207 protein-coding genes are annotated in these 230,110 nt (G+C 60.6%); 132 read left to right on the forward strand and 75 right to left on the reverse strand.

Annotated elements, in window-relative coordinates; translation table 11 throughout:
* Positions 1–158 precede the first annotated feature (158 nt).
* On the reverse strand, positions 159–2,177 hold the full coding sequence (locus QRN41_RS17875) for a TonB-dependent receptor (protein ID WP_285421931.1): 2,019 nt from the start codon (positions 2,175–2,177) through the stop codon (positions 159–161).
* A 149-nt stretch (positions 2,178–2,326) separates the two neighbouring features.
* On the opposite strand from QRN41_RS17875, the gene QRN41_RS17880 reads away from it, so the two are divergent.
* Both QRN41_RS17880 and QRN41_RS17885 read left to right on the forward strand, forming a co-directional pair.
* Positions 2,327–2,560, forward strand: a complete 234-nt coding sequence (locus QRN41_RS17880) for a VF530 family protein (RefSeq protein ID WP_285421932.1) — start codon at positions 2,327–2,329, stop codon at positions 2,558–2,560.
* 4 nt (positions 2,561–2,564) lie between these two features.
* Complete coding sequence (locus QRN41_RS17885) at positions 2,565–3,191, forward strand: Pr6Pr family membrane protein (RefSeq protein ID WP_285421933.1); 627 nt, start codon at positions 2,565–2,567, stop codon at positions 3,189–3,191.
* A 78-nt stretch (positions 3,192–3,269) separates the two neighbouring features.
* Here QRN41_RS17885 and QRN41_RS17890 read toward each other — a convergent pair whose 3' ends face one another.
* The gene (locus QRN41_RS17890) at positions 3,270–4,037 is read right to left on the reverse strand and encodes a siderophore-interacting protein (protein WP_285421934.1); all 768 of its coding nucleotides are present in this window, start codon (positions 4,035–4,037) and stop codon (positions 3,270–3,272) included.
* Entirely contained in the window at positions 4,034–4,582 is a 549-nt protein-coding gene (locus QRN41_RS17895; protein WP_034096085.1) for a PadR family transcriptional regulator, read from the reverse strand. Before QRN41_RS17895 ends, QRN41_RS17890 begins: the two co-directional genes overlap by 4 nt.
* Positions 4,583–5,104: 522 nt before the next feature.
* Here QRN41_RS17895 and QRN41_RS17900 point away from each other — a divergent pair.
* From QRN41_RS17900 to QRN41_RS17935, 8 genes are all read left to right on the forward strand, one after another.
* Positions 5,105–5,596, forward strand: coding sequence for a CS1 type fimbrial major subunit (locus tag QRN41_RS17900; RefSeq protein WP_285421935.1), 492 nt, complete (start codon positions 5,105–5,107; stop codon positions 5,594–5,596).
* Between the two features lie 115 nt (positions 5,597–5,711).
* Positions 5,712–8,237 carry a CS1-pili formation C-terminal domain-containing protein gene (locus QRN41_RS17905; protein ID WP_167416373.1) on the forward strand — a complete coding sequence of 842 codons (2,526 nt, stop codon included), beginning with the start codon at positions 5,712–5,714 and terminating at the stop codon, positions 8,235–8,237.
* Complete coding sequence (locus QRN41_RS17910) at positions 8,215–9,495, forward strand: hypothetical protein (RefSeq protein ID WP_262383461.1); 1,281 nt, start codon at positions 8,215–8,217, stop codon at positions 9,493–9,495. Before QRN41_RS17905 ends, QRN41_RS17910 begins: the two co-directional genes overlap by 23 nt.
* Entirely contained in the window at positions 9,492–10,727 is a 1,236-nt protein-coding gene (locus QRN41_RS17915) for a hypothetical protein (protein WP_184336243.1), read from the forward strand. The genes QRN41_RS17910 and QRN41_RS17915 overlap by 4 nt, the downstream gene beginning before the upstream one ends.
* Positions 10,724–11,953, forward strand: coding sequence for a hypothetical protein (locus QRN41_RS17920; RefSeq protein WP_285421936.1), 1,230 nt, complete (start codon positions 10,724–10,726; stop codon positions 11,951–11,953). Before QRN41_RS17915 ends, QRN41_RS17920 begins: the two co-directional genes overlap by 4 nt.
* Positions 11,954–11,983: 30 nt before the next feature.
* A complete protein-coding gene (locus tag QRN41_RS17925) occupies positions 11,984–12,730 on the forward strand; it encodes a pilus assembly protein (protein ID WP_052229510.1) in 747 nt (248 codons plus the stop codon).
* Positions 12,727–13,251 (forward strand): CS1 type fimbrial major subunit, encoded by a 525-nt coding sequence (locus tag QRN41_RS17930; protein WP_123480605.1) that lies wholly within the window; start codon positions 12,727–12,729, stop codon positions 13,249–13,251. The genes QRN41_RS17925 and QRN41_RS17930 overlap by 4 nt, the downstream gene beginning before the upstream one ends.
* A gap of 20 nt (positions 13,252–13,271) precedes the next feature.
* A complete protein-coding gene (locus QRN41_RS17935) occupies positions 13,272–14,009 on the forward strand; it encodes a pilus assembly protein (protein ID WP_034137143.1) in 738 nt (245 codons plus the stop codon).
* Between the two features lie 48 nt (positions 14,010–14,057).
* On the opposite strand, the gene QRN41_RS17940 is transcribed toward QRN41_RS17935, so the two are convergent.
* From QRN41_RS17940 to QRN41_RS17950, 3 genes are all read right to left on the reverse strand, one after another.
* Positions 14,058–19,133 (reverse strand): NEL-type E3 ubiquitin ligase domain-containing protein, encoded by a 5,076-nt coding sequence (locus QRN41_RS17940; RefSeq protein WP_285421937.1) that lies wholly within the window; start codon positions 19,131–19,133, stop codon positions 14,058–14,060.
* A gap of 176 nt (positions 19,134–19,309) precedes the next feature.
* Positions 19,310–24,418, reverse strand: coding sequence for an NEL-type E3 ubiquitin ligase domain-containing protein (locus QRN41_RS17945; RefSeq protein ID WP_285421938.1), 5,109 nt, complete (start codon positions 24,416–24,418; stop codon positions 19,310–19,312).
* 134 nt (positions 24,419–24,552) lie between these two features.
* Positions 24,553–27,654: a transglycosylase domain-containing protein gene (locus QRN41_RS17950; RefSeq protein WP_167416378.1), complete on the reverse strand. Its 3,102-nt coding sequence runs from the start codon at positions 27,652–27,654 to the stop codon at positions 24,553–24,555.
* Between the two features lie 174 nt (positions 27,655–27,828).
* Between QRN41_RS17950 and QRN41_RS17955 the strand changes: the two genes are divergently transcribed.
* Positions 27,829–32,466, forward strand: a complete 4,638-nt coding sequence (locus QRN41_RS17955; protein WP_285421939.1) for a hypothetical protein — start codon at positions 27,829–27,831, stop codon at positions 32,464–32,466.
* Positions 32,467–32,803: 337 nt separating this feature from the next.
* On the forward strand, positions 32,804–34,213 hold the full coding sequence (locus QRN41_RS17960) for an amino acid permease (RefSeq protein ID WP_169867396.1): 1,410 nt from the start codon (positions 32,804–32,806) through the stop codon (positions 34,211–34,213).
* 42 nt (positions 34,214–34,255) lie between these two features.
* On the opposite strand, the gene QRN41_RS17965 is transcribed toward QRN41_RS17960, so the two are convergent.
* Positions 34,256–35,389, reverse strand: coding sequence for an OpgC family protein (locus QRN41_RS17965; protein WP_285421940.1), 1,134 nt, complete (start codon positions 35,387–35,389; stop codon positions 34,256–34,258).
* Between the two features lie 225 nt (positions 35,390–35,614).
* On the opposite strand from QRN41_RS17965, the gene QRN41_RS17970 reads away from it, so the two are divergent.
* From QRN41_RS17970 to QRN41_RS17980, 3 genes are read left to right on the forward strand one after another with little or no spacing between them, the layout of a single operon-like run.
* On the forward strand, positions 35,615–35,989 hold the full coding sequence (locus QRN41_RS17970) for a GtrA family protein (RefSeq protein WP_094064839.1): 375 nt from the start codon (positions 35,615–35,617) through the stop codon (positions 35,987–35,989).
* Positions 35,986–36,951, forward strand: a complete 966-nt coding sequence (locus QRN41_RS17975) for a glycosyltransferase family 2 protein (RefSeq protein WP_123480600.1) — start codon at positions 35,986–35,988, stop codon at positions 36,949–36,951. The genes QRN41_RS17970 and QRN41_RS17975 overlap by 4 nt, the downstream gene beginning before the upstream one ends.
* A complete protein-coding gene (locus QRN41_RS17980) occupies positions 36,944–38,494 on the forward strand; it encodes a glycosyltransferase family 39 protein (RefSeq protein ID WP_285421941.1) in 1,551 nt (516 codons plus the stop codon). Before QRN41_RS17975 ends, QRN41_RS17980 begins: the two co-directional genes overlap by 8 nt.
* Before the next feature lie 18 nt (positions 38,495–38,512).
* Here the strand turns inward: QRN41_RS17980 and QRN41_RS17985 are convergent, their stop codons facing one another.
* Complete coding sequence (locus QRN41_RS17985; RefSeq protein WP_167416382.1) at positions 38,513–40,132, reverse strand: FMN-binding glutamate synthase family protein; 1,620 nt, start codon at positions 40,130–40,132, stop codon at positions 38,513–38,515.
* A gap of 83 nt (positions 40,133–40,215) precedes the next feature.
* Positions 40,216–41,637 (reverse strand): glycoside hydrolase family 3 C-terminal domain-containing protein, encoded by a 1,422-nt coding sequence (locus tag QRN41_RS17990; protein ID WP_285421942.1) that lies wholly within the window; start codon positions 41,635–41,637, stop codon positions 40,216–40,218.
* Between the two features lie 390 nt (positions 41,638–42,027).
* Between QRN41_RS17990 and QRN41_RS17995 the strand changes: the two genes are divergently transcribed.
* Positions 42,028–42,396, forward strand: coding sequence for a hypothetical protein (locus tag QRN41_RS17995; protein ID WP_143521047.1), 369 nt, complete (start codon positions 42,028–42,030; stop codon positions 42,394–42,396).
* 31 nt (positions 42,397–42,427) lie between these two features.
* Here the strand turns inward: QRN41_RS17995 and QRN41_RS18000 are convergent, their stop codons facing one another.
* Genes QRN41_RS18000 through QRN41_RS18015 form a run of 4 tightly spaced genes read right to left on the reverse strand, consistent with a single transcriptional unit; the run spans position 42,428 to position 48,531 of the window.
* Positions 42,428–43,828, reverse strand: coding sequence for an ATP-binding protein (locus QRN41_RS18000; RefSeq protein WP_285421943.1), 1,401 nt, complete (start codon positions 43,826–43,828; stop codon positions 42,428–42,430).
* Positions 43,825–45,642: a DAHL domain-containing sensor histidine kinase gene (locus QRN41_RS18005; protein WP_034137475.1), complete on the reverse strand. Its 1,818-nt coding sequence runs from the start codon at positions 45,640–45,642 to the stop codon at positions 43,825–43,827. Before QRN41_RS18005 ends, QRN41_RS18000 begins: the two co-directional genes overlap by 4 nt.
* The gene (locus QRN41_RS18010) at positions 45,639–46,607 is read right to left on the reverse strand and encodes a cytochrome-c peroxidase (protein ID WP_173603376.1); all 969 of its coding nucleotides are present in this window, start codon (positions 46,605–46,607) and stop codon (positions 45,639–45,641) included. The genes QRN41_RS18005 and QRN41_RS18010 overlap by 4 nt, the downstream gene beginning before the upstream one ends.
* A 25-nt stretch (positions 46,608–46,632) precedes the next feature.
* The gene (locus QRN41_RS18015; RefSeq protein ID WP_285421944.1) at positions 46,633–48,531 is read right to left on the reverse strand and encodes a putative bifunctional diguanylate cyclase/phosphodiesterase; all 1,899 of its coding nucleotides are present in this window, start codon (positions 48,529–48,531) and stop codon (positions 46,633–46,635) included.
* Between the two features lie 180 nt (positions 48,532–48,711).
* On the opposite strand from QRN41_RS18015, the gene nosR reads away from it, so the two are divergent.
* From nosR to QRN41_RS18030, 3 genes are read left to right on the forward strand one after another with little or no spacing between them, the layout of a single operon-like run.
* Positions 48,712–50,013: a response regulator c-di-GMP phosphodiesterase, NosR family gene (gene nosR, locus QRN41_RS18020; RefSeq protein ID WP_094064829.1), complete on the forward strand. Its 1,302-nt coding sequence runs from the start codon at positions 48,712–48,714 to the stop codon at positions 50,011–50,013.
* 47 nt (positions 50,014–50,060) lie between these two features.
* Positions 50,061–50,474 (forward strand): NUDIX hydrolase, encoded by a 414-nt coding sequence (locus QRN41_RS18025; RefSeq protein WP_034111939.1) that lies wholly within the window; start codon positions 50,061–50,063, stop codon positions 50,472–50,474.
* Positions 50,475–50,479: 5 nt separating this feature from the next.
* Positions 50,480–50,986 (forward strand): GNAT family N-acetyltransferase, encoded by a 507-nt coding sequence (locus QRN41_RS18030; RefSeq protein ID WP_285421945.1) that lies wholly within the window; start codon positions 50,480–50,482, stop codon positions 50,984–50,986.
* 229 nt (positions 50,987–51,215) lie between these two features.
* Here QRN41_RS18030 and metR read toward each other — a convergent pair whose 3' ends face one another.
* Positions 51,216–52,133 carry a transcriptional regulator MetR gene (gene metR / locus QRN41_RS18035; RefSeq protein ID WP_034096103.1) on the reverse strand — a complete coding sequence of 306 codons (918 nt, stop codon included), beginning with the start codon at positions 52,131–52,133 and terminating at the stop codon, positions 51,216–51,218.
* A 182-nt stretch (positions 52,134–52,315) separates the two neighbouring features.
* On the opposite strand from metR, the gene QRN41_RS18040 reads away from it, so the two are divergent.
* The 5 genes from QRN41_RS18040 to QRN41_RS18060 all read left to right on the forward strand — a co-directional run bounded on the left by QRN41_RS18040 (position 52,316) and on the right by QRN41_RS18060 (position 55,926).
* The gene (locus QRN41_RS18040; RefSeq protein WP_094064827.1) at positions 52,316–53,335 is read left to right on the forward strand and encodes an alpha/beta fold hydrolase; all 1,020 of its coding nucleotides are present in this window, start codon (positions 52,316–52,318) and stop codon (positions 53,333–53,335) included.
* A 54-nt stretch (positions 53,336–53,389) separates the two neighbouring features.
* Positions 53,390–54,043 carry a DsbA family oxidoreductase gene (locus tag QRN41_RS18045; protein ID WP_213548801.1) on the forward strand — a complete coding sequence of 218 codons (654 nt, stop codon included), beginning with the start codon at positions 53,390–53,392 and terminating at the stop codon, positions 54,041–54,043.
* A 184-nt stretch (positions 54,044–54,227) separates the two neighbouring features.
* Positions 54,228–55,148, forward strand: a complete 921-nt coding sequence (locus QRN41_RS18050) for an arginase family protein (protein WP_034111941.1) — start codon at positions 54,228–54,230, stop codon at positions 55,146–55,148.
* Positions 55,145–55,525: a DMT family transporter gene (locus QRN41_RS18055; RefSeq protein WP_034096107.1), complete on the forward strand. Its 381-nt coding sequence runs from the start codon at positions 55,145–55,147 to the stop codon at positions 55,523–55,525. Before QRN41_RS18050 ends, QRN41_RS18055 begins: the two co-directional genes overlap by 4 nt.
* Complete coding sequence (locus tag QRN41_RS18060) at positions 55,522–55,926, forward strand: DMT family transporter (RefSeq protein WP_034137160.1); 405 nt, start codon at positions 55,522–55,524, stop codon at positions 55,924–55,926. Before QRN41_RS18055 ends, QRN41_RS18060 begins: the two co-directional genes overlap by 4 nt.
* 63 nt (positions 55,927–55,989) lie before the next feature.
* Here QRN41_RS18060 and QRN41_RS18065 read toward each other — a convergent pair whose 3' ends face one another.
* Positions 55,990–56,760 carry a MipA/OmpV family protein gene (locus QRN41_RS18065; RefSeq protein ID WP_285421946.1) on the reverse strand — a complete coding sequence of 257 codons (771 nt, stop codon included), beginning with the start codon at positions 56,758–56,760 and terminating at the stop codon, positions 55,990–55,992.
* 229 nt (positions 56,761–56,989) lie between these two features.
* On the opposite strand from QRN41_RS18065, the gene QRN41_RS18070 reads away from it, so the two are divergent.
* The 6 genes from QRN41_RS18070 (at position 56,990) to QRN41_RS18095 (ending at position 64,323) form a co-directional block, all read left to right on the forward strand.
* The gene (locus QRN41_RS18070) at positions 56,990–57,688 is read left to right on the forward strand and encodes an HAD-IB family phosphatase (protein WP_034111949.1); all 699 of its coding nucleotides are present in this window, start codon (positions 56,990–56,992) and stop codon (positions 57,686–57,688) included.
* Positions 57,681–59,075: an aspartate aminotransferase family protein gene (locus QRN41_RS18075; protein ID WP_034096112.1), complete on the forward strand. Its 1,395-nt coding sequence runs from the start codon at positions 57,681–57,683 to the stop codon at positions 59,073–59,075. The genes QRN41_RS18070 and QRN41_RS18075 overlap by 8 nt, the downstream gene beginning before the upstream one ends.
* The gene (locus QRN41_RS18080; protein ID WP_034111951.1) at positions 59,072–59,926 is read left to right on the forward strand and encodes an alpha/beta hydrolase; all 855 of its coding nucleotides are present in this window, start codon (positions 59,072–59,074) and stop codon (positions 59,924–59,926) included. Before QRN41_RS18075 ends, QRN41_RS18080 begins: the two co-directional genes overlap by 4 nt.
* A gap of 116 nt (positions 59,927–60,042) precedes the next feature.
* A complete protein-coding gene (locus tag QRN41_RS18085) occupies positions 60,043–61,170 on the forward strand; it encodes a GNAT family N-acetyltransferase (protein WP_285421947.1) in 1,128 nt (375 codons plus the stop codon).
* Entirely contained in the window at positions 61,167–62,936 is a 1,770-nt protein-coding gene (locus QRN41_RS18090; RefSeq protein ID WP_285421948.1) for a sensor histidine kinase, read from the forward strand. Before QRN41_RS18085 ends, QRN41_RS18090 begins: the two co-directional genes overlap by 4 nt.
* The gene (locus QRN41_RS18095; RefSeq protein ID WP_034096116.1) at positions 62,926–64,323 is read left to right on the forward strand and encodes a sigma-54-dependent transcriptional regulator; all 1,398 of its coding nucleotides are present in this window, start codon (positions 62,926–62,928) and stop codon (positions 64,321–64,323) included. Before QRN41_RS18090 ends, QRN41_RS18095 begins: the two co-directional genes overlap by 11 nt.
* Before the next feature lie 197 nt (positions 64,324–64,520).
* On the opposite strand, the gene QRN41_RS18100 is transcribed toward QRN41_RS18095, so the two are convergent.
* The 11 genes from QRN41_RS18100 to QRN41_RS18150 all read right to left on the reverse strand — a co-directional run bounded on the left by QRN41_RS18100 (position 64,521) and on the right by QRN41_RS18150 (position 76,958).
* Positions 64,521–64,859, reverse strand: coding sequence for a GlpM family protein (locus QRN41_RS18100; RefSeq protein ID WP_285421949.1), 339 nt, complete (start codon positions 64,857–64,859; stop codon positions 64,521–64,523).
* On the reverse strand, positions 64,859–66,196 hold the full coding sequence (gene aauR / locus QRN41_RS18105) for a two-component response regulator AauR (protein WP_034096118.1): 1,338 nt from the start codon (positions 66,194–66,196) through the stop codon (positions 64,859–64,861). The genes QRN41_RS18100 and aauR overlap by 1 nt, the downstream gene beginning before the upstream one ends.
* Positions 66,193–68,094, reverse strand: a complete 1,902-nt coding sequence (aauS, locus tag QRN41_RS18110; protein ID WP_034137167.1) for a two-component sensor histidine kinase AauS — start codon at positions 68,092–68,094, stop codon at positions 66,193–66,195. Before aauS ends, aauR begins: the two co-directional genes overlap by 4 nt.
* 140 nt (positions 68,095–68,234) lie before the next feature.
* Positions 68,235–68,969, reverse strand: a complete 735-nt coding sequence (locus QRN41_RS18115) for an amino acid ABC transporter ATP-binding protein (RefSeq protein WP_034096120.1) — start codon at positions 68,967–68,969, stop codon at positions 68,235–68,237.
* Positions 68,966–69,637 carry an ABC transporter permease subunit gene (locus QRN41_RS18120; RefSeq protein WP_034096121.1) on the reverse strand — a complete coding sequence of 224 codons (672 nt, stop codon included), beginning with the start codon at positions 69,635–69,637 and terminating at the stop codon, positions 68,966–68,968. Before QRN41_RS18120 ends, QRN41_RS18115 begins: the two co-directional genes overlap by 4 nt.
* Entirely contained in the window at positions 69,637–70,383 is a 747-nt protein-coding gene (locus tag QRN41_RS18125) for an amino acid ABC transporter permease (RefSeq protein ID WP_034096122.1), read from the reverse strand. Before QRN41_RS18125 ends, QRN41_RS18120 begins: the two co-directional genes overlap by 1 nt.
* A gap of 193 nt (positions 70,384–70,576) precedes the next feature.
* The gene (locus QRN41_RS18130) at positions 70,577–71,503 is read right to left on the reverse strand and encodes a glutamate/aspartate ABC transporter substrate-binding protein (protein WP_169902717.1); all 927 of its coding nucleotides are present in this window, start codon (positions 71,501–71,503) and stop codon (positions 70,577–70,579) included.
* 365 nt (positions 71,504–71,868) lie between these two features.
* Positions 71,869–73,407 carry a glycerol-3-phosphate dehydrogenase gene (glpD, locus tag QRN41_RS18135; protein WP_285421950.1) on the reverse strand — a complete coding sequence of 513 codons (1,539 nt, stop codon included), beginning with the start codon at positions 73,405–73,407 and terminating at the stop codon, positions 71,869–71,871.
* Positions 73,408–73,682: 275 nt separating this feature from the next.
* The gene (locus tag QRN41_RS18140; protein WP_034096125.1) at positions 73,683–74,438 is read right to left on the reverse strand and encodes a DeoR/GlpR family transcriptional regulator; all 756 of its coding nucleotides are present in this window, start codon (positions 74,436–74,438) and stop codon (positions 73,683–73,685) included.
* Between the two features lie 83 nt (positions 74,439–74,521).
* A complete protein-coding gene (gene glpK / locus QRN41_RS18145) occupies positions 74,522–76,027 on the reverse strand; it encodes a glycerol kinase GlpK (RefSeq protein ID WP_034096126.1) in 1,506 nt (501 codons plus the stop codon).
* A 76-nt stretch (positions 76,028–76,103) separates the two neighbouring features.
* Complete coding sequence (locus tag QRN41_RS18150) at positions 76,104–76,958, reverse strand: MIP/aquaporin family protein (RefSeq protein ID WP_034096127.1); 855 nt, start codon at positions 76,956–76,958, stop codon at positions 76,104–76,106.
* A 326-nt stretch (positions 76,959–77,284) separates the two neighbouring features.
* Here QRN41_RS18150 and ybaK point away from each other — a divergent pair, with 326 nt between their 5' ends.
* Positions 77,285–77,755, forward strand: coding sequence for a Cys-tRNA(Pro) deacylase (gene ybaK / locus QRN41_RS18155; RefSeq protein WP_034096128.1), 471 nt, complete (start codon positions 77,285–77,287; stop codon positions 77,753–77,755).
* Between the two features lie 56 nt (positions 77,756–77,811).
* Here the strand turns inward: ybaK and QRN41_RS18160 are convergent, their stop codons facing one another.
* Both QRN41_RS18160 and argF read right to left on the reverse strand, forming a co-directional pair.
* Entirely contained in the window at positions 77,812–78,921 is a 1,110-nt protein-coding gene (locus tag QRN41_RS18160) for an ABC transporter ATP-binding protein (protein WP_034137171.1), read from the reverse strand.
* Positions 78,918–79,838: an ornithine carbamoyltransferase gene (gene argF / locus QRN41_RS18165; protein ID WP_034111959.1), complete on the reverse strand. Its 921-nt coding sequence runs from the start codon at positions 79,836–79,838 to the stop codon at positions 78,918–78,920. Before argF ends, QRN41_RS18160 begins: the two co-directional genes overlap by 4 nt.
* A 433-nt stretch (positions 79,839–80,271) precedes the next feature.
* Between argF and QRN41_RS18170 the strand changes: the two genes are divergently transcribed.
* The gene (locus QRN41_RS18170) at positions 80,272–82,380 is read left to right on the forward strand and encodes a molybdopterin oxidoreductase family protein (RefSeq protein ID WP_285421951.1); all 2,109 of its coding nucleotides are present in this window, start codon (positions 80,272–80,274) and stop codon (positions 82,378–82,380) included.
* Between the two features lie 86 nt (positions 82,381–82,466).
* The gene (gene grxD / locus QRN41_RS18175) at positions 82,467–82,805 is read left to right on the forward strand and encodes a Grx4 family monothiol glutaredoxin (RefSeq protein ID WP_034096132.1); all 339 of its coding nucleotides are present in this window, start codon (positions 82,467–82,469) and stop codon (positions 82,803–82,805) included.
* A 68-nt stretch (positions 82,806–82,873) separates the two neighbouring features.
* On the opposite strand, the gene bfr is transcribed toward grxD, so the two are convergent.
* Both bfr and QRN41_RS18185 read right to left on the reverse strand, forming a co-directional pair.
* Positions 82,874–83,344, reverse strand: coding sequence for a bacterioferritin (gene bfr / locus QRN41_RS18180; protein WP_034096133.1), 471 nt, complete (start codon positions 83,342–83,344; stop codon positions 82,874–82,876).
* Between the two features lie 201 nt (positions 83,345–83,545).
* Complete coding sequence (locus QRN41_RS18185) at positions 83,546–83,764, reverse strand: bacterioferritin-associated ferredoxin (RefSeq protein ID WP_034096134.1); 219 nt, start codon at positions 83,762–83,764, stop codon at positions 83,546–83,548.
* Between the two features lie 242 nt (positions 83,765–84,006).
* Here QRN41_RS18185 and QRN41_RS18190 point away from each other — a divergent pair, with 242 nt between their 5' ends.
* Positions 84,007–84,609 (forward strand): peroxiredoxin, encoded by a 603-nt coding sequence (locus tag QRN41_RS18190; protein WP_034096135.1) that lies wholly within the window; start codon positions 84,007–84,009, stop codon positions 84,607–84,609.
* A gap of 64 nt (positions 84,610–84,673) precedes the next feature.
* On the opposite strand, the gene rnt is transcribed toward QRN41_RS18190, so the two are convergent.
* Positions 84,674–85,345 carry a ribonuclease T gene (rnt, locus tag QRN41_RS18195; protein WP_010564138.1) on the reverse strand — a complete coding sequence of 224 codons (672 nt, stop codon included), beginning with the start codon at positions 85,343–85,345 and terminating at the stop codon, positions 84,674–84,676.
* Entirely contained in the window at positions 85,342–86,388 is a 1,047-nt protein-coding gene (gene pyrC, locus QRN41_RS18200; RefSeq protein WP_034137174.1) for a dihydroorotase, read from the reverse strand. Before pyrC ends, rnt begins: the two co-directional genes overlap by 4 nt.
* A 156-nt stretch (positions 86,389–86,544) precedes the next feature.
* Between pyrC and QRN41_RS18205 the strand changes: the two genes are divergently transcribed.
* From QRN41_RS18205 to QRN41_RS18215, 3 genes are all read left to right on the forward strand, one after another.
* Entirely contained in the window at positions 86,545–87,453 is a 909-nt protein-coding gene (locus tag QRN41_RS18205) for a flagellar protein MotY (protein WP_034137175.1), read from the forward strand.
* Positions 87,454–87,582: 129 nt separating this feature from the next.
* Positions 87,583–88,800 (forward strand): argininosuccinate synthase, encoded by a 1,218-nt coding sequence (locus QRN41_RS18210; RefSeq protein WP_034096138.1) that lies wholly within the window; start codon positions 87,583–87,585, stop codon positions 88,798–88,800.
* Positions 88,801–89,419: 619 nt separating this feature from the next.
* Positions 89,420–90,052 (forward strand): response regulator transcription factor, encoded by a 633-nt coding sequence (locus QRN41_RS18215; RefSeq protein ID WP_094064811.1) that lies wholly within the window; start codon positions 89,420–89,422, stop codon positions 90,050–90,052.
* An 84-nt stretch (positions 90,053–90,136) separates the two neighbouring features.
* Here QRN41_RS18215 and QRN41_RS18220 read toward each other — a convergent pair whose 3' ends face one another.
* The 4 genes from QRN41_RS18220 to metG all read right to left on the reverse strand — a co-directional run bounded on the left by QRN41_RS18220 (position 90,137) and on the right by metG (position 94,361).
* The gene (locus QRN41_RS18220; RefSeq protein WP_285421952.1) at positions 90,137–90,319 is read right to left on the reverse strand and encodes a PA3496 family putative envelope integrity protein; all 183 of its coding nucleotides are present in this window, start codon (positions 90,317–90,319) and stop codon (positions 90,137–90,139) included.
* A 107-nt stretch (positions 90,320–90,426) separates the two neighbouring features.
* Positions 90,427–91,065, reverse strand: coding sequence for an endonuclease III (nth, locus tag QRN41_RS18225; RefSeq protein ID WP_034096141.1), 639 nt, complete (start codon positions 91,063–91,065; stop codon positions 90,427–90,429).
* A 164-nt stretch (positions 91,066–91,229) separates the two neighbouring features.
* A complete protein-coding gene (rsxB, locus tag QRN41_RS18230) occupies positions 91,230–92,192 on the reverse strand; it encodes an electron transport complex subunit RsxB (RefSeq protein ID WP_285421953.1) in 963 nt (320 codons plus the stop codon).
* 117 nt (positions 92,193–92,309) lie between these two features.
* Positions 92,310–94,361: a methionine--tRNA ligase gene (metG, locus tag QRN41_RS18235; protein WP_285421954.1), complete on the reverse strand. Its 2,052-nt coding sequence runs from the start codon at positions 94,359–94,361 to the stop codon at positions 92,310–92,312.
* A 171-nt stretch (positions 94,362–94,532) separates the two neighbouring features.
* Here metG and apbC point away from each other — a divergent pair, with 171 nt between their 5' ends.
* Entirely contained in the window at positions 94,533–95,627 is a 1,095-nt protein-coding gene (apbC, locus tag QRN41_RS18240) for an iron-sulfur cluster carrier protein ApbC (RefSeq protein WP_034096144.1), read from the forward strand.
* A gap of 436 nt (positions 95,628–96,063) precedes the next feature.
* Here apbC and fdxA read toward each other — a convergent pair whose 3' ends face one another.
* Entirely contained in the window at positions 96,064–96,387 is a 324-nt protein-coding gene (gene fdxA / locus QRN41_RS18245; protein WP_034111970.1) for a ferredoxin FdxA, read from the reverse strand.
* Between the two features lie 142 nt (positions 96,388–96,529).
* Entirely contained in the window at positions 96,530–99,121 is a 2,592-nt protein-coding gene (gene mutS / locus QRN41_RS18250) for a DNA mismatch repair protein MutS (protein WP_285421955.1), read from the reverse strand.
* Positions 99,122–99,341: 220 nt separating this feature from the next.
* Between mutS and QRN41_RS18255 the strand changes: the two genes are divergently transcribed.
* The 24 genes from QRN41_RS18255 (at position 99,342) to recX (ending at position 114,556) form a co-directional block, all read left to right on the forward strand.
* On the forward strand, positions 99,342–100,076 hold the full coding sequence (locus tag QRN41_RS18255) for a LexA family transcriptional regulator (RefSeq protein WP_080761400.1): 735 nt from the start codon (positions 99,342–99,344) through the stop codon (positions 100,074–100,076).
* A 597-nt stretch (positions 100,077–100,673) separates the two neighbouring features.
* Positions 100,674–101,018: a phage holin family protein gene (locus QRN41_RS18260; protein ID WP_034096148.1), complete on the forward strand. Its 345-nt coding sequence runs from the start codon at positions 100,674–100,676 to the stop codon at positions 101,016–101,018.
* 21 nt (positions 101,019–101,039) lie between these two features.
* On the forward strand, positions 101,040–101,555 hold the full coding sequence (locus QRN41_RS18265) for a hypothetical protein (protein WP_167416397.1): 516 nt from the start codon (positions 101,040–101,042) through the stop codon (positions 101,553–101,555).
* Between the two features lie 3 nt (positions 101,556–101,558).
* On the forward strand, positions 101,559–102,170 hold the full coding sequence (locus QRN41_RS18270; protein WP_167416398.1) for a phage baseplate assembly protein V: 612 nt from the start codon (positions 101,559–101,561) through the stop codon (positions 102,168–102,170).
* A 9-nt stretch (positions 102,171–102,179) separates the two neighbouring features.
* Positions 102,180–102,512 carry a phage baseplate protein gene (locus QRN41_RS18275; protein WP_034137182.1) on the forward strand — a complete coding sequence of 111 codons (333 nt, stop codon included), beginning with the start codon at positions 102,180–102,182 and terminating at the stop codon, positions 102,510–102,512.
* A complete protein-coding gene (locus QRN41_RS18280) occupies positions 102,509–103,504 on the forward strand; it encodes a baseplate J/gp47 family protein (RefSeq protein WP_285421956.1) in 996 nt (331 codons plus the stop codon). The genes QRN41_RS18275 and QRN41_RS18280 overlap by 4 nt, the downstream gene beginning before the upstream one ends.
* Positions 103,501–104,139 (forward strand): phage tail protein I, encoded by a 639-nt coding sequence (locus QRN41_RS18285; RefSeq protein WP_285421957.1) that lies wholly within the window; start codon positions 103,501–103,503, stop codon positions 104,137–104,139. Before QRN41_RS18280 ends, QRN41_RS18285 begins: the two co-directional genes overlap by 4 nt.
* Entirely contained in the window at positions 104,136–104,678 is a 543-nt protein-coding gene (locus QRN41_RS18290; protein ID WP_123480577.1) for a hypothetical protein, read from the forward strand. Before QRN41_RS18285 ends, QRN41_RS18290 begins: the two co-directional genes overlap by 4 nt.
* A gap of 62 nt (positions 104,679–104,740) precedes the next feature.
* Positions 104,741–105,493: a hypothetical protein gene (locus QRN41_RS18295; protein WP_169867412.1), complete on the forward strand. Its 753-nt coding sequence runs from the start codon at positions 104,741–104,743 to the stop codon at positions 105,491–105,493.
* Positions 105,494–105,502: 9 nt separating this feature from the next.
* Entirely contained in the window at positions 105,503–105,739 is a 237-nt protein-coding gene (locus QRN41_RS18300; RefSeq protein ID WP_285421958.1) for a tail fiber assembly protein, read from the forward strand.
* Positions 105,740–105,823: 84 nt separating this feature from the next.
* A complete protein-coding gene (locus tag QRN41_RS18305) occupies positions 105,824–105,997 on the forward strand; it encodes a hypothetical protein (RefSeq protein ID WP_167389876.1) in 174 nt (57 codons plus the stop codon).
* 2 nt (positions 105,998–105,999) lie between these two features.
* Positions 106,000–107,166 carry a phage tail sheath protein gene (locus QRN41_RS18310; protein WP_167416403.1) on the forward strand — a complete coding sequence of 389 codons (1,167 nt, stop codon included), beginning with the start codon at positions 106,000–106,002 and terminating at the stop codon, positions 107,164–107,166.
* Positions 107,166–107,672 (forward strand): phage major tail tube protein, encoded by a 507-nt coding sequence (locus QRN41_RS18315; protein WP_034137187.1) that lies wholly within the window; start codon positions 107,166–107,168, stop codon positions 107,670–107,672. Before QRN41_RS18310 ends, QRN41_RS18315 begins: the two co-directional genes overlap by 1 nt.
* Before the next feature lie 50 nt (positions 107,673–107,722).
* Complete coding sequence (locus QRN41_RS18320; protein ID WP_285421959.1) at positions 107,723–108,295, forward strand: phage tail assembly protein; 573 nt, start codon at positions 107,723–107,725, stop codon at positions 108,293–108,295.
* Positions 108,292–108,417: a hypothetical protein gene (locus QRN41_RS18325; protein WP_010212704.1), complete on the forward strand. Its 126-nt coding sequence runs from the start codon at positions 108,292–108,294 to the stop codon at positions 108,415–108,417. Before QRN41_RS18320 ends, QRN41_RS18325 begins: the two co-directional genes overlap by 4 nt.
* Before the next feature lie 6 nt (positions 108,418–108,423).
* Positions 108,424–109,668: a glycine zipper domain-containing protein gene (locus tag QRN41_RS18330; protein WP_285421960.1), complete on the forward strand. Its 1,245-nt coding sequence runs from the start codon at positions 108,424–108,426 to the stop codon at positions 109,666–109,668.
* On the forward strand, positions 109,668–110,051 hold the full coding sequence (locus QRN41_RS18335) for a phage tail protein (RefSeq protein WP_034096160.1): 384 nt from the start codon (positions 109,668–109,670) through the stop codon (positions 110,049–110,051). The genes QRN41_RS18330 and QRN41_RS18335 overlap by 1 nt, the downstream gene beginning before the upstream one ends.
* The gene (locus tag QRN41_RS18340; protein WP_285421961.1) at positions 110,044–110,256 is read left to right on the forward strand and encodes a tail protein X; all 213 of its coding nucleotides are present in this window, start codon (positions 110,044–110,046) and stop codon (positions 110,254–110,256) included. The genes QRN41_RS18335 and QRN41_RS18340 overlap by 8 nt, the downstream gene beginning before the upstream one ends.
* Positions 110,257–110,265: 9 nt before the next feature.
* Positions 110,266–111,276 (forward strand): contractile injection system protein, VgrG/Pvc8 family, encoded by a 1,011-nt coding sequence (locus QRN41_RS18345; RefSeq protein WP_285421962.1) that lies wholly within the window; start codon positions 110,266–110,268, stop codon positions 111,274–111,276.
* A 22-nt stretch (positions 111,277–111,298) separates the two neighbouring features.
* Positions 111,299–111,856 (forward strand): glycoside hydrolase family 19 protein, encoded by a 558-nt coding sequence (locus tag QRN41_RS18350; RefSeq protein ID WP_285421963.1) that lies wholly within the window; start codon positions 111,299–111,301, stop codon positions 111,854–111,856.
* Positions 111,844–112,356: a lysis system i-spanin subunit Rz gene (locus QRN41_RS18355; RefSeq protein WP_285421964.1), complete on the forward strand. Its 513-nt coding sequence runs from the start codon at positions 111,844–111,846 to the stop codon at positions 112,354–112,356. Before QRN41_RS18350 ends, QRN41_RS18355 begins: the two co-directional genes overlap by 13 nt.
* A gap of 81 nt (positions 112,357–112,437) precedes the next feature.
* Positions 112,438–112,938: a CinA family protein gene (locus QRN41_RS18360; protein WP_034096165.1), complete on the forward strand. Its 501-nt coding sequence runs from the start codon at positions 112,438–112,440 to the stop codon at positions 112,936–112,938.
* Between the two features lie 83 nt (positions 112,939–113,021).
* Entirely contained in the window at positions 113,022–114,080 is a 1,059-nt protein-coding gene (gene recA, locus QRN41_RS18365; protein WP_034096166.1) for a recombinase RecA, read from the forward strand.
* Positions 114,081–114,088: 8 nt separating this feature from the next.
* Positions 114,089–114,556 carry a recombination regulator RecX gene (recX, locus tag QRN41_RS18370; protein ID WP_167416410.1) on the forward strand — a complete coding sequence of 156 codons (468 nt, stop codon included), beginning with the start codon at positions 114,089–114,091 and terminating at the stop codon, positions 114,554–114,556.
* Positions 114,557–114,672: 116 nt separating this feature from the next.
* Here the strand turns inward: recX and QRN41_RS18375 are convergent, their stop codons facing one another.
* Both QRN41_RS18375 and QRN41_RS18380 read right to left on the reverse strand, forming a co-directional pair.
* Entirely contained in the window at positions 114,673–115,785 is a 1,113-nt protein-coding gene (locus QRN41_RS18375) for an LOG family protein (protein WP_034137195.1), read from the reverse strand.
* A gap of 376 nt (positions 115,786–116,161) precedes the next feature.
* Complete coding sequence (locus QRN41_RS18380; RefSeq protein WP_034096169.1) at positions 116,162–116,596, reverse strand: PA3611 family quorum-sensing-regulated virulence factor; 435 nt, start codon at positions 116,594–116,596, stop codon at positions 116,162–116,164.
* Positions 116,597–116,774: 178 nt separating this feature from the next.
* Between QRN41_RS18380 and QRN41_RS18385 the strand changes: the two genes are divergently transcribed.
* From QRN41_RS18385 to QRN41_RS18395, 3 genes are all read left to right on the forward strand, one after another.
* Entirely contained in the window at positions 116,775–117,494 is a 720-nt protein-coding gene (locus tag QRN41_RS18385) for a tRNA-uridine aminocarboxypropyltransferase (protein ID WP_167416411.1), read from the forward strand.
* A 240-nt stretch (positions 117,495–117,734) separates the two neighbouring features.
* Positions 117,735–118,385, forward strand: coding sequence for a response regulator transcription factor ErdR (erdR, locus tag QRN41_RS18390; RefSeq protein ID WP_034137197.1), 651 nt, complete (start codon positions 117,735–117,737; stop codon positions 118,383–118,385).
* A 75-nt stretch (positions 118,386–118,460) separates the two neighbouring features.
* Entirely contained in the window at positions 118,461–118,823 is a 363-nt protein-coding gene (locus QRN41_RS18395; protein ID WP_034096172.1) for a diacylglycerol kinase, read from the forward strand.
* Positions 118,824–118,826: 3 nt separating this feature from the next.
* Here QRN41_RS18395 and QRN41_RS18400 read toward each other — a convergent pair whose 3' ends face one another.
* Positions 118,827–119,753, reverse strand: a complete 927-nt coding sequence (locus QRN41_RS18400) for a LysR family transcriptional regulator (protein ID WP_034137198.1) — start codon at positions 119,751–119,753, stop codon at positions 118,827–118,829.
* Positions 119,754–119,877: 124 nt separating this feature from the next.
* On the opposite strand from QRN41_RS18400, the gene fpr reads away from it, so the two are divergent.
* Positions 119,878–120,657 (forward strand): ferredoxin-NADP reductase, encoded by a 780-nt coding sequence (fpr, locus tag QRN41_RS18405; protein ID WP_034096174.1) that lies wholly within the window; start codon positions 119,878–119,880, stop codon positions 120,655–120,657.
* Positions 120,658–120,716: 59 nt separating this feature from the next.
* Here fpr and tsaA read toward each other — a convergent pair whose 3' ends face one another.
* The 5 genes from tsaA to rimO all read right to left on the reverse strand — a co-directional run bounded on the left by tsaA (position 120,717) and on the right by rimO (position 124,642).
* Positions 120,717–121,412 carry a tRNA (N6-threonylcarbamoyladenosine(37)-N6)-methyltransferase TrmO gene (gene tsaA, locus QRN41_RS18410; protein ID WP_034096175.1) on the reverse strand — a complete coding sequence of 232 codons (696 nt, stop codon included), beginning with the start codon at positions 121,410–121,412 and terminating at the stop codon, positions 120,717–120,719.
* 3 nt (positions 121,413–121,415) lie between these two features.
* The gene (locus QRN41_RS18415; protein ID WP_034096176.1) at positions 121,416–121,877 is read right to left on the reverse strand and encodes a YehS family protein; all 462 of its coding nucleotides are present in this window, start codon (positions 121,875–121,877) and stop codon (positions 121,416–121,418) included.
* 67 nt (positions 121,878–121,944) lie between these two features.
* Positions 121,945–122,655 (reverse strand): rRNA pseudouridine synthase, encoded by a 711-nt coding sequence (locus QRN41_RS18420; protein WP_034096177.1) that lies wholly within the window; start codon positions 122,653–122,655, stop codon positions 121,945–121,947.
* 71 nt (positions 122,656–122,726) lie between these two features.
* Positions 122,727–123,200 carry a GNAT family N-acetyltransferase gene (locus QRN41_RS18425; protein WP_034137202.1) on the reverse strand — a complete coding sequence of 158 codons (474 nt, stop codon included), beginning with the start codon at positions 123,198–123,200 and terminating at the stop codon, positions 122,727–122,729.
* A 101-nt stretch (positions 123,201–123,301) separates the two neighbouring features.
* The gene (rimO, locus tag QRN41_RS18430) at positions 123,302–124,642 is read right to left on the reverse strand and encodes a 30S ribosomal protein S12 methylthiotransferase RimO (protein ID WP_034096179.1); all 1,341 of its coding nucleotides are present in this window, start codon (positions 124,640–124,642) and stop codon (positions 123,302–123,304) included.
* Positions 124,643–124,930: 288 nt separating this feature from the next.
* On the opposite strand from rimO, the gene QRN41_RS18435 reads away from it, so the two are divergent.
* From QRN41_RS18435 to QRN41_RS18445, 3 genes are all read left to right on the forward strand, one after another.
* Positions 124,931–126,832 (forward strand): potassium transporter Kup, encoded by a 1,902-nt coding sequence (locus tag QRN41_RS18435; RefSeq protein ID WP_034137203.1) that lies wholly within the window; start codon positions 124,931–124,933, stop codon positions 126,830–126,832.
* 125 nt (positions 126,833–126,957) lie between these two features.
* Positions 126,958–128,064 (forward strand): NADH:flavin oxidoreductase/NADH oxidase, encoded by a 1,107-nt coding sequence (locus QRN41_RS18440; RefSeq protein WP_040267444.1) that lies wholly within the window; start codon positions 126,958–126,960, stop codon positions 128,062–128,064.
* 268 nt (positions 128,065–128,332) lie between these two features.
* On the forward strand, positions 128,333–128,518 hold the full coding sequence (locus tag QRN41_RS18445) for a hypothetical protein (RefSeq protein ID WP_034096182.1): 186 nt from the start codon (positions 128,333–128,335) through the stop codon (positions 128,516–128,518).
* Between the two features lie 44 nt (positions 128,519–128,562).
* On the opposite strand, the gene QRN41_RS18450 is transcribed toward QRN41_RS18445, so the two are convergent.
* The 9 genes from QRN41_RS18450 to QRN41_RS18490 all read right to left on the reverse strand — a co-directional run bounded on the left by QRN41_RS18450 (position 128,563) and on the right by QRN41_RS18490 (position 140,699).
* On the reverse strand, positions 128,563–130,188 hold the full coding sequence (locus QRN41_RS18450) for a glucan biosynthesis protein D (protein ID WP_040267445.1): 1,626 nt from the start codon (positions 130,186–130,188) through the stop codon (positions 128,563–128,565).
* A 356-nt stretch (positions 130,189–130,544) separates the two neighbouring features.
* Positions 130,545–132,407, reverse strand: coding sequence for an NAD(P)-binding protein (locus tag QRN41_RS18455; RefSeq protein WP_167416412.1), 1,863 nt, complete (start codon positions 132,405–132,407; stop codon positions 130,545–130,547).
* A 66-nt stretch (positions 132,408–132,473) separates the two neighbouring features.
* Complete coding sequence (locus QRN41_RS18460; protein WP_094064784.1) at positions 132,474–133,898, reverse strand: gamma-aminobutyraldehyde dehydrogenase; 1,425 nt, start codon at positions 133,896–133,898, stop codon at positions 132,474–132,476.
* A 109-nt stretch (positions 133,899–134,007) separates the two neighbouring features.
* Entirely contained in the window at positions 134,008–134,817 is an 810-nt protein-coding gene (locus QRN41_RS18465; RefSeq protein WP_034096186.1) for an ABC transporter permease, read from the reverse strand.
* Positions 134,807–135,739: an ABC transporter permease gene (locus tag QRN41_RS18470; RefSeq protein WP_034096187.1), complete on the reverse strand. Its 933-nt coding sequence runs from the start codon at positions 135,737–135,739 to the stop codon at positions 134,807–134,809. Before QRN41_RS18470 ends, QRN41_RS18465 begins: the two co-directional genes overlap by 11 nt.
* 1 nt (position 135,740) lies before the next feature.
* The gene (locus tag QRN41_RS18475; protein ID WP_285421965.1) at positions 135,741–136,775 is read right to left on the reverse strand and encodes an ABC transporter ATP-binding protein; all 1,035 of its coding nucleotides are present in this window, start codon (positions 136,773–136,775) and stop codon (positions 135,741–135,743) included.
* 199 nt (positions 136,776–136,974) lie between these two features.
* A complete protein-coding gene (ydcS, locus tag QRN41_RS18480) occupies positions 136,975–138,126 on the reverse strand; it encodes a putative ABC transporter substrate-binding protein YdcS (RefSeq protein ID WP_034112087.1) in 1,152 nt (383 codons plus the stop codon).
* Between the two features lie 71 nt (positions 138,127–138,197).
* Positions 138,198–139,655, reverse strand: a complete 1,458-nt coding sequence (locus QRN41_RS18485) for a gamma-aminobutyraldehyde dehydrogenase (protein ID WP_047881559.1) — start codon at positions 139,653–139,655, stop codon at positions 138,198–138,200.
* A 132-nt stretch (positions 139,656–139,787) separates the two neighbouring features.
* Positions 139,788–140,699 carry a LysR family transcriptional regulator gene (locus tag QRN41_RS18490; protein WP_034096190.1) on the reverse strand — a complete coding sequence of 304 codons (912 nt, stop codon included), beginning with the start codon at positions 140,697–140,699 and terminating at the stop codon, positions 139,788–139,790.
* Between the two features lie 167 nt (positions 140,700–140,866).
* On the opposite strand from QRN41_RS18490, the gene QRN41_RS18495 reads away from it, so the two are divergent.
* The 17 genes from QRN41_RS18495 to QRN41_RS18575 all read left to right on the forward strand — a co-directional run bounded on the left by QRN41_RS18495 (position 140,867) and on the right by QRN41_RS18575 (position 158,051).
* Positions 140,867–141,574 (forward strand): tellurite resistance TerB family protein, encoded by a 708-nt coding sequence (locus QRN41_RS18495; RefSeq protein ID WP_285421967.1) that lies wholly within the window; start codon positions 140,867–140,869, stop codon positions 141,572–141,574.
* A gap of 272 nt (positions 141,575–141,846) precedes the next feature.
* Positions 141,847–143,409 (forward strand): methyl-accepting chemotaxis protein, encoded by a 1,563-nt coding sequence (locus tag QRN41_RS18500; protein ID WP_414704161.1) that lies wholly within the window; start codon positions 141,847–141,849, stop codon positions 143,407–143,409.
* On the forward strand, positions 143,409–143,921 hold the full coding sequence (locus QRN41_RS18505) for a chemotaxis protein CheW (protein ID WP_285421968.1): 513 nt from the start codon (positions 143,409–143,411) through the stop codon (positions 143,919–143,921). The genes QRN41_RS18500 and QRN41_RS18505 overlap by 1 nt, the downstream gene beginning before the upstream one ends.
* Entirely contained in the window at positions 143,918–145,171 is a 1,254-nt protein-coding gene (locus QRN41_RS18510) for a CheR family methyltransferase (protein WP_034096194.1), read from the forward strand. The genes QRN41_RS18505 and QRN41_RS18510 overlap by 4 nt, the downstream gene beginning before the upstream one ends.
* Positions 145,168–145,869: a chemotaxis protein CheW gene (locus tag QRN41_RS18515; RefSeq protein ID WP_285421969.1), complete on the forward strand. Its 702-nt coding sequence runs from the start codon at positions 145,168–145,170 to the stop codon at positions 145,867–145,869. Before QRN41_RS18510 ends, QRN41_RS18515 begins: the two co-directional genes overlap by 4 nt.
* The gene (locus QRN41_RS18520; RefSeq protein ID WP_285421970.1) at positions 145,866–148,145 is read left to right on the forward strand and encodes a hybrid sensor histidine kinase/response regulator; all 2,280 of its coding nucleotides are present in this window, start codon (positions 145,866–145,868) and stop codon (positions 148,143–148,145) included. The genes QRN41_RS18515 and QRN41_RS18520 overlap by 4 nt, the downstream gene beginning before the upstream one ends.
* Positions 148,142–149,152: a chemotaxis response regulator protein-glutamate methylesterase gene (locus tag QRN41_RS18525; RefSeq protein WP_094064776.1), complete on the forward strand. Its 1,011-nt coding sequence runs from the start codon at positions 148,142–148,144 to the stop codon at positions 149,150–149,152. Before QRN41_RS18520 ends, QRN41_RS18525 begins: the two co-directional genes overlap by 4 nt.
* A 51-nt stretch (positions 149,153–149,203) precedes the next feature.
* The gene (locus QRN41_RS18530) at positions 149,204–150,205 is read left to right on the forward strand and encodes a diguanylate cyclase (protein ID WP_034096198.1); all 1,002 of its coding nucleotides are present in this window, start codon (positions 149,204–149,206) and stop codon (positions 150,203–150,205) included.
* A 326-nt stretch (positions 150,206–150,531) separates the two neighbouring features.
* Positions 150,532–151,627, forward strand: a protein-coding gene (gene prfB, locus QRN41_RS18535; RefSeq protein WP_098100956.1) for a peptide chain release factor 2 whose coding sequence is annotated in 2 segments (ribosomal slippage) — positions 150,532–150,603 and positions 150,605–151,627 — 1,095 coding nt in all. Because the reading frame shifts where the segments join, the coding sequence is not laid out codon by codon here.
* An 83-nt stretch (positions 151,628–151,710) separates the two neighbouring features.
* Positions 151,711–153,213 (forward strand): lysine--tRNA ligase, encoded by a 1,503-nt coding sequence (lysS, locus tag QRN41_RS18540; protein ID WP_285421971.1) that lies wholly within the window; start codon positions 151,711–151,713, stop codon positions 153,211–153,213.
* A 106-nt stretch (positions 153,214–153,319) separates the two neighbouring features.
* Positions 153,320–154,036 (forward strand): TetR/AcrR family transcriptional regulator, encoded by a 717-nt coding sequence (locus tag QRN41_RS18545; RefSeq protein ID WP_034096200.1) that lies wholly within the window; start codon positions 153,320–153,322, stop codon positions 154,034–154,036.
* Positions 154,037–154,051: 15 nt separating this feature from the next.
* Positions 154,052–154,600: a hypothetical protein gene (locus QRN41_RS18550; RefSeq protein ID WP_285421972.1), complete on the forward strand. Its 549-nt coding sequence runs from the start codon at positions 154,052–154,054 to the stop codon at positions 154,598–154,600.
* A 21-nt stretch (positions 154,601–154,621) separates the two neighbouring features.
* Positions 154,622–155,899: a flavohemoglobin expression-modulating QEGLA motif protein gene (locus QRN41_RS18555; protein WP_258695446.1), complete on the forward strand. Its 1,278-nt coding sequence runs from the start codon at positions 154,622–154,624 to the stop codon at positions 155,897–155,899.
* 27 nt (positions 155,900–155,926) lie between these two features.
* A complete protein-coding gene (locus QRN41_RS18560; RefSeq protein ID WP_285421973.1) occupies positions 155,927–156,832 on the forward strand; it encodes an alpha/beta hydrolase in 906 nt (301 codons plus the stop codon).
* On the forward strand, positions 156,829–157,155 hold the full coding sequence (locus QRN41_RS18565; protein WP_003172217.1) for a PA3694 family proteiin: 327 nt from the start codon (positions 156,829–156,831) through the stop codon (positions 157,153–157,155). The genes QRN41_RS18560 and QRN41_RS18565 overlap by 4 nt, the downstream gene beginning before the upstream one ends.
* A 167-nt stretch (positions 157,156–157,322) precedes the next feature.
* Entirely contained in the window at positions 157,323–157,670 is a 348-nt protein-coding gene (locus tag QRN41_RS18570; protein ID WP_258695448.1) for a hypothetical protein, read from the forward strand.
* A gap of 147 nt (positions 157,671–157,817) precedes the next feature.
* The gene (locus QRN41_RS18575) at positions 157,818–158,051 is read left to right on the forward strand and encodes a hypothetical protein (protein WP_080761403.1); all 234 of its coding nucleotides are present in this window, start codon (positions 157,818–157,820) and stop codon (positions 158,049–158,051) included.
* A gap of 29 nt (positions 158,052–158,080) precedes the next feature.
* Here QRN41_RS18575 and lptF read toward each other — a convergent pair whose 3' ends face one another.
* From lptF to QRN41_RS18590, 3 genes are all read right to left on the reverse strand, one after another.
* Positions 158,081–158,866: a lipotoxin F family OmpA-related lipoprotein LptF gene (lptF, locus tag QRN41_RS18580; protein WP_034137217.1), complete on the reverse strand. Its 786-nt coding sequence runs from the start codon at positions 158,864–158,866 to the stop codon at positions 158,081–158,083.
* A 55-nt stretch (positions 158,867–158,921) separates the two neighbouring features.
* Positions 158,922–159,347 carry a DUF4398 domain-containing protein gene (locus QRN41_RS18585; protein ID WP_034096206.1) on the reverse strand — a complete coding sequence of 142 codons (426 nt, stop codon included), beginning with the start codon at positions 159,345–159,347 and terminating at the stop codon, positions 158,922–158,924.
* A 282-nt stretch (positions 159,348–159,629) separates the two neighbouring features.
* Complete coding sequence (locus QRN41_RS18590) at positions 159,630–159,974, reverse strand: hypothetical protein (RefSeq protein WP_034096207.1); 345 nt, start codon at positions 159,972–159,974, stop codon at positions 159,630–159,632.
* 180 nt (positions 159,975–160,154) lie between these two features.
* On the opposite strand from QRN41_RS18590, the gene ppc reads away from it, so the two are divergent.
* The 7 genes from ppc (at position 160,155) to QRN41_RS18625 (ending at position 167,373) form a co-directional block, all read left to right on the forward strand.
* Positions 160,155–162,800, forward strand: a complete 2,646-nt coding sequence (ppc, locus tag QRN41_RS18595) for a phosphoenolpyruvate carboxylase (protein WP_236217847.1) — start codon at positions 160,155–160,157, stop codon at positions 162,798–162,800.
* Between the two features lie 279 nt (positions 162,801–163,079).
* Positions 163,080–163,727 carry an adenylate kinase gene (gene adk, locus QRN41_RS18600; protein WP_034096209.1) on the forward strand — a complete coding sequence of 216 codons (648 nt, stop codon included), beginning with the start codon at positions 163,080–163,082 and terminating at the stop codon, positions 163,725–163,727.
* 90 nt (positions 163,728–163,817) lie between these two features.
* A complete protein-coding gene (tsaB, locus tag QRN41_RS18605) occupies positions 163,818–164,504 on the forward strand; it encodes a tRNA (adenosine(37)-N6)-threonylcarbamoyltransferase complex dimerization subunit type 1 TsaB (protein ID WP_167416423.1) in 687 nt (228 codons plus the stop codon).
* Positions 164,505–164,653: 149 nt separating this feature from the next.
* The gene (locus QRN41_RS18610; protein ID WP_094064769.1) at positions 164,654–164,956 is read left to right on the forward strand and encodes a hypothetical protein; all 303 of its coding nucleotides are present in this window, start codon (positions 164,654–164,656) and stop codon (positions 164,954–164,956) included.
* Positions 164,956–165,816, forward strand: a complete 861-nt coding sequence (locus QRN41_RS18615) for a DUF72 domain-containing protein (RefSeq protein ID WP_167416424.1) — start codon at positions 164,956–164,958, stop codon at positions 165,814–165,816. Before QRN41_RS18610 ends, QRN41_RS18615 begins: the two co-directional genes overlap by 1 nt.
* Positions 165,817–165,843: 27 nt before the next feature.
* Entirely contained in the window at positions 165,844–166,671 is an 828-nt protein-coding gene (locus QRN41_RS18620) for an isocitrate lyase/PEP mutase family protein (RefSeq protein ID WP_034137221.1), read from the forward strand.
* A gap of 3 nt (positions 166,672–166,674) precedes the next feature.
* A complete protein-coding gene (locus tag QRN41_RS18625) occupies positions 166,675–167,373 on the forward strand; it encodes an extensin-like domain-containing protein (protein WP_285421974.1) in 699 nt (232 codons plus the stop codon).
* Between the two features lie 3 nt (positions 167,374–167,376).
* Here QRN41_RS18625 and QRN41_RS18630 read toward each other — a convergent pair whose 3' ends face one another.
* Entirely contained in the window at positions 167,377–167,997 is a 621-nt protein-coding gene (locus tag QRN41_RS18630; protein WP_034137223.1) for a hypothetical protein, read from the reverse strand.
* A 96-nt stretch (positions 167,998–168,093) separates the two neighbouring features.
* Between QRN41_RS18630 and QRN41_RS18635 the strand changes: the two genes are divergently transcribed.
* Positions 168,094–168,876 carry a class I SAM-dependent methyltransferase gene (locus QRN41_RS18635; protein ID WP_285421975.1) on the forward strand — a complete coding sequence of 261 codons (783 nt, stop codon included), beginning with the start codon at positions 168,094–168,096 and terminating at the stop codon, positions 168,874–168,876.
* A 6-nt stretch (positions 168,877–168,882) separates the two neighbouring features.
* Here QRN41_RS18635 and QRN41_RS18640 read toward each other — a convergent pair whose 3' ends face one another.
* Positions 168,883–169,518, reverse strand: a complete 636-nt coding sequence (locus QRN41_RS18640) for a TetR/AcrR family transcriptional regulator (protein WP_034137225.1) — start codon at positions 169,516–169,518, stop codon at positions 168,883–168,885.
* A gap of 93 nt (positions 169,519–169,611) precedes the next feature.
* On the opposite strand from QRN41_RS18640, the gene QRN41_RS18645 reads away from it, so the two are divergent.
* The 4 genes from QRN41_RS18645 to QRN41_RS18660 all read left to right on the forward strand — a co-directional run bounded on the left by QRN41_RS18645 (position 169,612) and on the right by QRN41_RS18660 (position 174,774).
* Positions 169,612–170,712 carry an efflux RND transporter periplasmic adaptor subunit gene (locus QRN41_RS18645; protein WP_285421976.1) on the forward strand — a complete coding sequence of 367 codons (1,101 nt, stop codon included), beginning with the start codon at positions 169,612–169,614 and terminating at the stop codon, positions 170,710–170,712.
* Positions 170,713–170,717: 5 nt separating this feature from the next.
* A complete protein-coding gene (locus tag QRN41_RS18650) occupies positions 170,718–173,783 on the forward strand; it encodes an efflux RND transporter permease subunit (protein ID WP_123480551.1) in 3,066 nt (1,021 codons plus the stop codon).
* A 2-nt stretch (positions 173,784–173,785) separates the two neighbouring features.
* Complete coding sequence (locus QRN41_RS18655) at positions 173,786–174,379, forward strand: LysE family translocator (protein WP_167416428.1); 594 nt, start codon at positions 173,786–173,788, stop codon at positions 174,377–174,379.
* Between the two features lie 176 nt (positions 174,380–174,555).
* Positions 174,556–174,774, forward strand: coding sequence for a hypothetical protein (locus QRN41_RS18660; protein ID WP_034137229.1), 219 nt, complete (start codon positions 174,556–174,558; stop codon positions 174,772–174,774).
* Between the two features lie 125 nt (positions 174,775–174,899).
* Here QRN41_RS18660 and QRN41_RS18665 read toward each other — a convergent pair whose 3' ends face one another.
* The 3 genes from QRN41_RS18665 to plsB are packed head-to-tail and all read right to left on the reverse strand — an operon-like array spanning position 174,900 to position 178,575.
* Positions 174,900–175,589, reverse strand: a complete 690-nt coding sequence (locus QRN41_RS18665) for a DUF4197 domain-containing protein (protein ID WP_285421977.1) — start codon at positions 175,587–175,589, stop codon at positions 174,900–174,902.
* A 29-nt stretch (positions 175,590–175,618) separates the two neighbouring features.
* Positions 175,619–176,020, reverse strand: a complete 402-nt coding sequence (locus QRN41_RS18670) for a YbaY family lipoprotein (protein ID WP_285421978.1) — start codon at positions 176,018–176,020, stop codon at positions 175,619–175,621.
* 50 nt (positions 176,021–176,070) lie between these two features.
* Positions 176,071–178,575, reverse strand: a complete 2,505-nt coding sequence (gene plsB / locus QRN41_RS18675; RefSeq protein WP_285421979.1) for a glycerol-3-phosphate 1-O-acyltransferase PlsB — start codon at positions 178,573–178,575, stop codon at positions 176,071–176,073.
* A gap of 183 nt (positions 178,576–178,758) precedes the next feature.
* Here plsB and QRN41_RS18680 point away from each other — a divergent pair, with 183 nt between their 5' ends.
* On the forward strand, positions 178,759–178,968 hold the full coding sequence (locus QRN41_RS18680) for a cold shock domain-containing protein (protein WP_213633301.1): 210 nt from the start codon (positions 178,759–178,761) through the stop codon (positions 178,966–178,968).
* A 193-nt stretch (positions 178,969–179,161) separates the two neighbouring features.
* Here QRN41_RS18680 and QRN41_RS18685 read toward each other — a convergent pair whose 3' ends face one another.
* The 4 genes from QRN41_RS18685 to QRN41_RS18700 form a co-directional block, all read right to left on the reverse strand.
* Positions 179,162–179,539: a hypothetical protein gene (locus tag QRN41_RS18685; RefSeq protein WP_034096226.1), complete on the reverse strand. Its 378-nt coding sequence runs from the start codon at positions 179,537–179,539 to the stop codon at positions 179,162–179,164.
* Positions 179,540–179,590: 51 nt separating this feature from the next.
* Positions 179,591–180,400 (reverse strand): putative RNA methyltransferase, encoded by an 810-nt coding sequence (locus tag QRN41_RS18690; protein WP_285421980.1) that lies wholly within the window; start codon positions 180,398–180,400, stop codon positions 179,591–179,593.
* Positions 180,400–181,551, reverse strand: coding sequence for a succinyl-diaminopimelate desuccinylase (gene dapE, locus QRN41_RS18695; RefSeq protein ID WP_034137234.1), 1,152 nt, complete (start codon positions 181,549–181,551; stop codon positions 180,400–180,402). The genes QRN41_RS18690 and dapE overlap by 1 nt, the downstream gene beginning before the upstream one ends.
* 111 nt (positions 181,552–181,662) lie before the next feature.
* Entirely contained in the window at positions 181,663–184,254 is a 2,592-nt protein-coding gene (locus QRN41_RS18700) for a glycosyltransferase (protein ID WP_034096229.1), read from the reverse strand.
* 211 nt (positions 184,255–184,465) lie between these two features.
* Between QRN41_RS18700 and tcdA the strand changes: the two genes are divergently transcribed.
* Positions 184,466–185,281 carry a tRNA cyclic N6-threonylcarbamoyladenosine(37) synthase TcdA gene (gene tcdA, locus QRN41_RS18705; protein ID WP_071487460.1) on the forward strand — a complete coding sequence of 272 codons (816 nt, stop codon included), beginning with the start codon at positions 184,466–184,468 and terminating at the stop codon, positions 185,279–185,281.
* A 69-nt stretch (positions 185,282–185,350) separates the two neighbouring features.
* On the opposite strand, the gene QRN41_RS18710 is transcribed toward tcdA, so the two are convergent.
* From QRN41_RS18710 to QRN41_RS18725, 4 genes are all read right to left on the reverse strand, one after another.
* Positions 185,351–185,764 carry a SufE family protein gene (locus tag QRN41_RS18710; protein WP_123480546.1) on the reverse strand — a complete coding sequence of 138 codons (414 nt, stop codon included), beginning with the start codon at positions 185,762–185,764 and terminating at the stop codon, positions 185,351–185,353.
* Positions 185,761–186,966: an aminotransferase class V-fold PLP-dependent enzyme gene (locus QRN41_RS18715; protein WP_034112161.1), complete on the reverse strand. Its 1,206-nt coding sequence runs from the start codon at positions 186,964–186,966 to the stop codon at positions 185,761–185,763. The genes QRN41_RS18710 and QRN41_RS18715 overlap by 4 nt, the downstream gene beginning before the upstream one ends.
* A 69-nt stretch (positions 186,967–187,035) precedes the next feature.
* Complete coding sequence (gene dapD, locus QRN41_RS18720; protein ID WP_034096233.1) at positions 187,036–188,070, reverse strand: 2,3,4,5-tetrahydropyridine-2,6-dicarboxylate N-succinyltransferase; 1,035 nt, start codon at positions 188,068–188,070, stop codon at positions 187,036–187,038.
* Positions 188,071–188,102: 32 nt separating this feature from the next.
* A complete protein-coding gene (locus QRN41_RS18725) occupies positions 188,103–188,411 on the reverse strand; it encodes an arsenate reductase (protein WP_231980866.1) in 309 nt (102 codons plus the stop codon).
* Positions 188,412–188,678: 267 nt separating this feature from the next.
* Between QRN41_RS18725 and QRN41_RS18730 the strand changes: the two genes are divergently transcribed.
* Positions 188,679–190,322, forward strand: a complete 1,644-nt coding sequence (locus tag QRN41_RS18730) for a Na+/H+ antiporter (RefSeq protein ID WP_285421981.1) — start codon at positions 188,679–188,681, stop codon at positions 190,320–190,322.
* A 67-nt stretch (positions 190,323–190,389) separates the two neighbouring features.
* Here the strand turns inward: QRN41_RS18730 and dapC are convergent, their stop codons facing one another.
* The 3 genes from dapC to map all read right to left on the reverse strand — a co-directional run bounded on the left by dapC (position 190,390) and on the right by map (position 195,202).
* Positions 190,390–191,589 carry a succinyldiaminopimelate transaminase gene (gene dapC, locus QRN41_RS18735; RefSeq protein WP_167416433.1) on the reverse strand — a complete coding sequence of 400 codons (1,200 nt, stop codon included), beginning with the start codon at positions 191,587–191,589 and terminating at the stop codon, positions 190,390–190,392.
* Positions 191,590–191,648: 59 nt separating this feature from the next.
* Positions 191,649–194,351 (reverse strand): [protein-PII] uridylyltransferase, encoded by a 2,703-nt coding sequence (locus QRN41_RS18740; RefSeq protein ID WP_034096237.1) that lies wholly within the window; start codon positions 194,349–194,351, stop codon positions 191,649–191,651.
* Positions 194,352–194,419: 68 nt separating this feature from the next.
* A complete protein-coding gene (map, locus tag QRN41_RS18745; RefSeq protein ID WP_034096238.1) occupies positions 194,420–195,202 on the reverse strand; it encodes a type I methionyl aminopeptidase in 783 nt (260 codons plus the stop codon).
* A 388-nt stretch (positions 195,203–195,590) separates the two neighbouring features.
* Here map and rpsB point away from each other — a divergent pair, with 388 nt between their 5' ends.
* The 23 genes from rpsB to ispD all read left to right on the forward strand — a co-directional run bounded on the left by rpsB (position 195,591) and on the right by ispD (position 221,748).
* A complete protein-coding gene (rpsB, locus tag QRN41_RS18750) occupies positions 195,591–196,328 on the forward strand; it encodes a 30S ribosomal protein S2 (RefSeq protein ID WP_003189158.1) in 738 nt (245 codons plus the stop codon).
* Positions 196,329–196,520: 192 nt separating this feature from the next.
* Positions 196,521–197,384, forward strand: coding sequence for a translation elongation factor Ts (gene tsf, locus QRN41_RS18755; RefSeq protein ID WP_285421982.1), 864 nt, complete (start codon positions 196,521–196,523; stop codon positions 197,382–197,384).
* A gap of 210 nt (positions 197,385–197,594) precedes the next feature.
* Positions 197,595–198,338 carry a UMP kinase gene (gene pyrH, locus QRN41_RS18760; RefSeq protein WP_003189161.1) on the forward strand — a complete coding sequence of 248 codons (744 nt, stop codon included), beginning with the start codon at positions 197,595–197,597 and terminating at the stop codon, positions 198,336–198,338.
* On the forward strand, positions 198,335–198,892 hold the full coding sequence (frr, locus tag QRN41_RS18765) for a ribosome recycling factor (RefSeq protein ID WP_034096240.1): 558 nt from the start codon (positions 198,335–198,337) through the stop codon (positions 198,890–198,892). The genes pyrH and frr overlap by 4 nt, the downstream gene beginning before the upstream one ends.
* 17 nt (positions 198,893–198,909) lie before the next feature.
* A complete protein-coding gene (gene uppS / locus QRN41_RS18770; protein WP_034096241.1) occupies positions 198,910–199,665 on the forward strand; it encodes a polyprenyl diphosphate synthase in 756 nt (251 codons plus the stop codon).
* Entirely contained in the window at positions 199,666–200,475 is an 810-nt protein-coding gene (locus tag QRN41_RS18775; protein ID WP_094064749.1) for a phosphatidate cytidylyltransferase, read from the forward strand.
* On the forward strand, positions 200,472–201,662 hold the full coding sequence (gene ispC / locus QRN41_RS18780) for a 1-deoxy-D-xylulose-5-phosphate reductoisomerase (protein ID WP_094064748.1): 1,191 nt from the start codon (positions 200,472–200,474) through the stop codon (positions 201,660–201,662). The genes QRN41_RS18775 and ispC overlap by 4 nt, the downstream gene beginning before the upstream one ends.
* Before the next feature lie 52 nt (positions 201,663–201,714).
* Positions 201,715–203,067, forward strand: a complete 1,353-nt coding sequence (gene rseP, locus QRN41_RS18785) for a sigma E protease regulator RseP (protein ID WP_034137243.1) — start codon at positions 201,715–201,717, stop codon at positions 203,065–203,067.
* Positions 203,068–203,141: 74 nt separating this feature from the next.
* The gene (gene bamA, locus QRN41_RS18790; RefSeq protein ID WP_034137244.1) at positions 203,142–205,529 is read left to right on the forward strand and encodes an outer membrane protein assembly factor BamA; all 2,388 of its coding nucleotides are present in this window, start codon (positions 203,142–203,144) and stop codon (positions 205,527–205,529) included.
* A gap of 45 nt (positions 205,530–205,574) precedes the next feature.
* Positions 205,575–206,078 carry an OmpH/Skp family outer membrane protein gene (locus tag QRN41_RS18795; protein ID WP_003219314.1) on the forward strand — a complete coding sequence of 168 codons (504 nt, stop codon included), beginning with the start codon at positions 205,575–205,577 and terminating at the stop codon, positions 206,076–206,078.
* A 3-nt stretch (positions 206,079–206,081) separates the two neighbouring features.
* On the forward strand, positions 206,082–207,137 hold the full coding sequence (gene lpxD, locus QRN41_RS18800; RefSeq protein ID WP_167416434.1) for a UDP-3-O-(3-hydroxymyristoyl)glucosamine N-acyltransferase: 1,056 nt from the start codon (positions 206,082–206,084) through the stop codon (positions 207,135–207,137).
* A gap of 111 nt (positions 207,138–207,248) precedes the next feature.
* The gene (gene fabZ / locus QRN41_RS18805) at positions 207,249–207,689 is read left to right on the forward strand and encodes a 3-hydroxyacyl-ACP dehydratase FabZ (protein ID WP_034137246.1); all 441 of its coding nucleotides are present in this window, start codon (positions 207,249–207,251) and stop codon (positions 207,687–207,689) included.
* A complete protein-coding gene (gene lpxA / locus QRN41_RS18810; protein WP_034096247.1) occupies positions 207,686–208,462 on the forward strand; it encodes an acyl-ACP--UDP-N-acetylglucosamine O-acyltransferase in 777 nt (258 codons plus the stop codon). Before fabZ ends, lpxA begins: the two co-directional genes overlap by 4 nt.
* Positions 208,463–208,464: 2 nt before the next feature.
* A complete protein-coding gene (gene lpxB, locus QRN41_RS18815) occupies positions 208,465–209,604 on the forward strand; it encodes a lipid-A-disaccharide synthase (RefSeq protein ID WP_167416435.1) in 1,140 nt (379 codons plus the stop codon).
* On the forward strand, positions 209,601–210,233 hold the full coding sequence (gene rnhB / locus QRN41_RS18820) for a ribonuclease HII (RefSeq protein WP_034096249.1): 633 nt from the start codon (positions 209,601–209,603) through the stop codon (positions 210,231–210,233). Before lpxB ends, rnhB begins: the two co-directional genes overlap by 4 nt.
* A gap of 76 nt (positions 210,234–210,309) precedes the next feature.
* Positions 210,310–213,831: a DNA polymerase III subunit alpha gene (gene dnaE, locus QRN41_RS18825; protein WP_034096250.1), complete on the forward strand. Its 3,522-nt coding sequence runs from the start codon at positions 210,310–210,312 to the stop codon at positions 213,829–213,831.
* A gap of 140 nt (positions 213,832–213,971) precedes the next feature.
* Positions 213,972–214,919: an acetyl-CoA carboxylase carboxyltransferase subunit alpha gene (locus QRN41_RS18830; protein ID WP_169867434.1), complete on the forward strand. Its 948-nt coding sequence runs from the start codon at positions 213,972–213,974 to the stop codon at positions 214,917–214,919.
* 162 nt (positions 214,920–215,081) lie between these two features.
* The gene (gene tilS, locus QRN41_RS18835; RefSeq protein WP_285421983.1) at positions 215,082–216,392 is read left to right on the forward strand and encodes a tRNA lysidine(34) synthetase TilS; all 1,311 of its coding nucleotides are present in this window, start codon (positions 215,082–215,084) and stop codon (positions 216,390–216,392) included.
* Between the two features lie 273 nt (positions 216,393–216,665).
* Positions 216,666–218,297: a CTP synthase gene (gene pyrG / locus QRN41_RS18840; RefSeq protein ID WP_034096253.1), complete on the forward strand. Its 1,632-nt coding sequence runs from the start codon at positions 216,666–216,668 to the stop codon at positions 218,295–218,297.
* Positions 218,298–218,301: 4 nt separating this feature from the next.
* Complete coding sequence (kdsA, locus tag QRN41_RS18845; protein WP_034096254.1) at positions 218,302–219,147, forward strand: 3-deoxy-8-phosphooctulonate synthase; 846 nt, start codon at positions 218,302–218,304, stop codon at positions 219,145–219,147.
* A 157-nt stretch (positions 219,148–219,304) separates the two neighbouring features.
* Positions 219,305–220,594, forward strand: coding sequence for a phosphopyruvate hydratase (gene eno / locus QRN41_RS18850; RefSeq protein WP_167416438.1), 1,290 nt, complete (start codon positions 219,305–219,307; stop codon positions 220,592–220,594).
* A 171-nt stretch (positions 220,595–220,765) separates the two neighbouring features.
* Positions 220,766–221,044, forward strand: a complete 279-nt coding sequence (gene ftsB, locus QRN41_RS18855; RefSeq protein ID WP_034096256.1) for a cell division protein FtsB — start codon at positions 220,766–220,768, stop codon at positions 221,042–221,044.
* Positions 221,041–221,748, forward strand: coding sequence for a 2-C-methyl-D-erythritol 4-phosphate cytidylyltransferase (ispD, locus tag QRN41_RS18860; protein ID WP_034137249.1), 708 nt, complete (start codon positions 221,041–221,043; stop codon positions 221,746–221,748). Before ftsB ends, ispD begins: the two co-directional genes overlap by 4 nt.
* Before the next feature lie 122 nt (positions 221,749–221,870).
* Here ispD and QRN41_RS18865 read toward each other — a convergent pair whose 3' ends face one another.
* Positions 221,871–222,767 carry a LysR substrate-binding domain-containing protein gene (locus QRN41_RS18865; protein ID WP_040267490.1) on the reverse strand — a complete coding sequence of 299 codons (897 nt, stop codon included), beginning with the start codon at positions 222,765–222,767 and terminating at the stop codon, positions 221,871–221,873.
* 109 nt (positions 222,768–222,876) lie between these two features.
* Between QRN41_RS18865 and QRN41_RS18870 the strand changes: the two genes are divergently transcribed.
* The 8 genes from QRN41_RS18870 to rpoS all read left to right on the forward strand — a co-directional run bounded on the left by QRN41_RS18870 (position 222,877) and on the right by rpoS (position 230,081).
* Positions 222,877–223,989: an S-(hydroxymethyl)glutathione dehydrogenase/class III alcohol dehydrogenase gene (locus QRN41_RS18870; RefSeq protein ID WP_034112177.1), complete on the forward strand. Its 1,113-nt coding sequence runs from the start codon at positions 222,877–222,879 to the stop codon at positions 223,987–223,989.
* A gap of 90 nt (positions 223,990–224,079) precedes the next feature.
* Positions 224,080–224,925 carry an S-formylglutathione hydrolase gene (gene fghA / locus QRN41_RS18875; protein ID WP_285421984.1) on the forward strand — a complete coding sequence of 282 codons (846 nt, stop codon included), beginning with the start codon at positions 224,080–224,082 and terminating at the stop codon, positions 224,923–224,925.
* 54 nt (positions 224,926–224,979) lie between these two features.
* Positions 224,980–225,453, forward strand: a complete 474-nt coding sequence (ispF, locus tag QRN41_RS18880; RefSeq protein ID WP_012722614.1) for a 2-C-methyl-D-erythritol 2,4-cyclodiphosphate synthase — start codon at positions 224,980–224,982, stop codon at positions 225,451–225,453.
* On the forward strand, positions 225,450–226,508 hold the full coding sequence (gene truD / locus QRN41_RS18885; protein WP_034137252.1) for a tRNA pseudouridine(13) synthase TruD: 1,059 nt from the start codon (positions 225,450–225,452) through the stop codon (positions 226,506–226,508). The genes ispF and truD overlap by 4 nt, the downstream gene beginning before the upstream one ends.
* Positions 226,496–227,245, forward strand: a complete 750-nt coding sequence (surE, locus tag QRN41_RS18890) for a 5'/3'-nucleotidase SurE (protein WP_034096262.1) — start codon at positions 226,496–226,498, stop codon at positions 227,243–227,245. The genes truD and surE overlap by 13 nt, the downstream gene beginning before the upstream one ends.
* A 41-nt stretch (positions 227,246–227,286) precedes the next feature.
* Entirely contained in the window at positions 227,287–227,922 is a 636-nt protein-coding gene (locus QRN41_RS18895; protein WP_169867554.1) for a protein-L-isoaspartate(D-aspartate) O-methyltransferase, read from the forward strand.
* 207 nt (positions 227,923–228,129) lie between these two features.
* Positions 228,130–228,972 carry a peptidoglycan DD-metalloendopeptidase family protein gene (locus QRN41_RS18900; protein ID WP_213633311.1) on the forward strand — a complete coding sequence of 281 codons (843 nt, stop codon included), beginning with the start codon at positions 228,130–228,132 and terminating at the stop codon, positions 228,970–228,972.
* A gap of 104 nt (positions 228,973–229,076) precedes the next feature.
* Positions 229,077–230,081, forward strand: coding sequence for an RNA polymerase sigma factor RpoS (gene rpoS / locus QRN41_RS18905; protein WP_034096265.1), 1,005 nt, complete (start codon positions 229,077–229,079; stop codon positions 230,079–230,081).
* Positions 230,082–230,110 lie beyond the last annotated feature (29 nt).

Consider the following 230,110-nt stretch of genomic DNA (forward strand, 5'->3'; position numbering starts at 1 on the left):
AGATCTATGTAGATGCCGATGGCCATCGGGGGCAAGCCCCCTCCCACAGCGTGCAACGCGGGTATCTATATTTCTTTGCTGAAAAGAAGCGGCTCTTTTGTGGTGAGCGGGCTTGCCCCGCGCGGGGCCGGCGCCTTCACCATAAGAACCTCGGCTTTTTAAAAGGTCGTACGAATGCCCACTTGCACGCTGCGTCCCGGTGCCGGGGCGATGTCGCGCAGGATCGAGCTGGCGTAGCGCACGGTCTGGTTGGTGAGGTTTTCACCGTTCACAAAGGCCAGCCATTGGCTACCGCCGACGTTGAAGCGGTAGCCGGCACTGGCGCCCAGGGTGGTGTAGCCATCGGTGCCGCTTTCGTTATCCGGTACGCGGCCCTGGCCGGCGGCATGCTCCACGTCGATGCGCGCCTGCCAGCGGTCCAGTTCCCACAGCAGGCCGCTGTTCAAGCGCAATGGCGCAATGCGCGGCAAGGCTTCGCCGGTATCCAGGTTGGTGGCGCGGGTGTAATCGCCTGACAGTTCCAGCGCAAATTTCCCGTAGGCACCTTCTCCAAGTTTCCAGTGGTCCTGGGCTTCGAAGCCGGCGAATCGCGCACGCACACCGGAATATTCGTACTCAGGGATGCCGGCCGGGTCTTCTTCACCTTCGTCGTTGAGCGTACGACCGGTGCCCAACAAACCGATGTAATTGGAGAAGTGGCTGTAGAACACACCGAAGCTGCCCTTGTGGGTGCCATTGTCGAAACGCAGCGCCAGGTCGCTGGATACGGCTTTTTCTTTGTTCAGATTGGCGTCGCCCAACTCGAATGTGCCGGTAGCGACGTGGGCGCCGTTGGCGTACAGCTCATAAAAGGTCGGTGCCCGCTCGGTGTAGCCCAGGGTTGCGGCCAGGGACCAGATCGGCGTCAGCGTATACACCGCACCCGACGACAGGCTGCCGGCGGTGAAGTTATTGCTTTGGTCAGCCCCGGCGAAACGCGCGTTGCCCTTGGCGTCCGGGTCGACTTGGGTGTACTCCAGGCGCCCGCCAAGGCTGAGCTTGAGGCGTTCGGTGGCTTGCAGTTCTTCGAGGATAAACAGTGCGCCGGCGGTGGTGTCGGTCTGCGGCACGAAGGCTTCTTCACCCAGGGCCGAGAACTCGTTGCGCGTCACCTGGGCACCGACCACGCCATCCAGGGGGCCGATCGGCTGATGCCGCGCCTCCACCCGTGCTTCGTAGCCTTTGTTCTTGAACACCGTGCCGGTTTCGCCGCCTTCGATTTCGCGGTGTTCGTAATCGGTGTAGCCCGCGTCGAGTTTCACTGAGGTAAACGGCCCCTGCAGGTTGCGGATCTCCGACGCGAACGCGTAGTGATCCTGCTGCATGCGAATACGCACGTCCTGTTCAGCGGGCGAGCCGTAGTTGCTGTCGTAGTTGCTGTAGGACAGCCCGGCGTAACCGTCGTCCCAGGTGTAGGAGCCGCCCACTGCGCCGCCGTCCTGACGCCCGTCGCTGTTACCCAGGCGCCCGTTTTTGCCGGGGCCGTCGTCGCTGTCCGGAGCGTGGCGGCTGCGTGCGCTACCGGGGATTTTCAGGTCATTGAACGACCGCGCGCTGGCGTCCAGATGCAGCGCGAACGTGCCGTTGCCGGCCTCCAGTTTGCCGGCGCTGCTGCGGGTGGTGTCCGCGCCGCCATAGCGCAGCTCGCCGGCACCGTGGATGCCTTCGATAGCTTCGGTAGGGATGCGGTTATCGAAGGTATTGACCACGCCACCGATGGCGCTGCCGCCGTACAACAGCGCGGCGGGGCCCCGCACGATCTCGATGCGCTCTACATTGACCGGGTCCAGCGGCACCGCATGGTCGTAAGACAGCGACGACGCATCCAGCGCGCCCACGCCATTGCGCAGCAGGCGAATGCGGTCGCCGTCCTGGCCGCGAATAATCGGTCGGCTGGCGCCCGGGCCGAAGTAGGACGAGGACACCCCCGGCTGTTTGTTCAGGGTTTCACCGAGGCTGCCTTTTTGCTGCAAGGTCAGTTCATCGCCCTCCAGCACGGTGGTGGGCGAGGCCAGTTGTTCACTGCCCAGCGGATTGCCGGTAACGACTTGGGTCGGCAGTTCCAGAGCGTGGGTTTCGGTGCAGATCAACACAGCGGCGGCCAGTGGAGTCAAGCGCCAGAGGGAGGGGAGGGACATCGGACATTCCTTGGAAAAACGGCGAAAAGATTTGAAAGTTATAGTTACAATATAACATCTCTTTTCCGCTGGGAACGGGAACTTTTTTACCTGGTCTGACGGGGTGATAAGGTGTGCACCTTTCCGACCCCTTTTTTCATAGGCCTGGCATGACCGCGACAAGCAACGACCCGCTCCACGGCATCACCCTGCAACACATCCTCACTACGCTGGTGGAACATTACGAATGGCAAGGCCTGGCCGAGCGCATTGATATCCGCTGCTTCAAGAGCGACCCGAGTATCAAGTCGAGCCTGACCTTCCTGCGCAAAACCCCGTGGGCGCGGGAAAAAGTCGAAGGGCTGTACGTGAAGCTGATGCGCACCAAACGACCGTTGGATTGATCCCATGAAGCGGTATGTGGCAGCAGCGGCACTGGCCGGTTGGGTGGGCCTGGCGATTCAGCAGTACCTGATTTTCTATTCGCGCTGGGAGTCCGGCGCCAGCCTGATGGGCGGGCTGATCAACTTTTTCAGTTTCTTCACCGTGTTGACCAACACCCTGGCGGCGGTGGTGCTCAGTTATGCCCTGGTCAAACGCCCGTCGGCGGCGCAGCGGTTTTTTCTCGCGCCGGCGGTAAGTAGCGGCATCGCGGTGAGCATTGTGGTGGTGGGCGTGGCATACAACCTGTTGCTGCGACATCTGTGGCAGCCCGAAGGTTTTCAATTCATTGCCGACGAATTGCTGCACGACGTCATGCCCGTGCTGTTTGCGCTGTATTGGTGGCGTTGCGTGCCCAAGGGGCAGTTGCGTTTAACCCATATCGGCCTGTGGGTGATTTACCCGCTGGTGTACTTCGGCTACGCGCTGTTGCGGGGGGATTTGCTCGGGCAGTATCAGTACCCGTTCATCGATGTGAGCACGCTGGGTTATCCACAGGTGTTCGTGAATGCCGGCGGCATTCTGGCGGGGTTTGTGCTGATTGCGTTGCTGGTGGTGGGGATGGACAAGTCTTTGCGAGCGCCATCGCGCTGATGCGGGCATGTCAGCCGCTTCATCGTCGGCTGACATGCTGCTATCAGGAGTGGGTCTTCATCCTGCTGGAGCGATGAGTTATGCCTCTTCGCTGCCGTCAGCGCGCCAGTAGCCAACGGCCTTGAGGTATTCCTCGTTAACCCGATGCGTATCGAGCAACACCCGGCGCACCCGCCGCGCCAATTGGGTCTCGGTCGCCACAAAACAGTACAGCGAGCCCTGGGGCAATGTCAGGTTTTGCACGGTTTCCAGCAGGTCATCCTGGCCGCGCAGCACCCAGATCACCTCGACATCGGCGTCGCTGTGCAGCGTCTGGCGTTCCGCCGCATCGGCGATTTCGATCACAGCCAATACCTTGCGCCCGGCGGGCAGTTCTTCCAGGCGTCGGCCGATGGCCGGCAGCGCGGTTTCGTCGCCGATCAACAGGTAGCTGTCGAACATGTCCGGCACGACCATCGAACCCCGTGGCCCGCCGATGTGCAGGTGCTGGCCGGGTTTAGCCTGTGCGGCCCAAGTGGAGGCGGGGCCATCGCCGTGCAGCACGAAGTCGATGTCCAGTTCGCCGCATTGCGCGTCATAACGGCGCGGGGTGTAGTCGCGCATGGCCGGTTGCGGGCCGTCGCCCTTGATGTTGAACGTCGGGCTGTCCAGCGCGGCCTGTTCGGCCGCGTTGCGTGGGAACAGCAGCTTGATGTGGTCGTCGCTGCCCAGGCTGATAAAGCCCGCCAGTTCCGGCCCGCCCAAGGTGATGCGGCGCATGCGTGGAGTGATGTCGACCACGCGCAGCACGTCGAGGCGGCGGCGTTTGATCTCGTGGGTGACGCGGTGGATACCTGGCTTATTCATTGAGCTTTCCCGTCAGCGATGGCTTGGGCGGTGCCGTTGAGCAGCGCGGCGACCCGCACGATTTCTTCCGGGCTCCAGCGCCCGTGGTGCGAATGCAAGGCATGGCGCAGGTTATGCACCGCCTCGTGGATTTCCGGCGGGCGGTCGTGGCCGCGCAACGAGCGTTTGCTGACGTCCATGCGCAAACGAATGCCATCGAGGGCAACCGCCTGTTCGCTCAAGAAGAGACGACCGGCGTCGGTGATGGTGTAGCGTTTTTTCCCCCCTTCGCTGTCGCCGGCGATCAACTCGCTTTCTTCCAGGAACGTCAGCGTGGGGTAGATCACCCCAGGGCTGGGGGTGTAGGCGCCGTCGAACAAGGTTTCGATGCGGCGGATCAAATCGTAGCCATGGCACGGCTGTTCGGCGATCAGCGCCGGCAGCAGCAATTTCAAATCCCCCGGCGCAAACACCCGTGGGCCGCGCCCGCCGCGTTCGCGGCCGGGGCGTTTGTCGAAGCCGTCGCGGCTGTCACCGTGGTCTCGGTGGTGATGAGGGTCTCTCATGGTCATGCTCTCCTGTCTCATTTAGATACAACGTAAGATATATCTTATGAGTCATGCAAAAACCTCTGACGAACGGTATCGGCGCGCGCAAGCCCTTGCGAGCTGGGCTGCACTGGGTCTGCAACGGCGGCTGATCGGCTGTTTTACTCAGCAAATAAGTAGCGTTTTCAAGTGTCTGATACTAACTTGTTAGTTGGAGTTATTACTCTAAAACAGATAATAATCAGGCCCTGTACGGCATGTAGTATTCGTCTTACAGTCGAGTTGTTAATGCAAGTAGTACGCTGCATTAAGTGATGTAATAAGCGGCTTACAGTTAATATCCATGATATTGAATATCAAGGTTTTCTTCTGTCTTGTCGTGTCGTGATTAACTACTGCTTTAAACGAAAGTACTGGCTTCGCGAAAAGGCGTTTCGAGGGACTATTTACGTGCGTCGCAGGACTCGGTTTTTCGAGTTGTGCCACGCACGAAACTGAGTTTTTCAACTAACGCTCTTAATGCGATAACAGGTACTTAAAATGCTTAAAAAAACCGCTTTCGTACTGCCACTGATTGCCCTGGCTTTCGGTTCGTCCAGTGTGTTCGCTGTCGGTGAAGCGTCCAGCGTCATCAACATCAAGGCCACGATCCCGACTAAACAGTTCCACGTTCAGCCGCGTGACCCGAACTTTGGTCGTGACGAAGTCATGAACTACAACACCGTGTCCGGTGAGCTGAGTTCCTTGCGCGCCACTTACGACGTGAAAAACACCGAAGGCTCCATCAAAGCCTACATCGAAGGTGGTCCTGCTTCGTTGAGCAACGGCACCGACGCCATCGCTCTGACCAACACCTTCAACGGTGTGGTGCTGACCGGCTCGCCGCTGGAAGTGGTCGACGATGCCAGCTCCACTCCGGGTACTCAGGCTGATCTGGTGATTGCCGCGGCCAAGCCGGCTGACGGTGTCTCCGGGCTCTTCACCACCAACTACACCATCGTGTTCGATCACGAGCCTCGCGTCACTCAGTGAGGCAGGCCCGCTGATCAATAAGCGTCGGCTTATTGGGTAGTGATACCGATCGGCAGGCAGTCATGTCGGTTGATCGGTTCCCTTATTGCAGTTCGAAAATCAGAGTATTCCGTTCATGTTCCCGATGACTCCCATCGCGGCAGCGCTCGCCCTGTTGTTTTGTGCGGGCGCGTTGGCGGCAGATCCCGCCAACGGCACCACACCCCGTAGTTTGCTCTCCCAGGCCAAGGGTTTGCCGGCAGACTTTGAAGAGCATTTTTTTGATGTGCCTCTGGCGGTCAGGGTTGAACTCGATCAGGAGTTTGTTTCTGAAGCGATGGTGGTGCTATCGCGGGATGACCGCCTGACCTTGCTCGAATTCACCGACCACGACGGCAGCGTGATCAAGGACGACGAGCGCGATCGCTGGGCCGACTATCTGAAACAAGGCGTGAAACTGGGAAGCTGCGAAAGTAACTGCCCGGAAAAACTCCTGGCGGTGCACTACAACCTGGAAGGTTCCAAGGTTTCCCTGTTGACCGAGGACGCCGAACGTGACGCCGACGAAGAGCGTTACTACTTCCTGCCCACCGGCGGCAGCACCGGCTTGATCGTACGTAACCAATTGAACCTCAGTGGCGGTGAAGGCCAGGACCTGGGCGGGCGCTTCGGCCTGGATGCCAGCAGCAGCCTGGGCCTGTGGAGCCAGACCCTGAACATGCAGTTGTCGCGGCTGGGCGGGCCGGATGACCAGGACCTCAACCACGCCGTTTATTCGCTCTACACCCAGCGCGAGCTGCAAGGCAATTTCCTGCGTTTGGGCTATTTCACCCCCAACTCCGAAGGCTTGACCCGCCAACTGCGCTCCTTCGGCGCGAGCCCGGACACCGCCATCGGGGTGATGTACGGCAGCTCCGACAGCCTGATGATCAACAACCCCAAGCCTGCCGTGTATCCGATTTACGTCACCGCCAGCCGCCAGGCATCGGTGGAGATTTACCGCAATGGCCTGCTGATCAACACCCAGGCCGTCGGCAGCGGTTTGCAGAGTCTGGACACCCGTGCCTTGCCGGGCGGCATTTATGAAGTGGAAGTGCGCCTGATCGAAGACGGCCAGATCACCAGCACCACACAAGAGTTGGTCTACAAACCCAACAACTGGCGCAACCTCGACGAGCGCTGGCGCTACAACCTGTTTGCTGGCCGGGAAAGCAAACTGCTGAGCAACTACGAAGAGCAGACCAGCGGCGATCCGACCGCCGGGGTCTCGCTGAATTACCTGGCACACCCGCGCGTGGTGCTGGGCGTGTCCGGGCGCCAGGTCAAGGACAACATGCAGTACGGCACCTCCATCGATTGGACCCTGGCCAACTACGCCAGCCTGTATGCCAACCTGTACCAGACCGAAAAATACGGCACCGGCGCCGACTTCAACGCCCTCTACAACTACGGTGCCGGCACGGTGGTGTTCAACTACACCCGTAGCTGGCTCGACACCCGCAACACCTACGAAACCCTGCCCGACGGCACGCGCATCCGCCAGCGCGATGTGTTCGTCGGCCAGACCAGCAACGCATCGCTGTCCCTCAACCACCGGCTCAGCAACCTGCGTTCGATCAATGGCCGCGTGTCTTATAGCCAAGGCAATACCGATGGTTTGGGCTTGGACCTGGGCTGGACCGAACGCACCCACCTGTTCGGCAACGACGCCAACTGGCGGCTGTCGGTGTTCGACCGGCCGGCGACCGCCAGCACCGGCGACCGGCGCAACCGCGGCGTCGACCTGAGTGTCAGCCTGGCCCTCGGTGCGCCGGGCGAGCAATGGTCCGCCAGCATCGGCACCCGTACCGCCCGTGACGGCACTCGCGACAACAACGCCTCGCTGACCTACCGCAAAGACCTCAAGGATCACGTCCTGCAAAGCGTGTCGGCGACCGCGATCACCGACACTTACGGCGTCGGTCTGTCCGGCATGGCCAGTTTCCAGAACGATGTGGTTACCGGTGACGGCTTCGTCCAGCGTTCTTCGTTCAACAACGAACTGTCCGGCGGCCTGAACCTGGACAGCACCTTCGCCATGGGGCAGCGGGAAATGGTGCTCACCAGCCAGTACCACGGGTCCGGTTCCGGCTTGATCGTGGACGTGGAAACCGACGTGGATGACATCGCCCTGCGCGCCGATGACATGAGCGGCGGCAGCACGGCATTGCGGCCGGGGCGTAACTTCATTCCGGTGGCGGCCTACAAAGGCAGCTCGGTCAGCTTCGACTTCGAAGGCAACCATGGGCCGTCGGCCTCGATCCAGCCGCAACGGACGCGCTACCACCTGAACAAGGGCGGGGTGGATTACCGCAAGATCAGCGTGATGCAGACCGTCACCGTGCTCGGGCGCCTGGTCGACCCTCAGGGCAAGCCGCTCAAGGGCCTGCATGTGATCAACCACGCCACCCGTGGCGTCAGCGAAGTCGACGGCTTCTTCTCGCTTGAGATGAACGCCAGCTCGCCAACCCTCGAAGTGCGGCGCAACAACCAGTTGCTCTGCCAGTTCCGACTCGATCCTTCCAAGGCCCGTGAGGAAAGCAACGTGCTGATGATCGGCGACTTGCGCTGCACCGCGGATACGTTAGCGGAGGCCTTCAATGGCAGTGGCAAAGCGGGTTAACGGTGTGATTTTGTGCAGAGCAGGGCTCAAACGCATCCAGCGTGTGGCGATCGCGCTGGTACTGGGGGTTGCAACACCCTTGTCTTTCGCGGGCGTACTGGAAGTGACGGCAGTGTTCAAACCCGACCCGGCGAACCCTATGGTGAACAAGTTCGTCAACACCTCACCGAACTTGGGGCATTGTCTGTGGCAACCGGCGTTTTGTGAAACATGGGGCTTGGCCAGTTTGCTATCGCCCTTGAGCTTCAGTGCCAATGGGCCCATCGCCGCCGACAATGAAATGCGCCAAGGCGCCATGTTCAGAGTGCCCTCGCAGTTTCGCTCAGTGCAGGTCACGCATGTCAGGACCGGCGAGCAGCAAACGCTGGACATGCGTATTGGTGGCTTGGGTGGATGGCATGAGCTGGGCGGCAATGTCTCGCAAATGACCGGGACTGGGGGCGCCGCTGGGCATAACTTGATGTGGCGCGGCGGCTGGTGGGCCAGGGATGCTCTGCCGTGCAGGCAAACCAGCGGAACTCAAACAGTCACTTCGACGGGCTCATCGTATTTTTGGCGAATCCCGGAAGGAGATGGAACCTGTGTCAAACAGGCATTGTTCCGGGTGCCGAACTTGCGCTACACGTCGCTGTACCTGGGTTATGAGCTGCGCACGCCGAATCCGCTGAGCATGTCCTCGGGCGATTACGTGGGCAGCCTGACCTATACGGTGGGGCCGGGGATGGATTTCGATATGGGCGACGTCATGATGCCTAACGATAACGTCCTTACCTTCAACTTTACGCTGAGTGTGGAGCACGACCTCAAGGTCGAGGTCCCACCCGGCGGCAACCGCATCGAACTGGTGCCCCAAGGCGGCTGGCAAGCCTGGCTGAATCAGGGGCGCAAACCGGCGCGGCTGTTCCGTGACCAGACCTTCAATATCTCCGCGTCTTCGCGTTTCAAGATGCAGTTGGAGTGCGAGCGCGTGATGGGCAATACCTGCGCCTTGCGCAACGCCGACGGCCATCAAGTGCCATTGGATATCAGCGTCAGTCTGCCCTATGGCCTGAACCGCCCCGATGGTTCGGCGGTGAACCGTCAGCCCTTGCTGCTCAGCGGCGCGGGCACCGAGCTGTTCCAGCCTGGTTACTACGTCAATCGCCGCCCCGGCACCCTGCATTTCGAGGTCGCCAAAGAGCATGCCGACAGCATGCTGGCTCAGGGCGGTAGCACTTACTCGGGGCAAGCCACCGTTATTTGGGATTCGGATCTATGAATCGCGCATCACCGTTGAACCTTGCCGTCTTGGTCGGACTGTTGAGCCTAGGAGGGACGGGGACAGCCCAGGCCATATCCGAGAACATCACCGCGCTGTTCAAACCGGACCCTGCCAACCCCATGGTCAACAAGTTCCAGAACACCACGCCGATCAGTTCTATCTGTCAGTCGCATATCCCGACGCAGTGTCAGGCCCTGAATCTGTTCAGCCTTCGCATCCCCGGTTTTGACGCGTTGTCCAACGGCCCGATCCTGGCCAATCACGCCGATGAGCGACAGGGGTTCATGGTGCAGGTGCCGTCGCATTGGCGGAACGTGTTGGTGACGCATACCAAGACCGGAGAAACCGAAACAGTGCAAATGCGCATTGCCGGTTTTGGTGGTCTTTGGCAGGTGCCGCGTCCGCCTGGGGTTTCTGCTTGGGCGCAACCTGGGGTTGGTTGGACACAACAATGGGCAAGGGCGCCGAGCCCATGTATTTCAACCGGTCATTTGAAGGCTGGTTTGCAAACCGCTACCTATTTTTGGATGGTGCCGGAAGGCGCTGGGGTCTGCAGTCGTAAGCCCTCCCAAGAATTGGCCTATATGCGTATCTACCAGATGGAGTACGCCTATGAGCTACGGACCCCCAACCCCTTGGGAATGTCCAGTGGCGAATACACGGGCAGCCTGACCTACACAATGGGGCCTGGCGGTGATTACGATTTCGGCGATGTGCTGATTCCCACGGATAACCAACTGACCTTCAGTATTTTCCTGGAGGTTCAGCACGACCTCAAAGTCGAAGTCCCACCCGGCGGCAACCGCATCGAACTGGTGCCCCAGGGCGGCTGGCAAGCCTGGCTGAATCAGGGGCGCAAACCGGCGCGGCTGTTCCGTGACCAGACCTTCAATATCTCCGCGTCTTCGCGTTTCAAGATGCAGTTGGAATGCGAGCGCGTGATGGGCAACACCTGCGCCTTGCGCAACGCCGACGGCCATCAAGTGCCACTGGATATCAGCGTCAGTCTGCCCTATGGCCTGAACCGCCCCGATGGTTCGGCCGTGAACCGTCAGCCCTTGCTGCTCAGCGGCGCGGGCACCGAGCTGTTCCAGCCTGGCTACTACGTCAATCGCCGCCCCGGCACCCTGCATTTCGAGGTCGCCAAAGAGCATGCCGACAGCATGCTGGCTCAGGGCGGCAGCACTTATTCGGGACAAGCCACTGTTATTTGGGATTCGGATCTATGAGCAGAACATCACGATTGGCGCGCGTCGCGCTGGCCGGCCTGTTGGGCCTTGGCGCTACCGGCACGGCACAGGCGCTGTCCCAGGACATCACCGCCGAATTTATCCCCGACCCGGCGAACCCGACCAAGAACGAGTTTCGCAACACCACACCGGTGACGGGTATATGTGCCGGACACATGCCGATTCGCTGCCAGCAGATGGGGATTTTCACCATCCGCACCAGCAATTTTGCCGCCAACGCCAACGCGCCTATCGAGGCCTTTCACGAGGATCCGCGCCAAGGCGCAATGTGGAAAGTGCCGTCCGAGTGGCGGGATGTACAGGTGACCCATGCCCGTACCGGCGAAACCGAAACCGTGCAGGTGCGCATTGCCGGGATCGGGCACCGTTGGGATGTGCGCCCCAACACCAGTGCCTGGGCGCGGCCTGGGTATTCCTGGCAAGGGCAGTGGTCAACTGCGCCGAGCCCTTGCCAGAGCACCGGGTTTCTCACCGGCAACAACACCCTGGCTCTGTTCTTCTGGCTGGTGCCGGAGGGAGCGGGGGTGTGCAGCCGATTCCCCGGCACCACCATCACGCGGTTCTGGTACAGCACCTTCGAGTTCGCCTATGCACTGCGAACCCCCAACCCGTTGGGCATGTCGTCAGGGCAATACGTCGGCAACATCACCTACACCATGGGGCCGCATCAGGACTTCGATTTCGGCGACGTGGTGATCCCCAGCGACAACCAGTTGACCCTCAATTTCAGTCTGGATGTGCTGCACACCTTGCAGGTCGAAGTGCCCCCCGGCGGCAACCGCATCGAACTGGTGCCCCAGGGCGGCTGGCAAGCCTGGCTGAATCAGGGGCGTAAACCGGCGCGGCTGTTCCGTGACCAGACCTTCAATATCTCCGCGTCTTCGCGTTTCAAGATGCAGTTGGAATGCGAGCGCGTGATGGGCGACACCTGCGCCTTGCGTAACGCCGACGGCCATCAAGTGCCACTAGATATCAGCGTCAGCCTGCCCTATGGCCTGAACCGCCCCGATGGTTCGGCGGTGAACCGCCAGCCCCTGTTGCTCAGCGGCGCGGGTACCCAACTGTTCCAGCCTGGGCACTACGTGAATCGCCGGCCCGGCACCCTGCATTTCGAGGTTGGCCGAGAGCACACCGACAACATGCTGAGCCAGGGCGGCAGCACCTATTCGGGGATGGCCACGGTGATCTGGGATTCGGACCTGTAAACGACGTCACACGTGTTATTGGAGAGCGTTATGTGGAGCAAATATGTGTGGGCCTTGTGGTTGCTGTGCGGCCTGCCGCTGGGGGCGCAGGCCGGGCCCAGCCTGAATGTCGGGGTGTTTTACGACTACCTGGACGGTGACAAGAGCACCTACCTCAAGCGCGTGTTCAACAGCGGCGACAGCACGGCGTTCGTCAGGGTCCAGGTGCTGGAGATCCTTTACAACGCCGACGGCACCTCCGAAGAGGTGGAAGTCAAACCCGCCACCGACGCAAGTTTGCGCGATGGCCTGATGGCCAGCCCCACGCGCTTGATCGTGCCGGCCAACGGCATGCAGGGCACGCGTCTGCTGTACCTGGGCGAGCGGGAAAAAGAGCGTTATTTCCGCGTGCGCTTCGTGCCGGTGATGCCGGAAAAGGACGACGAGTTCGCTCTCTCGGAAGAAGAACGCGAAGCCTATAAAGGCGCTTTGTCTGCCGGGGTAACGGTATTGGCGGGCTATGGCACGGTGTTTTTCGTGCGGCCTAAGGACGCGCGTTTCCAGACCGGCGTCGACGACAGCGCCGGCCATTACCGCCTGAGCAACGCGGGCAACAGTGTGGTGGTGGTCGACGAATTCAAGGACTGCTCCGCGGCCGATCCCAAGGACTGCCAGCCAACCACCAAGAACCACATTCTGCCCGGTCGCACGTTTGGTTTTGACAAGCAAAAGGGGCGGACCTACCGCTTCACCCTGATCGAAGGCAGCGACAAGAAACCTTATGAGGTCAAAGGATGAGAGTCAGTAAACGCACCCATCGTGGGTGGAAACGAGGCGGTCCGGCCCTGCTGGGCCTGGTGCTGCTCACCGGTGGCGCGGTGTTCAGCCCTGCGGCACAGGCGGTTCGTGAAGTGCAAGTGTTCGATGTGTCGGTGACCATCCCCACCCAGGATTTTTACGTGTTGCCGATCACGCCCGGTTTTCTGGAGCGCGAACAACAGATGATCTGGGACCTGGTGCCGGGGCGCCTGCGGCCCTTGCGGGAACACTTCGACGTCAAGAGTTCCGCCGGCGGCATCAATGCGCGCCTGGGTGCGTTGCCCACCCTGTTCAACGGCGGGCGTACCTACATCGACCTGAGCGTCACGTTCAACGGCCAAGTGCTGAGCCTGGAGGACACCCTGGTGGTGCCCCAGGACGAAGCGCGCCAGGGCAAGCGCGTGCTACTGGATATCTCGGCCGTCGAGCCGCCGGATGGGTTTACCCCAGGTGACTACTACGGCAGCGTCGAGCTGCTGTTTGATGCGGTGAGGCCATGATGGTGTGCAAAGGAGCGGTTATGAAGCGTGTATGTGCGGGGCTGGGCCTGTTGCTGTGTGCCCTGAGTGCCCAGGCGGGGCCGAGTATCAATGTCGGGGATTTCTACGATTATCTGCGCGGCGATAAAAGCACCTACCTCAAGCGGGTTTTCAACGGCGGCACCAAGACCGCTTTCGTCAAGGTCAACATCACCGAAATGCTCTACAAACCCGACGGCACTTACGACGAAGTCCCGCTCAAGACCGAGGCCGACGGCAGTGTGCGCAACGGCCTGATCGCCAGCCCGGCGCGCTTGATCGTGCCGGCCGGCGGTGTGCAGAGCACGCGCTTGTTGTTTATGGGCGAGCGTGACAAGGAGCGCTACTTCCGCGTGCGTTACTTGCCGGTGGCGCCGGAGAAAGACGATGAGTTCCAGGTCAGCGATGAAGAACGCGAAGCCTATAAAAACACCCTGGCCGGTGGCGTGCAGGTGATGGCTGGCTATGGCACGGTATTTTTCGTTCGTCCCAAGGACAGCCGCTTCGACACGAAGATCGAGAACGGTGGGCAGCGCTACGTCATGCGCAATGCCGGCAACACCGTGGTACTGGTCGATGAGTTCAAGGACTGTGCGGGCCATGACAGTACCGACTGCGCGCCAACCACCAAGAACCATATCTTCCCCGGCCGCACCTTCAGCTTCGACAAGAAGGCTGGGCGCGTCTACCGCTTCTATCTGTGGGAAGGCGATGCGCAGCGCAGGATCGAAGTGCGCTGACGGACCCCGGCAGGCGCGCGCCCGTGCACGCCTGCCGGAGCTTGCGGTTCAACGCTTCGGCGCTCGATTGCGCCAGTCGCCGGCGTCGCGCAAAGCATTGCGCGTCTGTTCGCGCATCCACGCCAGGGCGTCATAGCCCAGCGTTTCTTCCAGGCGCTCGCAGGCGGCCTGAAACGCAGCGTCATCGCCTTGCAACTGCCCATCGGTAATACCCAATAGGGCCGCCAAATCCTGCATCTGCTGTAGGGCCTCGGGCGTCGGTGCCCTGCGCCATTGTTCATGCAAGTCTTGCAACTCATACAACTGCCCGTGACGCGTTTTGAGCCTTTGCTGATGCTGCGCGTGGCGTTCGGGATAGCGCTGCTCCAGCCAGCCGCGCCAGTGTGGGTCCAGCAGCATGCGGTTGACCAGGCCGTCGCCTTCGCCCAGTTCCAGCACCTGGCGGTACGCGCTGCCGATCTGCGCCTCGCTCACGTTGGCCGTCAGGCGGTAGATCATATGGTCCGCGATCCACGGCAAGTCCAGGCGCTGCGCCAACGCAGTCTGGTAGGCCAGGTACACCTCTACTTCATCCACCTCGCCAGGCAGGTTGTCGACGATTTCGCTGCGCAGCCGCAGACCCTGGCCGCCCTGGGAGAGCGGCGCCAGGCGCTGGCGGATGTCGGCCCGCGCCACGTCGTTGAGCTGCCGCAACCGCGCAATGCCCCGGCACAGCACGGCCAGACGCTGCTCGTGAACCTCGGGCGAGGGGGCATAGCGTTCGATCTGATGGACCAACACCTCCACGCCCAGCTCGTTGAATATTTGCGTGCTGGCATCGGCGCAGTTGGCCGGGTAACTGGCCATCTCGAACAGTTTCAGGCGCAGGGCAGTGTCGGCGTCCGCCGCCTCCAGCAGCTCCCAGACCTGTTGCGTCAAGGTGCGGTGGTTGGCGGTGTAACGCTGTTCGTCTTCGGCGCTCTGGAATTCGTCGGGTGCTTCAAGCGCTTTGATCACTTCAAAGAAGCCTTGGGAGCCATGCTCGTGTTCCAGACGATTCCACAGCGCCCGCGCGGCGTCCTGAGCGGTGGCGTCCAGGTAGGCCAGCCAGGGTTCACTCTCGCCGCGCGGCTCGTAGCTGCGGTCTGCGTCCAGGCCCACGGATTCGCGGTAGGCCCTGAAGCGTTCGCGACTCACCGCCCCCAGACGTGAGCGATCCAGGCGCGTGCGGGCAACCACCAGGGCGGCAGGGCTGCCCAATTCGACCTCGGGCACCTCGGTAATGGCTGTGTCTTGCAGGTTGAGCAGCCAGTGCGGCGGCCGGGGCACATCGAACACCCCGTCCGGCCAGCGTTCGATGGGCGTGCGGCTCAGGTCCAGTTCGTCCAGGTCGCGCATGCGCCCGATATCCGGCACTTGGCGGGTCGGGGTGTGGTTGAGTTTCAGGCGGCGCAGGTAACGCAGGTTTTTCAGGCGGGTGACATCCCGCGCGCGTAATTGCAGCAGGGTGTGCGACAGGTCGAGGTTTTCCAGATGGCGCAGGTCCACCAGGGTATCCGGCAGGTGGGTCAGGGGGTTGTGGGTCAGATCGAGGGTGCGCAACGAGGGGAAGCGCGCGAGAAAATCGGCATGCTCTGCCTTGAAGCGGGCTCTGGCCAGGTTGAGCCCGACCACATGGCCGAAATCGGCTTGCAGCGTCGGCAAAGCGTCCGGTAATACCAGGCCGCTGAGGTCCAGCACTGAGCCGCGATGTTCGACCCGGGCGCGTACCTGGTCGTCCCAGCATTCGAGGATTCTGGCGCTGATAAACGCGCGCAACTCGCGCTCCACGCTCAGGCTATGGGCGCCTGGCTGCAGTGCCCAACGCGACAGCTCGCCGTTCAGGCGAATGCGTTCGACGACCAGGGTGTTGATCGTTTCGCCAAGGGCCTGCGGCCCGACGGTGTCCATGTAGGTCTGGATACGTTCTTCACTTTGGTAGGGGAACAGGGTTTTCAGAGCCTCCCGATGCAGGTCCGCGCTCGGCTGCGTTGGCCCGCGAGCGGTTCTTTTCGGCATCGGTGTGCCCAGCAGGGCCAGGGTCTCCCGATTCGCGCGAGCGCGTGTCGGCGGCTCGGCCAAGGCGATACGGCGTTCGGCCAGGGGTTCCAGGGTTTGCATCAGCCAGCCGCGCAGCGCGGTGCCCTGGCCGGTGCTGTAGCCCAGTGCTTCCCGGGTGGGATCGGGCAGGGCCCGGAGGATCGACGCGTACAGCGTGTCCGGGCCGTGCAGATGCTTTAACTGATCGTCGAGCACTTCATAGCCATGGTTGCCCTTGCGGATCAGCGTGCGGCGCACCTGGGCATCCATGGGCCCCGCCTCGCAGCGCAACGGCCCATCGGCCGTGCGTTCGCGAACTTGCAGGTGCAGGTCGGCGAAGGCATCGCTGTGATGCTTGAGGGTGTTGAGCACCATGCGTTCGCTGTCCGGGGTTTGCTGCCAGGGAAAATAGAAACCCTCGTAGGCATGGGTGGTGCGGGCGACGAAATCCAGTTCGCCGGCGAGGTTTTTCAGGCGCAGCGGCACGCGCTGGTGCTCATCCATCACCCGCAGTTCGTCGCTGTTGGCGCTGCTGAGTAGCGCGTCGATGGCGTGGCTCTCCAAACGCGGGAAGTGCTCACGCAACAGGCGCGTGCGCGGCTCGTCGGACAGCTCGCGCAAACGGTGCATATAGGGGCCAATGTCGGGCGCCTGCTGGCTGACGTAATCGGCCAGCAGGTTGCGCAGGTGTTGGAGCCGTTGGGGTTTCGGCAGATGTTGGCCCAGCAGCGCCTCGGTCTGGGGTTCATCGAGAAATGCCAGAACCCGCTCCGGCAGTGTGCCGGACATCACTTGTGCCAGGCTCATCTTCAGAGTGTCGGCGGGCGCGGCGTCGGGATTGCCGTAGTGGTGAGAGGCGCCGGTGAGGTCGGCGCGTAGATACACCTGCAAGGCTTTATTCGCCGGCCAGCCGGGCAGTTCGGTAACCGTCTGCTCGAACCACGCCGAGGCCGGGTCCAGTGGCTGCCCCACGCGAATACTGTCGCTGGAGCGGCTGGCACTGGCATAGGCGTCGAAGCGGTTGAGGGTGTCTTCCAGCAGGGGCGGCAGCGGCTGGTCGTGGTGGTAGATGCCGCGCAGCAGGTCGTCGTCGCAACCGCTGATGCGGCGGATACGCTCCAGTTGTGTATCGCTCAAACCTTCTACCGGTCGCCCGAGGCGACGCAGCAAGGTCGGACGGTCCCAGGTCTGGGGGTGTTCCGCCTCGTGCAGCACGATGCCGTCGCGCTTGAGCTGCACCCTGGGTTGATAGGCGTCGGGTCGGCGCGGATGCACGATGCGATGTTCGTCGCGCTCGGCGTCATAGCGCACCCGAAAGTGCTCGCCATCGCGTCTGAGCAGTGCTTGCCCCTGGTGCCGGTGCAGCCCTGACGGTTCGGCCCGGGCTTGCGCCGGCAGTTGCAGTGAGGGATCGGCATAAGGGCTGATCTGCGGGTTCCACAAGCGCGTGCGACCGTCGGGCAGTTGCACGGCTTTGAGGCCCTCTACAAAGGCCGACAGCTTCAGGTGCAACGGTTGCGCGACCTGCGCACCGGCGGCGAACGTGCCGAGCTGCAGCAGGTTCTGCGCCACCCCAAACATATGCTCCACGGCCTCCCGCGCCTGGCCCTCGGCCCAGTCCACGATGCCTTCGAAGACCTCGTCGGTCAGTTGATAAGCGGTGTACGCGAGCATCAGTTCACCCAGCCCGGGTATGAAAGGCGTGAGGACTTGCACCGCGACATTAAGGAGGTCGGAAAAGATTTTTTCCAAGTTGTCCCACCATGCCCAACGCGCCATGCGATCGACGCGATGGGTCGAGACGGCGAGGCTTTGGGCATCGTTGACGATCTTGTTCAAGCGCACCCGATACAAGTAGTTCCACAGGTCGTTTTCCGTGGAGACGGTCGAGCGGTTCTGGTAGTCGTGCTCGAAGCGTTGCACGTTGAATTGCAGATGCGGGTGCTCGATCGGCGTGTCTTTCCAGCTGGGCTGGCTGTCGGTGGGCGCTTTGTGGTGCCACTGCACGCGGCTTAGGCGCGCATTGAGGTTGGCGAAGAAATACCCGCGTTGGTCGTGGGCGACGAAGCGACTGAAAAAGACCTGATAGTGCTCGACGTCGCGCAGTTGGCGGGTCAGTTCAGCCATGAAGGCCTGCGGTGAAGGGTAGTGCTTGAGCGGGTGTTCGGGGTCGTCCGGCACATAGGCGAGCACCTGGGTCAGCGGCGTGGGCGGCGATGGCGGGCTATGCAGCAGGATGATGCCGGTGAGCCGCGTGTTCATCATGTCCAGGGTGTGGCAATGCAGCGGCTGGCCCTCCCACTCGACGGCGGGTTGGCCGGCGGCCAGGGCCAGCAACGGTGCCAGGGCGTTGCGCGGAATATCGCCCTTGTGCGCGGCCAGTTGCGCGGCCGCGCTCAAGCCACTTTTCTGCTGGGCAAGCACGTGCTGGCGCACGCGATAGGCGACGCTGCGCTGCTCGAAGCCCAGGGCTCTCTTGAGCTGGGCCTGATACTGTGCGCCGATATCCAGCCGGCGACACAGTTGTTTGAACCCCTCGACAGTCAGCGCCGCGCCGCTGACCTTGTGGGTGAAGCTCAGGCTGCGTTGTTGCCCCCGTGCGTCGGGGCGCGAGAGAAACGCGTAATCGACAAACTGCTCGTTGTCGGCAAAGTTGTGCAGCGCCGCGTCCAACAACGACACGGTGCGACTGGTGACACCCTGGGTCACGTCAATCACCCACCAGGCCTGGGCGGCGCTGACATAGGTGCGTAGAAAGGTATTTTTTACATCGATGTCGCCGTAATCCTGGGCCAACGCCGTGTGCAGTTTGACCTCGGCGTAGGCGTAGACATCGTTCAAGTCTTGAAACGGCCCATCCAACGCATTGAGGTTTTGCCAGTGTGCGTCCACTGCCTGCTTGAGGGGGCGCGGTAGCGATGTGGGAGGGATCGGATGGCGGCGTGCAGCGTGGTGTAAAGCTTTGAAGCGTTGTGGGTGGGTAGCGGTCAGCCAGGGCGGAAGCGCAGTGTTGATGAAGTCGTAATGCAGCCCTTTAAAGGCTTGGGCAAAGGGGATGTCAGCCATGCAATGAATCCTGAAAATCAGCTCATGAGGCATTCGAGTCTAATGAGGGCAGGGGGCGAGAATAAGCGCGAATACCGGGTTGGATACCCCGACGGGATGGCGTTTGATTTCGAAATTATCCATCTCGAAAATAGCCGGCTACCGCCCCTCGCCAACTGTCGAGGGGCGGGGACGCTTCAGGATGTTTGCGCTGCGATTTCTAAGGCCTGGCGGGTCAGGCGCCGTGCCAGATCACGGTAATCGCGCTGGATATGCTCGTAGAAGGTATTCACCGTCGCGTCGGACAGCGGCTGCTCCTCAAGCACCTCGGCCTGCGCAAGGTTCAACGTGTCGGCCAGGCTGACCAGCTGCGTGCGCAGCGTAGCCTTGCGCTCGACGCTCACGGACGGGCTCACCCACTCGCGGTGCGCTTCCAGCAAGTCCTCCAGTTGGCTGCCGGCCTCGGCACGTCGTTCCAAGGCTTGGTTGAACGACTCAACGTATTTTTCTTGCAGGTATTCGTTCCAGAACGGTTGCTCAAGCATGCCATCGACCAGACCGTTACCGCGCTCCTGATGGGCAATGTAGCGAGCGGCGCGGCTGAGGTGGGTTTCCGTGACCCTGGCGGTGTTGCGGTAGACCATATGTTCGGACAGCCACGGCAGGTCGAGTCGCGCCTTGAGCCCGGTCTGGTAGGCCAGGTACACCTGCACGTCGTCCACCTGGTTATCTCCACTGCCGAAGGCTTGTCCCAGCCCCCCTTGGCTGATCGGGTCGGTGCGATATTTGATTTCGGCACGCGCGCGCTCGTTGACCTGATCCAGGCGCCAGGATTGTTTGGCCAGCGTCGCCAGGCGGCTCTCGCGGGTGGCCAGGCCTGCGGGGCTCTGGTCCTTGAGGATGTTTTCCAACAGCGTCTCGACACCGATGCGGTTGAAGATCTGCGCACCGGCATCGGCGCAATTGGCGGGCGCGCCGGCCAGGCTGAATATGCGCTCGCGGAACTGGGGGTTCTCGTCCACGGCAAACAGCACCTGCCATACGCGTATGGACAGGTCTTCCCGGCCCTGGCGGAACAACCGCGCATCCTCCTGGGTTTGAAAGCGCTCCGGCGGTTGCAGCAGATGGAGCACGTCGAACAAGCCCTGGGAACCGTGCTCTTTTTCGACCTCGTCCCAGACCTCCTTGGCCGTTTCCAGATCCTCGCCTTCCAGGCCGCTTGTCCAGTAGTCCCGGTTGGCTTTGTCGCCGACGGGGCGTGTGCGATAGGGGTCGATGCCTTGGGCGCGGCGATAGCTGACAAAGCGGTCTTCATCGAGGCGTTCGAGCTTGGTACGGTCCAGCCAACTGTTGGCCACGATGCGCGCCGCCGACGAATCCGAGGCGAACTCAGGCACGGTGCGCACGTTGGTGTTGCTCAAGTCCAGTTCCGGCGTGACCCGTTTCGGGCTGTCCAGCCCCGCCGGCCAGGCGCTGATACTGGTTCGCCGCAACACCATGCGGCGCAGCTCAGGCAAGTGGCTGAGGTCCGGAGCGACGCGCATCTGCGTATTGCCTTCCAGGTTCAACGAGCGCAGAAGCTGGCAGCGTTCAAGGATCGCGTAGTCGCTGGGGCGCCAGGCGATGGGGTTATTGCTCAGATTCAGTTTGGCCAGGAACTTGATATTGGGCAGCTGTGACGGCAGGCCGGCGAGGTTGTTGTCGGACAGATCAAGGCTGCGCAGATTGGGGAAATTGTCGAGGAAGTCGGTGTCCCGATCCCCCAGGCGTGTGCCGCTGACATTCAAGCGCGTGACATGGCTGAAGTCCGCCCGCAGAGGCTCCAGGCTGGCGATATAGCGCCCCAGGGTCAGTTCGCTCAGGTCCAGCCGCGTTCCGCCGGAGCGTGCCTGCGCAGGCAGCAGGCGTTGATAGGCGCCTTGTTCCCAGCAGTTTTTCAACTCCTTGATGATGTGGCCGCGCATCAGCATTTCGTTGGCCACCAGCGTGGCGCTGGCCTTGGTCAGGCTGGGCTTCTGCTTGCGGAAGTTCTCCAGCTCTGTGTCCAGCACCGCGCGGTCGATTTCCAGGGTGTTGAGCAGTTGCTCCGCTTCCGGGGTTTTCAGGTGCGGTGTCACCTCTTCGATCTGCTCGGTGCTCAAACTTGGGCATAACCTGACCAGGGTTTCCTTGAGCGTCGGCGGTTGTGGCGGTTCGCGCCGAAACAGGCGGCGAAAGGCGTCGAACATGGGCTTTTGCAACAGCGATTGGGCGGCGCGTTCATCCACCTGACGCCGTGTGGGGGCTTGCAGCAGCGTGCGACGGTTGCTCAAGGGTTCCAGTTTTTCTTTGAGCCAGGCTTTGAAAATCGCGCCCTGGCCGGCCACATAATCAATCTTGCCCGGCGGCAGCAGCCAGATCAGGGCTTCGTACAAGCTGAACTGCGGTTGCGGCGCAGCGCTGCTCATATCATGGATCTGGTACTGCCCAGGGCCTGTGTGCAGCAGGATTTTCCTCGTGGCGGCCTCGGCGGCGCCAACCTGGCAGCGCACCTGGCCCTGGGCGGTCTGTTCGTGAATGGCGATGCTTATGTCGCTCAGTGCGTCGGTGTGCTGGCGCAGGATATTGAGCACCATTCGTTCGGTGTCCGGGGTCAGCAACGCGTCATCGTAGAGCCCCTCGCTTGCGTGGCTGGCGCGCACTTCGTTGGCCAGTGCCCGTGCCAGGTTTTTCAGGCGCAGAGGGATCTGCCGTTGTGTGTTCAGCGTTTCCAACTCATCGGGCGAGGTGCGCAGCAACAGGTTGGCCACCAGGTTTTTCGGCAACTGCGGGAACTGTTGTTGAATCAGCTCGCCAGGGGCGGTTTCGGCCACTTCCGTGGTGCTGTAGAGATGGTTGAAAACGGCGGTTTTTTCCCGCGCCACTTTATCCGCCAGTAACCCGCGCAGGGCCTGGATGCGCGCGGCAGACGTAGGCCCGACCGGCGCGGGCAACAGGCCGGCGAATTCGCTGTCGCTCAAGAACGTAGCGAGGCGTTCGGGCAATTGGCCGGCGCTTACCTCGCGATGGCTGATGTTCAAGGTGTCGGCATCGCTGGCTGTGGCTGCGCCGTAGGTGAGGGCGTGCCCGCTCAAATCATCGTTGATGAACACGGCGATGGCCTTGTTCGGCGGCCAACCGGGTAGCTCGCTGGTGGTTTGCGCGGCCCAGTTGTCCGGTAGCTTGGCGGCGGTACCGGCGCGCACCTGGGCCGGTGCGCGGTCGACCTGCGCCCGCAGCCGTATCCGCTTGAGGCTGTCGACCAACAGCGGCGGCGGGCTGTCGCGGTCGGCGTACATCATGCGCAAGTCTGCATCGCGGGTGGCGCTGGTCTCACAGGCCTGTTCCAGTTGGGTTGCGTCGAACCCTTGCACCACCGGGCCAAGGCGGCTGCGCAGCCTGTGGCTGCCCCAGGTCAGCGGGTCCTCGCCTTCGTGATACCACGCACCGTGCTCGTTATGAACGAGCCTGGGGGCGTAGGCCTCGGCGCGGGTGGGGTGCTTGATGCGATAGGTGCCGCTGGTTTCATCCTGCTCGACGACATAATGCTGACCCTCCAGGCGCAGGACTTTCTGCGCGCGGTGCCCATGCAGGCCGAGGGCATCGGGCTGTGCGTCGGCCGGCAACTGCAATTCAGGGCGGGCGTAGGGCGCCAGATCCGGGTTCCACAAGCGCGTTCGGTCGCCCACCTGCACGGGTTGCAAGCCGTCGATAAACGTCGAGCGCTTGAACGCACCCACCACTTTGCCGCCGATGGCGAAGGCGGCCACTTGTACCAGGTCGTTGGTGACGGTGAGCAGGTGTTCGCCGGCCTCTCTGAATTGGCCTTCGCTCAAATCCACTGCGCCTTCGACCGCATCATAGGTGAGTTGGAACACGGTGTAGGCCAGCATCAGTTCGCCCAGGTAAGGCACGAACGGCGTGACCACCATCAGAGCGACATTGAAAATATCCGATAACAGGCGGGTGAGGTTGTCCCACCAGGCCCAGCGCGCGTGGGTGTCGGCGTCGGCGGTGGAGACCGCAATGGCGCGCCCGTCGTTGAGGATCTTGTTGAGCGACTGCTGGTAGAGAAATTGCCACAGGTCGCCCCTGATCGGGGTCGCGGAAAACTGCAGGCGGGGGGCGGTCAGTGGCGTTTCGCGCCAGCTTGGGCGAGGGTCCAAGGGGCTGTGCTGATGCCATTGGACGCGGCACAGCCGCTGGCTCAGGTTGGAAAAAAAATGCCCGCGTTGAGTGTGATCGACAAACTGGCTGAAGAACTGCTGGTAGGTCTGTTGCTGGCGCGACGGGATCGGCGCGTTGGTTTGCAGTTTGCGCGTCAGGTCCTGCATGAAGGCGAGGCTGGAGTCGTATTCTTTGACCGGGCTTTCGGGGTCATGGGGAATATAGGCGATCAACTTTGAGGTGCTGGTTACCCGCTCCAGGTCCGCGGCGATCAGCAGAATGCCGCTCAATGACACGTCCAGAATGCTCAATTGATAGAACTGCATCACGCCACGATCACCGCGCAACGTGCGCATCAGCAGGTGGAAGCCGGCCATGCTCAAGTCGGCGGGCTGTTGCGCGACAGTGTGGATGCTGGCCAAGTGAGCGGCGACCTTGAGGGCAGCTTTTTGGCTGGCGATCACCTGGTGCTGCAATTCGGTCCGCGCCGCCGTGGCTTCAGGCAGCAGGCGCTCGTTCAAGTAGCGTTGGTAGTGGGCACCGAGGTCCAGCTCACGGCACAGGGCCTTGAACTGTTGGATCGACATCGTAGTGTCCAACGGCAGCACGGCGAAGTGGCCGCGATAGTCGGGTTGAGTGATATAGCAAGAGTTGATATCAAATGTTTCGCGTTTGGCGAAGTTATGCAGGGCGGCATCCAGTAATGACACTTTGCGGGTGGTCACGCCGTTGGAAAAATCAATGACGTACCACGGCGTTGCAACCGGAATATATAAATAAAGAAACGTGGTCTGCACATTCAGGTCGAGGCCGTATTTATCCTGGATGGCTTTTTTCAAGCGCGGTTCGGCGAAGGCGTATACATCCTGAATATCGCTTAACAGCCGGTCCACTTGGTTCTGCGTGCGCCAGCCGTCGGCATTGGCCTCCTGCAGGGCTTGATGCTGCGCCGAGGTCAGGCCGGCGAGCCCGGCCGGCCGCGTCAGAGTGGCGGTGTTCAGTTGGCCGAGCCTTGCCGGTGTGCTGGAGGTGATCCAGTCTGGAATGGTTTGTTTGATCAACCCGTAGTGCGGGCCTTTATAGGTGCTGCGCGTAGTTTCAGACGGAGGAAGTTCGGGCATGAACAGAAACTCTTTAATGGGTTCGAGTTGCTAGTTTCATGCTTTGAGAATTACCGTAAAAGTTCAAAATGCTGAAGCTTATTAATCCGTTGAGTGTGAAGTTAATGGGTTATTTGAATGCAAGTTATAGATAACTAACGCCCGTTGTCGGGGGCTTGGCACAGGGTCTGTTCGCCGGGTTGCAAATAGGGCGTCAACAGCGGCGCCATGCCTTTGAGCACCTGCACCGGCAATGCCGAGGTGAAGGTGAAATTCTGCGCCGAACTGCCGGGTACGAACGCGGTGAGAGTGCCGAAATGATGCTCACCGATATAGAACACGAAGGTGGCCGTGCGGTTGATCGATTTGGAACTGAGCACCCGCCCGCCGGCACCGATGGCCTCAATGCGATTGTCGCCGGTGCCAGTCTTGCCGCCCATGATCAACGGCGTGCCGTCGCTGAGTTTGAAACTGCCGGACACGCGTTTGGCGGTGCCGGCATCCACCACCTGCGACAGGGCTTCGCGCAACGCCGTGGCCACTTCGCTGGGCATCACGCGCTTGGCTTTGTCGGGGTTATTGATCAGGTGCGTTTCATAGGGGGTGCCGGCGGCAAAGTGCAGGCTGTCGATGCGCAGGGTCGGCTCGCGCACGCCGTCGTTGAGGATGATCCCCACCAGTTCGGCCAGCGCCGCCGGGCGATCACCGGAACTGCCGATGGCCGTGGCCAGCGACGGCACCAAGTGATCGAAGGGGTAGCCGACTTTTTTCCAGCGCTCATGAATATCCAGGAAGGCCTCGACCTCCAGCATGGTGCGAATGCGGCTGTCGCGCGCGCTCTTGTGCCGGCTCTTGAACAGCCAGCCGTAGACTTCCTGGCGTTCGTGCTCGCTGGCGGCCACGGCCTGGGCAAAGGTCGCGTCAGGGTGGTTGAGCAGGTAGCCGAGCAGCCACAGGTCCAACGGGTGGACTTTGGCGATATAGCCTTGGTCCGGCAAGTCGTAGGCACCGGGGCCGTAGTCGGTGTAGAGCTTGGCCAGGCGTTCGTCGCTGAGTGTTGTGGCGGTGCCGGACGGGGTCAGGTGCGCCCGTACAAACCGGTTGAAACTCGCCTGGCTGGCCTGGGGCAACAGGTAGCGGTGTACGGCGGCCAGGCGGATCGCGGTGGGGTGGAGGCTGTCCAGAAACGTATCGAGGCGCGCTTGGGTGTCTTTGTTGCGGTACTTCTTCCAGAAACGCAACAGGTAGGTGGTGCCCTCGCGGTCAGCGAACTGGGCCAGGTATTCCTGGCGACGCGGGTCGCTGTCGTCTTTGAGCAACGCGGCGCTGTTGCCGGGGGCCTGGTAGGTGCTGTAGCGCACCAGGTCGCGCATCAAACGGATGAAGGGCAGGTTGATCGACTCGCGCAGGGACTCGCGCAAGGTCGGGTTGCGCCCGTTGTCCTCAGCGCGAAAGTTATGAAAACGATGCAGGCCGCCACCGGTGAAAAAACGTTCGCCGGGGCTGGCCGAGTACTGCCGGTCGAGGGCCGCACTGAGCATTTTCGGCAGGCTTGGATCGGTGTTTTGTGCCAGGTAATCCAGGGCCCAGCGCGATAGGCGATCCTGCTCGTCCACCGAGACTTTCTTCAAGGCGGCGGGCGTCTGGCCGGCATAGCGGTCATGCAGCTCGCTGATGATTTGCAGGTAGGTGGTGAGCACTCGCAGCTTGGCGGTGGAGCCCAGTTCCAGTTTGCTGCCTTCGTTGATGTCGAAGGGTTGGTCGGTGCTGTCGGTCTGCACCCGCACCCGGGCACCGTCGGCGGTCATCTCATAGAGGTTGAAGCTGTAGCGCACTTGGGCGGTGCTGGCGGGGGTCAGCAGGCGCGGCCCCAGCAGGCCCAATTGCGCGGCGAAGGCCGGGTCCGCCAGGCGCTTGAGGTAGTCGGTGGCCTGGGTTTGCAGGTCGCTTTGCAAGGTACTGGTGGCGGCCAGGTCCAGGCGGTCAAGGTCGTAGAGCGGGCGATTGAGCAATGCCGCGAGGCGGCTGCGGGCGACACTGATGCCTTTGTTGGTGTCGATCGGTTGGATCGTCGGTTGTTGCAGCCAATCGCGATAATGCACCTTGCTGGCCAGGGCCGCGTCGGCCAGCGCCGCGTCGATCACCTGGTTTTGTGCGAGCAGGCGGATATGGCTGTCGGTCAGGCTGGCCAGTTCGTCGTGGCCTCGGGTCAGGTAAAACGACGGGCGCCGCTGGGCGATCATCAGCGACAGCACCTCGCGCAGCGCCAGGCCACGTTGGCCGAGCAGGTCTGGCTCGTGGCCGGCGAGCAGGGCGTTGGTGCGGTTGAAATCGGCGCCGAACCAGACCCTAAGGCCTTCGGCCAACCCATGCACTTCGCCGTGACCGGGCACGGCGGACAGCGGCACGCTGTTGAGGTAGTCACGCACGATGCGCTGGCGCGCCTGCAAGGTCTGCGGGCCGTCCTGATAGGCGCGCACGCTGGCGGAAATCATCTGGCGGATCTTCTCGCTGCCCGACAACGTCAGGCCATCCGGCGAGTGGCGGTACTTTTCCAACTGCGTGGCCAGGGTACTGCCGCCGGCGGTCTGGCCGGGCAGGTGCAATACCTTCGCCACTTGCGACCAGGCGGCCTTGGCGAAGCGTGGCCAATCCACAGCCGGGTTGGCCAGCGGCTGGTCGGCGGCGAGTAGATCGCGGTTCTCGATAAACAGCAGGCTGTTGACCACCACCGGTGGAATCGCGCCGAAATCCTGATAGGCCTGCTGTGGGTACATGAAGGTGTACAGCGGCGTGGCGCGGCAATCGCTGATGGTCAGCCCGGCTTGGATTTTTTCCGCGTAGGGCACGAACAGGTCGTGCTCGGTGTAGGCCATCAGCGCCGCAGAGAACCGGGCCTGGCGCTGGATCAGGTAGTCGCGTTTGAGCAGGCGCGGCAGGAACTCATCCAACGCGCTGTAACCCAGGCGTTTATCGAACGGGCCGTCGCCGGGATAGACGATGGCGTCGCTGGGGCCGGGTTGCACGTCGTAGGTCAAGGTCTGCGCCAGGCGACTGAAGGTGCGGGCCTGCCAATGGGAGGTGAGCATCTCGCGGCGCGCCGCCACGCCGGCAATGACGCTGCCGATCAACAGCAACAGCCAGAACATCCTCCAGGCGTAGCGGGGTTTGCGCGGCTTTTCGGGCAATGGCGGTTCAACCGCACTGTCGGTGGCAACCGCAGCGGGAGGTGAATCGGTGTGCCATAACGCGCCCATAGTCGATTGATCCATTCACGCAGATTGATCGGACTTGACTCAAGCTTAGTCGCTGATTGGCGTTGGCAAGGAATTTGTCGCCGCCATAACCGGTTACCGCTGGCAGCCCAGGCGGCCGCGCTAGCGTGCGGGTTTGATCGGACCGATCCCCGCGTCCGGCACAAGGAAGTCAGCATGCCTCAGTCGACAGGTTCAACCTCCGCGCGTCACGACCATATTGAACAGATCGTCACCGTTTTTTCCGATGTTCCAACCCTGCACGAGGTGGCGGTGACCCAGGTGCAGGCCCTGCTGGATACGCATTACCCCGCGCTTAATTACCTGGCCCGGCGGGTGGCCATCGGCACGCCGTTGCGCGCCGACCAGCATCACTACAGCCCCTTGCCCGATGAAGTGCTGTTGCGCCTGGCCAATGCCGCGCCGGTGCGCTACGTGGAAGGGCATCATCAGGCGGCGTTGCACCAGCGCGAGAACTATGTGCCGGGCGGGCCGTCGCTGGCCGACATGGAGCGATGGGTCAATCAGTTGGGGCCACGTCTGCTGGAGGCCTGGCTGGCGCGTCTGGGCGATTGGTGGCGCGACACGGTACCGGTGCAAACCACGCGCTGGGCCTACTTGTCCGCCAGCCTGCTGGCCTTGTTGTACGACTGTGACCCGCCGGCCGGCGTGGATGAGCAGGCGTTCGAACGGATATTCCCGCGCGAGCGGCTGCGCCCGATCCGACCCGATGCGCAATGGAGCGTGCAGCAAGAAGCACTGAGCGTGTGCACGGTGCAGGTGCGGCGCCAGGGCAGTACGCAAGCGCCGCGCATGCTGCCGGTGCTGGTGCTCGACCATGCCCCGAGCGGCGCGCAAGCGCGTACGTTGCTGTTGTTCGGCCCAGCCACTGGTATTCATCCTCTGGACAGCCTGGACGCTATCGAAGCCCTGATCCCCGATTACCTCAGCCAGGACCTGGCAGGGACGGCGGTGGAGTGGTTTATCGAACAACCGCCGGCGGACCCCTTCGATCTGCTGGCCGCGTGTTATGCCGAGCGCCAACGGCTCGACGTGCTGGCCATCGACCCCACGGTGCCGCGCACGCCGCGCCAGTACCAGCAGATGCTGGACTACGTGACCGATCCGCGCCGCTGGTTCGAGACGGTGCTGACGCCGATCCAGCAACGCTTGCAGGACGCGCTGCCGCTGTGGCTGGTGCACGCCTCGGCGGACGACAGCCTGGCCTACGCCCGTGGCTTGCAGGCCCTCGCCGAGCAACAGGCGCGTGCCGCCGGGCAAGGGTTTCTCGACGGTATCCCACCGATTCGCGCCTTTGCCGCCGAGGCCCTGAAGCGGTGCCTGGCCAAGCAACCCTTGGCTAAAGACCTGAACCCGGACGACATCGAGTTGACCTTCAACCTGGTCACAGCGGCCATGTTGCCGGGCGGTTACCCCAGTGGCGATGTGCAGCGGGTCAGCCTGAGCCTGACGGAACTGGCCCTGGAGAACCTCAGGGGCTTTCCCCATGCACCGTCCCAGATCACCCTCAAGGGCCGCGCCGCGCCGACTTGGTTGAGCGCTTCGCTGTTGCTGGCCTGCGTCACCGAGGTGGACATCGGCCAGTCCTACCCGGACCTGCTCAAGCAAAAGCTCATCAGCGATCCCCCCGAACGCGCACGGCGCGAAGCCCTGTTTACTGGGCAATTGCGCGCGCAGCTGCCATTGCTGGCCTTGCAGATGAAACTCAAGGGGGAGGGCGGGTTGACCCAGGCAGGTGCGCGCTTGGTAGCCACGGCAGTAGCGTCGGCTGCGGGTGAGCAAGCGGCGATCTGGCCGTTGGCGTTCAAAGCATCGCCCACGGCCGCCGAGGATCCTGTGCTCAGCCACTTTGTGATCGGCGCGCGCAATAGCGAGCAGGGGCCGCATCTGCTCTATCGCCCGTTGTTCACGCCGAGTCTGTGCGAGTTCGAATCCCCTCGAGCGCTGTTGCAGGCGATCCAGGCGCCGGGCGAGTTGCAGGACAACGTGCTGGCCTGGATCGCCCCGAGCCGTCAGGCGGTGTATGCCAACGGTGGGTTTCTGGAACCGCATATCCGTCACTTTCATCAGGGCGATGAATTCAGCGTGCCCGCCCGGCCCGCGCCCGCTCAACTGAGCAAACAGGTGCAAAGCAGCGACCCACTGCCCCGGCTGTTTGCTGCCACCGCCGAAGCGTTGGTGAGCCTGGCCGACGCCGAGTCGGTGTCGAACGCCGAGCAGCGCTGGGCGACGATCAAGGCCGGTGGCTGGTTACTGTTCAGCAGTGCGTTGCCGTTTCTGCGTGGCCCGGCGTTGCTGGCGGGCTGGATGGTGCAGGTGCTGGACAGCGTGCAGCGCGATGTGGCAGCCTCGACCCCCGCCGACCCCGTCGCCCAAGTCGAGGGCGCGATGGACCTGCTGAGCAATCTGGTGATGGTCCTGGCCTATCGCGCCTCGCCCCACGAGCGGCCGGCGACGCTCGATCTGCGCCATCCGGTGTTTGCGCGCACCCGAGCTACGCTGGCATCGCCTTCGCCTACGGTGACGCGCAGTGCCGCCACGCTGCCCACCCATGGGCCGTACCGCTGGAGCAGCGCCCGCGATACGTTGACGCCGTTTATGCGCGAACGTCTGGAGGGGCTGAGCCTGCGCGCCGTGCAACAGCCCTGGCCGCTCGCGTTGCCGGGCGCCGAAACCACGGGTCGACTCAAGGGCTTGTTGCAGGACACCGGTTCGGCTCCGCCGCAATGGCAGGCGGTGGTACGCGGCCATGTCTATCGAGTGCGGCTGGTCGGTGACAGTGTGCAAGTCACCGACGCCGCCGGCACGGCCAGCGGCCCCTGGCTCAAACCGCTGGAGGGCGGCGGCTGGGATGTGGACCTGCGCCTGCGCCTGCGCGGTGGCCAGGCCGACACCCCGGCGGCGCCCGCCAGCACCGAAGCGCGTCGCCAACAACTGGAGCAGGATTTTCGTCAATACGCCCAACGCCGCGAAACCGCGGAGCGTGCTATCGGCGTGGCGCGCAGCCTGAAAACCAGCCACGCCGGGCACATCACCGAACAACAGCGAATCGCCGCCGATGCCCGCTACCTGCACGAGTTACAGAACAAACTGGAGGCTTCTCGCCTTGAACTCCAATGCCTTAAAGACCTGCAAGCCCTGCGCCCGCGCCCCGGTTACGAGCGCGAGTTGAGCACGCTGCTCGAAGGCCAGATCCTCAACCTGCGCCAGTTGCTGCAATACGCTCGGGAAGCGACCGCCGCGCTGCATGCCAGGCTGGTGCCGGCGCTGGAACTGGTGCAAGCCGAGAGTGAAGCGGAGGCATTGTCGGATATCAACCTAGAGGCGCATCGCAACATCGTCGAAGGCATGCGCCTGTTGGCCGACCAAAACCAGAACGCGATTGTCTGGCGCAGCCTGGAAATCGACACCCTGGACGCGCTGGAGCGAGTGCCCAAATACGGGCGAAACAAAGCCCAGGCGTTCAAACAGAGTGAGGCGGCTACGCCGACGGTGCTGGAGTTGCAGTCGTTGCAAGTGTCCGCGTTGTGGGCGGTCGCGCTCAACAGCGAGGGGCCGAGGCTGGACGATGATTTTTTCCAAAGCCTGGACGACACCGTACAACGTGCCCGTTGGGCCAGCGGCTCCCAGGCGCAGCTCGATGAGCTGGCGTCGCACAACCCGGAGTTGCGCGTCGAATTGCTGGAAAGCTTCGATCGCGTGTATGCCCAGACCGACGACCGCATCGAGTTCTGGCGGGCCATGGAGCCGGACAAGTTCCACCTGGGCTACCTGGACAAACTGCAACAACTGTTCGCCCAATTGCACCTTCAGGTACAACGCGAGTTGGCCGCGACTTTGGAGCCGGCGCCTGTCACCCGGCCCGCGTCCCGTGTGCGGCAGAAGAAAATCATCCGCACGCGCAACCAGGACCTGTACGTGGCGCGGGTGAAAGTCACCAGCGATGAGCAGCCGATTGAAATCGCCGAGGTCACCGACGCTCAGAACGAAGTGATTGCTTCGTTTACCCAGGCCACCGACGGCATCTGGGAGCCGCTCAACAAAACGCCGGTGCAGCGCACGACGTCGTTGCCCAATCTGGCGCGCTTGATCGAACAAGGCCAGGCCCTGCGCGCGCCGGTGGAAAAGGCCATCGCCGAAGTGTTGAAAATGGCGCGCAACGCCAACGAGCCGCAGTCCCTGCAAGACATCCTGGAGCAACGCGCCGACAAGTTACGCCGCTGCGCCGATGCCATTCAGCAGCGCCTGTTGCTCAGCGAGCCGGATCGTTTGGCGGCCACGCAAAGAGCCCGGGCACGCACCGAAACCGACGAGCTGCGAGCCGCTGCCAGCCGCTTGTCCGAGCAAGGCTTGCAGGCGCGCTTGACCGCCATCAAGGCGCGCCCGCCGACCCAGGCCGGGTTGGACGTGTTGGTGGGGCATCGCGAAGCCAAGGTGTATCGCCAGGGCGAGCGCGTGGCGCTGGCCGGGCGCTCGGACGACTGGCTGCAAAGCTATGTGGTGATCGACGAACAGAGCCGACAGCCCTGGTGCTATGGGCATTTCCACTACGGGCGCCAGACGGGGCCGGACGATCATTTCAGCGCCGCGCACCTCAAGACTCCGGAACAGCACCGGTTGGGCAAACAGGCGCAGATCGAGGCCCAGGCCCAGGCATTTGCCAGGATGAAGGCCGGGCAGAGCGGACGTGTCAGCCAGACCCTGGAGATCCATCGCGGCGAAATCAACCTGCGCATGGCCCGCAAGCTGTTCTTCGACGCACCCGCCTGGCCTGAGGGCAAACCCTCGATCTAGAGCGCTCGCCGCCCGCGCCTACGACCAGAGTAGGGGCATGACGCTGCACCTTGGCTGTGCAATACTCGCCGCCGTTTCCACGGCAGAACGCCACGTCAGGCAGTTAATGCCCCTCCGCATAAGCGGCTTTTGCCGCGAGTTCTCGCCAAATTTTGTCGTTTATTGAGTGAAAAGCCCTGTTGGGAGCTTTTTATACTGCACGCCCGCTGATCTGACGGTTGTTCTGTCAGACGGTTCTGCCCACGAGGCAGGCCGGTTATTCAGGCGCCCGCGCTTATCCGCGCTGACGCCCATGACTCGGTGGATCAATCCAATAACAAAATGAGGTTGTATCCCTATGCCCTCTGGCAACCACCTGCCCCATGGCGAGACCGCTCAAGGCGGCCCGCTCAAACGCGAACTGGGTGAACGGCATATTCGCCTGATGGCCCTGGGCGCCTGTATCGGCGTCGGCCTGTTCCTCGGTTCGGCCAAGGCCATCGAAATGGCCGGCCCGGCCATCATGCTCTCCTACATCATCGGCGGTCTGGCGATCCTGGTGATCATGCGCGCCCTCGGCGAGATGGCCGTGCACAACCCGGTAGCCGGCTCGTTCAGCCGCTATGCCCAGGATTACCTCGGGCCGTTAGCGGGCTTTCTGACCGGCTGGAACTACTGGTTTCTGTGGCTGGTGACCTGCGTCGCCGAGATCACCGCCGTGGCGGTGTACATGGGCGTCTGGTTCCCCGATGTGCCGCGCTGGATCTGGGCTCTGGCGGCCCTGGTGAGCATGGGCACCATCAACCTGATCGCGGTCAAGGCGTTCGGTGAGTTCGAGTTCTGGTTCGCCCTGATCAAGATCGTCACCATCATCGCCATGGTCATCGGTGGCGTCGGCATCATTGCCTTCGGCTTCGGCAATGACGGTGTGGCGCTGGGGATTTCCAACCTCTGGGCCCACGGCGGGTTTATGCCCAACGGCATGACCGGCGTGCTGATGTCCCTGCAAATGGTGATGTTCGCCTACCTGGGCGTGGAAATGATCGGCCTCACCGCCGGTGAAGCACGCAACCCGCAAAAGACCATCCCCAACGCCATCGGTTCAGTGTTCTGGCGCATCCTGCTGTTCTACGTCGGGGCGTTGTTCGTGATTCTGTCGATCTACCCGTGGAATGAAATCGGCACCCAGGGCAGCCCGTTTGTGATGACCTTCGAGCGTCTTGGCATCAAGACGGCGGCGGGCATTATCAACTTCGTGGTGATCACGGCGGCCCTGTCTTCCTGCAACGGCGGCATCTTCAGCACCGGGCGCATGCTCTACAGCCTGGCGCAGAACGGCCAGGCACCGGCGACCTTCGCCACCACCTCAAGCAATGGCGTGCCGCGCAAGGCACTGCTGCTGTCGATCGCCGCGTTGCTGCTGGGCGTACTGCTCAACTACCTGGTACCGGAAAAAGTCTTTGTGTGGGTGACATCCATCGCCACCTTCGGCGCGATCTGGACCTGGGTGATGATCCTGCTGGCGCAGCTCAAATTCCGTAAGAGCCTGAGCCCTGCCGAACGCAAAAACCTGAAATACCGCATGTGGCTGTACCCGGTCAGTTCCTACCTGGCCCTGGCGTTCCTGGTGCTGGTGGTGGGCCTGATGGCGTACTTCCCGGACACCCGCGTAGCGCTGTATATCGGCCCGGCGTTTCTGGTGCTGCTGACGGTGCTGTTTTATGTGTTCAAGCTGCAGCCGACCCAAGCGGCGGCGCAGTCGGCTTGACGGTCTGAACCTGCGACCGCGCAAAGCGGTCGCCGGTTTGCGTCAGCGGCTGGCGCCCAAGGGCGCCGGCCGTGGCGCGCTCAAACGCTGATTGAATTCCAGCCAGGCCGCCAGCGCCGCCATCAACAGCAACCCCAGCAACGCACTGAAGATCTGCATCGGCCAGGCATCGTTGACTTGGGCGTTGAGCATGTCCGCCAATGGCGCCAGCAATACCCCCAGGCAAAACACTTCCAGCGAATGACGCCCCATGCGGCAGCACTGCTGGGCCGGCCAGTTCTGTGTCCAGCCGTGGGTGGGCAACAGCTTGGCGGTGACATAGGCCAACGCCAGAAAATGCAGCAGGCGCACCGGCGACAAGTCGGTCTTGCTGATCGGGTACAACCACTCGTTGAGCAGCGTCGGCATCAGCGCATCGTGAATCTGCGGCCAGCGCCACGACAAGGTAATCACTGCCGCCAGCAAGCTGTACGCCGCCGCGACCATAAACACGGGCTGGCGCGACAATGGTCGCGGGTCGGGCGTGTGGGGCCGGCGAGCATGGATCGACGCGGCGCCGCCGAGCACGAACAGCAGTTGCCAGGTCACCGGGTTGAAGTACCACACACCGTCGGCAATCGCCGCCAGGTTCCAACCCAGTTTCGGCGCCAGCAGGTACACCGTCAGCGACACGGCCACCACCGCCAGCGGCACACGCACCAACGCCGGCAGCACCAGCGGCAGCCCAAGCAACAGCACGATATACAGCGGCAGTGGGTCCATCAGATTGGGTTTGAAGCGCAGCAATAACTCGTCGGTCAGCGCCTGCTGCGGGTTGGTGATGAAGTGCGTCAGGCCCATTTCCCGTACCAGGTCGCGGGTTTCCACATGGCTGTTGGCGAAGAACACGATGCCCATCAGCATCGCCAGCAGGAAGATATGCACCACATACAGCACCCAGGCCCGGCGCAGGATTTTCAGGCAGGCCATGCCATAGCCCTCGCGCTCCATCACCTTGCTGTAGGCCAGCACCGAGGCATAACCGGCGAGGAACACAAAGACCTCGGCCGCGTCGCTGAAACCGATGTTGCGCAGGGTGATCTGGCCGAGGGGATTGTGGGGGACGTGATCCCAGAAAATGAAGATCAACGCCAGGCCCCGAAAAAAATCGATGCGTGGGTCGCGTCCGTTCAGCATGGCAGCGGGCTCTTGAACAAAAAGGATGGAATAAGGACAGGTCGACGAGGCTGATGTCGTACGCCGCCTGTCGGGCGCGCGCAGGTTGGCGGTATTTGTAAGCAATTGCAAAGCCTGGGTATTACTGAATGTCTCAATTGTTTGCGTGCGCCACCTGTTAATTCTGACAGTAGACGGGCCACGGCCTTCGTGGCTTGCTGGACCGAGTCGCAAACGAGCAACGACATGGCCAGGCTATGGAAAGGCTTCTTGAGCTATTCAGTGATTGGCGCCGCCAATACGGTGATCCATTGGCAGCTGTTCTTCATCTTCAGGACGGCGTTTGGCCTGAACCAGGCGCTGAGCAATTTCCTGGCCTTTTGCCTCGCGGCAAGCTTTTCCTTCTACGTGAATGCCGTCTTCACTTTTGCTATGCCGGCGTCGTTGCCGCGTTACGCGCTGTTCATGCTGTGCATGGGCGCCTTGAGCCTGGGCGTGGGCTCCTTGGCGGACCGCTGGAACGCACCGGGGATCGTGACCGTGATGGTGTTTTCTCTGGTAAGCCTGGTGTGCGGTTTCTTGCTGTCACGCTGGGTCGTGTTTCGCGAGCGTGATCGATGAGGCTTTCGCTGGTGGTGCCGCTGTTCAATGAAGAGCAAGCCGTGCAGCTGTTCTATCGTACGGTGCGACAACAGCCAGCCCTGGCTGCCTACACGGTCGAGATCCTACTAATCAACGACGGCAGCACCGACCGCACCGCCGAGTACGCCAAGGCGCTGGCCTTGAGTGATCGTGATGTGGTGCTGATCAACTTTTCCCGCAACTTCGGCAAGGAAGCCGCCCTGTTCGCCGGGTTGGAATACGCGTCGGGTGACGCCGTGATCCCCATGGATGTCGACCTGCAAGACCCCATCGAGGTGGTGCCGCAACTGCTCGCCGAATGGCAAAAAGGCGCCGATGTGGTGCTGGCTAAACGTCGCAATCGCTCCAGCGATGGCTACCTCAAACGCCACAGTGCGTCGATGTTCTATCACCTGCTCAACCGCATCGCCTACACCCACATCGAAGAAAACGTCGGCGACTTCCGCCTGATGGACCGCAAGGTGGTGGACGTGATCAAGGCCTTGCCCGAGCAACAGCTTTTCATGAAAGGCGTGCTGTCCTGGGCCGGTTTCACCGTGGCCATCGTCGAGTACGACCGTGCGCCGCGCGCTGTCGGCCAAAGCAAGTTCAACGCCTGGAAACTGTGGAACCTGGCAATGGATGGCATCACGTCGTTCAGCACCTTGCCGTTGCGGCTGTGGAGTTATATCGGCGGGTGTATTTCGTTGCTGGCGCTGGTGTATGCCGGGTGGTTGGTGCTGGATAAATGGCTGTTTGGCAACCCGGTGCCAGGGTATCCGTCGTTGATGACGGCGATTTTGTTTTTGGGCGGGGTGCAACTGATTGGGATTGGGATTCTGGGCGAGTATGTGGGGCGGATATATATGGAGGCCAAGCATCGGCCGAAGTACGTGATTGCCAGTCAATTCGGCGTGAGAGAACAGCCGGAAAATACCGTGCAAGGAGGCAAGCATGTTTAGCGATTATTTAAAAAACAAGCATAAAACGATCGTGCTCGGTGGCTGTATCTTGCTAGTCGGCGCCTGGGTGAGGCTGCACGATATTGATAAGTCAGGTATCTGGACCGATGAAGCATTTAGTCTGATCCTCAGTGCCAAATCACTCCCCGATATCCTGTATCACACGGCGCGTGATGTTCATCCGCCACTGTTTTATTTGATATTGCACGGGTGGATGCTTCTCTTTGGCGACGGTGTTCATACTGCGCGTCTGCTGAGTGTGATATTCGGCATTGTCAATGTGGTACTGGCCATGTGGTTGATGCGTTTACTGGCCGGCTGGCGGGCGATGATGCTGGGCGGCCTGCTGGTTGCCCTGTTGCCGATGGCCGTGCGCTACAGCCAGGAAGTACGCATGTATGTGCTATATGCCACATTTATGCTTGGGGCAATGATCGCTTTAGTAATGTGGCTTGAACAACCGCACCGGCGACGGTGGCTGATCGCTTATTGCCTGCTGATGGTGGCTGGGCTTTATACGCACTATTTCACCGTGACATGTGCTTTCGCGCATTGGTTGTACCTGGCGTTTTTGACGAGTACGCAACCTAAAGGGGAGCGTTGTCTTATGAGGCCTTCGTGGTGGGTCGCCAATGCTGCCATTGCGCTGATGTTTATCCCTTGGGTGCCTAGCCTTATACAACAAATGAAGTATTCAGGCTTTGATTGGATACCCGCGTCGGAAATCAAAACAATTTTCGGCGTATTTTGGCAGTTTCTAAATGCTAATGAAGGCACAGGGTATGCGCCCGTCACCTTCTATGCCTTGGCAGTGCTGTTAATGCTCATGTCTGTTTTCATTGTTATTGAAGGCAACAGGCTGGGGAAAAAGTACGCGTTGTTGGTAACGATGGCGTGGGGACCGATAGGGCTGATTATCGTCGTTTCAATCTTCAAGCCGCTCTTTGTCTACCGTTACTTCCAAATGTGCGCCTTTGCCTACTCGATGATTGCGGCTGCGGTGCTGGACCGGTTGTTAGAACGCTCATATGTTGTTTTTTTAACAGTACTGGCGTTGGTGGCCTATATACAGATTGATGGGCTGTCTGTCGTATACGCAAAAAATCCGCAAAACCTGCAGGAGTTCAACCAGTTCAATCGCCTGGCGAGCGAGGTGAAGTTGCACTCTGTTTCGCAAGATGGCCTGCTGGTACTGAATTTTTTCTTGCAGCTACCGATGGTTTATTACTTTAAAGGTGACACGCTCCCGATGTATTACACGCCGTTGAACAGTGATGGAACGTCTAGCTGCCCCGATGGCTACCAGGTGTGGACACTCTTCAACGAACACGCGGATCGAGTATTTGTGGAACGGTTGGAGTCGCTCACCACGGGCTCAGGCAGAGTCTGGTTGATGGATGGGGTGTGGGGCGGGAGCTCAACCCACAAGCTCCCCGATCACTGGCAATTGTTGCAGACGCTTACGGTGGGTGCAGCCAAGGCCGAACTCTTTGTCATCCGTCGACAGGATGCACCCGTGCAAAAAACGGTAGGCAGCCCTTAGCGGCTTACAGTGGAGGGCTCAGGCAGCCTCAGCTTCTAGCGGCTCAAAACTATCCGCCCGCGCCATCTGCCACATGCGCGAATAGAACTCGCCATTCACTTCGCCTGTGAGCAACTCGCCAGGCTTGAGGAACACATGCAACTGCGAGAACAACTTGATCTCCGTCGCCGACATGCGCCGCACCAGGTGCTTGGCCGACAGCTGCGAGGGGTGATCCAGCCCCGCCGCCGCGAGCATTTCGGCCAGGGCCTTGAGGGTGTTGCGGTGGAAGTTGAACACGCGCTGGGCCTTGTCCGGTACTACCAGAGCACGTTGGCGCAACGGGTCCTGGGTGGCGACGCCGGTGGGGCACTTGTTGGTGTGGCAGCTTTGGGACTGGATGCAACCGATGGCGAACATAAAGCCGCGCGCCGAGTTGGCCCAGTCGGCGCCGATGGCCAGCACGCTGGCGATATCGAACGCGCTGACGATCTTGCCGCTGGCGCCGAGCTTGATCTTGTCGCGCAGGTTCAGGCCCACCAGCGTGTTGTGCACGAACAGCAAACCTTCGCGCAGCGGCACGCCGATATGGTCGGTGAACTCCACAGGTGCCGCGCCGGTGCCGCCTTCCTTGCCGTCGACCACGATAAAGTCCGGAAGGATGCCGGTTTCCAGCATGGCCTTGGCGATGCCCATGAACTCCCATGGATGGCCCAGGCAGAACTTGAAGCCCACCGGTTTGCCGCCGGACAGTTCACGCAATTGGGCGATGAACTGCATCAGCTCGATCGGCGTGGAAAACGCACTGTGGCGTGACGGCGAGATGCAGTCCTCGCCCATCTGGATACCGCGGGTGTCGGCAATTTCCTGGGTGACTTTGTGTTTAGGCAGGATGCCGCCATGGCCGGGTTTGGCGCCCTGACTCATCTTGATTTCGATCATGCGCACCTGGGGGTTCTGCGCCTGCACGGCGAAGCGCTCCGGGTCGAAACGGCCGTCGCTGGTGCGGCAACCGAAGTAGCCGCTGCCCAGTTCCCAGGTCAGGTCGCCGCCGTGTTCGCGGTGGTAAGGGCTGATACTGCCTTCGCCGGTGTCATGGGCGAAGTTACCGAGCTTGGCGCCCTGGTTCAGCGCGCGGATTGCGTTGGCGCTCAACGAGCCAAAGCTCATCGCCGAGATATTGAATACCGACGCCGAATACGGCTGTGTGCATTGCGGGCCGCCGACCATCACACGGAACGCGCTGGGGTCGCTCAAGGGAGCGGGGCGCATGGAGTGGCCGATAAATTCGAAGCCGGACTGGTACACGTCGATCAAGGTGCCGAAGGGCTTGTCGGCGGTCTCGTTCTTGGCCCGCGAGTACACCAGCGAACGCTGGGCGCGGGAGAAGGGCAGGGCGTCGCTGTCGGACTCCAGCAGGTACTGGCGGATTTCCGGGCGGATGGCCTCCACCAGGTAACGGATATTGCCCAGGATCGGGTAGTTGCGGCGCACCGCGTGAGGGCTTTGCAACAGGTCGAAAATGCCGATCAGGCTCAGCACGCCGGTGACCAACGTGATCGGCCACACCCACTCGTAGTGAAGGAACGGCAGGCTGGCGAGGGTGAACAGGACGCACACGGCAAAGAAGGCGTAACGGCTTAGCAAGGACAGGCTCATACGGGTTCCTTGAGGTCGGACTCTTACAGGTCGGTGCGGCATTCTGCGCCGCTAACGAAGGCCCAGACAACCGCCGCTTGCACTCAAGGCCGCCCGGACGGCCCCGCGCCAGACAGCACGCGGCTGTCCGTGACCTCGAACCGCGCCTGGTTGTCGGTGGTCGAGTCGGCCCCGACGAACACGCTGAAGCGGCCGGCCTCGACCATCGGTCTCCAGTGCTCGTCGAGCAAGGCAAAATCCTGCGCGTCCAGGGTAAAACTCACGGTGCGCGTTTCACCGGGCTCCAAGTGGACCTTGCGAAAACCGCGTAACTGGCGGACCGGGCGGGTCACACTGGCGACGTCATCGCGCAAGTACAACTGCACAATTTCGTTGCCTGCGCGCTGGCCGGTATTGGTGACGTTCACTTGCACCGTCAGCGTGTCGGTGGAGGCAATCCGGTCGGCGCTGAGGTGTGGCGTGGCGTAGCTGAACGTGGTGTAGCTCAGGCCGAAGCCGAACGGGTACAGCGCAGTCCACGGTGAATCAATATAAGTGGAGGTGTACAGGCCCTCGCCACTGGGCGGGCGACCGGTGTTTTTATAGGCGTAGTAGAGGGGGATTTGCCCGACGTTACGGGCAAAGGTGATGGGCAGTTTGCCGCTTGGGTTGACGTCACCGAACAGAATATCGGCCACCGCGTGCCCCGTTTCGCTGCCCAGAAACCAAGTCTCCAGCAGCGCCGGAGCCTGGGCAACGGTGTCGGATAACACCAGCGGGCGCCCGTTCATCAGCACGATGACCACGGGTTTGCCCGTAGCCAGCAGCTCGCGCAACAGCGCGTCCTGGGCGCCGGGCAAGCCCAGATGCGTGCGACTGCGCGCTTCACCACTCTGGTTGGCGCTTTCGCCAAGCACGGCAACCACCACCTGGGCAGAGCGGGCGGCCTGGCGGATCGAGCGCAAATCCTCGATTTGTTCGCTGTTGGGCGCAGTGCCGGGCAGGTAAGTCACCTCGGTGTCTGGGTCGACGGCGTTGCGAATGCCTTGCAGCACCGTGATGGAGTCCGCGGCCAGTCCCACCCCTGGCCATGGGCCGAGTGTGCTTTCGGCGTCCGTGGCCAGGCTGCCGACCACCAGCACCTTGCGCAGGCTCTTGGGCAACGGCAGCAGCGCGTCGGTGTTTTTCAGCAGAACGATGGATTTCTGCGCGGCCTCCCGTGCCAAGGCACGGTGCTGCGGTGTGAGCAGATTGGCCCGTTGCCGGGCTTGATCGCTGTAGCGGTAGGGGTCGGCAAACAGCCCCAGGCGTTGCTTGGCCTTGAGCACGCGGCGCACCGCCTCGTCCACGGTGGCCAAAGACACCTGACCCGCGCGCACCAGTGAGGGCAAGTACTGTCGGTAGGTCTGGCTGGCCATTTCAATGTCCACCCCAGCGGTGAACGCCAGCCGTGCCGCATCGGCCGGCACAGCGATGATGCCATGTTGGTAGAAATCCAGGCACCACGATCGGTACGACGCAGGCAAGCAACCGTGCTGCTTGCCTGAAGTTTTGAGCGGGAAGGGCAGAGTATCTACTGTCAGAAATAACAGCTTTGCAGGTGTTTCAGACGAGCGGTGGGTGCGCGCTTTTCTGAGATGGTTTCAAGGTCAGTTGGCACCTGGAGCATGGAACTTCCCGGTGCTCGTCGACCAACTAGGGGAACGCAGGGTGCGCCAGCGCTGCATCCCATTCGCTCCTCTGTCCGTGAGTCGCTCATGAATATAAGTTCTGCCCTTACCCATCCGCTTGTGCAATCGGCTCTCGTCCCAGCCATGAAGGCGGCTATCCCAACGCCCGCCATTACCCAGCCGACATCTTCGACGGTTTCTGAAGCCTCGCCACCTCACGATCGGCAAATCCGCGATAACCCTCTCATGAAAGCTATGCTGGAGCGCAAAAGCAGTACGCAGGACCAGCCCGCCTTGGGTCAGCCCACGGTACAGGCCTCAACGGACAAGAGCGGCTTACAGAAGTTGGCTGGCGACATTGCCCAGCACACGTGGTTTATCCCAGGCTTGAGCAACATGCTCAGCGGCGTGGCCGGTGCGGATAAAGGCCTGGACGGTGTGGTAAAGGGGCTGGTCAGTGGTTTGGACAAGACTTTGGTGGACGGTCTGGGGACCGCCATTGAAGGCGCGGCGAACAAGGATGTGGTGTCGATTTTCAAAGGCTACGGGCAAGCCGTGAAGCACAACGCGTCGACGCCCGAGTCCGTCAAGTCGGTGCTCGCGAACCTGGTCTGAGCGCGCTGTGCCGTGACTGGACGGCGGCTCCTCAGGCCGCCGTCTGCCGAATCGGCAGCACCACGCGAAACGTCGTGCCCTTGCCCGGCTCGCTGCGCACGGAAATATCGCCGTGGTGCTTTTTGATAATGCCGTAGGACAGTGACAGTCCCAGCCCCGTGCCTTCCCCCACTGGTTTGGTGGTGAAGAACGGATCGAAGATTTTCTGCACGGTTTCGGGCTCAATGCCGCAGCCGTTATCGGCGACTTCCAGCCACACGTTATCGCCCTCCACCCCGTTGCTGATGGTGATCGTGCCTCGCTCGGGGCCCATTGCCTGGGCGGCGTTGATTACCAGGTTCATTACCACTTGGTTGAGTTGCGAGGCCAGGCATTCGATTTCCGGCAGCGCGCCGTAGTGCTTGATCACGTCGGCCTTGTACTTGAGTTCGCTGGCGACGATGTTGAGGGTGGAGTCGATGCCCTGTTGCAGATTGGCCCACTGCCAGGTCTGGTCATTGTCGACCCGCGAGAAGTTTTTCAGGTCCTTGACGATCTGCACCACCCGCCCGATGCCCTCCTTGGACTCCTTGATCAGGATGGGAATGTCTTCCTTGAGAAAGTCCAGCTCCAGTTCATTGCGCAGGGTTTTGAGTGCATCGCGCTGTTCGGCCGAGGCGAGGCTGTCCTCGACCTGCCGGTAGGCATCGAGCATCTGCTGCAACTGATTGAAGTAGCTGTCGAGGGTGCTGAGGTTGGAGGAGATAAACCCCACCGGGTTGTTGATCTCATGGGCCACGCCGGCCGCCAGTTGCCCCAGGGACGCGAGTTTTTCCGACTGCACCAGTTGGCTCTCCAACTGCTTGCGCTCGTCGATTTCCAGTTGCAACGCTTCGCTGGTCTGGGTCAGCGCCAGGGTGCGTTGCGCCACCAGTTGCTCCAGGTGGCTGGTTTGCAAGGAGGCGCGGCGGGCCATGTCCCACTTGTTGGAGAGCGTGTTGGCCATCTGTTGCACTTCGATGTTGTCGAAGGGCTTTTTCAGGATCAGCAGGCGATCATGGCCTTTGAGGCGGTACAGCAGGTCATCCCAGGAGTAATCCGTATAAGCCGTGCACACCACCACTTGCAGGCCGGGGTCGACTTTCCATAACTCTTCGATGGTCTTGGCGCCGTCCCAGCCCTGAGGCATGCGCATATCCACAAACGCCAGGGCGTAGGGGCGCTTGTCCGCCATGGCCGCGCTGAGCAATTGCAGGCCTTCTTCGCCGCCATAGGCCGAGTGCAATTCGAACGCCTGGACCTCGGGTTTATCGGTGTCGCCGAACAGCGCCGATTCCAGATCGTCGAGAGCCTGGTTGGTCTCAACGGTCGGCATCAGGATCTTGCGGAAATCGTCGTGAATCGACGGCGTGTCGTCGATCAACAGGATGCGTCGATTGGGAGGCTGGTTCATGCAGGACTTCCGGCTGGGGTCATGGGAATCGTCAGGGTAAAGATCGCGCCCAGGCCAGGCCCGTCGCTGTGGGCGCTGAGCTGGCCACTCATTTCGACGGCGGCCAGCGCGCAGCTGTGCAGGCCGAAGCCGTGGCCTTCCTTGCGGGTGGTAAAACCGTGGGTGAAGATCCGCGTCATGTTCTCGGCGGGGATGCCTTCACCGTCGTCTTTCACGCTGATCTGCAAGGTGTTGTCGGCCAGTGCCTGGACTTTGAGCGTCATCTGCCTCGGGCGGTCGTTGAGATTGGACATAGCGTACTTGGCGTTGCTGATCAGGTTGACCATGATCAACAGCAGGCGATGTTTGTCGGCGAGGATTTCCGGCACGGGCGCATATTCCTTTACCACCGTGACGTGATGCCGGCTCAAGGCGCCGGCGTTCATGCGCAGGGCGTCCTCCATCAGGTCGCTGATATGCACCGGCTCCAGCAGCGTGGCGGCGCCGGCATAGGATTGCTGGGTGGAGACGATGTCTTTGATGTGGTCCACGCTTTTGCTCAACTGCGCCAACTCATCGGTCATGCCCTGCTGCTCCACGGCGATGGCGTCCACCAGTTGGTTGAGGTAACCGGGCAGCAGCTTGCCTTTCTCATCTTCAGTGAGAAAGGTACCCAGGTCGGCCTTGTGCTCATTGATCAACTGCATGGCCTTGCCCAGCCCCAGGGCTTTGCTGCTGCGCAGTTTGCGGGTGACCAGGTCGGCGGAGATGTTCACGCTGTTGAGCACGTTACCCACGTTATGCAGCACGTTGGTCGCGATTTCGGCCATGCCGGCTTGGCGCGCGCTGTCGAGCAGTTCGCTCTGGGCATCCTTGAGCTGCTGGGTGCGCCGCTCCACGCGTTGTTCCAGGGTTTCGTTGGCGGCCTGCAATTGGCGGTTGACCCGGTTGATCTCGGCGAAACTGCGCAACAGGCGCACGGCCAGGTAGAGCAGCATCGCCACCAGCAAGGTCGAGAAAATCAGCAGATAGCGGTGGTACTGATGGTCAATGCGGTCGGCTGCCTGCTGGTCCTGGTCGAGGTGGGTGGTCAGGTCGTCCAGACGTTCGGCCACGGGCACGTCGGCAATCCGCTCAAGAAGGTTGTTGACCACCGGTTGTTCGCGCAGGATCAGCGAAATGTGATTGCTCAGCAGTTCCACCGGGCCCTGGAATTCGCTCGGTAGCTGTTCCTTATTGGTAGCCAGTTTGCCCAGGCCCACCAGGATGTCGGCAGCCCGATCGTCACTGGTGACCTGGGCGAATTCCAGGCTGCTGAGCAGCAGGTCGTAGGTGTCGGTGGCCACGCCTTGCAGCTGCAGCCGACCTTCGTCGTCAAGGCGATTGAACTGGGCCTGGATGTCGTCTTCGGCGGTTGGCAGGAACGCCAGGGAATTGCGCAGCACCGCGTTGTGGGATTTGAACTGATCCACCAGCCGGGCTTTTTCCTGCATTGCCGTCTGGTAAGCGGCTTGCGTGGCCTGCCAACTGCTCAGATCGGTCGGGTTGTGGTAGGTGTCGCGGCTGTTCAATTCGGCCCAGATCCGCGTCATCTCCGTGAGGGGCGTGACCAGGGGATCATAGTTGTGGGTGATCGCGATCCTGGCCTTGAGCACTTCGCTGTCCCACTGCGCATTGAGTTGTTGCAGTTGGCGGATCAAGTCCCGCGACTGGGTGTAGCTGGCGGTCTGGTCACGAGCGGCCTTCAGGTACAGAAACACCAGAGTCGAGGCGAGCAGCAGGGTCACCAGGCCAAGCACGACCTGGGTAAAGCGACGGCGCGACTGAGTCGTCATAGTGGCTTGCCCGCCCATTCACCGGTCAGCGTCTTGAGAAACTGCACGATCAAGTCTTTGTCTTCCTGGTTCGGATTACGTCCCAACTGGTACTTGAACATCACGTCGACGGCTTCTTCCAGGGTCTTGGCCGAGGCGTCGTGAAAATACGGCGCGGTCACCGCCACATTGCGCAGGCTCGGCACTTTGAACACATGGCGGTCTTCCTCGTCCTGGGTCACCAGGTACCGGCCCAAGTCGGCTTCGACCGGGTTGCCGCGGGCTTTGAAATAGTCGCCCATCACGCCGAACTTCTGGAACATATTGCCGCCGATATTGATGCCCTGATGGCAGGCGATACAGCCGTAATCCTTGAAGCGCTGGTAGCCGTACTTTTCCTGGGTCGTCAGGATCTCGGTGTTGCCCAGCAGGTACTGATCGAAGCGCGAATTGGGGGTCAGCAGCGTTTGCTCGTAGGTGGCCAGGGCATTCTGCACATTGGCGGCCGTGACGCCGTCGGCGTAGGTCTGTTTGAACGCGGCGTGGTAGTCGGGCAGTGCGGAAAGGTTCTGCACCACGGTGTTCCAGTCGCTGCCCATTTCCGCCGGGCTGATCACCACCTGTTCGATCTGGGCTTGCAGGGTATCCACCCGGCCGTTCCAGAACTGTTTGAAATTCAGGCTGGCGTTGAACACCGACGGGGTATTGATCGCCACCGGCTTGCCGTCGAAGCCCATGGAAAACGGCTTGTTGTCGGCGCCTCCGGTTTCCAGGTGATGGCAGCTGGCGCATGACAATGTGTTATTGACCGACAGGCGCGGTTCATTGAACAGTCGGCGGCCCAGCTCGACTTTGGCCGGGTCCAGGGTGGGCACCGGCGGCAGCGGTTTGAGCGCCTCATTCAACGGTGCAGCCGACAGCGGCTGAACCAGCCCCGACCACAACACCAGCATGACGCCGAAACGGTAACGTGAGACTTCGCTCAAGCGAGCACTCCTTGCAGGCATGGGGCTATGGGATGGGCATCAGTGTGGCGCTGCCTACTTGCAGCATGTGCGCGAAATCCTTGGGCGGCACGGCCTTGCTGAACAGAAAGCCCTGGCCCTCTTCGCACTGCTGGGCTTTCAGGAAGTTCAGCTGCTCGACGGTCTCGACCCCTTCGGCAATGATGTTCAGTTCCAGGCTTTTGCCCATGCCGATGATAGCGCTGATCAGTTGTGCGTCCTGGCTATTTACGTTCAGGCCGCGCACAAACGACTGGTCGATTTTCAACACATCGATGGGAAAGCGCCGCAAGTAACTGAGGCTGGAGTAACCGGTACCGAAGTCATCCAGCGCCAGGCGCACGCCCATGGCCTTGATCTTTTGCAGGATGTCCACGGTTTCATCGACGTTCTGCATCAGCACGCTTTCGGTGATTTCCAGCTCCAGCCGAGCGGGCGGCAGGCCGCTTTGCTTGAGGACCGCGGCCAGATTGTCGACGAAATCGCGCTGGCGAAAGTCGATGGGCGAGACATTCACTGACATGCACAACGGCGGCAAGCCCATGCTGCGCCAGGCTTGCGCCTGCTCGCAAGCCTGGCGCAGCACCCATTGGGTCAACGGTACGATCAGGCCGCTGTCCTCGGCCACCGGGATGAAATCGGCCGGGCTGACCCACCCCGAGCGCGGTTGAAACCAGCGTATCAGCGCCTCCGCGCCGACGATGCGCCCGGACCTGAGGTCCAGTTTGGGCTGGTAGTGCAGTACAAATTCATCGCGCTCCAGGGCATGGCGAATTGCGCTCTCCAGGTTTTGCTGGCGTTGGGCGCGCAGGTTCATATCTTCGGTGTAAAAACTGAAATCGTTCGCGCCGCGTTCCTTGCTGGTGTGCATGGCGGTTTCGGCGTGCTTGATCAATTCCACCGCGTTGCAACTGTCATTGGGGTAGATGCTGATGCCCAGGCTCGCGGTGACGCTCAGGTCATGCCCGGCCACATGCCGCGTCGCGCTGATGGTCCTGAGCACTTTGTCGGCGATGTGCTGGGTTTGCTGAGGGTGCTGGACGTCGTGGAGCACGATCACAAACTCATCGGAACCGTAGCGAAACACCGAATCGGAGTCGCGCACCGTTGCCACCAGGCTGTGGCTGACCTGTTGCAGCACTTCGTCACCCACCGGATAGCCCAGGGCATTGTTGATGCGTTTGAAGCGATCGAGGCCGATGAACATCACCGCCAGTTGCGTGTCGTGCCGCCGGCCAAGGGCGATAGCCTGGGTCAGGCGGTCCCCCAGCAGCGTACTGTTGGGCAGCTCGGTCAGCGCGTCGTATTGCAGCAGGTGCGAGACTTTCAGCAGTTCCTGCACCCGTTCTTCGATGGTGCGCTCCAGGCCGATCACTTTGCGGGCTACGTCCTGAGCCAGTTGCCATTTCCACGTCAGCGCACTGGCCATCTGGCGGATCTCCAAGTGGTCGAAGGGCTTTTTCAGGATCAGCAACTGGTCGTTGTACTTCAGCCGTGCCTCGATGGCCTCGAAGGAATAGTCGGAATACGCCGTACACAGCGCGATCTGCAGGTTGGGGTCGACGTTCCACAGCTGTTCGATGGTTTGCAGGCCATCCCAGCCGGGCGGCATGCGCATATCGATAAACACCATGGCATAGGGGGCGTTGGCGGCCAGGGCCTGGCTCACCAGTGCCAGTGCTTCCTGACCCTGGTAGGCCGAATCCAGCTCGAACACCTGGCGGGGAGCCGCGGGGGTGCCGAACAGGGTTTCCTCAAGGCTATCCAGAGACGGCTCGGCGTGGGTGTCGGCGCACAGGATCTTGCGGAAATCCTCGTGGATCGACGCAGTATCGTCAACGATCAGAATGCGGCGGTTGGCCCGAGTTGAGTCTGCATTCCGCGCTGGCAAAAGGCTCGACGGCATAACGATTCCTTCCCTGGTTTCACTTCTTGGGGGGGCCGACTACTGTGACAGCATAGCCGAGCTACCTTGAAATTGATGGCCAGTTGGCGTCAAATCGACCCCGCGCCTCGGGCGAGGGAAAGTGGCTTGGCACGACGGTTCAATTTAGCTCAATTCCGTTTAATTTGAAGGCGCGTAGGCATGGATGAACAACTGGCGACGAAACCCACGATTTTGTTGGTCGACGATGAAGAGTCGATCCTAAACAGCCTGCGCCGCCTGCTGCGCGGCCAGCCTTTCGACGTGGTGCTGGCGGGCAGCGGCGCCCAGGCCCTGGACATCATGGCCGCCCAACCCATCGACCTGGTGATGAGCGACGCGCGTATGCCGGGGATGGACGGCGCGCAGTTACTGGCCGAGGTCCATCGACTGTACCCCGGCACCAGCCGCATCCTGCTCACCGGTTACGCCGACCTGCCGACGATCGTCAAGGCGATCAACGAAGGGCAGATCCACCGCTACATCAGCAAGCCCTGGAACGACGAAGAACTGCAGCTGGTCTTGCGCCAGACCCTGGAGCATCAGCGCCTGGAACGTCTGACCCAGGTTCAGAACGAGCAGCTCAAGCAATTGAACGCCACCCTGGAAAAACGCGTGGCGGCGCGCACCAGCGAGTTGCAGCAGACCGCCGATATGCTCGACCTGGCCTACGACGAGCTCAAGCGCAGCTACGTGACCGGCACCGAAGTGTTTTCGCTGCTGGCCAACCTGCGCTTGCCCAAGAGCAAGCAAACCAACCGCGCGCTGATCGAACTGGTGCGCGTGTATTGCGCAGCGCAGAGCATCGATGAGTCCAGTGCCCGCGATCTGGCCATGGCGGCCGCGCTGTACAACATCGGCAAGCTGAGCTGGACCGACAGCATGTTGATGGAACCGGCGGACAAGCTGCACAGCACCGACCGTGAGCGCTATCGCGGTTATCCGACCCAGAGCGAATCGCTGTTGATGACCCTGGAACCGATGAAAGATGCCGCGCGGATCATCCGTCATCATCAGGAGCGCTGGGACGGCAGCGGCTTTCCCGATCACCTCAAGGGTGACGCGATTCCCTTCGGTTCGCGCCTGCTGAAACTGGCGGTGGACTTTATCGAACTGCAAAAAGGCCTGATCCTGGAGCGGCAGATGAACAGCGACGAAGCGCTGTTGTTCATCCGCAAATACGCCGGGCGTCTGTATGATCCAGAGTTGATCGAGGGCTTTGTGCAGGCCTGCGCCACCTTCCTCAGCGACGTGACCCTGGGCGACCCGACCGTCAAGGTGCTGACCACCCGGGAACTGCAGGACGGTATGATCCTGGCGCGCAACCTCAACGCCGACAACGGCATGCTGCTGCTTAACGCTGGCAAGGTGCTGAACTTACCACTGGTGGACAAGCTGATTGCGTTCGAGGCGATGGAGGGGGCCAAGTACAGCGTCTTTATCAAGGAACCGGACGAGGCGTGAGCCTTGGGCGGTGATTTTCACTGATTTGAATGCAAGGTTTTTATCGTATGTCCACCACTATCCGCATCGCCGCCGCCCTCCTGATCGGCGACGACGGCCAGACCCTGCTGGTGCGCAAGCGCGGCACCCAGGCTTTTATGCAACCGGGCGGCAAGATCGACGCCGGCGAGCAACCCGCCGAAGCATTGGCCCGTGAGCTGTTCGAGGAACTGAACCTGCGTATCGACCCTGAAGCGGCGGCCTACTTGGGCCACTTCTCGGCCCCGGCGGCTAACGAGCCGGGTTGCACCGTGGAAGCCGAGCTGTTCCAGGTCAACATCGACGTACCCGTGGCCCCCGCCGCCGAGATCGAGGAAGTGCGCTGGATCGACCCGGCCGGTGACGGCGGCCTGGTCCTGGCGCCCCTGACCCGTGACCTGATCCTGCCGTTCTATCGCTCGTCCCTGGCCACACCGGCCTGACGCCCATGCTGATCCGTGCGCTGGGGGCCGAGGATGCCGAGGCTTATCGGGCCTTGATGTTGGAGGCTTACGACACCTACCCCCAGGCATTCACCTCCAGCGTGGCCGAACGCGCCGCCATGCCCTTGAGCTGGTGGCAAAAGCGCCTCGACAACCCGCTTGATCGCCTGCTGGGCGGTTTTGATGGCGAGCGATTGGCCGGGATTGTCGGCCTGGCCTTAGAACCCCGGGAAAAAGCGCGGCACAAGGTCACGTTGTTCGGCATGTACGTGACCACGCCGTCCCAGCAACAGGGGCTGGGCCGCCGGCTGGTGGAAGCGGCGCTGGCCGAAGCACGGCGGCACCCGCGCCTTAAAGTCATCCAACTCACCGTAACCGCCGGCAACATCGCAGCGTTCACGCTGTACCGACGCTGCGGCTTTATCCAATACGGCCTGGAACCGCTGGCGGTGCGAGTGGGCGAGGACTACTTCGACAAGATCCACATGTGGCGCGAACTCAGGGTTAACTGAGGCCAGCTTGGGAGGGGGCAAGCCCCTCCCGCATTTTTAGCCGGTTCTTTCAGTTAGTACTGAGGAGGGCATGTGGATTGGCATGCCGCAAACTGCGCGGTGGTGCGCCATGTGATCCAGCCCAGGCAATGACTATCAACGGTGGGAGGGGGCTTGCCCCCGATGCTCATAGGCATCTACACAAATCCTGACGGCTGGCCAGTAACGCTGTGTCGGCAGACCCGCCCCATCAGCGCACCGCACTCACCCCGTCCAGCGTGGAAAACGACGTGTCCTTGGCCGTCAGCAGGAAGTCGCGCATATACGGCGCATCCAACATGTCGGCGCGAATGCCGGCGTACAACGTCGCGAACAACCCTTTCTCACCCAGGCGCTTGGCCTTTACGTAGCCGCGCGAGCTGTATTCATGCAGCGCCCAATGGGGCATGCCGCACACGCCACGGCCGCTGGCCACCAGTTGCATCATCATCACTGTTAGCTCCGAGGTACGCACCTGGGCCGGTTCCACGTCGGCCGGTTCCAGAAAGCGCGTGAAGATGTCCAGGCGGTCGCGTTCCACCGGGTAGGTGATCAGGGTTTCGCTGAGCAAGTCTTCCGGCACGATATACGACTTGTTCGCCAGCGCATGCTGGTTGGCCACGGCCAGCATCGCCTCGTAGGTGAACAACGGTACATAGGTGATGCCCGGCAGCTCCAGCGGGTCGGAGGTCACCACCAGGTCCAGGTCGCCACGGGCCAGGGCCGGCAGCGGGGCGAAGGCAAAACCGGAGGCCAAATCCAGCTCGACTTCCGGCCAGGCGTCGCGGAACTGGTCGATGGTCGGCATCAGCCATTGGAAGCAACTGTGGCATTCGATCGCCATGTGCAAGCGCCCGGCGGTGCCCCCGGCCAGGCGCGCGATATCGCGCTCGGCGCCGCGCAGCAAGGGCAGGGTGGCATCAGCCAATTGCAGCAGGCGTAGGCCGGCGCTGGTGAAGCGCAGCGGTTTGGTCTTGCGCACGAACAGCGGCATGCCCAGGCGTTCCTCCAGCTCCTTGAACTGGTGGGACAGCGCCGATTGCGTCAGATGCAGGCGCTCGGCGGCTTCCACCAGGCTGTCGGCTTCGCGCAGGGCGTGCAGGGTCTTTAAGTGACGGATTTCGAGCACGGGCTCTCCATGAGGGTAATTTGTGTTGAAGTGCGATGGCGTGAGTTTGGCTCATGTTGCAAAGCATGTCGACTATGACCGCCGGGCACTCTTCATCAAACTGTCATGGAACTGTGGCAGCGCGCTTGAACAAACTTCATCAGACTCGCGCTCTACTGGGGTTCTGCGTTTTGGTGTTTTTCATGCGTGTGTTGTTTTTATTGGCCGCCTTGCTGTTCGGCCTGCCGTCTTTTGCGGCCTCCCGTTGCGATATCAATGTCCCGACCCAAACGGTCGATCTGGATCAGGTGAGCCTTGCCTATCAAAGCATCGGCCGGGCTTCGGACCCGGCCTTGTTGTTGGTGATGGGCCTGGGCGGTCAACTGATCCATTGGCCGGATGAAGTGGTAGTCGCCCTGTGTCAGCAAGGCTTTCGGGTGATCCGCTACGACAACCGTGATGTCGGCCTGTCCACTTGGCGCCAGGCGCCGGCCAGCGCCAACCTGACTTTTGAAGTGCTGCGCTACAAGCTCGGCCTGCCGGTGGCGGCGCCCTACACCCTGACCGATATGGCCGACGACGCCTTGGGCCTGATGGACGCGCTGCAGATCCAGCAATTTCACGTACTCGGCGCCAGCATGGGCGGCATGATCGCCCAGCATCTGGCGGCCATGGCGCCGCAGCGGGTCGAGAGCCTCACCCTGATCATGACCAGCTCCGGCGCCGAAGGGCTGCCGGCGCCGAACGCGGCGCTTGTGCAGTTGTTGTCGCGGCGCAGCGCGCCCAATCGCGAAGTCGCTCTGGAGCAACAGGCCGATCTGCTGGCGGCACTGGGCAGCCCAAATATCAAGGACGATCGCCAGGCTCTGCTGCACCAGGCGGCGCTGTCCTATGATCGCGCGTTCAACCCCGAAGGCGTGAAGCGCCAGATCATGGCGATCCTCGCCGAACCCAGCCGCGTGCCCTTGCTCAACCAACTGCGCGTGCCGACGCTGGTGGTCCACGGCACCGCCGACCCGTTGCTGCCGGTGATGCACGGCGTGCACCTGGCGGCGCATATCCAGGGTAGCCAGTTGAAGCTGATCCCAGGCATGGCCCACCGGTTTCAGGAAGCGTTCAAGGCGCCGCTGCTGACGGCGGTGTTGCCGTACCTGCAAGCCCATCGCGAGGATGCCGCGCACTGGGCACGCATCGAGCCCGCGGCGCCTTCGAAGGTGTTGTGACATTGGTGTATGGTGCAACCTTTATGGCGCATATGGCCTGCGAGGTTGCCTAGCATGAGTACTCCCCTGAAAATCGATTTCGTCAGCGACGTGTCTTGCCCCTGGTGCATCATCGGCCTGCGCGGCCTGACCGATGCCCTGGACCAACTGGGCGCCGAGGTACAGGCCGAGATCCACTTCCAGCCGTTCGAACTCAACCCGAACATGCCCGCCGAAGGGCAGAACATCGTCGAACACATCACCGAGAAATACGGCTCCAGCGCCGAAGAGTCCCAGGCCAACCGCGCGCGCATCCGTGATCTGGGCGCGGCGTTGGGCTTTGCCTTTCGCACCGACGGCCAGAGCCGCATCTACAACACTTTCGATGCGCATCGCCTGCTGCATTGGGCCGGCCTTGAAGGCTTGCAGTACAACCTTAAGGAAGCCTTGTTCAAGGCCTACTTCACCGACCAGCAGAACCCCTCCGACCACGCCACCCTGGCGATCATCGCCGAAAGCGTCGGCCTGGATATCCAGCGCGCGGCCCAGATCCTCGCCAGCGACGAATACGCCGCCGACGTACGCGAGCAAGAGCAACTGTGGATTTCCCGGGGCGTGAGTTCGGTGCCCACCATCGTGTTCAACGACCAATACGCCGTGAGCGGTGGCCAACCGGCCGAAGCCTTTGTGGGCGCGATTCGCCAGATCATCAACGAAGCCAAAAACTAGAGCCCCCTCTCCAAAGGTGGGAGGGGCGCTGCGACGATTCGATGGCTGAGTGTCAGTCAGCGCTTGTAGCGCTCCAACCACCTATCGAGGGCAAGCCCTCTCCCACAGGGTATGGCAGTGTGCGTGGAGTAAGTGCTGGCCCGCGCCTTGCATTGACCCCCTAAAGCCTTAGGGGAACACTGCCTTGAATATTCTCGATCTTGACCACAGCCTCACTGCACAGGCGCCGATTGCCCGGCGGTTGGCCAGCGGCCAGGCCACGCGTATCGACTTGCTGGACCTGGGCCCCAAACTGCGGCTGTGGTCCACCGCAAACACCTGGAAGCGCTTCGTCGAACGTCTGGCCCAGCGACCTCGGCCCACCGACGCGCGACCGGAAATCCTGTTTATCGGCTCCGGCGATTATCACCACCTCACCCCGGCGTTCCTGGCCGATTTGAAAGAGCCGGTCAGCCTGATCCACTTTGACAATCACCCCGACTGGGTGCGCTTTGCGCCCAAGCGTCACTGCGGCTCGTGGGTCAACCGTGCGCTGAAAATGCCGGCGATCAAACGCATCGTCACCCTGGGCCCATGCAGTGACGACCTGCATAACCCGCAACTGCGCGGCGGTAACCTGGGGGCCCTCAGGCGCGGGCAGTTACAGCTGTTTCCCTGGCAGCATGCGCCGTCGAAAGTGTGGGGGCGGATCGGCGATGGCGCTGGGCATCAGCAGCGTGAAGACCAGCTGTATTGGCGCAACCTGGCAGAGCTGGATTGGACCGCATTTCTTGAGGAGATGATCAGCAGCCTGCCCACCGAAGCGGTGTGGATCACCGTTGATAAAGACGTGCTGGCCAGCGAAGACGCGGCCACCAACTGGGACCAGGGCGGCATGCGCCTGACGCACTTGCTCCAGGCCCTGCGCGCCTTGGCCGCGCGCAAACGCATTATCGGCATCGACGTGTGCGGCGAGTTTGCCACGCCAGCGTTCAGCAACGCGTTCAAGCGCTGGGAGGCCAAATCCGATCAACCCCCCGCCGAGCGCTGGAGCCCTGAGGACTTGCAGCGCAATGCCGCGACCAATCAAGCCCTGATCGAACTGTTTGAGGAGTTGTTCCCGTGACCCTGACCGTAGTGGTGCTGGTGGCGTTTTCCATCGTGCTCGATGTGATCGGCCAGCTGTGTTTCAAGATGGGCCTGGACCGTTTGCCGGAGCTGGAGGGCGGCTTTCGCTTGAATGCGTTCTGGGGGCAGGTGTTCAATGCGCCGTTGTTGTGGGCGGGAATCGGTGCCTATGTGATCGAGTTTTTCGTCTGGCTCGAAGCCTTATCCCGCGCGCCGCTGAGCTTGCTGTTTCCGGCGGCGGCGCTGGCGTATTGCGGGGTGGTGCTGGTCGGCAAACTGGTGCTGGGGGAAACCGTCAGCCGCCGGCGCTGGCTGGGAACCTTGGTGATCACGTTAGGGGTGATGCTGGTGGCGATTGGAGGAGGGCAGGCATGAGTACGCAGAACGTCAATGCCGGTTGGCTGCACGAACGCTTGGGTACGGTGGTGCTGTGGGCCCTGCTGATCTGCACCGAGAGCGCCGGCCAGCTGTTTACCAAGATCGCCGGCGATCAGCTGGGGCAGATGGATTTCAATTGGCAGTGGCTGGTGGAAGTCGCGCATAACCCTGGCATTCTGGCGGCGATTGCCTGCTACATCGGCGCGTTTTTCGTGTGGATGCTGATCCTGCGGCGCAGCAGTTTGTCCCTGGCCTTTCCCCTGAGTTCGCTGGTGTTCGTGGTGGTGCTGTTGGGGTCGTGGCTGGGGCTGGGGGAACATATCAGCCTGCTGCACTGGGTGGGGGTTGCAGTGATCATTGGCGGTATCGCCTTGCTGGCCGAAGGCGAAGAGAACTGATGGTAGAGGGGCTTGGCCCCCCCGATGTTCATGGGGGGAGGGGCAAGCCCCTCCCACGATGAATCAGTTGAACTTGTAGCTGATCGCCGTCTGCACCTGCCCCTGGTTCACATCGCCAGTCTGCTTGACGATGCTGCTGTTCGCCGCCGAACCCACCAAGTGCACCCAGCTGGCGCTGGTCAACAGGGACCAGTGGGGCGTCAGGGGGAATTCGAAACTCTGGGTCAGCGTCACATTCTGGAAGCCGCCGCTGGCGCTGTACGGGCGATACCCGGTGGCGGCGGCCTCGTGGTCGTCCACGCCGAAAAACGTGTTGGTCTGCCGTGCGTCGGCGAAATGCGCCACCAGGCCGCTGCTGCCGATGATTCCGCCGCCCAGCGGGTAGCCCAGTTCGCCACCCAGTTTGCCCAACGTGCCGCTCTGGGCGTGGCCGCCGCCGACGGCCTGGCCCAGCTGGGCGTAGACCCGCCAGAAATCAGCCGGTGCGTACTGCACGAAACCACCAATCTCAGCCATGTCCGACACATTGCGCAGGCCCTGTAGCGAGCCGTTGGAAGTACGTCCTTGCAGGTAATTGATATACGGCCCTGCGCTGAAACCGTGGGTGTTCAACACGCTCCAGGTCAGGCCGTCGTCGGTGCTCAGGCTGACATTGCCCCAGTCCAGGTCCACATAGGGTACGGGCCGGGTTTCGTAGCGGCTGCCGGTCGGGTCGTGGGGCTGGTAGCTCAGGCCGGCGCCGACTTCACCGCTGATGCCGTCGGCCAACGCGGCATTGGAGACACTCCACAGGCCAAGTAAACCGGCGAATGCCGCGCGGGTGATCCTCAACATGGTCACTGTTCCTTGATTGAATACCCGCGCATGAACGCGCAAAGCATGGCGGCCGTGCAAGCACTCATCTTGTTTGTAGCAAGCTACAAAAATTGTAGCTTCCACGACACTTATCACCTACGTACCCCGAGCAAAGCCCCGGCCCCACGGGGTGATGGCCAGTTGGCACAGTCTCTGCTCTACCCCTGGTGCAAGCGCATGCAGCGCGCCCTCTTCAAGGTAAACGCAGATGATTGACTGGCATATCGTGTGTGACTTCGACGGGACCATCACGCCCACCGATGTCATCGACAACGTCCTCCAACGCTTCGCCGGCCCCGAGTGGGAAACCATCGAGCAGCAATGGCTGGACGGGCATATCGGTTCACGCGAATGCCTGAGCCGCCAACTGGCGCTGATCAAAGCCACGCCCAGCGAGCTGCTGGCGTACTTCGACAGCGTCGAGATCGACCCGGACTTTCCGGACTTCGTCGATCACGTCCTCGGCCTGGGGGCGAGCCTGGAAGTGGTCAGCGACGGCATTGAGCAAGGCATCGCGCGGATTTTGTCGCGCAACTACGTGACCTTGCTGCCGATCCTCGCCAACCGCCTGCGCCAGGTCGACCAGAACAGCTGGCGCATCGACTTTCCGTATTCCAGCGATGCCTGCCGCGCTGCATCCGGTAACTGCAAGTGCAAATCCACGCCAGGCAACAAGCGGGTGCTGGTGATCGGCGACGGCAAGTCCGACATGTGCGTGGCGTCCACCGCCGACTTCGTGTTCGCCAAGGGCAGCCTCGCCGAGTACTGCACCGCCAACGCCATCCCCCACGCGCGCTTCGACACCTTCGCCGAAGTGACCGCATTGCTGGCGCGGCTCCCGCAGAGCCTTGCCGCCAACGCCACCTCCTTTGCTACCGACTCTCAGGAACTCTTCCATCATGTCTGATATCCGCATCGCTACCGCCGAAGACCAGGTGCTTCTGGATAAAGAAGCCAAGTACTGCTCCTACGGGGACACCGTCCACTACATCGAGCCGCCGCGCATTTTCAGCCGCTGCGAAGGCTCCTACGTGTGGGACACCGAAGACCAGGCCTACCTCGACCTGCAAATGTGGTACTCGGCGGTCAACTTCGGTTATGCCAACCCACGCCTGAACAACGCGCTGAAACAGCAGATCGATACCCTGCCGCAGATCGCCAGCCAGTACCTGCACAAGGGCAAGATCGAGCTGTCGGAAATGATCGCGGTGGACGCCAAGAACAAGTTCGGTCGCGACGGTCGCGTGCACTTCAACGTCGGCGGTTCGCAATCGATTGAAGACTCCCTGAAGGTGGTGCGTAACGCTACCAACGGCAAGAGTTTGATGTTCGCCTTCGAAGGCGGTTACCACGGGCGCACCCTCGGTGCTTCGTCGATCACTTCCAGCTACCGCTACCGTCGCCGCTACGGCCACTTTGGCGAGCGCGCGCAGTTCATCCCGTTTCCGTACCACTTCCGTGGGCCCAAGGGCATGACCAAGGAAGAATATGGCAGCCACTGCGTGCAGCAATTCGCGCGGCTGTTCGAGACCGAATACAACGGCGTGTGGGACCCGAAAGTCGGCCAGAGCGAATACGCTGCGTTCTACGTCGAGCCGATCCAGGGCACCGGCGGTTACGTGATCCCGCCGATGAACTTCTATCGCGAACTCAAGCAAGTGCTGGATCAGCACGGCATTCTGCTGGTTTCCGATGAAATCCAGATGGGCTTCTACCGCACCGGCAAGCTGTGGTCGATCGAGCACTTCGACGTGCAGCCCGATGTGATCGTGTTCGGCAAGGCGCTGACCAACGGCCTCAACCCCCTGGGTGGTATCTGGGCTCGCGAAGAGTTGATCAACCCGAAGATCTTCCCGCCAGGCTCGACCCACTCCACCTTCGCCTCCAACCCGCTGGGCACGGCGGTGGGCCTGGAAATGTTCAAGATGACCAACGAAGTCGACTACGGCGCGATGGTGATGGCCAAGGGCAAGTTCTTCCTTGAAGGTTTGCAGGATTTGCAGAAGCGTTTCCCGATCATCGGTGACGTGGACGGCCTGGGCCTGGCCCTGCGCTGCGAAATCTGCGGCCCGGACGGTTTCACCCCGGACAAGGCAACCCTGGACTACATGGTCGAGGAAGGCATGAAGGGCGATATGGTGGTCGACGGGCAGAAACTCGGCCTGATCCTCGACGTGGGCGGTTACTACAAAAACGTGATCACCCTGGCGCCGTCCCTGGAGATCAGCTACCCGGAAATCGAACTGGGCCTCAAGCTGCTGGAACAACTGCTGGTACGGGCGACCAACCGGTGAACAGTCACGGGTTCGACCTCGGTGAAGGTGATGCCGGTTTCGTGCTCGGCAACGGTCCGGTCGGGGTCCTGTTGATCCACGGCCTGACCGGCACCCCGAACGAATTGCGCCAGGTCGCCAAGGGCCTGGCCAAGGACGGTACGTGCACGGTGTACGTGCCGACCCTGGCCGGGCACTGCGGCGGCAACAGCGACTTGCAGGCCACCGGCTGGCGCGACTGGTACGAAGGCGTGCGCAAGACCTTCGTGCAGGTGCGCCAGCGGCATGGGCAAGTGTTCGTCGGTGGCTTGTCCATGGGCGCGGTGATGTCGATGTACCTGGCTTCGGAGCATCCGGGCCAGGTCGCCGGGCTGCTGATGTATTCCACCACCCTTAAGTACGACGGCTGGAGCATCAGCAAAATGGCGTTCATCACGCCGTTGCTGATCCGCATTCCGTTCGGCGTGCGCCTGTTCCGTTTTACTGAAAAGCCGCCCTACGGCATCAAGAACCAACGGTTACGGGCAATCGTCGAGCGGCAGATGAAGGAGGGTGAAAGCAGCGAGGCGGGGTTATTGACCATGGAAGGGGTGACGGTGCGCGAGTTGCACTGGATGAACGCCGTGGTGAAGAAACGCATGCCGTCGATCAACGTCCCGGCGCTGGTGCTGCATTCGATCGAAGACGATATCACCAGCCGCTGGAACGCCGACTACGTCGAACGCCACCTCGGCGGGCCGGTGACCAAGATCCTGCTGGACGACTGCTACCACATGATCACCGTCGACCTGCAATACCGGCGGGTGATCGAACTGAGCGCCGCTTTTATCCGCGAACGGGCGAACGATGATGTGTTGGCGTGTTGTGGTTAATGCGACTGTTGTGCTGAGCGGGCTGTGCGCCAAGCAAGCTCTTGGTGGTGAGCAGGTCAAGCCTGCTCACCGCGCGACCTGACCCAACTAGATCCTCAGCCAAAAAAGGGGAACACGTGATCACCACCCAAGCCTTTGCAACCATCCGGGCGCTCCAGCGCAGTGCCTGGAACGATTGTTTTCCCGGTGCGCTGGAGGACTGGGATTATTACGTCGCCGTGGAAAACGCCGCCATCGAGGATTTTCAATGGCGCTACCTGGCCGTGTACGACAATGGAACGCTGGTGGCCGTGGCGCCGGCCTTTATCACCCATTACCGCCTCGACACCACTGTGTCCGGTGTCGGCAAGCGCTTGACCACGCGCTTGCAACGCGTGTGGCCCGGGGCTTTGCAGTTGGGGTTGTATGCAGTGGGCTCGCCGGTGGCCGAGCGCTGCGACGTCGGGTTTGCCAGTGACGTGCCGGCCGCGCGCCGACCGCTGTTGCTCAAGCACCTGTTGCACGCCGCGCGACAGGACGCCGATGAACTCGGCATCGGCCTGCTGGCGGTCAAGGATGCCCCCAGCCATGACCCGCACTGGCGCGAAAGTTGCCGCGCCGCCGGTTTCCAGAGCATGCCGAGCCTGCCCACCGGCGTGCTGCCGCTGCCCTATGGCTCGGTGGACGCCTACCTCGGCTCGCTGGGCAAATCCACGCGCAAGGACCTGCGCCGCAAGCTGCGCGCGCCGGGGCCGCGGGTCGAGTGGCGGGACAATATCGATGATGTGCTGCCCGAGGTCATGAGGCTGTACGAAGCCACGCTTACCCGCGCCGAATTGCAGTTCGAACGCTTGCCCGCCGGCTATTTCACCGGCGTGCTCGAACGCCTCGAAGGGCGCGCGGTGTGTGTGCTGTACTGGGTGGACGAGCAACTGGTGGCGTTCAACCTTATGCTCAGGGACGAACATCGGCTGGTGGACAAGTTCTTCGGGCATGACGTCGCCTTCACCCGCGACCACAACCTGTACTTTCGCAGTTGGCTGACCAATGTCGACTACTGTATTCAACACAAAATTGCAGCGTACGAGTGCGGGCAGGCCGGGTATGCCAGTAAGCTGCGCCTGGGCTGCGAGTTCCAGGGCAACCAGGTGTTCTTCCGACACCGCAACCGCCTGGTCAACGGCCTGCTCGCGCTGGTAAAACTGTTTATTCGACCGGATCGTTCCGACCCTGCCATGGCTGCCGCAATAAGCGAAACCCGATGATCACCAAGACCCGCCAGAAAGCCCGTCCGTTTGCCATTTCGCGCTGGAGTGTCCAGCGCAAGCTGGTGCTGGCGTTCTGGTTGGTTAGCGTGATCCCCACCATGATTGCGGCGGAATTGGCCGCCACCACGCTGTCGGAAATTTTCGACAGCAACGTGCGCATCTGGCTGCAGGAGTCGACCAAGATCGTCAAGGACGAGATCGGCGATATCCTTCACGACAACGCGCGCATGGCCAAACTGTTCTTGCGCTACACCAGTGCGCCAGAGAGCAGGCAAGCCGCCAAGCATGATCGTCTGACCGCGGACATAGCCGATGCCACCGACATCGATGTGGTCGCGCTGATCCGCGTGAGTGACAACAAACCGGTGTTCAGCACCGCCGCCGACGACATCGTCAAACAGATCAGCCTGGCCCGGAACACCGTATTGCAGACCGTGCAGGTGGGCGGTGTGTCCACCGGCATCGTGGTCTCCACCTTCGAGACCACCCAGGAGGGCGTCGACTATGTGCTGTTGGTCGGCACCTACCTGGACAGCAGCTTCCTCACCAGCGTGGCCGATGTGCATTCCCTCGATCTGCGCCTGTACCTGGCCAACCCGGACGGCTTCTCGGAAATTTTTTCGACCCAACGCTTCGAGGATCACCCCTCGCGCATCCCCAAGGACGTCGAAACCGCGATGCGCAGCACGCGCCAACCCAGCGAGCAGTTCACCCACAACTACAGCGGCCTGTACTGGCCAATCTTCAACGACGCCGGCGAGTTGCAAGGCGTGATTTTCAGCGGGTTGCTGCGCCACACCAGCCTGGTGGGGCTGGTCAACCAGAGCAACTTGTTCGTGCTGATCTTTGTGCTCAGCTCGGCATTGTCCCTGGCGGCCGGGTTGCTGGTGTCGCGACGCCTGACCAAGCCGCTGCGGGATCTGTCCCAGGGCGTCAGCGCGGTGATCTCAGGCGATTATGCGCACCGCGTCGAGGTCAGCGGCGGCGACGAATTGGCCCAGTTGAGCAGCACCTTCAACCACATGACCGAGCGCTTGGGCGAATTGCACCAGCTCGAAGCCCAATTGCGGCGCCGCGACCGCCTGCATGCCCTGGGCGAAGTCGCCATGGGCCTGGCCCACGAGATCCGCAACCCGTTGGGCATCATCAAGACCGCCACCCAGTTGCTGCACCGCCGCGCCGACCTGCCGGACGCCGACAAGCGCCACCTCGAATACGTGATCAGTGAAGTCAGCCGCATCAATGACCTGATCACCGAGTTCCTCGACTTTGCCAAGCCCAACCCGCCACTGCGCGTGGTGCAACCGGCGCGTGCACTGGTGGAAGAAATCCTCGGCTTCTGCGCGCCGGAACTGGCCACCCATAACATCGATGCGCAGATCGACGACCAGGCCCCGGGGGCGACTCTGTATGCCGATGCCCGCCAACTCAAACAGGCGTGCCTCAACCTGATCATCAACGCTATCGACGCCATGCCCGACGGCGGGCGTTTGACCTTGGGCATTCGCAGCGTGGGCGACAACACCGTCATCAGCATTGCCGACAGCGGCCAAGGTATTCCCGCCGAGATGATCGAGCGTATCTTCACGCCGTTTGTCACCACCAAGGCTTCGGGCACTGGGCTGGGGCTGGCCAAGGTCTATTCGATCATGGAAAGTCACGACGGCAGCATCGAATGCGCCAGTGAGAAAGAGGCCGGCGCCACCTTCAGCCTGTACATTCCGGCGCGGGGCGAAGACGACGAGGACAGTCATGACGCATAACGTATTAGTAGTCGACGATGAGCCCAAGCTGTGTGATTTGCTCGCCTCGGCCCTGGGCCAGAACGGCATTCAGGTGTTCACCGCCGGCAACGGCCTGCACGCGCTCAAGGTGTTGGAGCAGGAAGACATCGACCTGGTGATCAGTGACTGGCGCATGCCGGGCATGGACGGTGCGGCGCTGCTGGCGGAAATCAAAACGCGCTACCCTCAGGTGCCGGTGATCGTGATGACTGCCTACAGCACAGTGAAAAACGCTGTGCAGTCGATGCGTAACGGCGCCTATGACTACATCGCCAAGCCGTTCGATATCGACGAACTCGATATCACCGTGGCCAAAGCCCTGCAGTTTCGCGACATCCTGCGCGACAACGCACGCCTGCGCGCCGAGTTGGATGAGCACGCGCAGTTCGACAGCCTGGTGGGCGACAGCCCGGCGTTTCGCAAGGTGCTCCAGGCGGTAGATTCGGTGCGCGACAGCAGCGCCACCATCCTGCTGACTGGCGAGAGTGGTACCGGCAAGGAAATGGTCGCGCGCGCCATCCACAAGCACGGCAGCCGCGCCGACAAACCCTTCGTGGCGGTCAACTGCGCGGCGATTCCCGAAGGCTTGTTGGAAAGCGAGATGTTTGGCCATCGCAAGGGCGCGTTCACCGGCGCGGTGTCGGACCGGGTCGGGCGTTTCCAACAGGCCGACAAGGGCACGTTGTTTCTCGATGAAGTAGGCGATATGCCCCTGGCCTTGCAGGCCAAGATCCTGCGCGCCTTGCAGGAGCGGGTGATCGAGCCGGTGGGCGACCCGCGCGAGCGCAAGGTGGACGTGCGAGTGATCGCCGCCACCAATAAAAACCTGCTGGACGCAGTGGCCAATAAAGAGTTTCGCGAAGACCTGTATTACCGCCTCAATGTGTTCCCGATCCCGCTGCCGGCCCTGCGCGAGCGGGTGGAAGACATCGCGCCCCTGGCCCGGCATTTCGCCCAGACCCTGAGCGCCACCGCCGGCAAACGCATCACCGGTTTCAGCCCAGAGGCCTTGCAGGCCATGGCGGCCTATCACTGGCCGGGCAATATCCGCGAACTGCAAAACTGCGTGGAGCGCGCGACCATCGTGGCAGCCACGCCTGTGATCGAAGACATCGATTTGCCAGGCTATCTGTTTGCTTCCAAGCCCAGCGAGGGCGGCGTGGCGACGATTCTCAGCGACGGCCCCGGCATTCCCCAGGACTTGGATGCGGCGCTGGCCGAGGTCGAGAAAGCCTACATCCTGGCGGCGTTACAGGAGAGCAACGGCGTACAGGCCGCGGCGGCGGCGAAGATCGGGATTTCCGAGCGCAGCTTCTGGTATCGCCTGAAGAAGCTGGGCATCCAGGTCGACAAAATAGTCCGCTGACTCAACCGGGATAAAACTGTGGGAGGGGGCTTGCCCTAATGCCAGTCAGTTAGGGATTCAGTTGATCCAGCCCAGTCAATGACTTTCAAAGGTGGGAGGGGGCTTGCCCCCGATTGCAGTGGCCCAGTTACAGATGAGCTGCCTGTCACACAGCTATCGGGGGCAAGCCCCCTCCCACAGTTTTTGACCGGGTCCGGTCAGGCATGGATGCGTACCCAGATACTCACTAGGATTGTGGCGGCCATCAGCCAAGCCAGCGCCGCCACGGCTAAAGAGGCCTCCAGGCGCATTCGGTCCACCATCACATACAACGCAGCCAGGTACACGAAGTACGGAATGATCGACCACATGCCGAACAGGATGGTGGTTTTCAAGTCTTCCACCGAGCGGCCTTTGCCGACGATGTAGTGGGCGATCAGCGCAAAGGTCGGGAACAGCGGCACCAGCCCGGCGATGTAGTAGTTCTTGGTCTTGGCCAGCGCGGCGAGTATCAGCACCACCGCCGCGCCCAGGGCGGCCTTCAGAAACAGATCCATCAGTGACTCAACCCATATTTTTTGACTTTGTCGAACAGCGTGGTCTTGGCCATTCCCAGCTCCTGGCTGGCTTGGGTCAGGTTGCCGCCGCTGCGTTGCAGGGCGTCCATCAGCAAATTGCGCTCAAAGGCTTCCACCGCCTCGGTAAAGGCCAACCCCTGGCCGCCGCTGCTGGCGCCGCTTTTCTTGAATGCGGGCAGGCCGAGTGCGAAGCGTTCGGCGACGTTGCGCAGTTCGCGGACGTTGCCGGGCCAGTCGTGGCTCATCAGGCTCGATAGGGTCTGGTTGTCCAGCTCCGGCGCGGTGCGGTCGAAGCGCAGCGACGACTGCTGCAGGAAATGTTCGAACAATTGCAGGATGTCTTCGCGGCGCTCGCGCAGTGGCGGCAACTCCAGGGTGACCACGTTGAGGCGGTAATACAGGTCGCTGCGGAACTGACTGGCGCGGCTCAGCTCGTCCAGGTCGGACTTGGTCGCGGCAATCACTCGGCAATCCACCGCCACGCTCTGGTTGGAGCCGAGGCGTTCCAGGGTGCGTTCCTGCAACACCCGCAGCAGTTTGATCTGCAGGTTGATGGGCATGCTTTCCACTTCGTCGAGGAACAGCGTGCCTTCATGGGCGTGTTCGATCTTGCCGATACGCCGCTTGCCGGCGCCAGTGAAGGCGTTGGCTTCGTGGCCGAAAATCTCGCTTTCAAACAGGTTTTCCGGCAAGCCGCCGCAGTTCAGGGCGACGAACTGGTGGGCATGGCGCCGGCTGAAATCATGCAGGCAGCGGGCGACCAGTTCCTTGCCGGTGCCGGTTTCACCTTCGATCAACACATTGGCTGAGGTGTCGGCGACATTGGCGATCAATTCGCGCAGGTTCTGCATGGCCGGCGAACGCCCGATGATGCGGCCTTCCAGAGAGTCGCGTTCGGCCAGTTGACGGCGCAGCGCCCAGACTTCCCGCGCCAGCCCGCGCTGCTCCAGGGCGCGCCGGGCGACGTCCACCAAGCGTTCGGGGGAGAAGGGTTTTTCCATGAAGTCATAGGCGCCGTTGCGCATCGCCCCGACGGCCATGGAAATATCGCCGTGCCCGGTGATCAGCACCACCGGCAGGCTTTTATCCAGGGCTTTGAGGCGGGTGAGCAGCTCCAGGCCGTCGATGCCCGGCAGGCGGATATCGCTGATGACAATGCCGGCGAAGTTCTCGCCGACGCGCTTCAAGGCTTCCTCGGCGCTGGCCACCCCCACGCTGGTGATGTCTTCCAGCGCCAGGGCCTGCTGGCAACCGAGCAGCACATGGGGGTCGTCTTCGACGATCAGGACGGTGAGGTCGTTGGGGTCTGTATTCATGTCGACTCAGTGGGGTGAGCGCCCGCCAATGGCAGGCTCAGGACAAAGGCCGTACCACCGCTGGGCGGGTGTTCCACGGCGAGGTTGCCGCCGGTGGCCGCCGCCAGGCTGGCCGACAGGGTCAGGCCCAGGCCCAGGCCTTGTTCGCCGGGTTTGGTGGTAAAGAACGGTTCGAACAAATGTTTGCGCGCCTCGGGGTCGATGCCGTGGCCATTGTCGCGCACCTGCAAGCGGTATTTGCCCTCGGCGCTGCTGCCCTCCAGCCACAGTTCGGGCGCCGGTTGGGCCTGCATGGCATCCAGGGCGTTGCCGATCAGGTTGACCAGGATCTGCTCCAGGCGCGTCTGATCGATCTGCAATTGGGTGTCGGTAAAGTCACGGTGCAAGGTCAGTGGCAGGTTGTCCAGACGCGCGCTCAGCACCTGGAGCGCGGCGTCCACGGCCTTGACCAGGCTGGCCTGGCCCTGGTCGTCGCCACGCCGGGCGAACGAGCGCAGGCTGGCGGTGATGCGGCCCATGCGGTCGATCAGTTCGTTGATGGTCTTGAGGTTGGTGCTGGCGGTGTCCAGCGCGCCGCGTTCGAGGAAGCGCACGGTATTGCCGGACAAGGTTCGCAGCGCCGCCAACGGCTGGTTCAATTCATGGGCGATGCTGGTGGACATCTGGCCGATGGCCGCCAGTTTGCCGGCCTGCACCAGTTCATCCTGGGCGCGGCGCAGGGTTTCTTCGGCCTGGCGCCGTTCGCGGATCTGGCCCTTGAGCCGTTCGTTGCTGGCGCGCAGGTCGGCGGTGCGTTCGGCGATCCGCCGCTCCAGTTGGCTGTTGGCTTCCTGCAAGGCTTCCCGCGCGGCGAGGCGGGTGGCGATGACCTTGCGTCGCTCGTTCCAGGCAATCAGCAGGAATGCCACCAGGCCGAAGGCGACCGCCACCAGGATGCCCTGATTGATCGCTGCGCGACGCAGGTCGTTGAGTGGGGTGAGGAGGGTGAAGCTCCAGGGTGTGTCATTGAGCGGGCGCGATTGCGCCAGGTAGCTGACCTCGTGCTCGTCGTTGACCACTTCACTGTTGGCCGGGAAGGTCAGTTTTTCCGTGCCTTCCTTCAAACGCTCGCGTGCCAGGGGCTCCAGCTCGTTCAAGGTGGCCCAGTAGTATTGCAGGCTGTGGGCGAGGCGTTCTTTGACCTCGTCGCTCAGTGGACGCACGGCCTTGAGGCGGCGGGCCGGGTCGCTGGAGAGAATGATGATGCCGTTCTCGTCGCTCACGAACGCTTCGAGGCGCGCACGCTGCCAGCGCTCTTCCAGGGCTTCGAGGCGCACTTTGACCACGGCGACGCCGATGATTTTGCCGTGCTCCTCCAGGCCATGGGCCAGGTAGTAGCCAGGCTCGCCGTTGGTGCTGCCGATGCCGTAGAAACGGCCGGGCTGGCCGCGCACGGCGTTCTGGAAATACGCGCGGAAGGACAGGTCTTCCCCCTGGTAACTGTCGGCATCGCGCCAGTTACTGGTGGCGAGTACGCGGCCAGTGGTGTCCATCACGTAGATGGCTCGGCTGCGGCTGCGTCGGTTCAGGCCTTCGAGGTAATCGTTGACGGCTTTGCGGGTTTCTTGATTCGGGTCGGCCAGCAACGTGGAGACGCTGGTTTCCAGCTCCAGCAGGCTGGGCAGGTAGGTGTATTTGCTGATCTCGCTCTCGACGGTACGGGCATGCAGCTCCAACTGGCGTTCGCCGTTGTCGCTGAGGGTGCGGATGCCATAGTACTCACTGATCCAGAAACCGATGTAACCCAGGCCGATCATCAGGGCGATGATCAACGGCGGCAGGAACAACTGGCGAATCAGGCGAGGTTTCACGGCAAGTGATGGCGGTGCGGCGCGAAATTGGTTGGGGTCGCATTTCATCACAGATGCCTTGGGTCAACCAGAGCTTGCCATGTAGGAGGGAGGCTTGCCCCCGATGACGGTGGCTCAGTACAGATGTACCGACTGACACTCAGCTATCGGGGGCAAGCCCCCTCCCACACTGGCTCGGGTTTAATTGCTTAGTGCTGCAGGATTTTCTCGAGGAACTGCTGCGCGCGCTCGGAGCGGGCGCTGATGTCGCCGAAGAATTCTTCTTTCGGGCAGTCTTCGATGATCTTGCCGGCATCCATGAAGATCACGCGGTCGGCCACTTTACGGGCGAAGCCCATTTCGTGGGTCACGCACATCATGGTCATACCTTCCTGAGCCAGTTGCACCATTACATCCAACACTTCGTTGACCATTTCCGGGTCCAGGGCCGAGGTCGGTTCGTCGAACAGCATGACGATCGGGTCCATGGCCAGGGCGCGGGCAATCGCCACACGTTGCTGCTGACCACCGGAGAGCTGGCCAGGATGCTTGTGGGCGTGTGCCGACAGGCCGACGCGCTCAAGCAATTGCAGGCCTTTCTTGGTGGCTTCTTCCTTACTGCGGCCGAGCACCTTGATCTGCGCGATGGTCAGGTTTTCGGTGATGGTCAGGTGTGGGAACAGCTCGAAGTGCTGGAACACCATGCCCACGCGCGAGCGCAGTTTCGGCAGGTTGGTCTTCGGGTCGGCGATGGAAGTGCCGTCGACCACGATGTCGCCTTTCTGGAACGGTTCCAGCGCGTTCACGCACTTGATCAGGGTGGATTTGCCCGAGCCGGAGGGCCCGCACACCACGATCACTTCGCCTTTTTTAACCTCGGTGCTGCAATCGGTCAGCACCTGGAAGTCGCCATACCACTTGTTGATGTTCTTGATAGAGATCATACGGCAAACCTTTTTTGCAGACGCTTGACCAGCAGCGAGGCGGAAAAGCTGATGATGAAGTAGACGACACCGGCGAAGATCAGGAACTCATTGGAGCGTCCGATGATATCGCCGTTGGAGCGGGCGGAGTTGAGGAAGTCCACCAGGCCCACGGTGTAGACCAGCGACGTATCCTGGAACAGGATGATCGACTGTTGCAGCAGCAACGGGGTCATCTTGCGGAACGCCTGGGGCAGGATGATCAGGCGCATGGTCTGGCCATAGGTCATGCCCATGGCCTGTGCTGCCGCCATCTGGCCCTTGGGGATCGACTGCACGCCGGCCCGCACGATTTCACAGAAGTACGCGGCTTCGAACATCATGAAAGCCACGACGCAGGAAGTGAACGCACCGATCGGGGTGTCTTCGCCGGTGATCCAGCGCAGCACGAACGGCACCGCCAGGTAGAACCAGGTGATCACCAGCAGCAGGGGGATCGAGCGGAAGTAGTTCACATAGGCGCCAGCCAGACGCGACAGCAGTTTGCTGGACGACAGGCGCATCAGCGCGAGAATCGTGCCCAGGGCGATACCGCCGATCACGCCCATGACCATCAGCTTCAAGGTCATGATCATGCCGTTCCACAGCCCAGGCATGGCGGGGATGATACCGCTGAAATCGAGTTCCATTATTTACCCCCCACGGAGATCAGGCCGGGCACTGCGACTTTCTTCTCGACCAGGCGCATCAGCAGCATCAGGCTCATGTTCAGGGTGAAGTAGATCAGCGTGGCCAGGGTGAAGGCTTCGAACAGGTTGGCCGAGAACTCGGCGGTCTGTTTGGTTTGCGCCAGCAGTTCCATCAGGCCGATCAAGGACGCCACGGAGGAGTTCTTGAAGACGTTGAGGAATTCCGAGGTGAGCGGCGGAATGATGATGCGGTAGGCCTGGGGCAGCAGTACGTTCCAGTAGATCTGCGGCAGCTTGAAGCCCATGGCGCGGGCGGCAGCTTCCTGGCCGCGTGGCAGCGCCTGGATACCGGTACGCACTTGTTCGCAGACACGGGCCGCGGTGAACAGGCCCAGGCACACGACAACGCTCAGGTAGGCCGAGGTGGTCGGGTTCAAGTCCTGCTTGTACCAGTCCTGCAGGTTCTGCGGCAGCAGGTCGGGCACCAGGAAGTACCAGATAAACAGCTGCACCAGCAACGGCACGTTACGGAACAGCTCCACGTAACAGGTCGCAATGCCGGATACCAGCCGGTTCGGCACGGTGCGCATGACCCCCAGAATGGAGCCCAGCAGCAAGGCGATGATCCATGCCACGACGGCGATGGCGATGGTCCAGCCCAAGCCGGCGATGTACCAGTCGAGATAAGTCTCGCTGCCCACGCCGGTGGACTTGAAGAACACGCCCCAGTCCCAGTTGTAATTCATTAGGGTCTCCCCCGAAATCGATCGATGTACACGCACCCGCTTGGGGAAAATCCATTCCCGCCTGACGTTGAACGCCAGGCACACGCGATCGGCTCGAAAACCGCCAGGTCGAGTGTTCCAAGTTAAAACCAGCAGGTAGTAACAGACGCCTGAGGGAGGGTTGGCTCCCTCAGGAGATAAGGTTAGTCAGCTTTTAGATCTTTACTTCCGGAGCCGGCTTATCGGTCGGATTCTGGATCAGTTCCTTGACCTTGTCGCTCATCGGGAAGTTGAGGTTCAGGCCTTTAGGTGGAACCGGGCTTTCGAACCACTTGCCGTAGATCTTGTTGATCTCGCCGGACTTGTACAGACCGATGATGGCGTCATCCACGGCTTTTTTGAATGCTGGGTCGTCTTTGCGGACCATGCAGGCGTAGGCTTCGAAAGATTGCGGAGTACCGGTGATTACCCAGTCATCCGGCTTCTTGGCCTTGGCTTCTTCACCGGCCAGCAGGGCGTCGTCCATCATGAACGCTACGGCGCGGCCGCTTTCGAGCATCTGGAAGGATTCGCCATGGTCTTTGGCGGAGATGATGTTCATGCCCATCTGCTTGTCGGCGTTCATCGACTTGATGATGCGCTCGGACGTGGTGCCGGCGGTGGTCACGACGTTCTTGCCTTTCAGGTCGGCGAAGTCGGCATAGCTTGGCTTGCCATCTTTGTCTTTCTTGACCAGCAGACGGGTGCCGATTTCGAAGATGTTGGTGGTGAAAGCGACTTGCTGGGCGCGTTCGGCGTTGTTGGTGGTGGAACCGCACTCGATGTCGACGGTGCCGTTCTGAACCAGCGGAATACGGGTCTGCGAGGTCACCAGGTTGTACCGGGTCTGCAGATCGGGCTTGTTCAGGTCTTTTTTCAGGGCTTCAACGATGGCCAGCTGAATGTCGTGGGAGTAGCCCACAGGTTTGCCCGAGCCATCCGCGATGTAGGAAAACGGAATGGAGCTGTCGCGGTGCCCGAGGGTGATGGTGCCGGAGTCGTTGATTTTCTTCAGTGTGCCGGTGAGTTCGGCGGCAAAGACTGGAGTGCTGATCAGAGCAGCAGCGATAGCTGCGCCCAAAATATGGGGAACGATGCGCATCAATACTTCCTCGACATTTGTTTTTTTTATGAAGCCGGCTAAACGGCTCTCTTGTACAGCGAATGTCCGTGACGGCTCCTGAGGCGTCTCGGCAATCGTCCAAGAGTGTAGAGCATGAGTCGTGCCAGGCTTGAAATAAAAGGTTAACTATTTGATTTAAAAGGTTATTAAGTTTGTGTTACGGGATTTCGCCGGCCTTTTGATCCGGCAAACCGAATAGCGTGGGGTGTTGTGTTCGGAAAACCGAATGCCGTTGGTTGGCCGATCTGTGTATAGGCGGCAAACGCAAAAGCGCCGCGTTTATTCAAAATAAACGCGGCGCTTTCAGGTTTTCACTCCCAGGCTCAAGGCCATTCGGCGGCAGGTCAGGCCGCTTGGAACTTACTGCGGTTCTGCTCGACCTTGGACAGGTAGCGCTGGACGTTGTCCTGCTCCTGCTCAGTGGTAAACAGGCCCAGCTTGGTGCGGCGCCACAGGATGTCCTGGGCCTGGGTGGCCCATTCTTCGGCGCACAGATAGTCGACCTCGCGGGTGTACAGGCCACCGCCCAGATGCTCGCCCAGGTCGGCCAGGGTTTGCACGCCTTCCAGCAGGCGCCAAGTGCGGCTGCCGTAGGTAGTGGACCAGCGGCGTGCGATCTCGCTCGGAACCCAATCGAACTTGGCGCGAATCGCCTCGGCCAGCGCTTCGGGCGTGCTCATGTCCTCACCACCCGGCAGGCTGGCCGTGGCGGTCCAGCTAGGACGCATCTGCGTGAAGTACGGCGCCAGTTGGGCCATGGCCGATTCGGCGAGCTTGCGATAGGTGGTCAACTTGCCACCGAACACCGACAGGATCGGTGCCTCGCCCGCACTCCCGGACAGTGCCAGGGTGTAGTCGCGGGTGATCGCCGATGGGTTGTCCGACTCGTCGTTGCACAACGGGCGTACGCCGGAGTAGGTGTGCACGATGTCATCGCGGCCCAGTTGCTTCTTGAAGTGGGCATTGACCACCTTGAGCATGTAGTCGGTTTCGCCCTCGGTGATCGCCACTTTCGCCGGGTCGCCGGTATATTCGCGGTCGGTGGTACCGATGATGGTCAGATGATTCAGGTACGGAATCGTGAAGACGATGCGCTGGTCTTCGTTCTGCAGGATGTGCGCGTGGGCGCCTTCATACAGTTTCGGCACGATCAGGTGGCTGCCCTGGATCAGACGAATGCCGTAGGGCGAATCCAGTTTCAGGTCATCTTTGATGAATTTGGCCACCCATGGGCCGGCGGCATTCACCAACGCACGGGCGCGGATCGAAAACAGGCTGCCGTCGGCACGTTCCATGTTCATTTCCCACAGGCCCTTGCTGCGATGGGCGCTGACGCACCGGGTCTGGGTGTGGATATGGGCGCCTTTTTCACGGGCGGCCATGGCGTTGAGCACCACCAGGCGGGCGTCGTCGACCCAGCAGTCGGAATACTCGAACCCTTTGGTGATTTCGCTTTTCAGTGGGCTGTCCGGGCCAAACTTGAGGCTCTTGGAACCCGCGAGTTTTTCGCGCTTGCCCAGGTTGTCATAGAGGAACAGCCCAGCACGAATCATCCACGCCGGGCGCAGGTGCGGGCGGTGCGGCAGGACAAAACGCATTTGCTTGACGATGTGCGGCGCCTTGGCCAGCAACACTTCCCGTTCGGCCAGGGCTTCGCGCACCAGACGGAATTCGTAATGTTCGAGATAACGCAGACCACCGTGGATCAGCTTGCTGCTGGCGGAAGAGGTGTGGCTGGCCAGGTCATCCTTTTCACAAAGGAATACCGACAGCCCACGACCGGCTGCATCTGCTGCAATGCCGACGCCATTGATCCCGCCGCCGATAACGGCAACGTCATAGACTTCGGCAAGCGGTGGAGCAGGCAAGGTAGAAGGGTTCATCGGCTGGCCTCGCGATTTTTTCGTATTGGAATTCGAACATTAATGTTCATTTGCGAAAATGGTAGCCGATAAACGCGGGCACAGCCACCCGACTTCGATTGAAAAAACTCATCGAAGGGCAGGAAAAGGAAAAATTGTGAACATTGGCCCGTCTAAGGCTCGAGCTGATTCAGCGAGTATTGATAGCTATCGGGGGCAAGCCCCCTCCCACATTTGAATGGTTGTACACATCAAAGTGTGGAAGGGGCTGGCCCCCGATAGCATCAGTAAAGGCCTTAAACGACTTCCAGCCGAACCTTATGCTGATTCAGCAACTGCACCAGCGCCGGCACCGGCTCTTGGTCAGTCACCAGGCAATCCACCAGGCTGATCGGCCCCAACCGAATCATGGCATTGCGCCCGAATTTGCTGGAGTCCGCCGCCAGAATTACTTGCCGGGCATTGGCGATGATCGCCTGGGACACGCGCACTTCCTGGTAATCGAAATCCAGCAGGCTGCCGTCCTCGTCGATGCCGCTGATACCCACCAGTGCGAAGTCGACTTTGAACTGATTGATAAAGTCGACGCTGGCCTGGCCCACCACGCCGCCGTCGCGTCGCACATTGCCGCCGGTGAGTAGCACGTCGAAGTCGTCCTTGGCGCTAAGCATGGCGGCGACGTTGAGGTTGTTGGTGATGATTTTCAGGTGGCTGTGGTTCAGCAGCGCACGGGCGATGGATTCGGTGGTGGTACCGATATTGATGAACAGCGAGGCGTGATCGGGGATCTGGGCGGCGATGGCTTCGCCGATGCGTTGTTTTTCGTCGCGCATCTGGTCGGCACGCATGGCGTACGCGGTGTTTTCGACGCTGGAGTCATAGGCCGCGCCGCCATGGTAGCGACGCAGCAGATTAGCGTCCGCCAACTGGTTGATATCGCGGCGGATGGTTTGCGGGGTGACAACGAACAACTGCGCCATTTCCTCGATACTGACGTAGCCGCGTTCGCGGACCAGTTCGAGAATTTGTTGCTGGCGGGGAGGCAGATTCATGGGGCGTCCTTTGGGCTGCCATACAAAAGTGGCCCATGATGACGCAGGAATCTGCTCCCTACCAGTTACAACCCGAGGTTGGCTTATTCGGCGCCTTCGTGGGGCTCCCAGTCACGGGTGCGGCTGACTGCTTTTTGCCAGCCGGCGTAGAGTTTTTCTTTTTCCTTTTCGTCCAACTGAGGTTCGAATTCGCGCTCGATCACCGCCTTGCCGCGCAATTCGTCCAGGCTGCCCCAGAAACCGCAGGCCAAGCCGGCCAGGTACGCCGCGCCCAGCGCTGTGGTTTCACGCATTTGCGGGCGCTCCACTTGAGTACCGAGAATGTCGGCCTGGAACTGCATCAGGAAGTTGTTGGCCACCGCACCACCGTCCACGCGCAGGGCTTTGAGGCGTTCGCCGGAATCCTGCTGCATGGCGTCCAGCACGTCGCGGGTCTGGTAGGCAATCGACTCCAGGGCTGCACGAATAATGTGATCCACGCGTACGCCACGGGTCAGGCCGAACAGCGCGCCACGGGCGTAGGGGTCCCAGTACGGTGCGCCCAGACCGGTGAAAGCCGGGACCAGATACACGCCGTTGCTGTCCTTGACCTTGCCGGCAAAGTATTCGGTGTCATGGGCATCGTTGATGATCTTCAGCTCGTCACGCAGCCACTGCACGGTGGAACCACCGTTGAATACTGCGCCTTCCAGGGCGTAGGCCACTTCGCCGCGCGGGCCGCAGGCGATGGTGGTGAGCATGCCGTGCTTGGATTTCACGGCTTTGTCGCCGGTGTTCATCAGCAGGAAGCAGCCGGTGCCGTAGGTGTTCTTGGCTTGGCCGGCTTCCACGCACATTTGGCCGAACAGTGCGGCCTGCTGGTCACCGGCGATGCCGCCGATGGCGATACCGCTTTTGGTGCGGCCGTAGATTTCCGACGAGGACTTCACTTCCGGCAGCATCTCGCGCGGAATGTCGAGGATCTCCAGCATCTTCGCATCCCACTCCAGGGTGTGGATGTTGAAGAGCATGGTGCGCGAGGCGTTGGTGTAGTCGGTGACGTGGGTTTTGCCGCCGGTAAATTTCCAGATCAGCCAGCTGTCGACGGTACCGAACAGCAGCTCGCCGCTGCGCGCACGCTCGCGGCTGCCTTCGACGTTGTCGAGGATCCACTTGAGTTTGGTGCCCGAGAAGTACGGGTCGGTGACCAGGCCAGTGGTGTCGCTGATGTATTGTTCGTGACCGTCGCGCTTGAGCTGCTGGCAGATTTCGGTGCTACGGCGGCACTGCCAAACAATGGCGTTGTAGATCGGGCGGCCGGTGACTTTGTCCCACACCACGGTGGTTTCGCGCTGGTTGGTGATGCCGATGGCGGCAACCTGGTCATGGTGCAGGCCGGCCTGGGCCAGCGCTTCGACCATCACCGCGCTCTGGGTGGCGAAGATCTCCATCGGGTCGTGTTCGACCCAGCCCGCTTGCGGGTAATGCTGGGCGAACTCACGTTGGGCGGTGCAGACCACGTTGGCGTCACGATCGAAGATGATCGCCCGCGAACTGGTGGTGCCCTGGTCGAGGGCAATGATGTAGTTCTTATTCTGAAGGTCGGTCATGTCGATTGCCTTAAACGAAATAGGAAGTCAGAAATCAGCCTGGGCCGCGAAGGGCAGGGGCGCCAGGCTGGCGCTTTCAGGAAATACGGGTATTGCCGTTGACAGCCGTGTCAGGTGTTTCAATTACAGCAGGTGCGGCGCTCGGCAGATGACGGGCGATCAGGCCGCGATACGCCGCAGCACCAAGGCACGCACCCACGATCGGCGCGAAAATCGGCACCAGGAAATAAGGAATATCGCGGCCGCCGGTAAGGGCCATTTCACCCCAGCCGGCGAAAAAGGTCATCAGCTTCGGCCCCAGATCCCGCGCGGGGTTCATCGCAAACCCCGTCAGCGGGCCCATGGAACTGCCGATCACGGCAATCAGCAGGCCGATCAACAGCGGCGCCAGTGGGCCGCGTGGCAGGCCGTTGTTGTCATCGGTCAGGGCCATGATCACGCCCATCAGGATCGCGGTAATGACCATTTCCACCAAGAACGCTTGGGCGGTGCTCAGCAACGCATGGGGGTAAGTGGAGAACACCGACGCCAGTTCGAGGCTGGCTTGAGTGCCGCGCACCAGATGGTGGGTTTGTTCGTAATCGAAAAACAGATTGCTATAGAGGGTGTAGACCAAGGCGGCCGAGCAAAAGGCGCCGGCGATCTGGGCAAGGATATAGAAAGGCAGTTTGCGCTTGTCGAAGTCGGCGAACAGGCACAGCGCGATACTCACCGCCGGGTTCAAGTGGGCCCCGGAAATCCCGGCGCTCAGGTAGATCGCCATGCTCACGCCGACCCCCCAGATGATGCTGATTTCCCACAAGCCAAAACTGGCACCCGCGACCTTGAGCGCAGCGACACAGCCGGTACCGAAGAAGATCAGGAGCGCAGTGCCCAGAAACTCGGCCATGCATTGGCTTGAAAGTGAAGGCTGTTGAAGAGCAGTTGTCATGGAAAACCTCAATTGTTTTTCTTGTCTGGCGCTGGGCCTCAACGGGCCTGGCGCGATTTTCACCGCGGCGGGGATCCCCATCTCCGTCACGGCTTACTGCTCGAATGCGTAGGATTATTTCCCACTGTATTCGGAAACGAAAAAATATAGACAAGAATGACCGCTGTCAAAGGTCGAAAGTGAACTGTCAGTCACTTTCCAACTATGGGTCTGATGAATGATCACGTCGCCGACGCCCGGCGCGTGTCACGGCAGTGGGCGCACTAGAGCGTTTCGTGCTGGGTTGGCCTAGAATTGGCCATCTGTTTGCCACGCTTGGAGTATCCATGACCCCTGCACTGGATCTGTTGAAGAAAGTTCGCGCCGAACATCGTATTCATAGTTATGAACACGACCCCAAGGCCGCCTCCTATGGGCTGGAGGCCGCAGAGAAATTGGGCCTCGACCCGGCGCAGGTGTTCAAGACCTTGCTGGCCAGCAGCGAGAAGGGCGAATTACTGGTGGCCGTAGTACCGGTCGTCGGAAGTCTGGATTTGAAGGCCCTGGCTCATGCGGCGGGGGTCAAGAAAGTCGAAATGGCCGATCCGGCGGCCGCGCAGCGTTCAACCGGTTATTTGCTGGGCGGCATCAGCCCGCTGGGGCAGAAGAAGCGCTTGCGCACGTTTATTGATGTGACGGCACAGCCCTTCGCGACGATTTTTGTCAGCGCAGGCAGGAGAGGGTTGGAAGTGGAGTTGCCGGCGGCAGTGCTGGCGGAGCATACCCAAGCCAAATTTGCCGAAATTGGCCGGGCATAATCCAGATTGCTGAAGATGCCGTGTGGGAGGCGGCTCACTCCCACACGTTTCGTAACTCAGCTGGCAGTGCTGTAGCGCCGTACGCCGGATTCGAGCTGGGGAATTTGCGCCGCAACGCTGCCTGACGCTTGGAACAGTACCAAGTGTTCAGCGGCGACACGAATGCCAACCTCCGCGCCCACCTGGTGGTCGGCATGGCTGGGAAAAATCGACTCCAGCTGTGCGCCGGTCGGCAGTTGCAGGCGGTACAGGGTGGACGCGCCGAGGAAGGTCTTACCGACAATCCTTGCCTTCAACGCGCTGTCGGGCGCATAGACGATATCGTCCGGGCGCAGCAATACATCCACCGCACCGCCCGTAGGCCAGGTATAGGCACGGTTGCCGCGCAGATCGCCCAGCTCGGTACTGACCGACTCCGGTGAGCTCAACTGCCCACGAATGAAGTAGCCCTGGCCGATAAAGCTGGCCACGTAAGGCGTCTGCGGTTCGTGATAGAGGTTGTAGGGCGTGTCCCACTGCTCCAGCCGGCCTTCTTTGAACACGCCCACCTGATCGCTCACCGCGAAGGCTTCTTCCTGGTCATGGGTGACCAGGATCGCACTGGTACCGCGCGCCTTGAGAATATCGCGCACCTCATGGCTGAGCTTGCGGCGCAATTCGCCATCCAGGTTAGAGAATGGTTCGTCCAGCAGCAGCAATTGCGGTTCCGGCGCAAGGGCGCGGGCCAGTGCCACACGTTGTTGTTGGCCGCCGGACAGCTCATGGGGAAAGCGCTTGCCCAGGTTTTTCAGGTTGACCAGTTCCAATAGCTCGGCCACCACACGCTCTTTTTGCGGGTGCTTGCGAATGCCAAAGGCGATGTTGTCGGCCACACTTAGATGGGGAAACAGCGCGTAGTCCTGGAACACCATACCGATGCGACGTTTCTCAGGCGCCAGGGTGAAACCGGCGCTGGAGATGACTTCGCCTGCCAGACTGATCTCGCCTTCATACACCGGCTCGAACCCAGCGATGGCGCGCAGGGTTGTGGTTTTGCCGCAGCCGGAGGAGCCCAGCAGACAGCCGATGTCACCGGCATTGAGGTGCAGATTGAGGTTCTGCACCACGCGTTGGTCCTGATAGCCGCACGCCAGGTTGCGCAGGTTCAGCAGTAATGAATGGCTCATGCGTGGTGGTACGCCGGCTCGACCAGAAATTCGAGCAGGGCCTTCTGTGCGTGCAAGCGATTTTCGGCCTGATCCCAGGCGACCGAGCGCGGGTCGTCGAGTAGGTCGAGGCTGATTTCTTCGCCACGGTGCGCAGGCAGGCAGTGCATGAACAGCACGTCCGGCGCGGCCAGGTCGAGCAGGTCGCGGTTGACCTGGTAGGGCGCGAACAAGGCCAGGCGCTTGGCGGTTTCGTCTTCCTGACCCATGGAGGTCCACACGTCAGTGCTCACTAGGTGCGCGCCAACCACGGCGTCTTTTGGATCGCGCAGCAGTTGCACGCGGCCATCGGCCTTGGCCAGGAACTCAGGGTTAGGCTCGTAGCCTTCCGGGCAGGCGATGCGCAAGTGGAAGTCGAATTGAATCGCCGCTTCTATATAGCTGTTGCACATATTGTTGCCGTCGCCGATCCAGGCCACGGTCTTGCCCTGGATCGAGCCGCGGTGCTCAAGGAAGGTTTGCATATCGGCCAACAGCTGGCAGGGGTGCAGGTCATCGGACAGGCCGTTGATCACCGGCACGCGCGAGTTGGCGGCGAATTCGGTCAGGGTGCTGTGGGCGAAGGTTCGGATCATCACCGCGTCGAGCATGCGCGACATGACGATGGCGCAATCGCTGATCGGCTCGCCACGGCCCAGTTGAGTGTCCCGCGGCGACAGGAAGATGGCCTGGCCGCCCAGCTGAATCATGCCGGCTTCGAAGGACAGACGGGTGCGCGTAGATGATTTCTCGAAAATCATCCCGAGTACGCGGTTTTTCAAAGGCTCGAACAGAACGCCGCGGTTACGCAGGTCTTTAAGCTCAATGCCTCGACGGAGCACGCTGACCAGCTCTTCGGGCGTGCAATCCATCAGGGAGAGAAAGTGCCTTGCGCTCATCATTAACTACCTTTTGCAACAGACCGCAGATACTCAAAGCCTTGTTTATTGTGACAACGGGCGAGACCTGCGGCGAAAGCCGCACGGGGGCGACGAAATAGGGGAAGGCGCGATATTGACATTAAATGTCGCGTCTTACCAATAGGGCTACGTTTTTAGGGGTTTTCAAGCAGGGCGCCGAGGCGCGTTTGAAGACAATTTCCTGACAGCAGCGGCCCATTTGTACACTGGCCTCGCAACCTTTTGCAACGCGAGGAGGCGGGCTCGGGCCAGGCTGCGTCGGTTTCAGCCGGTATGGGTGGGGTTCTGCAACATTTGCTCATGCTTAGCCATGGCCCGGCCTGATGCCCGGCGATTCACAGGACGAACGATGCTGGCGCCCATTGAGGTCGCGGCCCATAGTCAGCCCAAAGCCCCCATAAAGAGACTGGCCATGACCAAGACTCTCCACCACCGTGCCTGCCATCTATGTGAAGCCATCTGTGGTCTGACCCTGGAAACCACCCGTAACGACGACGGCCGCCTGGCGATCACCTCGATCAAGGGCGACCCGCAGGATACTTTCAGTCGTGGTCATATCTGCCCTAAAGCTGTGGCGCTGCAGGATATTCAAAACGATCCCGACCGCCTGCATCAACCCATGCTGCGGGTGGGCAGCGAATGGCAGCCGATCCCATGGGAGGAAGCATTCGCCCTGGTGGCCGAGCGGCTCGCGGATATTCAGACACGGCACGGGCAGAATGCGGTGGCGGTGTATCAGGGCAACCCCAGCGTGCATAACTATGGGCTGATGACCCACAGCAACTACTTCCTCGGCCAGCTCAAAACGCGCAACCGGTTTTCCGCGACGTCCGTGGACCAATTGCCCCATCACCTCACCAGTCACCTGATGTACGGCCATGGCCTGCTGCTGCCGATTCCGGATATCGATCACACCGACTTCATGCTGATCCTGGGCGGCAATCCACTGGCGTCCAACGGCAGCATCATGACCGTGCCGGATGTGGAAAAGCGCCTCAAGGCGATCCAGGCCCGTGGCGGCAAAGTGGTGGTGGTCGACCCCCGGCGCAGCGAAACCGCAGCAATTGCCGATCAGCACCTGTTCGTACGGCCTGGTGGCGATGCAGCCCTGTTGTTTGGTGTGCTCAACACCTTGTTCATCGAAAACCTGACTCGCGTCAGCCATTTGCCGGTTGAGGGGCTGGACGAGGTTCGCCGTGCGGTCAGCGGCTTCACCGCCGAGGCGATGAGCCGCCAGTGTGCCGTGCCGGCCGCGCAGATTCGCCAGTTGGCGCGGGATTTCGCCGCAGCGGACAAGGCTGTCTGTTACGGGCGCATGGGTGTATCGACCCAAGCGTTCGGTACCTTGTGCCATTGGCTGGTGCAGTTGATCAACCTGGTGACGGGCAACCTGGACAGGGTGGGCGGCGCCTTGTGCACGTCGCCGGCGGTGGACTTGGTGGCATCGACCGGAGGCGGCCATTTCAACCGCTGGCAGAGCCGGGTGTCCGGGCGCCCGGAATACGGTGGCGAGTTGCCGGTATCGGCACTGGCCGAGGAGATGCTGACCGAAGGGGATGGCCAGATCCGCGCCTTGGTGACGGTGGCTGGCAATCCGGTGCTGTCTACGCCGAACGGTCGCCAATTGGAGCAGGCGCTGGATGGTCTGGAGTTCATGGTCAGCGTCGATCTGTATATCAACGAGACCACGCGTTACGCCGACCTGATCCTGCCGTCCACATCGGCGCTGGAGAACGATCACTACGACACCACCTTCAATATGTTCGCGGTGCGCAATGTCACTCGGTTCAATCGCGCGATCCTGCCCAAACCCGAAGGTGCGTTGCATGACTGGGAAATCTTCGTGGGCCTGGCTCAGGCATTCGCGGCGAAGACCGGCGCGGCCCTGAAGCCGACCATGCCGCCGGCGCAGATGATCGACTACGGGCTGCGTGCCGGGGCTTATGGCGATGCGTCCAGCCACAAGTTGTCACTGGCGATGCTGGCCGATCATCCCCATGGCGTGGACCTGGGCCCGCTGCGGCCCAACCTTGCCGAGCGCTTGAAGACCGCGGACGGCAAGGTGCAGGCGGCTCCAGCGGTGATCCTCGCCGACCTGGCGCGCTTCGCGGCTCAGCCAGCACCGATGGCTGATGAGCTGTTGTTGATCGGCCGTCGGCATGTGCGCAGTAATAATTCCTGGATGCACAACTATCACCGCCTGGTGAAAGGCAAGCCGCGCCATCAGTTGCACATGCACCCCGACGATCTGGCTCAGCGCCAGCTAAGCGATGGCCAGCGGGTACGGGTCAGCTCACGTATCGGCATGATCGAGGTGGAGGTGGTCGCCACTCAGGACATGATGCCCGGCGTGGTCAGCCTGCCCCATGGCTGGGGGCATGGTCGCCCCGGCGTGCGGATGAGCATTGCCAGCGAACAGCCAGGCGCCAGCGCCAATGACCTGACCGACGAGCGGCAGTTGGATGAGTTATCCGGCAATGCGGCCTTGAATGGCGTGCCCGTGCAAGTCGCCGCGGCGTAAGGAGCCCGAGCACCCTGCGGGAATTTTGCGTTACAATGCGCCACCGTGCCGACCTGTGAGTCGCAAAGTTCCTGCAGAGGTGTTCCATGGATATCATCGAAACGATCAAAGAGCAGATTGCCAACAACACTATTCTGCTTTACATGAAGGGTGCTCCGAACGCTCCTCAATGCGGTTTCTCCGCGAAGGCGTCCCAGGCCGTCATGGCGTGCGGCGAGAAGTTCGCTTACGTCGATATCCTGCAAAACCCAGAAATTCGTGCCAACCTGCCTAAGTACGCCAACTGGCCAACCTTCCCACAACTGTGGGTGGCCGGTGAATTGGTCGGCGGTAGCGACATCATCGTTGAGATGGCGGCTGATGGTTCGTTGCAAGCGCTGATCAAAGACGCAGCGGCAAACGCGGCGGCCAAGACAGACGCTTGATTCGACCGCATTAAAAAGCCCCGCTTCTCGAAAGAGAGCGGGGCTTTTTTGTATCTGCCAGCGAAGGGTTACTCACCCATCTGCGATTGCAGATAGTTCTCCAGGCTGACTTTGTCGATCAGGCCCAGTTGAGTTTCCAGCCAGTCGATATGTTCTTCCTGATCTTCGAGGATATCTTCCAGCAGTTCACGGCTGCCGAAATCTGCGCTTGTTTCGCAATGAGCGATGGCGGCCTTGAGGTCGCTGTGGCTCTTGCGTTCAAAGCCCAGGTCGCTGCCGAGCATTTCCTGGGTGTGCTCGCCGATGTTCAGCTTGCCCAGGTCCTGCACGTTTGGCAGGCCTTCCAGGAACAGGATGCGTTTGATCAGCGCATCCGCGTCCTTCATGGCCTTGATGGATTCTTTGTATTCACGTTTGCCGAGCTTTTCCAGGCCCCAATCGTCGTACATGCGCGCATGCAGGAAGTACTGATTGATCGCGACCAGTTCATTGGCAAGGATTTTGTTGAGTTGCTGGATGACTGAGATGTCGCCTTTCATGACTGGGGTCCTGCCCTGTAATAGCTGTGTATAGGGCGGAGTTTGAGCGGCGAACTCTGTAGTGTCAAACCTAAGTTATTGAATAATAAATGAAAATTAATCGGAATAAGAATGTTTGTGTTCCGCGTCTTGACGCTAACTAGTTGAATTACGGGCATAAAAAAACCGAACACTAAGTTCGGTTCTTTAAAACATGCCCGATCAGGCGTGAGTAAATTCTGCTGAATAGGGGAGCGAAGCCTGCGCGGTCTGCAGCTGCGTCAGGGTTTCCCGTACCACTTGCTTGGCAAGACAAGCGCATTTACCGCACTGGCTGGCAACGCCGGTGGTTTCACGCACTTCCTTGTAGCTGCAGCAACCTTCGTAGATTGCTTCGCGGATTTGTCCGTCGGTGACGCCAGTACAGAGGCACACATACATAAGGGAGAACCGTCGCGGGTTTAGGGCTTAAGTGCGATGGATCTTAATGTTAACGAGAATGATTGTCAAAGTAGATTCATGGACTTTTCGCGCTGGCGCCCTCGCGCTGACGAACGGTTTTTTCCGTGTATGATGGTCGGTCTTCACGAAGCGTGACTGCGTCACAGGCTCGTCGCTTGAACACGGCAGACTCTGGATCGGTCCTTTTACTTCAATCTTCATCCCACATCAGGAGATACCCCATGAGCGTACTCGTCGGTAAACAAGCCCCGGATTTCGACGTACCTGCCGTTCTCGGCAATGGCGAAATCGTTGACAGCTTCAAACTGTCTGAAGCCATCAAAGGCAAATACGGCCTGGTGTTCTTCTACCCGCTGGACTTCACCTTCGTCTGCCCTTCGGAGCTGATCGCTCTGGACCACCGCATGGACGATTTCAAGGCGCGTAATGTTGAAGTGGTTGCCGTGTCCATCGACTCCCATTTCACCCACAACGCCTGGCGCAACACCGCCATCAACGATGGTGGCATCGGCAAAGTCAAATACACCATGGCTGCCGACATGAAGCACGAGATCGCCAAGGCTTACGACGTTGAATCCGAAGGCGGCGTGGCTTTCCGTGGCGCTTTCCTGATCGATGACAAGGGCGTTGTTCGCTCGCAAATCATCAACGACCTGCCACTGGGTCGTAACATGGAAGAGCTGATCCGCCTGGTCGACGCGCTGCAATTCCACGAAGAGCACGGCGAAGTGTGCCCTGCCAACTGGAAAAAAGGCGACAAAGGCATGAACGCCTCGCCAGAAGGCGTGGCCGCTTACCTGACCGAGAACGCTGGCAAGCTGTAAGCCACGTTTACGGTAAAAAAAACCGGCCTGAGAAGGCCGGTTTTTTTATGCGTGGGATTCCATCTCAGTCGTTGAAGTCTTCCCAGCCGCCCATCTGCTTCCAGCGATTGACGATGCCGCAAAACAGCTCGGCGGTCTTTTCGGTGTCATAACGCGCCGAGTGGGCTTCACGACCGTCAAAGTCGATGCCGGCGGCCTGGCAGGCTTTGGCCAACACCGTCTGGCCGTAGGCCAGGCCGGCGAGAGTGGCAGTGTCGAAGCTGGAGAACGGGTGAAACGGGTTGCGCTTCATGTCCAGACGCGCCACGGCGGCGTTCAGGAAGCCCAGGTCGAAGCTGCTGTTGTGGCCAACCAGGATCGCGCGTTTGCAGCCGTTGGCCTTCAACGCCTTGCGCACGCCACGGAAGATATCGGTCAGCGCCGCTTCTTCGCTCACCGCCATGCGCAGCGGGTGATCAAGCTTGATCCCGGTGAATTCCAATGCGGCGGCTTCGATATTGGCGCCTTCGAACGGTTCGACGCGGAAGAAGTGGGTATGCTCCGGGAACACGAAACCCTGTTCATCCATACCAATGGTGGTGGCGGCGATTTCCAGCAACGCGTCGGTGGCGCAATTGAACCCACCGGTTTCTACGTCGATGACAACCGGCAGATAGCCGCGAAAACGCTCGGCCATCGGGTGGCGGGAACCGCCACCACTGTGCTCGTGTTCGTCATCGTAATGGTCTTCACTCACTTGCTTTCCTCCAGCAGGCGCCAGCGCAGTGTTTCACCGGCGCGCAGCGGGATGACAGTCAGCTCGCCGAACGGCAGGCTGGCAGGGGCGGTCCAGTCTTCACGAACCAGGGTGATGCGATCTGTGTTGGCCGGCAGGCCGTAGAAGCGTGGGCCATTGAGGCTGGCGAAGCCTTCGAGCTTGTCCAGCGCGTTACGCTGTTCAAATGCTTCGGCATACAACTCGATAGCGGCGTACGCGGTGTAGCAACCGGCACAGCCGCACGCCGCTTCCTTGGCGTGCTGGGCATGGGGGGCCGAGTCAGTGCCGAGGAAAAACTTCGGATTGCCGCTGGTAGCGGCATCCAAAAGCGCCACTTGGTGAGTATTGCGCTTGAGGATCGGCAGGCAATAGAAGTGTGGACGAATCCCACCCACCAGCATGTGGTTGCGGTTGTACAGCAGATGATGCGCAGTGATAGTCGCGCCGACGTTGGCCGGGGCCTCGGTGACGAACTGCACGGCATCGGCCGTAGTGATGTGTTCGAACACCACCTTGAGCGTCGGAAACAACTCCACCACCCGGCGCATATGCTCATCGATGAAGATCTTCTCGCGATCGAACACATCGACGTCGCCACGGGTGACCTCACCGTGGATCAGCAGCGGCATGCCGACTTCCGCCATGGCTTCGATGGCCGGCAGGATCTTGTCGATGCTGGTCACACCGGAGTCGGAGTTGGTGGTGGCGCCAGCGGGGTACAGCTTGGCGGCGTGCACGAAACCGCTGGCCTTGGCCTGGCGAATTTCTTCCGGCTGGGTGCGGTCGGTCAGGTAAAGCACCATCAGCGGTTCGAAGCGGCTGCCGGCCGGCCGTGCGGCGAGGATACGCTGGCGATAGGCGTCGGCTTCGGCGGCATTACGTACCGGAGGTACCAGGTTAGGCATGATGATGGCGCGGCCAAACGTGCGCGCAACATCGGCCACGGTGTGGGGCAACGCAGCACCATCGCGAAGATGAATGTGCCAGTCGTCGGGACGCAGCAGGGTCAGGCGGTCGGACATTGGGGATTCCAGGCGGGTCAATCTGTTGGGAATGCTACCGGAAAAGACTCGCGCAGGCACTCGCTATCAAGTTTTGCGCGATACGACCGATAGCTCTGGGTATGCCTTAACGATGTATGACGCTTTGAAGTGTTGTAGAAACCAGTGGAGCCTCCCGTGCGCCAGCATTATCTAGCCCTGCTCAGTGTGTTCGCCAGCCTGCCTGCGATGGCACTCACGTTCCAGACACGTCTGGAGAATATTGAGTGGAAGGTAGAAGGCGACCAGTTCGAGTGCCGTCTAACCCAGCCGATCACTGATTTCGGCTCAGGTGAGTTCGTGCGCCGGGCCGGCGAGCAGGCAACATTTCGCCTGAAAGCCTTCAACGGTTCGCTGGGTGCTGGATCGGCCACCTTACTGGCGGCTGCCGCTCCCTGGCAGCCGGGTCGCGGTGACATAAACCTGGGAGCGGTGCGCGCCGGGAGCGGCGACGTCCTGTTCAATAGTTCTCAGGCCCAGGCCGGGCGTTTGTTCATCGGCTTGCTCGAAGGGCGTTCGCCTACTGTGCGGCATTACGGGCGCGAGGGTGGGTATTCGGAGATCCGTTTACTGCCGGTGAAATTCAATAAGGCCTACAGCGACTATCAGTTGTGTACGACTAAATTGCTGCCAATGAACTTCGATCAGGTCAAGCAGACCGTGGTGGGCTTCCCCGGCGGCGGTATCGAACTGGATGCGGCGGCCAAGCAAAAGCTGTCGGTGATTCTCGCATTCATGAAGGCCGATCCGACCGTCAACCATATCGAGTTGAATGGCCATTCGGACAACAGCGGCAATCGCCTGAGTAATCGCGATATCTCGCGTCGGCGCGCCCTGGCGGTCATGGATTACTTCAAGGCCAATGGCATCCCGGAATCCCAGATCACCTTGCGGTTCTACGGTGAAAGCTACCCTCTGGCGCCCAACACCAATGCCGCCAATCGCGCCCGTAACCGTCGCGTGAATATCCAGTTGGAAAGAGTGGCGGCCCCCGAGAAACCGGCGCCCCAAGCCGCGGCACCCAGCAATCCGGCGCACACCTCATAAGGTGCGACCATCGGTCGCCAGATTGACATAATCTGTCGCTTTATCTTCATTTGCTGTCGCGCCTCTGTAAATCCACGGTTTTGATCGGTAGAATCGACGCCTTTCCGTACAACCCCGTGGAGTGATGGCATGGCCGACGTAAACAAGGTCGTTCTCGCGTATTCCGGCGGCCTGGACACTTCGGTGATCCTCAAGTGGCTGCAGGATACTTATAACTGTGAAGTGGTGACCTTCACCGCTGACCTGGGTCAGGGCGAAGAGGTCGAACCTGCACGTGCCAAGGCGCAAGCCATGGGCGTGAAAGAGATCTACATTGACGACCTGCGCGAAGAGTTCGTCCGCGATTTCGTTTTCCCGATGTTTCGCGCCAACACCGTCTACGAAGGCGAGTACTTGTTGGGTACCTCCATCGCACGCCCGCTGATCGCCAAGCGCTTGATCGAAATCGCCAACGAAACCGGCGCCGACGCCATTTCCCATGGCGCCACCGGCAAGGGCAATGACCAGGTGCGTTTCGAACTGGGCGCCTATGCGCTCAAGCCTGGTGTCAAGGTGATTGCACCTTGGCGCGAATGGGACCTGCTGTCCCGTGAAAAGCTGATGGATTACGCCGAAAAGCACGCAATCCCGATTGAGCGCCACGGCAAGAAGAAATCCCCGTATTCCATGGATGCCAACCTGCTGCACATCTCCTATGAAGGCGGCGTGTTGGAAGACACCTGGACCGAGCACGAGGAAGACATGTGGCGTTGGACCGTCTCCCCTGAAAAGGCGCCGGATACCCCGCAGTATCTGGAACTGACCTACCGTAACGGCGATATCGTGGCGCTGGACGGCGTCGAGATGACCCCGGCCACCGTACTGGCCACTTTGAACCGCATCGGCGGCGAGCACGGTATCGGCCGTCTCGATATCGTCGAGAACCGCTACGTGGGCATGAAGTCCCGCGGTTGCTACGAAACTCCGGGCGGCACCATCATGCTGCGCGCGCACCGCGCTATCGAGTCCATCACCCTGGACCGCGAAGTGGCGCACCTCAAAGACGAGCTGATGCCCAAGTACGCCAGCCTGATCTACACCGGTTACTGGTGGAGCCCGGAGCGTCTGATGCTGCAACAGATGATCGACGCTTCCCAAGCTCACGTGAACGGTGTTGTGCGCTTGAAGCTGTACAAGGGCAATGTGATCGTCACTGGTCGCAAGTCGGATGAGTCGCTGTTCGATGCCAACATTGCCACCTTCGAAGAAGATGGCGGCGCTTACAACCAGGCAGACGCTGCTGGCTTTATCAAGTTGAACGCATTGCGTATGCGCATTGCTGCCAACAAAGGTCGCTCGTTGTTCTGATTCGCGGATACGCTTGAAAAAAGCCCCTTGTTTAAGGGGCTTTTTTTCGCCTGGATGTTTTAGAAATACGGAACGTTTATCACGTTTAAAATCTGTAAGTTCTATTCGCAAAAAATTGTACTGAACATTTTTTTTTGCACAGATGGTGGTGAGCGATTTGTAGGAGTGCGAAGAATTTTATAATTAATCGGGAACTGGTCTTACAGAAAATTCACTCATACAGAGGTTATGTGAGTGTGATTAGGGAAAGTTCTGTAGGAATTCAGGGTGTAAGCAAATATGTTTATTGGAACTGAAACAAACGATTTTTTTCCATCTGCGTCAGCGCCTACTTTGCTCTGGCAAGGGGCATTTCCTGAAAGTCATGTGGGGCTGGGTTACCGTGTGTGCAGAGTCATCCGTAGATTTTATTCAAGTTATGTAAGCCCCCGGAAAGGTCTGAAAGGCTGCATAAAACTAGATACATCCGACTTGGTGTTTTTTTGTAGGGCAATTCCCTTATGGCTGTGGGTTGGGTCTCTGCTTGCTGTTGCTTGGGGGGGGACGCTATGCCAACTAGGAAACGACTAGGCTATTGTGCTTGCTCTGAATAATTCGAACAGCGAAATTGGACTTTCTTATGAATAAAGTGCTGATCGTGGATGATCATCCTGTCATTCGTCTTGCTGTGCGTATGCTAATGGAGCGTCATGGTTATGAAGTTGTTGCCGAGACTGATAACGGTGTCGATGCGTTGCAACTTGCACGGGAACATATGCCGGATATTGTCATACTGGATATTGGAATTCCCAAGCTTGACGGGCTGGAAGTTATTTGCAGGCTGTCCTCAACCAAACAGCCCACGCCGTTCAAGGTGCTGGTGCTCACGTCTCAAGCCCCTGGGCATTTTTCAATGCGCTGCATGCAGGCGGGAGCCGCCGGCTATGTGTGTAAACAGCAGGATCTGACCGAGCTGCTCAGCGCCATCAAGGCGGTTCTGTCCGGCTACAGCTACTTCCCCAACCAGGCGCTGAATTCGGTGCGCTCCACCATGGGGAATGCCAGCGAGGCCGATATGGTCGAGCGTCTGTCGGGGCGTGAGATGATGGTGTTGCAGCAATTGGCCCGTGGCAAGACCAACAAGGAGATCGCTGACGGTATGTTTCTTAGCAACAAGACGGTCAGCACCTACAAGACACGCTTGCTGCTCAAGCTCAATGCCCGCTCCCTGGTGGACCTGATCGAACTGGCTCAGCGCAACGGTCTGGTGTAGGGGAGGGCATAACGCCCTATATAGTCAGGGTAACCGGCAGAAAAAAGCCTCCGTCAGGGAGGCTTCCGGTGATCGACCGCTTGGTCAGAGGTCGAAATCGTAATCGGCCAATTGCTTTTGCAAGCGTCGCTCTTCCAGAAGATTGTCGATGGTGCGGCGTTTGCTCAGGTTGGTCTTGGCCACTTCTGCAACAGGTGCATCAGTTCCATCGTCATCCGACTCCACAAGGTCGTCTTCGATTTCCAATTGTTCTTTGCCAGCGCTCATAAGGTTAACTCCAGGCTAAGACTGCCGTTGGCGCTCCTTATAACGATAATCCGCGGGCGGGTAAAAAAGATTTTTTCAATCGTAAGATGAAGAAAATCAATGATTCCTCAATCGTCGGATGTCTTGTCTTTGTATTCACACAAATCTTCGATCCGACAGCTTCCGCAACGGGGCTTTCGGGCTTGGCAGACGTAGCGTCCATGCAGGATAAGCCAGTGGTGGGAATCGAGCAGGTAGGGCTTGGGCACGAACTTCATCAGTTGCTTTTCTACCTCCACCACGTTTTTCCCGCGAGCAATACCGGTGCGGTTGCTGACTCGGAAAATATGCGTATCCACGGCCATGGTGAGTTGTCGAAAGGCGGTGTTGAGCACCACGTTGGCGGTCTTGCGACCCACGCCTGGCAGGGCTTCTAGTGCTTCACGGGTTTGCGGCACTTCGCTGCCGTGCCGCTCTATCAGCAAGCGACAGGTCTCGATCACATTCTTGGCTTTGCTGTTGTAAAGGCCGATGGTCTTGATGTACTCCGACAGCCCTTCAACGCCCAGGGCATAGATTGCTTCAGGTGTATTGGCCACGGGAAATAACTTGGCCGTGGCCTTATTGACACCCACGTCCGTGGATTGGGCTGACAGGATCACCGCAATCAGCAGCTCGAACGGTGACGAGTAAGCCAGCTCGGTCTTGGGTTCAGGATTGTCTTCGTGAAGCCTGCGAAAAATTTCCAGGCGTTTTGCGGCATTCATGAGGCGAAATGTTCCTTGCAGACGGTCAGCGGGATGTCGAAGTGGAGAGCCCTGTGTGAGGCTCTGCGAGCGATAGTCCAAGCAGCATAAGCCTGACGGGCATCAATGTGTGTCATGGCCGCGCCGAAAAGGCCAGCAAGGCCAGGTTACGTGCCTGTTACAGCTCAGTCACCATGGCAATCCACCTGGCGTTGAGCTTCATCGAGTCTGTGCTGTGCATCCGCCAGTTGCTGCGCGTCGGCCTGTTGGTCCTGGGCCTTCTTCAACTCGGCGCGGCGCATCGCCAGCTGAATCTTCGCGCGTTTAAGGTCAGCAGAATTGCGGTTGGGTTGTTTGGCTACCGGAGCGCCACTGAACTCCAGCGCTGCCAGGGCCTGCTCCGCCGCCTCGAACTGCTGCTGGAGGACAATCAGTTGCGATTGTTGCTCAAACGTCGGCGGATGCCCAAAGGCTTTCAAGGATTTGTGCAGTTGGGCACGGCTCATGGTTACATTGACCTTGGCCTTCTTCACTGCCGCATCGCGTGCTGCTTGTGCTGCGTCTATCGTCGTTACTTCTACAGGTGCCGAGCGCTTGGAGCGGGCCAGGCGTTCGGCGAGTTTGTGTGCTTCTTCGCGCTGCAGGCGCGCGTTACGTTGTTCGAAGCGGCGACGGGCGCGACTGCGTTTGACCTCGCGCTCAAGGCGTTCTTCATCATCGCTCGCCAAACCACCCACAAGCGCAACGACGCTGAGCGGCGCACGCATCTCGATGCAATCAACCGGACAGGGCGCCACGCAAAGGTCACAGCCGGTGCACTCGTCGATGATCACCGTGTGCATCAGTTTGGCGGCGCCGACAATGGCATCCACCGGGCAGGCCTGGATACATTTGGTGCAGCCGATGCACTCGGCCTCGCGGATGAAGGCGATTTGGGCGGGCCCGTCTCCTCGGGTGGTGTCCAGTTCCAGCATCGGCACGTTCAGCAATTGCGCGAGCCCAGCAATGGTCTCCTGACCACCGGGCGGGCACTTGTTGATAGCTTCACCCTTAGCAATTCCTTCGGCGTAAGGTTTGCAGCCTGGGTGCCCGCATTTGCCGCATTGGGTCTGCGGCAGCAGCGCGTCGATACGTTGAATGAGGTTCATGCTGAGATCGTTGTCATGCCGGTTGATTAAACAAACAGAGCCTGATTATCCGGCAGGCAAGAAGGGAGGCTAGCTGCAAAGCCCCGTCGCCGAAACGACAGGGCTTGTTGTGCAGATTTACTTGATGCGCTGACCCGGCTTGGCGCCACTGTCAGGGCTGAGCAGGTAGATTTCTTCACCGCCAGGCCCCGCCGCCATCACCATGCCTTCGGAAATACCGAACTTCATTTTCCGCGGCTTGAGGTTGGCGATCATCATGGTCAGGCGACCATCGAGTTTGGACGGTTCCGGATAGGCGCTCTTGATCCCGGAGAACACATTGCGCCGCTCATCGCCGATATCCAGCGTCAGGCGCAACAGTTTGTCGGCACCTTCCACCGCCTCGGCCTTGACGATGAGGGCAACGCGCAGATCGATGGCGGCGAAGGCGTCGAAATCGATTTCCGGGGACAGCGGATCCTTAGCCAGTTCGCCATTGCCGGCCGGTGCGGCGTCGCCGGTGTCGGTCTGGCTGGCGGCCAGGTCTTCTTTCGAAGCGTCAGTCATGGCTTGTACTTTCACAGGGTCGATGCGCGTCATCAGCGGCTTGAACGCGTTCAACGGGTGGTTGGCGAGCAAGGTGGCGTGGTCGTTCCAGGTCAGGGGGGCGACATTCAAGAACGCCTCGGCATCGGCGGCCAGCAGTGGCAGCACCGGTTTGAGGAAGATCACCAACTGGCGGAACAGGTTGACGCCCGTGGCGCAGATCGCCTGCACCTCAGCTTCTTTGCCTTCCTGTTTGTTCAGCGCCCATGGGGCTTTATCTGCGATCCAGGCGTTGGCGCGGTCGGCCAGGCCCATGATCTCACGCATGGCGCGGGCGAAGTCGCGGGCTTCATAAGCATCGGCGATGCTCGGCGCGGCGGCCAGGAAGGCGTCGGTCAGTTCCGGTGCGGCATTCTCGGCCACCATCACGCCAGCATTGCCCTTGTGGATAAAACCGGCGCAACGGCTGGCGATGTTGACGACTTTGCCCACGAGGTCAGAGTTGACCTTCTGCACGAAGTCTTCCAGGTTCAAGTCCAGGTCGTCGACGCCACGGCCAAGTTTGGAGGCGTAGTAGTAGCGCAGGTATTCCGGCGACAGGTGGTCCAGGTAGGTGCGCGCCTTGATGAAGGTGCCACGGGACTTGGACATCTTCTGACCATTGACGGTCAGGTAGCCGTGCACATTGATGCCGGTCGGCTTGCGGTAGCCTGAGCCTTCAAGCATTGCTGGCCAGAACAGGGCGTGGAAGTTGACGATGTCCTTGCCGATGAAGTGATACAGCTCGGCCGTGGACTCCTTGCTCCAGAACGCGTCGAAGTCCAGCTCCGGCGTGCGGTCGCAGAGGTTCTTGAAGCTGGCCATGTAGCCGATCGGCGCGTCCAGCCACACATAGAAGTACTTGCCTGGCTCGCCTGGAATCTCGAAGCCGAAGTACGGCGCATCGCGGGAGATGTCCCACTGCTGCAGCCCGGCATCCAGCCATTCTGCGATCTTGTTGGCCACCGCGTCCTGCAAAGTGCCGCTGCGGGTCCAGGTTTGCAGCATCTGCTGGAAATCCGGGAGCTTGAAGAAGAAGTGCTGGGAGTCCTTGAGCACCGGGGTGGCGCCGGAAATCGCCGACTTGGGATCCTTCAGGTCGGTGGGGGCGTAGGTGGCACCGCATTTTTCGCAGTTGTCGCCGTACTGGTCTTCAGTGCCACACTTCGGGCAAGTGCCCTTGATGAAGCGGTCGGCCAGGAACATTTTCTTTTCCGGGTCGAAATACTGGGTGATCGAGCGAGTGGCAATGTGGCCGGCTTCTTTCAATCGCAGGTAGATCTGGCTCGATAGCTCGCGGTTTTCTTCGGCGTGGGTCGAATGGAAGTTGTCAAAGTCCACCAGGAAATCGGCAAAGTCGGCGCTGTGTTCAGCCTGCACATTGGCGATCAGTTGTTCCGGCGTGATGCCTTCCTTTTCGGCGCGCAGCATGATGGCCGAACCGTGGGCGTCGTCCGCGCAGACATAAATGCATTGATTGCCGCGATGCTTCTGGAAGCGCACCCACATATCGGTCTGGATGTACTCAAGCATATGGCCAAGATGGATGGAACCATTGGCATAGGGCAGGGCGCTGGTGACGAGGATCTTGCGTGGCTCGGACATGGGGCTCGGCTACTTGATGAAACGGAGGTCGGCCACTATAAAGCGCCGGCAAATTTATTTCACCCCGTGGCGTTGTTTCAGCATCCTGCAAACTGTCGAAAGCATGCCGTTACGTGGCCGGAACGGTTAGGATAGCCGCCTGTTTCAGTCAGTCTTTTTCGGGAGTAGCCCATGAGCGCCGTGAATCGCGCAGCGGTGGAAGCCGTTCTTCGCCAGTACACCGACCCCTATTTGAACCAGGACCCGGTGAGCGCCGGCTGTGTGCGAGCCATTGAGGTCCAGGGCGATCAAGTCTCGGTCCAGTTGGAGCTGGGCTACGCCGCCGGCCTGTTCAAGAACGGCTGGGCGCAGATGCTGCAGATGGCCATAGAAGGTTTGGACGGCGTACGTTCGGCCAAGGTCGATATTCAATGTGTCATCGCCGCGCACAAGGCGCAGGCGCAGATCCCGGGCTTGGCCAACGTCAAGAATGTGGTTGCAGTGGCGTCCGGCAAGGGCGGGGTGGGCAAGTCTACTACGGCGGCCAACCTGGCCCTGGCCCTGGCCCGCGAAGGCGCACGTGTGGGCATCCTCGACGCCGATATCTACGGCCCGAGCCAAGGCGTGATGTTCGGTATCGCCGAAGGCACGCGGCCGAAGGTCAAGGATCAGAAGTGGTTCGTGCCTATCGAGTCCCTGGGCGTGGAAGTAATGTCCATGGCGTTCTTGACCGATGACAACACGCCAATGGTCTGGCGAGGGCCGATGGTTTCCGGCGCGTTGTTGCAACTGGTCACCCAGACAGCCTGGGGCGACCTGGACTACCTGGTCATCGATATGCCGCCCGGCACCGGTGATATCCAGCTGACCCTGGCGCAGAAGGTGCCGGTGGCGGGTTCAGTGATCGTTACCACACCTCAGGATCTGGCGCTGCTGGACGCGAAAAAAGGCGTGGAGATGTTCCGTAAGGTCAACATTCCGGTGCTGGGCGTCGTGGAAAACATGGCGGTGCATATCTGCTCCAATTGCGGTCATGCCGAGCATTTGTTTGGTGAAGGCGGCGGCGAGAAGCTGGCCACCCAGTATGGCGTCGAGCTATTGGCCTCGCTGCCGTTGTCGATGCTGATCCGCGAACAGGCTGATGGCGGCAAGCCTACGGTAATGGCTGAGCCTGATAGCCAAATCGCCATGATTTATCAGGAACTGGCCCGCCACGTGGGCGCGCGGATCGTGCTGCAGGAAGCGGCCATGCCATCCATGCCGACGATCACTGTCAGCGAGGATTGACGCGAGGAGGGGGCGATTACGCTTTTGCGCAATGTCTCATGTAAGCATTCGCTTACTTTTTCGTAAGCGAATGGTTTTTTTCCTCGCCCTGGGTGGCTAAAAAATGCGAAAGACTTTTCTATCTTATTGAAACATAACAATTATTTAGGGGTGTTCTGTTACGTCGGCGTGCTGGAGTGGATGTAGCATCCCGTTGAACTTCCCTTGGAACTCTCTAACATCAGCCCTGTGTCCACGGATTGACACGGCCATCAAGGAACGATGGTTAAAGGAATATCGCGGGATGCGATTCATCAGGATGATGAAAAGGAATAAAGGGACTAAGGAAAAAATGTGGGCGGGTCATACCGCCCCTTTTTTCGCCTGTAGAAAAGTAAAAGCAGGTCCAGGAAATGCAAAAAGGCCCGCAAGGGGCCTTTTGAGGAACGGTGAGTTATCAGCGTTCGAGGTCGGCGATTTTGCCGGTCTTGCCATCCCACTCTTCGGCGTCAGGCAGCGCGTCTTTCTTCTCGGTGATATTGGGCCAGATATCGGCCAATTCAGCATTCAACGCGATGAAGTTCTCCATGCCGGCAGGCACCTCATCCTCAGAGAAGATCGCGTTGGCCGGGCATTCTGGTTCACACAGGGCGCAATCAATGCACTCGTCCGGGTGGATGACCAGGAAGTTCGGGCCTTCGTAAAAGCAGTCCACCGGACAGACTTCTACGCAGTCGGTGTACTTGCACTTGATGCAGTTGTCGGTGACGACGAAGGTCATTTCTAATTTTCTCCTCAGGCGGCGGCAGCGAAACCCTTAATGGCAGGGCTCGCGAGGTTCGGGAGCGATAGTCTGCAGGCCAGGCTAAAAGCCAGCAGCATCCCAAACCGCGCGAGAGTCTACCAGTTTGCAGGCCTGTGCGTTATATCCGAGTCTTCAGTGCATATAACATTTCGAGTGCTTTACGCGGCGTCAGATCGTCCAACTCCAGCTTGGCCAGTTCATCCAGCACGGGGTGGGGCAGGCTGGCGAAGAGATCGCTCTGATGTGGCGCGGCACTTTGTCGCTGAGTCTTGGCGGGACTGGCAACCGCAGTTTCGTGGGGTAACGCAGTGGTTTCCAGGCGACTGAGGTGTTCGCGGGCGCGGCTGATCACGTCGTTCGGCACACCGGCCAGTTGCGCAACAGCCAGGCCGTAGCTCTGACTGGCCGGCCCCGGCAATACATGGTGCAGAAACACGATACGCTCGTTGTGCTCGGTCGCGTTCAAGTGCACGTTGGCCACCAGCGGCTCGCTTTCCGGCAGTACGGTCAGCTCGAAATAGTGGGTGGCGAACAGCGTGTAGGCGCGTAAATGTGCCAAGCGCTCGGCGGCGGCCCAAGCCAGGGACAGCCCGTCGAAGGTGCTGGTGCCGCGACCGACTTCGTCCATCAGCACCAGGCTGCGTTCGGTGGCGTTATGCAGGATATTGGCGGTCTCGCTCATTTCCACCATAAAGGTCGAACGCCCACCGGCCAGGTCATCGCTGGAGCCGATCCGGGTGAAAATCCGGTCTACCAGGGACAGCTCGCAACTGGCCGCCGGCACAAAACTGCCGATATGCGCCAACAACACGATCAACGCTGTCTGGCGCATGTAGGTGGATTTACCGCCCATATTCGGACCGGTGATCACCAGCATGCGGGTATCGTCATCCAGCGACAGATCGTTGGCGACGAACGGCGTGGTCAGCACCTGCTCCACCACCGGGTGACGCCCCTGCACGATGCGCATGCATGGCTCGCTGACGAACCGCGGACAGTTGAGGTCAAGGTTGAGGGCGCGTTCGGCCAGGTTGCTCAACACGTCCAGTTCCGACAACGCGGCAGCCGTGTCTTGCAGCGGCGCCAGTTGGCCGATCAGGTCTTCGAGCAGCGCCTCATACAGCATCTTTTCCCGCGCCAAGGCACGGCTTTTGGCTGACAGTGCCTTGTCTTCGAACTCCTTAAGCTCCGGGGTGATAAAGCGTTCGGCACCTTTGAGCGTCTGGCGGCGCTGATAGTCGATCGGTGCCTGTTCGGCCTGTTTGCTGGGCAGCTCGATAAAGTAGCCATGCACGCGGTTGTAGCCGACCTTCAGATTGGCCAGGCCAGTGCGGGCTTTTTCGCGGGCTTCCAGATCGATAAGGAATTGCCCAGCGTTTTCGCTCAGGGCTTGCAGCTCGTCCAGTTCGCTGTCGTAACCGGTCTTCAGTACGCCACCGTCACGGATGATGGCCGGCGGGTTATCGATGATGGCTTTTTCCAGCAGCGCCGCCAGTTCCGGGTAGGTGCTGGTGGTCACGGCCAATTGTTGCAGGTGCGGTGCGTCCAGCTCGCTCATGGCCGCTTGCAGCTGCGGCAGGGCGCCGAGCGCATCGCGCAGGCGCGCCAGGTCGCGCGGGCGCGCATTTCGCAGGCCGATCCGCGCCAGAATGCGCTCGATATCGCCAATTTCCTTGAGCTGCGGCTGCAGCTTTTCAAAGCGGTAACCATCCAGCAGGCAGGTGATGGAGGATTGGCGCGCTTGCAGCACCTTCAGATCCCGCAGCGGACGGTTCAGCCAGCGGGTCAGCAGGCGGCTGCCCATGGCGGTCTGGCAACGGTCGACCACCGATTGCAAGGTGTTGTCGCGCCCGCCGGCCAGGTTGGTGTCCAGCTCCAGGTTGCGACGGCTGGCGCCATCGAGCACCACTGTATCGTCCAAGCGTTCGTGGCGCAGGCTGCGCAAGTGCGGCAGGGCGGTGCGCTGGGTTTCCTTGGCATAGCTGAGCAGGCAACCGGCGGCGCCGATGGCCAGGGTCAGGGTTTCGCAACCGAAGCCTTTAAGGTCTTGCACGGAGAATTGCTGGCACAGGCTCTTGAGCGCCGAGTCACGCTCGAAATCCCACGGCGCGCGACGTTTGGTCCCACGCCGTTTTTCCGCCGGCAAATCCTTGGGCCAATCGTCCGGGATCAGCAACTCCACGGGATTGATGCGCTCCAGCTCTGCCAGCAGGTTCTCCCAGCCCTTGATCTCCAGAACTGTGAAATTGCCGCTGGTGATATCCAGCACGGCCAGGCCGAACAAGCGCTCATCCCCCAGCACCGCCGCGATCAAGTTATCGCGACGCTCATCCAACAGTGCTTCATCACTCACCGTACCCGGCGTAATGATGCGCACCACCTGACGTTCCACCGGGCCTTTGCTGGTGGCCGGATCGCCGATCTGCTCGCAGATCACCACCGACTCACCCAGCTTTACCAGCTTGGCCAGATAGCCTTCGAGGGAGTGGTAAGGAATCCCACACATCGGAATTGACTGCCCCGCCGACTGCCCGCGCGCGGTCAGCGTGATGTCCAGCAGCTTGGCAGCCTTCTTCGCGTCTTCATAGAAGATCTCGTAGAAATCGCCCATGCGGTAGAACATCAACTGATCAGCGTGCTGGTTTTTCAAGCGCCAGTACTGCTGCATCATCGGGGTGTGGGAGGACAGATCGGACGTGTTCTTACTCATCAGATAGTTAGCAAATTCGTTGAAAGGAGTGGGGCAAAGGTGGGGCGCTCGGCCCTGCTTATTGCAATGGCCGCAAGGTTAACATGTGAAGTCGGCGCTTCGCAGGTTGCAAACCGGTCTACAAAGCGCAGAGACGCTGCCCCTGATACAGCGCGACTTGTGCATAAAATATGCAAATTAGCATTTGCCAAGCTGCAAAACACCCGGCACTATCGCCGTTATGCAAAAACGCAACGTTTCTATCGTATTAAGAGAATTGCTGGACCGCGACCGGATCTCCCCCACGGAGCTTCACCGGCGTACCGGTGTGCCTCAGTCCACGCTGTCTCGGATCCTCAGCGGCAAGATTGTCGATCCGTCTGACAAGCATATCTCCCGCATTGCCGAATACTTTGGCGTGAGCACCGACCAACTGCGAGGGCGCGTGGCCGTAGGCGCTGCGCGGGACGACGGGCGCGACCCGATGCATTCGGAACTCAAGGACATAAGCCTGTGGGACGACGACACCCCTATCAATGACGATGAGGTGTCGATCCCCTTTCTGCGCGAGGTTGAATTGGCTGCTGGATCAGGAAGATTCGTCATCGAGGAAAGCGAGAAAGCCAGCCTGCGTTTTGGAAAGCGCAGCTTGCGACACAATGGTGTGCAATTCGACCAGGCCAAGTGTGTGACGGTGCGCGGCAACAGCATGTTGCCAGTGCTGCGCGATGGCGCCACCGTTGGGGTCAATGCGGGCAAGAGCGGCATCGGCGATATCGTCGATGGCGATCTGTATGCCATTAATCACAATGGCCAATTGCGGGTCAAACAGCTCTATCGCCTGCCATCCGGGATTCGTCTGCGCAGCTTCAACCGCGACGAGCATCCGGACGAGGACTACAGTTTCCAGGAAATCCAGGACGAGCAGATCAGTATCCTCGGCCATGTGTTCTGGTGGGGCATGTACGCGCGTTAACCCAATTCAGTAGGACAAAACCCGCCAAGCAGCGGGTTTTTTTTCGCCTGCAAAAAGCCAGTAACCCCTTGAATCCCCAAGCCAAAAATGCACAAGGGCATATCCGGAGTGAAAATAAATGCATTTACGCATTGACTGTATATGCATACATGCATATTCTTCATCTCAAGCCAGCCAACAAGGCCTGGTGGAGGCGGCAAGGATGCTGCCGAGGATGACAAGGAAGGCACGCAACATCGGCAAGGACGCCATCACAGCGATGGCAGGGATGCCAGGCAATACCGGCAAGGATGCCGACGCTCTTTAGTGACACCGCTTTACAAGAAACAGGCAGCGATGAACCGGCCTTAACGGTTCAGAGGGTTGGCAACTGACCCGGGTGTGCAGCGTAAAGCACCAGAAGCAGTTATCCGGCAGACAGGGATCGTGGTCGGAAAAACATTGAGGAAAGAACCGTACCGCGCCAGTAGCGCCGAAGGTTCGAGGACAGCATTACTGAAAAGCCCGGGCAACCGGGCTTTTTGGAATGCCTACCTATAAATGGATTTACCCGGAAAACCGGCATTCAGCCGGCATTGCTCAGCCAGGAGGCGTGACATGACAAACGAGCAGCAAGCGTTAGCGGAAATGCCTATCTGGCTGGTGATTGCACTGGCCTTGATCGGCGGGGTATCCGGCGAAATGTGGCGCGCCGACAAGGAGGGCGCCCGCGGTTGGTCGTTGATCCGGCGCCTGGCCTTGAGGTCTGGCGCGTGCATGGTGTGCGGGGTTTCGGCCCTGATGCTGTGTTACGCCGCCGGCATGTCGATCTGGACAGCCGGTGCCATCGGCTGCCTCACCGCCATGGCGGGGGCCGACGTAGCCATCGGTCTTTATGAACGCTGGGCGGCCAAGCGTATCGGGGTCAACCAGACACCGACTTCGCGGCCCGATCAGCAGTAATTGCTGCAAGGACGCGACCCTATGACACTTATCGAAAAACCTTCCCAACTGCCCATCGCGATCGCAGAAATGCTCAAGCTGGCGTTCCCGCACCTGCGGGTGGGCAATCACCAGGATTTCAACGGCGCCACGGGTGCCAGCGGCATTTTGATCGGCGTGGAGCGTAACGGCCCCGGAATACGCGCCCTGGACGGGCGTAAGGCGCATGCCTTGTCGGTGTCTCTCAAAGTCACGGTTGCCAGCGGCGCGGCGCCCTTTGACGCCTGCGACTTGGCCAGCCAACTGATGGATCTGGCCCTGGACAACCGCTGGGGGCTGCCGGCCGAGCAATGCGACCTGCCCATGGCCATTGTGGCAGCACCCTCCGTTCTGGGCTCCAGCGAAACGGACTACGACACCTGGACGGTGGCCTTCAGCCAAACGCTCTATCTGGGGCCGCCGCTGCTCGAAGATCCTGCGGGTAAACCGCTGTTTGCCTGCACCTGGGAAGTCTCGAATATCGACGATCCCGATCAATATCGACCTCTGCAGGAGTAGACCATGTTCGACGCGTTACTACGCATGCAACTGGGGCCGATCATCGAGCGGCTGGCGCAAATGGAGGCCCAGCTCGAAGACTTGTACCGCCGCGCCGACAGTTTTTGTCGGATTGGCGTATGTGAGGAAGTCGATGCCGCCAGCCACACATGCAAGGTTCGGCATGGCGATTTGCTCACCCCGGCCATTCATTTTTTCAACCCCAGCGCCGGTGCGCAGACGGAAACCCGCATCCCATCTGTGGGCGAGCAATGCCTGCTGCTCAACTATGCCGGTGGGGAAGGGGGGACGCAGTCCGTGGCCCTGTTCGGCCTCAACAGTAGTCAGTTTCCGCCTGTCTCCCGTGTGGCGACGTTGACGCGTCGCCTTTATCAGGACGGGACGCAAAGCGATTACGACGATGCCACTCACCTGTTCAATTGGCGCAACGGGCCCACCACCGTCACGGGCTCACGGGAGCAGGTCGTCGCCCAGATCGGTGGCGCCAGCCTGGTGCTGACGGCCGACAGCATCGCCCTGCAATTGGGGGCTACCGGCCTGCGGCTGGATGCCGGCGGGGTGCATTTAAGTGGCCCGGTGGTGGATCACCAGGGCCGTGTGATCAGCAGCGCATAAGGATTTGCCATGCTCGGAATCGATAGAAACACCGGGGCAGCCGTGGATGACTGGCTGCAGTTCGTACAGCGCGCCACCCGAGCGCTGACCACTCCCATAGGCACTCGCCAGAAGCGCCCGCTGTACGGCTCGATGATCCCGCAACTGCTTGGTCAGAACCTGGGCGACGACCTGCTGATCCTCGCCCAGAGCCATGCCGCGCAGGCGTTCTACAACACCCAGAATGGCATCGCCGATTTTCAACCCGAGGTCATCGTCGCTACGCGGCAAGGCGCTGGTTTGTTGCTGCGTTTTGCCGGCACCTGGAAAAACCGTCAACAAACCTTCGAGGTCGTGACATGAGCATGTTGATCCCCGGCCAGAACCAACTGGCGGAGCCGGCGCTTATCGCCGTGGAGGCGTTCGAGCCATTGTTGGCGGAATTCAAGGCGTTCGTCACCGATTACGTGGCCACCCGTGCGCCGCAAAGCGCGCCCAAACTCAAGGCCAGTCTGGACAATGAAAGCGAATTATTGACCCTGGCCCTGGAAGCGTTTTGCGTGCGCCTGCAAACCCATGAACGCAAGTACAACGCCCGTATCAAGCAGATGCTGGCGTGGTGGGCAACCGGCAGCAACTTGGATGCACGCCTTGCCGACATGGGGCTGGAGCGCCAAGTGCTCGACCCTGGCGACCCGGCCGCATTCCCGCCGATACCACCCATTCTGGAAAGCGACGACGATGCCCGTCTGCGCTACTACCTGGCACCCCATGCACCGGCGGCAGGCTCGCGGATGCAGTATCGACGCGAGGTCTTCACCCTGGGTGAACGGCCGTCGGTCAAGGTGCAGAGCGCCACTCCCGGCGTGGTTACCGTCAGCTACACCTTCGACCCGGACGGCTACGCGGCCCAAGTCAAGGATGGCAATGCGCGGCGCACCGCTCCAGGCGAAGTCATGGTCACGGTACTGTCAAGGGAGGGCGACGGCAGCGCATCCGCCGAATTGCTTGACGGCGTGCGACGACATTTCGCACGGCCGGATGTAAGGCCGGAAACCGATCTGGTCAGCGTGCAGAGTGCGCAGATCCTGCCGTACAAAATCCGCGTCGTGGCCAAGATCAACGCCGGGCCGGATTCCGGGTTGACCCAAGTGGCGGCTCAACGCCTGCTGCAAACCTACGCCGACTCCTGCCATCGCCTCGAAGGACGCGTCGACCCCAGTTGGATCGACTACGCCATTCACAGTGCGGGCGCGGCGCAGTTGCAGATTCTCGAACCTCTGGAACCGATCATCACCACAGCCTTCCAGGCCCCTTATTGCACCGGTGTCGAGGTGGAGGTGCGCACGCTATGAGTGAAAGCAAAGCGAGCCTGTTGCCGGCCAATAGCTCAGCACTGGAGAAAGCCCTGGACCTGGGCTTCGGCACCCTGCTGGACCGCGTCGTACCGCCGTTTCCCGCGCTGATGAACCCGCTGCAAACCCCCGTCCAATTTCTGCCGTACCTGGCCGCCGACCGGGGTGTCAGCGAATGGAATACCCAAGCCAGCGAATCGGAAAAACGCCTGACCGTGGGGCTTTCCTGGCAGATCCAGCGTCAAGCGGGCACGCCCAAGGCGTTGATCCATGCGGTGGAGTCTTTGGGTTTTACGCCCAATATCAGCGCCTGGTATCAGCAGCGGCCGCTGGGCGTGCCGTACACCTTTGACGTGCAGGCAATTGTGGGGCGCAGTTGGTCCAGCGGTGACCACAACCGGCTGATTCGGCGTATCAACGCGGCCAAGAGCGAGCGTGATCAGGCCACCATCACCATTGTCCACGAGACCTTGGGCGGCCTTTCGATCAGCAGCGCGCTCGACCCGCCGTTGAGTGACAGTGAGTTTTCCCTGCGGGGCGCTCTACCCGAAACAGTGCTGGGCGCCCGGCTTACCCAAACCGGCGCAGCCCTGCACTACACCATTAACGACTACGACCTCAGGGCGCAGCCATGACAGATGACATTACGCGCCTGGTGCGCTTCACCGCCAAGGGATTGGATGAAGTGCTGCAGGCAAAGAACCAGGGTTTGAAAGGTGAAATCACCCACATTGGCGCCGGCACCGGCCGCTACAACCCGGACGGCAGCGAAGTGGCCTTGCGCGACGAACGCCAACGGGTCGCCATCGTGGATTACGAAGACCTGGGCAACCACCAACTCAGGATGGCCGCGCTGTTTGACGGCGACGGGGAATATGAAATTGGCGAGTTTGGCTTTTATCTCGCCAGTGGGACGCTGTTGGCGGTGTATTCCGTCGCAGGAAAGTTGCTGACGTATAAAGCGGCGGCGGCTCGGGTGCTGCAGAAGTTCACGCTGGATGTTTCGCCGTTGCCGGGGGATAGCGTGGTGATTTTAGTGGGGAGTGAAAATCTGAATGTGTTGTTGATCGATGAGTTGGCAGCGTTGTCCGCAGCCAGTGTAGACAACATGGCCAGAGGGGTAGGGCTCATGTTTCGAGTAATGAAACTCGAAAGTGTTGGGGGTGGCATCTAGTTTTGTCGGCTTTCTAAATTGAGAAGCTGTCCGGTCATTGTAAAAGATAAGGAGATCATATCTTGAGTACAGAACAACAACTGGCCGCCGTGGTCAGTGCAGCGAATAACCTTACCCAAGTTATCACCGGAAAGGTCGGAGAGATTGATAAAGCGATTGCTGAGGCACGACGTGCCTATGAAGCGCAATTGTTGGATCTTAAAAATCGCTTGCCAAGGCTAGCGGTGACTAAAAATTTCAATTTGTACCCCAGCGCCGACGGGAAATTGATTGATAACTGGGGTATTCATGGTGAAGTTACTTGCAACAAACTTCGTTCGATAACTACTACCTCTCAAGCCACGGGACGCCCGCAGGCGGATGTGGACTTCATGTTGCAGGTACAGGCGGACGTGCGTGAACAGTTTCCTGGATTTGATATCAGGGCCAGTGAGTACTGGCGAACTATCGTCAACGTGTGGCAGTTGAAATGGGCAACCGCCGATGTGAGTCCCTGGCTGGCTTTCCCCTATACCGTAGATACGGCGCTTGCAAATGGGACTGGCGCGGTGCCGCTTAACTCTTACATTACATTGGGGGCTTTTGTCCGCGTTGTAGAGGGGGCAATTGCTGGTGCTTGGAGCACAGGGGCAGAAAAAGGCAAATGGCGCTGGTGCTCTGCAGTTGTAGCACCCACCGAGCTCTTCGGTGCTTATTATCATCTGCACCCAATGCGTAACTCCGCCTCCGGGGTTGTCGAGGTGATGCTGGCAGGTGCATGCACGGGTGTTGTTACTAGTCCAGGTGACTGGGGAACTATGTTGGCGTTGAATTAAGGAGAAATTATGAAACCGATTTTTGTACCTGCTGAACTTCATCCGCTAATCAAGTGGCAGGTAATTCGTAGTGCTCGCGACCAGGATCTGGCTGCCAGCGATTATGCGGCTATGCCAGATTATCAAATGGAGGAGTCAAACAAGGCTGCGTTTTTAGCCTATCGCCAGGGCCTGCGAGATATCCCGGACCAAGGCAGCGACCCGGACGCGGTCGAGTGGCCCTCTAAACCCTCCTTTCTCAAATAACCTCACCGCGAAAGCGGTTTTTTTTCGCCTTCCCAAAGCCCCTCCTCAAGGGGCTTTGGCGTTCTCAACCGGAGAAACCCACCTATGCCTACCCGCCAAACCTACACCGTCCTCATCCCATTCCCTACCGGAGGCGGCCATTGGTCCACCGTTGGCCAGGAGCTGGAACTGCTGGACGTCGAAGCATCCGCCCTGCGCACCGCTGGCCGTCTGGAACTGACCAGCGTCCTTAACTCCACCCCGAAGAAGGCTGAATAACCATGGCTGAGGTTCTGAACTTCGAGCACAACGGTATCACCGTCAATGCCACCGAATCACCCGAGGCCATGGGTGGCCTGGGTGATAACGTCATCGGTCTGGTCGGCACCGCGCCGAACGCCCATGCGTCGATTCCAAAAAATGCGCCGTTTCGCATCAATAGCTTCACCACCCAGGCGCTGCTGGACACCACCGGTGCCGAGTCGGGCACGTTGTTCCACGCCGTCTACCAGATTCTCAAAGTGGTGAAGGTGCCGGTCTACGTGGTGATCGTCGAAGAGGGCGCCACTGCGGCCGATACGCTCAACAATGTGATCGGTGGTAACGACCCGGTCACCGGCCGCAAACTGGGCCTGGCCGCGCTCGCCAGCGTGCCTGAAGACCTGACCATCATCGGCGCCCCCGGCTTCACTGGCACCAAGGCCGTGGCCGGCGAGTTTGCCTCGTTCGGCAAGCGCATCAAGGCGCGTGTCGTGCTCGATGGCAAAGATGCCAGCGTCGCCGACCAAGTGGCCTATAGCGGCGAACTGGGCGGCGCCGACCTGGGTTTCGACCGCTGCCTGCTGGTGCACAACATGCCGTCGGTGTACTCCAAGGCGGCGAAGAAAAACGTGTTTCTGTCGCCGTCGTCTCTGGCGATCGCCGCGCTGGCCAAGGTCAAGCAGTGGGAGAGCCCGGGTAATCAGGTGACGTTCGCCGAGGACGTTTCCCGCGTGGTCGAGTACAACATCCTCGACACCTCCACCGAAGGCGACCTGCTCAACCGTTATGGCGTGAGCTACTACGCGCGCACCATCCTCGGCGGCTTTTCGTTGCTGGGTAACCGTTCCATCACCGGCAAATTCATCAGCTATGTCGGCCTGGAAGATGCCATCAGCCGCAAACTGGTCAAGGCCGGCCAGAAAGCCATGGCCAAGAACCTCACCAAGTCCTTCATGGATCAGGAGGTCAAGCGCATCAACGACTGGCTGCAAACCCTGGTCGCCGACGAAACCATTCCCGGCGCCAGCGTGTACCTGCACCCGGAGTTGAACAGTGTCGAAAAGTACAAAAACGGCACCTGGTTCATCGTCATCGACTATGGCCGCTACGCGCCCAACGAACACATGATTTATCAACTCAACGCCCGTGATGAAATCATCGAGCAGTTCCTGGAGGACGTTCTCTAATGTTTACCAACCGAGTCAGACAGGCCATTGCGGCCACCCTCCAAGGCCTGCCGTTGTCCGCGACGGTGGAAGAGTTCACTCCGCCGAAGATCGAGTTCGAGATGGAACCCATGTCCGGTGGGCGCTTTATCGCCGAGGAAATGGCCAAGAGCGGCAAGGTGCTCAATGCCACGCTGGTCCTCCAGGGTGCCGGTCCTGAAATCATGCTGGCGCTGGGCGTGCGCATGGGTGACGACATCCTGCTCAACGTACGTGAAGCCGGTCAGGACCAGGACGGCAAGACGTATTTCACCTACCACACCGTCGGCGGCAAGCTCAAATCCCTGGATGAAGCGAAGCTGAAGATGGGCGAGAAGGCGCTCACCACGCTGGAGTTGTCCTGCCGCACCTACAATCGTCTGGAAAACGGCATCCCGGTGATCGACATCGACGTGCGCACCCAGAAATTCGTGCTCAACGGCGTCGATATCCTGGGCGATGCGCGCCGCGCTGTGCTGATGCCTTAAACCCCTGGGGGCGGGTGCGCTCGCCCCTTGCTTGAACAAGGAATTGCCCCATGGCCTGGATGCCACCGCTGCATAGGTTGCTGTCTGCAATCACCGCCGACACCGGCGCGATGATCGAGCAGGTGCAACTCAAACCGCTGTACTACGCCGCGCAAAAAGACGCGCTGGCCCGGGCCGGTGACGACGAGGACGATCAGTTCTTTGAACTGGCGAAACTCGCCACCGGCCTGTCGGAAAAAGAACTCGACCAGCTCAAGCGCCCGGACTACGTGTCTATCGCTCAGTACGTACACGAGATGTCGACGCGACCTACTTCATTCTTTCTCAACGAACCTCAGCAGTCGTCCCACGATCAGCCCATCCAACTGCTATTGCCCCTGGATGCAGCCGGCCGAACCCTGAATGAACTGCCCCTGGAAATGCCCGCCCTGCGCGCCACCAAAGTGATGAAAAAACTCGCCACCAACAAAGAACGCGCCGAGTTCATCACTGCCCATTGCACCGGCTTGATGATCCCGGATCTCGCGGGGTTGACCGTGCCGGACTGGACGGAATTGCAGGAGCGCATCGACGATTTTTTAAATCAACCGGCGGACTTCTTTCGGAACGCGACATCGAGGTGATCCTCGATGTGGTGCCGCTGGTTTACTCGGTAAACGAAGCGGAAATTCTCGACTGGGACGCCGCAAAAGCACTGCGCCGCTACGACATTGCGATCACTCGCCTTGGGGTTAAACAGGAGTAAAGCGAGATGCAAGAGACTCAATATGCGACCCGGCTCGCGGTGCAAGACAACCGCTGGATGCTCGGTGACGCGGATCTGGGCAGTGTGCTCGCACCGTTCTCTGCAAGCTTGGCCGCGCCTGAACGCGAGGCTCCATCACCGCAATCGACGCTCAGCTCGGCGCTGGTTACCGTCAGCGTGGACCTGAATGCGTTGACCCTGGAGCAGGTACGGTTGCGCGAGACGCTGGAGACGCTCAACACGACGTTGTTCATCACCGGCGCTGCCGTGACCGCCCCGGCCCTGAGCCCCGCGACCAGTGAGACGAAGAAAACGCCGGAAGAAACAAAACCTGCCGAAACCTCCGCCACTCAATTGCTCAAGTGGGCAGTTGAAGGTTTGACGGATTCGTTCAGAACCAAGGTTTCAGACAAAGTGCTTGAAGCGACCCTGGGCAAAATCCCCGGCATCGGTGCGGTATTTCAGGGGGCCGGCAAGGGCGGTGACGCTTGCTGCTCGGGTGTCAGCGAGGCGCTGCGGGGGCCTAAGCGTTATGGGCCCAACAAGTCATCTGGGAAGAGAGGGCCAGGCAAGCCTACGTTCATGAAGTCAAGGCGCAGTCCCCCCCGAACCTCTTTGAGTTTCGTCGCCACGGTGCGCAGCCTCTTCGAGAAGGTAAGCAAGGTATTCGAAGGTCCGCGCCTGGGGTTCAATGCCTCGACGATTGCTCCACGCGCAGCGGCCCCTTCGAGCCTGGCTGGCGCCGCGATCCGACTGGAGTCATCCGTCGTGCGCAGGCTGGGCCCGCTGAAGTACGTCGACAGCGCGATGGCCGTCGTGCAAGGCGTGCGCCAAGGCGATGCCAAAGCCGTTGGCAGTGGCCTGAGCACCGCCGGTGGCGCCTGGGCTGGCGCATCGGCCGGGGCTGCACTTGGCACGCTGGTTTTTCCCGGTATCGGTACCGCCGTCGGTGGTGCAATCGGTGGCTTGCTGGGCAGCGAAGCGGGCAGTTGGCTCGGTGACAAACTGTTCAGTTCAAGTGATCGCCTGCCCGCGCCGAATGCCCTGAGCAAGGAACTCAACAGTGCTCGCACCGACAACGTCCAGGTCACGATCTCGCCGAGCATCCAGATCACTGGCGTCAACCCCGCCGATGCCCAGCAAGTGGTCAACCAAGTGCTCCAGGCCCTGCAATTCCAATGCATGCCCATGGTGACCGACTCCCTCGGCATTCGACGCAACGCGGCATTGGCCGACCCCGGAGGTGATTGATGCGACAACAGATGGTATTGGGCGATTTTATCTTTGGCCTCTCACGAGGTTTTGCCTACGCCACGCTCACCCACAGCAGTTACGGGGGCTGGAGCAACCTGGAAATCATTGCCAGCAAGCCGCAGTCCCGTCAGAGCGGTCAGGCTCTGGAGAAACTCACGTTCGGCGGCACGGCGATGTACGCCGTAGGTATGCAGCGCCTGGACGAATTGCGCGCCTTGCAGAATGCGCGGGCACCGCTGCCGCTGGTCGACGGGATCGGCCGGAACTGGGGGCTGTGGCGCATCAACGCCGTGGTGGAAAACCAAAGCCATGTGATCGACGACGGCACCGCCATGGTCATGTCTTGGAGCCTTGAATTGGAGGAGTTCGTCAATGCGTAGAGTGCGAAGTATTGCCGGGGATTCGGTCAACCTGCTGCTGTACCGCGAGTTGGGGCGCTGTGACGACGCTGCTGAAGAAACCCTCTGGCGCCTGAACCCCGAACTGGCCGAGCACGGGCCGGTATTGCCGGCGGGCGTGTGGGTGGTGGTGCCGGAGTTGCACGCCCGGCCAGCGGCATTGCGGTCGATTTCGGCCTGGGATTGAGGAGGCCATATGACACAGGGATTCACCCCGGTCGTTGAGTTCTACGGTGCCAATGCGGCATTGCTTAACCAACGGTTGATGCACTGGAGCCATACCGATGCCGCCGGTATCCAGACCGACCGGCTGGAACTCACGCTCAATACCGAGGGCCTGGAAGGGTTGCCGAGCTTGAGCGGCAAGATTGGTCTACGGGTCGGCTATCAGGAGTCGGGCCTGGTGGAGAAGGGCGAATTCGTCATCACACAGCGAACACCGGTGCTGTTTCCGATGCGCCTGATGATCGTCGCCACCGCCGCACCTTTCAGTGCTGCGGACCCCAGCCATTACCGGCAGCGCCGCTCCGCCAGTTACGGCCCCACCACCCTGGGCGCGCTGTTTCGTCAGTTAGTCAGCCGGCATGGCTATTCACCCCGGGTGGCACCGGCGCTGGAAGGCATTCCGATTCCCCATATCGATCAATCCAACGAAAGCGACATGGCGTTTATCACGCGCCTGGCCAATCGCTATAGCGCCGTCACAAAACCGATCAACGAACTGTATGTGTTGGCGGAAGCCGGCAAGGTCCACTCGCTTTCCGGGCAACCTCTGCCGGAGGTGACGTTATCCGTGACCCAGGACAACCGACCCGGTGACCAAGCGTTCATCACAGCCAGGCTCGACGAGCAATCGCGCTCTAAGTACATGGGGTGCCGTGTGACCTGGTGGGATGCGGCTGGGGGCAAACAGCACGTCGTGCAAGTCGGCATTGCGCCGTTCAAAACCTTGCGCCAACGCTGCCAGAACGAAGCCGAAGCCCGCGCTGTGGCCGAAGGCGAACTGCGGCGCGTGGGCCGTGAAGATTTGAAATTACAGATCGATTGTCCAGGCAACCCGCTGCTCGCCGCTGAAGGGTTGCTGCTGCTGGATCAGAGCTGGCCGTCCTATATGCAAGGGCGCTGGTCGATCACCCAAGTGACCCATGTGGGTGACCCGACGACGGGGTATCGCAGTTCGATTGTGGCGGGCGGGTTGTCGATCTAGACCTTCTTACAGAGTAGAAACCATGCTGATTACGCTTGCCCAGCTTGTCCACATCATGCCAGCAGCCCGCCTCGTAGCGGGTGTTTTTTTGCCCGCCATAAATGCTGCGATGGAACGGTACGCTATCGACACCCCCCAACGCATCGCTGCCTTTCTCGCTCAGATCGCTCACGAATCCGGCGAGCTGCAATACCTGCGCGAATTGGGCAGCCACCAATACCTGAGCAAATACGACACCGGCACCTTGGCTGCGCGCCTGGGCAATACGCCCGAAGCGGATGGTGACGGTCAGAAGTATCGGGGCAGGGGGCTCATCCAGGTTACCGGCCGTCGAAACTATATGACGTGCAGTCGGGCCCTATTCGGCGACGATCGCCTGTTGGCTCAGCCTGAACTGCTTGAGCAGCCCCGGTGGGCGTGTGAGTCGGCGGCTTGGTATTGGGCAAGCAATGGTCTGAACGCGTTGGCCGACAAGGATCAATTCACCACGATTACGCGCCGCATCAATGGTGGGCTCAATGGCCTGGAGCAGCGCATGCAGCTGTGGGCGCGGGCGAAGGCGGTGTTATGCGGTTCTTAACGTCCTACCGTTTGCTCGGCTATTTCCTGCTGATGGCGATGGCGGCGGGGCTGGCCTGGCAGGTGCAGGTCTGGCGGTTTGAGGCGCAGATCCAACGGTTGGCGGCGATACATGCCCGGGAGCTTGATCAACAACACCAGTTGGCCGTGCGTCAACAACAGGCCGAACACGACAAGCGACTGGCCCTGGAGCAGAAGCTCAGCGCCAACGATCAACAACACGCGCAGGAGTTAAGCGATGCACAACGTCATCAGGCTGCTTTGCGTGATCGCCTGGCCACTGCTGATGTGCGGTTGTCAGTCCTTCTCGACACCCGCGACCCCGCCAACGGTTGTGCAGTGCCAGCCCCCACCACCGCCAGCGGCCTGGTTCATGCAACCCCGCGAGCCCGACTTGACCCGGCGCATGCTCAGCGAATTATCGCCATCACCGACGACGGCGATAACGCCCTGATTGCCTTACGAGCGTGCCAGGCCTACGTGCGAACCATCGCCCGTTAGCATCTTGATGCAGCCGGTGGCTTGCGTGCGCGATCGGCTCCTGTAGGGTAGGCGAACGCCCGCCCACTCCAGGAGACGACCGTGAACGAGATCACTCAACTTGCCGCTGAACTGGGCCGCCGCCTGCAGGTGCTCAATGCACATGTCACCACGGCAGAGTCCTGTACCGGTGGCGGCATTGCCGAGGCTATTACGCGGATTCCCGGCAGTTCGGCCTGGTTCGAGGCCGGTTATGTCACCTACTCCAACCGGCAGAAGACTCGACAGTTGAATGTTCCCGACGAGCTGTTTGCCAAAGTAGGGGCCGTGAGTCAGGAAGTTGTGGAGGCGATGGTGCGCGGCGCCCAGGAGAAAAGCCTGGCGCGATTCGCCGTGGCGGTCAGCGGCGTGGCGGGGCCGGATGGTGGTTCGCCGGAAAAACCGGTGGGTACCGTTTGGCTGGCGTTCGGCGTGGGGGATGAGGTTACGGCGCAGCGCGAGCACTTCAAGGGCAACCGTGACGAGGTCCGCCGACAAACGGTCAAGGCCGCGCTAGAGGGCTTGTTGCGACGAGCTGCAGTAGAAATAGAAAAACAGGGGTAGGCGTTCTCCGATCTTTGTGGAACAATACTGTCTACTTATACAGGTGTTGGCCGTCAGGCCTTATTGATTACGTGAGGACTTTAATGGACGACAACAAGAAGAAAGCCTTGGCTGCGGCCCTGGGTCAGATCGAACGTCAATTCGGCAAGGGTGCCGTAATGCGTATGGGCGATCACGACCGTCAGGCGATCCCGGCTATTTCCACTGGCTCTCTGGGTCTGGACATCGCACTCGGCATTGGCGGCCTGCCCAAAGGCCGTATCGTTGAAATCTACGGTCCTGAATCTTCCGGTAAAACCACCCTGACTCTGTCGGTGATTGCCCAGGCTCAAAAAATGGGCGCCACCTGCGCGTTCGTCGATGCCGAACACGCCCTGGATCCAGAATACGCCGGCAAGCTGGGCGTCAACGTTGACGACCTGCTGGTTTCCCAGCCGGACACCGGTGAGCAGGCCCTGGAAATCACCGACATGCTGGTGCGCTCCAATGCCATCGACGTGATCGTGGTCGACTCCGTGGCGGCCCTGGTACCCAAGGCTGAAATCGAAGGCGAAATGGGTGACATGCACGTGGGCCTGCAAGCCCGTCTGATGTCCCAGGCGCTGCGTAAAATCACCGGTAACATCAAGAACGCCAACTGCCTGGTGATCTTCATCAACCAGATCCGTATGAAGATCGGTGTGATGTTCGGTAGCCCGGAAACCACCACAGGTGGTAACGCGTTGAAGTTCTACGCTTCGGTCCGTCTGGATATCCGCCGTACTGGCGCGGTGAAAGAAGGCGACGAGGTTGTCGGTAGCGAAACCCGTGTCAAAGTGGTGAAGAACAAGGTAGCTCCACCTTTCCGTCAGGCCGAATTCCAGATTCTCTACGGCAAGGGTATCTACCTGAACGGCGAGATGATCGACCTGGGCGTGTTGCACGGCTTCGTCGAGAAATCCGGGGCCTGGTATGCCTACAATGGCAGCAAGATCGGTCAAGGCAAGGCCAACTCGGCCAAGTTCCTGGCGGATAACCCGGACATCGCCGCTGCGCTTGAGAAGCAAATTCGCGACAAGCTGCTGACTGCCGCGCCAGACGTAAAAGCTGCCGCCAACCGTGAGCCGGTTGACGAGATGGAAGAAGCCGACACCGACATCTGAAGCAAACGATGACTGTTGTACTGGATACACTCGTCGCCGTTAGGCGCACTGCAATGGACCTGCTCGCTCGCCGCGAGCATGGTCGAGTCGAACTGACGCGTAAATTGCGCCAGCGCGGCGCAGAGCCCGAGATGATCGAAGCCGCCCTCGACCGTTTGACGGAGGAGGGCCTGCTTTCCGAATCCCGTTACCTGGAAAGTTTTGTTTCCTACCGAGCCCGGTCCGGCTATGGTCCTGCACGAATTCGCGAAGAACTGAGCCAGCGCGGTTTGCAGCGTAGCGATATCGATCTTGCTTTGCGTGAGTGCGGTATCAACTGGCAGTCGCAACTGGAGGATACCTGGCGTCGCAAGTTCTCTGGTCATCTGCCGATTGATGCCAAGGAGCGTGCGAAACAAGGTCGATTCCTGAGCTATCGCGGGTTTTCAATGGATATGATCAGCCGTTTGCTCAGCGGTCGAGAGATGGACGACTGAGTAACGCAGATTCGTTCCGGCGAACGGCTACATAACCCCTGGTCGTTTAATACGATCCCCCGATACACCCTAAAAGGCCCGCTATGAAAATAGCGGGCCTTTTCGCATTTCTGAATTCACGCTGGCTCTGGTGTCACTCGCTGCTGCGCCGTGCCCTGGGCATGGGCCCAGTTCTCTGGCAGGTTGATGTAGTCCACCAACTCTCGCAAACGGCCTTGATCTCGCCCGTTGAAATTGAACACCAATCGCGTCAAATGGCTGAATTTCGGCTCATCATGTTCCTCCCCGGTATAAGCCAGTTGCTGGAACTCGCCACTCAAACGCAGGCTGGCGAATTCAGTCTGCAGATGCGCCAAGGCCTGTTCGCTGAGCGGATGGTTCATGCGCATCACAAACTCCCGTTTGAGCCAGCGTGTGGAGTGGAAGTTGGCGTAGAACTGATTGATTTCGTCCACGGCCTCTTCAGCGCTGTACACCAACCGAACCAGCTTGAGATCGGTCGGCAGAATGTAGCGATTGGCCTCCAACTGGTTGCGGATAAAATCCAAAGCGCCTTGCCAGAACCCACCGCCGGGCGCATCCAGCAACACCACCGGCACCAGCGGGCTCTTGCCGGTCTGGATCAGCGTCAATACTTCCAGCGCTTCGTCCAGGGTGCCGAAACCGCCTGGGCATAACACCAGCGCATCGGCTTCTTTGACGAAGAACAATTTGCGGGTAAAGAAGAAGTGGAAGGACAGCAGGTTTTCAGTGCCATCGATGGTGGGGTTGGCGTGCTGTTCAAAAGGTAAGGTGATATTGAACCCCAGGCTGTGCTCCAGGCCAGCACCCTCATGTGCTGCGGCCATGATGCCGCCGCCACCGCCGGTGATCACCATCAGATCGGAGCGCGCCAAGGCGGCGCCCACCTCGCGAGCCAAGGCATATAACGGGCTTTCTACCGGAGTGCGTGCCGAGCCGAATACGGTGACCTTGCGTCGCCCCTTGAACTGTTCCAGAACCCGGAACGAGTGGTCCAATTCGCGGATGGCCTGTAGGGTTATTTTGGCGTTCCAACGGTCGCGGTCGTCTTGCGCCATGCGCAGCACGGTAAGGATCATGTCGCGATACAGGGGGCTATTCGGGCTGTTGGGGGCGATCTGCTGGAGCTGAGCTTCGACTTGCTGTGTAAGCTCGGGCCCGTGTTCTTCAAAATGTCGTATCAAGCTGTCATTCGGTTGGTAAGGCATTCAACGTCTCCTTCTTCACAGAGGTTGGGCCGGCGGCGAGTGTGATCGTCCGGCGGCCACGACACTGCATGTGTCGCTGCATGCCCTAGGCATTGCACCTGTTTGCCAGTCGGCAAAGCGCGCTCTGTATATTCCTTGTGATTTAAAAACCTTTGCACTGCAAGTTGCAGCAGGGCAACCCTCTTGTGCCTGGAAAATGTTACATGACGGCACGGAAACCGTTACGCGAGGGTGTTTGGGATGGCTCGATCATGGGCCGAAGAAGCCTTGGCTGGCAACCGCTTATTGGTTGATCAGAGGGACTTGGGCTGGCGCGGAACAATTGCAAACGGGGGAGTACGCGCCACGGGACCGCAGCGCGAGGATAAAGCCGAAATTACTTTTTCTTCTTCGTCGGGGCTGGGCAGTCCGCTTCTGCGAACTTCACCGATGCCACAGGGCGGTTGCTCTTGTTCTCGGTGATTTCATAGCGCATCACGGCGCCCTTGGCCATCAACTCGCGGTAGCCGGGGTTGGTGCAGACGCTGCGGCCCAATTGGAAGTAAACAGCCTTGGGGTTGGCGCGCATCTGTTCGGCACGGTCGGGCAGCACACTCAGGTGGTCGATCAGCTGCATACCTTCAACGGTGTAGGCCACTTCCAGGGTTTTTTCGTCGATTTCTCGCGGCAGGCCTTTATTGCTCTCGGCGGCAACGCTTTGCAGCTTCTTGTTCATTTGCGCCTCCAGCAGCGAGGCAGCGTGGGCGCCCATGGGCAAAACCAGCGCAAGCGCGACGGATGGGGCGACAAGACGCAGCATGGAACGCAGCATGAAATTCTCCTGATTCGGTTACAGGTGCATAGACCCGCCACTGCGCTGTGCGTTCAGTGGCGCGCGATTATAGGTGAGGCCTTGCCGCTACAGCCAGGCGTATCGCTGGTAAACTGCGGCCACTTCAACCGATCTTGAGTGACCCCGTGTCGATTTTCCCGTTTCTACGGCGCATGCGATGAGCCACGCCGTCTCCCGCCTACGCACTCAGCGCCTGGCGCGTGCCATCAAACCTTTCGTCAATCGCGGCTCCCGCGCTGAGCGTTGCCCCGGCTGCCGGGTCATTCCCGAATATTGCCTGTGCGCCTGGCGACCCAAGGTCGCAGCCAGGTCCGCCATGTGCCTGTTGATGCATGATGTTGAGCCGATGAAGCCCAGCAATACCGGCTGGCTGATCGCCGATGTGATAGATGACACCACGGCGTTCGCGTGGTCGCGTACCGAGGTCGATGCAGGGTTGCTCACCTTGTTGGCCGATCCGCAGTGGCAGCCCTATATCGTGTTTCCCGGCGAGTTCGTGGCGCCGGAGCGTGTCGTCAGTACCGTCACGGTGGCGCAGGGCAAGCGTCCGTTGTTCATCCTGCTGGACGGCACCTGGAGCGAGGCGCGCAAGATGTTCCGCAAGAGCCCTTACTTGGAGCATCTGCCGGTGTTGAGCCTGGCGCCTGAGCAACTGTCACGCTACAAACTGCGCCGCTCCAAACGCGATGATCACTTCTGCACCGCCGAAGTTGCGGCCCTGTGCCTGGAGTTGGCTGATGATGGGGCCGCCAGCGAAGTCTTGGACGCCTACCTTGATGTATTCAGTACCCACTACTTGGCGGCCAAATTTCAGCTGCCACTGGACCCGGCGGACCCTGTTCACGCACGTCTTGCTCCCTATATACCGGCGCTTTAGCCAGACGACGTTTGCATGATGGCACCTTATACCGGCAACCCGCTAAAATACCCACGGGCGTAGTGCTTGACCCCCCAGGCTACGCTGGGCATGCTGGGCGCCGTTTGAGGCGCCTGCATGGATTTTCGACGTTGTTTCACATCGAGCACGCCCTCTGGCGATGGCTGCCTGGCCAACGCCTTGTGTATTGGTGAACCCTGAACCCATCGGGGCTCCCATAAAAACAGGATCATTTAATCAATGGCCACATACGAAATCCTGATTGCCGACGATCACCCGCTGTTTCGCAGTGCACTGCGCCAAGCGGTGACGCTGGGCCTTGGGCCGGATGTCCGCCTGGTCGAAGTGGCCAGCATTGCTGAGCTGGAAACCCAGCTGACCGACAAAACCGACTGGGATCTTGTGCTGCTCGACCTGAACATGCCGGGCGCATACGGTTTCTCCGGGCTGGTGCTGCTACGCGGGCAGTACCCGCAGATTCCGGTGGTGATGGTCTCTGCCCAGGAAGAGGCCGATGTGGTGGTGCGCGCCAAGGAGTTTGGCGCCAGTGGGTTCATTCCCAAATCCAGCTCCATGGAGCAGATTCAAGCTGCGGTGCGTGCTGTTCTGGACGGTGATGTCTCGTGGCCCCCGCAAGCCTCGGAAACCATCAATGTCTCTGCCGAAGCCAAGGCCGCACAGGAAGGTCTCGCCAGTTTGACACCCCAGCAGTTCCGGGTATTGACCATGGTCTGCGAAGGTTTGCTGAATAAGCAAATTGCCTACGAGCTGAAAGTCTCGGAAGCGACCATCAAGGCCCATGTCACAGCGATTTTCCGCAAACTGAACGTGCGTACGCGCACCCAGGCGGCCTTGCTTTTGCAACAGCTTGAGTCAATTACGCAGCATTAAGCCGGTTTCGATTCACGCTTTTTTGACTTCGCGTGATCTAGTTTTCCCACTCCTTTGGTTCAGTTGCCTACATCTATGTCGCCTTTCAAGGGTCAAACCGGTATCAAACGTATCTTCAATGCTGGGGGATATTCCCTGGATGGCCTGCGCGCGGCATTCACCGGCGAGGCGGCATTCCGGCAGTTGGTGTTGCTCAATGTGATCCTGATCCCGTTGAGCTTTTTTCTGAGCGTCAGCCGCGTCGAGCGTGCCTTGCTGATCGCTGTGTGCCTGCTGGCGCTGATCGTCGAGCTGCTCAATTCGGCGGTGGAAGCGGCGATCGATCGCATCTCTCTGGACCGTCATCCCTTGTCGAAAAACGCCAAGGACATGGGCAGCGCCGCGCAATTCGTGGCCCTGACCATGATCACCCTGGTGTGGGCCGTCATCCTGATCTAAGCCTCAGGCAATGGTCGGCAGCACGATTTCGTCGCTGCGTTGCACGCCGGCCGTGAACGCGCGACAGAGTTCCAGGAACTCGCGCATCGCTGAGGTCTGGTATTTCTGCTTGTGCCAGATGAAGTAGAACTGCCGCATAAGGTCTAGATCCGGCGTTTCCACTGGCACCAGGCTGCCACGACGAAACGCATCGCGCAGCGCCAGCCGTGAGATGCAGCCAATGCCCAGCCCGGACTCCACCGCGCGCTTGATCGCCTCGGTGTGTTCCAGTTCGAGGCGGATATTCAGCGCGCTGCGGTGATGGCGCATGGCTTGGTCAAACGTCAGGCGCGTGCCTGAGCCTTGTTCACGCAGAATCCACGCCTCATGGGTCAACTCGTCCATGCTCGCCATGCCGCGTTTGGCCAGGGGGTGCTGCGGCGCGCAAAACACCACCAGTTCGTCTTCTACCCAAGTCTGCACCTCGATATCCGGGTGGCTGCAGTCGCCTTCGATTAGACCCAGGTCAATTTCGTAATGCGCGACTTGATGCACGATATGTGCAGTGTTTTGCACATGCAGTTTCACCTGACTCTCGGGGTGTTGCTGCATGAAGCTGCCGATCAGCAAGGTCGCCAGGTAGTTGCCGATGGTCAGGGTAGCGCCGACGGCCAGGGAACCGAAGCCAGACTTGCCGTTGAGCAGGTCTTCGATCTCCTTGGCCTGATCCAGCAGCGCCACCGCCTGGGGTAACAGTTGATGGCCGAGAGCGTTGAGGCTCAGGCGTTTACCGGCGCGGTCGAATAATTGGCAGCTGGATTGACGCTCCAGCTCCGTGATCGAAGTGCTGGCGGCGGATTGGGATAAGGCCAGCAGGCCAGCAGCGCGCGAAACGCTTTCCTGCTGGGCGACGGCGACGAAGACTTGCAGTTGACGGAGAGTAAATCGCATATCGATATAACCGATAACCCTTATCTTAATAATTCAGTTAACAGATATTGTCGCCGCCATTAGAATGCGCTGCAATTGCGCGCTTCACATTTAGTGCAGACCCATTTCCAGGAGTCCCCCGTACATGAGCAACATGAACCACGAGCGTGTCCTCAGTGTTCATCACTGGAACGACACTCTGTTCAGCTTCAAGTGCACCCGCGATCCGGGCCTGCGCTTCGAGAACGGTCAGTTCGTGATGATCGGCCTGCAACAGCCCAACGGCCGCCCGCTCATGCGCGCTTACTCCATTGCCAGCCCGAACTGGGAAGAGCATCTGGAGTTCTTCAGCATCAAGGTGCCGGATGGTCCGCTGACCTCCCAATTGCAGCACCTGAAGGAAGGCGACGAAATCATCATCAGCAAGAAACCGACAGGCACCCTGGTGCTTGACGACTTGAAGCCAGGCAAACACCTGTACCTGCTCAGCACAGGCACTGGCCTGGCGCCATTTATGAGCGTGATCCAGGACCCGGAAACCTATGAGCGTTTCGAAAAAGTGATCCTGTGCCACGGCGTGCGCTACGTCAACGAAGTCGCCTACCGCGAGTTCATCACCGAGCACCTGCCGCAGAACGAGTTCTTCGGCGAGGCCGTGCGTGAGAAGTTGATCTACTACCCAACCGTGACCCGCGAGCCCTTCGAAAATCAAGGTCGCCTGACCGACCTGATGCGCAGCGGCAAACTGTTCAGCGATATCGGCCTGCCGCCTATCAATCCAGAGGACGACCGCGCCATGCTGTGCGGCAGCCCAAGCATGCTGGACGAGACCAGCGAAGTGCTCAACAGCTTCGGCCTGAAAGTTTCGCCGCGCATGCGTGAGCCGGGCGACTATCTGATCGAGCGCGCATTCGTCGAGAAGTAACCGCGGTAAAAAAATGTGGGAGGGGGCTTACCCCCTCCCACATTTCGTTTGCGCCTTATTCAGTTAGCGGGCACCACTTCCAATACGCAAATCACCCCAGCTTCGGGATAGTGCCAGCGCACATCCACATCCCAGAAGCGCACCCCGTATTCACGTTCTGGCCCTGGTGTCTGGTAGGCCGGGCGCGGGTCCTGGGCCAAACACTGATCGATCAGCTCAACCAATGGTTCCCCAAGGCGCTGGGCGTGGCCTTGTGCTTGCTGCAGCGCGGTCTTCAGCCACTGCACGGCAATCAACGGCGGCGCAGCGCTGGCGATGTCATTGGTGGCCGTGTCGATGATGTCGGCGTAGGGCACATAGGGCTTGATATCGAGCACGGGGGTGCCATCGAGCAAATCGATCCCGGAAATCCACAAGCGCCCGGGCTCCACTTTGTCCAGTTTCACCACCGACTGGCCGATGCCATTGGGTCGATGGGTTGCGCGGGTGGCAAACACCCCCATGGACGCATTGCCACCCAGGCGCGGCGGGCGCACCTTCAGGCGTGGCTTGTCTTCCAGGGCTTGATGGAACAGAAACAGCAACCACACATGGCTGACCTGCTCCAAGCCTTGTACCGCCTCGCCCTGATCGAACGGCGCCACCAGTTCCACCACGCCCCGGGCCGCTGGCGCCAGTTGCGGCTGGCGCGGAATGGCGAACTTCTCCTTGAAGCAGGAACGCACGAAGCCCACGGGCGAGACCGGGTAATTCATGGCTTACGCACGCACCCGCAACGTCAGCCCCTTGAGGAAGTTACGCAGCAGCTGGTCGCCGCATGGGCGGTAATTGGTGTGGCCGAACTTGCGGAACAGCGCGCTCAGTTCCGGTTTGGATACTGGGAAATCGGCCGACTTGAGAATGGCGTGCATGTCGTCTTCCTTCAGTTCGAAGGCTACGCGCAGCTTTTTGAGGATGATGTTGTTGGTCACCGGGGTTTCGATCGGCTGGGGTGGGCGGCTTTCGTCCTTGCCGCGCTTGAAGATCACCAGGCCATCGAGAAAGTGCGCCATGACCTCGTCCGGGCAGAACACGAAGCCTTCTTCTTCGTCCTTTTTGAGGTAGGTCAGCAGGTCATCCTTGGTGATGTCCATGCCGCCGAGCTTGGTGATCTCGACCATTTTGTTGTCGCTGATGTCGAGCATGTAGCGCACGCTGCGCAATACGTCGTTGTGAATCATGGTGGGCAATCCTGGTTTTCAACGGTGGACAACGCCCAGTGGGGCGCTGTCGAAAAAAGGGAGCGGCTTAGAATTTCTCTTTGCCGGACAGGTAACGCCATTGGCCTACGGGCACCTTGCCGATGGACACACCGCCGATGCGGATTCGGCGAATCGCCACGACTTTCAGGCCGACCGCTTCGCAGAACAACGCGATCACCCCGGGTTGCGGGTTTTTCAGCGCAAAGCGCAGGCGGTTTTCGTTCTGCCAGCTGGCTTTGACGGGCGGCAGTTCCTTGCCTTTGTAGGTCAGGCCATGGTTCAGGCGATTGAGGCCGTGGGCAACCATCTCGCCTTCCACCTCAACCACGTATTCCTGCTCGATCTTGGCGGCATCGGCGGTCAACTTGCGCAGAATCTTCCAATCCTGGGTAAACACCAGCAGGCCGCTGGCCTTGGCTTGCAGGTCGGCGCTGGCGCTCAGGCGCAGGAAGTGGCCCTTGAGCGGGCGCTTGCCGAAGCGATGTTCGTCCGACAGGGTTTCGGCGCTGATCGACGCCATCGCCGTGTCGGCATCCACGCCGGCCGGGGCGTGCAGCAGGATGGTCACGGGCTCCGGCGCGGTGGCCTTGGCTTCGGGGTCGAGTTCGACCTTTTGGGTGGTGACCTTGAACTGCGGTTCGTCGATCACTTCACCGTCCACCGAGACCCAGCCGCCTTCGATAAACAGCTCGGCCTCCCGACGGGAGCAACCGACCAGTTCGATAAGGCGTTTGGAGAGGCGTATGGGGTCAGTCATGACAAGGGCCGTAACAAAAGGGGGCGGCTATTGTACCTGCCTGGCGCCGGTTAATCCCGGCCCCATTTCATTTAGCCCTGACGCGCCTGTGACGGCAACTGGCGCAAACGCATGCGCAGCAACGGATAAGGCTTGCCCAGGCCGTCGTGCTCCGTGCGTCCGATCACCTCGAACCCCTGCTTGAGGTAAAAACCCAGGGCCTGGGGGTTCTGTTCGTTGACTTCCAACTCATCGGCGTTCATGCACTCCACCGCGTAGCGCAGCAACTGTCGGCCCAGGCCTTGGCCACGGTATTGCGGGTCGATGAACAGCATCTCCACTTTGCCCGCCGCGACCCCGGCAAATCCGGTAATGCGCTGGCGGGCGTCTTTGGTGCAGATCAGCATCACGGCATCCAGGTAGCGGGTCAGCACCAGATCCTTGAGTAACATGATGTAGCTGTCCGGCAGGAAGTCGTGGGTGGCGCGCACCGAGGCTTCCCAGATGCGCACCAGCTCCGGGTAATCGCTGCTTTTAGGTGTGTGAATGACCGAATGCTGCCCCATGCCCGCTGCCCCTTGCCGATATCTGCATTGATGGGCCAAACGATAGACCGAAAAAAGCCCCGCATCTTGTCCAGAAGCAGGGCTTTTCCATTTTTTAACGATCAGGCGCGCTTTTCGGCCCACAGGTCGTATTCGTCGGCGTCGGTCACGGTGCACCAGACCTTGTCGCCTGGCTTCAAGCCGCTGGCGTCGTCGATAAATACGTTACCGTCGATCTCCGGCGCATCGAAGAAGCAACGGCCCACGGCGCCTTGTTCGTCGACTTCGTCGATCAACACTTCGATTTCCTTGCCGATGCGCAGTTGCAGGCGCGCCGAGCTGATGGCCTGCTGATGGGCCATGAAGCGTTCCCAACGGTCCTGCTTGACGTCGTCCGGCACCACGGCCAGGTCCAACAGGTTGGCCGGAGCACCTTCAACCGGCGAGTACTGGAAGCAGCCAACGCGGTCCAACTGGGCTTCGGTCAGCCAGTCCAGCAGGTACTGGAAGTCTTCTTCGGTTTCGCCGGGGAAGCCGACAATAAAGGTGGAGCGGATGATCAGCTCGGGGCAGATCTGGCGCCAGTTTTTGATGCGCGCCAGGGTCTTGTCTTCGAAGGCCGGGCGTTTCATGGCCTTGAGCACTTTTGGGCTGGCGTGCTGGAACGGGATGTCCAGGTACGGCAGGATCTTGCCGGCGGCCATCAGCGGGATCAGCTCGTCCACATGCGGGTACGGGTAGACATAGTGCAGGCGCACCCATACACCCAGGCTGCTGAGGGCTTCGCAGAGTTCGGTCATGCGGGTCTTCACCGGCGCGCCGTTCCAGAAACCGGTGCGGTATTTCACATCGACGCCGTAGGCGCTGGTGTCCTGGGAGATCACCAGCAGCTCTTTCACGCCGGATTTGACCAGGCGCTGGGCCTCGTCGAGCACGTCACCGACCGGGCGGCTGACCAGCTTGCCGCGCATCGACGGAATGATGCAGAAGCTGCAGCTGTGGTTGCAGCCTTCGGAAATCTTCAGGTAGGCGTAGTGGCGCGGGGTCAGCTTGATGCCTTGCGGCGGTACCAGGTCGATCAGCGGATTGTGATCCTGACGTGGCGGCACCACCTCGTGCACGGCGTTAACCACTTGCTCATATTGCTGCGGACCGGTCACCGCTAGGACGCTGGGGTGCACGTCGCGAATATTGCCTTCTTCCACGCCCATGCAGCCGGTCACGATGACCTTGCCGTTTTCCTTGATGGCTTCGCCGATTACTTCCAGCGACTCCGCCTTGGCCGAGTCGATAAAGCCACAGGTATTGACCACCACCACGTCCGCGTCCTGATAAGTGGACACCACGTCATAACCTTCCATGCGCAGTTGGGTCAGGATGCGCTCGGAATCGACCAGGGCCTTGGGGCAACCCAGGGATACAAAGCCGACCTTGGGGTTGGCCGTTGCGGGAGTGGTGGACATGTCTAACCTCGGTATTGAATGACGCCGCCGCCGTGAAGGGCAGGGCAGCGGACGGGCGCTGGGCGCGCCTCTGATCAAAAAGTGCGCAATTCTAGCGATGGGCAACGCACTTGACCAGCTTTATGCAGGGAAATACGACGAGCGCTGCGCTATGCTTCGCGCCGTTGCGCATGGGTAAAACCCTTGGGTCAATAAAACGTCTGTTACGAGAAGTAAAACAGCGCATGCTAGGGTTCGCTTAGACGCGCTGTTTATATAAGACCTCAGGTCAAAGGGCAGGAGTGGTTGATGGGTCAGGCAAGCAGTCAGGCAACAGGTGCCGAGCATTCAAACGCCAAGCCGATTGGCATGCTGGTGGCGGCGGTTGGGGTGGTGTATGGCGATATCGGTACCAGCCCGCTCTATACCCTCAAAGAGGTGTTCAACGGCGGTTATGGGGTTCAGGTCAACCACGATGGCGTGCTGGGGATTCTGGCGCTGATTTTCTGGTCGCTGATCTGGGTCGTGTCGATCAAGTACATGCTGTTCGTACTTCGTGCCGACAACCAGGGCGAAGGCGGCATCATGGCCCTTACCGCGCTGGCGCGGCGGGCGGCGGGGGAGCGCAGGAAGCTGCGCAGTTTCCTGGTGGTGTGTGGTCTTTGCGGGGCGGCATTGTTCTATGGCGATAGCATGATCACCCCGGCAATTTCCGTATTGTCGGCCGTGGAAGGTCTGGAACTGGCGTTCGATGGCCTGGAAAAATGGGTAGTGCCGATTGCCCTGGTGGTGTTGGTGGCGTTGTTTCTGATCCAGAAGCACGGCACCGACCATATCGGCAAACTGTTCGGGCCAGTGATGGTGACCTGGTTTCTGGTGCTGGGCGGCCTTGGTGTGTACGGCATTACCCTGCACCCTGAGGTGCTGCATGCCTTGAACCCGATCTGGGCCGTGCGCTTCTTCGAGGCCCACCCTGGCATTGGCGTGGCGATCCTTGGCGCGGTGGTGCTGGCGTTGACCGGTGCCGAAGCGTTGTACGCCGACATGGGCCACTTCGGCCGCAAGCCGATTGCCCGTGCGTGGTTCATGCTGGTGCTGCCGGCACTGGTGCTTAACTACTTCGGTCAGGGCGCGATGCTATTGGGCGACCCCGAAGCCGCGCGCAACCCGTTCTACTTGCTGGCACCGAGTTGGGCACTGATCCCGCTGGTGGTGTTGTCCACCCTGGCCACGGTAATTGCGTCCCAGGCAGTGATTTCCGGTGCGTTTTCCTTGACGCGCCAAGCGATCCAGCTTGGTTACATCCCGCGCATGCACATCCAACACACCTCCAGTGCCGAGCAGGGCCAGATCTACATTGGCGCGGTGAACTGGTCGCTGATGGTCGGCGTGATTCTGCTGGTACTGGGCTTCGAATCCTCCAATGCCTTGGCCTCGGCCTACGGCGTGGCTGTAACCGGCACCATGCTGATGACCACTATCCTGGTGTCGGCGGTCATGCTGCTGCTGTGGAAATGGCCGCCGGTGCTGGCTGTGCCGGTGCTGGTCTGTTGCCTGTTGGTCGACGGTCTGTACTTCGCCGCCAACGTGCCGAAGATCATCCAGGGCGGTGCCTTCCCGGTACTGGCGGGGATCGTGCTGTTCGTACTGATGACGACGTGGAAACGCGGCAAGCAATTGCTGGTGGACCGCCTCGATGAAGGCGGCCTGCCGTTGCCGATCTTTATCAGCAGTATCCGTGTACAGCCGCCCCACCGGGTGCAGGGCACGGCGGTGTTTCTCACCGCGCGGCCCGACGCTGTGCCCCATGCGCTGTTGCACAACCTGCTGCACAACCAGGTGCTGCATGAGCAAGTGGTGCTGCTGACCGTGGTGTACGAAGACATCCCACGGGTGCCAGCCACGCGGCGGTTTGAGGTGGACTCCTACGGTGAAGGCTTCTTCCGGGTCATCCTGCACTTCGGTTTCACCGACGAGCCGGACGTGCCCGAAGCGCTGAAGTTGTGCCATCTGGACGATCTGGATTTCAGCCCGATGCGCACCACCTACTTCCTCAGCCGTGAAACGGTGATCGCCTCGCGCCTCAACGGCATGGCGCGCTGGCGCGAAGGGTTGTTCGCATTTATGTTGAAAAACGCCAACGGTAACCTGCGCTTCTTCAAACTCCCGGTAAACCGGGTGATCGAACTGGGCACCCAGGTCGAAATGTAAGCACACACTGTACGGGAGCCGGCAATCGGCTCCCGCTTTGCGCTGAACCCTGTGCAATCGCGCGTTGTCGACTAGGCTCTAAGCACGGTTTGAATAGTGCCCACAGAACCCAGAAGAGGTGCGCCATGAGTCAGCTGCTCGAATCCTATACCCTGCGCCAATTGACCCTGCCCAATCGCATCGCCGTATCGCCGATGTGCCAGTACTCCAGTGTCGATGGCCTGGCCAACGACTGGCACCTGGTGCACCTCGGCAGCCGTGCCGTGGGCGGCGCCGGCCTGATCTTCACCGAAGCCACCGCCGTGACCGCCGATGGCCGTATCACCGCTCAGGACCTGGGGCTGTGGAACGATCAACAGATCGAGCCGCTGCAACGCATTACGCGCTTTATTGCGGCCCAAGGGGCGGTGGCCGGTATTCAACTGGCCCATGCCGGGCGCAAGGCCAGCACCCACCGCCCGTGGCTCGGCAAGCATGGCAGCGTCAAGCCCGAAGACGGCGGCTGGGTGCCGGTCGGCCCTTCGCCGATTGCCTTCGACCCGCTGCACACACAACCCAAACAGCTGGATGAAGCACAGATCCAACAGGTGATTGCCGACTTCGTCGCGGCCGCCAAACGCGCCTTGACCGCCGGTTTCAAGGTGGTGGAGATCCACGCGGCCCATGGCTATCTGCTGCACCAGTTTCTGTCGCCACTGAGCAATCAACGTCAGGACCAGTACGGGGGCTCGTTCCAGAATCGCATTCGATTGGTGTTGCAAGTGACCGAAGCCGTGCGCGACGTCTGGCCTCAAGAACTGCCACTGTTCGTGCGCGTATCTGCCACCGACTGGGTGGAAGACGGCTGGAACCCGGATGAAACCGTGGAACTGGCGCGCCGCCTCAAAGCAATCGGGGTGGATTTGATCGACGTCTCGTCCGGCGGCACCGCCGCCAACGCCGAGATCCCCACCGGCCCGGGTTACCAGACCCGTTTCGCCGAGCGGGTGCGCAAAGAGTCAGAAATCGCCACCGGCACCGTCGGCATGATCACCGAGCCGGCGCAGGCCGAGCACATCCTGCGTACCTGTCAGGCCGACATCATCTTCCTGGCCCGTGAACTGCTGCGCGATCCGTACTGGCCGTTGCATGCCGACGACGACCTGGGTGGGCGCAAGGCGATCTGGCCGGCGCAGTATCAGCGGGCGACCCATCGCGATCAGCCGATCCATGAGTCCGACTTGAGGGATTAGCCGTCGCGACAATAAGAAACCCACCCTGATCCGGTGGGTTTTTTATTGCCCTGAGTATGGGAAATACCTGTAGGTCTTTGTTACCGAAGAAATTTTTTAAGTGAATGCTCTAAAAAAATCCCACGCGTCATCAGAATGTTTCTACGCTTACGGTAAGCCTGATTTCTGGCCCAGGAAATCAGGCGGCTTGCCCACTGAGGCATTGCGCTTCACGGGACGCAGGTGATGGGCGCCAGGAGTATTTGATTGTTATCAGGAGAAGCAGTCCATGGCCAAGTCCTATGGTGTAGCGGGTATGGTGGCGTCATTTCTGACCCGCAGGGTGGCGTTGCGAGGTCGAAGGCTGAGTTCGGATGAAGAGGCGTTGTTGGCGCAGTACCGCGCCCTGACCGAGGACGACCAGGTGGCGATGCGGTACTTGATTGGAGCGATGAAAAGCGTGTCGCGATTCTGAATCGCGGTTCAATCATGGGGGAGCGAACGCTCCCCCATGGTGCATCAGGTGTACTTGCGCTGGTCCGGTGCCGGCGGGAAGTACTGATACAACCAGGTTTCGCTCAAGGTGCGGTCCTGGGTGCGGATAAACAAACGCAGCTCCACCGGTTCCACGCTGTCGCTGGTCGGGTACCAGTCGAACAGAATGCGGTAGCCCTTGATGTTATCCAGTACCAGCACGCTGAAGTCCTTCACCTCGCCGTGGGAACAGGTCACCACCGGTTCGATCCCGGTGCCCTCCGGCAAGCGGTCCAGGCCGCCCCCCTTGAAGTCCACCGCGAAGCGGCGCGCCCACACCGGCGGGTAATGCTCGCCCGGTGCCCAGCCTTCGGTAAAACCGCCCATGCCGGAACGGGTAGCATCCACTTGCGCCAACGGCGTGCTTACCGGCGGCAAGGCGCTCCAGTACAACTTATAGCCGTAGTTGAGCGAATCGCCGGCGGCCACGGGTTTCTTCGGGGTCCAGAAGGCCACGATGTTGTCCAGGGTTTCGCCGGTAGTGGGGATTTCCAGCAGGTCGATGGAGCCTTCGCCCCAAGCGGTGGTTGGCTCCACCCACAGGCTTGGGCGTTTGCTGTACCAGTCCACGGTGTCCTGATAGCTGGCGAATTCGTGGTCGGTCTGCACCAGCCCGAAGCCTTTCGGGTCGGTGTCGGCGAACGCATTGAATTGCAGCTTGGCTGGGTTATTCAGCGGGCGGCAGACCCACTCGCCATTGCCGCGCCACATGGCCAGGCGGTCCGAGTCGTGGATCTGCGGGTGGATGGTGTCGCACATGCGGCGCTCGTGGGTGCCGCAGCTGAACATGCTGGTCATCGGTGCGATGCCCAATTGTTCGATGGCCGTGCGCGCATTGATATGCGCGTCGATGGCCATCACCACCTGGTTGGCTTGGCAGTCGATATCGAAGCGGTAGGCACCAGTGGCGCTCGGCGAGTCGAGCAGGGCATAGACCACGAAGCGGGTAGCGTTCTTATCCGGGGTTTCGAACCAGAACTGCGTGAAATCCGGGAACTCTTCGCGTTTTTTCGCGTAGGTGTCGATTGCCAGGCCACGCGCGGACAGGCCGTACTGGCCAGTGGAATCCACCGCGCGGAAATAGCTGGCGCCGAGAAACGACAGCACATCATGACGGTCCAGCTCCGGCGCCTTGAACAGTTTGAAGCCGGAGAAACCCAGGTCGCCGGTCAGTTGCTTGGTATCGACCGTAGTTTTTTCATAGTTGAACAGCGAAGGGCGGAAATGCACCTCACGGGCTTCGCGGGTCTTAGGGTCGACGCTGTGCATGCGCACCGGCGTCTTGAAGCCCATGCCGACGTGGAAGAACTGCACGTCCAGTTGGCCATTCAGCTCTTTCCACAGCGAATGGTTGCGGTCGTAGCCGATGGCGTTGAAATTCTGCGGGGTCATGCTCGCCAGGGTCGGCGGCAGCACCTGTTTGGTGTCTTTGTAGGCGGTTGCGGCCAGTTGTTTGGCCTGGGCCTTGAGCGATTCGAAGTCGAACGCCACGGCTTTCCCATCGGCGGCGCGGTTCCCGGCCCATGCTTGGGCGGCGAGCAGGCCACTGGCCGACAGACCGGTATAAGCCGCAATGGCCATGGACGCTTTGAGCAAATTCCTACGATGCATAGAGACAACCTGTCGTGAGCAAATCCCGCGCCGTTCCTGGCACGTGCTGGATCAGAAAGTACGGTTCGGACATGCCTTCGGCCAAACGCAACGAACATTAAACAGACGCCGGATAGCTTAAGCGGTTCGATGGTGTAGGAAAAATGATTGATGGCGGGGTGATAGCATTGCAAGTGCGACAAGACATTTCCGGGGCTGTGGGGCAACCACATTACTCACGAATTATGAACAACCAATGTGGGAGGGGGCTTGCTCCCGATAGCGGTGCATCAGCCGACTATTCAGTGCTGACCCACTGCTATCGGGGGCAAGCCCCCTCCCACAAACAGTTTTGTATTGCCTGTCAGAGGTGTGTCTCAGGCCACTTCGCCCACGGCTCGGTACGCCTCGTCGATCGCCGCATGCGCGTACGCACTCCAGGCCGCGTCCGAGTTGGCGATGCTCACATGCCCCAACGGTTTGCGCGCCAGGTTCATCAGCGCTTCACTTTCGTCGGCGTCATCGAACAGGCTGTTGGAAAAGTACGCATAGCCGTGGGACCAGCGATTCACGGTGATCGCCAGGATATCCGTCTCATGGTTGAACCCGCCCGGGCCGAGCATGCGTTGCAGTTGGTCACGTAATTGCGCTTCCAGTTGCTCGAATGTCTGCCCATACAACCGGCCGCGTCCGGCGCGGGCCTGGTCGCGGGCGTTCATGCCGCTGTTGGGGCTGGTGGGCACGTAGACCATGTGTAAGCCGATGGGCTGCGTCGGGTCGCGCGGGTGGTCGTAGCCGCCCATGCTCACCGGGTAGTCCAGCTTGATGCGGCTGTAAGGCTGGGTAGCTGCGTAGATTTCATGCACGCCCAACTTCTCAAACGCCTGCCAGTTACGAATCACCACCTTGGTGTACACCAAGGGGAATTTCACGTTCTGGCTCAACGCATGGGCCTGGGGCGCGGGCAGGCCCTTGAGCAGGTACGGAATCATCATGTTGTAGCAGGCCAGGATGCAGCGTTTGCCGCGTACTTGTGCCAGTTGGCCGCCTCGGCTGTAGCCGATATGCACGCCGTCGCCGACATTGCGCACACTCACCGCCGTGCTGTTCAAGCGCAGGCGCACCGGCGCCTTGGGTTGGTCGAGCCTGGCATAGTCGAAGGGCGCCAGCACGATATCGTCCATGGTGTGCCCCGGCGCCACCCCCGGAATCAGGCTGCGCACCAAGAGGCGCGCCAGCGACGCGTTGCCGTCCGGGAAGTGGTAGATGTAGGGCTCTTCCATTTCTGCCGCAGCTTCTTCACTGATCGGCGTCAGGTTCATCCCCGCGAAGCCAGGGAAACCGACGTTATAAGCGTCGGACGCAGCCACGGCATCAATGCTCAAGGCCATAAAGTCATTGGTGCGGCTCTGGAAGTATTTCACCGCACCTTCCGACAACCCCACGTTCTTGAGCAGGAAGTCTCGGTAGCTGGTGGCCGCCAGATAATCGGCCTTTTCCTCGGCCGTTTTGCCCGGCAAGTAGTCCTTGGGCGCAGTGTGCAATTCAATCAACGCCTGGCGGTCCGCAGGCGGCAGTGGGAAGTCATTGATAAAGTCTTTCAGGGCGCGCCCATGCAGCTGTTCCGGGGCGATATCGTCGGCCACCATCGGCGTCGGGTCGCCGGTCACCAGTTTGTCTTCGCCGAAGTTTTCCTTGTCGAAAAATACCCCGCGCGACAGCCCCAGGCTGGGGTAGAACGGGCGGTCGAAGGCGGTTTCGAAGCGCTTGATATTCACCCCGAGCTTTTTCAACAAACCGTTCACTTGCTCGCTGAACAGGTGGGTGGGCGACTGGAAGGCTTCGCTGCCGCCATAGCCGATGATCATGCGGCCGCCGGTCTGGAACTCATTGCGTTTGGCATGGCCGCCGAAATCGTCGTGGTTTTCCAGGATCAGGATTTTCGCCTTGGGGTGCCTCTCACGGTAGAACCACGCCGCCGCCAGACCGCTCAGGCCACCGCCGACCACCACCAGGTCATAGTCCTCGGTGATCGGCAAGGTATCGGTGTCGAAGACCTTCTTTTCCCAGCCCATCTGATGCGCCACTTCGAACGAACCGACATGACTGCCGCGCAGGCCGGTGAGGGCGGGTGGGTAATAGCGACCGTCGGGGGCGGCCTGGAGAATCTGCAGCGGCGTGATGCCGGCAGCAACGGTGATGGCGACGCCGTTGAGGAAGTCGCGGCGGGTGATGTCCATGGGGGATCCTGAAAATTATTGTTATAAGCCCCCCTGCAAGCGCCTGCTTGCAGGGGGGGCGGCGAATCAATGCTTGAACATCACATGCCGGACCGTGGTGTAGTCCTCCAGCCCATACATGGACATGTCTTTGCCATACCCCGACAGTTTCTGACCGCCGTGGGGCATTTCGCTGACGAGCATGAAATGGGTGTTTACCCAGGTGCAGCCGTATTGCAAGCGCGCGGCCAGGCGATGGGCGCGTCCTACGTCGGCCGTCCACACGGATGACGCAAGGCCGTAGTCCGAATCGTTGGCCCAACCCAGCACCTGGGCTTCATCCGAGAATTTGGTAACCGACACCACCGGCCCGAACACCTCGCGGCGCACGATTTCGTCGTCTTGCTGGGCGTCGGCCAGCACGGTCGGTTCAAAGAAGAACCCGTTGCCTTCTACGGCCTTGCCGCCGGTGATCAGACGGATATGCGGTTGCGCCACGGCACGTTCGACAAACCCGGCCACGCGGTCGCGGTGTTGTGCGGTGATCAATGGCCCCAGCTCGGTGCTTGGGTCATCCTGCAAGCCGTACTTGATGCTGGCGACCGCCGCGCCGAGTTTCTCGACAAAGGCGTCGTAGATGTCCGCCTGGGCATAGATGCGACACGCCGCCGTACAGTCCTGGCCGGCGTTGTAGAAACCGAAAGTGCGGATGCCTTCCACGGCGGCGTCGATGTCCGCGTCGTTGAAGATAATCACCGGTGCCTTGCCGCCCAGCTCCATGTGCATGCGCTTCACGCTGTCGGCGGTATTGGCGATGATGTTCGCGCCGGTGGCGATGGAACCGGTCAGCGACACCATGCGCACTTTCGGATGCTGCACCAGCGGGCTGCCTACGGTCGGGCCGCGGCCAAACACCAGGTTGAGCACGCCGGCCGGGAAGATTTCCGACGCCAGTTCCACCATGCGCAATGCCGTCAGTGGGGTTTGTTCCGACGGTTTGAGCACCACGGTATTACCGGCGGCCAGGGCCGGGGCGATTTTCCAGGCGACCATCATCAGCGGGTAGTTCCACGGTGCGATGGACGCGATCACGCCCACCGGATCGCGGCGGATCATTGAGGTATGGCCGGGCAAGTACTCGCCGCCGGCCGAACCGCTCATGCAGCGACTGGCACCGGCAAAGAAGCGGAACACGTCGGCAATCGCCGGGATCTCGTCGTTCAGCGCGGCGCTGTAGGGTTTGCCGCAGTTGTCCGACTCCAGCTTGGCCAGTTCTTCGCCGTGGGCTTCGATGGCGTCCGCCAATTTGAGCAGCAACAGCGAGCGGTCCTTGGGCGCGGTTTGCGACCAGCTTTCGAACGCGGCATCGGCGGCGCGCACGGCGGCGTCGACCTGGGCTTCGCTGGCTTCGTTGATTTCCACCAGCACACGGCCCAGGGCCGGGTTGAAGATGGCCTGGGCCGGGCCTTCGCCTTGTACCAGTTGGCCGTTGATCAACAGTTTGGTTTGCATGATTGAGTCCTCCAAAAAACGCGTGTTATTTCCCTGAAGAAACCGGATTTAAATGTGGGAGGGGGCAAGCCCCCTCCCACATTTGAACCGCGTTGCTTCAGTGGCCAAGTTATTTACCGCCGCTCCCCGCCACGCTTTCACCGCCGCGGGTCAAGTAATAAGCGCCCAGGATCGGGAACATCGTCACCAGCATCACCAGCATCGCCACCACGTTGGTCACCGGCACATCCCGTGGCCGGCTCAACTGGTTGAGCAGCCACAGCGGCAAGGTGCGCTCATGCCCGGCGGTGAAGGTGGTGACGATGATTTCGTCGAACGACAGCGCAAACGCGAGCATGCCGCCGGCCAGCAGCGCCGAGCCCAGGTTGGGCATGATGATGTAGCGGAAGGTCTGCCAGCCGTCGGCGCCCAGGTCCATCGACGCCTCGATCAGGCTGTGGGAGGTGCGGCGCAGGCGCGCGATGACGTTGTTGTAGACAATCACCACACAAAAGGTGGCGTGGCCGACGATGATGGTGAACATCCCCGGCTCGATGCCCAGGGTCTTGAACGTCGCCAGCAACGCGATACCGGTGATGATCCCCGGCAATGCAATCGGCAGGATCAGCATCAGCGACACGCCCTGTTTGCCGAAGAACTCCCGTCGATACAAGGCCGCCGAGGCCAGCGTGCCGAGCACCATGGCGATCAGGGTGGCGATGGCAGCGATCTGCAGCGACAACTTGATCGCTTCCAGCACGTCGGGCCGTGCGAACGCCACGCTGAACCACTTCAGGGTAAAGCCCTGGGGCGGAAAGCTGAACGCGGCTTCTTCGGTGTTGAAGGCGTAGAGGAAGATGATCAGGATCGGGAAGTGCAGGAACACCAGGCCGCCCCAGGCGGCTATGCGCAAACCGAGAGATGCTTTTTCAGAGTGCATCGAAGGCCCCCAGGCGTTTGACGATGGACAGGTAAATCGCGATCAGCACGATCGGCACCAGGGTGAACGCCGCCGCCATGGGCATATTGCCGATGGCGCCTTGCTGGGCGTACACCATGCCGCCGACGAAGTAGCCCGGCGGGCCCACCAGTTGCGGCACGATAAAGTCGCCCAGGGTCAGCGAGAACGTGAAGATCGATCCGGCGGCGATCCCCGGCACCGACAGCGGCAAAATCACCTGCATAAAGGTCTGGCGCGGCTTGGCCCCCAGGTCGGCCGAGGCTTGCAGCAGCGACGGCGGCAAACGCTCCAGGGACGCCTGGATCGGCAGGATCATGAACGGCAGCCAGATATAGACGAACACCATGAACCTTCCCAGATGCGAGGTGCTCAAGGTGCTGCCGCCCACGCCAGGAATGCCCAGCACAAAGTGCAGCAGCGGCTCCAACCCCAGGTGCTGCACAAACCACTGCGCCACGCCGCCCTTGGCCAGCAGCAAGGTCCAGGCGTAAGCCTTGACGATGTAACTGGCCCACATCGGCATCATCACGGCGATATAGAAAAACGCCTTGGTTTTGCCAGTGGTGTAGCGCGCCATGTAATAGGCAATCGGGAAGGCGACGATGGCGCTGGCGATCGACACCACGATCGCCATGCTCAGCGTGCGCAGGATGATGTCGAAATTCGACGGCTGGAACAGCGCGGCGAAGTTGGCCAGGGTCAGGTCCGGGGTGACCGCCATGGTGAAGTCGTCGAAGGTGTAGAAGCCTTGCCATAGCAAGGTCAGCAACGAGCCCAGGTAGATAGCGCCGAACCAGATCAGCGGCGGCACCAGCAGCATCGCCAGGTATAGGTTGGGCTTGCGGTACAGCAGGTTGGAAAACCTGCGCATCGGCGGTTGTTGGGAAAGGGCCAGGCTCATGTCACACCTCGCCTGCGTTATCGGTCAACGGCGTCATGGCCTGTCGGGCCCAGCGCGCGGTGAGGGGCTGGCCGACCTGATGGGCGCTGCTGGTGTCCAGCCACTGGTTGTTGGCCTGGCTGATGCTCAGGGTCTGGCCGTTGTCCAGTTTCAGCTCAAAACGGGTGGCGCTGCCCTGGTACTGGATGTCATGCAGCACGCCGCTGATCTCCACATCGCCAGCGCCCAGCGGGCCTGCGGCAAACCGCACATGTTCCGGACGGATCGAAAACGGTTGGGCGCTGCCGCTCAAGCGCTGGGCCAATTCGCCCCGAATCACGTTGGAGGTGCCGACGAATTCGGCGACGAACGCCGTGGCCGGTTTCATGTAGAGGTTGCGCGGGGTGTCGACCTGTTCGATACGGCCTTTGTTGAACACCGCCACGCGGTCGGACATGGACAGCGCTTCGGTTTGGTCGTGGGTCACGAAGATAAAGGTGATGCCGAGCTGGCGTTGCAGCTTTTTCAGCTCGCTTTGCATCTGCTCGCGCAGCTTGAGGTCGAGGGCGCCCAGGGGCTCGTCAAGCAACAGCACGCGCGGGCGATTGACCAGCGCGCGGGCCAGAGCCACCCGTTGGCGCTGGCCGCCGGAGAGTTGCACCGGTTTGCGTTCGCCGTAACCGCCCAAGGCCACCATGCCCAGGGCTTCTTCGGCGCGGTTGAGCCGTTCGGCCTTGCCCACGCCTTTGACCTTTAGGCCATAGGCCACGTTGTCGCGCACATTCATATGGGGGAACAGCGCGTAATCCTGGAACACGGTGTTCACATCGCGCTGATACGGCGGCAAGCCGGCGGCTTCCTCACCATGAATGCGGATCGAGCCGGCGCTGGGTTGTTCGAAGCCGGCGATCAGCCGCAGGCAGGTGGTCTTGCCCGAGCCGGAAGGGCCGAGCATGGAAAAGAACTCGCCGTCCTCAATATCGATGCAAACCCGGTCAACGGCTTTCACTTCGCCGAACTGACGGGAAACGTGGGTGAATTGGACTGCAAGCGTCATGGTGCGGTGCTCCAAAAAGGCGCGGGTCGTCGCAGCGGCCCGGCCTGGACTTCTGAAAAAACAAAACATCTGTGAGTGCGGTCAATGTGGGAGGGGGCTTGCCCCCGATGCCAGTGGTTCAGTGAAAGCTGGGTTGGCTGTCACACCGCTATCGGGGGCAAGCCCCCTCCCACAGTAGGTCTATGCCGTCTTGATGGTTTTAACGGCCGCCCATGATCGCAATGTAGTCCTGGGTCCAGCGGCTGTACGGCACGAACTTGCCGCCTTCAGCCTGTGGGGTTTTCCAGAAGGCGATCTTGTCGAACTGGTCGAAGCCATTGGTCTTGCAACCCTCGGCGCCGAGCAATTCGCTCTCTTTACACGCGGCCGGCACCGCCGGCAGCGAGCCGAACCAGGCGGCGACATCGCCCTGGACCTTTGGCTGCAGCGACCAGTCCATCCACTTGTAAGCGCAGTTGGGGTGCTTGGCCTCGCTGTGCAGCATGGTGGTGTCGGCCCAACCGGTGGCGCCTTCCTTGGGGATGGTCGAGGCGATCGGCTGTTTCTCGTTGACCAGCCCGTTGACTTGGTACGGCCAGGCACTGGAGGCCACCACGCCTTCGTTCTTGAAGTCGCTCATTTGCACGGTGGTGTCGTGCCAGTAACGGTGGATCAGCGGTTGCTGGGCGCGCAGCAGGTCGAGCACGGCCTTGTATTGCGCTTCGGTCAGCTCGTAGGGGCTCTGGATTCCCAGCTCCGGTTTGGTGGCCTTGAGGTACAGCGCCGCGTCGGCGATGTAGATCGGGCCGTCATAGGCCTGCACGCGGCCCTTGTTCGGCTTGCCGTCCGGCAGGTTCTGCGGGTCGAACAGCACGCTCCAGCTAGTGGGCGCGGTCTTGAACACGCTGGTGTTGTACATCAGCACGTTCGGCCCCCACTGGTACGGGGTGCCATAGGTTTGCTGGCCGACCACGTACCACGGCGCATCCTTGAGGCGCGGGTCGAGGTTTTTCCAGTTGGGAATCAGCGCGGTGTTGATCGGCTGCACACGCTTGCCGACGATCAACCGCAGCGACGCATCGCCGGAGGCGGTGACCAGGTCATAGCCGCCCTTGGCCATCAGGCTGACCATTTCGTCAGAGGTGGCGGCGGTTTTCACATTGACCTTGCAGCCGGTTTCCTTCTCGAAACCGCTGACCCAATCGTAGGCTTTGTCGCTTTCGCCACGTTCGATATAGCCGGGCCAGGCGACGATATCCAACTGGCCTTCGCCGGCGCCGACCGCCTTGAGCGGTTCGGCGGCTTGCAGGCTGGCGCTGGCCAGCAGCGCGGTGGTCAAGGCACTGAGCAGTGCGGTCTTGTGCGCGGACATGGGGGTTCCCTCTTCTTTAATTATGGTCGGGGCAGTGTGTGAAGCCGTGACGCATGAGCTTAGTTGTTGTTTTAAAGGTGCTGACCGTGACGCGCCATAATGTGGCGCACCACGCTGTAGTCCTGTAACGAGTCGCTCGACAGATCTTTCCCGTATCCCGAGCGCTTCAAACCGCCGTGGGGCATTTCGCTGACCAGCATGAAGTGGCTGTTGATCCAGGTGCAGCCGTATTGCAGGCGTGCCGCCACTTGCATGGCTTTGTCCAGGTTCTGGGTCCACACCGAAGAGGCCAGGCCGTATTCGGAATCGTTGGCCCAGTCCACCGCTTGCTCCAGTTCGTCGAAGCGGGTCACGGTGACCACCGGGCCGAACACTTCGCGCTGCACGATCTCATCGCTTTGCTTGCAACCGGCCAGCAGGGTGGGCTGGTAATAGAAACCGGCGCCGGAATGCACGGCGGCGCCGGTGACCCGTTCGATATGCGGTTGGCCGAGGGCGCGTTCGACAAAGCTGGCGACGCGGTCGCGCTGGCGTGTGCTGATCAGCGGGCCGAGTTCGTTATCGGCGTCGCGTTTGCCGGCAAAGCGCAGGCTGCCGACGGCCGCGCCCAGCTCGGCGACCAATTTGTCGTGAATCCCGGCCTGGGCATAGATACGGCATGCGGCGGTGCAATCCTGCCCGGCGTTGTAATAGCCATAGGCGCGCACGCCTTCGACCACGGCCTGCAGGTCGGCGTCGTTACACACGATCACCGGTGCCTTGCCGCCCAGTTCCAGGTGCGTGCGTTTCAGGGTTTTGGACGCGGCTTGCAGAATCTTCTGGCCGGTGACGATATCGCCGGTCAGCGACACCATGCGTACCTTGGGATGACTGACCAAATGGCTGCCGACCCCTTCGCCGCCGCCGCACAAAATGTTGATCACGCCCCGTGGCAGCAGCTCTTTGAGCACGGGTGCCAGGGCCAGGATCGACAGCGGCGTGTGTTCCGACGGTTTGAACACCAGGGTATTACCGGCGGCGAGGGCCGGGGCGATCTTCCACGCGGCCATCATCAACGGGTAGTTCCATGGCGCAATGGAGGCCACCACGCCGATCGGGTCGCGGCGCACCATGCTGGTGTAGCCCGGCAGGTATTCGCCGCTCAATTGGCCAGTCTGGCAACGCACGGCGCCAGCGAAGAAGCGGAACACATCCACAGTGGCGCTCAAATCATCCTGACGCGCCAGGTGCAACGGCTTGCCGCAGTTCAGCGATTCCAGACGGGCCAGGTAGTCGGCTTGTTTTTCAATAGCATCGGCGATGCCCAGCAGCAGGTTGGCGCGTTGCTGCGGCGTGGTCCGCGACCAACCGGCAAAGGCGCGGTGGGCGGCAAGGATGGCGCTTTCGACTTGCTCGGTGCTGGCTTCTGCGATTTGAGTCAGCACTTCACCGGTGGCTGGGTTGAGGATCGGCTCGACAAACCCCTGGCCTTGAACCAGTTCGCCGTCGATCAGCAACGCAGTGAGCAGCGGGGTGGACGCACCGGACATTTTTCGCGATCTCTTTTCTTGTGTGGCCATGGGCGTTCTCTTACAAGGCGCCCGGCTTTCTCTTATGGATGAGTCGAGAGTAGAGGGCGGGCGCGAGGTCAACAAATACTAAATACTGAATGCAGCATTCGATTAAATAGATGGCTTGCGTGGGTGCGGCTGTTCGCGCGCCACGGTGAGGAACGGGTCCACCAAGGTCGGCCGCGCGGTGCCACGGCGCCAGGCCAGACCCACGTCGAGCGTTTGGCTGAGGTCGGCAATCGGCCGCGCTTCAATAATGTCGCCTTCCAGCGACCAGGGGCGGTAGGTCATGTCCGGCTGAATCGACACCCCCAGGCCCGCCGCCACCAGGCTGCGCACCGCTTCGGTGGAGGCGGTGCGCAAGGTCACACGCGGTTGCAGGCCGGCGCCGGCCCACAGGCGCTGGGCGTTGTGGCCCATTTCGTCGACGTTCAATTGAATCAACGGTTCGCGTGCCACATCGGCCAGGTTGATGCTGTCGTGCTCCAGCAATGGGTGCTGCGCCGGCAGCCACAGGCGGTGGGGCGAGTGGGTCAGGACTTCGGTCTGCAGGGCGTGGCGGTCTTCGAGGTTGGACAGGATCAGCACGCCCACGTCGATTTCGCCGCTGACCAGCAGATGTTCGATATACGGGCGCTCGTCTTCCATGACGCGGATTTCCACATTGGGGTACGCGCGCTGGAAGCGGGTCAGCAGGTCGGCCAGGTAATAGCCGGCCACCAGGCTGGTCACACCGACGATCAATTGCCCGGCTACCTGGTCGGTGCTCTGTTGCAGGCTGCGCTTGGCGTTGTCGACGGTGGCGAGAATCAGGTGCGCCTGGCGCAGAAACTGATGGCCCTGGTGGGTGAGGGTCATGCCTTTGGCGTGGCGATTGAACAGGTTGACGCCGATTTCCTGCTCCAATTGCTGGATCGCCAGGGTCAGGGTCGACTGAGAGATGAACGCGGTTTGCGCGGCGGCGGAGATCGAGCCGGTCTCGGCCACGGCAATGAAGTGGCGGATTTGACGCAAGGTCATCATGCTGGAATTACCAGAAGGCTGTTTTTATAGAAGTACCTGAGTGTATATCGATTTATACGATAGGCAGCGGCGTTACATCTGGAAGCACTCTAGATCCTGGTTTTTTGGCACTTAGTTTTACGCTGGCAGCCTATTGGTCCTATGAACCCAAGTGTCTGGAGGCTGTTATGAACACCCGTGGATTGCTCGATCAGTTGCTCAAGTCCGGCCAGGACATGTTGCAGAATAAGGCCGGCGGCCAGCGCAAACAGGAAGACAAGGGCGCCTTGGGCAGTCTGCTCGGCGGTGGCGGCCTGGGCAGCCTGCTCCGTGGCGCCGGCGGGGGAGCCCTGGCGGCGGGTGCCATGGGGCTGTTGCTGGGTAACAAAAAAGCCCGCAAATTCGGCGGCAAGGCCCTGACCTACGGCGGTTTGGCCGCCTTGGGCGTCATCGCCTACAAAGCCTATGGCAACTGGCAGGCGCAACAGGCCAGTGCGCCACAAGGCGAACCGCAAACCATCGACCGTCTGCCACCGGCCCAGGTCGAGCAGCACAGCCAGGGCATCCTCAAGGCGTTGGTCGCCGCCGCCAAGGCCGACGGCCATGTAGACGAGCGTGAGCGCGCGCTGATCGAAGGCGAGTTCACCAAACTCGACAATGACCCCCAATTGCAACACTGGCTGCATGCCGAACTGAACAAGCCCCTGGACCCGGCGGATGTCGCCCGCGCCGCCGACACCCCGGAAATGGCCGCCGAGATGTACATCGCCAGCGTGATGCTGGTAGATGAGGAAAACTTTATGGAGAAGGCGTATCTGGATGAGTTGGCGCGCCAGCTCAAACTGGAGCCGGGCTTGAAGGTGGAACTGGAAAAACAAGTACGGCTTAACCAATAACCACCGGTTTAAAACAAAATGTGGGAGGGGGCTTGCCCCCGATAACGGTGCATCAGTTGCAGGTTTTACAACTGAGGTATCGTTATCGGGGGCAAGCCCCCTCCCACAGGCGTTTAGCGTTCATGTCCGTTGACCACCAAAACCCATTCATAAATGAGCGCTGCTGCTCAGCTATACTCCCCTCCATTTGAATGGCCCTTCGAGGAAGTACTGTGAAGAATTGGACCTTGCGCCAACGGATCCTGGCAAGTTTTGCGGTCGTTATCGCCATCATGCTGTTAATGGTCGTGGTCTCTTATTCACGGTTAATGAAAATCGAGGCTGGGCAAGAAGCCGTGCGCGATGACGCTGTGCCGGGGGTTTATCTGAGCTCAATGATCCGCAGCGCGTGGGTCGACAGCTATCTGCAGACCCTCGATATCATCGGTATGCGCGAAGACAAAACCCTGACCAGCGCCGACAAGACCGATTACCAGGGTTTCGAAAAGCGCATCGAACAGCAAATGGCCAATTACGAGAAAACGATCGGCAACCAGGCCGATCGTATGGAGTTCGATAACTTCAAGGCCTCGCACAGCAATTACAACAAGGTCCTGGCGCAAGTACTCGATCGCATCCAGGCCAACGATCTGCCGGCCGCCCACGAGTTGCTGGATGAGCAGTTGACGCCGATCTGGATTGAAGGTCGCATGAAACTCAACGACATCATCGCCGAAAATAAAGGCGTGTCCGATAACGCAACGTCCGCCATCGATGAAGCAGTGGTCTCCGCCAAGATCAGTTTGTTCGTGTCGCTTGCCGTGGCGATTCTGGCTGCTGGCCTGTGCGGTCTGCTGCTGATGCGCGCGATCATGTCGCCCATGCAGCGTATCGTCGAAATTCTTGAGGTTATGCGCACCGGCGACCTGAGCAAGCGTCTGAACCTGTCGCGCAAGGACGAATTCAACGCGGTCGAAACCGGCTTCAACGACATGATGACCGAGCTGACCGCCCTGGTGTCCCAGGCCCAGCGCTCGTCGGTGCAGGTGACCACTTCGGTCACCGAGATCGCCGCCACCTCCAAGCAGCAACAGGCCACCGCCACCGAAACGGCGGCGACCACCACCGAAATCGGTGCCACCTCCCGCGAAATCGCGGCCACCTCCAAGGACCTGGTGCGCACCATGACCGAAGTTTCCACCGCCGCCGACCAGGCATCGGTGGCCGCCGGTTCCGGTCAGCAGGGCCTGGCGCGCATGGAAGAAACCATGCACTCGGTAATGGGCGCCGCTGACCTGGTCAATGCCAAGCTGGCGATCCTCAATGAGAAGGCCGGCAACATCAACCAAGTGGTGGTGACCATCGTCAAGGTCGCCGACCAGACCAACCTGCTGTCGCTCAATGCCGCTATCGAAGCCGAGAAGGCCGGTGAGTACGGGCGCGGCTTCGCCGTGGTCGCCACCGAGGTGCGGCGTCTGGCCGACCAGACTGCCGTGGCCACGTACGACATCGAGCAGATGGTGCGTGAGATCCAGTCGGCGGTGTCGGCCGGGGTGATGGGCATGGACAAGTTCTCCGAAGAAGTGCGCCGCGGCATGTTCGAAGTGCAGCAGGTGGGCGAGCAACTGTCGCAGATCATCCATCAGGTCCAGGCCCTGGCGCCGCGAGTGCTGATGGTCAACGAAGGCATGCAGGCCCAGGCCACGGGGGCCGAACAGATTAACCACGCGCTGGTGCAACTGGGCGACGCCAGCAGCCAGACGGTGGAGTCCCTGCGTCAGGCCAGTTTCGCCATCGATGAACTGAGCCAGGTTGCGGTGGGTCTGCGCAGCGGCGTGTCGCGTTTCAAAGTCTGATGAGCGAACTCGCGGCTAAACGCGGCGCCGTCCCGGCAGCGAAAAAAGCGTTGTTCCTGGTGTTTCATATCGGCAGCGAACGCTATGCCCTACGGGCCACCGAAGTGGCCGAAGTACTGCCGCGCCTGCCGCTCAAACCCATTGCCCACGCCCCCGTGTGGGTGGCCGGCATTTTCGCCCATCGCGGCGCGCTGGTGCCGGTCATCGACCTCAGTGCCCTGGCCTTCGGCACGCCGGCCCAGGCCCGCACCAGCACTCGGCTGGTGCTGGTGCATTACCAGCCGCAGCCCTGGGTCGAGGCGCGCCGGCTGGGGCTGATTCTGGAGCAGGCCACCGACACCCTGCGTTGCGGCCTTGAAGAGTTCCAAGCATACGGCCTGGACAACCGGGAGGCGCCGTACCTGGGACCTGTGCGCGAAGATGCGGAAGGCTTGATGCAGTGGATCGGCGTTAATGATCTGCTCTCCGATGACGTGCGCGCCCTGTTGTTTTCCAGCGAGCTGAGCCTATGAGCAACGATCCGCGCTTCTTTGCCTTCCTTAAGGAACGCATCGGCCTGGACGTGGCGTCGGTGGGCGAGGCCATCATCGAGCGGGCCGTGCGCCAGCGCAGTCAGGTTGTCGGGGCACTTACCCCGGATGATTACTGGCAGCGCCTGCAACGCTCCCACGACGAGCAACAAGCGCTGATCGAAGCGGTGATTGTCCCCGAGACCTGGTTTTTCCGTTATCCCGAATCCTTCGCCACGCTGGCGCGCTTGGCCTGCGCGCGATTGGCCGAGATCAAGCAGATGCGCGCCCTGCGTATCCTTAGCCTGCCGTGTTCCACCGGGGAAGAACCTTACTCGATCGCCATGGCCCTGCTGGATGCCGGGTTGGCGCCGCATCAGTTCAAGGTGCAGGGCATGGATGTCAGCCCGCTGTCGGTGGAGCGCGCCCGGCGCGGCGTGTATGGCAAGAATTCGTTTCGCGGCGGTGACCTGGCCTTTCGCGAACGCCACTTCACCGAACACGGCGACGGTTACCACATCGCTGACCGCGTGCGCGAACAGGTGCGTCTGCAAGTGGGCAACCTGCTTGACCCGGCGCTGCTGGCCAATGAGGCCAGCTACGATTTTGTGTTTTGCCGCAACCTGTTGATCTACTTCGATCAACCGACCCAGCAGCAAGTGTTCGAAGTGCTCAAGGCCCTGACCCACGTCGACGGCGTGCTGTTTATCGGCCCGGCCGAAGGCAGCTTGTTGGGGCGGCACGGCATGCGCTCGATTGGGGTGCCGCAGTCCTTTGCCTTCAGTCGGCACGCGGAACCGGTCAGGCCCGAGCCGACCTTCATACCGATGCCCAAGCCGCAACGCAGTGCGGCGCCGCTGCCGGCTAAACCACGGCCGTTCAGCACAGTGAGTGCCAAGGTAGTGCCGATCAAGGCGCCACCCTCCGAAGCGGGCGCCTTGCTCAGCCGTATCGCCACCCTAGCCAACCAAGGCAAAAGTGCCGAGGCCCGCGCCATGTGCGAACAGTATTTGAGCGACCATCCCCCGGCCGCCCAGGTGTTCTATTGGCTGGGGCTGCTTAGTGATGTGGAGGGCAGTGCCCAGCAGGCCCAGGGGTATTATCGAAAAGCCTTGTACCTGGAACCCCAGCATCCGCAGGCCCTGATGCAGTTGGCCGCGCTGCTGGAATCCCAGGGCGACAGTGCGGGGGCGCGTCGTTTGCAGGCGCGGGCCGCCCGCAGCGAGCGAGCTGACAGTGAGTCCAAACCATGAGTAGCCCCGACGCGCTCGACACCACCGGCCTGGACCTGACCCTGGCCGACACCCAAGCCATCGACGATTGCTGGAACCGCATCGGCGTCCATGGCGACAAATCCTGCCCGCTGCTGGTGGAACATATCCACTGCCGTAACTGCTCGGTATATTCCGCCGCCGCCACGCGCCTGCTGGACCGCTATGCCTTGCAACAGGACGCGCATCACGGCCACGTCGCCGAGACGGTCGACGAGGACGTGGCGACCCGCTCGCTGCTGATGTTCCGCCTCGGTGACGAGTGGCTCGGCATCGCCACCCGTTGCCTGGTGGAGGTGGCGCCGCTGCAACCGATCCATTCGCTGCCGCACCAGCGCTCGCGCGCCTTGCTCGGCGTGGCCAATGTGCGCGGTGCGCTGGTGGCGTGCTTGTCGCTGGTTGAGTTGCTCGGCCTGGAGGCCGCTGACGGTGCCCCCAGCGGCGCACGCAGCATGCCGCGCATGTTGATCATTGCCGCGCAGGATGGTCCGGTGGTGGTGCCGGTGGATGAAGTGGACGGTATCCACGCCATCGACGAGCGTACGTTGAGCGCGGCGTCGGTGTCCGGCACCCAGGCCAGCGCGCGCTATACCCAGGGCGTGCTGCAATGGAAAGGCCGCAGCCTGCGCTGGCTGGACGAGGCACAGTTGTTGTCTGCCGTGACACGGAGCCTTACATGACCCCCGACCAGATGCGTGATGCCTCGCTGCTGGAACTGTTCAGCCTGGAAGCCGATGCACAGACCCAGGTGCTGAGCGCGGGCCTGCTGGCCCTGGAGCGCAACCCGACCCAGGCCGACCAACTCGAAGCCTGCATGCGCGCGGCCCACTCGCTCAAAGGCGCGGCGCGCATCGTGGGGGTGGATGCCGGGGTCAGCGTGGCCCATGTCATGGAGGACTGCCTGGTCAGCGCCCAGGAAAGCCGTCTGTATCTGCAACCTGAACATATCGACGCATTGCTGCAAGGCACCGACCTGCTGATGCGCATCGCCACCCCCGGCAACGACGTGGGGCCGGCGGATATCGAAGCGTACGTGGCGTTGATGGAGCGCTTGCTGGACCCCTCGCACCCGAGCCCCAGCGTCCGGCCGCCAACAGTACCGGAGCCGGCTCCCGAGCCGGTGCTTGAAGAACTGCCGCCGGAGCCCGAGCCCGCGTCGCCCGTCACCAGCGACCCACCGCGTCAGGGCAAGCGCATGACCGAAGGCGGCGAGCGCGTGCTGCGCGTAACCGCCGAGCGCTTGAACAGCCTGCTGGACCTGTCGAGCAAGTCTTTGGTGGAAACCCAGCGCATCAAGCCCTACCTGGTCAGCCTGCAGCGCCTCAAGCGTATTCAGAGCCAGAGCGTGCGTGCCCTCGACACCCTCGATGGCCAACTCAAGACCCAACACCTGAACCTCGAAGCCCAGGAGGCCCTGGCCGATGCGCGCCGCCTGCTGAGCGAAGCCCAGGCGCTGCTGGCGGAAAAAACCGCCGAGCTCGATGAGTTCGGCTGGCAGGCCGGGCAGCGCGCCCAGGTGCTCTATGACACCGCGCTGGCCTGTCGCATGCGCCCGTTTGCCGACGTGCTGGCTGGGCAGGTGCGCATGGTGCGCGACCTGGGCCGCAGCCTGGGCAAGCAAGTCCGGCTGGAAATCGAAGGCGAGAAAACCCAGGTCGATCGCGACGTACTGGAAAAACTCGAAGCGCCCCTCACTCATCTGTTACGCAATGCCGTCGATCACGGCATCGAAATGCCCGAGCAACGTGTGCTGGCGGGCAAACCGGCCGAAGGGCTGATCCGCCTGCGCGCCTCGCACCAGGCTGGTCTGTTGGTGCTGGAGCTGAGTGACGACGGCAATGGCGTGGACCTCGAACGCCTGCGCGGCACCATTGTCGAGCGCAAGCTGTCACCGCTGGAGACCGCGCTGCGCCTGAGCGAAGAGGAGTTGCTGACGTTCCTGTTCCTGCCGGGTTTCAGCCTACGCGACAAAGTCACCGAGGTGTCCGGGCGCGGCGTCGGGCTGGATGCGGTGCAGCATATGGTGCGCCAACTGCGCGGCGCGGTGGTGCTGGAGCAGACGGCGGGGCAGGGCAGCCGTTTCCATCTGGAGGTGCCGCTGACCCTTTCGGTGGTGCGCAGCCTGGTAGTGGAGGTCGGCGAAGAAGCTTATGCCTTCCCGCTGGCGCATATCGAACGCATGTGCGATCTGGCGCCGGAAGACATCGTGCAACTGGAAGGGCGCCAGCATTTCTGGCACGAAGGCCGGCATGTCGGCCTGGTCGCCGCCAGCCAATTGTTGCAGCGACCGGCGGGGCAGAACCCTTCGGAAACACTGAAAGTGGTGGTGATCCGCGAGCGTGACGCGGTGTATGGGATTGCCGTGGAGCGCTTTATCGGCGAGCGCACCCTGGTGGTGTTGCCGCTGGATGATCGCCTGGGCAAGGTCCAGGATATTTCCGCCGGTGCATTGCTCGACGACGGCTCGGTGGTGCTGATCGTCGACGTCGAAGACATGCTGCGTTCGGTGGACAAACTACTCAATACCGGGCGCCTTGAGCGTATCGCCCGGCGCAGCCAGCAGACCGCCGAAGCTCCGCGCAAACGCGTGCTGGTGGTGGATGACTCGCTCACGGTGCGTGAATTGCAGCGCAAATTGCTGCTTAATCGCGGCTACGAAGTGGCCGTGGCCGTCGATGGCATGGACGGCTGGAACGCCTTGCGTTCCGAGGATTTCGACCTGCTGATCACTGACATTGATATGCCTCGCATGGACGGTATCGAATTGGTCACACTCTTGCGCCGTGACAGTCGCCTGCAATCGTTGCCGGTGATGGTGGTGTCGTATAAGGACCGCGAAGAAGACCGCCGACGCGGGCTCGACGCCGGGGCCGACTATTACCTGGCCAAGGCCAGTTTTCACGACGACGCCTTGCTCGATGCCGTGATGGAACTGATCGGAGGCGCGCGGGCATGAAGATCGCCATCGTCAATGACATGCCCCTGGCCATCGAGGCGCTGCGCCGAGCGTTGAGTCTAGAGCCGGCGCATCAAGTGGTGTGGGTGGCCAGCAATGGCCTGGAAGCGGTGCAGCGCTGCGCCGAACTGACCCCGGACCTGATCCTTATGGACCTGATCATGCCGGTAATGGACGGTGTGGAGGCCACGCGCCAGATCATGGCCGAGACCCCGTGCGCGATTCTGATCGTGACCGTCGACCGCCAGGCCAATGTGAGCCGCGTGTTCGAAGCCATGGGCCATGGCGCCCTCGACGTGGTGGATACGCCGGCGTTGGGCGTGGGCAACCCCCAGGATGCGGCGGCACCGTTGCTGCGCAAGATCCTCAACATCGGTTGGTTGATCGGCCAGCGCGGCAGCCGTGTGCGCGCGGAAACCGCGCCGCCGCGCCACGAGGGCAAACGCCAGCGGCTGGTGGCCATCGGCTCTTCGGCCGGCGGCCCGGCGGCCCTGGAAACCCTGCTCAAAGGCCTGCCCCGCGACTTTCCCGCCGCCATTGTGCTGGTGCAGCACGTCGACCAGGTGTTCGCCGCCGGCATGGCCGAGTGGCTCAGCAGCGCGTCCAGCCTGCCGGTGCGCCTGGCCCGTGAAGGTGAGCCGCCCCAGAGCGGGGTGGTATTGCTGGCCGGGACCAACCATCACATTCGTTTATTGAAGAACGGTACGCTGGCCTACACCGCAGAGCCGGTAAACGAGATCTATCGCCCGTCGATCGACGTGTTTTTCGAGAGCGTCGCCAGCCACTGGAATGGCGATGCCGTCGGCGTATTGCTGACCGGCATGGGGCGCGACGGGGCCCAGGGTCTCAAACTGCTGCGTGAACAAGGTTATTTGACCATCGCCCAGGATCAACAAAGCTCGGCGGTGTATGGCATGCCCAAAGCGGCGGCGGCAATCGATGCCGCTGTTGAAATTCGCCCACTGGATAGAATTGCGCCTCGACTGCTGGAGGTCTTTGCACAATGAGCAAGACCTTGCGCGGTGCTGGCTTGCAGGTGGTAATTCAGGTGACTGCAGATGAATGATTTACAGATCGACGACATCAAGACCGACGAAAACGCCGCCATGGTGTTGCTGGTCGACGACCAGGCCATGATCGGCGAAGCCGTGCGGCGTGGCCTGGCCCATGAAGAAAACATCGACTTCCATTTCTGCGCCGACCCGCACCAGGCCATTGCCCAGGCCATCCGCATCAAACCGACGGTGATCCTGCAGGACCTGGTGATGCCCGGCCTCGACGGCCTGACCCTGGTGCGCGAGTACCGCAACCACCCGGCCACGGCGAATATCCCGATCATCGTGCTTTCCACCAAGGAAGACCCGCTGATCAAGAGCGCGGCATTTGCAGCCGGCGCCAACGATTACCTGGTCAAGCTGCCGGACAACATCGAACTGGTGGCGCGCATCCGCTATCACTCACGTTCCTATATGACCCTGTTGCAGCGCGATGCGGCGTACCGTGCGCTGCGGGTCAGCCAGCAGCAGTTGCTGGACACCAACCTGGTGCTGCAACGGTTGATGAACTCCGATGGCCTGACTGGGCTGTCCAACCGTCGCCACTTCGACGAATACCTGGAGCTGGAATGGCGCCGCGCCATGCGTGACCAGACCCAGCTGTCATTGCTGATGATCGACGTGGACTTCTTCAAGACCTACAACGACAGCTTCGGCCACGTCGAAGGCGACGAAGCCCTGCGTAAGGTCGCCGACACCATCCGTGACGCCAGCAGCCGCCCGTCGGACCTGCCGGCGCGCTACGGCGGCGAGGAGTTCGCTCTGGTGCTGCCCAACACCTCGCCGGGAGGCGCGCGCCTGGTGGCGGAGAAACTGCGCATGGCCGTCGCCGCGCTGAACATCCCCCACAATGCCCCGACCGAAGGTTCGTGCCTGACCGTCAGCATCGGCCTGTCCACCATGGTCCCGCAGCAGGGCTCCAGTTGCCGCCAGGTGATCATGGCGGCGGACAAGGGGCTGTATACAGCCAAGCACAATGGGCGCAATCAGGTCGGTATCGAGTGACCTGAGGCTGCGCTCAACACAAGTTTCAAAGGCAGACTCCCAACTCTTTGGTGAGCAGGCTTGCCCTGCGCCGGGCTGCGAAGCGGCCCCAAACCCAGGCACCTCGGTGTGTCAGCTAAAACCACATCGCCTGGAGTGGGGCTGCTTCGCAGCCCAGCGCGGGCGGTGCGACGATTCGACAAGCCCGCTCACTACGACAAGCCCCCTCCTGCGGTGTATTTTCCTGGGGTTTGAAACCGCCTTTTCGGCTCAGCGGGCTGCCGTTTCCAGCTGTTTGCCGTTATACTCGCCGGCTTTCAAAAGTTCGCCAACGAGTGCTGCCCGCCATGGAAATCAACCCGATCCTTAACACCATCAAGGACCTGTCCGAGCGCTCCGAAACTATTCGGGGGTATCTTTGACTACGATCAAAAGCATGAGCGTCTGACCGAGGTCAACCGCGAGCTTGAAGATCCGAGTGTCTGGAACAAACCTGAATACGCCCAGGAACTGGGGCGCGAGCGCGCTGCGCTGGCGCAGATCGTCGACACCCTCGACGAACTGAACACCGGCCTGGCCGATTGCCGTGACCTGCTGGACATGGCCGTCGAAGAAAACGACGAAGGCGCAGTGGGCGATGTGGTCGCCGAGCTGGCCCGTCTCGAGGAAAACCTCGCCAAGCTTGAATTCCGCCGCATGTTCAGCCACGAAATGGACCCGAACAACGCCTACCTGGACATCCAGGCCGGTTCCGGCGGCACCGAGGCCCAGGACTGGGCCAACATCTTGCTGCGCATGTACCTGCGCTGGGCCGACAAGCGCGGTTTCGACGCGACCATCATGGAACTGTCCGCCGGTGAAGTCGCCGGTATCAAGGGCGCTACCGTGCATATCAAGGGCGAATACGCCTTTGGCTGGCTGCGTACCGAGATCGGCGTGCACCGTCTGGTGCGCAAGAGCCCGTTCGACTCCGGCAACCGTCGCCACACTTCGTTCTGCGCGGTGTTCGTCTCGCCTGAGATCGATGACAAAGTGGAAATCGAGATCAACCCGGCGGACCTGCGGATTGATACCTATCGTTCCTCCGGTGCCGGCGGTCAGCACGTCAACACCACCGACTCGGCCGTGCGGATTACCCACGTACCGACCAACACCGTGGTGAGCTGCCAGAACGAACGCTCCCAGCACGCCAACAAGGACACCGCCATGAAAATGCTGCGGGCCAAGTTGTACGAGCAGGAGATGCAGAAGCGCAACGCCGCTTCCCAGGCGCTGGAAGACACCAAGTCGGATATCGGCTGGGGTCACCAGATCCGCTCCTATGTGCTCGACGCGTCGCGTATCAAGGATCTGCGCACTAACATCGAACGCAGCGACTGCGACAAAGTGCTCGACGGCGATATCGACGAGTACCTGGAAGCCAGCCTGAAGTCCGGCCTGTAATACCCTGTGTGGGAGCGGGCTTGCCCGCGATCCCCAGGCCGAAGGCCTGGGGGCAACGAACCTGTGATGGAAAATTTAAAGACATGAGCGACCAACAACTCGACCCGCAAGCCCTGCAACAGGAAGAAAACTCCCTGATCGCCCTGCGCAAGGAAAAGCTTGCTGCCGAGCGCGCCAAGGGCAACGCCTTCCCCAACGACTTCCGCCGCGACAACTACTGCGATGCCTTGCAGAAACAGTACGCGGACAAGACCAAGGAAGAGCTGGCGGAAGCGGCGATCCCGGTCAAGGTGGCAGGTCGTATCATGCTCAACCGTGGCTCGTTCATGGTGATCCAGGACATGACCGGGCGTATCCAGGTCTACGTCAACCGCAAGACCCTGTCCGAAGAAACCCTGGCCTCGGTGAAAACCTGGGACATGGGCGACATCATCGCCGCCGAAGGCACCCTGGCCCGTTCCGGCAAGGGCGACCTGTACGTGGAAATGACCAACGTGCGCCTGCTGACCAAGTCCTTGCGCCCGCTGCCGGACAAGCACCACGGCCTGACCGACACCGAGCAACGCTATCGCCAGCGCTATGTCGACCTGATCGTCAACGAAGACGTGCGCCACACCTTCCGCGTCCGCTCGCAGATCATCGCCCACATCCGCAGCTTCCTGATGCAGCGTGACTTCCTGGAAGTGGAAACGCCGATGCTGCAAACCATTCCCGGCGGTGCCGCAGCCAAGCCGTTCGAAACCCACCACAACGCGCTGGACATGGAAATGTTCCTGCGTATCGCGCCTGAGCTGTACCTCAAGCGTCTGGTGGTCGGTGGTTTCGAGAAGGTCTTCGAGATCAACCGCAACTTCCGCAACGAAGGCGTCTCCACCCGTCACAACCCAGAATTCACCATGTTGGAGTTCTACCAGGCTTACGCCGACTACAAAGACAACATGGACCTGACCGAAGAACTGTTCCGCGAGCTGGCGCAGCTGGTCCTGGGCAGCACCGACGTGCCGTACGGCGACAAGGTGTTCCACTTCGGCGAGCCGTTCGTGCGCCTGTCGGTGTTCGATTCGATCCTCAAATACAACCCCGAGCTGAGCGCCGATGACCTCAACGACATCGACAAGGCTCGCGCCATCGCCAAGAAAGCCGGCGCCAAGGTGCTGGGCTTCGAAGGCCTGGGCAAACTGCAGGTGATGATTTTCGAGGAGCTGGTGGAGCACAAGCTGGAACAGCCGCACTTCATTACCCAGTACCCGTTCGAAGTGTCGCCGTTGGCCCGTCGCAACGACGACAACCCGAACGTCACCGACCGTTTCGAGCTGTTTATCGGCGGCCGCGAAATCGCCAACGCCTACTCCGAGTTGAACGACGCGGAAGACCAGGCCGAGCGCTTTATGGCCCAGGTGGCCGACAAAGATGCCGGCGACGACGAAGCCATGCACTACGACGCCGACTTCGTCCGCGCACTGGAATACGGCATGCCGCCGACCGCCGGTGAAGGCATCGGCATCGACCGCCTGGTGATGTTGTTGACCAACTCGCCGTCGATCCGCGATGTGATCCTGTTCCCGCACATGCGGCCAGAAGCGTAACCATAGCGAAATCCAGAGCCGCCTTTTATAAGGCGGCTTTTTTATGTGGCGTCTATAAGCGTCAAGCAAACAGCGCCAGGTTTTGATCTGTTCAAGGATGTGAGTCGTGAACCGCGTAACCGCACAAGAAGGCGCCGCCGGCATTGCTGCTGCCGTGGCTGAAAGCGTCCAGTACCAGGGCCGCAAGGCCAGTCGCCAAGGCAGCGAGCAGCGCAGGCAAGACATTTTGGATGCGGCCATGCGCATCGTGGTACGCGATGGTGTGCGGGCTGTGCGTCATCGTGCGGTGGCGGCCGAAGCGGGGGTGCCGCTGTCGGCGACCACCTACTACTTCAAGGATATCGACGACCTGCTCACCGACACCTTCGCCCAATACGTGGAACGCAGCGCCGCGTTCATGGGCAAATTGTGGGTGCGCAACGAGGGCTTGCTGCGCGAAATGGTCGCTTATGGCGATGGCAGCCCGCAGTCGCGCTCGCAGTTGGCGGACGACATCGCCCGCTTGACCGCCGATTACGTGATGCGTCAATTGACCAACCGCCGCGAGCACTTGATGGCCGAACAGGCCTTTCGTCAGGAAGCCTTGCTCAACCCGCGTCTGGCGGAACTGGTGCGGTCCCATCAACAGATTCTGCTGCAGGGCACCGGGCAGTTTTTCCAGGTATTGGGTTCCCGCGAGCCGCAACAGGATGCCAAAGTGTTGACGGCGATAATCGGTCGGATGGAATATCAGGGCCTGCTGGGCGGCCCAGAGCCTTTGACCGCTGACGAGATGCTTGAGATTCTCAAGCGTTACATGCATTTGGTGTTGGCCTCGGTCTGACACCGGGGGAGTCCAATGAAAACCTGGCGTTTGGCGGTACTGGCCCTGTCGTTCCTATTGCTCGGTGGTTGCCTGGTAACGTTCAAGGACCCGTTGCCCGCCCATGAGGCGGCGCCGGATGAACTGCTGGGCCATTGGACCAGCAAGAATGCCTGGGGCGAACCGCTCAATCTGCAAATCAGCCGCGCCGGTGAGCACCGCTATAAAGCGGTGAGCTACCCTAAAGCCTCGCCGGCCCAGCGCGATGAGTACCTGTTTACCGTTTCGCGCCATGGCAGCCGCTGGTACCTGTCGGCACCATTGCCCGCCAGGTGGGGAGGGCATTATTTCCTGGCGGGATTCGAGTTCGACGATAAGCACGAATTGGTGGTCTATAACCTCGATCTCGAACAGATTCACCAGGCTATCGGGCAACAGGTACTGCATGGCAGCACCGTGGATACCGTCGAAGGCGCCGGTGTACTGATCGACAGCGCCATGAACCAGGTATTTGCCTACCTGGATGATCCGGCCAATGCCGATGTGTTCGTTGAAGCCGTGCGCTACCGGCGCGCGGGTCGATAACGTTTAAAGAGGAAGTACCGGGTGGACGATTACCAGCAGACGATACGCACCTTGTCCGATCGCATTGTGCTGGCGCAAACCCCGATCCGCGTCCTCGACGCCGTGAAATGGGACGAGAACATCCGTCAAGGGTTTCTCAAGGCCAAGGGCAAAGCCATGCCGGCCGTGGATCGCGACTATTACCTGAGCCGGCCGCTGTCGTTCGATTCCAGCGCGGTGAAGCTGGAATTCCAGAATATCGAGCGTGACATCACCCGCCGGCTCGGCCAATTCAGCCCGGTGGGGCAGATCATGCGCCGCATGTGCAAGGAATACCGCATGGTGGTGCGCATGCTGGAGGCCCGCGGCACCGAGGATTTCGGCCTGATCTCCCAAGAGCTGTACGGCGCCGCCTCCGATGCGTTCCACGCCGGCGACCCGACCCTGGCCGATCTGGGCCTGATGCTGTCCGATTACCTGAACAACATCGACGGCCGTGGCGACCTCAAGGACGAAGCCAAGACCCTGACCGCCAAGGACGCCGTGGCCCTGCTGCAAACCCGCCTGAACAAGGTGTTCGGCGAGGCCGAAGAAACCATTCGTGTGTTCGAGTCCGACGGTATTGTCGCCGACGCGGCGGCGGGTGCCGACTACATCAAGATCCGCGCCGACGCTATGTTCAACGACCGCGATGTGCGCGCCTTGGAAGTGCATGAAGGCCTGGTGCATGTGGGCACCACCCTCAACGGCCAGAATCAGCCGATCTGCACCTTCCTGTCCAAGGGCCCGCCGTCGTCCACCGTGACCCAGGAAGGTCTGGCGATCCTGATGGAGATCATTACCTTCGCCTCCTACCCCAGCCGCCTGCGCAAATTGACCAACCGCACGCGGGCCATCCATATGGTGGAGGAGGGCGCCGACTTCCTGCAGGTATTTGAGTTCTTCCGCGAGCAAGGCTTTGAGATGGCGGAAAGCTATGGCAACGCCAGCCGCGTATTCCGTGGCTCGGTGCCGACCGGTCTGCCGTTCACCAAGGATTTGTCCTACCTCAAGGGCTTTATCATGGTCTACAACTACATCCAGTTGGCTGTGCGTAAAGGCAAGCTGGAACAAGTGCCGCTGCTGTTCTGCGGCAAGACCACCCTGGAGGACATGCGTACCCTGCGCCAACTGGTGGATGAAGGCCTGGTGGTGCCGCCCAAGTACCTGCCCGAGCAATTCCGTGACATGAACGCCCTGGCGGCGTGGATGTGCTTCTCCAACTTCCTCAACCATCTGAGCCTGGATCGGATCGAGGCTGACTACTCCAATATCCTTTAAATGCTGTTATTTGCGAGGCTTCAACGGATGAGAATCCTCGGCATTCTGTGCCTGCTCCTCACACTGAACGGCTGTAGCTCGCTGCTGTTCTACCCCGAACCCGGCCTGCCGTTCACGCCACAAAAAGCACACTTGGACTACCGCGATGTCACCTTGACCACCGCCGATGGCGTCAAGCTGCATGGTTGGTGGTTGCCGGCCAAACCCGGCGTGCCGCTCAAGGGCACGGTGCTGCACCTGCACGGCAACGGTGGCAATGTGGCCTGGCATCTGGGCGGCAGTTGGTGGTTGCCGGAGCAGGGTTATCAAGTGTTGCTGCTGGACTATCGCGGTTATGGGCTGTCGGAAGGCAAGCCCTCATTGCCGGCGATTTATCAGGACGTGGACGCGGCTTTCAGCTGGCTCGACAAGGCCCCCGAAACCCAGGGGCAGCCCCTGATTGTGCTTGGCCAAAGCCTGGGCGGCGCGCTGGCCGTGCATTACCTGGCGGCGCACCCGCAGCGTCAGGCCCAGCTCAAGGCGCTGGTGCTGGACGGCGTGCCGGCCAGTTATCGTGACGTAGGACAATTCGCGCTGAGCACCTCCTGGCTAACATGGCCATTGCAAGTGCCCTTATCCTGGCTCGTGCCCGACGCGGACAGTGCGATCAATGCCATGCCCCAGTTGAGTGGCGTGCCGAAACTGTTGTTTCACAGCCTCGATGACCCGATCGTGCCCGTGGCCAATGGCATCCGCTTGTATCAGGCGGCGCCGCCGCCCAGAGTCTTGCAATTGACCCGGGGCGGGCATGTGCAGACCTTTGCCGATAAAACCTGGCAAACCGTGATGCTGCGCTATCTGGATGACCCACAACATTTCAATGGCCTGCGGCGCCTGGGCGAAATTCCAAACTATCCGACTCCTAACGTTGATCCATCAGAGAGCCCGCAATGAGCGAAGAACGCAACATGATCCCGCTGATCCTCACCGGCATCGGCACCATCATCGGTACCGTCGGTTGCCTGTGGTACTACGGCTACCTGCACTTCGCCAAACCGGAAGATGCGTTGCTGCTCAGTGACTTCACCATGCTCAAGACCGTGCCGGGCGAGGATTACAAGATCTCCCTGACTCCGGCCGCCCAAGTGGCGCAGTGCGTCGATGGCGTGCTGGTGATGTTTGATACCGAGCAGAAAGGCTTGAGTGGCGTGCTGGTGAACAACAAGAAGCAAGCCGTGCGCTGCATGGGGCAGGAAACGCCGCAGTTGCAGCAGTGAGCTTGCACGTCATTGTTGTGGGAAAGCGCCACGAGACTTGGTGATTAAGTCTTCAGTGCAATGGTAAGCCTACGCAACCCGGAACTATCTCGATTAACCAGCCACAGATTCGGGACTGATTGGTATCACTGATCGGTCTTTATTTCAGTTATGTGGAGTTAGCATCTATGGCAGCTGTTAATGCACCGTCGAGTGTTGGGAATGCGCGCGATGCCGGCGCAGTGGGGCAACAGAGTCTCGATCAGCGGATCCAAGATACACGAAACCAAATTCAACAACTGCGATCGCGAGGTTCCCACGGTGGACCGGGAAGCAGTGGTGCCGGTGGCGACGAAACCCTTGAGGCGCTTTTGAAGCTGCTGAATAAGCTGCTTGAACAAAAAAAGAATGAAGGTGCACAGAGCGGTCAAGGGGCTCAAAACGGCAACGCTCAGCAAGACGGTCAATCTGGTGCGCAGCCTGCCTCTCAAATCCAGCAGGGAGACTATCAGGGGAACACCCCGGTACCTTTCTGACTGCTCGTCTCACAAAAGCAGCCCTCGTCGATGGGCTGTTTATGGCGCTTGTAGCGATCAGTCCACCAATAAGTCGGCGCTGGCGGTAGTCACGGGCGACGGAATTATCTGGAACCCTATCGCGTATTCAAACCACAGAAAGCGGAGTTGCTTACACAGATCGAGGCTGAGAACGTGGCGATACGGATTGCTGCAATCGACAACATGCTGGACATGATCAGAGGGCATCAGACGCTGGAAAGGCGAGATGCTCGGGATCATGAGCTTGCGCAACTGATGGACAAGCTCTCGCAAAATACCTACGGTTCCAGAATTGAAATGCCCGCTGAGGATACTCATCGCACTATCGAGTTTGCCGAACCGAAAAAAAACCCACCGTAAGGTGGGTTTTTCTATCCAAGCTCAATCAATCAGTTCGCCATCGACGAACGTGGCTTGACCGGTTGGTTGTCGTTGGAGATGGTCACTTCAACGCGGCGGTTCATGGCGCGGCCCGATGCGCTGCTATTGTCGGCAACCGGATATTCCTTGCCATAGCCCTGGGTCACGATGCGCGAAATATCCACGCCTTGCTGAGCCAGTGCGCGTTGTACGGAAGCTGCACGGCGCTCCGACAGGCTCTGGTTGTAGGAATCGGAACCGGTGCTGTCGGTGTAGCCTTCGACGATCACTTTACGATCTGGATTGTCGCGCAGGAACTGAGCCAGTTTGGTGATATTCACCAGGCCGCTGGATTTCAGATCGGACTTATTGGTGGCGAACAATACGTCACCGAAAGTCACCAGCGTACCGCGATCGGTCTGCTTGGCGTTCAAGCTGTCCTGCAACTGCTTGATCTGCGCATCGCGAGCTTCCAGCAGGGCGCGAGCGCGTTCGTCGCCGGCGTTTTTCAGCTTGGCTTCGGATTCGCGCAGGGCGATGGTGTCTTTGGCCACTTCAACGCGCTGGTTGGTCAGGTAAGCCAGCTGGTCGACCTTCTTCTGGTCTTCCTTGTCGCGATAGGCTTTGTCGGCCTTGTCCAGCCACTCCTGAGCGTCTTTGGTTTCCAGCGCCGCGAGCTTGGTGGCCTGTGGGTTGGTTTGCAGGGCGGAGAAGTTGGTGCGGGCGTTTTCCAGGTTGGCGTTTGGCGGAGTGGAGCAGGCCGCCAAGGCAACGCTCATTGCCAATAGGGCAGGGATCATCAGTTGTTTACGCATAATCGTGTCGTCCTTTCAATTCAGTATCGGGTGCGGTGCGATCAAGGGGCTCGGTTTATTTCTGCTGGATAGCAGCCGGGCGCATGCCTTCCTTACGCAACTCGTCAACGGCCTTCTGGGAATCCTTTACCGCTTGCTCAGCTTTGGCAGCCTGGGCTTTACGTTCGGCGACACGGGCATCCCACTCGGCTTGTTCAGCCAACATACGAGCCTTCTCGTAGTTTTTGTCGTGCATCGCGATTTCAGCTTCTTTTAGCTTGTCCTGAGCCGACTTCATTTCTACAGCGGCGTACTCGGTGCCACCGGCGCTGACAGCGCTGTTGACCGCCGACTGGGTCACTGCGTACTGCTCAGTCGGAGGGTTACCGGCGCAGCCAGCCAGAACGAAGCTGGTACCGATTGCCAGCGCGGCCAATTTAAGCCCGCGCAGATGGTTAAACGAGGATTTGGCAGTGCTGGTCTTCATCGTCTTCAACTCCATTGGATAACTCCTGAAAAACATCAAAATCCATCTCAGTCAGTGAACGGCTGCGAGCCCGGTGGTAAAGCGCCTGGTGCTCTTTCAAACGGCCGTTCCAAGTGATGGCTTACTGGCTGTGACCGGAGGCTTTTTTCAAAAGTTCAGAAGAGATGGCGATTTGCCTAAAAAAATAATTGACTAAGTAGTCAGCGAAAAAAATTGGAACTTTTGCACTTCCAAGCAGTATTTCGGGCCTGTAATAGGCCCGGAATACAAGGGGAGGGTGGATTAAACGACAGCAGATCAGTGCTTCGATTCGTCCGCACTGGTAGACAAATCATGTAGATAGCGACGCGACAGCGACAAAAAGCGCGGGGTAGGGCCGACGTCTTCGTACAGCGGGTCGCCCTCTTCATCGGTCGCAATCACCTGCTGACCTTTGATATAGGGAAAGCTGGCTTCCAGCTCTTCAAGGGCGGCGCCGATCAGCTCGCCCAGCAGCTCTTCGGTGTTGCGCTTGGGGTACATCTCGGCGATGGCCGCCAGCCGGGCGGCGGACTCCACGTCCAGGTGGATCGCATATTCGGTCTTGGTCAAGCGACCCTTGGCGTTCTCTTCCCAATGCTGGGCCAATTCTCGGATTTTCATGGCAACCTCAATAAAACCCACGGCAAGCGGGCGGTGATGAGTGACCAGCCGTTCGCCTATCGCGACGACTTATGGTTGAGACTAGCTGCAACCCACAAGGTTTAAAGTCTTGTCATAAAACAACGCGGGCGGCACTCTGGCAGATCTGCGCGTCCCGGATTTCTGGCTGGAGATTGGCTGATGAGTGATATCGATGCACGCTTGCGTGAGGATGTTCACCTGCTGGGTGAATTGTTGGGCAACACCATTCGAGAGCAGTACGGCGATGATTTTCTCGACAAGATCGAGCAGATCCGCAAAGGCGCCAAGGCCGATCGGCGTGGCGCCGACTCTGAGAAAACCGCCGGCGATGAACTGAGCGCCAGCCTCAATCAGTTGCAGGAAGACGAACTGCTGCCGGTGGCGCGGGCTTTCAACCAGTTTCTCAATCTGGCCAATATCGCCGAGCAGTATCAGTTGATTCACCGTCGCGATGAGTCGCAACCGGCACCCTTCGAGGCGCGCGTGCTGCCCGAGCTGCTGGCGCGCCTGCAACGCGAAGGCCACAGCAACGAATCCCTGGCCCGCCAGTTGGCGCGCGTGGAAATCGAGCTGGTCCTCACCGCCCACCCGACCGAAGTGGCGCGCCGCACCTTGATCCAGAAGTACGACGCCATCGCCGCGCAGTTGGCCTTGCAGGATCACCGCGACCTCACCACCGCCGAGCGCGAGCAGATCCGCCAACGCCTGCAACGATTGATCGCCGAGGCCTGGCACACCGAAGAAATCCGCCGCACCCGCCCCACGCCGGTGGATGAAGCCAAGTGGGGCTTCGCGGTGATCGAGCATTCGCTGTGGCACGCCATCCCCAACTATTTGCGCAAGGCCGATCAGGCGTTGCACGCGGCCACCGGCCTGCGCCTGCCCCTGGAAGCGGCGCCGATTCGCTTTGCATCGTGGATGGGCGGCGACCGTGACGGCAACCCGAATGTCACCGCGCCGGTCACCCGCGAAGTCTTGCTGCTGGCGCGGTGGATGGCGGCCGACCTGTACCTGCGCGATATCGATCAGTTGGCTTCCGAGCTGTCCATGCGTCACGCCAGCCCAGCGTTGCAGGCCAAGGTCGGCGACAGCGTCGAGCCGTACCGGGCCGTGCTCAAACAACTGCGCGACCGCTTGCGCGCCACGCGGCAATGGGCCCACACCGCGTTGAGCAGCAGCACACCGGCGCCCGCCGAAGTGTTGCAGAACAACCGTGAACTGCTCGAACCCCTGGAGCTTTGCTACCAGTCGCTGCATGAATGCGGCATGGGCGTGATCGCCGACGGGCCGCTGCTCGATTGCCTGCGTCGCGCAGTGACATTCGGCCTGTTCCTGGTGCGTCTGGATGTGCGCCAGGATTCCAGCCGTCACTCGGCAGCCATGACGGAGATCACCGATTACCTCGGCCTGGGTCGCTACGAAGACTGGGATGAGGACGCGCGCATCAGCTTCTTGATGAAGGAGTTGACCAACCGTCGCCCGTTGCTGCCGGGGTATTTCAAACCGTCGGCCGACACCGCCGAAGTGCTCAATACCTGTAAGGAAATCGCCGCAGCCCCTGCGGCGTCGTTGGGCTCGTATGTCATCTCCATGGCTGGTGCGGCGTCGGATGTGCTGGCGGTGCAATTGCTGCTTAAAGAGTCGGGTGTACAGCGGCCAATGCGCGTGGTGCCGTTGTTCGAAACCCTGGCCGACCTGGATAACGCCGGCCCGGTGATTGAGCAACTGTTGCAACTGCCGGGCTATCGCGCGCGCTTGCAGGGCCCGCAGGAAGTGATGATCGGCTATTCCGACTCGGCCAAGGACGCCGGCACCACCGCCGCTGCCTGGGCGCAATACCGGGCGCAAGAGCGCCTGGTGGATATTTGCCGCGAACAGCAAGTGGAGCTGCTGTTGTTCCATGGTCGCGGTGGCACCGTGGGCCGTGGCGGGGGCCCGGCCCATGCGGCGATCCTGTCGCAGCCACCAGGCTCGGTGGCCGGGCGTTTCCGCACCACCGAACAAGGCGAAATGATCCGCTTCAAGTTCGGTCTGCCGGACATCGCGGAGCAGAACCTCAACCTTTACTTGGCTGCAGTGCTCGAAGCAACGCTGTTGCCGCCGCCACCGCCCGAGCCGGCCTGGCGTCATTTAATGGACGAATTGGCCGCGGATGGTGTGAGGGCTTACCGCGCGGTCGTAAGGGAAAATCCGCAATTCGTCGAGTATTTCCGCCAGTCCACCCCCGAACAGGAGCTTGGCCGCCTGCCGCTGGGCAGCCGTCCAGCCAAGCGGCGTGCGGGCGGTATCGAAAGCCTGCGCGCCATCCCTTGGATCTTCGGTTGGACCCAGACGCGCTTGATGCTGCCGGCGTGGCTCGGCTGGGAGGCGGCGTTGAGCAATGCCCTGGCGCGGGGTGAAGGTGAATTGCTGGGGCAGATGCGCGAACAGTGGCCGTTCTTCCGCACCCGCATCGATATGCTGGAAATGGTGCTGGCCAAGGCCGATGCCGATATCGCGCGTCTCTATGATGAACGCCTGGTGCAGCCCGACCTGTTGCCATTGGGTGCGCACTTGCGCGACCTATTGTCGCAGGCGTGCTCGGTGGTGCTCGGTCTGACCGGCCAGTCGCAACTGCTGGCACACAGCCCTGACACCCTGGAGTTCATCCGCCTGCGCAATACCTACCTTGACCCCTTGCATCTGTTGCAGGCCGAGTTGCTGGCGCGCTCGCGCCGGCAGGAAGCCGCGCAGGACAGCCCTCTGGAACAGGCGCTGCTGGTATCCGTAGCCGGTATCGCGGCCGGGTTGCGCAACACCGGCTGAGGTTTTTCGCGTGTTCTCAATGGCTTGCGCCTGAGCCAGGACGGCCGCCCGGAACCGGGCGGTCATCGTCCATGGGGGCGGGTTGCACTCTGGAATACCCTACCTATGACGTATGCGCGGTGCGGGTTCTTCCGACTTTTGGCGGCTTGTGTGGTTAGGGCCTGCTGTGTATCTTGATCAGCCTTTGGCCGTTTGGGCGGCCCGAATCACATTTTTACGCGATTGGCCCCACGCGGCGAATCCGAGCGTCATCTCTATAAAAAATTGAGGAGCACATCGATGCGCGTCATTCTGCTGGGAGCTCCCGGGGCCGGTAAAGGTACTCAGGCAAAGTTCATCACTGAAAAATTCGGCATTCCACAAATCTCCACCGGTGACATGCTGCGCGCTGCGGTAAAAGCAGGCACCGAGCTGGGCATTAAGGCCAAGAGCATCATGGACGCCGGTGGCCTGGTTTCCGATGACCTGATCATTGCCCTGGTCAAGGACCGTATCGCGCAGCCTGACTGTGCCAACGGTTTCCTGTTCGACGGTTTCCCGCGCACCATTCCTCAGGCCGAAGCCTTGGTGACGGCTGGTGTCGAGCTGGATGCCGTGGTTGAAATCGCGGTGGAAGACGAAGAAATCGTCCAGCGTATCGCAGGCCGTCGCGTTCACGAGGCCTCGGGCCGCGTGTACCACACCGTCTACAACCCGCCGAAAGTTGAAGGCAAAGACGATGTCACCGGCGAAGACCTGGTACAGCGCAAGGACGACACCGAAGAAACCGTGCGTCATCGCCTGTCGGTCTACCATTCCCAGACCAAGCCGCTGGTGGATTTCTACCAGAAGCTGTCCGCTGCCAACGGCAAGCCGAAGTACAGCCATATCCCTGGCGTCGGTTCGGTGGAAGCCATCACCGCCAAAGTGATGCAAGCCCTGAGCTGATCACCTGATCGGCGTCTCACACAACGGCCCGCTTGCGGGCCGTTGTTGTTTATACTGGCGCACTTTTTTTCGACTTGGACACCCACACCGATGAGCACCCTGCTGGCCCTGGACACCGCAACCGAAGCTTGCTCCGTTGCCTTGCTGCACGATGGCAAAGTAACCAGCCACTACGAGGTGATCCCCCGCCTGCACGCGCAAAAACTGTTGCCGATGATCAAGCAACTGCTCGAAGATGCCGGCACCACGTTGGCGGCGGTGGACGCTATTGCTTTTGGTCGCGGCCCGGGTGCCTTTACCGGTGTGCGCATTGCTATCGGCGTGGTGCAAGGCCTGGCCTTTGCCCTGGAACGCCCGGTGTTGCCGGTCTCCAACCTTGCCGTCTTGGCCCAGCGCGCGTTGCGTGAGCAAGGCGCGTCGCAAGTAGCGGCCGCCATCGACGCGCGGATGGACGAAGTCTACTGGGGCTGTTACCGCGCGGTGGCCGGTGAAATGCGCCTGGTCGGCGTGGAGGCGGTGCAGCCGCCCGAAGCGTCGGCACTGCCGGAGGATGCCAGCGGCGATTGGTTCGGCGCGGGCACAGGTTGGGGTTATGGCGAGCGCATCGCGGTGAAACTGGCCGGCCAGGACGCTGCCATGTTGCCCCATGCCGAAGACCTGCTGACCCTGGCGCGTTTTGCCTTCGAGCGTGGAGAAGCGATCCCTGCCGATCAGGCCGCGCCGGTGTACCTGCGCGATAAAGTGGCGCAGACCAAAGCCGAACGCGGGCTGATTTGACGCCAAAGTGATGGCAACTTTCGCCAATCGTCAGAATTTGCCCCCGTTTTTAAACCTTTTTCAAATTATGTGTTCTAGTTATCACCAGAGCATTTGCGCGCAACGGAAGTCGCCACTAAAATGCCATCACTGATAGCGAGTTCGCATCGATGCGTATAGACGGATTTTCCTCACAGTCGTACCCCCTCAAACGTAAGCCGCGCAAGGCGAGCGTGACGGTAGACGATTCAGTCGAAGATTCGCCGGACTTCATCGAGGTCCATTCCGAGGCGGCGCCCGCTGCACAAGGTGCTGGTAATGCGCGCATAAGCGGCCTGCCCGCCCGTCAGCAAGACATGATCTTCCCCCGTTCCATGAGCAAAAGCGTCGCCACCGCCCTGGCCAGTTACCTGACCACCGCTGGCTTTGTCGAATGGGATATGGAAGTACTGGGCCTCGACGTTCACATCTGATGCATCTGCCTTACTACCTTGGTTGTCCGTCCTGGAGTGAAAACGCCTGGCGTGATTACCTGTACCCGGCCGATGCCCGCGCCAGCGATTACCTCGCCCTCTATTCCCAAGTCTTCAACGCCGTTGAAGGCAACACCACATTCTACGCTCGCCCCTCGGCCGCCACCGTGCAGCGCTGGGCTGAAATCATGCCCGCCGATTTTCGCTTCACCGCCAAATTCCCCGGGGATATCAGCCACGGGGGCGATTTGCGTGAGCAATTACCGGCGGCGGAAAGCTTTGTCGGCCTGATGAGCCCGTTGGGTGAACGTGTAGCTCCGTTGTGGCTGCAACTGTCGGCTGCGTTCTCGCCGCAGCGTCTGGCGGAACTGGCTGGGTTTATCGACGGCCTGGAGCGTCCGATGGCGGTGGAAGTGCGCCACCCGGAATTTTTCGCCAAGGGCGATGCCGAGCGCATGCTTAACCGCCTGTTGCGCGACCGGGGTGTCGAGCGTATCTGCCTGGACCCCCGTGCGCTGTTCAGTTGCACCTCGACGTCGCCGGCGGTGCTGCACGCCCAATCGAAAAAGCCCAAAGTGCCGCCGCGGCCGGCTGCGCTGACTCAGTTTCCGCAGGTGCGCTTCATTGGCCATCCGGAGCTGGAGGCCAACGACCCGTTTCTGGTGCCGTGGATTGAAAAAGTCGCTGGCTGGATCGAAGAGGGCCGTACTCCCTACGTGTTTCTGCACACCTCGGACAATCGCCTCGCCGCCCAATTGGCCATGCGCTTTCATACCCAACTGATGGCACGCTTGCCCGGCCTTGCACCATTGCCCACGTTGGATCGCGAGCCCGAAGTGGAGCAACTGGGGTTACTCTAGGGCTCCTTTTCCCGCCAGGAGCTTGCCATGGATGCTCAAACCCTTCGCGCCGAAACCTTCAAGCGCCTGCATGAACGCGACCGCGCGTTCGTGATGCCCAACCCGTGGGACGCCGGTTCCGCCGTGATGCTTGCCAGCCTGGGGTTCGAAGCCTTGGCCACCACCAGCGCGGGTTATGCCTTCAGCCTTGGTCGGCCGGATGCGGAGGGCGCGCTGTCTCTGGACGACACCTTGCTCAACGCGCATCAGATCGCCCAAGCCACGACACTGCCGGTGGCGGCCGACCTGGAAAACGGCTTCAGCGACAGCCCGGATGGCTGCGCCCAGACCATCCTGCGTGCGGCGGCCACGGGGATTGTCGGCGGTTCCATCGAAGACGCCACCGGACACTCTGGTGATCCCATTTATGCCTTCGACCTGTCTGTGGAGCGAGTACATGCGGCGGTAGTCGCGGCCCGCAGTTTGCCGTTTGCGTTCACGCTCACCGCCCGCGCGGAAAACCTCCTGCATGGGCGTCTGGATCTGCCCGACACCCTCCGCCGTCTGCAGGCTTACGCCGAGGCTGGTGCCGATGTGCTTTACGCGCCGGGCCTGCGCACCGCCGATGAGGTGTTGGCGGTGGTCAAGGCGGTCGCGCCCAAACCGGTGAATGTGTTGATGTCCGGTGCGCTGAAACTCAGCGTCGCGCAATTGAGCGCCATGGGCGTCAAGCGCATCAGTGTGGGTTCGGCGATGGCGTTGGCGGCCTATGGCGAGTTCTATCGCGCGGCCCAGGAGGTCTATGAGTTGGGCACCTTTACCTTTACCGAGCGCTCCATGCCCTTCAGCAAGGCCAATCAGTTTTTTAAGGTCTGACCCATGCGGTTTATCAAGGTGATGGGCGTGCTGCTGATGCTGGGCGGCGCGGTGGTGGTCGGTGTATGGCGCGGCTGGGTGCCGTTGGCGCCGGAATGGAATCCATGGGCGCCGCTGGATGTGCGGGCCAGCCCAAACCTGTTGACGCGTTTTAAGCTGGGACGTCTGCAGGGCGACCCGGCGCTGTGCGACCAGGTGCTGAAGACTTCAGGCTTGCGCGTGAGCCATCAAGCTGATTCATCCGCCGATGTCGCCTGCCCGTTGCGCAACACCTTGCGCGTTCAGGGTGCAGAGGTGGGGTTGAGCAGCAGCTTTCTTGCCAGCTGCCCGCTGGCCGTGGCGTTTGCGCTGTTCGAGCGCCATAGCCTGCAACCGGCGGCGCAGACGGTGTTTGGCCAGGCGGTGACGCGGGTCGATCATCTGGGCAGTTTTGCCTGTCGCACGATGTATAACCGTGCCAACGGGCAACTGAGTCAGCACGCCTCGGCCAATGCGTTGGATATCGCCGGTTTTCGCTTGGCCGATGGGCGCAGTATCAGCGTGCTCAAGGATTGGCCAGGGAAGGGCACCAATGCGCGGTTCCTGCGTCAGGTGCGCGACAGTGCCTGTGATGATTTCAACGTGGTGTTAAGCCCGGACTACAACGCCGCGCACCGCAATCACTTCCACTTCGATATGGGGCGCTGGTGGGTGTGTCGCTGAGGGTCAAGCGGCCAGGCGCAGGTTGTGGGTGATCAATGGGCGTGCCCAGTAGTAGTCGAAGTCCAGGGCTTTCTGCTGCTCCACCAACGCTTCTTCGGAGTAAGGCGTAGGCGGCGGTGGCAACAGGTCCAGTTCGAACTCGGCGATTGGCAAGTGCAGGGCGCGCGGTTCCGGCGCGGGGCCTGGCTCCGGCAATGGCTGCCCGGCGGCCAGTACGATTGGGCGTACCCAACCGCTTTCGAAATTCTGCTGACGTTGCTGGGCGACGATTTCCTCTTCAGGAAACGGCGTCGCAGCCGGTGGCAGCAACTCGGTTTCAAATTCGGCGATGGGCAGGAACAGCGGTTCTGGCGGGGCGATTTCGGTGTCTTTAACGTCGCACTCACGCTGGGTGAGGATCTGCGACAACAGGTCTGCGCCTGCGCTGGGTTCTACCGCCGGGTCCAGCGGTGCCGTCGCCTGGGCTGCCGGCGCGTCCGGCGTTTCGCCGAGCTGCTCGGCCAATGCCCGGGCGAAGAAGTCCTGCCACACATGACTCACACCGGCCAGCGCTTGAGTGTTGCGCAAGCCGTAGTGGTTGTGGGTCGGCAGTACACCGATGGTTAGGGGGAGAATGTCTGACATTTTCTTCGGTCGACGCTCAGCTCTGGCAAAATACCTGACTGTTGGTTTTATCGGCCGGTGTTGGCCGATCCTTAATATTTTTGAGCGTAGCGATTGATGAGCGAACAACCAGCGGCCAGCCGCATCCGGGTCGAGGCCATGGCCGATGCTTTCCAGTCCCGTGCCGAGCAGTGGGCTGCCCAACTTGGCTTGCCGTTAGTGCTGCCGGATGCGGATTTTTCCTTGCAGGTCGGCGAACATGGCTTGCAGTTGCAGCAACTGGGGGCGGACGCACCGGGGCCGGTGCGCGTGGACTTCGTCGAAGGCGGCGCGGCGCATCGGCGTTTATACGGCGGTGGCAGTGGGCAGATGATCGCCAAGGCCGTGGGCATCGCCCAAGGCGTACGCCCACGAGTGCTGGACGCCACGGCCGGCCTGGGCAAGGACGCTTTTGTGCTGGCGAGCCTGGGTTGCAACATGAGCCTGATCGAACGCCAGCCGCTGATTGGCGCTTTGCTCGAAGACGGCCTGGCGCGCGGCGCGGATGATTTCGAAGTGGCGCCGATCGTGGCACGCATGCAACTGCTCAAGGGCAACTCCATCGAGGTGATGCGCAACTGGGAGGGCGAGCCCCCTCAGGTGATCTACCTCGACCCTATGTTCCCTCATCGTGAGAAAACCGCCCTGGTAAAGAAGGAAATGCGCCTGTTCCGCCCGCTGGTGGGCGATGACCCGGACGCACCGGCCTTGCTCGCCGCAGCGCTGGCCCTGGCCAGTCACCGTGTTGTGGTCAAGCGCCCGCGCAAGGCGCCGTGTATCGACGGGCCCAAGCCGAGCCATGCGCTGGATGGCAAGTCCAGCCGCTACGACATTTACCCCAAGAAAGCGCTCAAGCCCTGATAACCGCTATGGCTTGTAGGCCCGCATAAACAACCCCACCACATCCTGCACATGGGCTTCGGCGGCTTCCTCACTCAACTGGCCGCCGCAGCCATACAGCAGGCAGAAGTTCGCCGTGCCTTTGAGCAGGCAGAAGAAATGCTCGGCCGCCTTGAACGGCTTATCGATGTTCAGGGCGCCGCTCTGGTCAATGGTGCTGAGCAGGCGTTCCATGCCTTGCAACATGCGCATGGGCCCGGCTTCGAAGAAAATCTGCGAGAGTTTCACGTCCTGATTGCCGGTGGTCATCATCAGCCGATGCAGGTTCACCGACTCTTCGCTGTTGATCAGCCGATGAAAACCACGGGCGATGGTCAGCAGGACCGTTTCCACAGGTACACCCGCGGGCATCTCGAAATACATCACCGGTAATTGTTCCTCGCACTTGGCCACGACGGCGGCGGTGAACAGGGTTTCTTTGTCGGTGAAGTGGTTGTAGACCGTGAGTTTCGACACGCCAGCCTCCAAGGCCACCGCGTCCATGCTGGTGCTGGCGTAACCATTGCTCAAAAACAGAAACTTGGCTGCTTCGAGGATTGCCTGGCGTTTTGCCATGTCCTTGGGACGCCCGGGGCTATTGGTGTTCAGAGGATTGTCGGACATTTTCACCTTTAATACTGGACTGGTGAGTTTGGTATTAATAACATACCGGCAAGTATAATTATTCCTAGCATCATTTGCGAAAGGTCCTTCAGCATGCGCAGCACTTTCCTGCCCCTTGCGTTGCCTGCGTGTCTGGTCCTTCTATTGGCCGCCTGCGGTCATGAAGAAGCACCCCAGACCACCATCCGCCCGGCCATGGTGGTGCAGCCACAGCCTTCGACGCAGACGACGGACAGCTACCCCGGAGAAGTGCGTGCACGCTACGAGCCGGACCTGGCTTTTCGCATTGGCGGCAAAGTCAGTAAGCGCTGGGTGGAGGAGGGCGAGCGGGTCAAGGCTAATCAGGCGTTGGCCGAACTCGACCCTCAGGACGTGCGCCTGCAACTGGACGCCGCCCGCGCTCAGGTCGCCGCCGCCCAGGCCAACTTGAGCCTGGTGCGTGCCGAGCGTGATCGCTACAAAACCTTGCTGGATCGTCAGATGGTCAGCCGGTCCCAGTACGACAATTCCGAAAATCTTTACCGTTCGGGCGAAGCCCGCCTCAAGCAAATCAAAGCCGAGTTCGATGTGGCCAGTAACCAGGCGGCCTATGCGGTCTTGCGCGCGCCGCAGGATGGCGTGGTGGCCAAGCGTGCGGTGGAAGTCGGGCAAGTGGTGTCCGCCGGGCAAACGGTGTTCACCCTGGCCACCGATGGCGAACGTGAAGTGCTGATCAGCCTGCCCGAACAAGGCTTTGCTCGCTTCAAGATCGGCCAGCCGGTGTCTGTGGAGCTGTGGAGCCAGCCGGATCAACGCTTCGCTGGGCGCATTCGCGAGTTGTCCCCTGCCGCCGACCCCAAGTCGCGTACTTTTGCTGCGCGCGTTGCGTTTACCGGCGGCAAAGTCCCGGCGGAACTCGGCCAGAGCGCTCGCGTATTTATACAGGCCGACGGCAGTAATCCGCTGTCCGTGCCGTTGTCTGCCATCAGCGCGGAGAACGGTGAGTCCTACGTCTGGCGCGTGCAGCCGGACAACACCCTCAAGCGCACACCGGTGCGTATCGGCGCGTTCGGCGATAAAACCGTGCCGGTGCTGGAGGGCTTGAGCGCCGATGATTGGGTTATCGCAGCCGGTGTGCATGTGCTCCACGAGGGCCAGCAAGTGCGCCCGGTGGATCGCGCCAACCGCGTGGTGAATCTGGCGGCCAAGGAGTAGTCCCGATGGGTTTCAATCTTTCCGAATGGGCGCTACGCAATCGCCAGATCGTGCTGTTCCTGATGATCCTGCTGGCAGTGGTGGGCACGTTGTCCTACACCAAGCTGGGGCAGAGCGAGGATCCGCCCTTCACCTTCAAGGCCATGGTGATCAAGACCAACTGGCCTGGCGCCACCGCTCAAGAAGTCTCGCGGCAAGTCACCGAGCGCATTGAGAAAAAACTCATGGAGACCGGTGACTACGAGCGAATCGTTTCATTCTCGCGGCCGGGCGAGTCCCAGGTGACCTTCGTCGCCCGCGATGCCATGCGCTCGGCGCAGATACCCGAACTGTGGTACCAGGTGCGCAAGAAAATCAGCGACATCCGCCAGACCCTGCCACCGGATATCCAAGGGCCGTTTTTCAACGACGAGTTCGGCACCACCTTCGGCAATATCTACGCCCTGACCGGCGATGGTTTCGACTACGCCGTGCTCAAGGACTACGCCGACCGCATCCAGATTCAACTGCAACGCGTAGCGGATGTGGGTAAGGTCGAACTGCTCGGCCTGCAGGACGAGAAGATCTGGATCGAGCTGTCCAACCTCAAACTCGCCACCCTGGGTTTACCCTTGGCCGCTGTGCAACAGGCGTTGCAGGAACAGAACGCGGTGACTACCGCCGGGTTCTTTGAAACGCCAAGCGAGCGCGTGCAGTTGCGGGTGTCGGGCAACTTCAAGACGGTGGACGAAATCCGCAGTTTTCCCATTCGCGTGGGGGATCGCACTTTCCGTATCGGCGATGTGGCTGATATTCACCGTGGCTTCAACGATCCACCGGCGCCACGCATGCGCTACATGGGCGAAGACGCCATCGGCCTGGCCGTGGCCATGCGCGAGGGCGGCGATATCCTGGTGTTGGGCAAGGCGCTTGAGGGTGAATTCGCGCGTCTTCAGAAGAACCTTCCGGCGGGCATGCAGTTGCGCAAAGTGTCGGATCAGCCTGCAGCGGTCAAAACTGGGGTCGGCGAATTTGTCCAGGTGCTGGCTGAAGCGTTGGCCATCGTGTTGCTGGTGAGCTTTTTCTCCCTGGGACTGCGCACCGGCATGGTGGTAGCGCTGGCGATTCCGCTGGTGCTGGCGATGACGTTCGCCACCATGTATTACCTCGGCATCGGCTTGCACAAGATTTCCCTCGGCGCCCTGGTACTGGCCCTCGGGCTGCTGGTCGATGACGCCATCATCGCCGTGGAAATGATGGCGATCAAAATGGAGCAAGGCTACGACCGGCTCAAGGCCGCCAGTTTTGCCTGGACCAGCACCGCGTTTCCGATGCTCACCGGGACGCTGATCACTGCGGCCGGTTTCCTGCCCATCGCGACGGCCCAATCGAGCACTGGCGAATACACTCGCTCGATATTCCAAGTGGTGACCATCGCGCTGCTCGCGTCCTGGGTGGCCGCCGTGGTGTTCGTGCCCTACCTGGGGGAAAAACTCCTGCCGGACCTGGCGAAGATTCATGCCGCCAAACACGGCCATGATGGCCCCGATCCCTACGGCACACCCTTCTACCAGCGTGTAAGGCGGTTGGTGGCGTGGTGTGTGAATCGGCGCAAAACCGTGATAGTGCTGACGCTGCTGCTGTTCATCGGTTCGGTGGCGTTGTTTCGGTTCGTGCCGCAACAATTTTTCCCGGCGTCTGGTCGCCTGGAGCTGATGGTCGATTTGAAATTGGCCGAGGGCGCGTCCCTGAGCAACACCGCCGAGCAGGTCAAACGCCTGGAGGCGCTGCTCAAAGAGCATGCCGGCATCGACAACTATGTGGCTTATATCGGCACCGGCTCGCCGCGCTTCTACTTGCCTTTGGATCAGCAGTTACCGGCCACCAGCTTCGCCCAGTTCGTGGTGTTGGCTAAGACCATCGAGGAGCGCGAAACCCTGCGCACTTGGCTGATCGAAACCCTCAACGAACAGTTCCCTGACCTGCGCTCGCGTGTCACACGCTTGGAGAACGGCCCGCCCGTGGGTTACCCGGTGCAGTTTCGCGTGACGGGGGAGCATATCGAAGAGGTGCGCGCCCTGGCCCGCAAAGTCGCCGCGAAGGTCCGCGAAAATACTCATGTGGTTAACGTGCACCTGGACTGGGAGGAACCGAGCAAAATCGTCTACCTCAATATCGATCAGGACCGCGCCCGGGCGTTGGGCGTCAGCACCGCCAACCTGTCGAAATTCCTCCAGAGTTCCCTGACCGGCTCCAGCGTCAGCCAGTACCGGGAGGATAACGAGTTGATCGAAATCCTCCTGCGCGGCACCCGGCATGAACGCACCGAACTGACGTTGCTCCCCAGCCTGGCGGTGCCCACCGACAATGGCAAAAGCGTCGCGCTGTCGCAGATCGCCACGCTTGAGTACGGCTTCGAAGAGGGCGTGATCTGGCATCGCAACCGCCTCCCCACGGTGACCGTTCGCGCCGATATCTACGGCAAGGAACAACCGGCGACCCTGGTGCAGCAGATTTTTCCGACCCTCGCGCAAGTGCGCGCCGAATTGCCGGACGGTTACCTGCTGGAGGTCGGCGGCACCGTCGAAGACTCCGCACGCGGCCAGAACTCGGTGAAGGCCGGTGTGCCGCTGTTCATCGTGGTGGTGTTGACGTTGCTGATGCTGCAATTGCGCAGTTTCTCACGCACCGCGATGGTGTTTCTGACGGCGCCGCTGGGCCTGATCGGTGTGACGCTGTTTCTGTTGGTGTTCCGTCAGCCCTTCGGGTTTGTGGCGATGCTCGGCACTATCGCATTGTCCGGGATGATCATGCGTAACTCGGTGATCCTGGTGGATCAGATCGAGCAAGACATCAAGGCGGGGCTGGCGCCGTGGCAGGCGATCATCGAGGCCACGGTCCGACGCTTCCGGCCGATAGTGCTGACGGCGCTGGCAGCGGTGCTGGCGATGATCCCGCTGTCGCGTAGCGTGTTCTTCGGGCCGATGGCAGTGGCGATCATGGGCGGGTTGATTGTCGCCACGGCATTGACCCTATTGTTCCTGCCGGCCCTGTATGCTGCGTGGTTCCGAGTGAGGAAGGACGTTGCGTAATCATGTTGGCCACTGTTTCAGCCTTGACGTTGTTGTTGCTTGCCCCTGGGCCGACTAACACGCTGTTGTTGCGCGCCGGCGTGTTATTCGGCCTGCGGGCGTCGTGGAAGCTGGCCTTTATCGAGTGTCTGGCGTACTTGCTGCAAGTGTCGGTGTGGGGCGTGGCGCTGCTCTACCTGGCCGCTTACTCCCCTTGGGCCGTCAAGTTGATCCAATTGGCAGCGAGTACGTACTTGCTCTGGGTGTCTTGGCGCTTATGGCGCGGCGCTAAAGCCTTGGACGGCGTGGGCCGGGACCGCTTCACCAGTAGCTATTTTTTCTGGATGACGGTGATGAACCCCAAAGGGTTGTTGATCGCTTCGTTGATCGCACCACCGGACACATTTACCCATTGGACCGGCTATCTCGCCTTCATGTGCACGATGGTATTAGTCGTGGTTCCGATCGGGTCGGCCTGGATTGTATTTGGCGCCGGTGTCGTCGGGCGTGGGCGGCACTTGTTGAGCCCGCGTGTCATCAACAGGAGCGCCGCGCTGGCCATTGGTTTTTTTGCCACGGTGCTGCTTGGGCGTCTGGTTACTTCGATTCTCCCTTGATGACCTCAGTGCGCCCATCGCCGGTGCAGCAGGGCATTACATGGTCTGTTAGAGCAAACGGTTAAAGATGGAACCATTCAGCTCCTCGAACCACGCAAGGTTACCCGCTCAGACGACGTTAACGCATAGCTGGCAGGTTTCGGGCGTTGGTTTCAATTGAATTGGAAGGAGAGAAAATGTTTTTACCTTTATTGACGTTACCGCTGCAATTCTTAGGTTCGATGATGGGCTCTGGCATGGGGGGTGGGGCAAACTTGCGTCATAACCCACCTATCAACATCAATATCGAAAACAACAACAGCAACCTAAATAACAACCTGAATAACCTGCTGAACAATAACCCCACCTCGATCAACATCTCGACGGTCCCGGCCAGGCCCTGGATACCTTATTAATGTATCCCTTTCAGCATTGGTACATGAAGGGCGAATGCTTGGCCCCTGTCGCCGTTGCATGAAACAAAAAGCCCTGAATTCGTCAGGGCTTTTTTGTAGTCATCGAGACGGTCTTGGCTAGTGCGTTAAAGTGCGCCGAACACTTTCTTCGCTAAACTTGTGGCCGCCGCCGCAGGGTTTTTGCGGATCGTCTCTTCCTGCTGCGCAATCATCTTGAACAAACCGTCCAGCGCTTGTTCGGTCACGTAGTTCTCGACATTAGCGCTCTTGGCATCCACGGCGCCGAAGGCGGCGGCTTTGCCTGCCAGGGCGTTGTACTGCTGGGCTACGCCGACCTTGTCGGTAGCGGCCTTGACGATCGGCAGGAACTTGGCGCGAATGGCTTCGCGACTGCTTTTGTCCAGGTACTGAGTGGCCGAATTCTGGCCGCCGCTGAGGATGCCCTTGGCGTCGGTCACGCTCATGTTTTTCACAGCGTTTACCAGAATCGGCTGGGCTTGGGTCACGGCCGTTTCAGCCGCTTTGTTCATGCTGGTTTCCAGTTGGGTGACTTGATCACCCATGCCGAACATCTTCAGCTTGTCCGCGACTTTGCCCAACTTGCCCGGCAGGCCGATCTTGACCTCCGGGTTGTTGCTGAAACCGCCGGGGACGCCCAGTTGTTTCACAGCGATCTGGGCACCTTGGGTCAGTGCATCCTTGAGTCCGCCAGTGGCGTCGCCCTGGGACAGGCTGCCCAGGTCCAGGGCCATAGCGTTGGCGCCGAGCAGCAGGCCGGCACACAGGGCAGTGAAGCGAAGGGATTTACGGAGCATGGGCGCTTCCTTATGTTCGATGTTCGAAATCAGGGGGCTACGGCGTTGACGCGCACGCGCAGCGGCTGGGCGTCCTGGCCGTCGAGCCGCACGGTGTGGCGATCAGTGGTGGTGAACAGTAGCTTGCCCTCCAGCTCGATGCGAGCACTCACCGCGTAACTGTGGCCGGGCTTGACCTGTGCCGGGTCGTAGCTCAGGTGGAACGGCAGGGGCACCTGGCCTTTGACCGGGCCTTTCTGTTCGGCCAGAACCACGGCGGGAGCGTCCGCCAGGGACACGTCCTGCAGGCTCACGCTCAACGTGGCCGACGGCGGCAGGGCGATGCGTTGCAGGTAGAACACTTCGCCGTCGAGGCTGGCCTTGGGCGCGGGACTCATGGATTGGCAGGCTCCGAGCAGGGCGGTGAGGCCCAGGAGGATGATCTTTTTCATGGTGCAGCTCCTTTTCAACGGGGCCGGAGGCTCTCCGGCCCTTATTCAATCTAGCGGCTTTCTTCCGGTTCCACCGGCGCATCACCCGCACCGTCCACACGGTGCAAGGCCACCTGGCGGATCGACAGGCGAATCTCGGCCGGTAACACGCGCTTGGCCGCGCCTTCGGCCAGTTCACCGAGCAGGTCGTGGTAGCTCAATTTGCCGGCCTCATCGCGGCGCAGCACATCTTGCTCCAGCAACGTCTGAATAAAATGTCGGAAAAGACTCTTATCGAAGAACTCCGGGGCATTGAGCCCGTGCAGGATCGACAGGCGCTGGGCCATGATCGTGCACAGGTCTTCCAGCTCTTCGGCGCTGATGCTGTTCTGGCCGCTGTTGAGCAACAGCGAGATCGCCATATAGAAGCGTTGCAGGGTCTGGGCGATGCTCTTGGACAGCAGCGTCAGCAACACAAAGTGTCGCGAGCTGGGGGCCGGGCGCAGGTACACATCTTTCTCGAAGCGCAACAGGCCCTGTTCGACGAACGCCTCCAGCCACTGGTCGATCACGTTGTCCAGATCGTCCAGGGACCAGCGGATAAACAGTTCCGATTGCAAGTACGGGTACAGCGCGTGGGTATAGCGCAGGATCTGTTCGCGGCTCATGCGTGAGCTGCTCTGGAAGAAGCTCGCCAGCAGCGCCGGCAGGGCGAAGATGTGAAGTACGTTGTTGCGGTAGTAGGTCATCAGAACGGCGTTCTGTTCGTCCAGGTACAAAATCTTGCCCAGGGCGTCGCTCTGTTCCGACAGCAGCTTCATATCTTTGACGTGCTGAATCAGCGCCATGCCATCGCCTTCCGGCACCGTGGTATGGGGCGAGTAAGGCACGCGGCGCAATAGCGTCAGGTACAAGTCCAACTGACGGGCCATGGCCTGTTCATCCAGGGCCAGGCGCGTGGTGGACAGCAGTGCCAGGGCCACCAGATTCACCGGGTTCACGGCGGCGGCTTCGTTCAAGTGGCGAGCCACTTGTTCGCCCAGGCGATGGGTAGTTTCGTTGAGCCACGCCGGCTTGTAGTTCGGGCCCAGGTCCTGGGCGCGCCAGTCCGGTTGCTCGGCGTCGAGGAATTCCGCCAGCTTGATCGGCTCGCCGAAGTTCACCGCGACCTGGCCGAAGCGCTGCTTGAGGGCGCCGACCACTTTGAAAATATCGAAGATCGACTCTTTCTTCTTGCTCGCCCCGCGCAGTTCGCCGAGGTAGGTGCGGCCTTCCAGCACGCGCTCATAACCGATGTACACCGGCACGAACACGATCGGCATACGCGAAGAGCGCAGGAAACTGCGCAAGGTGATCGCCAGCATCCCGGTCTTGGGTTGCAGCATGCGCCCGGTGCGCGAGCGTCCGCCTTCGACGAAGTACTCCACCGGGAAACCCTTGGTGAACAGCGTATGCAGGTACTCGTTGAACACAGCGGTGTACAGCGGGTTGCCCTTGAAGGTGCGGCGCATGAAAAATGCACCGCCACGGCGCAGCAGGCTACCGATTACTGGCATGTTCAGGTTGATACCGGCGGCGATATGCGGCGGCGTCAGACCGTTCTTGAACAGTAGGTAGGACAACAGCAGGTAGTCGATATGGCTTCTGTGGCACGGAACGTAGATCACCTCGTAACCCTGGGCAACCTGTTGCACACCTTCGATGTTATTGACCTTGATGCCGTCGTAGATCTTGTTCCAGAACCAGCTCAGCACCACTTCCAGGAAGCGGATCGCGGTGTAGGTGTAGTCCGAGGCGATTTCGTTGCCGTAGCGCAGGGCCTGGGCCTTGGCTTTTTCCGGGCTGATTTTTTCGCGTTCGGCTTCGTCGGCGATGGCCTGGCGCACCAGCGGCATGTTGACCAGGCCCTTCACCAAGTTGCGGCGGTGGGACAGGTCGGGGCCGATCACCGCAGTCTTCAGGTTACGAAAGTGCACACGCAGGATGCGCTGGGCCATGCGCACGGTGCGTTCGTGGCCTTTATTGTGCTCGATCAATTCACGCAGGTTGATAGGCGCGGAGAATTGCACGCGAGTCTTGCGCCCCAGGATCAGGATGCTCAACAGCCGACGCAGACGCCCGGTGACCGCCCAACTGTCGGCGAACAGCAGCTTCCAAGGGCTGGACTCGCTCTCGGGGGACTGGCCCCAGAACACGCTGACCGGAATGATTTGTGCATTCTCTTCGGCGTGCTCGCTGAGGGTGTTGACCAGGCGGGTCAGGGTTGGCGGCGCACCGCGCTTGTCCTGGCGGCCGAGCCAGTCCGGTTCCGGCGTAAGGTAGAAGAACGCCGCCGGCTCCATCAGCGGGCCTACCGACACCGGCAACACCGGGCGCGGCAGGCCGGCCTTGGTGCACTCGGCGTCGACCACGGCCAGCTCGGTGAGGGAGGGTGATTGCAGGACGTAGAACACCGGCCGGCTGCGGTCCAGGTTGAGGGTTAGGGACGACTGGTTGATCGTCTCCGAGCGAACCCAGAGGTACAACAGTCGGCGCAAGGTGCCAAACACCAGACGGCGGAACGGGGAGCGGGTCATAGGCGAGCTGCTTCAAGTGGGAAAAAACCGAGCAGGCGCTCGGGCGGGTAGTGTGCCGTATTCGCCGAAAATCGGCAAAAAAGCAGCGATGTAAACTTGAGTTGAACGCTTTTGAGCCTGCCATATACTCGGCAGTTCAAAGCGTACCGGCTCAATAATAAAAACCGAAGTGGGAGTAAACAGATGGCAACGCGCGAAACCGGCAATGTGAAGTGGTTCAACGATGCAAAGGGCTATGGCTTCATTCAGCGTGAGGACGGCAAGGATGTGTTCGTGCACTACCGCGCCATCCGCGGTGAAGGCCACCGCTCCCTGGCCGAGGGCCAGCAGGTGGAATACGCCGTGGTGAACGGCGAGAAGGGCTTGCAGGCCGAGGATGTGGTCGGCCTATAGGCTGAGTGGCAGGTTTAAGCGGCAAGCCTCAAGCGGCAAGCGGCAAGCTACAAGCGGCAAGCGGCAAGCTTCAAGCGCTTTGGCTTTGGCTTTGGCTTGCAGCTTGCAGCTTGCAGCTTGCAGCTTGCAGCTTGCAGCTTGCCGCTTGCAGCTTGCAGCTTGCAGCTTGCAGCTTGCAGCTTGAAGCTGCTTTTCAACCCGTCCTCCAAGTAATCTGCTCTTCGCCGTCTGCGCTGATGCGAATCCAGATGTCGGCACTTTCTTCACCTTCTTCCTCGACCCACGTGCCCGGCGCGCAGCGCACTTCAACGTTCAGCGCGGCAAACGCGGCGCGGGCGCAGGCGATGTCGTCGTCCCATGGGGTCTGGTCGCTTTCCAGGTACAGGCTGTTCCACTTGCCAACGGCCTTGGGCAGCCAGGTGACAGGCACGTTGCCGGCCTTGCACTTGTAGGTCTGGCCTTTCTGGACCCAGTCGCTGCATGGCCCCAGGGCCGCACCCAGCCAGGCGGCGATGGCTTTGTGGTCGACGTCGGCGTCCTTCAGGTAAATCTCGATATCGGGTTGGCGCATGGATGTTCCTCGTTGCGGGATTCGAAAATCCATTCGCGAAAATAAAGTCGGTTATTGAAGCACGAAATAATCGTAGCGCATCGACACCGTGACCTTCAGCGGCTCGGCCGCCTCGATCACTTCGGCGCGGCGCTCGGCACTGGCCCGCCAGCCATGGGGCGTCATGGCCAGCAGGTTGGCGCGGTCCTTGGGATCGGCCAGGCTCAGTGTGAATTCCAGGATCTCGCTGTGCGCCAGGCTCATGCCCGACGGCACCAGGGCCAGGTGCTTGTCGTCGGTGTATTCGCGCACTTCGTCGTACAGACGTTCACGCAGCTCCATCAGGTGACCACTGGTAGGGCCGACCTTCATCAAGCCGCCGCCAGGGCTGAGCAGGCGCTTGGCTTCCTGCCAGTCCAGCGGGCTGAATACGCTCGCCAGGAACTGGCAACTGGCGTCGGCCAACGGCACGCGGGCCATGCTGGCGATCAACCAGGTCAGCGCCGGGTTGCGCTTGCACGCACGTTTGACCGCTTCCTTGGAGATATCCAGCGCGTAGCCGTCGGCATGGGGCAGGGCCTCGGCGATTTGCGCGGTGTAGTAGCCCTCGCCACAGCCGATGTCCACCCAGCGCTGTGGCGCACGTTCTGCGGCCAGTTCGGCCAGGCGCTTGGCCACCGGGGCGTAGTGCCCGGCGTTGAGGAAGTCGCGACGCGCCTCGACCATTGCCAGGTTGTCACCCGGGTCACGGCTGTTCTTGTGCTGTACCGGCAACAGGTTCAGGTAACCCTGGCGTGCCCGGTCGAAACGGTGCCCGGCTGGGCACGCCACGCCACTGTCCACCGCGTTGAGCGGGGCACTGCAGAGGGGGCAGGCGAGCATCAGGCGAGCAACTTGATCAGGGTCTGATAATAGATTTCGGTCAGCACATCGAGGTCGCTGGCCAGGATGCGCTCATTGACCTGGTGGATGGTCGCGTTGACCGGCCCCAGCTCGACCACTTGGGTGCCGAGGGTCGCAATGAAGCGGCCATCGGAAGTGCCGCCGCTGGTGGACGCCTGGGTCTCGCGACCGGTGACCGCCTTGATGCTGGCCGATACGGCATCGAGCAGGGCACCCGGTTCGGTCAGGAACGGCAGGCCGGACAGCGCCCAGTCCACGTGCCAGTCCAGGCCGTGCTTGTCGAGAATCTGCGCAACGCGTTGCTGCAGACCCTCCACGGTGGACTCGGTGGAGAAACGGAAATTGAACACCGCCGTCAGCTCGCCGGGAATCACGTTGGTGGCGCCGGTGCCGGAATTGAGGTTGGAAATCTGGAAGCTGGTGGGCGGGAAAAACGCGTTGCCGTCGTCCCAATGCTCGGCGGCCAGTTCGGCCAGGGCCGGTGCAGCCAGGTGGATCGGGTTCTTCGCCAGGTGCGGGTAGGCCACGTGGCCTTGCACGCCGCGTACGGTCAGGGTCGCGCCGAGGGAGCCGCGCCGGCCGTTCTTGACCACATCGCCGACCAGCGTGGTGCTCGACGGCTCGCCGACGATGCACCAGTCCAGGCGCTCCTTGCGCGCTGCCAGGCGTTCGATCACGGCTTTAGTACCGTGGTGTGCCGGGCCTTCTTCATCGCTGGTGATCAGGAAAGCCACCGAGCCCTTGTGGTCCGGGTAGTCGGCGACGAAGCGCTCGGACGCTACCAACATCGCCGCCAGGCTGCCTTTCATGTCGGCTGCGCCACGCCCGCAGAGCATGCCGTTTTCGTCGATCAAGGCGTCGAACGGGTCGTTCTGCCAGGCCTGCACCGGGCCGGTCGGGACCACGTCGGTATGGCCGGCGAAGCACAGTACCGGGCCTTCATGCTTACCGTGGGTGGCCCAGAAATTGTCCACGTCTTCGATGCGCATCGGCTCAAGTTTGAAGCCGGCGTCGCCCAGGCGCTGCATCATCAGCTTCTGGCAATCGGCGTCGATCGGCGTCACCGAGGGGCGGCGGATCAGGTCGATGGCAAGTTGAAGGGTGGGCGAAAGGTCGGCATGGGCCGTCATGGGAAAACTCCGGAAAGCATGTTTGGAAGAGCAGGGCGGGCAGACAAAACGGCCGTTATCTTATAGCAAAACGGCGGCCAGAGGCCGCCGTTTAGTGCATTGCGCAAGTTTTTACGCGGCCGGAGCGGGCTGTGGCGCCGGCGCCGGTTTCGGCAGCGACGACAAGAACGCCATGATCAGCGCCGCCACGTACGGCAGGGACTGTACCAGCAACATCACCACCCAGAAGCGCATGTCATTGCTCGGCAGGCCCTGCACCAGGTAGATCCCCAGCGCGGCGCCCCACAACAACAGCATGATGAACATTTCTTCGCGGGCTTCGGAAATCGCGACCCAGAAGCCGTGGTTATCCGCGTTTTTCGGTGTACGAAAGAACGGAATGCTGGTGGTGAAGAAACCATACAGCACCGCCTTGGCGATGGTGTGGGACAACGCCAGCCCGGCCAGGGCCGCGCAGAACGCGTCCTTGAGGTTCACGCCCACCGCACGGCGGTACAGGAAAATGATCTTGCCCACCTTGAACACGAACAGCGCCAACGGCGGAATCGCAAAAATCAGCAACGGTGGGTCGACCCGGGTCGGTACGATGATCATCGCCGCCGACCACAACAGCGCGCCGACCGTAAAGAAGATGTTCATGCCGTCCGCCACCCAAGGCAACCAGCCCGCCAGGAAGTGATAGCGCTGGCCACGGGTCAGTTCGGTGTCCTTGCCGCGCAGCAGGCTGGCGGTGTGACGCTTGATGATCTGAATCGCGCCGTAGGCCCAGCGGAAGCGCTGCTTCTTGAAGTCGATAAAGGTATCCGGCATCAGACCTTTGCCGTAGCTGTCGTGGTAATACGCCGCCGACAGACCTTTCTCGAATACCCGTAGGCCCAGTTCGGCGTCTTCACAGATGCACCAGTCGGCCCAGCCCAGTTCTTCGAGCACCGAGCGGCGGGTCATGGTCATGGTGCCGTGCTGGATAATCGCGTCGCGGTCGTTGCGGGTCACCATGCCGATATGGAAGAAGCCTTTGTATTCCGCATAGCAGAGCTTCTTGAAGGTGCTTTCGTTCTGATCGCGATAATCCTGCGGCGACTGCACCACGGCGATTTTCGGGTCGGCGAAGTGCGGCACCATGTGCTTGAGCCAGTTGGGCGAGACGCAGTAGTCCGAGTCGATCACGGCGATCACTTCGGCGTCTTTGGCGGTGTGCGGAATCAGGTAGTTCAACGCACCGCCCTTGAAACCGGCCAGGGGCGCGACGTGGAAGAACTTGAAACGCGGCCCGAGGGTGGCGCAATAGTCGCGCACCGGTTCCCACACGGCCGGGTCCTTAGTGTTGTTGTCGATGATCAGGACTTCGTAGTCCGGGTAATCGAGCGCGGCCAGTGCGTCGAGGGTCTGTTTGACCATCTCTGGCGGCTCGTTGTAGCACGGCACATGGATCGATACTTTTGGGCGGTAGTCCGAATCGCCGACCACCGGCAGGAATTCACGCCGACGCTTGTGGGTCCATACCGCTTCGGCCAGTTCGTGGGCTTCGGTCAACAACACGATGAACACGCCAAGGGCGCCGAGCGCCAGCAAAAAGCCCACGGTCAGGCTGAACCAGGTGCTGTATTGCTGGCTGTAGTCGTAGCCGATCCATACCAGCACCGAACCGCATAGGAACGCAATAAAGGTCAGGAACGTGCGGCCGCGCTGGCGCAGGGCCGAGCCGTCGATCATCAGCAGGGTCAGGGACAGCAGCGCCAACACCACCGAACCGATGGCCAGCACGCGCCATTGCGGAATCGCCACCACCGGCCCTTCGAAGTTGAATTTCTGCTGGCGCGCGGCGTTGAACACGCCCCAATACGCACCGACCGAGCCTTCGTCGCTGGCCTTCCACGGCTGATCGAACGCCTCGATCACAAAGTAGTTGTAGCCTTGGCGGTTGAGCTTGTTCACCAGCGTGCGCAGGTAAATGGCCTGGTCGGCCGGGGACGCGTCAGCCCCACCGCGCATGCGCCCGTTGCTTGGCCAGCCGACTTCCGACAGCAGCAGCGGCTTTTTCGGGAAGGTCTTCTTCAGATCCTTGGCGCGGTCGAGTACGAATTGGCCGGCCTTATCCACCGGAATATGTTCCCAATACGGCAGGATGTGCGCGGCGATCAGGTCGACGTGCTTGGCCAGTTGTGGATTGTGTTCCCAGATGTGCCATTGCTCGGAGGTGGTTACCGGTACTTTGACGGCGGCGCGCACGCGGTCCAGCAGCACGATCAGCGCCTCGGGCGTGATTTCCTCGCGGAACAACGCTTCGTTGCCCACCACCACGCGCACGACGCTGCGCGAGTTGTTGGCGATCTCGATGGCGCGCTGGATTTCGCGTTCGTTACGCTCCAGATCCGGGCTGATCCAGATCCCCAGGGTCACCCGCAGGCCGAATTCTTCCGCCAGTTTGGGGATATCCCCCAGGGTGCCGTCGACCGAGTAGGTGCGGATGTTGTCCGTCAGCTTGCTCATGATCGCCAAGTCTTGACGCATCTGTTCGTCGGTGGGGTATTGGTCTTTCTGGGGGTACTGGCCTTGTTGGAACGGCGAGTAGGAAAAACCGGAGATTTGTTCAGGCCAGTTGGGGGCTGAGACCGGGCGGTTGATCAGCGCCCAGAAACCGGTGAACAGCGCGGCAATTGCCAGCACCACCACCAGGTTGAGTCCAAATTTACGCGATGCCATGGTTATGCGGGTTCCAAAGGGTGTGGAACGAAATGAGGTGCCGGGCTGCGCCGAACGGCGCGCATCCTACACCGGCCTTTCCCTGACCGTACAGCAAGCGGAGAAAAACCGGACATTGGGCAGCGAAAGTACATCTAAGTTCTTAACTTGTAGCTTGTAGCTTAAAACTTGTCGCTGCGTAGCCCTATAATGCGCGCCGGTTTTTGGGGTAATGGTCATGAGTACAGAAGATCCGCGGTTTGCAGGCGTTGCCCGTTTGTATGGCATTGAGGGCTTGGAACGCTTGAAAGCGGCCCATGTGGCGATCGTCGGTGTTGGCGGCGTGGGCTCGTGGGCGGCCGAAGCCATGGCCCGCTGCGGGGTGGGCGAAATTTCGCTGTTTGACCTGGACGACGTCTGCGTCAGCAACAGCAATCGCCAGTTGCACGCCTTGGACAGCACCGTGGGCAAGCCCAAGGTCGAGGTCATGGCCGAACGCTTGCGCGGCATTAACCCGGACTGCACCGTGCACGCAGTGGCGGACTTCGTCACCCGCGACACCATGGCCGAGTACATCACGCCCAACATCGATTGCGTGATCGACTGCATTGACGCCGTCAACGCCAAAGCCGCGTTGATTGCTTGGTGCAAGCGTCGCAAGATCCAGATCATCACCACTGGCGGCGCCGGCGGGCAGATCGACCCGACGCTGATCCAAGTCTGCGACTTGAACCGCACCTTCAACGACCCGCTGGCCTCCAAAGTCCGCTCCACGCTGCGCCGCGATTATGGGTTCTCCCGCACCGTGACTCGCCATTACAGCGTGCCGTGCGTGTTTTCCACTGAGCAACTGCGCTATCCCAAACCAGACGGCAGCATCTGTTTGCAGAAGAGTTTTGTCGGCGATGGCGTGAAGCTGGACTGCGCCGGAGGATTTGGCGCGGTGATGATGGTCACGGCCACCTTCGGCATGGTGGCCGCGACCAAAGCGGTGGACAAAATTGTGGCGGGAGTGCGCAGGCCCTCGGAGCGGGTCAAACCCACCTGAATCTCACGGCCTTGCACAAATCAAAATGTGGGAGGGGCAAGTCCAATCATCGCACCGGCCCTCCCACATTTAGTTCTGTGTCTGGCTTAGTGTTCGCATGCGCTGCAGGACTGCATTCAAGCCATTGCTGCGCGACGGCGACAGTTGGCGGGAAAGCCCGAGTTGATTGAACCAGTCGGGCAAGTCGACCCCCTGCAACTCAGCAGTCGATAACCCGTTGACTCGCGCCAGCAGCAGTGCCACCAACCCACGAATCATTCGTGCATCGCTGCTGGCGGCAAACTGCCAATAACCGTTCTCCAAACGGCCAACCAACCACACCAGGCTTTCACAGCCCTGCACCAGATTGGCGTCGACCTTATCTTCATCCGCCAAGGCCGGCAGCCTCTCGCCCCACTGCATCAGCATGCGCGCGCGTTGCTCCCAGCTGCCGACGGCTTGAAACGCTTCGAGCGCCTCTACGGCATCAACGGGCAGAGTCATCGCAGCATATCCAGCGCTTGGTCCAGGGCCTCGAAAAAGCGCTCCAGATCGTCGGAATCGTTGTACAGCGCCAGGGACACACGGATCGCCCCCGACAAGTGCATCGCCTTGAGTAGCGGCATTGCGCAGTGATGGCCGGCGCGTACGGCAATTCCTTGCTCGGTGAGCAAGTGCGCGAGGTCGGCGTTATGGATGCCGTCGACCACAAAGCTGACCAGCGCAACCTGCGGCGAACCCAGCACGCGCACGCCGTTGCGGGCCTTCAGGCCGCGCAGCAGGTAATCATGCAGAGCGGCTTCGTGGGCGAGAACCGCCTGTGGGTCCAGTGAACTGAGGTAGTCCAGGGTCGCTCCCAGGCCGATCACTCCCGCGATCGGCGGCGTTCCCGCTTCGAAACCCAAGGGCGCTGGGCGGAAGCTGGCGCTGTGATAGTCCGCGTGCTGCACCATCTCGCCGCCCAATTGCCAGTGGCGCAAGTGGTGCAGGGCGTCGTTGCGGCCAAACAACACGCCAACGCCGTCGGGGCCGTACAGTTTGTGGCTGGAGAATGCATAGAAATCACAGCCCAGGGCCTGCACATCATGCCGACCATGGACGATGCCCTGGGCTCCATCCACCACGGTCAGGGCGCCATGGGTCCGGGCCATCGCCAGCAAGGTTTCCAGCGGTTGCCAGGCCCCCAGCACATTGGATAACTGGCTCACCGCCAACAGGCGCGTGCGGGGGCCGATCAGTCCGACGGCGGCTTCAACATCGATCACGCCGTCGGCATTGAGCGGCAATACCACTAACTCCAAGCCGCGACGTTTGGCCAGTTGCTGCCACGGCAGCAGATTGGCGTGGTGTTCCAAGGCGCTGATGACGATCTCATCGCCCGTTGTGAATAAGTGCTCAAGGCCATAGGCCAAGAGGTTCAGCGCAGACGTCGCGCCATGGGTAAACACTATTTGCCCGCTATCACCTGCGTTCAACCACTGTGCAACCTTGCTGCGGCTGTCTTCGAAAGCCTGGGTCGCATGGGCGCCGGGCAAGTGTTGGGCGCGGTGCACATTGGCTGCGCCATTGGCGTAGTAATGGCTGATCGCATCCAGCAGCGCCTGGGGTTTTTGAGTGGTGGCGGCGTTGTCCAGATAGGTCTGGTCCTGCCGTTGCAGGGTGGCGATGGCCGGAAAGTCGGCGCGCCAGGGGGAGGGCACAAGCATGATGATCAAGACTCGTATAAGCGGGCCGCACCGCGAAGGCGCGGCCCACTAGTGGCATCGAGTGGCTGCTTAGTTGTGAGCGTGCAGTGCTTCGTTCAGTTCGATGGCCGATTTGTGGGTTTTGCACTCCACGGCACCGGTCTCGGAGTTGCGACGGAACAGCAGGTCCGGTTGGCCGGCCAGCTCGCGCGCCTTGACCACTTTGACCAGTTGGTTCTGCTCATCGAGCAGCGCGACTTTGGTCCCGGCGGTCACGTACAGGCCCGACTCCACGGTATTGCGGTCGCCCAATGGGATACCGATACCGGCGTTGGCGCCGATCAGGCAGCCTTCGCCGACCTTGATCACAATGTTGCCGCCGCCCGACAGGGTGCCCATGGTGGAACAACCGCCGCCCAGGTCCGAGCCCTTGCCGACGAATACGCCGGCCGACACGCGGCCTTCGATCATGCCCGGGCCTTCGGTGCCGGCGTTGAAGTTGACGAAGCCTTCGTGCATCACGGTGGTGCCTTCGCCCACGTAGGCGCCCAGGCGCAGGCGCGCGGCGTCAGCGATACGCACACCGGCCGGCACCACGTAGTCGGTCATTTTCGGGAACTTGTCCACCGAGAACACTTCCAGCAGCTCGCCACGCAGGCGCGCTTCCAGTTGGCGCTCGGCCAACTCGCTGATGTCGATCGCGCCCTGGCTGGTCCAGGCCACGTTCGGCAGTTGCGGGAACACGCCGGCCAGGCTCAGGCCGTGGGGCTTGACCAGGCGATGGGACAACAGGTGCAACTTGAGGTAGGCCTCAGGCGTGGAGGTCAGTGCGGCGTCTTCGGCCAGCAGGGTGGCAACCAGCGGCGTGTGGCTTTCGGCCAGACGGCTGAGCAGCGCGGCCTGGGTCGCGTCGACGCCCTTGAGTGCGTCCGCCAGTTGCAGGGCCTGGGTGACGGTGAAGGTGATGGCTTGGTTGCCTTCGCTGTAACCGAGGATCGGTGCGATGGCCGCGACGATTTCAGCCGACGGGTTGAGCAAGGGGTGTGCGTAGAACACTTCCAGCCAAGCGCCTTGGCGGTTCTGAGTGCCGACGCCGAAGCCCAGGCTGAATAGGGAATGGGACATGCTGTTACCTCTACAAAAATAAAAGGGCTGGCCTACTTGAGGGCCGCCGAATAAATGTCTGGCTTGAAGCCAATCAGGGTTCTGTCTCCGAGATCCAGCACCGGGCGCTTGATCATCGAGGGTTGCGCGAGCATCAATTCAATGGCTTTCGACTGATCGAGATCGGCTTTGCGTTCGTCTTCGAGTTTGCGAAAGGTGGTGCCCGCGCGGTTCAACACCACTTGCCAACCGTGCTCGTTGCACCATTGGGTCAAGTGCTCACGGTCGATACCGGCCGTTTTGTAGTCATGGAACTCATAATTCACGGCGTGCTCATCGAGCCAGGTACGTGCCTTTTTCATGGTGTCGCAGGCTTTGATACCGAAAAGGTGCAACGTTTTGCTTGAAGCGGTCAAGGAATTGCCCCCCTCTGATCCGATGGAGTGTGCTGATGAAAGTCAAAGGTCTGGGATTATGCCACGCCCAGCGCATTTGGGTGCCGCTCGTCAGCACCGTGCGACTTTTGTGCAAAAGCCATCGCGCAGCATAGGCGGCTAATATGGCACTTCAACGGCGAGTTGTTGCCTGATGTGTGTCGTTGCGAGTCGATTGTCCGGGAACCCCGCCTTATGCAAACCGCCTACACCGTTCTTATCCTGCTGATGCTGGTTAGTGCTTCGCGCCTGGTCGGGCGTGTTATCCCGCTACCGTTGCCCTTGGTGCAGATTGCCGCCGGCGCTTTGCTGGCCTGGCCCACGTTGGGGCTGCATGTGGCCCTGGACCCGGAGTTATTTCTGTTTCTGTTCCTGCCGCCACTGCTGTTTTCCGATGGTTGGCGCATGCCCAAACGTGAATTGTGGCGCCTGCGCGGGCCGATCCTGACGCTGGCAGTGGGGCTGGTGTTGTTTACCGTGGTCGGCGCCGGTTACTTCATCCACTGGATATTGCCTACGATCCCGCTGCCGGTGGCCTTCGCCCTGGCGGCCGTGTTGTCGCCGACGGACGCCGTGGCGGTGTCGGCCATTTCCCAGAATCGGTTGCCGACCCCGCTGATGCACATGCTGCAGGGGGAGGCCTTGATGAATGACGCGTCGGGCCTGGTGACCTTCAAGTTCGCCCTGGCAGCGGCATTGACCGGGATTTTTTCCCTGGCGGATGCCAGCCTGACCTTCGTGCTGGTCGCCCTTGGTGGCCTGGCGGTGGGCGTCGCCTTGAGCTGGGTGGTCGGTCGGTTGCGGGCCTGGATGATCGCGCGGGGCTGGGACGATCCGGCGACTCATGTGGTGTTTATGTTGCTGTTGCCCTTCGCCGCCTATGTGCTGGCCGAACGCCTGGGGGCGTCGGGGATTTTGTCGGCGGTAGCGGCAGGGATGATGCAAAGCTGGCTCGACCTGCTGCCGCGCCAGACCAGCACGCGCCTACTCAACCGCAGCGTGTGGTCGTTGCTGGAATTTGCCTTCAATGGCCTGATTTTCCTGCTGTTGGGCCTTCAATTACCGGACATCATCAAGGCCGTGGTGAGCCATGAGTCGACGCTGTGGCCGACCTTGCTGTATCGCTGCCTGGATGTGATCGCGATCTTTCTGGTGCTGGTGGCCTTGCGCTATATCTGGGTGCAGAGCATCTGGCGTCTGTCGGGCCTGTTGCGGCGCTTGCGTGGGAAAAGTGAGCTGACGCTGATGCCGGATGCCCGGTCCTGCTGGTTGTTGACCGTCGGCGGTGTCCGCGGTGCCGTGACCTTGGCCGGTGTGATGTCGGTGCCGCTGCTGCTGGCGCCAGGCAAGGCTTTCCCCGAGCGCGACCTGCTGATCTTCATTGCCGCCGGCGTGATCCTGCTGTCGCTGATCGCTGCCTGTATTGCGTTGCCGCTTTTATTGCGCGGGATCGAAAAAAGCCCCGACGAAAAGCGCCACAAGGAAGTGCGCGAAGCCTGGAAAAAGACGGCCGTGGCCGCGATTCATGCCCTGGAGGCCGAGGAACAGCCCGGGACCGAGAGCCACGACGCCGCCCAAGCCGCATTGGCCACCGAGCTTAAAGCGCGCTTGATGTCGGAATATCGCCATCAGTTGGAGGTCTTCAACGATTCGGCCGAAGCCCAGGCGCTGGCGCAACAGATGGACTTGCTGGAGCGAAAATTACGCCTCAAGGCTTTGCGCGCCCAGCGGCTGGAGCTATACAGCTTGAGCCGTCAGCACCAGATTGGTGATGACGTTTTGAGGGAGGTGCTGGCGGAGCTGGACATGAGTGAGGCGAACCTGGGGCCCGTGAAGTAAGCGCTTGGAAGACTGAACATTGGGTGCCCGAAGGATTGCCATCCCTCGGGCTCTCGCTGCGTCTGGCTTAACGCCGGCGCTGAATGAAATCGCGAATTCGCTCCGCTGCCTCCACACACTCAGCCAGCGGCGCAACCAGCGCCAGGCGCACTCGACCGGCCCCGGGGTTGACGCCGTCCACGTCCCGCGACAGGTACGAGCCCGGTACCACCGTCACATGTTCTTCCACGAACAGGTCGCGGCAGAACGCGGCGTCGTCACCCTGCACATTCGGCCATAGGTAGAACCCGCCGTCCGGCGCCTGCACGTCCAATACCGGCTTGAGAATGGCTAACACGGCCTCGAACTTCTCGCGGTACAGATCACGGTTGGCCAGCACATGGGCCTCGTCCTGCCAGGCCGCGATACTGGCGAGCTGGGTTTGCACCGGCATTGCGCAGCCATGATAGGTGCGATACAGCAGGAAACCTTTGAGGATATCGGCGTCACCGGCCACGAAGCCGGAGCGCAGCCCTGGCAGGTTGGAGCGCTTGGACAGGCTGTGGAACACCACGCAACGCTTGAAGTCCTGGCGACCCAGTTCCACACAGGCACTGAGCAGGCCCGGCGGCGGGGTTTGCTCGTCGAAATACAGCTCGCTGTAGCACTCGTCGGCGGCGATCACGAAATCATATTCGTCGGCCAGGGCGATGAGTTTTTTCAGGGTCTGGACTGGAATCAGCGCGCCGGTCGGGTTGCCCGGTGAGCACAGAAACAGGATCTGGCAGCGTTTCCAGATATCCGGCGAAACCGCGTCGAAATCCGGGTTGAAGCCATTGCTGTCCAGGCACGGCAGGTAGTGCGGCTTGGCCCCGGCGAGGAACGCGGCGCCTTCATAGATCTGGTAGAACGGGTTCGGGCTCACCACCAGTGCGTCGTCACTGCGATTGACCACGGTTTGGGTAAAGGCAAACAAGGCTTCCCGGGTGCCGTTGACCGGCAAAATAGTGCGCGCCGGATCGAGCCACCCCTTGGGTACATTGAAGCGCCGTTCGCACCAGGCGCCGATGGCCTCGCGCAAGGCGGGAATGCCCAGGGTGGTCGGGTACACCGCCATCTGGTCGAGGTTATTAGCCAGGGCGTCGGCCACGAACTGCGGGGATTTGTGCTTGGGCTCGCCAATGGACAGCGCAATCGGGCGCTTCGCCGGGTTCGGTGTCACGCTGCCCAGCAGGGCGCGCAACTTTTCGAACGGGTAGGGTTGGAGCTGGTTCAGGGCGTTGTTCATCGGTGTATCTCGTGCAAGGCGTTAAAAACGGCGAAGGGGGCGGTGGGCCGCCCCTGGTATCAAATCGTCAGGCGCGTCAGTTCAACGCCCGGCTCCTGGGGCACGCTCAACTGTTGGACGATGGCTTCCTGCAAGCGTCGGCACAGCTCGGGGTCGGACAACGGTTGGTTGTCGGCATCGGTAATAAAGAACACGTCTTCCACGCGTTCGCCCAGGGTCGCAATCTTGGCGTTTTGCAACGACAGGTCGAACTCCAGGAAAATCCCGCCGATGCGCGCCAATAGGCCCGGACGGTCCGGCGCGCTCAGCTCCAGCACGGTGACTGGGCGCTGGGCATCGTTGGAGATGGTGACCTGGGGTGCGAAGGCGAAGTGCTTGAGCTGGCGTGGGACCCGACGCTGGATGATGGTGGGGTAATCGTCGGGGTTGCGCAGGGCTTCGGTAAGGCCTTCGCGGATTTTCTTTACCCGCGCCGGATTGTCGCCGATCGAGTCGCCATCGGTGTCTAGCACGATGTAGGTGTCGAGGGTGAACTGGCTGCTGGAAGTGATCACCCGTGCGTCGTGGATGTTCAGGTTGAGCTGGTCCATGGCGGCCACGGTCACGGCGAAGAAGTCGTGCTGGTCCGGTGCATAGATGAAAATCTGCGTGCCGCCCTCGAACTCGCGCTGAGTGGTTTCCTTGATCAACACCAGCGGGCCGCCATCGGCAGGCTGCTGCAAAATGGCGTCGGTGTGCCAGGCGACATCGCCGGCGGTGTGGCGCAGGAAGTAATCGTCTCCCAACTGCGACCACAGTTGCTCGACATCGTCCGGGTCGTTGCCGCCGCGTACGAGGATATCCAGGGCCGCACTTTGGGTGCGGCGGATCTGCTCTTCGCGGTCCACTGGGTTTTCCAGGCCACGGCGCAGGGCGCGCTTGGTCTCGGTGTACAGCTGACGCAGCAGGCTGGCGCGCCATGAATTCCACAGAGTGGGGTTGGTGGCGTTGATATCGGAGACGGTGAGCACGTATAGGTAGTCGAGGCGGGTTTCATCGCCGACCACCTGGGCGAAATCATGGATCACCTGCGGATCGGACAAGTCCTTGCGCTGGGCAGTGGTCGACATCACCAGGTGGTTCTGCACCAGCCAGACAATCAGGCGGCTGTCCCACAACGGCAATTGGTGACGCTGGCAAAAAGCCTCGGCATCGACGGCGCCGATTTCCGAGTGATCGCCATGCCGGCCCTTGCCGATGTCGTGGTACAGCCCGGCCAGGTAGATCAGCTCGGGCTTGGGCAGTTTGGCCATCAACTTACTGGCCAGCGGGAATTTTTCCGATACCTGGGTGTACTGCAACTTACGCAGATGTTTGATCAGGTTCAGGGTGTGCGCATCGACGGTATAGATATGAAACAGGTCGTGCTGCATTTGCCCGACGATAAAACCGAACTCCGGTAAATAGCGCCCGAGGATGCCGTAACGGTTCATGCGGCGCAGGTTGCGGTGGATGCCGATCTTGCATTTGAACAGCTCGATGAACAGGCTGGTGTTGCGGATATCGTTGCGGAAGTCTTCGTCGATCAGGTAGCGGTTTTCCCGCAGCAGGCGAATGGTGTCGGCGCGCACGCCTTTGATTTCCGGCTGCTGGGCCATCAGCACGAAGATTTCCAGCATCGCGAACGGCGTGCGGCGGAACACGTTGTCGCTGCGTGCTTCGATATAACCGTCGTGCAACTGGAAGCGCGCATTGATAGGTTGCGGCGGCGCTTCGTCTTCGGGGGCCAGGATCACCTCTTCGAAGTGCTGAATGATCAGGTCGCTCAGCTGCGCAATGCTCATGACCACGCGGTAGTACTGCTGCATGAAGCTTTCGATACTGGTCTTGGCGTCTTCGCCTTCAAACCCCAGCAGCGAGGCGATGGAGCGCTGATGGTCGAACAGCAAACGATCTTCGGCGCGCCCGGCAAGCATGTGCAGGGCGTAGCGCACTTTCCACAGGAACTCCTGGGAGGAGGCCAGCAGCGCATTCTCGCTTTCTACCAGGAAGCCTTCGCCGGCCAGGGCGCGCAGGTTCAGGGTGCCGTATTCGCGACGGGCCACCCACAGAATGGTCTGGATGTCCCGCAGCCCTCCGGGTGAACCCTTGACGTTGGGTTCCAGGTTGTACTCGGTGTCGTTGTACTTGTGATGCCGGGCTTTCTGCTCGGCGCGCTTGGCCAGGAAGAAATCCTTGCTCGGCCACATGTGCGCCGTGCTGGTGACGTCGAGCATGCGCTGGCGCAGGCGCTCGGGGCCGGCGATGGTGCGGCTCTCCATGAGGTTGGTGATCACGGTGAGGTCGGCACGGGCCTCTTCGGCGCATTCGTCCACCGACCGTACGCTCTGGCCGACTTCCAGGCCGATGTCCCACAACAGTGTGAGAAAACGCTCGATGGAATCGCGAAAGATCTCATGGTCTGCACTGTCCAGCAGGATCAGCAGGTCGATGTCTGAGTACGGGTGCAATTCGCCGCGACCGTAGCCGCCGACCGCCACCAGGGCGATGTCGGCGTCAGTGCTCCAGGTGAACTGTTCCCAGGCCTTTTGCAGGATGTTATCGACGAACCAGGCGCGATCCTCGATCAGCCGGCGGATATCCCGGCCCTTGCGAAAGCGCTCATCGAGCACCTCGCGGGCCTGGCGAATGGCTTTTTTGAACGCGGCGATAGGGCTCGACTTCAGTGCCAGCTCGGCCTGGAACTGGCCACGGTCGAAGAGTTCGGGATCCACCTGGGGCATCGATCGGCTTTCCTTTCTATCTATGAGTCAGTCACAACACCGTTTGGGAAAACCAACGCAGCCTTGAATTACGCCGACACGCGCGGGATGGTGTCGTCCGAGCGCAGGGTGAAGATCTCGTAGCCGGTTTCGGTGACCAGTAGTGTGTGTTCCCACTGGGCCGAGAGCTTGCGGTCTTTGGTAATAGCGGTCCAGCCGTCGCCCAGCACCTTGGTGTCGGCCTTGCCCTGGTTGATCATCGGCTCGATGGTGAAGGTCATGCCGGCCTTGAGTTCCATGCCGGTGCCAGCGCGGCCGTAGTGCAGGATCTGCGGTTCTTCGTGGAACACCTTGCCGATGCCGTGGCCACAGAACTCGCGAACCACCGAAAAGCCGTTCTTTTCAGCGTGCTTCTGGATCACTTCGCCGATGTCGCCCAGGCGGCAGCCAGGTTTGACGATCTCGATAGCCTTGTACATGCATTCCTGAGTGACCTGGGACAGGCGCTCGGCCCAGACCGGCACGGTGCCGACGTGGAACATGCGGCTGGTATCGCCGTGATAGCCATCCTTGATCACGGTGACGTCGATGTTCAGCGTGTCGCCGTCCTTGAGCGGCTTGTCGCCTGGGATGCCGTGGCAGACCACGTGGTTGATCGATGTGCAGATCGACTTGGGAAAGCCTTTGTAGTTGAGCGGGGCAGGGATAGCCTTTTGCACATTGACGATGTAGTCGTGGCAGATACGGTCGAGTTCCTCGGTGGTGACGCCGGGCTTGACGTGTTCGGCAATCATTTCCAGCACATCGGCCGCCAGTTTGCCGGCAACGCGCATGCCGGCGATGTCTTCGGCGGTTTTCAAAGTAACGGTCATACAGGCTCTCTCTAGCGCGCGAGGCGCTGAAATCAAAACGGTTTACGGGTGTGCGACAAAAGGTTACAGAATTCGCACAAGCCCTAAAAACGCGATTCTAACAGACGATGCTCTCAAGTCATGAGGGTCTGACGATCGCTTCTCTCTATAGGGTGGGGGTATCCGGACTCAATTCAAAGGGTTGCGCGAGTGGCCTTCAAGGCAGTTGTGATTGCAGGTTTCGTTTTCGCCCTTCGTGTGGTATAAAATGCGCCGCTTTCCGGGGATACCCCGAAAAGCTTAAATCCACACACGTGTCGACACGATGACCTGGGTGCCGGAGGCCTTGATGCCGCTGGTTGGTCATTGGGATACGTGGAGGCCAAACCCGACTTATTAAGGAACTATCATGTCCCAAGTCAACATGCGCGATATGCTGAAGGCCGGTGTGCACTTCGGTCACCAGACCCGTTACTGGAACCCGAAAATGGGTAAATACATTTTCGGCGCGCGTAACAAGATCCACATCATCAACCTTGAAAAAACCCTGCCAATGTTCAACGAAGCGCTGACTTTCGTAGAGCGTCTGGCCCAGGGCAAAAACAAGATTCTGTTCGTCGGCACCAAGCGTTCCGCTGGCAAGATCGTTGCTGAAGAAGCAGCACGTTGCGGTTCGCCGTACGTCGACCACCGCTGGTTGGGCGGCATGCTGACCAACTTCAAAACCATCCGTGCTTCCATCAAGCGTCTGCGTGACCTTGAAGTACAAGCCGAAGACGGTACTTTCGCCAAGCTGACCAAGAAAGAAGCGCTGATGCGCTCCCGTGACCTGGAAAAGCTCGATCGTTCCCTGGGTGGTATCAAGGACATGGGCGGTCTGCCTGACGCACTGTTCGTTATCGACGTTGATCACGAGCGCATCGCGATCACCGAAGCCAACAAGCTGGGCATCCCTGTTATCGGCGTAGTCGATACCAACAGCAGCCCGGAAGGCGTTGACTACATCATCCCAGGCAACGATGACGCAATCCGCGCTATCCAGCTGTACATGGGTTCGATGGCTGACGCTGTAATCCGTGGCCGCAACCACGTTGCTGGTGGTACCGAGCAGTTCGTTGAAGAAGCTCCGGTAGCTGCCGCTGAGTAATTGACGCCCTGGCGTTGACTCAGTAAGCAAAAAGGGGGCTTGGCCCCCTTTTTGCCCCCTCGAAAACCATTTGTCGGCAGCGCAGCTACATCATCTGTAACGTGCAGCGGCCTACAAGGGGTGGTTCGAGAAGAATTGATCGCCCGTTTGATCGGGTGGAATGGTTGAAAACCTATCCAAGAGGATTTTGAAATGGCAGAGATTACTGCAGCGTTGGTTAAAGAACTGCGCGAGCGTACCGGCGAAGGCATGATGGATTGCAAAAAAGCCTTGACCAAGGCTGGCGGCGACATCGAAAAAGCCATTGATGACATGCGTGCTTCCGGTGCCATCAAGGCTGCCAAGAAAGCAGGCAACGTTGCCGCTGAAGGCGCCATCGCTCTGAAAGAAGACGGCAAATCCGCCGTTCTGCTGGAAGTGAACTCCCAGACCGACTTCCTGGCTCTGCAGGACGACTTCAAAGCATTCGTTGCCGACAGCGTTGAAAAAGCGTTCGCTGACAAGCTGACCACTGTCGAGCCTCTGATCGAAGCTCAAGAAGCTGCCCGCCTGGTACTGGTCGGCAAGGTTGGCGAGAACGTCAACATCCGTCGCCTGACTCGCGTTGAAGGTGATGTAGTTGGCGGTTACCTGCACGGTAACAAGATCGGTGTTGCGGTTGTCCTGAAGGGCGGCAACGTTGAGCTGGCTAAAGACATCGCGATGCACGTAGCGGCAAGCAACCCTGAGTTCCTGCTGCCTTCGGAAGTGTCCGCCGAAGCGATCGAGCGTGAAAAAGCTGTGTTCCTGCAGCTGAACGAAGAAAAAATCAAAGGCAAGCCAGATAACATTGTTGAGAACATGGTCAAAGGCCGTATCAGCAAGTTCCTGGCCGAAGCAAGCCTGGTTGAGCAGGCGTTCGTCAAGAACCCTGAAATCAAGGTTGGCGAGTTGGCTAAGAAAGCCGGCGCTGAAATCGTTTCCTTCACTTACTTCAAAGTAGGTGAAGGCCTCGAGAAGCCGGTCGACAACTTCGCTGAAGAAGTTGCTGCCCAGCTGGCTGCCGCCAAGCAATAAGACAGTTTTATCTGTCGCCCGAAAGAGGCTGCCCGCTCACGCGCGCAGCCTCTTTTCAAATGGGAAGGCCAATTTTATTTGGTTTCCCTTCGGAACTGGCTTACAAAGCCGTGTTCCGATGGCGCTGTGATAGCGTCCAGCTAGAGTGAACGCAAGCCGTAAACGGCTCGCCAAGAATTTTTGAAAAATACGCCGCAGGAGAGATTCGCAATGGCTCAGCAGGGCAGTGGTTATCAGGCTCGCTATAAACGCATTCTACTCAAGCTCAGCGGCGAGGCCCTGATGGGCTCGGAAGAGTTTGGGATTGATCCCAAAGTGCTCGACCGCATGGCGCTGGAAGTCGGCCAGCTGGTCGGCATTGGCGTGCAAGTGGGCTTGGTGATCGGCGGTGGCAACCTGTTCCGTGGCGCGGCATTGAGTGCTGCTGGCATGGATCGGGTCACCGGTGACCACATGGGGATGCTGGCCACTGTGATGAACGCCCTGGCCATGCGCGACGCCCTGGAGCGCGCCAACATCTCGGCTATCGTGATGTCGGCTATCTCCATGGTCGGCGTGACCGACCACTACGATCGTCGCAAAGCCATGCGCCACCTGAACTCCAAAGAAGTGGTGATCTTCGCAGCCGGTACGGGTAACCCGTTCTTTACCACCGATTCGGCGGCTTGCCTGCGTGCTATCGAAATTGATGCCGACGTGGTGCTCAAGGCCACCAAAGTGGATGGTGTGTACACCGCAGATCCATTCAAAGACCCGCATGCCGAGAAGTTCGATCATCTGACCTACGATGAAGTGCTGGATCGCAAGCTGGGTGTGATGGACCTGACGGCTATTTGCCTGTGCCGCGACCACAAGATGCCGCTGCGCGTATTTAACATGAACAAGCCCGGCGCCCTGCTGAATATCGTACATGGCGGTGCGGAAGGGACTCTGATCGAGGAAGGCCAACAATGATCAATGAAATCAAGAAAGACGCCCAAGCGCGTATGCAGAAATCCCTGGAGTCTCTGAGCCACGCATTCGGCCAGATTCGTACCGGCAAGGCTCACCCGAGCATCCTGGGCAGTGTGATGGTGCCGTATTACGGCGCAGATACGCCGCTGAGCAGCGTAGCCAACGTTACCGTCAAAGACTCGCGTACCCTGCAGGTCGTGGCGTTCGAGCGCAACATGCTTGCGGCCGTCGACAAGGCGATCCAGAGCGCCGGCTTGAACCTCAACCCGACCAACCTGGGCGAGTTGTTGCTGATCTCCATGCCTGCCTTGACCGAAGAAACCCGCAAGGGCTTCACCAAGCAGGCGCGCAGCGCGGCAGAGGATGCGCGCGTTGCCGTACGTAACATTCGTCGTGATGCCTTGGGCGAGCTGAAGAAGTTGGTCAAGGACAAGGAAATCAGCGAAGACGAAGAGCGTCGTGCCGTCGCCGATATCGACAAGCTGACCAAGGAAGCCGAGGCAAAGATCACTCAGGCAACCGAAGAAAAAGAAAAGGACCTGATGGCCGTATAAAGGGTCAGGACGCCTTCATGGAAAAGACCAAGCAGACTGTGCCCTCCGTGGTGCCGCGCCATGTCGCGATCATCATGGATGGGAATAATCGCTGGGCGAAGAAACGCTTTATGCCGGGTGTTGCCGGGCATAAAGCGGGTGTCGATGCAGTGCGGGCGGTGATTGAGGTGTGTGCCGAGGCCAAGGTGGAGGTGCTCACGTTGTTCGCGTTTTCCAGTGAGAACTGGCAGCGCCCCGCCGAAGAGGTCAGCGCCCTGATGGACCTGTTCTTCAAGGCCCTTCGTCGTGAGGCCAAGCGTCTCAACGACAACAACATCAGCCTGCGCATCATTGGTGATCGCTCGCGGTTCCACCCGGAGCTGCAAGCGGCCATGCGCGAAGCCGAGGCCATCACCGCCGGAGCCGACCGTTTTGTGTTGCAGATTGCAGCCAACTACGGCGGCCAGTGGGATATTGCCCAGGCTGCGCAGCGCTTGGCTCGTGAAGTGCAGGCCGGTCATCTGCGACCGGACGACATTACGCCCGAATTGCTGCAAACCTGCCTGGTCACCGGCGACCTGCCGTTGCCGGACTTGTGCATCCGCACCGGTGGCGAGCACCGCATCAGTAATTTCCTGTTGTGGCAGCTGGCTTACACCGAGTTGTACTTCTCCGACCTGTTCTGGCCGGACTTCAAACACGATGCCATGCGCACGGCGCTGGCCGATTTCGCTTCCCGTCAGCGTCGTTTCGGTAAAACGAGCGAGCAGATCGAAGCTGGAGCCCGGGTTTAAATGCTAAAACAACGAATCATCACTGCCCTGATCCTGTTGCCGATCGCCTTGTGTGGGTTTTTCCTGCTCGATGGTTCCGGTTTTGCGCTGTTTATTGGCCTGGTCGTGACCTTGGGGGCCTGGGAGTGGGCGCGGCTGGCCGGTTTCACCGCTCAGTTGCCCCGCGTGGCCTACGCCGCGGTCGTGGCGCTACTGTTATTCCTGATGCACACCTTGTCGAGCATCGTGGTGCCATGGGTATTGGGCGCCGCGGTACTGTGGTGGGCGCTGGCGACCTTTCTGGTGCTGACTTATCCGCGCACCAGCAGTCAGTGGTCCAGTGTCGCCAGCAAGCTGGTGATTGGCCTGCTGATTCTGTTGCCAGCCTGGCAAGGGTTGGTAGAAATCAAGAACTCACCGATGGGTAACTGGCTGATCATGGCGGTGATGGTGTTGGTCTGGGGGGCTGATATTGGCGCCTACTTCTCGGGCCGAGCCTTTGGCAAGCGTAAGTTGGCCCCGGCCGTCAGCCCTGGCAAGAGCTGGGAGGGCGTCTATGGTGGCCTGGCGTTGACTCTGGTTATCACGCTGGTGGTCGGTGTCGTACGTGATTGGTCGGGCAAGGAAATCTTCCTGGCTTTAGCGGGTACGGCGATCGTGGTCTTCATTTCGGTGGTCGGTGACCTCACCGAAAGCATGTTCAAGCGTCAGGCCGGTATCAAGGACAGCAGTAACCTGCTGCCAGGGCATGGCGGTGTGCTTGACCGTATCGACAGTCTTACCGCCGCCATCCCGATCTTTGCCGTGTTGCTGTGGATGACCGCTTCGTGAGCCGTCTGCAGCAGGTCACCGTGCTGGGGGCGACCGGCTCGGTGGGGTTGAGCACCCTGGATGTCATCGCGCGCCACCCGAATCGTTACCAAGTCTTCGCGCTTACAGGTTTTAGCCGCCTCAGCGAGTTGCTGGCGTTGTGCGTACGCCATGCACCGCGTTACGCCGTGGTGCCTGAGCCCATCGCGGCGCGTGGTTTGCAGGATGATCTGCGCGCGGCCGGGCTCGCCACTCAAGTGTTGGTGGGGGAGGAGGGGCTGTGCCAGGTTTCGGCGGATGCCGAGGTCGATACGGTAGTTGCGGCTATCGTCGGTGCGGCGGGCCTGCGACCGACTCTTGCGGCAGTGGATGCGGGCAAGAAAATCCTGCTGGCCAATAAAGAAGCGCTGGTAATGTCCGGTGCGCTTTTTATGCAGGCGGTACGTAAGAGCGGTGCGGTGCTGCTGCCCCTCGACAGTGAACACAACGCTATTTTCCAGTGTATGCCGGGTGATTTTGCGCGAGGTTTGAGTCAGGTCGGCGTGCGGCGGATTCTACTCACGGCCTCTGGCGGTCCGTTCCGTCAAACACCGCTGGTTGAGTTGGAGCATGTATCTCCCGACCAGGCGTGCGCTCATCCGAACTGGTCGATGGGGCGCAAGATCTCCGTGGATTCAGCCAGCATGATGAACAAAGGCCTGGAGCTGATCGAGGCATGCTGGCTGTTCGATGCGCGCCCTGATCAGGTCGAGGTGGTGATTCATCCGCAAAGTGTGATTCATTCCCTTGTCGATTACGTGGACGGTTCGGTATTGGCCCAATTGGGCAATCCCGATATGCGCACGCCGATTGCCAATGCCTTGGCGTGGCCGGAGCGCATCGATTCCGGCGTGGCCCCACTGGACCTGTTCGCAGTGGCTCGCCTGGATTTCGAAGCGCCGGACGAGCAGCGTTTTCCTTGTCTGCGCCTGGCGCGGCAAGCGGCCGAGGCGGGTAACAGTGCGCCGGCGATGCTTAATGCGGCCAACGAAGTGGCCGTGGCAGCGTTTCTCGAACGGCGCATCCGCTTCCCGCAGATCGCGAGTATCATCGAGGACGTGCTGGGTCTGGAGCCCGTCGTGGCGGTCAACGATCTGGGGGCGGTGTTCGAAGCGGATACCAAGGCGCGCGTCCTTGCGCAACACTGGCTGAGCCGCAACGCGAAATAGTCTGTCGGCGCGTTGAGCCTTCTGGCCCTGGATTGGAATGCGGAGAAATTAGATGAGTGCGCTTTATATGATTGTCGGCACCCTGGTTGCTCTGGGTGTGCTGGTTACCTTCCACGAATTCGGCCACTTCTGGGTGGCGCGTCGTTGCGGCGTCAAGGTACTGCGCTTTTCCGTCGGTTTCGGCATGCCGCTGGTGCGCTGGCATGATCGCCATGGCACTGAGTTCGTGGTCGCGGCCATTCCGTTGGGTGGCTACGTCAAGATGCTCGATGAGCGCGAAGGCGAAGTGCCGGCCGACCAGTTGGACCAATCCTTCAATCGCAAAACCGTTCGTCAGCGTATTGCTATTGTGGCGGCCGGCCCGATCGCTAACTTCCTGTTGGCCATGCTGTTTTTCTGGGTATTGGCCATGCTGGGCAGCCAGCAGATCCGTCCGGTGATCGGTGCGGTCGAGGCGGACAGCATTGCAGCCAAAGCGGGCTTGGTCGCCGGGCAGGAAATCGTTTCCATTGATGGCGAACCCACTACGGGCTGGGGCGCGGTCAATCTCCAACTGGTGCGTCGCCTGGGTGAAAGCGGCACCGTCAGCTTCGTAGTGCGTGAGCAGGACTCCTCTGCCGAAACCTCCCGTGCATTGGCGTTGGATCACTGGCTAAAGGGGGCTGATGAGCCCGATCCGATCAAATCCCTGGGGATTCGTCCATGGCGGCCGGTGCTACCGCCAGTGCTTGCGGAGCTGGACCCTAAAGGTCCGGCCCAGGCCGCAGGTCTGAAAACCGGCGACCGCCTTTTGGCGCTCGATGGGCAGGCGCTTAATGACTGGCAGCAGGTGGTCGATCTGGTGCGTGTTCGCCCTGATACCAAAATTGTGCTGAAAGTTGAACGCGATAATGCTCAAATCGACGTCCCGGTGACGTTGGCGGCACGCGGGGAAGCCAAAGCGGCCGGGGGTTACCTGGGTGCAGGGGTCAAGAGTCCCGAGTGGCCGCCTTCGATGATGCGGGAGGTCAGCTACGGGCCGTTGGCGGCAATCGGCGAGGGTGCCAAACGCACTTGGACCATGAGTGTGCTGACGCTCGAATCCCTCAAGAAAATGTTGTTCGGCGAGCTCTCGGTAAAAAACTTGAGTGGGCCGATAACCATTGCTAAAGTGGCGGGCGCTTCTGCCCAGTCGGGTGTTGCGGATTTCCTGAATTTCCTGGCTTACCTCAGTATTAGCCTGGGTGTTCTGAATTTGCTGCCCATTCCTGTATTGGATGGGGGGCATCTGCTGTTTTATCTGGTCGAGTGGGTGCGTGGTCGCCCCTTGTCGGATCGTGTGCAGGGTTGGGGGATACAGATTGGTATCAGTTTGGTGGTTGGGGTGATGTTGTTAGCCCTGGTCAACGATCTGGGTCGTCTGTAACGCTTCGCTGAATTGCGAATCTGCCGCATTTTGCGGCAGTTTGTTTATTGCCAGTTGGAATAAGAAAGGACTTCATGAAACGTCTGCTGCTAACTGCGGTTCTCACCGTATTGATGATCGCCGAAGTTCACGCCGAGTCCTTCACCATCTCCGATATTCGCGTCAACGGCCTCCAGCGGGTTTCCGCGGGTAGCGTCTTTGGTGCCTTGCCGTTGAACGTCGGGGAACAGGCTGATGATCGTCGCCTGGTGGAATCCACTCGTGCGCTGTTCAAAACCGGGTTCTTTCAAGACATCCAACTGGGTCGAGAAGGCAACGTCCTGGTCATCAACGTCGTTGAGCGACCTTCCGTCGCCAGTATCGAGATCGAGGGCAACAAAGCGATCTCCACTGAAGACCTGATGAAAGGCCTCAAGCAATCCGGCCTGGCCGAAGGTGAAATCTTTCAGCGCGCTACCCTCGAAGGTGTACGTAACGAGCTGCAACGCCAGTACGTGGCCCAGGGCCGTTACTCGGCGACCGTGGAAACGGAAGTGATTCCGCAGCCGCGTAACCGTGTAGGCCTCAAGGTCAACATCAACGAAGGCACCGTGGCGGCCATTCAGCACATCAACGTGGTGGGCAACACCAAGTTCGCTGATGAAGACCTGGTTGACCTGTTCGAACTCAAGACCACCAACTGGTTGTCGTTCTTCAAGAACGATGACAAGTACGCTCGCGAAAAGCTCTCCGGTGACCTGGAGCGTCTGCGCTCCTACTACCTGGACCGCGGCTATATCAACATGGATATCGCTTCGACCCAGGTGTCCATCACGCCGGACAAGAAACACGTCTATATCACTGTCAACGTCAACGAAGGCGAGAAGTACAAGGTTCGTGACGTGAAGCTCAGCGGTGACTTGAAAGTGCCTGAAGACCAGGTCAAGGCCCTGTTGCTGGTGCAGAAAGACCAGGTGTTCTCGCGCAAGCTGATGACCACCACGTCCGAACTGATCACGCGTCGTCTCGGTAACGAAGGCTATACCTTCGCCAACGTCAACGGCGTTCCGACGCCCCATGACGAAGATCACACCGTCGACATCACCTTCGTGGTGGATCCTGGCAAGCGTGCTTACGTCAACCGCATCAACTTCCGTGGCAACACCAAGTCTGCCGACGAAGTGCTGCGTCGTGAAATGCGTCAGATGGAAGGTGGCTGGGCGTCGACTTATCTCATCGACCAGTCCAAGACCCGTCTTGAGCGCCTGGGTTTCTTCAAGGAAGTAAACGTCGAAACACCGGCAGTGCCAGGTGTGGATGACCAGGTTGACGTGAACTACGCCGTTGAAGAGCAAGCGTCGGGCTCGATCACCGCCAGCGTCGGTTTCGCGCAGAGTGCAGGTCTGATCCTCGGTGGCTCGATCACCCAGAACAACTTCCTCGGTACCGGTAACAAGGTTTCCATCGGCCTGACCCGTAGCGAATACCAGAGCCGTTATAACTTCGGTTATGTCGACCCCTACTGGACCGCCGACGGTGTGAGCCTGGGCTACAACGCCTTCTACCGCACCACCGACTACAAAGATCTCGACGTAGACGTAGCTAGCTATGCGATCGACAGCCTGGGTGCTGGCGTGAACATCGGCTATCCGATCAGCGAAACCTCGCGCCTGACCTTCGGCCTGACTGCGCAGCAGGATGAGATCAAGACCGGTGTCTACACCGTGGATGAAATCTTCGACTTCACCCGTCGTGAAGGTGACAAGTTCCTGAACTTCAAGGCGTCTGCCGGCTGGTCCGAGTCGACTCTGAACAAGGGCGTATTGGCAACCCGTGGTCATTCCCAGAGCCTGACCCTGGAGGCCACCACGCCTGGCAGCGACCTGTCGTTCTTCAAACTCGATTACCGTGGCCAGCTGTTCCAGCCGTTGAGTGATAACTACACCATGCGCCTGCACACTGAGCTGGGCTACGGCGATGGTTATGGTTCGACCAATGGTCTGCCGTTCTATGAAAACTACTACGCAGGTGGTTTTAACTCGGTGCGCGGCTTCAAGGACAGTACTCTTGGCCCGCGCGGTACGCCGAGTCGTGGTGTAGGTGTGACCGGTAACCAGGGCACCACGGCCGACTCGGACAACGACCCGCTGCCATTCGGTGGTAACGTGTTGATCCAAGGTGGTGCCGAAATTCTGTTCCCGCTGCCGTTCGTGAAAGATCAGCGTTCCCTGCGCACATCCGTATTCTGGGACGTGGGTAACGTGTTCGACTCCAAGTGCGAGCAGATCACCAACCCGAGTGGCGTGAAGTCCAACACCCAGTGTAACGACGTGAGCCTGAGCAACATGGCAAGCTCCGTGGGTGTGGGTGTGACGTGGGTGACCGCGCTGGGCCCGTTGAGCTTTGCTCTGGCCATGCCGATCAAGAAACCGGATAACGCTGAAACCCAGATTTTCCAATTCTCCCTCGGCCAGACGTTCTAAGCGTCTGACCTAAGATAACGACAACGGATTCTGTAGGAGTACATCGTGCGTAAGTTGACTCAATTGGTTCTGCTGGCAACCGTGCTGGTAGCGACCCCGGCCTTCGCCGAAATGAAAATCGCCGTCCTGAACTATCAGATGGCGCTGCTGGAGTCCGACGCGGCCAAAAAATACGCCGTGGACGCTGAAAAGAAATTCGGTCCGCAACTGACCAAGCTCAAGACCCTGGAAAGCAGTGCCAAGGGCATCCAGGACCGTCTGGTGGCTGGTGGCGACAAGATGCAGCAAGGCGAGCGTGAGCGTCTGGAGTTGGAATTCAAGCAAAAGGCCCGTGACTACCAGTTCCAATCCAAGGAGCTGAACGAAGCCAAGGCTGTTGCCGACCGCGAAATGCTCAAGCAGCTTAAGCCTAAACTCGACAGCGCCGTGGAAGAAGTCATCAAGAAAGGTGCCTTTGACTTGGTGTTCGAGCGTGGCGCTGTGATCGACGTCAAGCCTCAATACGACATCACCCGTCAGGTGATCGAGCGCATGAACCAGCTGAAGTAAGCCATGACCGCGACTATCAAGCTCGGCGAGTTGGCCGAGTTCCTGGGGGCCACATTGCGTGGCTCCCCGGAGAAGGAAATCACTGGGCTAGCCACCTTGCAGGAGGCTGGCCCAGCTCAGTTGAGCTTCCTCGCAAACCCTCAATACCGTAAATACCTCGTCGACAGCCGCGCCGCAGCCGTGTTGCTCAAAGCCGCCGACGCCGAAGGTTTTGCCGGGGATGCGCTGGTGGTGGGCGACCCGTACCTGGCGTATGCCAAGGTTTCGCACCTGTTCGATCCAAAACCCAAGGCGGCCGGCGGCATTCACCCGTCAGCGATGATCGCCGATGACGCCCTGGTTGACCCTGCGGCCAGCATTGGTGCGTTTGCGGTGATCGAGAGTGGTGCGCGCATTGCTGCGGGCGTTACGGTGGGAGCTCATTGCTTTATCGGTGCGCGTTGCGAGATCGGTGCTGATGGCTGGCTCGCGCCGCGCGTGACTTTGTACCACGATGTGCGGATCGGTCAGCGTGTGGTTATCCAATCGGGCGCAGTAATCGGCGGCGAAGGCTTTGGCTTTGCCAACGCCAAAGGCGTCTGGCACAAAATTGCCCAGGTCGGTGGCGTTTTGATCGGCGACGACGTGGAAATCGGCGTGAACACAGCGGTTGATCGCGGGGCCTTGGCCGATACCGTGATCGGTAACGGCGTGAAGCTCGACAACCAGATCCAGATCGCCCACAACGTGCAGATTGGCGATCACACCGCCATGGCCGCATGCGTGGGGATTTCCGGCAGTACCCGAATTGGCAAGCACTGCATGCTCGCCGGGGGTGTTGGGCTGGTAGGGCATATTGATATCTGCGACAACGTCTTCATCACCGGTATGACCATGGTGACTCACTCGATTACCGAGCCGGGTGCCTACTCTTCCGGTACCGCCATGCAACCTGCGGCCGAGTGGCGTAAGAGTGCGGCGCGTTTGCGGCAGCTTGACGATATGGCTCGACGTCTCAAACAGCTGGAAAAGCGTGTTGGAGAAGTGACCCCTGGCAGTAATGCTTCATCAGAAGGCTGATACCATTTTCATATCAAGTGTGTACAGCCGCTAGACTGCCTCCTTGATTTGCTAGCGGGGCGTGCTTTTAGTCCGCCCGCCCCCAATCTTTATTACAGGCTTCCCCCCGAAATGATGGACATCAACGAGATTCGCGAATACCTGCCTCACCGTTACCCGTTCCTGCTGGTGGATCGTGTAGTGGACCTCAATGTTGAGGAAAAGCGCATTCGCGCCTACAAGAATGTCAGCATCAACGAACCGTTCTTCAATGGTCACTTTCCCGCACACCCGATCATGCCGGGCGTGTTGATTATCGAAGCTATGGCCCAGGCTGCCGGTATCCTTGGTTTCAAAATGCTCGACCTCAAGCCCGCCGATGGCACGCTTTACTATTTCGTGGGCTCGGACAAGCTGCGTTTCCGCAACCCGGTCACTCCAGGTGACCAGTTGGTCCTTGAAGCCAAGTTCATCAGCTGCAAGCGCCAGATCTGGAAGTTCGAGTGCCAGGCCTCGGTGGATGGCAAGGCGGTGTGCTCCGCCGAGATCATCTGTGCGGAACGCAAACTATGAGTTTGATTGACCCTCGCGCAATCATCGATCCGTCGGCCGTACTGGCCGCCGACGTTGAGGTCGGCCCTTGGTCGATCATCGGCGCAGGTGTGGAAATCGGCGAGGGGACTGTCATCGGGCCGCATGTGATCCTCAAAGGTCCGACCCGCATTGGCAAACACAATCGCATCTACCAGTTCTCCTCGGTGGGCGAAGACACGCCGGACATGAAGTACAAGGGTGAAGAAACGCGCTTGGTCATCGGTGATCACAACATCATCCGAGAAGGCGTGACCATTCATCGCGGTACCGTGCAGGATCGCGCCGAAACCACCTTGGGTGATCACAACCTGGTTATGGCGTACGCCCATATCGGTCATGACAGCGTCATCGGCAACCACTGCATCCTGGTCAATAACACCGCGTTGGCTGGGCATGTTCATGTTGATGACTGGGCGATTCTGTCCGGTTTTACCCTGGTGCATCAGTATTGCCATATTGGCGCCCATAGCTTCTCCGGCATGGGGACCGCGATCGGCAAGGACGTTCCGGCGTATGTCACGGTATTCGGCAACCCGGCCGAAGCGCGTAGCATGAATTTCGAAGGCATGCGTCGTCGCGGGTTCAGCGATGATGCCATCCATGCTCTGCGTCGCGCCTATAAGGTGGTTTACCGCCAGGGGCTGACCGTGGAGCAGGCACTGACCCAACTGACCGAGCCGGCTGCGTTGTTCCCGGAAGTTGCGGTGTTCCGTGACTCGATCCAGGCGTCGACGCGCGGCATCACCCGCTGACCATGGCCAATCTGCGTATAGCGCTGGTGGCCGGAGAAGCTTCCGGCGATATTTTGGGCGCAGGTCTTATGCGAGCACTCAAGGCTCAGCATCCGGCGGTGGAGTTTATCGGTGTTGGCGGCCCGCTGATGCAGGCTGAAGGCCTGGCGTCCTACTTTCCCATGGAGCGCTTGTCGGTCATGGGGCTGGTGGAAGTATTGGGTCGTCTGCGCGAGTTGCTGGCGCGGCGCAAACTGCTGATCCAGACCTTGATTGAAGAAAAACCTGACGTTTTTATCGGCATCGACGCACCGGATTTCACCCTCAATATCGAACTCAAGCTGCGTCAGGCCGGGATCAAGACCGTGCATTATGTCAGTCCGTCCGTGTGGGCCTGGCGGCAGAAGCGCGTGCTGAAGATTCGCGAGGGTTGCGACCTGATGCTGACCCTGTTGCCGTTCGAGGCCAAGTTCTACGAAGAGAAGGGCGTGCCGGTGCGGTTTGTCGGGCACACCCTGGCCGACGCCATTCCCCTGCACGCCGACCGAGCCGCGGCCCGCGCCGAACTGGGCTTGCCAGAAGGTCCGCTGGTGGCGCTGATGCCGGGCAGCCGAGGCGGTGAAGTCGGACGTTTGGCCGGCGTCTTCTTTGATGCAGCCGAGCGCCTGATGGTCCTCAAGCCTGGCGTGCGGTTTGTATTGCCTTGTGCCAGCCCGCAACGTCGTGCGCAGATCGAAGCGCTGCTGCCAGGCCGCGACCTGCCGTTGACCTTGCTGGATGGCCAGTCCCATCTGGCCTTGGCGGCGTGCGATGCAGTCATGATCGCTTCGGGTACTGCCACGCTGGAGGCCTTGCTGTACAAGCGCCCTATGGTGGTGGCCTATCGTTTGGCGCCGCTGACCTTCTGGATTCTCAAGCGCATGGTCAAGAGCCCTTACATCTCCCTGCCCAACCTGTTGGCCCAACGCCTGTTGGTGCCGGAGTTGTTGCAGGACGATGCGACACCGGACGCCCTGGCGCAAACCCTACTACCCTTGATCGACGGCGGCGAAGAACAGACCCGTGGGTTCGACGCCATTCACCGCACGTTGCGCCGTGATGCCTCGAACCAGGCGGCCGACGCCGTGCTGAACTTGATCGGCAAACAACAGGACGCTTTATGAGTACGCAAATGGGCCTGGATTTCAGCCTGGTTGCCCAAGCCCATGAACTGGTGGCCGGCGTCGATGAGGTAGGACGTGGCCCACTGTGTGGTGCGGTGGTCACGGCGGCGGTCATTCTGGATCCGAATCGACCGATCCTGGGACTGAACGATTCGAAAAAACTCACCGAAGCGCGCCGTGAAAAGCTGTATGACGAGATCTGTGAAAAAGCCTTGAGTTGGCATATCGCCCGGGCCGAAGTCGAAGAAATCGACACGCTCAATATTCTCCACGCCACAATGCTGGCGATGCAGCGTGCGGTCGAAGGCCTGCACATCACGCCGAAGATGGCGATGATCGACGGCAACCGTTGCCCGAAATTGAGCATGCCGTCGGAAGCGGTGGTCAAGGGTGATAGCAAGGTGCCGGCGATTGCCGCGGCCTCGATTCTGGCCAAAGTCAGTCGTGATCGGGAAATGGCTGCATTTGAACTGATCTATCCAGGCTATGGCATCGGCGGGCATAAAGGCTACCCGACGCCCGTTCATCTGGAAGCTCTCGCACGCCTCGGCCCGACGCCGATTCATCGCCGCTCCTTCGCCCCGGTGCGCCAGGCTTACGAGCTGCGCGAGAGCTTCAGCGAGGTTTAGTCGCGAGGCTGATGTTTTTGCCAAGGCCCGGTACAATCCGGGCCTTGTTGTCTCCATGTATTAGAACAGGATCACTATGCCGGCTTCATTCGTTCACCTGCGCCTGCACACTGAATATTCCCTGGTCGACGGCCTGGTACGGATCAAACCCCTGGTCAAAACCCTGGTGGGCATGAACATGCCTGCGGTGGCGGTGACTGATCAGAACAACATGTGTTCCCTGGTCAAGTTCTACAAAAATGCCATGGCCGCCGGCATCAAGCCGATCTGCGGCGCCGACCTGTGGCTATCCAACAAAGACCCCGACAACCCCTTGAGCCGCATCAGCCTATTGGCGATGAACGGCGTCGGCTATCGCAACCTCACCGAACTGATTTCCCGCGGTTTTATCGACGGTCAGCGCAATGGCTCGATCATCATCGAGCGCGAGTGGGTGGCCGAAGCCAGCGAAGGGCTGATCATGCTGTCCGCCGCTAAAGAGGGCGAGATCGGTATCGCGCTGCTGGGCGGCAATCCTCAGGAAGCCGAAGTGCTGGCCCGCGAGTGGATGCAGGTTTTTCCCGACCGTTTCTATTTGGAAGTGCAGCGCACCAATCGGCCCAACGATGAAGAGCACCTGCACGCCGCCGTAGCATTGGCCGACAAACTCGGTGCGCCGCTGGTGGCGACCAATGATGTGCGCTTTATCAAGAAGGAAGATTTCGAGGCCCACGAAACCCGCGTGTGCATCGGCGAAGGCCGAGCCCTGGATGACCCGCGCCGTTCGAAGAATTACAGCGAAGAGCAGTACCTTAAAAGCGCCGAAGAAATGGCCGAGCTGTTCAGCGATCTGCCCGAGGCCCTGGAAAACTCTGTCGAGATCGCCAAGCGCTGCAATATCGAAGTGAAGCTGGGCAAGCACTTCCTGCCTAACTTCCCGATTCCCGATGGCATGACCATCGATGAATATTTCCGCAAGGTCTCGTTCGATGGCCTTGAGGAGCGGCTGGCGGTCCTGCTGCCCAAGGAAACCACCGAAGACTACGAAGCCAAGCGCCAGGTCTATGTCGACCGGTTGAATTTCGAGCTGGATATCATTATCCAGATGGGGTTCCCCGGTTACTTCCTGATCGTGATGGACTTTATTCAGTGGGCCAAGAACAACGGAGTGCCGGTGGGCCCGGGCCGGGGGTCAGGTGCTGGCTCGCTGGTGGCCTATGTGCAGAAGATCACCGACCTTGACCCGTTGGAATACGACCTGCTGTTCGAGCGATTCCTGAACCCGGAGCGGGTGTCCATGCCCGACTTCGACGTCGACTTCTGCATGGACGGTCGCGACCGTGTGATCGAATACGTGGCCGAAAAATATGGCCGCAACGCCGTGAGCCAGATCATTACCTTCGGTTCCATGGCGGCCAAGGCGGTGATCCGCGACGTGGCGCGGGTGCAGGGCAAGTCCTACGGCCTGGCTGATCGTCTGTCGAAGATGATCCCGTTCGAAGTCGGCATGACCCTGGAGAAGGCTTACGAGCAGGAAGAGATCCTGCGCGATTTCATCAAAGTCGACGAAGAAGCCGCCGAAATCTGGGAGATGGCCCGCAAACTTGAGGGCGTAGTGCGTAACGTCGGTAAGCACGCCGGTGGCGTGGTGATCGCGCCTACCAAACTCACCGATTTTTCGCCGATCTATTGCGACGAAGAAGGCGACGGCCTGGTAACCCAGTTCGACAAAGATGACGTGGAGGCGGCCGGCCTGGTGAAGTTCGACTTCCTCGGCCTGCGTACCCTGACCATCATCGACTGGGCCCTCAAAACCATCAACCGCGACCGCGCCAAGGTGGGCGAGGAACCACTGGATATCGCCTTTATTCCGCTGGACGACAAGCCGACCTACACCCTGCTGCAAAAAGCCGAAACCACGGCGGTGTTCCAGCTTGAATCCCGCGGTATGAAAGAGCTGATCAAAAAGCTCAAGCCCGACTGCCTGGAAGACTTGATCGCACTGGTGGCCCTGTTCCGTCCGGGCCCGCTGCAATCAGGCATGGTGGATGACTTCATCAACCGTAAGCACGGGCGTGCCGAGCTGGCGTACCCGCATTCCGATTACCAGTATGAAGGCCTCAAGCCAGTATTGGCGCCGACCTACGGCATCATCCTGTATCAGGAACAGGTGATGCAGATTGCTCAGGTGATGGCGGGCTATACCCTGGGCGGCGCCGACATGCTGCGTCGCGCGATGGGTAAGAAGAAGCCTGAGGAAATGGCCAAGCAGCGTGGCGGTTTCATTGAGGGGTGCGCCACTAACAATATCGACGCCGATCTGGCAGGTAACATCTTCGACCTGGTGGAGAAATTCGCCGGTTACGGCTTCAACAAGTCCCACTCTGCCGCCTATGGCTTGGTTTCGTACCAGACCGCCTGGTTGAAAGCGCACTATCCGGCGCCATTCATGGCTGCGGTGCTGTCGGCGGATATGCACAACACCGACAAGGTCGTGACCTTGATCGAGGAAGTGCGCACCATGAAGCTGCGCCTCGACGCGCCGGACGTGAACGCCTCGGAGTTCAAGTTCACGGTCAACGACGAAGGCCGCATTATTTATGGCCTGGGCGCGATCAAGGGCGTGGGCGAAGGCCCGGTGGAAGCCATCACCGAAGCGCGTCAGGACGGGCCTTTCAAAGATCTGTTCGACTTCTGCGCGCGGGTCGATCTCAAACGTATTAACAAGCGCACCTTGGATGGCTTGATCCGCAGTGGCGCACTCGACCGTCTCGGCCCGTATTTCCATGATGAGCCCAAGGCTTATCAGGCCAATATCGACCGCAACCGCGCGGTGCTGCTGGCCGCCATGGAAGAAGCGATCAAGGCCGCCGAACAGACCGCCCGCACCCACGACAGCGGGCATGCCGACCTGTTCGGCGGTTTGTTCGTCGAAGAAGACGCGGACGTGTACGCCAATCACCGCAAGGCCAAGGAGTTAACCCTCAAGGAGCGCCTCAAGGGCGAAAAAGACACCCTGGGGCTCTATCTCACCGGCCACCCGATCGACGAGTACGAAGGCGAAATCCGCCGTTTCGCCCGTCAGCGCATCATCGACCTGAAACCGGCGCGGGATACCCAGACCGTGGCCGGCATGATCATTGCGCTGCGGGTGATGAAAAACAAAAAGGGCGACAAGATGGGGTTCATCACCCTTGACGACCGTTCGGGCCGGATCGAAGCCTCATTGTTCGCCGATGCGTTCCACTCCGCTCAGTCGCTGTTGCAGACCGACGCCATGGTGGTGGTGGAAGGGGAGGTCAGCAACGACGACTTCTCCGGCGGCCTGCGCCTGCGGATCAAGCGTGTAATGAGCATGGAAGATGCCCGCACCAACCTGGCCGAAAGCCTGCGCCTGAAAGTTAAAACCGAGGCGCTCAAGGGCGATCAGCTACGCTGGTTGGGTGAGCTGCTCAAGCGGCACCGGGGCGCGTGCCCGGTGACCATGGAGTACACCGGTAACGATGCCAAGGCCATGCTCCAGTTTGGCGAGACTTGGCGAATTGATCCCGCCGACGGCTTGATTCAAGCTTTGCGTGACCAGTTCGGGCGAGACAACGTCTTCCTCCAATACCGTTGATGGCTGGCCCGGTAGTGGCATTCAGCGTGATCGACAAAACATTTAATCTCGACCTAAACGCGCCTCTCCCTTAAGGTAGGGCGCGAATAGACAACCGGCTGGCCAGGCACTCCCTGGCCGTCGACCCAAGACGGACGCTTATGAACCCGAATTTTCTTGATTTCGAACAGCCGATCGCTGACCTGCAAGCCAAGATCGAAGAGCTGCGCCTGGTCGGCAATGACAATTCGCTGAATATCGGCGATGAGATCGCCCGCCTGCAAGACAAGAGCAGCGCGCTCACCGAAGACATCTTCGGCAAACTGACCAGCTGGCAGATCGCGCGCCTGGCCCGCCACCCGCGCCGGCCTTACACCCTGGATTACATCCAGCACATTTTTACCGAGTTCGACGAGCTGCACGGTGATCGTCACTTCTCCGACGACGCGGCTATCGTGGGCGGTATTGCACGTCTGGACGACCAGCCAGTGATGGTGATCGGTCACCAGAAAGGCCGTGAAGTTCGCGAGAAGGTGCGCCGCAACTTCGGTATGCCGCGTCCGGAAGGCTACCGCAAGGCGTGCCGTCTGATGGAAATGGCCGAGCGTTTCAAGATGCCGATCCTGACCTTTATCGATACCCCGGGCGCTTACCCAGGCATCGACGCCGAAGAGCGCAACCAGAGCGAGGCGATCGCCTGGAACCTGCGCGTGATGGCCCGCCTGAAAACGCCGATCATCGCCACCGTGATTGGTGAGGGTGGTTCCGGCGGTGCACTGGCGATTGGCGTCTGCGACCAGTTGAACATGCTGCAATATTCGACCTACGCGGTGATCTCGCCGGAAGGTTGCGCCTCGATCCTGTGGAAAACCGCCGAAAAAGCGCCGGACGCCGCCGAAGCCATGGGCATCACCGCCGATCGCCTCAAAGGGCTGGGTATCGTCGATAAAGTGATCGCCGAGCCACTGGGCGGCGCTCATCGTGACCCGGCTGCCGCTGCCGCGACCATCCGCGCAGAGTTGGGCTCGCAACTGGCGATGCTCAAGAAGATGGATAACGAAGCGCTGTTGGCTCGTCGTTATGAGCGCCTGATGAGCTACGGTCTCTAAAGTCGCAGCAGTACTAATGTGGGAGGGGGCTTGCCCCCGATAGCGGTGGATCAGTCAGCAAATACAGGGACTGACACTCAGCAATCGGGGCGCAATCCCTCTCCCACATTTGCTTTGTGTATGCTTGGTCAACGTATTCCAGATTTGCGGCGGTAGCGTTTGATGAAACCAACTTTGCCCGCCAAACTCCTGCAAGCCCTGGCCCCCTGGCGCGACGCCCCGGCTTGGCATATCGCTTTCTCTGGCGGTCTCGATTCCACTGTGCTGCTGCATCTCCTGGCCAACGCCAAACCCCTTGTGCCTCTAAGCGCCGTCCATATCCACCATGGCTTGCAAGCCGCTGCCGACGCTTGGCCAAGCCATTGCCAGTCGGTGTGCGACTACCTGGGAGTCCCCTTGCGTGTCATGCGCGTGCAAGTGCCGTCCGGTGCCAGTCTCGAGCGTGCGGCGCGTGATGCGCGTTATCAGGCGTTTGCCGAGGTTATCGGAGCAGGGGAGGTGATGCTCACCGCCCAGCATCGCGAAGACCAGGCCGAAACCTTGCTGTTTCGGCTGTTACGCGGCGCAGGCGTACGGGGGTTGGCAGCCATGCCGGTGCACCGTCCGTTGGCGGGCGGGCACTTAGTGCGCCCATTGTTGGGCGTCTCTCGGGCAGAGCTGGAAGCTTATGCCGTGGAGCATCAGCTTCAATGGATCGCAGACCCTTCCAACGCAGACACTCGCTTCTCCCGCAATTACCTGCGCCACCGCGTATTCCCGATACTGACCGAGCGCTGGCCGCAAGCCGTCCCCGGCCTGGCCCGCAGCGCCGAGCACTTGAGTGAAGCCCAGGGCCTGCTCGATGAGTTGGCCAGGATGGATCTGCAAGCCGCCGAACAACCTTCAGCGTTTCCCTGGTTGGGCTTGCCATCCCTGGCGCTTGCTCCGCTGCGAGAGCTTTCCGATGCCCGTCAGCGCAATGCTTTGCGCCATTGGCTGAATCCGCTGACACGCCTGCCCGACAGCGATCACTGGGTCGGCTGGCAATCCTTACGTGATGCCAAGCACGACGCACAACCGTTATGGTCTCTGGCTGATGGGCAATTACACCGTTGCGGTGAGCGCATCTGGTGGTTGCCCTCCTCCTGGTCGGAATTTTCCGATGTGCCGGTGAGCTGGTCTGATGCGCAACGCCCGCTACGGTTACCCGGTAATGGTGAGCTGAGATTTTGCGGCAAGGCGCCCGCAGGTCCGTTGGAGGTCCGTTACCGCCAGGGCGGTGAAATCGTCGATGTGCCAGGCCGCGGTCGACGGGATCTGAAGCGCTTGCTCAACGAAAGCGGTTTACCGGGCTTCGTCCGTGGCAGATTGCCGCTGCTGTATCGAGGAGAATTTTTAGTGGGGGTGCCCAACCTTGCGGGATTGTGGGCGCCGCCCAGTCAGGACTGGCAATTGCATTGGATGCCACAGACTTGCGATCAAGGTTTGAGCTGATAGAGCCTTTCCGGTAGACTACGCTCCCTTCTTGATACAACTTCTGTGGATTCGCCTGAATCGCAGCAGTTGCCGATTACCAAGCAGTCTTTGCTGGGCGATTCCAAAAAATGTGTAGCGATCAACGTACCGGTGTTTCATTGCTGGTCTGTCACAACGCGGCGGTTTTTTTGAAAGGTGCACTGTGATTAATGCAGGTGATCGGGGGCTTCGGCCTCTCTTCGCTTTCCCCGGCGGCTCGGACCGCTTTAACGCAGACTTCTAGGGTTTTTCATGACGCGCTACATATTCGTCACGGGCGGTGTTGTTTCTTCATTGGGGAAAGGCATTGCCTCCGCTTCATTGGCGGCCATCCTGGAGGCGCGGGGGCTTAAAGTCACCATGCTCAAGCTGGACCCGTACATCAACGTCGACCCGGGCACCATGAGCCCGTTCCAGCACGGTGAAGTGTTCGTCACCCACGACGGCGCCGAGACTGACCTGGACCTTGGCCACTACGAGCGGTTCATCCGCACGACCATGACCCAGAACAACAACTTCACCACCGGCCGTGTCTACGAACACGTGCTGCGCAAAGAGCGCCGTGGTGACTACCTGGGCGCGACCATCCAGGTTATTCCGCACATCACTGACGAAATCAAGCGCCGCATCATCAAGGGTGCGGGCGATGCTGACGTGGCGATGGTCGAGATCGGTGGCACCGTGGGTGACATCGAATCCCAACCGTTCCTCGAAGCCATCCGTCAGTTGCGTTTCGAAGTCGGCGCCAAGCGCGCGATGCTGATGCACCTGACTTTGGTGCCATACATCGCCACCGCCGGCGAAACCAAAACCAAGCCTACCCAGCACTCGGTCAAGGAGCTGCGTTCCATCGGCCTGCAGCCGGACGTGCTGGTCTGCCGTTCCGATCATCCGATCGACATTTCCTCGCGTCGCAAGATCGCGCAGTTCACCAACGTTGAAGAGCGTGCGGTAATTGCCCTGGAAGACGCCGACACCATCTACAAGATCCCGGGGATCCTGCATTCGCAAGGTCTGGATGATTTTGTGGTCGAACGTTTCGGCCTGCAGTGTGGCGGCGCGGACTTGTCCGAGTGGGATGCAGTGGTCGACGCCAAGCTCAACCCTGAGCACGAAGTCACCATCGCCATGGTCGGCAAGTACATGGAGCTGCTGGACGCGTACAAGTCGCTGATCGAAGCGATGAGCCACGCCGGTATCAGCAACCGCACCAAGGTCAACCTGCGCTACATCGATTCCGAAGACATCGAGAACCAAGGCACTGCGCTGCTCGAAGGCGTGGACGCGATCCTCGTACCTGGCGGCTTCGGCTTGCGCGGCGTGGAAGGCAAGATCACGGCCGTTCAGTACGCACGTGAGAACAAGGTTCCGTACCTGGGGATCTGCCTGGGCATGCAAGTGGCCGTCATCGAATTCGCCCGGAACGTGTTGGGCTGGAAAGACGCCAACTCCACCGAGTTCGACAGCAAGAGCGGTCACCCGGTCGTGGGCCTGATCACCGAGTGGGAAGACGCCACCGGTGCGGTCGAAGTGCGTACCGAAGCTTCCGACCTGGGCGGCACCATGCGCCTGGGCGCGCAGGATTGCCTGCTGGAGCCGGGCTCGCTGGTTCACGACTGCTACGGCAAGGACGTGATCGTCGAGCGTCACCGTCACCGCTACGAAGTGAACAACAACCTGCTGCCGCAGATCAAAGAGGCCGGCCTGAAAATCTCCGGTCGCTCGGGCGATGGCGCATTGGTTGAAGTGGTCGAGGCACCGGATCATCCGTGGTTCGTGGCTTGCCAGTTCCACCCTGAGTTCACCTCGACTCCGCGCGACGGTCACCCACTGTTCAGCGGTTTCGTCAAAGCTGCACTGACGCAACATCAGAAGAAGGCGTAAACCGATGGCCCAGAAGATCATTCGCGTAGGCGATATCGAGATTGCCAACGACAAGCCCATGGTGCTGTTCGGCGGCATGAACGTACTGGAAAGCCGCGACATGGCGATGCAGGTCTGTGAAGAATATGTGCGGGTCACCCAGAAGCTGGGCATCCCTTATGTATTCAAGGCCAGCTTCGACAAGGCCAACCGTTCGTCCGTAACGTCCTATCGCGGCCCAGGCCTTGAAGAAGGCATGCGGATCTTCCAGGACATCAAGCAAGCCTTCGGCGTGCCGGTCATCACCGACGTCCACGAGCCTGCGCAGGCGGCCGTGGTCGCCGAAGTGTGTGACATCATTCAGTTGCCGGCCTTTCTGTCGCGCCAGACCGACCTCGTGGTCGCCATGGCCAAGACCGGCGCGGTGATCAATATCAAGAAAGCCCAGTTCCTTGCGCCTCAGGAAATGAAACACATCCTGAGCAAGTGCGTGGAAGCGGGTAACGACCAGTTGATCCTCTGCGAGCGCGGTTCCAGCTTCGGCTACAACAACCTAGTGGTGGACATGCTCGGTTTCGGCATCATGAAACAGTTCGAATACCCGGTGTTCTTCGACGTGACCCACGCGCTGCAAATGCCCGGTGGTCGCTCGGACTCCGCAGGCGGGCGTCGCGCCCAGGTCACTGACCTGGCCAAGGCCGGCATGAGCCAATCCCTGGCCGGCCTGTTCCTGGAAGCCCACCCGGACCCGGATAACGCCAAGTGCGACGGCCCTTGTGCCCTGCGCCTGGATAAACTCGAGCCATTCCTGGCCCAGCTCAAGCAGTTGGACGAACTGGTCAAGAGTTTTCCGACGGTAGAGACCGCGTAAGCCGGGTTTCTCCGGTAGAGTATCCCACGCTAAACGCTCAGGCCTGCGGGCCTGAGTCTTGTCGCCTGCAAGCCTGCCCCGTTGTTCCACCCTTGCGGTCGGTCAAAAGTTTTCCTTCAGCTGCGTCGTTTTCGTCAACTTTGGAGTGTTTACAACAATGGCAAAAATCGTCGACATCAAAGGTCGTGAAGTTCTCGACTCCCGTGGCAACCCCACCGTCGAAGCCGACGTGCTTCTCGATAACGGCATCATCGGCAGCGCTTGTGCGCCGTCCGGTGCTTCCACCGGTTCGCGCGAAGCGCTGGAACTGCGTGATGGCGACAAGAGCCGTTACCTGGGTAAGGGTGTCCTCAAGGCTGTCGCCAACATCAATGGTCCGATCCGTGACCTGCTGCTGGGTAAAGACCCGCTGGATCAGAAAGCCCTGGACCACGCGATGATCATGCTCGACGGCACTGACAACAAAGGCAGCCTGGGCGCTAACGCCATCCTCGCCGTATCCCTGGCCGCCGCTAAGGCCGCTGCCCAGGACCAGGACCTGCCGTTGTACGCGCACATCGCCAACCTGAACGGCACCCCAGGCGTCTATTCGATGCCCGTACCGATGATGAACATCATCAACGGTGGCGAGCATGCCGATAACAACGTCGACATCCAGGAATTCATGGTGCAGCCGGTTGGCGCCAAGACCTTCTCCGAAGGCCTGCGCATGGGCACCGAGATTTTCCATCACCTCAAAGCCGTACTCAAAGCCCGCGGCTTGAGCACTGCGGTCGGTGACGAAGGCGGTTTCGCACCGAACCTGGCGTCCAACGAAGATGCGCTGAAAGTCATCTCCGAAGCCGTGGCCAACGCAGGCTACACCCTGGGCACCGACGTGACCCTGGCCCTGGACTGCGCCGCCAGCGAGTTCTATGAAGACGGTAAGTACAACCTGTCCGGCGAAGGCCAGGTGTTCAACTCCGAAGGTTTTGCCGAGTACCTGAAGGGCCTGACCCAGCGCTACCCGATCATCTCGATCGAAGACGGCCTGGACGAGTCCGACTGGGATGGCTGGAAGATTCTCACCGACAAGATCGGCGAGAAGATCCAACTGGTGGGCGACGACCTGTTCGTGACCAACACCAAGATCCTGAAAGAAGGCATCGATAAAAAGATCGCCAACTCGATCCTGATCAAGTTCAACCAGATTGGTACCCTGACCGAGACCCTGGAAGCCATCCAGATGGCCAAGGCCGCGGGTTACACCGCTGTGATCTCGCACCGCTCCGGCGAAACCGAAGACTCGACCATTGCCGACCTGGCCGTGGGCACCTCGGCTGGCCAGATCAAGACCGGCTCGCTGTGCCGTTCCGACCGCGTTTCCAAGTACAACCAATTGCTGCGTATCGAAGAGCAACTGGCTGGCAAAGCCAAGTACAACGGTCGCGGTGAGTTTCGCGGCTGAGGGTTAAATGGTAAAAAGTCGGCGGATTGCGTCGGAAAACTCACGACAGGGTGAATTTCGGCGCTAATCTGGTGACTATCTAGCACAAGCCTGGTTCTTCCAGGCTTCGTGCTATCAGTTGCTTCAAAAGTTTTGCATGGCTGTCTTTTTCCACTGGATACCCGATATTCGATGCGCAGTCCCAATTGGTTGTTTCTTGTCTTGCTCTTGCTGCTGGCTGGCCTGCAGTACCGCCTATGGGTAGGTAATGGCAGCTTTGCGCAGGTAAAAGACCTGACCCAACAAATTGCCGATCAGCGTGCCGAGAACGAACGCTTGCTGGAGCGCAACCGCGTCCTCGATGCCGAGGTCCTTGAGTTGAAAAAGGGCACGGAGACCGTCGAAGAGCGGGCTCGCCATGAGTTGGGCATGGTCAAGGAGGGTGAAACCCTCTACCAGTTGGCCCAATGAGTCAGCGTTTGCCGGCCTTCTGGGCCGTGATTCCTGCCGCGGGCGTTGGTGCCCGTATGGCCGCGGACCGTCCCAAGCAATACCTGCAACTGGGCGGACGCACGATTCTCGAACACAGCCTCGGCTGTTTCCTCGACCACCCCTTGCTCAAGGGCCTGGTGGTCAGCCTCGCTTCTGATGATCCTTATTGGCCCGCCCTGGCGTGTGCTGCCGACCCGCGTATCCAACGCGCAGACGGTGGTGCGGAGCGTTCGGCCTCGGTACTCAACGCACTGCTGCAGCTCAATGCCCTGGGCGCCTGCGATGACGATTGGGTCTTGGTGCATGATGCGGCGCGGCCTAACCTGAGCCGTGATGATCTCGATAAATTGCTGGCTGAGTTGGCGGACGATCCGGTCGGAGGCCTGCTGGCGGTGCCGGCTCGCGATACCCTCAAGCGCGTCGACAAGCAGGGGCGGGTGGTGGAGACCGTCGATCGCAGTTTGATCTGGCAAGCCTATACGCCGCAGATGTTCCGCCTCGGGGCCTTGCATCGCGCATTGGCCGACAGCCTGGTGGCCGATGCGCTGATCACTGATGAAGCCTCGGCGATGGAATGGTCCGGGCAGGCGCCGCGCTTGATCGAAGGGCGCTCGGATAATATCAAGGTGACCCGTCCGGAAGATCTGGAGTGGCTACGACTGCGTTGGGCCAATCGTCGATAGTCAGTTGCACCGGGTCTACTTCATCGCAGGCAAGCCACATTCGATCACCTTCTCCCCATGCCGCTCGGTCAACTGTGGGAGCCGGGCTTGCCCGCGATAAGCCCCACCTAGGCACCCAATACTCAAGCGCTGTACTCCGGCCGCTCGGCCAAGCCCTCCTTCAAGAAATCCACCAATTTCCTGACCTTTGGCGACAAATGTCGTTGCTGCGGATACAGCGCCCACACCGCCGTATTCGGTGGTTGATGGGCCTCCAACAGCGACACCAGTGCGCCCGTGTGCAGGTGCTCCAGTACGTAATAGTCCGGCAGCTGACACAACCCCACACCTTGCAGCGCGGCATCCAGCACGGCTTGCCCACTGTTGCAGCGCCAGTTTCCCTGCACGCGCTGCGCAAACTCGCGTCCGTCCTGGGCCAATTGCCAAATGTCCGAACTGCCGATCAGGCAGTTGTGCCGAGTCAATTCCGACAGGCTATGGGGCCGACCATACCGCGCCAGGTAGGACGGTGAAGCGCACAGGTACATGCGTCGCGGCGCGAGGCGGCTGGCGACCATGCGCGAGTCTTGCAGGCGGCCCAGGCGAATCGCCAGGTCGAGGCCTTCGTGCACCAGGTCCAGCTGACGGTTGCTCAGTTCGATATCCACTCGCAGCTGTGGATACAGGCGCATAAACCGGGTCACCAGCGGCACGATAAAGCGCTCGCCGTAAGCCACGGCACAGGTCATGCGCAACATGCCCTTGGGTTCGCTGGTCAGGTCGCCCACGGCACGCAAGGCCTCTTCGCGGCCATCCTGCAGGCGTTGGCAATGCTGCAAAAAGGTCTGGCCCGCCTCAGTCAAGGTGACCTTGCGGGTACTGCGATATAGCAGCCGCGTTTGCAGTCGGTCTTCCAGGCGCGCGACTTGCCGGCTGATATGAGATGACGAAACCCCAAGACGCTCAGCGGCGGCGGTGAACTGGCTGCACTCGGCGACTGCGACGAACTCGTCGATGCCTTCCCAGCGGTTTTCCTGCATGGTGATTGTCCCTGTACAGCAATAAAGTTTTGCTTTTGCCTGGATTATTAATCAGTAAGCCATGTTTTACACTCTCAGCCTCAGTTTTTAACCCGATGGAGAAACCCGGATGATCAAGTCTCGCGCCGCCGTAGCCTTCGAAGCCAAGAAGCCCCTCGAAATCGTAGAAGTGGATGTCGCCATGCCCAAGGCCGGCGAAGTGCTGTTACGGGTGGTTGCCTCCGGCGTGTGCCATACCGACGCCTACACCCTCTCGGGCGCCGATCCGGAAGGGATCTTCCCGTCGATTCTCGGCCACGAAGGCGGTGCGGTGGTCGAAGCCATCGGTGAGGGCGTGACTTCCGTTGCGGTGGGCGACCATGTGATCCCGCTGTACACACCGGAATGTGGCCAGTGCAAATTCTGCCGCTCGGGCAAAACCAACCTGTGTCAGGCCATTCGCTCCACCCAGGGCAAAGGCTTGATGCCCGATGGCACAACGCGCTTTTCCTACAAAGGTCAGCCAATTTTCCATTACATGGGTACCTCGACGTTCTCCGAGTACACCGTGCTGCCGGAAATTTCCGTGGCCAAGATTCCCAAAGAAGCACCGTTGGAGAAGGTTTGCCTGCTCGGTTGCGGCGTGACCACCGGTATCGGTGCGGTGATCAACACCGCCAAGGTCAAGCCGGGTGACACTGTCGCCATCTTCGGCCTGGGCGGTATTGGTCTGTCGGCGGTGATCGGTGCGGTCAAGGCCAAGGCCGGACGTATCATCGCCATCGACATCAACCCGGCCAAGTTCGAAATCGCCAAGCAACTGGGCGCCACCGACTGCATCAACCCGAAAGACTACGATCGCCCGATTCAAGACGTGATCGTCGACCTGACCGATGGCGGCGTGGACTTTTCCTTCGAGTGCATCGGCAACGTGCAGCTGATGCGCGCGGCCCTTGAGTGCTGCCACAAAGGCTGGGGCGAGTCGGTGATCATCGGCGTTGCCGGTGCCGGCCAGGAAATTTCCACCCGTCCGTTCCAACTGGTCACCGGTCGCGTCTGGCGCGGTTCGGCGTTCGGCGGCGTACGCGGTCGCAGCGAATTGCCAAGCTACGTGGAGATGGCCCAGACCGGCGAAATCCCGCTGGATACGTTCATCACCCACACCATGGGCCTGGAAGACATCAACAAGGCGTTTGACCTGATGCATGAAGGCAAGAGCATTCGTACCGTCATTCACTTTTGAAGCAGCGGCGAGCGGCAAGCTGTCAGCAGCAAGTGGGTGTACGCCTTACTTGCCGTTTGAAGCTTGCCACTTGCAACTGGGAGCACTCCCATGACCCTGGAAAATATCTCCTGCCAGAAGAGTTTTGGTGGCTGGCACAAACGCTACAAACACAGTTCCCACATGCTCGGTTGCGACATGACCTTCGCCGTCTACCTGCCGCCGCAAGCGGAGCAGGGCGGCAAGCTGCCGGTGCTGTACTGGCTGTCTGGCCTGACCTGCACCGATGAGAATTTCATGCAAAAGGCCGGCGCCCAGCGCATGGCCGCCGAACTTGGGTTGATCATCGTGGCCCCGGACACCAGCCCTCGCGGGCCCGGTGTGCCGGGTGACCCGGACAACGCCTGGGACTTCGGCCTTGGCGCCGGGTTCTACCTGAACGCCACCCAGGAACCTTGGGCCAAGCATTATCGGATGCATGACTATGTTGTGCAGGAATTGCCGGCATTGGTGGAGGCGCATTTCCCGGCGTCCGATAAGCGCGGCATCAGCGGCCACTCCATGGGCGGGCATGGCGCTTTGGTGTGTGCGTTGCGCAACCCGGGGCGTTACCTGTCGGTGTCGGCGTTTTCGCCGATCAGCAACCCCATGGACTGCCCATGGGGCCAGAAAGCGTTCTCCCGTTACCTGGGTGAAGAACGTTCAAAGTGGCGCGAGTGGGATGCCTGCGTGCTGATCAGTGAAGCCTCGCACAAGCTCCCGCTGCTGGTGGATCAGGGCGATCGCGACGATTTCCTTGCCGTGCAGCTCAAGCCCGAAGCCCTGCAGCAGGCAGCGAAAGCGGCCAACCATCCGCTGGAACTGCGGCTGCAACCTGGCTACGACCATAGCTACTTCTTTATCGCCAGCTTCATCGAAGATCATTTGCGACACCATGGTCGTGCTTTGCTCGGTTAATGTGAGGCAAAAGTAGGTAGAATCACGCCCTGAATTAAATCGGGGCGTTTTTTTATGCGTATTGGCCACGGCTACGATGTGCACCGTTTCGCTGAGGGCGATTTCATCACCTTGGGCGGCGTGCGCATTGCACACCACCATGGGTTGCTGGCTCATTCCGACGGCGACGTTGTGCTGCATGCCTTGAGCGATGCGTTGCTCGGCGCGGCGGCATTGGGTGATATCGGCAAGCATTTTCCAGACACCGACCCCACCTTCAAAGGTGCCGACAGCCGGGTGCTGCTGCGCCATGTGGTCGGCCTGATCCATGCAAAAGGCTGGAAGGTCGGTAATGTCGACAACACTATCGTGGCCCAGGCACCGAAAATGGCACCCCATATCGAATCCATGCGCGCGCTGATTGCCGCGGACCTGCAAATTGAATTGGATCAAGTCAACGTGAAAGCCACCACCACCGAAAAGCTCGGGTTTACCGGTCGTGAAGAGGGCATTGCGGTGCACTCCGTCGCCTTGTTGCTGCGCGCATGAGTGATCTGCAACTGCTGGGTCCGCGGGCCTATGGCGAGGCATTGGGCAGTGCTGTACTGAAAGCCACGGCCGAAGATTTCCAAGTGGACGAAGTGCTCGATATCCCGCTGACCGGCGAGGGTGAGCATCTGTGGCTGTGGGTGGAAAAGCGCGGCTTGAACACCGAAGAGGCAGCGCGGCGCATCGCCAAGGCCGCTGGCGTACCGTTGCGCACCGTCAGTTATGCCGGGCTCAAGGATCGCCAGGCACTGACCCGTCAGTGGTTTAGCGTGCAATTACCCGGCAAGGCCGACCCGGACATGAGCGCCGCTGAAAACGACAGCCTCACTATCCTCAAAACCGCTCGGCATAAACGCAAGTTGCAGCGCGGCGCACATTCGGCCAACGGTTTCACCTTGCGCCTGACCCAATTGGTGGCCGATACCGCCGCGATCGACGCGCGCTTGCAACTGATTGCCCAGCATGGCATTCCCAATTATTTCGGCGCCCAGCGTTTTGGGCATAACGGTGGCAACGTCGTTGACGCGCGCGACTGGGCTGCGCGCAAAGCCTTGCCCGAGCAACGCAATGTGCGTTCTCGGCTGCTGTCCACCGCGCGCAGTTTTCTATTCAACAAGGTCCTGGCGGCGCGCGTGGCCGATGGCTCCTGGCAGCGCGCCCAGGTGGGCGACTTGCTGGCGTTTACCGACAGCCGCAGTTTTTTCCCGGCGGGCGAGGCCGAGTGCAACGACCCGCGCCTGGCGATCCTGGACTTGCACCCCACAGGGCCGCAATGGGGCGAAGGCAATTCGCCTGCCGCCGGCGCCACCTTCGAGCTGGAACAGGCGGTTGCCGCCAGCGAAGCCGACCTGCGTGATTGGCTGGTGAAGGCGGGCATGAGCCAGGAACGTCGTATTCTTCGACTGCCCATTGGCGGGTTGACGTGGCATTATCCCGGGCCTGACATTCTGCAATTGGAATTCGTCCTGCCGGCCGGATGCTTCGCCACTGTCTTGGTGCGCGAGCTTGTTGATCTGGTGCCGGTGGGGCAGACGGACAGCCCATGCGTATTCTGATATCAAACGATGACGGTGCCACCGCACCCGGCCTTGCCGCGCTCCATGCCGCGCTGCAGGATTATGCCGAGTGCATAGTGGTTGCCCCCGACCAGGACAAGAGCGGCGCCAGCAGTTCGCTGACGCTTGACCGTCCGCTGCATCCGCACGTTCTGCCCAATGGCTTTATCAGTGTGAACGGCACCCCCACCGACTGTGTACACCTGGCGATCAACAGCCTGTTGGAGCAGGAGCCGGACCTGGTGGTGTCGGGTATCAACCTCGGCGCCAATCTGGGCGATGATGTGTTGTATTCGGGCACCGTGGCCGCCGCCCTTGAAGGGCGCTTCCTGGGGCGCACCTCGTTTGCCTTCTCCTTTGCCTCGCGCCAGCTCGACAACCTGCCGACCGCCGCCCATTTCGCACGTTTGCTGGTCGAGGCCCACGGTTCCCTGGACCTGCCGCCGCGCACGGTACTGAACGTCAATGTCCCCAACTTGCCCCTCGACCATATTCGCGGTATCCAGCTCACGCGTCTGGGCCATCGCGCCCGCGCGGCGGCGCCGATGAAGGTGGTCGACCCGCGTGGCAAGGAGGGTTACTGGATCGCGGCCGCCGGTGACGCTGAAGATGGCGGCCCCGGCACCGACTTTCACGCGGTGATGCAAGGTTATGTGTCGATTACTCCGTTGCAACTCGATCGCACCTTCAGTGATGCCTTCGGTAGTCTCGATGGCTGGCTGGAGGGGCTGCGCTGATGGCTCGTGAACAAGACGATCTGCTGCGTCGCGGCATTGGGATGACCTCCCAGCGTACTCGCGAGCGCTTGATCCAGCGCCTGTACGAAGAGGGGCTTTCCAACGCCCAGGTGTTGGAAGTGATCCGGCGCACGCCGCGGCATCTGTTTGTCGATGAGGCCCTGGCCCATCGCGCCTATGAAGACACCGCGCTGCCCATCGGGCATAACCAGACGATTTCCCAGCCGTACATGGTTGCGCGTATGAGCGAGTTGCTGCTGGCGGCGGGGCCGCTGGACAAGGTGCTGGAGATCGGTACCGGTTCCGGCTACCAGACAGCCGTGCTGTCGCAGCTGGTGGAGCGGGTGTTTTCGGTGGAGCGTATCAAAGTGTTGCAGGACCGCGCCAAGGAACGCCTGGTGGAGTTAAACCTGCGCAACGTGGTGTTCCGCTGGGGAGATGGTTGGGAAGGCTGGCCGGCGCTGGCACCCTATAACGGCATTATCGTTACCGCAGTGGCCACCGATGTACCGCAGGCGTTGCTCGACCAACTGGCACCGGGCGGCCGCCTGGTCATTCCGGTCGGTTCCGGTGAAGTGCAGCAGCTGATGCTGATTGTTCGTGAGGACGAAGGCTTTTCACGACATGTACTGGGTGCCGTGCGCTTTGTGCCCTTGCTCAATGGCCCGCTGGCCTGATCAATTTGCGCGGCCAGTGAATTCTGTTGGCGCGGATGTGTCTTACGGCGGGGTCTATCAAGTCAACATGATGGGTGGCTACATTCCCCGCGCTTGAACATCGGTTTCGCGCGGGTGCCAGTAAAACTTCAGTGCCCAGTTATACTTGCGTCATCTTTCAAGCCTGCTATGGGCGTTCATATTCAGTCACCACAAAGGGAGCGGCGGGTGAGTCTCACAGGTCTTGCGCAGCGTATGAGTAAAACAAGTTTTCAGCGACTGGTGCTTGGCCTTGTGTTCAGTTCCGTGTTGGTCGGCTGTTCAAGCTCTCCAAGCAGTGGCGCACGGGTCGTTGACCGTAACAATTCCGCCCCGCAAAAGCCGACGGTCACCACCGGGCAGTATGTGGTGCGTAAGGGCGACACGTTATTCTCGATCGCCTTCCGTTATGGCTGGGATTACAAAGCCCTCGCAGCTCGAAACAATATTCCTGTGCCCTATACGATACATCCGGGTCAGACGATTCGCTTCGATGGACGCACCGGCTCGGCCCCTACGGCGGTTGTGACAAGCACCGCATCCTCACCTTCGTCCTCCAGTAAAACCACCATCATCACGCGGCCTGCCGGTACTGCGGCCTCGACCCCGGCCAGCAAACCGGCATCCACACCGGCGCCGCAACCCCCTGCCGGTCCTGCACCTAGCGGGTGGGGATGGCCCTCAAATGGAGTGTTAATTGGAAAATTCTCTTCAAACGGTAGTTTGAATAAAGGCATTGATATCGCCGGGGATTTGGGACAGCCTGTTTTAGCTGCGTCTGATGGGACAGTGGTGTACGCCGGGAGTGGTCTACGGGGTTACGGCGAACTGGTCATCATCAAACACAGCGATACCTACGTCAGTGCTTACGGTCATAACCGCAGGCTGTTGGTTCGGGAGGGGCAGCAGGTCAAAGTCGGACAGACAATTGCCGAAATGGGGTCAACTGGTACGGACCGGGTGAAACTGCACTTTGAGATTCGCCGTCAAGGGAAGCCTGTAGATCCACTGCAATTCCTACCCCGTCGTTGATGTGTTGCCAGCCTGTTCCTCGCGTAGAAGGAACAGGCTCCAGCGTTGCCAAGGATAAAGGCGTCGCTTGAGCTTGAGGTCGAACTCACCAAAGGACTATAACAATGGCTCTCAGTAAAGAAGCGCCGGAGTTTGACATCGACGATGAGGTTCTCCTTATGGAGAGCGGCATCGCTATGGAATCGATGTCGAATGAGGGACCTGCTACACCTTCAGTTCGAACCAAATCCAAGAACTCCTCCGCGTTAAAGCAACACAAATACATTGATTACACGCGGGCGCTCGACGCGACCCAGCTGTATCTCAATGAGATCGGTTTTTCCCCTTTGCTGACCCCCGAGGAAGAAGTCCACTTTGCGCGCTTGTCGCAAAAGGGCGATCCGGCTGGGCGTAAGCGCATGATTGAAAGCAACCTGCGCCTGGTGGTGAAAATCGCCCGACGCTATGTCAATCGTGGGTTGTCGCTGCTGGACCTGATCGAGGAGGGCAATCTGGGCCTGATCAGGGCAGTTGAAAAATTCGATCCTGAGCGGGGCTTCCGTTTTTCTACCTATGCCACTTGGTGGATTCGTCAGACCATCGAGCGGGCGATCATGAATCAGACCCGAACGATTCGCTTGCCGATCCATGTGGTCAAGGAACTCAATGTCTACCTGCGGGCCGCCCGTGAGTTGACGCAGAAGCTCGATCACGAACCTTCCCCTGAAGAGATCGCCAACCTGCTGGAGAAACCGGTAGGGGAGGTCAAGCGCATGCTTGGTCTCAATGAGCGGGTGTCTTCGGTCGATGTGTCGCTGGGGCCGGATTCGGATAAAACCCTGCTGGACACTTTGACGGATGATCGCCCGACGGATCCTTGTGAGCTGTTGCAGGATGATGATTTGTCCCAAAGCATCGACCAGTGGCTGTCTGAACTCACGGACAAGCAGCGTGAGGTGGTGATTCGCCGCTTCGGCCTGCGCGGTCATGAGAGCAGCACCTTGGAGGATGTGGGCCTGGAGATTGGGCTGACCCGTGAGCGGGTGCGTCAGATCCAGGTGGAAGGGCTCAAGCGCTTGCGTGAGATCCTGGAGAAGAATGGCCTGTCGAGCGAGTCGTTGTTTCAATAGCGGCGCAGTTTGAATGCCTGAATAGGGGA

Origin of the sequence: Pseudomonas sp. efr-133-TYG-23, from assembly GCF_030209215.1 — a bacterium.
GTDB lineage: Bacteria > Pseudomonadota > Gammaproteobacteria > Pseudomonadales > Pseudomonadaceae > Aquipseudomonas > Aquipseudomonas rhodesiae.

Bases quoted from the DNA above. Each gene is read 5' to 3' on its own strand.
- QRN41_RS18300 (WP_285421958.1), top strand. From the start codon at position 105,503: ATGAAACCGATTTTTGTACCTGCTGAACTTCATCCGCTAATCAAGTGG.
- recA (WP_034096166.1), top strand. From the start codon at position 113,022: ATGGACGACAACAAGAAGAAAGCCTTGGCTGCGGCCCTGGGTCAGATC.
- dnaE (WP_034096250.1), top strand. From the start codon at position 210,310: ATGCCGGCTTCATTCGTTCACCTGCGCCTGCACACTGAATATTCCCTG.
- QRN41_RS18500 (WP_414704161.1), top strand. From the start codon at position 141,847: ATGCTGTTAATGGTCGTGGTCTCTTATTCACGGTTAATGAAAATCGAG.
- QRN41_RS18615 (WP_167416424.1), top strand. From the start codon at position 164,956: ATGCATCTGCCTTACTACCTTGGTTGTCCGTCCTGGAGTGAAAACGCC.
- QRN41_RS17955 (WP_285421939.1), top strand. From the start codon at position 27,829: ATGCCTCAGTCGACAGGTTCAACCTCCGCGCGTCACGACCATATTGAA.
- QRN41_RS18565 (WP_003172217.1), top strand. From the start codon at position 156,829: ATGAGCGAAGAACGCAACATGATCCCGCTGATCCTCACCGGCATCGGC.
- pyrH (WP_003189161.1), top strand. From the start codon at position 197,595: ATGGCTCAGCAGGGCAGTGGTTATCAGGCTCGCTATAAACGCATTCTA.
- surE (WP_034096262.1), top strand. From the start codon at position 226,496: ATGCGTATTCTGATATCAAACGATGACGGTGCCACCGCACCCGGCCTT.
- QRN41_RS18210 (WP_034096138.1), top strand. From the start codon at position 87,583: ATGGCCGACGTAAACAAGGTCGTTCTCGCGTATTCCGGCGGCCTGGAC.
- pyrC (WP_034137174.1), bottom strand. From the start codon at position 86,388: ATGTCCGACCGCCTGACCCTGCTGCGTCCCGACGACTGGCACATTCAT.
- QRN41_RS18640 (WP_034137225.1), bottom strand. From the start codon at position 169,518: ATGTCCGACAATCCTCTGAACACCAATAGCCCCGGGCGTCCCAAGGAC.
- QRN41_RS18515 (WP_285421969.1), top strand. From the start codon at position 145,168: ATGAGTAGCCCCGACGCGCTCGACACCACCGGCCTGGACCTGACCCTG.
- QRN41_RS17925 (WP_052229510.1), top strand. From the start codon at position 11,984: ATGTGGAGCAAATATGTGTGGGCCTTGTGGTTGCTGTGCGGCCTGCCG.
- QRN41_RS18120 (WP_034096121.1), bottom strand. From the start codon at position 69,637: ATGGAACTCGATTTCAGCGGTATCATCCCCGCCATGCCTGGGCTGTGG.
- QRN41_RS18570 (WP_258695448.1), top strand. From the start codon at position 157,323: ATGGCAGCTGTTAATGCACCGTCGAGTGTTGGGAATGCGCGCGATGCC.
- QRN41_RS18265 (WP_167416397.1), top strand. From the start codon at position 101,040: ATGACACTTATCGAAAAACCTTCCCAACTGCCCATCGCGATCGCAGAA.
- tilS (WP_285421983.1), top strand. From the start codon at position 215,082: ATGAAACCAACTTTGCCCGCCAAACTCCTGCAAGCCCTGGCCCCCTGG.
- QRN41_RS17895 (WP_034096085.1), bottom strand. From the start codon at position 4,582: ATGAGAGACCCTCATCACCACCGAGACCACGGTGACAGCCGCGACGGC.
- QRN41_RS18290 (WP_123480577.1), top strand. From the start codon at position 104,136: ATGACAGATGACATTACGCGCCTGGTGCGCTTCACCGCCAAGGGATTG.
- QRN41_RS18375 (WP_034137195.1), bottom strand. From the start codon at position 115,785: ATGCCTTACCAACCGAATGACAGCTTGATACGACATTTTGAAGAACAC.
- tsaB (WP_167416423.1), top strand. From the start codon at position 163,818: ATGAGCACCCTGCTGGCCCTGGACACCGCAACCGAAGCTTGCTCCGTT.
- recX (WP_167416410.1), top strand. From the start codon at position 114,089: ATGACTGTTGTACTGGATACACTCGTCGCCGTTAGGCGCACTGCAATG.
- fghA (WP_285421984.1), top strand. From the start codon at position 224,080: ATGACCCTGGAAAATATCTCCTGCCAGAAGAGTTTTGGTGGCTGGCAC.
- QRN41_RS17875 (WP_285421931.1), bottom strand. From the start codon at position 2,177: ATGTCCCTCCCCTCCCTCTGGCGCTTGACTCCACTGGCCGCCGCTGTG.
- ydcS (WP_034112087.1), bottom strand. From the start codon at position 138,126: ATGTCCGCGCACAAGACCGCACTGCTCAGTGCCTTGACCACCGCGCTG.
- QRN41_RS18260 (WP_034096148.1), top strand. From the start codon at position 100,674: ATGACAAACGAGCAGCAAGCGTTAGCGGAAATGCCTATCTGGCTGGTG.
- QRN41_RS17920 (WP_285421936.1), top strand. From the start codon at position 10,724: ATGAGCAGAACATCACGATTGGCGCGCGTCGCGCTGGCCGGCCTGTTG.
- QRN41_RS17890 (WP_285421934.1), bottom strand. From the start codon at position 4,037: ATGAATAAGCCAGGTATCCACCGCGTCACCCACGAGATCAAACGCCGC.
- QRN41_RS18590 (WP_034096207.1), bottom strand. From the start codon at position 159,974: ATGAAAATCCGAGAATTGGCCCAGCATTGGGAAGAGAACGCCAAGGGT.
- QRN41_RS18710 (WP_123480546.1), bottom strand. From the start codon at position 185,764: ATGACTCTGCCCGTTGATGCCGTAGAGGCGCTCGAAGCGTTTCAAGCC.
- QRN41_RS18100 (WP_285421949.1), bottom strand. From the start codon at position 64,859: ATGGATCTGTTTCTGAAGGCCGCCCTGGGCGCGGCGGTGGTGCTGATA.
- adk (WP_034096209.1), top strand. From the start codon at position 163,080: ATGCGCGTCATTCTGCTGGGAGCTCCCGGGGCCGGTAAAGGTACTCAG.
- QRN41_RS18830 (WP_169867434.1), top strand. From the start codon at position 213,972: ATGAACCCGAATTTTCTTGATTTCGAACAGCCGATCGCTGACCTGCAA.
- erdR (WP_034137197.1), top strand. From the start codon at position 117,735: ATGGCCACATACGAAATCCTGATTGCCGACGATCACCCGCTGTTTCGC.
- QRN41_RS18385 (WP_167416411.1), top strand. From the start codon at position 116,775: ATGAGCCACGCCGTCTCCCGCCTACGCACTCAGCGCCTGGCGCGTGCC.
- pyrG (WP_034096253.1), top strand. From the start codon at position 216,666: ATGACGCGCTACATATTCGTCACGGGCGGTGTTGTTTCTTCATTGGGG.
- QRN41_RS17905 (WP_167416373.1), top strand. From the start codon at position 5,712: ATGTTCCCGATGACTCCCATCGCGGCAGCGCTCGCCCTGTTGTTTTGT.
- QRN41_RS18335 (WP_034096160.1), top strand. From the start codon at position 109,668: ATGCGACAACAGATGGTATTGGGCGATTTTATCTTTGGCCTCTCACGA.
- QRN41_RS18315 (WP_034137187.1), top strand. From the start codon at position 107,166: ATGTTTACCAACCGAGTCAGACAGGCCATTGCGGCCACCCTCCAAGGC.
- QRN41_RS17970 (WP_094064839.1), top strand. From the start codon at position 35,615: ATGGCCAGGCTATGGAAAGGCTTCTTGAGCTATTCAGTGATTGGCGCC.
- bamA (WP_034137244.1), top strand. From the start codon at position 203,142: ATGAAACGTCTGCTGCTAACTGCGGTTCTCACCGTATTGATGATCGCC.
- ybaK (WP_034096128.1), top strand. From the start codon at position 77,285: ATGACCCCTGCACTGGATCTGTTGAAGAAAGTTCGCGCCGAACATCGT.
- QRN41_RS18075 (WP_034096112.1), top strand. From the start codon at position 57,681: ATGTCTGATATCCGCATCGCTACCGCCGAAGACCAGGTGCTTCTGGAT.
- QRN41_RS18485 (WP_047881559.1), bottom strand. From the start codon at position 139,655: ATGTCCGGTGCGTCCACCCCGCTGCTCACTGCGTTGCTGATCGACGGC.
- rseP (WP_034137243.1), top strand. From the start codon at position 201,715: ATGAGTGCGCTTTATATGATTGTCGGCACCCTGGTTGCTCTGGGTGTG.
- QRN41_RS18285 (WP_285421957.1), top strand. From the start codon at position 103,501: ATGAGTGAAAGCAAAGCGAGCCTGTTGCCGGCCAATAGCTCAGCACTG.
- QRN41_RS18190 (WP_034096135.1), top strand. From the start codon at position 84,007: ATGAGCGTACTCGTCGGTAAACAAGCCCCGGATTTCGACGTACCTGCC.
- QRN41_RS18435 (WP_034137203.1), top strand. From the start codon at position 124,931: ATGGGTCAGGCAAGCAGTCAGGCAACAGGTGCCGAGCATTCAAACGCC.
- QRN41_RS18160 (WP_034137171.1), bottom strand. From the start codon at position 78,921: ATGAGCCATTCATTACTGCTGAACCTGCGCAACCTGGCGTGCGGCTAT.
- rnhB (WP_034096249.1), top strand. From the start codon at position 209,601: ATGAGTACGCAAATGGGCCTGGATTTCAGCCTGGTTGCCCAAGCCCAT.
- QRN41_RS18030 (WP_285421945.1), top strand. From the start codon at position 50,480: ATGCTGATCCGTGCGCTGGGGGCCGAGGATGCCGAGGCTTATCGGGCC.
- QRN41_RS18115 (WP_034096120.1), bottom strand. From the start codon at position 68,969: ATGATCTCTATCAAGAACATCAACAAGTGGTATGGCGACTTCCAGGTG.
- QRN41_RS18505 (WP_285421968.1), top strand. From the start codon at position 143,409: ATGAGCGAACTCGCGGCTAAACGCGGCGCCGTCCCGGCAGCGAAAAAA.
- QRN41_RS18395 (WP_034096172.1), top strand. From the start codon at position 118,461: ATGTCGCCTTTCAAGGGTCAAACCGGTATCAAACGTATCTTCAATGCT.
- QRN41_RS18380 (WP_034096169.1), bottom strand. From the start codon at position 116,596: ATGCTGCGTTCCATGCTGCGTCTTGTCGCCCCATCCGTCGCGCTTGCG.
- QRN41_RS18340 (WP_285421961.1), top strand. From the start codon at position 110,044: ATGCGTAGAGTGCGAAGTATTGCCGGGGATTCGGTCAACCTGCTGCTG.
- QRN41_RS18630 (WP_034137223.1), bottom strand. From the start codon at position 167,997: ATGTCAGACATTCTCCCCCTAACCATCGGTGTACTGCCGACCCACAAC.
- QRN41_RS18270 (WP_167416398.1), top strand. From the start codon at position 101,559: ATGTTCGACGCGTTACTACGCATGCAACTGGGGCCGATCATCGAGCGG.
- QRN41_RS18280 (WP_285421956.1), top strand. From the start codon at position 102,509: ATGAGCATGTTGATCCCCGGCCAGAACCAACTGGCGGAGCCGGCGCTT.
- QRN41_RS18650 (WP_123480551.1), top strand. From the start codon at position 170,718: ATGGGTTTCAATCTTTCCGAATGGGCGCTACGCAATCGCCAGATCGTG.
- tcdA (WP_071487460.1), top strand. From the start codon at position 184,466: ATGGTCATGAGTACAGAAGATCCGCGGTTTGCAGGCGTTGCCCGTTTG.
- glpK (WP_034096126.1), bottom strand. From the start codon at position 76,027: ATGACCGACCTTCAGAATAAGAACTACATCATTGCCCTCGACCAGGGC.
- frr (WP_034096240.1), top strand. From the start codon at position 198,335: ATGATCAATGAAATCAAGAAAGACGCCCAAGCGCGTATGCAGAAATCC.
- truD (WP_034137252.1), top strand. From the start codon at position 225,450: ATGAGTGATCTGCAACTGCTGGGTCCGCGGGCCTATGGCGAGGCATTG.
- metG (WP_285421954.1), bottom strand. From the start codon at position 94,361: ATGTCCGAGCCACGCAAGATCCTCGTCACCAGCGCCCTGCCCTATGCC.
- QRN41_RS17940 (WP_285421937.1), bottom strand. From the start codon at position 19,133: ATGGCTGACATCCCCTTTGCCCAAGCCTTTAAAGGGCTGCATTACGAC.
- QRN41_RS18345 (WP_285421962.1), top strand. From the start codon at position 110,266: ATGACACAGGGATTCACCCCGGTCGTTGAGTTCTACGGTGCCAATGCG.
- QRN41_RS18730 (WP_285421981.1), top strand. From the start codon at position 188,679: ATGCAAACCGCCTACACCGTTCTTATCCTGCTGATGCTGGTTAGTGCT.
- QRN41_RS17945 (WP_285421938.1), bottom strand. From the start codon at position 24,418: ATGCCCGAACTTCCTCCGTCTGAAACTACGCGCAGCACCTATAAAGGC.
- QRN41_RS18125 (WP_034096122.1), bottom strand. From the start codon at position 70,383: ATGAATTACAACTGGGACTGGGGCGTGTTCTTCAAGTCCACCGGCGTG.
- QRN41_RS17930 (WP_123480605.1), top strand. From the start codon at position 12,727: ATGAGAGTCAGTAAACGCACCCATCGTGGGTGGAAACGAGGCGGTCCG.
- QRN41_RS18150 (WP_034096127.1), bottom strand. From the start codon at position 76,958: ATGACAACTGCTCTTCAACAGCCTTCACTTTCAAGCCAATGCATGGCC.
- QRN41_RS18310 (WP_167416403.1), top strand. From the start codon at position 106,000: ATGGCTGAGGTTCTGAACTTCGAGCACAACGGTATCACCGTCAATGCC.
- QRN41_RS18185 (WP_034096134.1), bottom strand. From the start codon at position 83,764: ATGTATGTGTGCCTCTGTACTGGCGTCACCGACGGACAAATCCGCGAA.
- QRN41_RS18700 (WP_034096229.1), bottom strand. From the start codon at position 184,254: ATGGCATCGCGTAAATTTGGACTCAACCTGGTGGTGGTGCTGGCAATT.
- QRN41_RS18450 (WP_040267445.1), bottom strand. From the start codon at position 130,188: ATGCATCGTAGGAATTTGCTCAAAGCGTCCATGGCCATTGCGGCTTAT.
- QRN41_RS18550 (WP_285421972.1), top strand. From the start codon at position 154,052: ATGAAAACCTGGCGTTTGGCGGTACTGGCCCTGTCGTTCCTATTGCTC.
- QRN41_RS18445 (WP_034096182.1), top strand. From the start codon at position 128,333: ATGGCCAAGTCCTATGGTGTAGCGGGTATGGTGGCGTCATTTCTGACC.
- QRN41_RS18520 (WP_285421970.1), top strand. From the start codon at position 145,866: ATGACCCCCGACCAGATGCGTGATGCCTCGCTGCTGGAACTGTTCAGC.
- QRN41_RS18420 (WP_034096177.1), bottom strand. From the start codon at position 122,655: ATGACTGACCCCATACGCCTCTCCAAACGCCTTATCGAACTGGTCGGT.
- QRN41_RS18645 (WP_285421976.1), top strand. From the start codon at position 169,612: ATGCGCAGCACTTTCCTGCCCCTTGCGTTGCCTGCGTGTCTGGTCCTT.
- ispF (WP_012722614.1), top strand. From the start codon at position 224,980: ATGCGTATTGGCCACGGCTACGATGTGCACCGTTTCGCTGAGGGCGAT.
- QRN41_RS18130 (WP_169902717.1), bottom strand. From the start codon at position 71,503: ATGCGCATCGTTCCCCATATTTTGGGCGCAGCTATCGCTGCTGCTCTG.
- rpoS (WP_034096265.1), top strand. From the start codon at position 229,077: ATGGCTCTCAGTAAAGAAGCGCCGGAGTTTGACATCGACGATGAGGTT.
- QRN41_RS18510 (WP_034096194.1), top strand. From the start codon at position 143,918: ATGAGCAACGATCCGCGCTTCTTTGCCTTCCTTAAGGAACGCATCGGC.
- grxD (WP_034096132.1), top strand. From the start codon at position 82,467: ATGGATATCATCGAAACGATCAAAGAGCAGATTGCCAACAACACTATT.
- tsaA (WP_034096175.1), bottom strand. From the start codon at position 121,412: ATGAATTACCCGGTCTCGCCCGTGGGCTTCGTGCGTTCCTGCTTCAAG.
- QRN41_RS18635 (WP_285421975.1), top strand. From the start codon at position 168,094: ATGAGCGAACAACCAGCGGCCAGCCGCATCCGGGTCGAGGCCATGGCC.
- QRN41_RS18255 (WP_080761400.1), top strand. From the start codon at position 99,342: ATGCAAAAACGCAACGTTTCTATCGTATTAAGAGAATTGCTGGACCGC.
- QRN41_RS18585 (WP_034096206.1), bottom strand. From the start codon at position 159,347: ATGGAGTTGAAGACGATGAAGACCAGCACTGCCAAATCCTCGTTTAAC.
- rimO (WP_034096179.1), bottom strand. From the start codon at position 124,642: ATGTCCACCACTCCCGCAACGGCCAACCCCAAGGTCGGCTTTGTATCC.
- aauR (WP_034096118.1), bottom strand. From the start codon at position 66,196: ATGAATACAGACCCCAACGACCTCACCGTCCTGATCGTCGAAGACGAC.
- QRN41_RS17960 (WP_169867396.1), top strand. From the start codon at position 32,804: ATGCCCTCTGGCAACCACCTGCCCCATGGCGAGACCGCTCAAGGCGGC.
- lptF (WP_034137217.1), bottom strand. From the start codon at position 158,866: ATGCGTAAACAACTGATGATCCCTGCCCTATTGGCAATGAGCGTTGCC.
- QRN41_RS18305 (WP_167389876.1), top strand. From the start codon at position 105,824: ATGCCTACCCGCCAAACCTACACCGTCCTCATCCCATTCCCTACCGGA.
- QRN41_RS18610 (WP_094064769.1), top strand. From the start codon at position 164,654: ATGCGTATAGACGGATTTTCCTCACAGTCGTACCCCCTCAAACGTAAG.
- QRN41_RS18775 (WP_094064749.1), top strand. From the start codon at position 199,666: ATGCTAAAACAACGAATCATCACTGCCCTGATCCTGTTGCCGATCGCC.
- QRN41_RS18000 (WP_285421943.1), bottom strand. From the start codon at position 43,828: ATGAACCAGCCTCCCAATCGACGCATCCTGTTGATCGACGACACGCCG.
- lysS (WP_285421971.1), top strand. From the start codon at position 151,711: ATGAGCGACCAACAACTCGACCCGCAAGCCCTGCAACAGGAAGAAAAC.
- QRN41_RS18090 (WP_285421948.1), top strand. From the start codon at position 61,167: ATGATCACCAAGACCCGCCAGAAAGCCCGTCCGTTTGCCATTTCGCGC.
- fpr (WP_034096174.1), top strand. From the start codon at position 119,878: ATGAGCAACATGAACCACGAGCGTGTCCTCAGTGTTCATCACTGGAAC.
- QRN41_RS18660 (WP_034137229.1), top strand. From the start codon at position 174,556: ATGTTTTTACCTTTATTGACGTTACCGCTGCAATTCTTAGGTTCGATG.
- dapE (WP_034137234.1), bottom strand. From the start codon at position 181,551: ATGACGGCCCATGCCGACCTTTCGCCCACCCTTCAACTTGCCATCGAC.
- QRN41_RS17980 (WP_285421941.1), top strand. From the start codon at position 36,944: ATGTTTAGCGATTATTTAAAAAACAAGCATAAAACGATCGTGCTCGGT.
- QRN41_RS18530 (WP_034096198.1), top strand. From the start codon at position 149,204: ATGAATGATTTACAGATCGACGACATCAAGACCGACGAAAACGCCGCC.
- QRN41_RS18215 (WP_094064811.1), top strand. From the start codon at position 89,420: ATGAATAAAGTGCTGATCGTGGATGATCATCCTGTCATTCGTCTTGCT.
- QRN41_RS18740 (WP_034096237.1), bottom strand. From the start codon at position 194,351: ATGCCCCAGGTGGATCCCGAACTCTTCGACCGTGGCCAGTTCCAGGCC.
- fdxA (WP_034111970.1), bottom strand. From the start codon at position 96,387: ATGACCTTCGTCGTCACCGACAACTGCATCAAGTGCAAGTACACCGAC.
- QRN41_RS18060 (WP_034137160.1), top strand. From the start codon at position 55,522: ATGAGTACGCAGAACGTCAATGCCGGTTGGCTGCACGAACGCTTGGGT.
- QRN41_RS17975 (WP_123480600.1), top strand. From the start codon at position 35,986: ATGAGGCTTTCGCTGGTGGTGCCGCTGTTCAATGAAGAGCAAGCCGTG.
- QRN41_RS18495 (WP_285421967.1), top strand. From the start codon at position 140,867: ATGAACACCCGTGGATTGCTCGATCAGTTGCTCAAGTCCGGCCAGGAC.
- argF (WP_034111959.1), bottom strand. From the start codon at position 79,838: ATGAGCGCAAGGCACTTTCTCTCCCTGATGGATTGCACGCCCGAAGAG.
- QRN41_RS18455 (WP_167416412.1), bottom strand. From the start codon at position 132,407: ATGGACATCACCCGCCGCGACTTCCTCAACGGCGTCGCCATCACCGTT.
- QRN41_RS18865 (WP_040267490.1), bottom strand. From the start codon at position 222,767: ATGCAGGAAAACCGCTGGGAAGGCATCGACGAGTTCGTCGCAGTCGCC.
- QRN41_RS18015 (WP_285421944.1), bottom strand. From the start codon at position 48,531: ATGCCGTCGAGCCTTTTGCCAGCGCGGAATGCAGACTCAACTCGGGCC.
- QRN41_RS17935 (WP_034137143.1), top strand. From the start codon at position 13,272: ATGAAGCGTGTATGTGCGGGGCTGGGCCTGTTGCTGTGTGCCCTGAGT.
- bfr (WP_034096133.1), bottom strand. From the start codon at position 83,344: ATGAAAGGCGACATCTCAGTCATCCAGCAACTCAACAAAATCCTTGCC.
- lpxB (WP_167416435.1), top strand. From the start codon at position 208,465: ATGGCCAATCTGCGTATAGCGCTGGTGGCCGGAGAAGCTTCCGGCGAT.
- dapD (WP_034096233.1), bottom strand. From the start codon at position 188,070: ATGTCCCATTCCCTATTCAGCCTGGGCTTCGGCGTCGGCACTCAGAAC.
- apbC (WP_034096144.1), top strand. From the start codon at position 94,533: ATGAGCGCCGTGAATCGCGCAGCGGTGGAAGCCGTTCTTCGCCAGTAC.
- QRN41_RS18655 (WP_167416428.1), top strand. From the start codon at position 173,786: ATGTTGGCCACTGTTTCAGCCTTGACGTTGTTGTTGCTTGCCCCTGGG.
- QRN41_RS18525 (WP_094064776.1), top strand. From the start codon at position 148,142: ATGAAGATCGCCATCGTCAATGACATGCCCCTGGCCATCGAGGCGCTG.
- QRN41_RS18680 (WP_213633301.1), top strand. From the start codon at position 178,759: ATGGCAACGCGCGAAACCGGCAATGTGAAGTGGTTCAACGATGCAAAG.
- QRN41_RS18355 (WP_285421964.1), top strand. From the start codon at position 111,844: ATGCGGTTCTTAACGTCCTACCGTTTGCTCGGCTATTTCCTGCTGATG.
- QRN41_RS18620 (WP_034137221.1), top strand. From the start codon at position 165,844: ATGGATGCTCAAACCCTTCGCGCCGAAACCTTCAAGCGCCTGCATGAA.
- QRN41_RS18400 (WP_034137198.1), bottom strand. From the start codon at position 119,753: ATGCGATTTACTCTCCGTCAACTGCAAGTCTTCGTCGCCGTCGCCCAG.
- lpxD (WP_167416434.1), top strand. From the start codon at position 206,082: ATGACCGCGACTATCAAGCTCGGCGAGTTGGCCGAGTTCCTGGGGGCC.
- QRN41_RS17950 (WP_167416378.1), bottom strand. From the start codon at position 27,654: ATGGGCGCGTTATGGCACACCGATTCACCTCCCGCTGCGGTTGCCACC.
- nth (WP_034096141.1), bottom strand. From the start codon at position 91,065: ATGAATGCCGCAAAACGCCTGGAAATTTTTCGCAGGCTTCACGAAGAC.
- QRN41_RS17880 (WP_285421932.1), top strand. From the start codon at position 2,327: ATGACCGCGACAAGCAACGACCCGCTCCACGGCATCACCCTGCAACAC.
- QRN41_RS18065 (WP_285421946.1), bottom strand. From the start codon at position 56,760: ATGTTGAGGATCACCCGCGCGGCATTCGCCGGTTTACTTGGCCTGTGG.
- dapC (WP_167416433.1), bottom strand. From the start codon at position 191,589: ATGAACAACGCCCTGAACCAGCTCCAACCCTACCCGTTCGAAAAGTTG.
- QRN41_RS18095 (WP_034096116.1), top strand. From the start codon at position 62,926: ATGACGCATAACGTATTAGTAGTCGACGATGAGCCCAAGCTGTGTGAT.
- mutS (WP_285421955.1), bottom strand. From the start codon at position 99,121: ATGAGTAAGAACACGTCCGATCTGTCCTCCCACACCCCGATGATGCAG.
- QRN41_RS18045 (WP_213548801.1), top strand. From the start codon at position 53,390: ATGAGTACTCCCCTGAAAATCGATTTCGTCAGCGACGTGTCTTGCCCC.
- QRN41_RS18040 (WP_094064827.1), top strand. From the start codon at position 52,316: ATGCGTGTGTTGTTTTTATTGGCCGCCTTGCTGTTCGGCCTGCCGTCT.
- QRN41_RS18560 (WP_285421973.1), top strand. From the start codon at position 155,927: ATGAGAATCCTCGGCATTCTGTGCCTGCTCCTCACACTGAACGGCTGT.
- QRN41_RS18320 (WP_285421959.1), top strand. From the start codon at position 107,723: ATGGCCTGGATGCCACCGCTGCATAGGTTGCTGTCTGCAATCACCGCC.
- tsf (WP_285421982.1), top strand. From the start codon at position 196,521: ATGGCAGAGATTACTGCAGCGTTGGTTAAAGAACTGCGCGAGCGTACC.
- QRN41_RS18350 (WP_285421963.1), top strand. From the start codon at position 111,299: ATGCTGATTACGCTTGCCCAGCTTGTCCACATCATGCCAGCAGCCCGC.
- QRN41_RS18140 (WP_034096125.1), bottom strand. From the start codon at position 74,438: ATGAATCTGCCTCCCCGCCAGCAACAAATTCTCGAACTGGTCCGCGAA.
- lpxA (WP_034096247.1), top strand. From the start codon at position 207,686: ATGAGTTTGATTGACCCTCGCGCAATCATCGATCCGTCGGCCGTACTG.
- ftsB (WP_034096256.1), top strand. From the start codon at position 220,766: ATGCGCAGTCCCAATTGGTTGTTTCTTGTCTTGCTCTTGCTGCTGGCT.
- QRN41_RS18685 (WP_034096226.1), bottom strand. From the start codon at position 179,539: ATGCGCCAACCCGATATCGAGATTTACCTGAAGGACGCCGACGTCGAC.
- QRN41_RS17985 (WP_167416382.1), bottom strand. From the start codon at position 40,132: ATGAGCCTGTCCTTGCTAAGCCGTTACGCCTTCTTTGCCGTGTGCGTC.
- QRN41_RS18425 (WP_034137202.1), bottom strand. From the start codon at position 123,200: ATGGGGCAGCATTCGGTCATTCACACACCTAAAAGCAGCGATTACCCG.
- ispD (WP_034137249.1), top strand. From the start codon at position 221,041: ATGAGTCAGCGTTTGCCGGCCTTCTGGGCCGTGATTCCTGCCGCGGGC.
- plsB (WP_285421979.1), bottom strand. From the start codon at position 178,575: ATGACCCGCTCCCCGTTCCGCCGTCTGGTGTTTGGCACCTTGCGCCGA.
- eno (WP_167416438.1), top strand. From the start codon at position 219,305: ATGGCAAAAATCGTCGACATCAAAGGTCGTGAAGTTCTCGACTCCCGT.
- uppS (WP_034096241.1), top strand. From the start codon at position 198,910: ATGGAAAAGACCAAGCAGACTGTGCCCTCCGTGGTGCCGCGCCATGTC.
- fabZ (WP_034137246.1), top strand. From the start codon at position 207,249: ATGATGGACATCAACGAGATTCGCGAATACCTGCCTCACCGTTACCCG.
- QRN41_RS18415 (WP_034096176.1), bottom strand. From the start codon at position 121,877: ATGATTCACAACGACGTATTGCGCAGCGTGCGCTACATGCTCGACATC.
- QRN41_RS18220 (WP_285421952.1), bottom strand. From the start codon at position 90,319: ATGAGCGCTGGCAAAGAACAATTGGAAATCGAAGACGACCTTGTGGAG.
- QRN41_RS18005 (WP_034137475.1), bottom strand. From the start codon at position 45,642: ATGACGACTCAGTCGCGCCGTCGCTTTACCCAGGTCGTGCTTGGCCTG.
- QRN41_RS18460 (WP_094064784.1), bottom strand. From the start codon at position 133,898: ATGCAAACCAAACTGTTGATCAACGGCCAACTGGTACAAGGCGAAGGC.
- QRN41_RS18330 (WP_285421960.1), top strand. From the start codon at position 108,424: ATGCAAGAGACTCAATATGCGACCCGGCTCGCGGTGCAAGACAACCGC.
- QRN41_RS18470 (WP_034096187.1), bottom strand. From the start codon at position 135,739: ATGAGCCTGGCCCTTTCCCAACAACCGCCGATGCGCAGGTTTTCCAAC.
- rsxB (WP_285421953.1), bottom strand. From the start codon at position 92,192: ATGAACCTCATTCAACGTATCGACGCGCTGCTGCCGCAGACCCAATGC.
- kdsA (WP_034096254.1), top strand. From the start codon at position 218,302: ATGGCCCAGAAGATCATTCGCGTAGGCGATATCGAGATTGCCAACGAC.
- QRN41_RS17900 (WP_285421935.1), top strand. From the start codon at position 5,105: ATGCTTAAAAAAACCGCTTTCGTACTGCCACTGATTGCCCTGGCTTTC.
- aauS (WP_034137167.1), bottom strand. From the start codon at position 68,094: ATGAAATGCGACCCCAACCAATTTCGCGCCGCACCGCCATCACTTGCC.
- QRN41_RS18170 (WP_285421951.1), top strand. From the start codon at position 80,272: ATGACCAAGACTCTCCACCACCGTGCCTGCCATCTATGTGAAGCCATC.
- QRN41_RS18490 (WP_034096190.1), bottom strand. From the start codon at position 140,699: ATGATGACCTTGCGTCAAATCCGCCACTTCATTGCCGTGGCCGAGACC.
- QRN41_RS18070 (WP_034111949.1), top strand. From the start codon at position 56,990: ATGATTGACTGGCATATCGTGTGTGACTTCGACGGGACCATCACGCCC.
- glpD (WP_285421950.1), bottom strand. From the start codon at position 73,407: ATGAACCCTTCTACCTTGCCTGCTCCACCGCTTGCCGAAGTCTATGAC.
- QRN41_RS17995 (WP_143521047.1), top strand. From the start codon at position 42,028: ATGAAAGCTATGCTGGAGCGCAAAAGCAGTACGCAGGACCAGCCCGCC.
- QRN41_RS18870 (WP_034112177.1), top strand. From the start codon at position 222,877: ATGATCAAGTCTCGCGCCGCCGTAGCCTTCGAAGCCAAGAAGCCCCTC.
- QRN41_RS18670 (WP_285421978.1), bottom strand. From the start codon at position 176,020: ATGAAAAAGATCATCCTCCTGGGCCTCACCGCCCTGCTCGGAGCCTGC.
- QRN41_RS18625 (WP_285421974.1), top strand. From the start codon at position 166,675: ATGCGGTTTATCAAGGTGATGGGCGTGCTGCTGATGCTGGGCGGCGCG.
- QRN41_RS17910 (WP_262383461.1), top strand. From the start codon at position 8,215: ATGGCAGTGGCAAAGCGGGTTAACGGTGTGATTTTGTGCAGAGCAGGG.
- QRN41_RS18715 (WP_034112161.1), bottom strand. From the start codon at position 186,966: ATGCTTGTGCCCTCCCCCTGGCGCGCCGACTTTCCGGCCATCGCCACC.
- QRN41_RS17885 (WP_285421933.1), top strand. From the start codon at position 2,565: ATGAAGCGGTATGTGGCAGCAGCGGCACTGGCCGGTTGGGTGGGCCTG.
- QRN41_RS18475 (WP_285421965.1), bottom strand. From the start codon at position 136,775: ATGACGCTTGCAGTCCAATTCACCCACGTTTCCCGTCAGTTCGGCGAA.
- QRN41_RS18690 (WP_285421980.1), bottom strand. From the start codon at position 180,400: ATGCTCGCCTGCCCCCTCTGCAGTGCCCCGCTCAACGCGGTGGACAGT.
- rpsB (WP_003189158.1), top strand. From the start codon at position 195,591: ATGTCCCAAGTCAACATGCGCGATATGCTGAAGGCCGGTGTGCACTTC.
- QRN41_RS17965 (WP_285421940.1), bottom strand. From the start codon at position 35,389: ATGCTGAACGGACGCGACCCACGCATCGATTTTTTTCGGGGCCTGGCG.
- QRN41_RS18725 (WP_231980866.1), bottom strand. From the start codon at position 188,411: ATGAAAAAGGCACGTACCTGGCTCGATGAGCACGCCGTGAATTATGAG.
- QRN41_RS18025 (WP_034111939.1), top strand. From the start codon at position 50,061: ATGTCCACCACTATCCGCATCGCCGCCGCCCTCCTGATCGGCGACGAC.
- QRN41_RS18895 (WP_169867554.1), top strand. From the start codon at position 227,287: ATGACCTCCCAGCGTACTCGCGAGCGCTTGATCCAGCGCCTGTACGAA.
- QRN41_RS18665 (WP_285421977.1), bottom strand. From the start codon at position 175,589: ATGCTCCGTAAATCCCTTCGCTTCACTGCCCTGTGTGCCGGCCTGCTG.
- QRN41_RS18275 (WP_034137182.1), top strand. From the start codon at position 102,180: ATGCTCGGAATCGATAGAAACACCGGGGCAGCCGTGGATGACTGGCTG.
- map (WP_034096238.1), bottom strand. From the start codon at position 195,202: ATGACCGTTACTTTGAAAACCGCCGAAGACATCGCCGGCATGCGCGTT.
- QRN41_RS18465 (WP_034096186.1), bottom strand. From the start codon at position 134,817: ATGCACTCTGAAAAAGCATCTCTCGGTTTGCGCATAGCCGCCTGGGGC.
- QRN41_RS17915 (WP_184336243.1), top strand. From the start codon at position 9,492: ATGAATCGCGCATCACCGTTGAACCTTGCCGTCTTGGTCGGACTGTTG.
- QRN41_RS18440 (WP_040267444.1), top strand. From the start codon at position 126,958: ATGAGTCAGCTGCTCGAATCCTATACCCTGCGCCAATTGACCCTGCCC.
- ppc (WP_236217847.1), top strand. From the start codon at position 160,155: ATGAGTGATATCGATGCACGCTTGCGTGAGGATGTTCACCTGCTGGGT.
- nosR (WP_094064829.1), top strand. From the start codon at position 48,712: ATGGATGAACAACTGGCGACGAAACCCACGATTTTGTTGGTCGACGAT.